Annotated in this window: 225 protein-coding genes, 5 tRNA genes, 2 other RNA genes, 26 pseudogenes and 1 other annotated feature (2 of these 259 cut by a window edge); of the genes and pseudogenes, 91 read left to right on the top strand and 167 right to left on the bottom strand. The window is 37.0% G+C overall.

Annotation, left to right across the window (positions count from 1 at the left end):
• The 4 genes and pseudogenes from NSQ85_RS02870 to galU form a co-directional block, all read left to right on the top strand.
• Positions 1-349: pseudogene (locus NSQ85_RS02870) on the top strand (formate/nitrite transporter family protein); it begins 443 nt to the left of the window's first position.
• An 8-nt stretch (positions 350-357) separates the two neighbouring features.
• Entirely contained in the window at positions 358-861 is a 504-nt protein-coding gene (locus NSQ85_RS02865) for an MptD family putative ECF transporter S component (RefSeq protein ID WP_340781117.1), read from the top strand.
• A 174-nt stretch (positions 862-1,035) separates the two neighbouring features.
• The gene (locus tag NSQ85_RS02860; RefSeq protein ID WP_084829235.1) at positions 1,036-2,058 is read left to right on the top strand and encodes an NAD(P)H-dependent glycerol-3-phosphate dehydrogenase; all 1,023 of its coding nucleotides are present in this window, start codon (positions 1,036-1,038) and stop codon (positions 2,056-2,058) included.
• Between the two features lie 18 nt (positions 2,059-2,076).
• Positions 2,077-2,991 (top strand): UTP--glucose-1-phosphate uridylyltransferase GalU, encoded by a 915-nt coding sequence (gene galU / locus NSQ85_RS02855; RefSeq protein ID WP_179972326.1) that lies wholly within the window; start codon positions 2,077-2,079, stop codon positions 2,989-2,991.
• A 67-nt stretch (positions 2,992-3,058) separates the two neighbouring features.
• Here the strand turns inward: galU and NSQ85_RS02850 are convergent, their stop codons facing one another.
• Positions 3,059-4,804 carry a GbpC/Spa domain-containing protein gene (locus NSQ85_RS02850; protein WP_340781116.1) on the bottom strand — a complete coding sequence of 582 codons (1,746 nt, stop codon included), beginning with the start codon at positions 4,802-4,804 and terminating at the stop codon, positions 3,059-3,061.
• Positions 4,743-5,798, bottom strand: a complete 1,056-nt coding sequence (locus NSQ85_RS02845; RefSeq protein WP_340781115.1) for a GbpC/Spa domain-containing protein — start codon at positions 5,796-5,798, stop codon at positions 4,743-4,745. The genes NSQ85_RS02850 and NSQ85_RS02845 overlap by 62 nt, the downstream gene beginning before the upstream one ends.
• Before the next feature lie 280 nt (positions 5,799-6,078).
• Here NSQ85_RS02845 and NSQ85_RS02840 point away from each other — a divergent pair, with 280 nt between their 5' ends.
• Together NSQ85_RS02840 and NSQ85_RS02835 are read left to right on the top strand one after the other, a co-directional pair.
• On the top strand, positions 6,079-7,494 hold the full coding sequence (locus NSQ85_RS02840; RefSeq protein WP_340781114.1) for a Y-family DNA polymerase: 1,416 nt from the start codon (positions 6,079-6,081) through the stop codon (positions 7,492-7,494).
• Positions 7,491-7,850 (top strand): hypothetical protein, encoded by a 360-nt coding sequence (locus NSQ85_RS02835; protein WP_048788364.1) that lies wholly within the window; start codon positions 7,491-7,493, stop codon positions 7,848-7,850. Before NSQ85_RS02840 ends, NSQ85_RS02835 begins: the two co-directional genes overlap by 4 nt.
• A 111-nt stretch (positions 7,851-7,961) precedes the next feature.
• Here NSQ85_RS02835 and xerS read toward each other — a convergent pair.
• From xerS to NSQ85_RS02785, 10 genes and pseudogenes are all read right to left on the bottom strand, one after another.
• Positions 7,962-9,035 (bottom strand): annotated as a pseudogene (gene xerS / locus NSQ85_RS02830) (tyrosine recombinase XerS).
• 446 nt (positions 9,036-9,481) lie between these two features.
• Positions 9,482-10,654 carry an MFS transporter gene (locus NSQ85_RS02825; RefSeq protein ID WP_340781113.1) on the bottom strand — a complete coding sequence of 391 codons (1,173 nt, stop codon included), beginning with the start codon at positions 10,652-10,654 and terminating at the stop codon, positions 9,482-9,484.
• Positions 10,655-10,660: 6 nt separating this feature from the next.
• Entirely contained in the window at positions 10,661-11,404 is a 744-nt protein-coding gene (locus tag NSQ85_RS02820; protein ID WP_232971806.1) for an arginase family protein, read from the bottom strand.
• The gene (locus tag NSQ85_RS02815; protein ID WP_011225904.1) at positions 11,401-12,498 is read right to left on the bottom strand and encodes a radical SAM/SPASM domain-containing protein; all 1,098 of its coding nucleotides are present in this window, start codon (positions 12,496-12,498) and stop codon (positions 11,401-11,403) included. The genes NSQ85_RS02820 and NSQ85_RS02815 overlap by 4 nt, the downstream gene beginning before the upstream one ends.
• A gap of 214 nt (positions 12,499-12,712) precedes the next feature.
• Entirely contained in the window at positions 12,713-12,862 is a 150-nt protein-coding gene (locus NSQ85_RS02810; RefSeq protein WP_002947897.1) for a KGR family RaS-RiPP peptide, read from the bottom strand.
• A 56-nt stretch (positions 12,863-12,918) separates the two neighbouring features.
• Positions 12,919-13,719 (bottom strand): Fe-S oxidoreductase, encoded by an 801-nt coding sequence (locus NSQ85_RS02805; RefSeq protein ID WP_340781107.1) that lies wholly within the window; start codon positions 13,717-13,719, stop codon positions 12,919-12,921.
• A 59-nt stretch (positions 13,720-13,778) separates the two neighbouring features.
• A complete protein-coding gene (locus tag NSQ85_RS02800; RefSeq protein ID WP_232977658.1) occupies positions 13,779-14,636 on the bottom strand; it encodes an Rgg family transcriptional regulator in 858 nt (285 codons plus the stop codon).
• A 311-nt stretch (positions 14,637-14,947) separates the two neighbouring features.
• Positions 14,948-15,508, bottom strand: a pseudogene (tnpA, locus tag NSQ85_RS02795) (IS200/IS605 family transposase).
• 322 nt (positions 15,509-15,830) lie between these two features.
• Positions 15,831-16,160 carry a helix-turn-helix domain-containing protein gene (locus NSQ85_RS02790; RefSeq protein WP_232972388.1) on the bottom strand — a complete coding sequence of 110 codons (330 nt, stop codon included), beginning with the start codon at positions 16,158-16,160 and terminating at the stop codon, positions 15,831-15,833.
• A gap of 111 nt (positions 16,161-16,271) precedes the next feature.
• A complete protein-coding gene (locus NSQ85_RS02785; protein WP_340781103.1) occupies positions 16,272-16,700 on the bottom strand; it encodes a type II toxin-antitoxin system RelE/ParE family toxin in 429 nt (142 codons plus the stop codon).
• A 136-nt stretch (positions 16,701-16,836) separates the two neighbouring features.
• On the opposite strand from NSQ85_RS02785, the gene NSQ85_RS02780 reads away from it, so the two are divergent.
• Positions 16,837-17,511 carry a hypothetical protein gene (locus NSQ85_RS02780; RefSeq protein WP_232973243.1) on the top strand — a complete coding sequence of 225 codons (675 nt, stop codon included), beginning with the start codon at positions 16,837-16,839 and terminating at the stop codon, positions 17,509-17,511.
• A 528-nt stretch (positions 17,512-18,039) separates the two neighbouring features.
• Here NSQ85_RS02780 and NSQ85_RS02775 read toward each other — a convergent pair.
• On the bottom strand, positions 18,040-18,243 hold the full coding sequence (locus NSQ85_RS02775; RefSeq protein ID WP_340781102.1) for a hypothetical protein: 204 nt from the start codon (positions 18,241-18,243) through the stop codon (positions 18,040-18,042).
• Positions 18,244-18,398: 155 nt separating this feature from the next.
• On the opposite strand from NSQ85_RS02775, the pseudogene NSQ85_RS02770 reads away from it, so the two are divergent.
• Both NSQ85_RS02770 and NSQ85_RS02765 read left to right on the top strand, forming a co-directional pair.
• Positions 18,399-19,573, top strand: a pseudogene (locus NSQ85_RS02770) (IS256-like element IS1191 family transposase).
• A 187-nt stretch (positions 19,574-19,760) separates the two neighbouring features.
• Positions 19,761-21,848, top strand: coding sequence for a heavy metal translocating P-type ATPase (locus tag NSQ85_RS02765; RefSeq protein ID WP_340781101.1), 2,088 nt, complete (start codon positions 19,761-19,763; stop codon positions 21,846-21,848).
• A gap of 120 nt (positions 21,849-21,968) precedes the next feature.
• Here the strand turns inward: NSQ85_RS02765 and NSQ85_RS02760 are convergent.
• Positions 21,969-23,143: pseudogene (locus tag NSQ85_RS02760) on the bottom strand (IS256-like element IS1191 family transposase).
• A gap of 190 nt (positions 23,144-23,333) precedes the next feature.
• Between NSQ85_RS02760 and NSQ85_RS02755 the strand changes: the two are divergent.
• A protein-coding gene (locus tag NSQ85_RS02755) for an IS3-like element ISSth1b family transposase (protein ID WP_233054443.1) occupies positions 23,334-24,904 on the top strand; the annotation gives its coding sequence in 2 pieces (ribosomal slippage) (positions 23,334-23,979 and positions 23,979-24,904; 1,572 coding nt in all).
• Between the two features lie 68 nt (positions 24,905-24,972).
• Here NSQ85_RS02755 and NSQ85_RS02750 read toward each other — a convergent pair.
• From NSQ85_RS02750 to ffs, 7 genes are all read right to left on the bottom strand, one after another.
• Positions 24,973-25,647, bottom strand: a complete 675-nt coding sequence (locus NSQ85_RS02750) for a rhomboid family intramembrane serine protease (RefSeq protein WP_340781099.1) — start codon at positions 25,645-25,647, stop codon at positions 24,973-24,975.
• Positions 25,638-26,165: a 5-formyltetrahydrofolate cyclo-ligase gene (locus NSQ85_RS02745; RefSeq protein WP_084829129.1), complete on the bottom strand. Its 528-nt coding sequence runs from the start codon at positions 26,163-26,165 to the stop codon at positions 25,638-25,640. Before NSQ85_RS02745 ends, NSQ85_RS02750 begins: the two co-directional genes overlap by 10 nt.
• Before the next feature lie 67 nt (positions 26,166-26,232).
• Positions 26,233-27,366: an N-acetyldiaminopimelate deacetylase gene (locus NSQ85_RS02740; RefSeq protein ID WP_002951995.1), complete on the bottom strand. Its 1,134-nt coding sequence runs from the start codon at positions 27,364-27,366 to the stop codon at positions 26,233-26,235.
• 78 nt (positions 27,367-27,444) lie between these two features.
• Complete coding sequence (dapD, locus tag NSQ85_RS02735; RefSeq protein WP_340781097.1) at positions 27,445-28,143, bottom strand: 2,3,4,5-tetrahydropyridine-2,6-dicarboxylate N-acetyltransferase; 699 nt, start codon at positions 28,141-28,143, stop codon at positions 27,445-27,447.
• A gap of 85 nt (positions 28,144-28,228) precedes the next feature.
• On the bottom strand, positions 28,229-28,984 hold the full coding sequence (locus NSQ85_RS02730) for an HAD family hydrolase (RefSeq protein ID WP_340781536.1): 756 nt from the start codon (positions 28,982-28,984) through the stop codon (positions 28,229-28,231).
• 114 nt (positions 28,985-29,098) lie between these two features.
• Positions 29,099-29,932 carry a putative RNA methyltransferase gene (locus NSQ85_RS02725; protein ID WP_084829132.1) on the bottom strand — a complete coding sequence of 278 codons (834 nt, stop codon included), beginning with the start codon at positions 29,930-29,932 and terminating at the stop codon, positions 29,099-29,101.
• Positions 29,933-29,947: 15 nt separating this feature from the next.
• Positions 29,948-30,033: signal recognition particle sRNA small type (ffs, locus tag NSQ85_RS02720), an RNA gene on the bottom strand.
• 325 nt (positions 30,034-30,358) lie between these two features.
• Between ffs and NSQ85_RS02715 the strand changes: the two genes are divergently transcribed.
• Genes NSQ85_RS02715 through NSQ85_RS02705 form a run of 3 tightly spaced genes read left to right on the top strand, consistent with a single transcriptional unit; the run spans position 30,359 to position 31,022 of the window.
• The gene (locus NSQ85_RS02715; protein WP_340781535.1) at positions 30,359-30,517 is read left to right on the top strand and encodes a class IIb bacteriocin, lactobin A/cerein 7B family; all 159 of its coding nucleotides are present in this window, start codon (positions 30,359-30,361) and stop codon (positions 30,515-30,517) included.
• Between the two features lie 21 nt (positions 30,518-30,538).
• On the top strand, positions 30,539-30,706 hold the full coding sequence (locus NSQ85_RS02710) for a class IIb bacteriocin, lactobin A/cerein 7B family (protein WP_002945733.1): 168 nt from the start codon (positions 30,539-30,541) through the stop codon (positions 30,704-30,706).
• 52 nt (positions 30,707-30,758) lie between these two features.
• A complete protein-coding gene (locus tag NSQ85_RS02705; protein ID WP_084830827.1) occupies positions 30,759-31,022 on the top strand; it encodes a hypothetical protein in 264 nt (87 codons plus the stop codon).
• Positions 31,023-31,102: 80 nt separating this feature from the next.
• Here NSQ85_RS02705 and tadA read toward each other — a convergent pair whose 3' ends face one another.
• The 7 genes from tadA to NSQ85_RS02670 all read right to left on the bottom strand — a co-directional run bounded on the left by tadA (position 31,103) and on the right by NSQ85_RS02670 (position 35,619).
• Positions 31,103-31,621 (bottom strand): tRNA adenosine(34) deaminase TadA, encoded by a 519-nt coding sequence (tadA, locus tag NSQ85_RS02700; RefSeq protein ID WP_340781095.1) that lies wholly within the window; start codon positions 31,619-31,621, stop codon positions 31,103-31,105.
• A gap of 762 nt (positions 31,622-32,383) precedes the next feature.
• Complete coding sequence (locus NSQ85_RS02695; RefSeq protein WP_011226610.1) at positions 32,384-32,776, bottom strand: single-stranded DNA-binding protein; 393 nt, start codon at positions 32,774-32,776, stop codon at positions 32,384-32,386.
• A 203-nt stretch (positions 32,777-32,979) separates the two neighbouring features.
• A complete protein-coding gene (locus NSQ85_RS02690) occupies positions 32,980-33,207 on the bottom strand; it encodes a sulfurtransferase TusA family protein (protein ID WP_002887422.1) in 228 nt (75 codons plus the stop codon).
• A 14-nt stretch (positions 33,208-33,221) separates the two neighbouring features.
• Positions 33,222-34,253: a YeeE/YedE family protein gene (locus NSQ85_RS02685; protein ID WP_340781094.1), complete on the bottom strand. Its 1,032-nt coding sequence runs from the start codon at positions 34,251-34,253 to the stop codon at positions 33,222-33,224.
• A gap of 137 nt (positions 34,254-34,390) precedes the next feature.
• Positions 34,391-35,014 (bottom strand): YtpR family tRNA-binding protein, encoded by a 624-nt coding sequence (ytpR, locus tag NSQ85_RS02680; RefSeq protein ID WP_340781093.1) that lies wholly within the window; start codon positions 35,012-35,014, stop codon positions 34,391-34,393.
• A gap of 9 nt (positions 35,015-35,023) precedes the next feature.
• Positions 35,024-35,338, bottom strand: coding sequence for a thioredoxin family protein (locus NSQ85_RS02675; protein WP_340781091.1), 315 nt, complete (start codon positions 35,336-35,338; stop codon positions 35,024-35,026).
• The gene (locus NSQ85_RS02670) at positions 35,335-35,619 is read right to left on the bottom strand and encodes a DUF4651 domain-containing protein (RefSeq protein WP_340781090.1); all 285 of its coding nucleotides are present in this window, start codon (positions 35,617-35,619) and stop codon (positions 35,335-35,337) included. Before NSQ85_RS02670 ends, NSQ85_RS02675 begins: the two co-directional genes overlap by 4 nt.
• Positions 35,620-35,718: 99 nt before the next feature.
• Between NSQ85_RS02670 and pepA the strand changes: the two genes are divergently transcribed.
• Positions 35,719-36,786, top strand: coding sequence for a glutamyl aminopeptidase (gene pepA, locus NSQ85_RS02665; protein WP_179972336.1), 1,068 nt, complete (start codon positions 35,719-35,721; stop codon positions 36,784-36,786).
• Between the two features lie 15 nt (positions 36,787-36,801).
• Positions 36,802-37,572: a pyrroline-5-carboxylate reductase gene (proC, locus tag NSQ85_RS02660; RefSeq protein WP_179972337.1), complete on the top strand. Its 771-nt coding sequence runs from the start codon at positions 36,802-36,804 to the stop codon at positions 37,570-37,572.
• Positions 37,573-37,601: 29 nt separating this feature from the next.
• Here proC and NSQ85_RS02655 read toward each other — a convergent pair whose 3' ends face one another.
• The 16 genes and pseudogenes from NSQ85_RS02655 to pbp1b form a co-directional block, all read right to left on the bottom strand.
• On the bottom strand, positions 37,602-38,264 hold the full coding sequence (locus tag NSQ85_RS02655; protein ID WP_340781089.1) for a CPBP family intramembrane glutamic endopeptidase: 663 nt from the start codon (positions 38,262-38,264) through the stop codon (positions 37,602-37,604).
• A gap of 96 nt (positions 38,265-38,360) precedes the next feature.
• Positions 38,361-38,803: pseudogene (locus tag NSQ85_RS02650) on the bottom strand (CAAX protease).
• A 20-nt stretch (positions 38,804-38,823) separates the two neighbouring features.
• A complete protein-coding gene (locus NSQ85_RS02645) occupies positions 38,824-39,012 on the bottom strand; it encodes a helix-turn-helix transcriptional regulator (protein ID WP_340781088.1) in 189 nt (62 codons plus the stop codon).
• A gap of 247 nt (positions 39,013-39,259) precedes the next feature.
• Positions 39,260-40,453, bottom strand: a complete 1,194-nt coding sequence (locus tag NSQ85_RS02640) for an acetate kinase (protein WP_179972340.1) — start codon at positions 40,451-40,453, stop codon at positions 39,260-39,262.
• A gap of 55 nt (positions 40,454-40,508) precedes the next feature.
• Positions 40,509-41,465 (bottom strand): class I SAM-dependent methyltransferase, encoded by a 957-nt coding sequence (locus NSQ85_RS02635; RefSeq protein ID WP_340781085.1) that lies wholly within the window; start codon positions 41,463-41,465, stop codon positions 40,509-40,511.
• A gap of 50 nt (positions 41,466-41,515) precedes the next feature.
• Positions 41,516-41,827 (bottom strand): competence type IV pilus minor pilin ComGG, encoded by a 312-nt coding sequence (gene comGG, locus NSQ85_RS02630; RefSeq protein WP_179972342.1) that lies wholly within the window; start codon positions 41,825-41,827, stop codon positions 41,516-41,518.
• Positions 41,805-42,242 carry a competence type IV pilus minor pilin ComGF gene (gene comGF, locus NSQ85_RS02625; protein WP_179972343.1) on the bottom strand — a complete coding sequence of 146 codons (438 nt, stop codon included), beginning with the start codon at positions 42,240-42,242 and terminating at the stop codon, positions 41,805-41,807. Before comGF ends, comGG begins: the two co-directional genes overlap by 23 nt.
• On the bottom strand, positions 42,226-42,519 hold the full coding sequence (gene comGE / locus NSQ85_RS02620; RefSeq protein ID WP_179972344.1) for a competence type IV pilus minor pilin ComGE: 294 nt from the start codon (positions 42,517-42,519) through the stop codon (positions 42,226-42,228). Before comGE ends, comGF begins: the two co-directional genes overlap by 17 nt.
• Positions 42,491-42,919, bottom strand: a complete 429-nt coding sequence (gene comGD / locus NSQ85_RS02615; protein ID WP_269473123.1) for a competence type IV pilus minor pilin ComGD — start codon at positions 42,917-42,919, stop codon at positions 42,491-42,493. The genes comGE and comGD overlap by 29 nt, the downstream gene beginning before the upstream one ends.
• A complete protein-coding gene (gene comGC, locus NSQ85_RS02610; RefSeq protein WP_179972346.1) occupies positions 42,879-43,205 on the bottom strand; it encodes a competence type IV pilus major pilin ComGC in 327 nt (108 codons plus the stop codon). Before comGC ends, comGD begins: the two co-directional genes overlap by 41 nt.
• Positions 43,202-44,302 (bottom strand): competence type IV pilus assembly protein ComGB, encoded by a 1,101-nt coding sequence (gene comGB / locus NSQ85_RS02605; protein ID WP_340781533.1) that lies wholly within the window; start codon positions 44,300-44,302, stop codon positions 43,202-43,204. The genes comGC and comGB overlap by 4 nt, the downstream gene beginning before the upstream one ends.
• Positions 44,184-45,125: a competence type IV pilus ATPase ComGA gene (gene comGA, locus NSQ85_RS02600; protein ID WP_179974044.1), complete on the bottom strand. Its 942-nt coding sequence runs from the start codon at positions 45,123-45,125 to the stop codon at positions 44,184-44,186. Before comGA ends, comGB begins: the two co-directional genes overlap by 119 nt.
• An 80-nt stretch (positions 45,126-45,205) precedes the next feature.
• Positions 45,206-45,568: a DUF1033 family protein gene (locus tag NSQ85_RS02595; RefSeq protein ID WP_179972348.1), complete on the bottom strand. Its 363-nt coding sequence runs from the start codon at positions 45,566-45,568 to the stop codon at positions 45,206-45,208.
• A 158-nt stretch (positions 45,569-45,726) separates the two neighbouring features.
• Positions 45,727-49,365: a DNA-directed RNA polymerase subunit beta' gene (gene rpoC, locus NSQ85_RS02590; protein WP_179974045.1), complete on the bottom strand. Its 3,639-nt coding sequence runs from the start codon at positions 49,363-49,365 to the stop codon at positions 45,727-45,729.
• 100 nt (positions 49,366-49,465) lie between these two features.
• Positions 49,466-53,047, bottom strand: coding sequence for a DNA-directed RNA polymerase subunit beta (gene rpoB, locus NSQ85_RS02585; RefSeq protein WP_179974046.1), 3,582 nt, complete (start codon positions 53,045-53,047; stop codon positions 49,466-49,468).
• Between the two features lie 360 nt (positions 53,048-53,407).
• Complete coding sequence (gene pbp1b / locus NSQ85_RS02580) at positions 53,408-55,831, bottom strand: penicillin-binding protein PBP1B (RefSeq protein WP_340781077.1); 2,424 nt, start codon at positions 55,829-55,831, stop codon at positions 53,408-53,410.
• A gap of 101 nt (positions 55,832-55,932) precedes the next feature.
• Between pbp1b and tyrS the strand changes: the two genes are divergently transcribed.
• Positions 55,933-57,189: a tyrosine--tRNA ligase gene (gene tyrS, locus NSQ85_RS02575; protein ID WP_179972352.1), complete on the top strand. Its 1,257-nt coding sequence runs from the start codon at positions 55,933-55,935 to the stop codon at positions 57,187-57,189.
• Positions 57,190-57,316: 127 nt separating this feature from the next.
• Here tyrS and ilvC read toward each other — a convergent pair whose 3' ends face one another.
• The 13 genes and pseudogenes from ilvC to NSQ85_RS02515 all read right to left on the bottom strand — a co-directional run.
• On the bottom strand, positions 57,317-58,339 hold the full coding sequence (ilvC, locus tag NSQ85_RS02570) for a ketol-acid reductoisomerase (RefSeq protein WP_002952054.1): 1,023 nt from the start codon (positions 58,337-58,339) through the stop codon (positions 57,317-57,319).
• Between the two features lie 76 nt (positions 58,340-58,415).
• On the bottom strand, positions 58,416-58,892 hold the full coding sequence (gene ilvN, locus NSQ85_RS02565) for an acetolactate synthase small subunit (protein ID WP_100284931.1): 477 nt from the start codon (positions 58,890-58,892) through the stop codon (positions 58,416-58,418).
• Positions 58,885-60,585: an acetolactate synthase large subunit gene (locus NSQ85_RS02560; RefSeq protein WP_179972353.1), complete on the bottom strand. Its 1,701-nt coding sequence runs from the start codon at positions 60,583-60,585 to the stop codon at positions 58,885-58,887. The genes ilvN and NSQ85_RS02560 overlap by 8 nt, the downstream gene beginning before the upstream one ends.
• Positions 60,586-60,718: 133 nt before the next feature.
• On the bottom strand, positions 60,719-61,315 hold the full coding sequence (locus NSQ85_RS10690) for a hypothetical protein (protein ID WP_445330295.1): 597 nt from the start codon (positions 61,313-61,315) through the stop codon (positions 60,719-60,721).
• Positions 61,316-61,447: 132 nt separating this feature from the next.
• Positions 61,448-62,353, bottom strand: a pseudogene (locus NSQ85_RS10685) (dihydroxy-acid dehydratase domain-containing protein); the annotation flags it as partial.
• A 259-nt stretch (positions 62,354-62,612) separates the two neighbouring features.
• Positions 62,613-64,280, bottom strand: coding sequence for a DAK2 domain-containing protein (locus NSQ85_RS02550; RefSeq protein WP_179972354.1), 1,668 nt, complete (start codon positions 64,278-64,280; stop codon positions 62,613-62,615).
• The gene (locus tag NSQ85_RS02545; protein ID WP_179974048.1) at positions 64,280-64,645 is read right to left on the bottom strand and encodes an Asp23/Gls24 family envelope stress response protein; all 366 of its coding nucleotides are present in this window, start codon (positions 64,643-64,645) and stop codon (positions 64,280-64,282) included. Before NSQ85_RS02545 ends, NSQ85_RS02550 begins: the two co-directional genes overlap by 1 nt.
• Positions 64,646-64,763: 118 nt before the next feature.
• Positions 64,764-66,044 carry an MATE family efflux transporter gene (locus NSQ85_RS02540; RefSeq protein WP_179974049.1) on the bottom strand — a complete coding sequence of 427 codons (1,281 nt, stop codon included), beginning with the start codon at positions 66,042-66,044 and terminating at the stop codon, positions 64,764-64,766.
• Between the two features lie 60 nt (positions 66,045-66,104).
• On the bottom strand, positions 66,105-67,592 hold the full coding sequence (gene thrC / locus NSQ85_RS02535) for a threonine synthase (protein ID WP_100284928.1): 1,488 nt from the start codon (positions 67,590-67,592) through the stop codon (positions 66,105-66,107).
• Between the two features lie 586 nt (positions 67,593-68,178).
• A pseudogene (gene adhE, locus NSQ85_RS02530) lies at positions 68,179-70,749 on the bottom strand (bifunctional acetaldehyde-CoA/alcohol dehydrogenase).
• A 140-nt stretch (positions 70,750-70,889) separates the two neighbouring features.
• Entirely contained in the window at positions 70,890-72,785 is a 1,896-nt protein-coding gene (locus tag NSQ85_RS02525) for a M13 family metallopeptidase (RefSeq protein ID WP_179974052.1), read from the bottom strand.
• A gap of 81 nt (positions 72,786-72,866) precedes the next feature.
• Positions 72,867-74,046: pseudogene (locus NSQ85_RS02520) on the bottom strand (alpha-amylase family glycosyl hydrolase).
• Between the two features lie 66 nt (positions 74,047-74,112).
• Positions 74,113-75,131, bottom strand: a pseudogene (locus tag NSQ85_RS02515) (glucose PTS transporter subunit IIA); the annotation flags it as partial.
• Positions 75,132-75,180: 49 nt separating this feature from the next.
• On the opposite strand from NSQ85_RS02515, the gene treR reads away from it, so the two are divergent.
• Complete coding sequence (gene treR / locus NSQ85_RS02510) at positions 75,181-75,891, top strand: trehalose operon repressor (protein WP_179974054.1); 711 nt, start codon at positions 75,181-75,183, stop codon at positions 75,889-75,891.
• A gap of 55 nt (positions 75,892-75,946) precedes the next feature.
• On the opposite strand, the gene NSQ85_RS02505 is transcribed toward treR, so the two are convergent.
• The 3 genes from NSQ85_RS02505 to NSQ85_RS02495 are packed head-to-tail and all read right to left on the bottom strand — an operon-like array spanning position 75,947 to position 77,241.
• Complete coding sequence (locus tag NSQ85_RS02505; RefSeq protein ID WP_179974055.1) at positions 75,947-76,507, bottom strand: TIGR01440 family protein; 561 nt, start codon at positions 76,505-76,507, stop codon at positions 75,947-75,949.
• Between the two features lie 12 nt (positions 76,508-76,519).
• Positions 76,520-76,858 (bottom strand): hypothetical protein, encoded by a 339-nt coding sequence (locus NSQ85_RS02500; RefSeq protein WP_023909997.1) that lies wholly within the window; start codon positions 76,856-76,858, stop codon positions 76,520-76,522.
• A gap of 32 nt (positions 76,859-76,890) precedes the next feature.
• Positions 76,891-77,241, bottom strand: a complete 351-nt coding sequence (locus tag NSQ85_RS02495; protein ID WP_179974056.1) for a hypothetical protein — start codon at positions 77,239-77,241, stop codon at positions 76,891-76,893.
• Between the two features lie 48 nt (positions 77,242-77,289).
• Between NSQ85_RS02495 and NSQ85_RS02490 the strand changes: the two genes are divergently transcribed.
• Together NSQ85_RS02490 and NSQ85_RS10680 are read left to right on the top strand one after the other, a co-directional pair.
• Positions 77,290-78,434 (top strand): IS3 family transposase gene (locus tag NSQ85_RS02490; RefSeq protein ID WP_179974057.1). Its coding sequence is split into 2 segments (ribosomal slippage): positions 77,290-77,551 and positions 77,551-78,434, totalling 1,146 coding nucleotides; the frame shifts between segments, so codons are not numbered across the junction.
• 226 nt (positions 78,435-78,660) lie between these two features.
• Positions 78,661-79,444: pseudogene (locus tag NSQ85_RS10680) on the top strand (IS30 family transposase); the annotation flags it as partial.
• Between the two features lie 425 nt (positions 79,445-79,869).
• Here NSQ85_RS10680 and NSQ85_RS02475 read toward each other — a convergent pair.
• Positions 79,870-80,325 (bottom strand): annotated as a pseudogene (locus tag NSQ85_RS02475) (hypothetical protein).
• A gap of 244 nt (positions 80,326-80,569) precedes the next feature.
• Positions 80,570-82,333 (bottom strand): oleate hydratase, encoded by a 1,764-nt coding sequence (locus tag NSQ85_RS02470; RefSeq protein WP_179974058.1) that lies wholly within the window; start codon positions 82,331-82,333, stop codon positions 80,570-80,572.
• A 517-nt stretch (positions 82,334-82,850) separates the two neighbouring features.
• Here NSQ85_RS02470 and NSQ85_RS02465 point away from each other — a divergent pair.
• The 6 genes and pseudogenes from NSQ85_RS02465 to NSQ85_RS02440 form a co-directional block, all read left to right on the top strand.
• Entirely contained in the window at positions 82,851-83,090 is a 240-nt protein-coding gene (locus NSQ85_RS02465; RefSeq protein ID WP_014293943.1) for a GlsB/YeaQ/YmgE family stress response membrane protein, read from the top strand.
• Between the two features lie 62 nt (positions 83,091-83,152).
• Entirely contained in the window at positions 83,153-83,719 is a 567-nt protein-coding gene (gene amaP / locus NSQ85_RS02460; protein WP_043878302.1) for an alkaline shock response membrane anchor protein AmaP, read from the top strand.
• Positions 83,720-83,731: 12 nt separating this feature from the next.
• Positions 83,732-83,902 carry a DUF2273 domain-containing protein gene (locus NSQ85_RS02455; RefSeq protein WP_006531447.1) on the top strand — a complete coding sequence of 57 codons (171 nt, stop codon included), beginning with the start codon at positions 83,732-83,734 and terminating at the stop codon, positions 83,900-83,902.
• A 14-nt stretch (positions 83,903-83,916) separates the two neighbouring features.
• Positions 83,917-84,510 (top strand): Asp23/Gls24 family envelope stress response protein, encoded by a 594-nt coding sequence (locus NSQ85_RS02450; RefSeq protein ID WP_340781076.1) that lies wholly within the window; start codon positions 83,917-83,919, stop codon positions 84,508-84,510.
• 72 nt (positions 84,511-84,582) lie between these two features.
• Positions 84,583-84,786 (top strand): CsbD family protein, encoded by a 204-nt coding sequence (locus tag NSQ85_RS02445; protein WP_154454818.1) that lies wholly within the window; start codon positions 84,583-84,585, stop codon positions 84,784-84,786.
• A gap of 698 nt (positions 84,787-85,484) precedes the next feature.
• Positions 85,485-85,883 (top strand): annotated as a pseudogene (locus NSQ85_RS02440) (serine/threonine protein kinase); the annotation flags it as partial.
• Positions 85,884-86,399: 516 nt separating this feature from the next.
• On the opposite strand, the gene NSQ85_RS02435 reads toward NSQ85_RS02440, so the two are convergent.
• The 11 genes and pseudogenes from NSQ85_RS02435 to NSQ85_RS02385 all read right to left on the bottom strand — a co-directional run bounded on the left by NSQ85_RS02435 (position 86,400) and on the right by NSQ85_RS02385 (position 94,146).
• Positions 86,400-86,789 (bottom strand): hypothetical protein, encoded by a 390-nt coding sequence (locus tag NSQ85_RS02435; RefSeq protein WP_179971877.1) that lies wholly within the window; start codon positions 86,787-86,789, stop codon positions 86,400-86,402.
• A gap of 2 nt (positions 86,790-86,791) precedes the next feature.
• On the bottom strand, positions 86,792-87,307 hold the full coding sequence (locus NSQ85_RS02430) for a LytTR family DNA-binding domain-containing protein (protein WP_179972367.1): 516 nt from the start codon (positions 87,305-87,307) through the stop codon (positions 86,792-86,794).
• Positions 87,308-87,316: 9 nt separating this feature from the next.
• A pseudogene (locus tag NSQ85_RS02425) lies at positions 87,317-88,058 on the bottom strand (ABC transporter permease).
• The gene (locus NSQ85_RS02420; RefSeq protein WP_179974060.1) at positions 88,042-88,911 is read right to left on the bottom strand and encodes an ABC transporter ATP-binding protein; all 870 of its coding nucleotides are present in this window, start codon (positions 88,909-88,911) and stop codon (positions 88,042-88,044) included. Before NSQ85_RS02420 ends, NSQ85_RS02425 begins: the two are co-directional and overlap by 17 nt.
• A 1-nt stretch (position 88,912) precedes the next feature.
• Positions 88,913-89,815, bottom strand: a complete 903-nt coding sequence (locus NSQ85_RS02415; protein WP_179974547.1) for a hypothetical protein — start codon at positions 89,813-89,815, stop codon at positions 88,913-88,915.
• A 103-nt stretch (positions 89,816-89,918) separates the two neighbouring features.
• Positions 89,919-90,728 carry a SagB/ThcOx family dehydrogenase gene (locus NSQ85_RS02410; RefSeq protein ID WP_179974061.1) on the bottom strand — a complete coding sequence of 270 codons (810 nt, stop codon included), beginning with the start codon at positions 90,726-90,728 and terminating at the stop codon, positions 89,919-89,921.
• A gap of 12 nt (positions 90,729-90,740) precedes the next feature.
• A complete protein-coding gene (locus tag NSQ85_RS02405) occupies positions 90,741-91,589 on the bottom strand; it encodes a YcaO-like family protein (RefSeq protein ID WP_332068345.1) in 849 nt (282 codons plus the stop codon).
• Between the two features lie 12 nt (positions 91,590-91,601).
• The gene (locus tag NSQ85_RS02400) at positions 91,602-91,955 is read right to left on the bottom strand and encodes a YcaO-like family protein (RefSeq protein WP_232087336.1); all 354 of its coding nucleotides are present in this window, start codon (positions 91,953-91,955) and stop codon (positions 91,602-91,604) included.
• Positions 91,945-92,817 (bottom strand): hypothetical protein, encoded by an 873-nt coding sequence (locus NSQ85_RS02395; RefSeq protein WP_179974062.1) that lies wholly within the window; start codon positions 92,815-92,817, stop codon positions 91,945-91,947. The genes NSQ85_RS02400 and NSQ85_RS02395 overlap by 11 nt, the downstream gene beginning before the upstream one ends.
• A gap of 748 nt (positions 92,818-93,565) precedes the next feature.
• The gene (locus NSQ85_RS02390) at positions 93,566-93,904 is read right to left on the bottom strand and encodes a transposase (RefSeq protein ID WP_179972371.1); all 339 of its coding nucleotides are present in this window, start codon (positions 93,902-93,904) and stop codon (positions 93,566-93,568) included.
• On the bottom strand, positions 93,904-94,146 hold the full coding sequence (locus NSQ85_RS02385; protein ID WP_179974548.1) for a hypothetical protein: 243 nt from the start codon (positions 94,144-94,146) through the stop codon (positions 93,904-93,906). Before NSQ85_RS02385 ends, NSQ85_RS02390 begins: the two co-directional genes overlap by 1 nt.
• Before the next feature lie 723 nt (positions 94,147-94,869).
• Here NSQ85_RS02385 and NSQ85_RS02380 point away from each other — a divergent pair.
• The 7 genes and pseudogenes from NSQ85_RS02380 (at position 94,870) to NSQ85_RS02350 (ending at position 101,200) form a co-directional block, all read left to right on the top strand.
• Entirely contained in the window at positions 94,870-96,045 is a 1,176-nt protein-coding gene (locus NSQ85_RS02380; RefSeq protein ID WP_179972979.1) for an IS256-like element IS1191 family transposase, read from the top strand.
• A 226-nt stretch (positions 96,046-96,271) separates the two neighbouring features.
• Positions 96,272-97,285, top strand: coding sequence for a lactonase family protein (locus NSQ85_RS02375; protein ID WP_099412453.1), 1,014 nt, complete (start codon positions 96,272-96,274; stop codon positions 97,283-97,285).
• 208 nt (positions 97,286-97,493) lie between these two features.
• Positions 97,494-98,681, top strand: a complete 1,188-nt coding sequence (locus NSQ85_RS02370; RefSeq protein WP_099412452.1) for a betaine/proline/choline family ABC transporter ATP-binding protein — start codon at positions 97,494-97,496, stop codon at positions 98,679-98,681.
• A 1-nt stretch (position 98,682) separates the two neighbouring features.
• Positions 98,683-98,922 (top strand): annotated as a pseudogene (locus NSQ85_RS02365) (choline ABC transporter permease); the annotation flags it as partial.
• 11 nt (positions 98,923-98,933) lie between these two features.
• Positions 98,934-99,605 carry an ABC transporter permease gene (locus NSQ85_RS02360; RefSeq protein WP_014293951.1) on the top strand — a complete coding sequence of 224 codons (672 nt, stop codon included), beginning with the start codon at positions 98,934-98,936 and terminating at the stop codon, positions 99,603-99,605.
• Positions 99,602-100,528 (top strand): osmoprotectant ABC transporter substrate-binding protein, encoded by a 927-nt coding sequence (locus NSQ85_RS02355; RefSeq protein ID WP_099412451.1) that lies wholly within the window; start codon positions 99,602-99,604, stop codon positions 100,526-100,528. The genes NSQ85_RS02360 and NSQ85_RS02355 overlap by 4 nt, the downstream gene beginning before the upstream one ends.
• A complete protein-coding gene (locus tag NSQ85_RS02350) occupies positions 100,529-101,200 on the top strand; it encodes an ABC transporter permease (RefSeq protein ID WP_014293950.1) in 672 nt (223 codons plus the stop codon).
• 77 nt (positions 101,201-101,277) lie between these two features.
• Here NSQ85_RS02350 and NSQ85_RS02345 read toward each other — a convergent pair whose 3' ends face one another.
• Entirely contained in the window at positions 101,278-101,823 is a 546-nt protein-coding gene (locus NSQ85_RS02345) for an LOG family protein (RefSeq protein WP_044562984.1), read from the bottom strand.
• A gap of 113 nt (positions 101,824-101,936) precedes the next feature.
• On the opposite strand from NSQ85_RS02345, the gene NSQ85_RS02340 reads away from it, so the two are divergent.
• The gene (locus NSQ85_RS02340) at positions 101,937-102,431 is read left to right on the top strand and encodes a GNAT family N-acetyltransferase (RefSeq protein WP_179974063.1); all 495 of its coding nucleotides are present in this window, start codon (positions 101,937-101,939) and stop codon (positions 102,429-102,431) included.
• A 271-nt stretch (positions 102,432-102,702) separates the two neighbouring features.
• Complete coding sequence (locus NSQ85_RS02335) at positions 102,703-103,878, top strand: IS256-like element IS1191 family transposase (protein ID WP_179972202.1); 1,176 nt, start codon at positions 102,703-102,705, stop codon at positions 103,876-103,878.
• A 54-nt stretch (positions 103,879-103,932) separates the two neighbouring features.
• On the opposite strand, the gene NSQ85_RS02330 is transcribed toward NSQ85_RS02335, so the two are convergent.
• The 9 genes and pseudogenes from NSQ85_RS02330 to lacA all read right to left on the bottom strand — a co-directional run bounded on the left by NSQ85_RS02330 (position 103,933) and on the right by lacA (position 111,630).
• On the bottom strand, positions 103,933-104,832 hold the full coding sequence (locus tag NSQ85_RS02330) for an aldose 1-epimerase family protein (protein WP_179974064.1): 900 nt from the start codon (positions 104,830-104,832) through the stop codon (positions 103,933-103,935).
• Between the two features lie 20 nt (positions 104,833-104,852).
• Positions 104,853-105,125, bottom strand: a pseudogene (locus tag NSQ85_RS02325) (DUF3884 family protein).
• Between the two features lie 22 nt (positions 105,126-105,147).
• Positions 105,148-106,554 (bottom strand): 6-phospho-beta-galactosidase, encoded by a 1,407-nt coding sequence (gene lacG, locus NSQ85_RS02320; protein ID WP_179974065.1) that lies wholly within the window; start codon positions 106,552-106,554, stop codon positions 105,148-105,150.
• 141 nt (positions 106,555-106,695) lie between these two features.
• Positions 106,696-108,402, bottom strand: a complete 1,707-nt coding sequence (locus NSQ85_RS02315; protein ID WP_179974066.1) for a lactose-specific PTS transporter subunit EIIC — start codon at positions 108,400-108,402, stop codon at positions 106,696-106,698.
• On the bottom strand, positions 108,402-108,719 hold the full coding sequence (locus NSQ85_RS02310; protein WP_179974067.1) for a PTS lactose/cellobiose transporter subunit IIA: 318 nt from the start codon (positions 108,717-108,719) through the stop codon (positions 108,402-108,404). Before NSQ85_RS02310 ends, NSQ85_RS02315 begins: the two co-directional genes overlap by 1 nt.
• Positions 108,720-108,746: 27 nt before the next feature.
• A complete protein-coding gene (lacD, locus tag NSQ85_RS02305; RefSeq protein ID WP_179974068.1) occupies positions 108,747-109,727 on the bottom strand; it encodes a tagatose-bisphosphate aldolase in 981 nt (326 codons plus the stop codon).
• Positions 109,728-109,729: 2 nt separating this feature from the next.
• Complete coding sequence (gene lacC, locus NSQ85_RS02300; RefSeq protein WP_179974069.1) at positions 109,730-110,662, bottom strand: tagatose-6-phosphate kinase; 933 nt, start codon at positions 110,660-110,662, stop codon at positions 109,730-109,732.
• A gap of 10 nt (positions 110,663-110,672) precedes the next feature.
• Entirely contained in the window at positions 110,673-111,188 is a 516-nt protein-coding gene (gene lacB / locus NSQ85_RS02295) for a galactose-6-phosphate isomerase subunit LacB (protein WP_179974070.1), read from the bottom strand.
• A gap of 16 nt (positions 111,189-111,204) precedes the next feature.
• Positions 111,205-111,630 carry a galactose-6-phosphate isomerase subunit LacA gene (gene lacA / locus NSQ85_RS02290; RefSeq protein WP_179974071.1) on the bottom strand — a complete coding sequence of 142 codons (426 nt, stop codon included), beginning with the start codon at positions 111,628-111,630 and terminating at the stop codon, positions 111,205-111,207.
• Between the two features lie 497 nt (positions 111,631-112,127).
• Between lacA and NSQ85_RS02285 the strand changes: the two genes are divergently transcribed.
• A complete protein-coding gene (locus NSQ85_RS02285) occupies positions 112,128-112,895 on the top strand; it encodes a DeoR/GlpR family DNA-binding transcription regulator (RefSeq protein ID WP_340781072.1) in 768 nt (255 codons plus the stop codon).
• Positions 112,896-112,899: 4 nt separating this feature from the next.
• The gene (locus NSQ85_RS02280; protein WP_179974073.1) at positions 112,900-113,634 is read left to right on the top strand and encodes an HAD family hydrolase; all 735 of its coding nucleotides are present in this window, start codon (positions 112,900-112,902) and stop codon (positions 113,632-113,634) included.
• 142 nt (positions 113,635-113,776) lie between these two features.
• Here the strand turns inward: NSQ85_RS02280 and NSQ85_RS02275 are convergent, their stop codons facing one another.
• The 3 genes from NSQ85_RS02275 to NSQ85_RS02265 are packed head-to-tail and all read right to left on the bottom strand — an operon-like array spanning position 113,777 to position 115,639.
• On the bottom strand, positions 113,777-114,076 hold the full coding sequence (locus NSQ85_RS02275; RefSeq protein WP_221339815.1) for a DUF5960 family protein: 300 nt from the start codon (positions 114,074-114,076) through the stop codon (positions 113,777-113,779).
• A 4-nt stretch (positions 114,077-114,080) separates the two neighbouring features.
• Positions 114,081-114,770 (bottom strand): helix-turn-helix domain-containing protein, encoded by a 690-nt coding sequence (locus NSQ85_RS02270; RefSeq protein ID WP_179974074.1) that lies wholly within the window; start codon positions 114,768-114,770, stop codon positions 114,081-114,083.
• A gap of 8 nt (positions 114,771-114,778) precedes the next feature.
• Entirely contained in the window at positions 114,779-115,639 is an 861-nt protein-coding gene (locus tag NSQ85_RS02265; RefSeq protein ID WP_179974075.1) for an ImmA/IrrE family metallo-endopeptidase, read from the bottom strand.
• 451 nt (positions 115,640-116,090) lie between these two features.
• Between NSQ85_RS02265 and NSQ85_RS02260 the strand changes: the two genes are divergently transcribed.
• On the top strand, positions 116,091-117,266 hold the full coding sequence (locus NSQ85_RS02260; protein ID WP_179972202.1) for an IS256-like element IS1191 family transposase: 1,176 nt from the start codon (positions 116,091-116,093) through the stop codon (positions 117,264-117,266).
• 227 nt (positions 117,267-117,493) lie between these two features.
• Positions 117,494-118,552 (top strand): tyrosine-type recombinase/integrase, encoded by a 1,059-nt coding sequence (locus tag NSQ85_RS02255; protein WP_232087338.1) that lies wholly within the window; start codon positions 117,494-117,496, stop codon positions 118,550-118,552.
• A gap of 131 nt (positions 118,553-118,683) precedes the next feature.
• Here NSQ85_RS02255 and NSQ85_RS02250 read toward each other — a convergent pair whose 3' ends face one another.
• The 3 genes and pseudogenes from NSQ85_RS02250 to NSQ85_RS02240 form a co-directional block, all read right to left on the bottom strand.
• Complete coding sequence (locus tag NSQ85_RS02250) at positions 118,684-119,565, bottom strand: class II fructose-bisphosphate aldolase (RefSeq protein WP_179972373.1); 882 nt, start codon at positions 119,563-119,565, stop codon at positions 118,684-118,686.
• A 147-nt stretch (positions 119,566-119,712) separates the two neighbouring features.
• Positions 119,713-119,798: transfer RNA gene (locus tag NSQ85_RS02245), tRNA-Leu, on the bottom strand.
• Between the two features lie 147 nt (positions 119,799-119,945).
• A pseudogene (locus NSQ85_RS02240) lies at positions 119,946-121,280 on the bottom strand (gamma-glutamylcysteine synthetase).
• Positions 121,281-121,433: 153 nt separating this feature from the next.
• Between NSQ85_RS02240 and NSQ85_RS02235 the strand changes: the two are divergent.
• Positions 121,434-122,421, top strand: a pseudogene (locus tag NSQ85_RS02235) (IS30 family transposase).
• 193 nt (positions 122,422-122,614) lie between these two features.
• Here the strand turns inward: NSQ85_RS02235 and rplQ are convergent.
• The 35 genes and pseudogenes from rplQ to NSQ85_RS02060 all read right to left on the bottom strand — a co-directional run.
• Complete coding sequence (gene rplQ / locus NSQ85_RS02230) at positions 122,615-123,001, bottom strand: 50S ribosomal protein L17 (protein WP_179972375.1); 387 nt, start codon at positions 122,999-123,001, stop codon at positions 122,615-122,617.
• A gap of 14 nt (positions 123,002-123,015) precedes the next feature.
• The gene (locus NSQ85_RS02225; protein ID WP_340781065.1) at positions 123,016-123,954 is read right to left on the bottom strand and encodes a DNA-directed RNA polymerase subunit alpha; all 939 of its coding nucleotides are present in this window, start codon (positions 123,952-123,954) and stop codon (positions 123,016-123,018) included.
• A 48-nt stretch (positions 123,955-124,002) separates the two neighbouring features.
• Positions 124,003-124,386 (bottom strand): 30S ribosomal protein S11, encoded by a 384-nt coding sequence (gene rpsK / locus NSQ85_RS02220; protein ID WP_002887520.1) that lies wholly within the window; start codon positions 124,384-124,386, stop codon positions 124,003-124,005.
• A gap of 27 nt (positions 124,387-124,413) precedes the next feature.
• Positions 124,414-124,779 (bottom strand): 30S ribosomal protein S13, encoded by a 366-nt coding sequence (gene rpsM / locus NSQ85_RS02215; protein ID WP_179972377.1) that lies wholly within the window; start codon positions 124,777-124,779, stop codon positions 124,414-124,416.
• A 17-nt stretch (positions 124,780-124,796) separates the two neighbouring features.
• Positions 124,797-124,913, bottom strand: a complete 117-nt coding sequence (rpmJ, locus tag NSQ85_RS02210; RefSeq protein ID WP_000868345.1) for a 50S ribosomal protein L36 — start codon at positions 124,911-124,913, stop codon at positions 124,797-124,799.
• Between the two features lie 25 nt (positions 124,914-124,938).
• Positions 124,939-125,157 (bottom strand): translation initiation factor IF-1, encoded by a 219-nt coding sequence (gene infA / locus NSQ85_RS02205; protein WP_001040189.1) that lies wholly within the window; start codon positions 125,155-125,157, stop codon positions 124,939-124,941.
• A 117-nt stretch (positions 125,158-125,274) separates the two neighbouring features.
• Positions 125,275-125,931, bottom strand: a complete 657-nt coding sequence (locus tag NSQ85_RS02200) for an adenylate kinase (protein WP_180482308.1) — start codon at positions 125,929-125,931, stop codon at positions 125,275-125,277.
• 131 nt (positions 125,932-126,062) lie between these two features.
• Positions 126,063-127,358 (bottom strand): preprotein translocase subunit SecY, encoded by a 1,296-nt coding sequence (gene secY / locus NSQ85_RS02195; RefSeq protein WP_116920374.1) that lies wholly within the window; start codon positions 127,356-127,358, stop codon positions 126,063-126,065.
• A 16-nt stretch (positions 127,359-127,374) separates the two neighbouring features.
• Positions 127,375-127,815, bottom strand: a complete 441-nt coding sequence (gene rplO / locus NSQ85_RS02190) for a 50S ribosomal protein L15 (protein WP_002946175.1) — start codon at positions 127,813-127,815, stop codon at positions 127,375-127,377.
• 127 nt (positions 127,816-127,942) lie between these two features.
• Positions 127,943-128,125, bottom strand: a complete 183-nt coding sequence (gene rpmD / locus NSQ85_RS02185; protein WP_002946172.1) for a 50S ribosomal protein L30 — start codon at positions 128,123-128,125, stop codon at positions 127,943-127,945.
• Between the two features lie 14 nt (positions 128,126-128,139).
• Positions 128,140-128,634 carry a 30S ribosomal protein S5 gene (gene rpsE, locus NSQ85_RS02180; RefSeq protein ID WP_002946171.1) on the bottom strand — a complete coding sequence of 165 codons (495 nt, stop codon included), beginning with the start codon at positions 128,632-128,634 and terminating at the stop codon, positions 128,140-128,142.
• Between the two features lie 18 nt (positions 128,635-128,652).
• A complete protein-coding gene (gene rplR, locus NSQ85_RS02175; RefSeq protein ID WP_002946169.1) occupies positions 128,653-129,009 on the bottom strand; it encodes a 50S ribosomal protein L18 in 357 nt (118 codons plus the stop codon).
• A gap of 89 nt (positions 129,010-129,098) precedes the next feature.
• Positions 129,099-129,635 carry a 50S ribosomal protein L6 gene (gene rplF / locus NSQ85_RS02170; RefSeq protein ID WP_340781064.1) on the bottom strand — a complete coding sequence of 179 codons (537 nt, stop codon included), beginning with the start codon at positions 129,633-129,635 and terminating at the stop codon, positions 129,099-129,101.
• Positions 129,636-129,761: 126 nt separating this feature from the next.
• A complete protein-coding gene (gene rpsH / locus NSQ85_RS02165; RefSeq protein WP_002952146.1) occupies positions 129,762-130,160 on the bottom strand; it encodes a 30S ribosomal protein S8 in 399 nt (132 codons plus the stop codon).
• A gap of 122 nt (positions 130,161-130,282) precedes the next feature.
• Positions 130,283-130,468 carry a type Z 30S ribosomal protein S14 gene (locus NSQ85_RS02160; RefSeq protein WP_179972380.1) on the bottom strand — a complete coding sequence of 62 codons (186 nt, stop codon included), beginning with the start codon at positions 130,466-130,468 and terminating at the stop codon, positions 130,283-130,285.
• 17 nt (positions 130,469-130,485) lie between these two features.
• Positions 130,486-131,028 (bottom strand): 50S ribosomal protein L5, encoded by a 543-nt coding sequence (rplE, locus tag NSQ85_RS02155; protein WP_002946163.1) that lies wholly within the window; start codon positions 131,026-131,028, stop codon positions 130,486-130,488.
• A gap of 26 nt (positions 131,029-131,054) precedes the next feature.
• Positions 131,055-131,360 carry a 50S ribosomal protein L24 gene (gene rplX / locus NSQ85_RS02150; RefSeq protein WP_002946158.1) on the bottom strand — a complete coding sequence of 102 codons (306 nt, stop codon included), beginning with the start codon at positions 131,358-131,360 and terminating at the stop codon, positions 131,055-131,057.
• An 80-nt stretch (positions 131,361-131,440) separates the two neighbouring features.
• Positions 131,441-131,809 carry a 50S ribosomal protein L14 gene (gene rplN / locus NSQ85_RS02145; RefSeq protein ID WP_002952155.1) on the bottom strand — a complete coding sequence of 123 codons (369 nt, stop codon included), beginning with the start codon at positions 131,807-131,809 and terminating at the stop codon, positions 131,441-131,443.
• 24 nt (positions 131,810-131,833) lie between these two features.
• Positions 131,834-132,094 (bottom strand): 30S ribosomal protein S17, encoded by a 261-nt coding sequence (gene rpsQ / locus NSQ85_RS02140; RefSeq protein ID WP_002885836.1) that lies wholly within the window; start codon positions 132,092-132,094, stop codon positions 131,834-131,836.
• 27 nt (positions 132,095-132,121) lie between these two features.
• Positions 132,122-132,328, bottom strand: a complete 207-nt coding sequence (gene rpmC / locus NSQ85_RS02135; RefSeq protein ID WP_002885754.1) for a 50S ribosomal protein L29 — start codon at positions 132,326-132,328, stop codon at positions 132,122-132,124.
• A gap of 9 nt (positions 132,329-132,337) precedes the next feature.
• Positions 132,338-132,751: a 50S ribosomal protein L16 gene (gene rplP, locus NSQ85_RS02130; RefSeq protein WP_179972381.1), complete on the bottom strand. Its 414-nt coding sequence runs from the start codon at positions 132,749-132,751 to the stop codon at positions 132,338-132,340.
• A gap of 3 nt (positions 132,752-132,754) precedes the next feature.
• Complete coding sequence (gene rpsC, locus NSQ85_RS02125) at positions 132,755-133,408, bottom strand: 30S ribosomal protein S3 (protein ID WP_179972382.1); 654 nt, start codon at positions 133,406-133,408, stop codon at positions 132,755-132,757.
• 12 nt (positions 133,409-133,420) lie between these two features.
• Positions 133,421-133,765, bottom strand: coding sequence for a 50S ribosomal protein L22 (rplV, locus tag NSQ85_RS02120; protein WP_179972383.1), 345 nt, complete (start codon positions 133,763-133,765; stop codon positions 133,421-133,423).
• Positions 133,766-133,780: 15 nt separating this feature from the next.
• Complete coding sequence (gene rpsS, locus NSQ85_RS02115) at positions 133,781-134,059, bottom strand: 30S ribosomal protein S19 (protein ID WP_000533765.1); 279 nt, start codon at positions 134,057-134,059, stop codon at positions 133,781-133,783.
• Positions 134,060-134,152: 93 nt separating this feature from the next.
• Complete coding sequence (gene rplB, locus NSQ85_RS02110; protein ID WP_179972384.1) at positions 134,153-134,986, bottom strand: 50S ribosomal protein L2; 834 nt, start codon at positions 134,984-134,986, stop codon at positions 134,153-134,155.
• A 17-nt stretch (positions 134,987-135,003) separates the two neighbouring features.
• The gene (locus NSQ85_RS02105; protein WP_002887066.1) at positions 135,004-135,300 is read right to left on the bottom strand and encodes a 50S ribosomal protein L23; all 297 of its coding nucleotides are present in this window, start codon (positions 135,298-135,300) and stop codon (positions 135,004-135,006) included.
• A complete protein-coding gene (gene rplD, locus NSQ85_RS02100) occupies positions 135,300-135,923 on the bottom strand; it encodes a 50S ribosomal protein L4 (RefSeq protein ID WP_002885795.1) in 624 nt (207 codons plus the stop codon). Before rplD ends, NSQ85_RS02105 begins: the two co-directional genes overlap by 1 nt.
• Positions 135,924-135,947: 24 nt before the next feature.
• Positions 135,948-136,574 (bottom strand): 50S ribosomal protein L3, encoded by a 627-nt coding sequence (gene rplC / locus NSQ85_RS02095; RefSeq protein ID WP_179972385.1) that lies wholly within the window; start codon positions 136,572-136,574, stop codon positions 135,948-135,950.
• Positions 136,575-136,687: 113 nt separating this feature from the next.
• Complete coding sequence (gene rpsJ, locus NSQ85_RS02090) at positions 136,688-136,996, bottom strand: 30S ribosomal protein S10 (RefSeq protein WP_179972386.1); 309 nt, start codon at positions 136,994-136,996, stop codon at positions 136,688-136,690.
• Between the two features lie 243 nt (positions 136,997-137,239).
• Positions 137,240-138,241, bottom strand: coding sequence for a Holliday junction branch migration DNA helicase RuvB (ruvB, locus tag NSQ85_RS02085; RefSeq protein ID WP_179972387.1), 1,002 nt, complete (start codon positions 138,239-138,241; stop codon positions 137,240-137,242).
• A gap of 80 nt (positions 138,242-138,321) precedes the next feature.
• Entirely contained in the window at positions 138,322-140,145 is a 1,824-nt protein-coding gene (locus NSQ85_RS02080; RefSeq protein ID WP_179972388.1) for an acyltransferase family protein, read from the bottom strand.
• Positions 140,142-140,552, bottom strand: a complete 411-nt coding sequence (locus NSQ85_RS02075) for a hypothetical protein (RefSeq protein ID WP_179972389.1) — start codon at positions 140,550-140,552, stop codon at positions 140,142-140,144. Before NSQ85_RS02075 ends, NSQ85_RS02080 begins: the two co-directional genes overlap by 4 nt.
• Positions 140,549-140,983, bottom strand: a complete 435-nt coding sequence (locus tag NSQ85_RS02070) for a low molecular weight protein-tyrosine-phosphatase (protein ID WP_002948621.1) — start codon at positions 140,981-140,983, stop codon at positions 140,549-140,551. The genes NSQ85_RS02075 and NSQ85_RS02070 overlap by 4 nt, the downstream gene beginning before the upstream one ends.
• A gap of 282 nt (positions 140,984-141,265) precedes the next feature.
• Positions 141,266-142,558 carry an adenylosuccinate synthase gene (locus NSQ85_RS02065; protein WP_179972390.1) on the bottom strand — a complete coding sequence of 431 codons (1,293 nt, stop codon included), beginning with the start codon at positions 142,556-142,558 and terminating at the stop codon, positions 141,266-141,268.
• Positions 142,559-142,811: 253 nt separating this feature from the next.
• Positions 142,812-143,219: pseudogene (locus NSQ85_RS02060) on the bottom strand (DNA topology modulation protein FlaR); the annotation flags it as partial.
• 83 nt (positions 143,220-143,302) lie between these two features.
• Between NSQ85_RS02060 and NSQ85_RS02055 the strand changes: the two are divergent.
• Complete coding sequence (locus tag NSQ85_RS02055) at positions 143,303-144,478, top strand: IS256-like element IS1191 family transposase (RefSeq protein WP_179972979.1); 1,176 nt, start codon at positions 143,303-143,305, stop codon at positions 144,476-144,478.
• 34 nt (positions 144,479-144,512) lie between these two features.
• Here the strand turns inward: NSQ85_RS02055 and NSQ85_RS02050 are convergent.
• From NSQ85_RS02050 to NSQ85_RS02035, 4 genes and pseudogenes are all read right to left on the bottom strand, one after another.
• A pseudogene (locus NSQ85_RS02050) lies at positions 144,513-145,020 on the bottom strand (DNA topology modulation protein).
• Positions 145,021-145,153: 133 nt separating this feature from the next.
• Positions 145,154-145,226 (bottom strand) — tRNA-Lys (locus NSQ85_RS02045).
• Positions 145,227-145,422: non-coding RNA, 6S RNA (gene ssrS, locus NSQ85_RS02040), on the bottom strand.
• Positions 145,423-145,508: 86 nt separating this feature from the next.
• Positions 145,509-146,777, bottom strand: coding sequence for a replication-associated recombination protein A (locus tag NSQ85_RS02035; RefSeq protein WP_084826190.1), 1,269 nt, complete (start codon positions 146,775-146,777; stop codon positions 145,509-145,511).
• Between the two features lie 169 nt (positions 146,778-146,946).
• Between NSQ85_RS02035 and rpmB the strand changes: the two genes are divergently transcribed.
• The 9 genes from rpmB to nrdG all read left to right on the top strand — a co-directional run bounded on the left by rpmB (position 146,947) and on the right by nrdG (position 153,866).
• Positions 146,947-147,135: a 50S ribosomal protein L28 gene (rpmB, locus tag NSQ85_RS02030; RefSeq protein WP_084826191.1), complete on the top strand. Its 189-nt coding sequence runs from the start codon at positions 146,947-146,949 to the stop codon at positions 147,133-147,135.
• Positions 147,136-147,261: 126 nt separating this feature from the next.
• Positions 147,262-147,528: an IreB family regulatory phosphoprotein gene (locus NSQ85_RS02025; protein ID WP_002952186.1), complete on the top strand. Its 267-nt coding sequence runs from the start codon at positions 147,262-147,264 to the stop codon at positions 147,526-147,528.
• The gene (gene ruvX, locus NSQ85_RS02020) at positions 147,528-147,947 is read left to right on the top strand and encodes a Holliday junction resolvase RuvX (RefSeq protein WP_111679751.1); all 420 of its coding nucleotides are present in this window, start codon (positions 147,528-147,530) and stop codon (positions 147,945-147,947) included. Before NSQ85_RS02025 ends, ruvX begins: the two co-directional genes overlap by 1 nt.
• A 108-nt stretch (positions 147,948-148,055) precedes the next feature.
• On the top strand, positions 148,056-148,361 hold the full coding sequence (locus NSQ85_RS02015; RefSeq protein WP_340781056.1) for a DUF1292 domain-containing protein: 306 nt from the start codon (positions 148,056-148,058) through the stop codon (positions 148,359-148,361).
• Between the two features lie 212 nt (positions 148,362-148,573).
• A complete protein-coding gene (locus NSQ85_RS02010; RefSeq protein ID WP_340781055.1) occupies positions 148,574-150,220 on the top strand; it encodes a hypothetical protein in 1,647 nt (548 codons plus the stop codon).
• Between the two features lie 108 nt (positions 150,221-150,328).
• Positions 150,329-152,533, top strand: a complete 2,205-nt coding sequence (gene nrdD / locus NSQ85_RS02005; protein ID WP_340781054.1) for an anaerobic ribonucleoside-triphosphate reductase — start codon at positions 150,329-150,331, stop codon at positions 152,531-152,533.
• A gap of 89 nt (positions 152,534-152,622) precedes the next feature.
• Positions 152,623-152,754: a hypothetical protein gene (locus NSQ85_RS02000; RefSeq protein WP_340781052.1), complete on the top strand. Its 132-nt coding sequence runs from the start codon at positions 152,623-152,625 to the stop codon at positions 152,752-152,754.
• Position 152,755: 1 nt separating this feature from the next.
• Positions 152,756-153,256, top strand: a complete 501-nt coding sequence (locus tag NSQ85_RS01995) for a GNAT family N-acetyltransferase (RefSeq protein WP_179972395.1) — start codon at positions 152,756-152,758, stop codon at positions 153,254-153,256.
• Between the two features lie 4 nt (positions 153,257-153,260).
• A complete protein-coding gene (gene nrdG, locus NSQ85_RS01990) occupies positions 153,261-153,866 on the top strand; it encodes an anaerobic ribonucleoside-triphosphate reductase activating protein (protein ID WP_340781050.1) in 606 nt (201 codons plus the stop codon).
• 21 nt (positions 153,867-153,887) lie between these two features.
• Here nrdG and yaaA (NSQ85_RS01985) read toward each other — a convergent pair whose 3' ends face one another.
• The 6 genes and pseudogenes from yaaA (NSQ85_RS01985) to NSQ85_RS01960 form a co-directional block, all read right to left on the bottom strand.
• Positions 153,888-154,628, bottom strand: a complete 741-nt coding sequence (gene yaaA, locus NSQ85_RS01985; RefSeq protein ID WP_340781528.1) for a peroxide stress protein YaaA — start codon at positions 154,626-154,628, stop codon at positions 153,888-153,890.
• Between the two features lie 86 nt (positions 154,629-154,714).
• Positions 154,715-155,656, bottom strand: coding sequence for a YitT family protein (locus tag NSQ85_RS01980; protein WP_179972398.1), 942 nt, complete (start codon positions 155,654-155,656; stop codon positions 154,715-154,717).
• Positions 155,649-157,400: an aspartate--tRNA ligase gene (gene aspS / locus NSQ85_RS01975; protein ID WP_340781047.1), complete on the bottom strand. Its 1,752-nt coding sequence runs from the start codon at positions 157,398-157,400 to the stop codon at positions 155,649-155,651. The genes NSQ85_RS01980 and aspS overlap by 8 nt, the downstream gene beginning before the upstream one ends.
• 109 nt (positions 157,401-157,509) lie before the next feature.
• Positions 157,510-157,932: a hypothetical protein gene (locus NSQ85_RS01970; RefSeq protein WP_002946366.1), complete on the bottom strand. Its 423-nt coding sequence runs from the start codon at positions 157,930-157,932 to the stop codon at positions 157,510-157,512.
• Between the two features lie 7 nt (positions 157,933-157,939).
• A complete protein-coding gene (gene hisS, locus NSQ85_RS01965; protein ID WP_340781045.1) occupies positions 157,940-159,220 on the bottom strand; it encodes a histidine--tRNA ligase in 1,281 nt (426 codons plus the stop codon).
• A gap of 308 nt (positions 159,221-159,528) precedes the next feature.
• Positions 159,529-160,641: pseudogene (locus tag NSQ85_RS01960) on the bottom strand (vitamin B12 independent methionine synthase).
• 229 nt (positions 160,642-160,870) lie between these two features.
• On the opposite strand from NSQ85_RS01960, the gene rpmF reads away from it, so the two are divergent.
• Both rpmF and rpmG read left to right on the top strand, forming a co-directional pair.
• Positions 160,871-161,053: a 50S ribosomal protein L32 gene (rpmF, locus tag NSQ85_RS01955; RefSeq protein ID WP_340781043.1), complete on the top strand. Its 183-nt coding sequence runs from the start codon at positions 160,871-160,873 to the stop codon at positions 161,051-161,053.
• Positions 161,054-161,068: 15 nt separating this feature from the next.
• Entirely contained in the window at positions 161,069-161,218 is a 150-nt protein-coding gene (gene rpmG / locus NSQ85_RS01950) for a 50S ribosomal protein L33 (RefSeq protein WP_002262412.1), read from the top strand.
• A 577-nt stretch (positions 161,219-161,795) separates the two neighbouring features.
• Here rpmG and NSQ85_RS01945 read toward each other — a convergent pair.
• The 6 genes from NSQ85_RS01945 to NSQ85_RS01920 all read right to left on the bottom strand — a co-directional run bounded on the left by NSQ85_RS01945 (position 161,796) and on the right by NSQ85_RS01920 (position 166,329).
• Positions 161,796-162,152 (bottom strand): hypothetical protein, encoded by a 357-nt coding sequence (locus NSQ85_RS01945; protein ID WP_024404754.1) that lies wholly within the window; start codon positions 162,150-162,152, stop codon positions 161,796-161,798.
• A 303-nt stretch (positions 162,153-162,455) separates the two neighbouring features.
• On the bottom strand, positions 162,456-163,166 hold the full coding sequence (locus NSQ85_RS01940; RefSeq protein ID WP_024404755.1) for a class I SAM-dependent methyltransferase: 711 nt from the start codon (positions 163,164-163,166) through the stop codon (positions 162,456-162,458).
• Positions 163,144-163,848, bottom strand: coding sequence for a methyltransferase domain-containing protein (locus NSQ85_RS01935; RefSeq protein WP_024404756.1), 705 nt, complete (start codon positions 163,846-163,848; stop codon positions 163,144-163,146). The genes NSQ85_RS01940 and NSQ85_RS01935 overlap by 23 nt, the downstream gene beginning before the upstream one ends.
• 42 nt (positions 163,849-163,890) lie before the next feature.
• Positions 163,891-164,904 carry a type I glyceraldehyde-3-phosphate dehydrogenase gene (gene gap / locus NSQ85_RS01930; protein ID WP_340781040.1) on the bottom strand — a complete coding sequence of 338 codons (1,014 nt, stop codon included), beginning with the start codon at positions 164,902-164,904 and terminating at the stop codon, positions 163,891-163,893.
• 24 nt (positions 164,905-164,928) lie between these two features.
• A complete protein-coding gene (locus NSQ85_RS01925; protein WP_340781038.1) occupies positions 164,929-165,405 on the bottom strand; it encodes an S-ribosylhomocysteine lyase in 477 nt (158 codons plus the stop codon).
• Entirely contained in the window at positions 165,406-166,329 is a 924-nt protein-coding gene (locus tag NSQ85_RS01920; protein WP_024404758.1) for a DMT family transporter, read from the bottom strand.
• Positions 166,330-166,455: 126 nt separating this feature from the next.
• On the opposite strand from NSQ85_RS01920, the gene NSQ85_RS01915 reads away from it, so the two are divergent.
• From NSQ85_RS01915 to NSQ85_RS01875, 9 genes and pseudogenes are all read left to right on the top strand, one after another.
• Complete coding sequence (locus NSQ85_RS01915) at positions 166,456-166,929, top strand: RrF2 family transcriptional regulator (RefSeq protein ID WP_024404759.1); 474 nt, start codon at positions 166,456-166,458, stop codon at positions 166,927-166,929.
• A pseudogene (locus tag NSQ85_RS01910) lies at positions 166,922-168,085 on the top strand (MFS transporter). The gene NSQ85_RS01915 and the pseudogene NSQ85_RS01910 overlap by 8 nt, the downstream one beginning before the upstream one ends.
• Positions 168,086-168,432: 347 nt before the next feature.
• A complete protein-coding gene (locus tag NSQ85_RS01905) occupies positions 168,433-169,821 on the top strand; it encodes a hypothetical protein (protein WP_024404760.1) in 1,389 nt (462 codons plus the stop codon).
• Between the two features lie 281 nt (positions 169,822-170,102).
• Positions 170,103-170,417 (top strand): hypothetical protein, encoded by a 315-nt coding sequence (locus NSQ85_RS01900; protein WP_024404761.1) that lies wholly within the window; start codon positions 170,103-170,105, stop codon positions 170,415-170,417.
• Positions 170,418-171,503, top strand: coding sequence for a cell division protein FtsK (locus NSQ85_RS01895; RefSeq protein WP_024404762.1), 1,086 nt, complete (start codon positions 170,418-170,420; stop codon positions 171,501-171,503).
• 54 nt (positions 171,504-171,557) lie between these two features.
• Positions 171,558-172,115: a hypothetical protein gene (locus NSQ85_RS01890; protein ID WP_340781036.1), complete on the top strand. Its 558-nt coding sequence runs from the start codon at positions 171,558-171,560 to the stop codon at positions 172,113-172,115.
• 190 nt (positions 172,116-172,305) lie between these two features.
• Positions 172,306-172,896: a replication protein gene (locus NSQ85_RS01885; protein WP_024404764.1), complete on the top strand. Its 591-nt coding sequence runs from the start codon at positions 172,306-172,308 to the stop codon at positions 172,894-172,896.
• The gene (locus NSQ85_RS01880; protein WP_024404765.1) at positions 172,883-173,140 is read left to right on the top strand and encodes a MerR family transcriptional regulator; all 258 of its coding nucleotides are present in this window, start codon (positions 172,883-172,885) and stop codon (positions 173,138-173,140) included. Before NSQ85_RS01885 ends, NSQ85_RS01880 begins: the two co-directional genes overlap by 14 nt.
• Positions 173,141-173,227: 87 nt before the next feature.
• Positions 173,228-174,493 (top strand): tyrosine-type recombinase/integrase, encoded by a 1,266-nt coding sequence (locus NSQ85_RS01875; protein WP_024404766.1) that lies wholly within the window; start codon positions 173,228-173,230, stop codon positions 174,491-174,493.
• Positions 174,494-174,793: 300 nt separating this feature from the next.
• Here NSQ85_RS01875 and NSQ85_RS01870 read toward each other — a convergent pair whose 3' ends face one another.
• The gene (locus NSQ85_RS01870; protein WP_065972693.1) at positions 174,794-175,063 is read right to left on the bottom strand and encodes a hypothetical protein; all 270 of its coding nucleotides are present in this window, start codon (positions 175,061-175,063) and stop codon (positions 174,794-174,796) included.
• Between the two features lie 350 nt (positions 175,064-175,413).
• Between NSQ85_RS01870 and NSQ85_RS01865 the strand changes: the two genes are divergently transcribed.
• From NSQ85_RS01865 to NSQ85_RS01845, 5 genes and pseudogenes are all read left to right on the top strand, one after another.
• Positions 175,414-176,558 (top strand): IS3 family transposase gene (locus NSQ85_RS01865; protein ID WP_179970608.1). Its coding sequence is split into 2 segments (ribosomal slippage): positions 175,414-175,675 and positions 175,675-176,558, totalling 1,146 coding nucleotides; the frame shifts between segments, so codons are not numbered across the junction.
• Between the two features lie 42 nt (positions 176,559-176,600).
• Positions 176,601-176,936 (top strand): annotated as a pseudogene (gene amaP, locus NSQ85_RS01860) (alkaline shock response membrane anchor protein AmaP); the annotation flags it as partial.
• Between the two features lie 12 nt (positions 176,937-176,948).
• Positions 176,949-177,119 (top strand): DUF2273 domain-containing protein, encoded by a 171-nt coding sequence (locus NSQ85_RS01855; RefSeq protein WP_006531447.1) that lies wholly within the window; start codon positions 176,949-176,951, stop codon positions 177,117-177,119.
• Between the two features lie 14 nt (positions 177,120-177,133).
• Positions 177,134-177,709, top strand: coding sequence for an Asp23/Gls24 family envelope stress response protein (locus NSQ85_RS01850; RefSeq protein WP_180482317.1), 576 nt, complete (start codon positions 177,134-177,136; stop codon positions 177,707-177,709).
• Positions 177,710-177,781: 72 nt separating this feature from the next.
• A complete protein-coding gene (locus tag NSQ85_RS01845) occupies positions 177,782-177,985 on the top strand; it encodes a CsbD family protein (protein WP_154454818.1) in 204 nt (67 codons plus the stop codon).
• A gap of 716 nt (positions 177,986-178,701) precedes the next feature.
• On the opposite strand, the gene NSQ85_RS01840 is transcribed toward NSQ85_RS01845, so the two are convergent.
• Positions 178,702-179,253, bottom strand: a complete 552-nt coding sequence (locus NSQ85_RS01840) for an NUDIX hydrolase (RefSeq protein ID WP_340781031.1) — start codon at positions 179,251-179,253, stop codon at positions 178,702-178,704.
• Between the two features lie 135 nt (positions 179,254-179,388).
• Here NSQ85_RS01840 and NSQ85_RS01835 point away from each other — a divergent pair.
• The 3 genes and pseudogenes from NSQ85_RS01835 to NSQ85_RS01825 all read left to right on the top strand — a co-directional run bounded on the left by NSQ85_RS01835 (position 179,389) and on the right by NSQ85_RS01825 (position 180,933).
• Positions 179,389-179,685: pseudogene (locus tag NSQ85_RS01835) on the top strand (PadR family transcriptional regulator).
• Between the two features lie 29 nt (positions 179,686-179,714).
• Complete coding sequence (locus tag NSQ85_RS01830; RefSeq protein WP_232086230.1) at positions 179,715-180,008, top strand: hypothetical protein; 294 nt, start codon at positions 179,715-179,717, stop codon at positions 180,006-180,008.
• A 69-nt stretch (positions 180,009-180,077) separates the two neighbouring features.
• Positions 180,078-180,933: pseudogene (locus NSQ85_RS01825) on the top strand (DUF4097 family beta strand repeat-containing protein).
• A gap of 36 nt (positions 180,934-180,969) precedes the next feature.
• Here the strand turns inward: NSQ85_RS01825 and NSQ85_RS01820 are convergent.
• Positions 180,970-183,339, bottom strand: coding sequence for a YhgE/Pip domain-containing protein (locus NSQ85_RS01820; protein ID WP_340781029.1), 2,370 nt, complete (start codon positions 183,337-183,339; stop codon positions 180,970-180,972).
• 129 nt (positions 183,340-183,468) lie between these two features.
• Between NSQ85_RS01820 and NSQ85_RS01815 the strand changes: the two genes are divergently transcribed.
• Positions 183,469-184,008 carry a TetR/AcrR family transcriptional regulator gene (locus tag NSQ85_RS01815; protein WP_179974089.1) on the top strand — a complete coding sequence of 180 codons (540 nt, stop codon included), beginning with the start codon at positions 183,469-183,471 and terminating at the stop codon, positions 184,006-184,008.
• Positions 184,009-184,084: 76 nt separating this feature from the next.
• Here NSQ85_RS01815 and NSQ85_RS01810 read toward each other — a convergent pair.
• Positions 184,085-184,446, bottom strand: a pseudogene (locus NSQ85_RS01810) (DUF1304 domain-containing protein).
• 115 nt (positions 184,447-184,561) lie between these two features.
• Here NSQ85_RS01810 and NSQ85_RS01805 point away from each other — a divergent pair.
• On the top strand, positions 184,562-184,684 hold the full coding sequence (locus tag NSQ85_RS01805; RefSeq protein WP_269473103.1) for a hypothetical protein: 123 nt from the start codon (positions 184,562-184,564) through the stop codon (positions 184,682-184,684).
• A gap of 292 nt (positions 184,685-184,976) precedes the next feature.
• Here NSQ85_RS01805 and rpsD read toward each other — a convergent pair whose 3' ends face one another.
• From rpsD to yfmF, 17 genes are all read right to left on the bottom strand, one after another.
• Positions 184,977-185,588, bottom strand: a complete 612-nt coding sequence (gene rpsD / locus NSQ85_RS01800; RefSeq protein ID WP_179972430.1) for a 30S ribosomal protein S4 — start codon at positions 185,586-185,588, stop codon at positions 184,977-184,979.
• A 197-nt stretch (positions 185,589-185,785) separates the two neighbouring features.
• Entirely contained in the window at positions 185,786-186,088 is a 303-nt protein-coding gene (locus NSQ85_RS01795; protein ID WP_179972431.1) for a Veg family protein, read from the bottom strand.
• A 23-nt stretch (positions 186,089-186,111) separates the two neighbouring features.
• Positions 186,112-187,473 (bottom strand): replicative DNA helicase, encoded by a 1,362-nt coding sequence (dnaB, locus tag NSQ85_RS01790; RefSeq protein ID WP_179972432.1) that lies wholly within the window; start codon positions 187,471-187,473, stop codon positions 186,112-186,114.
• Between the two features lie 47 nt (positions 187,474-187,520).
• Positions 187,521-187,979 carry a 50S ribosomal protein L9 gene (gene rplI, locus NSQ85_RS01785; protein WP_179972433.1) on the bottom strand — a complete coding sequence of 153 codons (459 nt, stop codon included), beginning with the start codon at positions 187,977-187,979 and terminating at the stop codon, positions 187,521-187,523.
• A 1-nt stretch (position 187,980) separates the two neighbouring features.
• Positions 187,981-189,945: a DHH family phosphoesterase gene (locus tag NSQ85_RS01780; RefSeq protein WP_340781023.1), complete on the bottom strand. Its 1,965-nt coding sequence runs from the start codon at positions 189,943-189,945 to the stop codon at positions 187,981-187,983.
• A gap of 73 nt (positions 189,946-190,018) precedes the next feature.
• Entirely contained in the window at positions 190,019-191,920 is a 1,902-nt protein-coding gene (gene mnmG, locus NSQ85_RS01775; protein WP_179974092.1) for a tRNA uridine-5-carboxymethylaminomethyl(34) synthesis enzyme MnmG, read from the bottom strand.
• A gap of 277 nt (positions 191,921-192,197) precedes the next feature.
• Positions 192,198-193,319 carry a tRNA 2-thiouridine(34) synthase MnmA gene (mnmA, locus tag NSQ85_RS01770; protein WP_179972436.1) on the bottom strand — a complete coding sequence of 374 codons (1,122 nt, stop codon included), beginning with the start codon at positions 193,317-193,319 and terminating at the stop codon, positions 192,198-192,200.
• 138 nt (positions 193,320-193,457) lie between these two features.
• Positions 193,458-195,173 carry a hypothetical protein gene (locus NSQ85_RS01765; protein WP_340781525.1) on the bottom strand — a complete coding sequence of 572 codons (1,716 nt, stop codon included), beginning with the start codon at positions 195,171-195,173 and terminating at the stop codon, positions 193,458-193,460.
• A gap of 101 nt (positions 195,174-195,274) precedes the next feature.
• Positions 195,275-195,904 carry a hypothetical protein gene (locus NSQ85_RS01760; protein ID WP_179972437.1) on the bottom strand — a complete coding sequence of 210 codons (630 nt, stop codon included), beginning with the start codon at positions 195,902-195,904 and terminating at the stop codon, positions 195,275-195,277.
• Positions 195,905-196,143: 239 nt separating this feature from the next.
• Positions 196,144-196,698 carry a LysM peptidoglycan-binding domain-containing protein gene (locus tag NSQ85_RS01755; protein ID WP_179972438.1) on the bottom strand — a complete coding sequence of 185 codons (555 nt, stop codon included), beginning with the start codon at positions 196,696-196,698 and terminating at the stop codon, positions 196,144-196,146.
• A 303-nt stretch (positions 196,699-197,001) separates the two neighbouring features.
• Positions 197,002-197,796, bottom strand: a complete 795-nt coding sequence (locus NSQ85_RS01750; RefSeq protein WP_179974093.1) for an energy-coupling factor transporter transmembrane component T family protein — start codon at positions 197,794-197,796, stop codon at positions 197,002-197,004.
• Positions 197,789-198,631 (bottom strand): energy-coupling factor transporter ATPase, encoded by an 843-nt coding sequence (locus tag NSQ85_RS01745; RefSeq protein WP_179974094.1) that lies wholly within the window; start codon positions 198,629-198,631, stop codon positions 197,789-197,791. Before NSQ85_RS01745 ends, NSQ85_RS01750 begins: the two co-directional genes overlap by 8 nt.
• Entirely contained in the window at positions 198,607-199,437 is an 831-nt protein-coding gene (locus NSQ85_RS01740) for an energy-coupling factor ABC transporter ATP-binding protein (protein WP_179974095.1), read from the bottom strand. Before NSQ85_RS01740 ends, NSQ85_RS01745 begins: the two co-directional genes overlap by 25 nt.
• A gap of 12 nt (positions 199,438-199,449) precedes the next feature.
• On the bottom strand, positions 199,450-199,992 hold the full coding sequence (gene pgsA / locus NSQ85_RS01735) for a CDP-diacylglycerol--glycerol-3-phosphate 3-phosphatidyltransferase (RefSeq protein WP_179974096.1): 543 nt from the start codon (positions 199,990-199,992) through the stop codon (positions 199,450-199,452).
• 12 nt (positions 199,993-200,004) lie between these two features.
• Entirely contained in the window at positions 200,005-200,862 is an 858-nt protein-coding gene (locus NSQ85_RS01730; protein WP_340781012.1) for a helix-turn-helix domain-containing protein, read from the bottom strand.
• A 58-nt stretch (positions 200,863-200,920) separates the two neighbouring features.
• A complete protein-coding gene (gene yfmH, locus NSQ85_RS01725; protein WP_179974097.1) occupies positions 200,921-202,198 on the bottom strand; it encodes an EF-P 5-aminopentanol modification-associated protein YfmH in 1,278 nt (425 codons plus the stop codon).
• A 1-nt stretch (position 202,199) separates the two neighbouring features.
• Positions 202,200-203,450, bottom strand: a complete 1,251-nt coding sequence (gene yfmF / locus NSQ85_RS01720; RefSeq protein WP_179974098.1) for an EF-P 5-aminopentanol modification-associated protein YfmF — start codon at positions 203,448-203,450, stop codon at positions 202,200-202,202.
• Positions 203,451-203,527: 77 nt separating this feature from the next.
• Here yfmF and yaaA (NSQ85_RS01715) point away from each other — a divergent pair, with 77 nt between their 5' ends.
• Entirely contained in the window at positions 203,528-203,905 is a 378-nt protein-coding gene (yaaA, locus tag NSQ85_RS01715) for a S4 domain-containing protein YaaA (RefSeq protein ID WP_179972445.1), read from the top strand.
• Between the two features lie 2 nt (positions 203,906-203,907).
• Positions 203,908-205,008 carry a DNA replication/repair protein RecF gene (gene recF / locus NSQ85_RS01710; RefSeq protein WP_179974099.1) on the top strand — a complete coding sequence of 367 codons (1,101 nt, stop codon included), beginning with the start codon at positions 203,908-203,910 and terminating at the stop codon, positions 205,006-205,008.
• Positions 205,009-205,177: 169 nt separating this feature from the next.
• Here the strand turns inward: recF and guaB are convergent, their stop codons facing one another.
• Positions 205,178-206,659, bottom strand: a complete 1,482-nt coding sequence (gene guaB / locus NSQ85_RS01705) for an IMP dehydrogenase (protein WP_179972447.1) — start codon at positions 206,657-206,659, stop codon at positions 205,178-205,180.
• Positions 206,660-206,835: 176 nt separating this feature from the next.
• Positions 206,836-207,858 (bottom strand): tryptophan--tRNA ligase, encoded by a 1,023-nt coding sequence (gene trpS, locus NSQ85_RS01700; protein WP_340781006.1) that lies wholly within the window; start codon positions 207,856-207,858, stop codon positions 206,836-206,838.
• Positions 207,859-207,900: 42 nt separating this feature from the next.
• Positions 207,901-208,142 (bottom strand) — a binding site (T-box leader).
• 143 nt (positions 208,143-208,285) lie between these two features.
• Here trpS and NSQ85_RS01695 point away from each other — a divergent pair.
• From NSQ85_RS01695 to NSQ85_RS01685, 3 genes are all read left to right on the top strand, one after another.
• The gene (locus tag NSQ85_RS01695; protein ID WP_340781004.1) at positions 208,286-209,164 is read left to right on the top strand and encodes a YitT family protein; all 879 of its coding nucleotides are present in this window, start codon (positions 208,286-208,288) and stop codon (positions 209,162-209,164) included.
• Between the two features lie 66 nt (positions 209,165-209,230).
• The gene (locus tag NSQ85_RS01690) at positions 209,231-210,853 is read left to right on the top strand and encodes an ATP-binding cassette domain-containing protein (RefSeq protein WP_179972450.1); all 1,623 of its coding nucleotides are present in this window, start codon (positions 209,231-209,233) and stop codon (positions 210,851-210,853) included.
• Positions 210,854-210,902: 49 nt separating this feature from the next.
• Positions 210,903-213,509 carry a YfhO family protein gene (locus NSQ85_RS01685; protein ID WP_179974100.1) on the top strand — a complete coding sequence of 869 codons (2,607 nt, stop codon included), beginning with the start codon at positions 210,903-210,905 and terminating at the stop codon, positions 213,507-213,509.
• An 89-nt stretch (positions 213,510-213,598) separates the two neighbouring features.
• On the opposite strand, the gene NSQ85_RS01680 is transcribed toward NSQ85_RS01685, so the two are convergent.
• Together NSQ85_RS01680 and NSQ85_RS01675 are read right to left on the bottom strand one after the other, a co-directional pair.
• Positions 213,599-213,672 (bottom strand) — tRNA-Asn (locus NSQ85_RS01680).
• Between the two features lie 22 nt (positions 213,673-213,694).
• Positions 213,695-213,766, bottom strand: a tRNA-Glu gene (locus tag NSQ85_RS01675).
• Positions 213,767-213,953: 187 nt separating this feature from the next.
• Here NSQ85_RS01675 and NSQ85_RS01670 point away from each other — a divergent pair.
• Positions 213,954-214,027: transfer RNA gene (locus NSQ85_RS01670), tRNA-Arg, on the top strand.
• A gap of 25 nt (positions 214,028-214,052) precedes the next feature.
• Here the strand turns inward: NSQ85_RS01670 and NSQ85_RS01665 are convergent.
• The gene (locus NSQ85_RS01665; RefSeq protein ID WP_340781003.1) at positions 214,053-214,736 is read right to left on the bottom strand and encodes a YoaK family protein; all 684 of its coding nucleotides are present in this window, start codon (positions 214,734-214,736) and stop codon (positions 214,053-214,055) included.
• A gap of 15 nt (positions 214,737-214,751) precedes the next feature.
• A complete protein-coding gene (gene rlmH, locus NSQ85_RS01660) occupies positions 214,752-215,231 on the bottom strand; it encodes a 23S rRNA (pseudouridine(1915)-N(3))-methyltransferase RlmH (protein WP_179974550.1) in 480 nt (159 codons plus the stop codon).
• Positions 215,232-215,435: 204 nt separating this feature from the next.
• On the opposite strand from rlmH, the gene NSQ85_RS01655 reads away from it, so the two are divergent.
• From NSQ85_RS01655 to ftsH, 15 genes are all read left to right on the top strand, one after another.
• A complete protein-coding gene (locus NSQ85_RS01655; protein WP_179974101.1) occupies positions 215,436-216,671 on the top strand; it encodes a S1C family serine protease in 1,236 nt (411 codons plus the stop codon).
• A 65-nt stretch (positions 216,672-216,736) separates the two neighbouring features.
• Positions 216,737-217,504, top strand: a complete 768-nt coding sequence (locus tag NSQ85_RS01650; RefSeq protein ID WP_084826210.1) for a ParB/RepB/Spo0J family partition protein — start codon at positions 216,737-216,739, stop codon at positions 217,502-217,504.
• Between the two features lie 238 nt (positions 217,505-217,742).
• Positions 217,743-219,107, top strand: coding sequence for a chromosomal replication initiator protein DnaA (gene dnaA, locus NSQ85_RS01645; RefSeq protein ID WP_179972454.1), 1,365 nt, complete (start codon positions 217,743-217,745; stop codon positions 219,105-219,107).
• 154 nt (positions 219,108-219,261) lie between these two features.
• Positions 219,262-220,398 (top strand): DNA polymerase III subunit beta, encoded by a 1,137-nt coding sequence (gene dnaN, locus NSQ85_RS01640; protein ID WP_179972455.1) that lies wholly within the window; start codon positions 219,262-219,264, stop codon positions 220,396-220,398.
• A 50-nt stretch (positions 220,399-220,448) separates the two neighbouring features.
• On the top strand, positions 220,449-220,640 hold the full coding sequence (locus NSQ85_RS01635; RefSeq protein ID WP_002886272.1) for a DUF951 domain-containing protein: 192 nt from the start codon (positions 220,449-220,451) through the stop codon (positions 220,638-220,640).
• Between the two features lie 211 nt (positions 220,641-220,851).
• On the top strand, positions 220,852-221,967 hold the full coding sequence (ychF, locus tag NSQ85_RS01630; protein WP_340780996.1) for a redox-regulated ATPase YchF: 1,116 nt from the start codon (positions 220,852-220,854) through the stop codon (positions 221,965-221,967).
• A 72-nt stretch (positions 221,968-222,039) separates the two neighbouring features.
• The gene (gene pth / locus NSQ85_RS01625; protein WP_179974103.1) at positions 222,040-222,609 is read left to right on the top strand and encodes an aminoacyl-tRNA hydrolase; all 570 of its coding nucleotides are present in this window, start codon (positions 222,040-222,042) and stop codon (positions 222,607-222,609) included.
• A complete protein-coding gene (gene mfd, locus NSQ85_RS01620) occupies positions 222,602-226,108 on the top strand; it encodes a transcription-repair coupling factor (RefSeq protein WP_340780995.1) in 3,507 nt (1,168 codons plus the stop codon). The genes pth and mfd overlap by 8 nt, the downstream gene beginning before the upstream one ends.
• 201 nt (positions 226,109-226,309) lie before the next feature.
• Positions 226,310-226,585 (top strand): RNA-binding S4 domain-containing protein, encoded by a 276-nt coding sequence (locus NSQ85_RS01615; protein ID WP_002948594.1) that lies wholly within the window; start codon positions 226,310-226,312, stop codon positions 226,583-226,585.
• Positions 226,569-226,940, top strand: coding sequence for an FtsB family cell division protein (locus tag NSQ85_RS01610; protein WP_179974105.1), 372 nt, complete (start codon positions 226,569-226,571; stop codon positions 226,938-226,940). Before NSQ85_RS01615 ends, NSQ85_RS01610 begins: the two co-directional genes overlap by 17 nt.
• Positions 226,940-227,071 carry an SP_0009 family protein gene (locus tag NSQ85_RS01605; RefSeq protein WP_022096586.1) on the top strand — a complete coding sequence of 44 codons (132 nt, stop codon included), beginning with the start codon at positions 226,940-226,942 and terminating at the stop codon, positions 227,069-227,071. The genes NSQ85_RS01610 and NSQ85_RS01605 overlap by 1 nt, the downstream gene beginning before the upstream one ends.
• Positions 227,068-228,360 (top strand): serine hydrolase, encoded by a 1,293-nt coding sequence (locus NSQ85_RS01600; RefSeq protein ID WP_179974106.1) that lies wholly within the window; start codon positions 227,068-227,070, stop codon positions 228,358-228,360. The genes NSQ85_RS01605 and NSQ85_RS01600 overlap by 4 nt, the downstream gene beginning before the upstream one ends.
• Positions 228,360-229,625, top strand: coding sequence for a tRNA lysidine(34) synthetase TilS (gene tilS, locus NSQ85_RS01595; protein WP_179974107.1), 1,266 nt, complete (start codon positions 228,360-228,362; stop codon positions 229,623-229,625). Before NSQ85_RS01600 ends, tilS begins: the two co-directional genes overlap by 1 nt.
• Positions 229,626-229,706: 81 nt before the next feature.
• Entirely contained in the window at positions 229,707-230,249 is a 543-nt protein-coding gene (gene hpt / locus NSQ85_RS01590) for a hypoxanthine phosphoribosyltransferase (RefSeq protein ID WP_340780991.1), read from the top strand.
• Positions 230,250-230,264: 15 nt separating this feature from the next.
• A protein-coding gene (gene ftsH / locus NSQ85_RS01585) for an ATP-dependent zinc metalloprotease FtsH (protein WP_179974109.1) crosses the window boundary here: on the top strand, positions 230,265-230,686 show its start. It continues 1,546 nt past the right edge of the window; 422 of the gene's 1,968 nt are visible here — the first part of the coding sequence; the start codon lies at positions 230,265-230,267; the stop codon falls past the right edge of the window.

The following is a 230,686-nucleotide window of genomic DNA, read 5'->3' as shown; positions in this document are numbered from 1 at the left end:
TGGACAAACAGATTGGATGAACTTTACAGAAGGTATTACTGCTAGTATGTTCGTCAACCTTGCTATCTTGAGCTATATGCTCCTCAAAGAAGAGTCTGCCAAGATTTTCATTGCCCTATCAGCTATCTTCATGTTTGTCTTTTTGGTGAATGAACACTTGATTGCAAACTTTACATCTTTCATGTTAATCGGTTTCAACGGTGTCCGTAATGCTGTGGACAATTTCACATTAGCAAATATTCTACATCAGTGGGTGATCGTTTTCTTCGGCAACTGGATTGGTGGCGGTATTTTCATTGGTTTGGCATACTCTTGGCTCAATAAAACCAAAACAACTCACATCGATTAGGAGGCTACATGCGTCAAAAGATATTTATCAAACAAACTTGCCGAGCTTTTCTACTGTATTTTATATGCCTAACCATTGCAGTTGCGATTGATTTAATCTTTTTTAAAGTCAAAAACATGTACCACACACCTGCCTTGGTGGCTATCTTTTCGGGCTGGGTTTATTTAGAGCTAATCCAAAAGACCAAACAATTTGGAGCTGTTACCTGCCTTGGTCTCTTCATGTCCATCTTCTTCTTTGCCTCTGGTCACTTTGTCCTAACCTTCCTTCCAAGTTTGCTGGCTGGCCTTGTCGCTGACTTACTCGTCAAGAAGGGCAACTATGAGAATGATAAAGTAAATCTACTCTCCTATATGGTCTTTTCTCTAGGAAACTTGGCACCTATAGTGACCATGTGGCTAGCTCCTAAAGCCTACAGTGCACAGCTCTTAGCTAAAGGCAAAACACAAGATTATGTAGACCAAGTTATGGTCCCATTCACAGCCAATCATGCTCTAATCCTGATTGGCTGAACTCTTATGACTGCTCTCACTGGAGGCTACATTGCTAAAAATTGTCTAAAAAATAAATAGCCAGCAATCTTCCTAACAGAGCGGACAAGACAAACTCGCTTTTCTTATGCTATAATGAGAAAGAATATAATCTTTTTCTACTTTGTTAGAAAGGACATAAAGGGAGACCGAATGATGAAAAAACAAAAAATCGCTGTCTTGGGTCCTGGTTCTTGGGGAACAGCTCTCGCACAGGTACTCAACGATAACGGACACGAGGTCCGTATTTGGGGAAACATCCCTGAACAAATTGATGAAATCAACGAAAAACACACCAACACCCGCTATTTTAAAGATGTGATTTTGGATGAAAACATTAAAGCCTACAAAGAGCTATCTGAAGCCCTAGATAGTGTTAATGCTATTCTTTTTGTTGTTCCAACTAAGGTCACTCGCTTAGTTGCTAAGCAAGTTGCCGAACTTTTAGACCACAAAGTTGTTGTCATGCATGCTTCAAAAGGTTTGGAACCAGGAACACACGAACGCCTCTCTACAATCCTTGAAGAGGAGATTCCTTCGGAAATGCGAAGTGAGATTGTCGTTGTATCTGGCCCAAGTCATGCTGAAGAAACTATTGTTCGTGATATCACCATGATTACAGCAGCATCTAAGGACCTTGAAATAGCAAGGTATGCCCAAGGTATTTTTAGTAATAGCTATTTCCGTCTCTACACTAACTATGATGTGATTGGTGTTGAAACAGCCGGTGCCCTCAAAAACATTATCGCAGTCGGTGCTGGTGCTCTCCATGGTATGGGCTATGGAGACAATGCTAAGGCAGCCATAATTACTCGAGGACTGGCAGAAATCACTCGTCTTGGTGTAAAACTCGGAGCTGACCCTTTGACTTATAGCGGTCTATCTGGCGTTGGCGACCTCATCGTTACTGGAACTTCTATCCATTCACGTAACTGGCGTGCCGGAGATGCGCTTGGTCGTGGCGAAAAACTAGAAGACATTGAACGTAACATGGGTATGGTTATCGAAGGAATTTCAACCACTAAGGTTGCCTACGAAATTGCTCAAGAACTTGGCGTCTACATGCCAATTACAACAGCAATCTACAAATCTATCTATGAGGGTGCTGATATCAAGGAATCTATTCTCAATATGATGTCCAATGATTTGCGCTCTGAAAATGAATGGGATAAAAAATAAAAAATCTAGGGAGTTCTCATGAAGAATCAAAAAGTTAGAAAAGCTATCATCCCCGCTGCAGGACTCGGAACACGTTTTTTACCAGCTACTAAAGCATTGGCCAAAGAAATGTTGCCAATCGTTGACAAACCAACCATCCAATTTGTCGTTGAAGAAGCTCTTAAGTCTGGTATTGAAGATATCTTGGTTGTTACCGGTAAATCAAAACGCTCTATCGAAGACCATTTTGACTCAAACTTCGAATTAGAATATAACTTGGAACAAAAAGGTAAGACTGACTTGTTGAATTTGGTTAATGACACCACTTCTATTAATCTCCACTTTATCCGTCAAAGTCACCCACGTGGTCTCGGAGATGCTGTTCTCCAAGCCAAAGCATTTGTCGGAAATGAACCTTTTGTTGTCATGCTTGGTGACGACCTCATGGATATTACTAACGACAAAGCGGTACCTTTGACTAAACAACTTATCAACGATTATGAGGAGACACATGCATCTACTATTGCGGTTATGTCTGTTCCTCATGAAGAAGTCTCTGCTTATGGTGTAATCGCTCCTCAGGGTAAAGGCGAAAATGGGCGTTACAGCGTTGAAACTTTCGTTGAAAAACCAAATCCAGAAGATGCACCAAGTGATCTTGCTATCATCGGACGTTACCTTTTAACACCTGAGATTTTCGGTATCTTAGAAAATCAAGAACCAGGTGCTGGGAATGAAGTCCAATTGACTGATGCTATCGATACTCTTAACAAAACACAATGCGTCTTTGCTCATGTATTTACAGGAGATCGTTATGATGTCGGTGACAAATTTGGCTTTATGAAGACGTCTATTGATTACGCACTTAAACACCCTCAAATTAAAGATGACCTTAAGCAATACCTTATTGAATTGGGCCACAAACTTGAAGGCAAACCCACTAAAAAAGACTAGTATAAAATCCATCGAATCTAATGATATACTCCCCTTATAGTGGACAGTGAAAAAATAAAAATTTTCACTAGAAACTATAAGGGGAGTATATCATGTTAACTACAGGTTTAATGATTTTTTTATTAATAGTTCTAGGTACTGTTTTAGTGACAAGAGTTTTAGTAGCATTCCAAACTTTTGTGGATGTCTTCTTGACAGACTGTATCACAGGTTTGATAAATTTATTATTTATTTTTTGAACTTTGTTAACTACAGGTTTAATGACTTTTTTGTTAACAGTTTTAGCCACTGCGGAAGCAGTTGTCTTTAGTGGATGTTTTAGAAATTTGTCAATGTTCCCATCATAAAGAACCGTATCAAGTTTATGAATGTTCTTTCCAATATCCTTATTTTTCCCTTTAAAGACAGAGTAAAATAAGGCGCCTACCCCGCCTACTGTTAGAAAAGCTGAGACAATCTCCATAAAGGAGGCTAGTTGCGCTTCTCCCTTGTCTTTTCCTTGATTTTTCCCATAAATTTCTAAAAAAAGCTGTTTGCGTTTACTATCTAAATCTTTCTGTCCATAATACTTTAAGATACGCTCATCGAGGGGTAAATCTTTGTAGTCAGGATGTCTAGCTAAAATAATGGCATCCATATCAGTAAAAATATCTGTTTCAGGCATTGAGGTTAACAAATCTCCGACCAATGAATTCTGTTGAAGAATGTTATTCCTCATATTGTCATTATTGTAAATCTCAAATAATGGATTTGAACCTAGAAAAGAAGGATATAGAAGTGAACGAGAGGACACATATTTCATGGCTTCATCAGAAAATTTTTGTTGTTCTAAAGAAGCTAGCGTTGTCATAACATGTGCAAAATCGATTTTACCGTCAGAATGGTTTTTCCGTATTGTTGTTTTCACATTATCTGGAATATCGAGTGTCGCTCCTTTATACGTGTTATAAAGGTTTTGTAGAAAGTCTTCACGATATGAAGGAGAAGCTAGCGTTAAGGCAATATCTCTATTTATAGCATTTGTATTATTGCCATTTTTCTTCTTGGCCTCCTCCCCAATTTTTTTAATAAAAGCAATCAAGTCGGTCTGTTGAGGTCCATCTTCGAGAGTGTTAATAATTCCTGTATTAATACCAAACCAATCTTTCTCCTTAGAAACTGAGTTTTTCTTTGGTATTTGTGTTTCTATAGAAGAGCTCTCTTTCACTGAAGGTTGTGTTGCAATTGTTGGATTTGGAAGAGTTACCGTATAGGTCGGGGTTACTGTTCTTGTGATGACTTGTCCTGACCCAAAGTTTGGCTTGGCATAGGTATAAAGTCTTGATACAACATTGTTTTGTCGCTGATAAGTTGGGGTTATAGTAACCTTCGGAGAAGACTTCTGAGTAGGCTTTTTAGGTGTATTATCTTTCTGAGGAGTTGGAGCTGATTTAGGAACCACTTTATTGTTGTGGTATAAGATAATAGGGGTAAGAATTGCATGGGGCTTCTCAACTTTTTTAGGAGCGATTGGTTTTGCCATAAAAGCAGGGGCTGTTGGTGGTGTTGGAGGATTTAAAATGCCGCCTTTAACCTTAACATCTGAGTTAAACGCAAACCAATCCGCAAAGCCATTGGAATTTCCAAAATGAAAACGGATCCTCTCAGTTGATTTTCCGACAATAGCTCCGATGTAAGCATCTGGACTGGTTTCACTATCCCAATCGCTAGCTAAGGATGCTTGAGGAACAGAACTATAATTTAATGCATAATTATCTTGAACAGTAATAGTTGAACCATTTAATGGGGATAAATCTTCCGTTGTAGTTCCCAACAAATTCTCCCTCACCATTCAGGGAATTGATGCTGGCAAAACTAGTTAAAGCGTAATTGTCTTTAGTAGGCAAAATTTCTTTACCAGCGGCATCATAGAACTGGACTGTCATCTCCATCTCAAAGGAACTTTGAGTAACGCCATCTTTGTTGTAGATATGCGTATAAGAAGTGACAGTAGGGTCATCAATAGCTTGAAAAATCACCTTACCAGAATAGTGGGTCGTATCAATGAGACGATAAGTAAAACGAACTCTTTTTAATTGATAACCCGAAAAACTTGAATGCTCAAGGTTAGAATAATCTACCACGACGGTATCGCCAATATCCATCAAGGCAGTATTCCATCTTCCTGTTGTGATAACGGTTTGACCTGGTGCATAGGCAGTAACCGTCCCAGGATCCATCCAACCGTGACTATCCTTAACGACCGTCTCTAAAATCTCATCAGGAATAATATTACCCGTAAAGGTCTGAGTGGCATTTGGCTCGGAACGAAAAATGAGGTTCTGAGCTAAAACTTCAGGAAGGTACCCCGTTTTGTTGGTGTTTCCTAAAGCAGTATTGTAGTCTTCATCATAACGGGCTTTAGCCAGATTATATGTTTTTTGATCAATGTTATATTGGTGGACCTTCTTTTGATAATCCTGATATTTAACGAACTCATCCTGATAGTCTTGTTCTTGCTTTTGATAGTTTTGATAATCTTGTTCGGCCTTTTGATAAGCGGACTTTGCTTCTCGGTACTCTTTGGTGACCTCGTTGACCATTTCTATCTGCTCAGTATAATCAGCCTTAGCTTCTTGAGTTGTATCGAAGGTTTCCTCTTTGGTTTCAAGAGCAGTGATACCTTCAGTAACTGCTTCAGAGATGGCTTGATTCAATTGGCTACTATCAGTATAATTGTGTGATGTTTCAGCCGTTGTTGCTTCATCTGTTGTCGCCACAGCATCTGTGGCAGGTGTTGTCGGTGGTGTCGTTATTTCTTCAGCCAACACTTACGGTGTAAGTAATAACAAACTACTGAATAAGCCAATCCCTAAGGATTGGTAATGCTTACGTTTCATAACTCTCCTTTCTAAATTCCTTGTATTATACCATTAATTTTAGAAAGCTTAAAAAATCCTTAACCATAAAGTTATATAACCATCATCATCTAGTTCAAGCTCTACGAAAGCAACTGTTAAATCTATTGGTAATATCGTATCACTTGAAAACCTCACCAAATTAGTCTATACTTTTTGTTAGCTTATAAACTAACAAAAGAGGTGGCACATGGGATATTTTGATTATTCAAGAGAGCCAAGAAGCGATATCGCTTTTATCGATATGAAGTCTTTTTATGCTAGCGTCGAATGTGTTGAGAGAGGACTACATCCTTTAAAGACTTTTTTATGTGTTATGAGTAGAGCTGATAACTCTGCAGGTCTTATCCTTGCTTCTTCACCGATATTTAAGAAAGTGTTTGGAAAATCAAATGTTGGAAGAGCATACGACCTCCCTTTTGATGTTCAAACAAGAAGGTTCTCGTATTACAATGCCAAGAGACAAGGACTGAGAACAGATCCAGAATACGTGCGATTCATTGAAGATTGGGCAAAAGTGACTTTCATCGTTCCTCCTAGAATGGACGAATATATCTCAGTTAATATGGAAATCCAAGGCATTTTTCAAAACTATGGTAGTCCTAACGACATTTACCCTTATTCTATAGACGAGGGCTTTATTGACCTGTCTAGTTCTCTTAATTACTTCGTGCCAGAAAAACAGTTGTCGCGAAAACAAAAGCTCGACCTTATTTCTGCGAGGATCCAGAGAGACATCTGGAGACAAACTGGCATCTATTCAACCGTTGGTATGTCAAACGCTAACCCCTTACTTGCTAAACTTGCCCTTGATAATGAAGCAAAGAAAACACCAACCATGAGAGCTAATTGGTCCTATGAGGACATGGAGCAGAAGGTATGGTCTATTCCAAACATGACAGATTTCTGGGGTATCGGTAAAAGAATGGAGAAACGCTTCAACACATTAGGTATCTACTCAATCAAAGACTTGGCAAATGCTAACCCAGATATCTTGAAGAAAGAGCTAGGAGTAACTGGTCTTCGATTATGGTTTCATGCTAATGGTATTGATGAAAGTAACGTTCATAAACCCTATAAACCAAAATCAAAAGGTCTAGGCAACTCCCAGGTTCTTCCTAGAGACTATTTTAGACAACGAGATATTGAAATTGTCCTTAGAGAGATGGCCGAGCAAGTTGCTATCCGACTGAGAAAGATAGGCAAAAAAGCGACTGTTGTTTCAATACACCTTGGCTACTCTAAGCATGAGAACAAGCGTTCTATCAATACCCAAATGAAAATTGAACCAACGAATAACACCGACATGCTGACAAACTATGTCCTGAAGTTATTCCATAATAAATACACTTCAGGAGCAATCCGAAGTGTAGCAGTTAATTATTCTGATTTTGTAGATGAATCTTTTGGTTTAATCTCACTGTTCGATGATGTCGAACAAATCGAAAAAGAAGAAAGGCTCCAGACAGCAATAGATTCTATCAGAGACCAATTTGGTTTTACCTCTCTGCTAAAAGCTAATGCACTTGATAGTGCATCGAGGAGTATTGCCAGAAGTAACCTCATCGGAGGACATTCAGCTGGAGGATTGGATGGTTTAAAATGATTGATCGTTCCTATTTACCATTTCAAGCAGCAAGAGAATATCAGGACCCTGGGATGCAGAAGTGGATGGGGTTCTTTCTGTCCGAGCATACCTCATCATTACATGCTGCTAAATATCGTGTTGATTTCTCAACAGACTTAAGTAAGCCTCAGAAACTCTTATTACTTTCTCAACTCTATGCCAACCAACTTAAAGGGCAGTTCACTATCAAACATCGTGATAAAAAAGTGACTTTATTTGGCGAAGTGAGAGAACTGTCTCGTAATGAAATATCAATAAAGACTAGTGAAGGGTATAGATTAGTCCAACTCGACAATATCCTTCAAATTCAGCTTTTGGAAAATCATATTCACTAAAAAAGCAACAACCTATATTATGTAGTTGTTGCTTTTTAACTAGAACTCTTAAGCCTATACATATATATTGTACTATGTATCGTGTATAGCTAAAATAGAAGTGACTATAAACTACAAGTCACTCAGTGCTTCCTTAGTTGTCTCTGCAGCTACGTGTGCATAAACCTCTACCATTGCAGTCCCCTTGTGTCCCAATTGTTGGGAGACCAGGAGACTATCTTTTGTTTGCTCATATAGACGTGTCGCAAGTGTGTGTCGCAGTTTGTGAGGAGTAGTAGGCTTACCATAGGCGGTAGATAACTTCTTCACCAAAAGCTCAACAGAACGTGTGCCAAGCCTTGCAGGCACTTTATTCTGAGTCGTTAAGAAGAATGCTTTATCTGAATCATTTGCTGAGTAGCGTCCCTTCCTAATTTATAAATAACGCTCGATATAAGGTATGCCAAATGGAGCGATATTTACAACGTCCTTTTTCCCACCTTTTCGAATAACTGTAATTGTTCTTGTGGCTAGATTGACATCTTGCATATCTAGGTTCACTAATTCAGATAACCGGACTCCAGTAGAAAGTAGAAGTGCTATGACAGCAAGATCACGCTCTTTATTTTTGACAAAGGATACCTGGGCACGTTTTGAGATTTTCTTTTCATGTTCATTATCGATATAGTCCAAGAAAGCCTGTGTATCATTTAAAAAGAGTTTTTCTTTCATGTTATCAGCACGACTAGCCAAGGTATCTTTAGGTTTCTTGATTTTGACCTTAACCATGACATTTCGGTAAAAATAAGGCTCACCCTCGTCATCCTCAGTTTCTTGAGTAAGATACTTAAACAAACTTGAGAGAGCATCCTTAGTCCGAACAATGCTGACTTCAGAGATTGAACGACGCTCAGTATTTTCACGAAGATAGACAAAATAAGCTTCGATAATAGACTTTGGTAAATGGGCCAGCTCATCAATATGAACATCGGCAATCGTATCATAATCTGCGTATCGTGCGGTTTTACCCAATTTCTCATGATCTCTAATCAACCATTCAAAAAATCGTCTATATTCCTTTAAGTACTCATACAGTGTCTTATAGCTATATGGAATTACGAGCTTTGCTTGATAATATTCCTTAACATACCAAGGCATAATCTCAAGCAACCCGTTTATATTTTTCATTAGTGTTTTTTGTTTCATATCAGCCTCAAATCTAACAATTTTCTTGTTAGTAGTAGTTTATCATAGCTAACATGTGTATTCAACAAATACTTGTTTTCCGAACATATGTATAGTTCCCTATGTTAATAGGAAATGTTATCTCTGGGACGTATGATATCATTGAATCAATCTTCCCATGGTCTCTAATTCACTTCTATCTCACAGAGACTTTTTCTTAGTTATTGGTGACATTAAAATTTTATATTAGTGCCTACCGCTAACTAGGATTACCCCTAGTTTTTTAACTATAATCCCTCACACACTCAATTTTAGGGAGTATAAAGTAAAACATTACTAAAAAATCATCTATTGACGTCAATGCAATAATGCAGACTAGGTGACTAAAAAAAGACAGACACTCAAAATAGCGTTTGTCTACTTTATAAATTAACTATCTCATTTGCTTGTTTTCTGATTTATAAATATTACTTATCAATGCTTAGTTTTTTGAGGTTTACAAACACACAATAACACAGAAGAATAAACAGAGCAAAAACAGCAAGACTTCTGAAAACTAAAACAAGATGACTACTTAAAAAGGCAAAACTTCCTATTACTAAAACAGCAATGCCTGAAAATACAGAATGTAAGGTCTCCGAGTAAATATATAGTTTCTGTAATTCTTTCATGTTAAGTGACAACTGAAAATAATTGGTTTCGATTATCCCCATCATTGTCTGACCTATCGCTAGAAAAACATAACTCATTAGTACTGTATAAATGTTCGAAGATGTACTAAATAAAAGTAGATATAGAACATAAAATGAAAGACCTAAGGCGAAAGCTTTCATATGAGAACTTATTTGTTTCACGAAGCTAAGAAGGAAGCTTATTACTAAGAATGAAACTGCTAAAAATGATAAGGAAAAGGAATACATAGAATCACTAATACCGAGATACTTTGTTAAATAAACAACTTCATAAGTATCATAAACAACTCCAATTGATCCCACAATAACTCCAGATAATAGAACTAATGCAATTTTTTTGGATCTCAGAATGTTAAATAATGTAATGTTTAAATTTTGTTTTTTTCTTTCTTCTTTCAAATTTAAAGTCGAAATATTTGGTAAAAATAAAAGACTAGTAGCTCCCACTATCAAAAGAAGAGCATAAACTGCAAACAATAAAAAGTGACTTTTATTAATAAATAAACCAACAAACAACGGTGCTAAAAAATAAGATACTGAACCAATGCTTGTATACCTAGCGTTAAACTTAATCAATGAATCCTTGTCTATAATAATTGGTACACAACTATATAATAAACTGGAAAACAATACATTGACAACCTCAATTATGAATACAACTAATAGGACAATTATATGGTTTAATCCAAAACCTAGTAAGAAAAGTAAGATTGCCTTTGTAATTTCTAACAGAATAAGCAGGTATTTTCTGCTCAGTTTACTATTTGAGATATTAATCCTATTTGTAACTATTGCAGCTAAACACTTTACCACCCAAAAATACATAACTAATTGCACAGAAATTCTAGACAATAGAATGTTGATCAAGATAGTATAACCATACTCTGAGATTAACGATGAGAAACGATTAAAATAAATACTCAATGCTGCATATTTTTTTATTTTCAATATTTCCTATATCCTCCTTAATTTTGATTTAACAAATTGAATTATTTGGTAAAAAATGTGAGCATTATCACTTCCAACCATCGGATTGTATTCAACTATATCACAAAAATATACCTTATCAGAACATAAAATTTTGGAAATTATTCCAAGAAAATCGTTCATTTGAAATCCTCCAATAATAGGATATGATACTGAATCAAAAACAGATGGATCCAAAACATCAATGTCTATTGATAAGTAAATATCTTTTGACTCATCAATATAACTATCTAACTTTTTCAAAACTCTACTCTTATTTAACCAATACTCCTCCATTGAGAGGATGATTATTTTATTATCAAATGAACTAGGAAACTCAAAATTCCTTTCCCCGATGATAATTATTTTTTCAAAAATATCGGTTAAAAAACTTAAAAAATTCCAATTTTTTACAACACTTTCAAAGTCTTTGAAGTAATCTAAATGAGCATCTAAAACAATTAAATATGCTCCCTCTCGAACAGTGGCCTTTGCTAATAGATAAGTAACTGAGTGATCTCCTCCTAAAGCAATCTGAACTTTAGATTCAGCAATAGTTCGACTTAGACTTTCTAAATCAATAGAAAATAAATCTTGGTTACCTAAATTAATTGTAATTATATCAGAATCTTTCCTATCATATAACATCGCTTCTTGATAATATTTTGTGGGAGCAAATCTCGCTCCTGGAATTCTACTTGCACCATCATAAATAATAGATAATATTTTCATAAACTCATTGACTTTGGCTTAATCCCAGTTAAATTATATGCTAACTTGCACTCCTGTATATCGGGACTCCCAATAGAACCTCCGAAAAACTGAGCTCGACTTCTACACCCACCTTGACAAACATAATTTGCAGGGCATTCATTATAATACTTACATCGTACATTTCGAATATGATTGAAGAACTTCGAATTAATCCAAATATCATTTAAAGTCTTTTCATTAATGTTACCTCCACAAAATTTAGTGGAAGATAATGTCGGACAAAATCCAACATCACCTGACGAATTTATAAACACATAAGAATTGCCAGCACCACAATAAAATGATTCAAATGTGGATTCGGATATATTATTACAATTTGCTTGAATATTGGGAATACACAAAATAGCATTATTGAATTCTTCATCACTAATTGATAGTCGATTATTCCTTTCAAAAGGTAAAAACCTATCAAAAGCATATTTCACATCTAATCGATCAAACAACTCCAAAAAATACTTCACTCCACTAATATTCTTGTTATTCAAAACAACATTAACAGTAACAGGTACTCCTAAACTCCTAAAATATTCAATATTCTTAATTGTTCTCTTAAATGTACCTCTTCCTCTAATTGAATCATGTATTGTTTCATTCCAACCATCTAAACTAACTTTTAGTCTTATACCATCATATCTTTGAATCAATATTTTAAAATCTTCAGGAATATATACAGCATTTGTAAAAATTGTTGTACACATTCCCTCTTTTAATACTTCCTCGATAATTTCACTTAATCCCTGTAATAATAATGGTTCGCCTCCAGTGAAATCAACATCCATTACTCCTAGCTGCTTAGCTTCATATACTATACTTGAAATTTTCTTTCTATCGAGCTCCTTTGAATAATCAGGTAAATAACAATGCATACATCTTAGGTTACATTTGTTCGTGACCTCAATCTGTATCACTTTTAATGGTATTTTCGTTGAAAATTCAACAATTTTAGTGTTGGTCTTAGAGAGTGATATTTCATTGTTATTTAGAAAATCTATAACATTTTTTATTACCTGACTCTTTGAATCAGAAAACTTTTTCAATGAAAATTGGTACATAAATTTTAAAGCTAAAAATGTAGCTTAAAAATGTAGCTAAATTTAATGAAAATAGTTTATTATTCCTATTATTCCTGAGTATTCCTTGCTTATTGTACCAATTAAAAAAATCGAGTAAACATTGCTCGTCATATTAATTCCCTGCAATCTTCCAAAAATATTAATATAAAAACCAAAGGATTAGAGATAGACTCTAATCCTACAATCAGTTCTATCAGACAGACGGTGGGCAACGACCTTTGAGTCCATCAATCAACTCTGTAGCAACAGAAGGTTTAATTTCCATAATGTCAATAGATAGACCGCTAGAAACAACTTCTTCTTCTGCTAATTCAATTTGTGCAATAGCATCACTAACTTGCATCGTAATATCCTCTATTTATTTAAGAATCAATAAGTACCCATAACAAATCATAGAAATCATTCTTTATCTATAAAATTTAGCTGAAAATGCTTTGAAATTGTCTTATTAAACTGATTTGCAATAATAAAGTATATGTTATCTGTTCGTATATATGATATTTTTTTATAAACATCTTCACAAACTCTCTTGTAAAGATTCCAAAATTGATTTGCTTGTGAACTTGTATAAGATAAGGGTATACTTCCCCATCTAAAATCTAAATAATATATATACCATTTTTCATATTCTTTAAACTCTGTAGTGCCATCGGCAGTCTTTGTTCGATAATACTCTGATAAAGTGTTTTTAAAATCGTTTTGATACTCAATCTCATATTTCAGCCTTTCCTCTGAAACATGCAAAGACGGACTAAAAACTGGCACCCCAGTTTTAATATATCGTAAAACTACATCCTCTATATCCTTGTACCTCTGCCCCTCACCAAGGTTCAGTTGAAATGTCGGACAAGGAGTAAAAGAAACAATATAGAAGTTCTGAATTTTCTTAATATGAAAAGGATATAATTCACAAGTTAATGGCTTGTTCATGCCTAAATCATTTATCGTACAACCCAATTCAGAATGAAACCAGCACTTTTTACCACAACTCAACAATGAAACACTATCATCACTAACAATAAAATCTTTAAGATACGTGCGTTTTAGAAAACTTGCTGTCTTTGCATCAAGTAATAAAGAATTATTCACATGACAACAAGATCCTCTACACTTTTCACAATTATAAGAGATAATATCATCTAGAAACATATAATGAATGATATCTTCTGAAATCTGTTCAGGAAATTTAATAATTCTCATATCAATAATATATCATTTAATTTTGACACTGATAATTTATACCATATACACAAATCCAACTACATTTTTAACACTCCAGATAAATGATTTTCAAATTTTATAGCTAAATTCTCACTATTAGCCAGCTTCATTGCAGCAATACACTTCTTCATTTCTAGAATAGCTTTATTGCTCCTATTCTTCTTTAATTCATATAAATTTTTTGAATAATGAAACACTAATTTCTCGTAAATCTCACTTTCCGTAAAACAACTATGATTTAACTGTTTTTCAAAATACAACGCATCAATATACTCATCTCTTTCAATACTTATGATATAACAATTTAATAGCATTGTTGAGTGTAACCTTCGGTAGTTTGGTAAATCCTTGTAAAATTCTGAACGTTTACACATTTCTCTTGATAAAAGCATCATTGTTTGATGATTCAATACATCTACAGTATTCGCAAATAACAGTAGTTCGTAACAACCCCAATATTCTACAGAGAATAGGTAGTCTGATAAATATTGGATATCAGATTCATCATAGTAACTTTTGTCTGATAAGTCCTGTAAACGAATTTTTATTAAAATAGTATTTAGAGTATAAAAAGTCTCACGCTTTTCGATTTTTTCTACTTGAGAGATTAATAACTTTTCCATACCTGACACGTTCCTTGCTGAAACAAATAAACTAATCTTTTCTAAGATTTCATTAAACTCATCTCTCTGAAAGTCGTTTGCTGCATACATAAACTCATCAATAGGCATATTTATTGCATTTAAAGCTGACATAAACTTACTAATTGTCAAATCTGTATTTTCACGTTCAAAGCGGGAAATATGAGATACTGATACGCCTAACTTTGCAATATCTTTTAAGACTAATCCCCTAGACTCTCTAAATTTCTTAAATAATTTTCCATAATTTTTCATAAAAAGCACCTCTTTTGCATATACGAGAATTTCCCAGATAAACTTAAAAGTATTATATCATATAGTGAGATAGGAGGTTAATTTCTATGAATAAAGAAAGTTTTTTAGCTATCTTACTTCTAATTTTTGAAAGCATTATTGTAATTGCTGTTGGCTAAACAAATAGAAAATCATAACCACCCGTCTAACGGGTGGTTTGATCAAGGGCTATAAGCCCATAATACCAGCCAGCGCCTAAAGACGCTGGCTTTCACTTTGTTCAAGCCTTATTGCTTTTGACTCGTCACAAGCCTCTCAAAGAGGCATTCGCATTACTTACTATTATCCCTGAAGGGATTTTCATATTCTTTTACGCTTAATTTGTCCAAAGCGATATCATGCTTCTCTTGTTCCTGAATATATTTCTTAATTGTGGCTTCATTAAGTCCTACCGTACTTACATAATAACCTTCTGCCCAAAAATGTCTGTTACCAAATTTATATTTTAAATTGGCGTGTTTATCAAACATCATCAATGCACTTTTACCTTTTAAATATCCCATAAAACTAGCTACACTCATTCATGGTGGAATACTCACTAGCATATGAACATGTTCTGGCATTAAGTGGCCTTCTATTATTTCAACGCCTTTATATTGGCTTAGTCTATGAAAAATCTCTCCCAGACTACTCCTAAGCATATGAACATGTTCTGGCATTAAGTGGCCTTCTATTATTTCAACGCCTTTATATTGGCATAGTCTATGAAAAATATCTCCCAGACTACTCCTATATTGATTATAGATTATTTTTCGTCTATACTTAGGTGTAAATACAATGTGGTACTTACACATCCATTTTGTATGTGATAAACTGTGAGCTTTTTGCGCCATAGTCTTAACTCCTTCCGCTTTACAATTGGCTTGAACACCTATATTGTAACTCGTTTGGAGTTTTTTTGTTATGACGGTATAACCTTCGATGCGCACCCGCATAGCGGGTGGTTTATTTGTTTCCCACCTTTGGAGCGAAACGGACTTAAAGTCACATAATAAAGACACCACAAAAGTTAGACTTTCGATGTCTAACTTTTGTGGTGTAGTTAAGGTATGATGTTGTTCTCTAACAAGGGTATAATATAAAAAAGACTCTATGATTTCTGTAGTAGGTAAAACCACTATAGAGATTATAGAGCTTTTTGAGTGTATACAAAAACTAGTTCTTTATTGGAACAAAGTCAACAACTAATCTAGTATTGGTTGCAGCGGCAATTTCTTCCAATGTTTTATATGTTGGATTAGCGGTGCCATTCTCTATACGTCCGATACTAGCCTGACTTTTTCCCATACGATCAGCGAGTTCTTGCTGAGTTAAATTGATGTTTTCTCTTAATTGTTTAATTTTATGCGATAGCTTTATACACTCGATTTCATCGTTATAGTGCTGTAGAATTTCAGGTTCCTGTTGACTCCTTTCTGCCAAGTATGAAGCAAGAAACCCGTTTCTATCCACTTTATCTAGCGGTGTAAGTGTGATTTCTTTCATGAACATTTCTCCTTAATATATAGTCCAATTTCTCACTAAACTTTTCAGTCCAGTTTTAAAGGTTGAATTTTTTTCAGCCCTTAAAACCGGATTGCAAGAATCCAGTTTATATCATCGCTTGTTCCTGTAGTTTAATTTTCGATTGATAGCTTTCTTCAATTCCTTAGTTGGTGTTTTATTTGTTTTTTTCTTAAAAGAGTTTGTGATGATATAAGTAGGTGGAGTCACATCATTTTCATCTTCGCTAGCTTTTTCTAAACGGAAGAATAATGAACGGGCGAAAAGGCCTTTCGTATCAATTCTAAGCTCATAGATATCCTTTTTTCGGTCTACTTTTTTGACTACCTGCTTAGCCACGGCTTCTACTATCCCGACAGTAGAAACGTATTGTATCTTTGCAATAACTTTGGCCACTACAGATGTGGGGAGAGAATTTAAAAATGATCTAAATTCGTCTTCGTCATAATAATCAAAGGTTAATTTAGGAGTAACGCTATTACTTGCTGTTTCTGGATTTGAGAGGTTCTTATTGTTATCCATCAAGCACCATTACCTTTCCAACGAGCGGAAGGCTTTTCCATAATTTATTTCCCTTTATTGGGTTTATTTGATATAATTATAACATATATGATATAAAAAGTCAATATAGGTCAGTTGTCCTGGAAAGGAAAAAGTTATGAAACATAAAAAAATGAAGCAAAAAAGGCATAAACTTGCCAAAGAACGTAAGAATGTATCAGGAGAGCCAGGGAACCTAATCGCTAAACGATATTTTATGTACTTAGAGCGGTTCCAAGCAGTCGGTTTTTTGAACCCTTTGCAAATACGGTTAATTGCTGAAGCATTTGCACATATTCCTACTAGTTACTTCTTCGATGAAAATCGTAACGATTGGTGGAATTATTATCAAATGGAGATTGACTTTGGTGGACTATTCCCGTGTCGAATCGGTCTTTCAATCAACAAAATTAAACAATCTATTCAAAATAGAAGTATTACAACGGAAACTATTGCAGTCCAAAATTTCAAAGAGGCTACCCCCTCGGGAACAGACTTCAATAGTTTAGATTCATCAACTATTTTCTATACTAAGCCAAAAGATATAATAGAAGTGTCAAGTGAACCAATTATTATTTTGTCTGAATTTGAACAATTAAATCGTGTGATTGACGGAAATCATCGTGTAGATGATGCAAAAAGGAATAATCTAACCGAAGTTAGTGCCTTTGTTATAACGAATCAATTCTTACTAGACAATGATTGTTTTGATACGCCATATGATAAAGATATTTTTAAAGCCCATGTCATGTTTTATGAAGCATATAAAAAATATCGTGACTCTATAAGGTAAGAGGATGGCGGATATTTTTCGATAAATGAATTTCCTTCAAGCTCAAGCTTAGTTTCTATATCTAAGGGAGTCTTATGATATGGGTTTGGAGAAATAGCTAGGCGTGTGTCAGTAATAATGGGCTACAGGACATTTTAACCACAGTAGTTCTTTACCTAAGTTTGAAATAGTGCTATCTAATTCTTACTATACTTGATAAAGTCACAAATAAAAAAGGACGGAAGCAAACATGGTTAACATCCCTTTGTCGAAAAGCGGTGTAAGGCTGATTTCTAACAACAGTGACGATACAATAAATTAAGAATTACTCACTGCAAAAGAATTGTAGTAAGAATTGCAAAAAATACTTTTCTGCGACTTAATGACGCTCTCGATAGTAAAAAAGAACTCTCATAAGTTCTTCCTAATGATGGTTTGGTCACTTTTCATTATAGTTCTTATGGGGCTTTTTATGTGCACTCAAAAATCTCTATAATCTCTACAGTGGTTTCACCCACTACAGAAATTATAGAGACTCAATTTAATCATTTAGTTGCTCTTAAATCGCATTGCTTCATCGCTCTGAACAAATTCTCGTTGAGTATCTGTTAATTCCTCAAGTTCATCACAACCGATAAGTCCAAAGACTTCCATTCCATCTTTAGTACTTACGATGTATGCCTCAAGTTCCCTAGCTTTGTCAACGTCTGACACTAAGTAAATGTTTTTTTTAGTCATTACTTCATCAGTCATTTTTCTCTCCTTCAACCCTTTATTAGTGTTTAATCTTCCCCCAATTTGTTGTGTTGGGCCCTGAAGGGTAGTGTAAAATAAGTTGTGTAAACACAAAAAGGAATAAATCCGTTATAGTAGAGTTGCAAAACATTACTAGAAAGAGATTTATTCCTATGACTCAGTTTACCACAGAACTACTTAACTTCCTAGCCCAAAAGCAAGATATTGATGAATTTTTCCGTACTTCTCTTGAAACAGCTATGAATGATCTGCTTCAAGCAGAGTTATCAGCCTTTTTAGGGTATGAACCTTACGATAAATTAGGCTATAATTCTGGGAATAGTCGTAACGGAAGCTATGCACGGAAATTCGAAACCAAATATGGGACTGTTCAGTTGAGCATTCCTAGAGATCGTAATGGGAACTTTAGTCCAGCTTTGCTTCCCACTTATGGACGTCGAGATGACCACTTGGAAGAGATGGTTATTAAACTCTATCAAACCGGTGTAACGACTCGAGAAATTAGTGATATCATCGAGCGAATGTATGGTCATCACTATAGTCCTGCCACAATTTCTAATATCTCAAAAGCAACTCAGGAGAATGTCGCTACTTTTCATGAGCGAAGCTTAGAAGCCAATTACTCTGTTTTATTTCTTGACGGAACCTATCTTCCATTAAGACGTGGAACCGTTAGTAAAGAATGTATTCATATCGCACTTGGCATTACACCAGAAGGACAGAAGGCTGTTCTTGGATATGAAATCGCCCCAAATGAAAACAATGCTTCTTGGTCCACCCTGTTAGACAAGCTTCAAAACCAAGGAATCCAACAGGTTTCTCTTGTAGTGACCGATGGCTTCAAGGGGCTTGAAGAGATTATCAATCAGGCTTACCCATTAGCTAAACAACAACGTTGCTTAATTCATATTAGTCGAAATCTAGCTAGTAAAGTGAAACGAGCAGATAGAGCGGTTATTCTGGAGCAATTTAAAACGATTTATCGTGCTGAAAATTTAGAAATGGCAGTGCAAGCTTTAGAGAACTTTATCTCCGAATGGAAACCAAAGTATAGGAAAGTCATGGAAAGTCTGGAGAATACGGATAATCTTTTAACTTTTTATCAGTTTCCCTACCAGATTTGGCATAGCATTTATTCGACAAACCTCATTGAGTCTCTTAACAAAGAAATCAAACGTCAAACGAAAAAGAAGGTTCTTTTTCCTAAGAGGAGGCTCTGGAACGTTATTTAGTTACCCTGTTTGAAGATTATAATTTCAAGTAAAATCAACGCATCCATAAAGGGTTTGGCCAATGTGCTGACACACTTGAAAGCTTATTTGATTAACATTCTTCAACTCTACTTGAGTGTTTACATATAATTATTGATAGTATCCATATATTTAAGTTACAAAAGAAACATATCGATTATTATTTCGTAACATTTATAGAATACAAAATTTTTGACTTTGATAGTTTACAAATGTAAACTATATACAGATAGAAATTTCAAAGCATTCATTTAGGAGGAAAATATGTCAAATAAAACTCATTCGTCTAATTACGAAGAAATGATGTCTGAGCATCATCACAATCATGAAATGGTGGATATGAAGCACAAAAATCATGAGATGCACAACATGCACAATATGGATAATATGCATGATATGGACAATATGGATATGATGAATCATGGAGGACACATGATGCATATGGGTGATATGAGTAAAAAGCTCAAAGTGGCTATCATTCTAATGATTCCGCTTCTACTCATTTCACCAATCGCTGGCTTTACTATCCTTAAATTCCCCGGAAGTGAAATTTTGCAACTTATCCTTGGTACAATTATCTTCTTTTACTCTGGGACTCCTTTTTTTAGAGGAGCAAAAGGTGAATTAAAAAGCCGTAAGCCAGCCATGATGATGCTGATTACAATGGGAATTTCCGTTGCCTATGCTTATTCTGTTTATGCCACAATTATGAGTCTTAACGGACATATGGGCATGAACTTCTGGTTTGAACTGGCAACTTTAATTGTCATTATGTTGATTGGTCACCTGATTGAGATGAAAGCAATCATGGGTGCTGGCGATGCATTGAAAGATTTAGCAAGCCTTGTTCCCAAAAAAGCTCACTTAAAAAGTGGGAAGGATGTGGAGCTTTCAGAACTAAAAGTTGGCGATTTGCTTTTAGTGAAAGAAAATGAAAAAATTCCTGCAGATGGCCTTATATTAAGTGAAGCGCTCGTTGATGAGTCGATGATTACTGGTGAAAGCCGAGCAGTCAATAAAAAACCAAATGACCTTGTTTATGGTGGTTCCCTCAATCTAAACCAACCATTTGAGATGAAAGTCACAGCCCTTGGAAAAGATTCATTTCTCAATCAAGTGGCCGAATTAGTCAAGAAAGCCCAAGCTCAAAAATCTAATTTGGAAAATATGGCTGACAGAGTGGCTGGTTACCTTTTCTATGTTGCACTTATTGTCGGTATCTTCTCATTAATTTTTTGGACAATTAGTTCTAACTTTAGTTTTGCTCTACTTCTTGCGGTTTCTGTTTTTGTAATTGCATGTCCACACGCTTTAGGTCTTGCGGTTCCACTTGTTGTTTCTCGCTTAACCAGTATTTCTGCTAAAAATGGTTTATTAATTCAAAACAGAACCTCTTTGGAAAAAATAAATACAATTAAATATGCCTTAATGGATAAAACAGGAACATTAACTGACGGTAAGTTTATTGTCCGTGATGTTATTGATTTTACTGATGAAACAGACATTCTCCAAATCATGGCAGCACTTGAAGGAAGTTCCACTCACCCGATTGCTCAATCAATCGTTTCAGCTGCTAAACCTCTTAAAAATCTAAAAGTTGAAGCGGTTGAAAATATTCCAGGAGTTGGAATTAAAGGGCAAGTTAATCAAAACTTTTATCAAATTGTTAACTATAAATATCTTCGTGAAAATCAACTTTCTTATGATGAACAAAAGATTGCTCAATATTTAGATTTAGGTTTAACTTTATCTTTCCTAATCAATGAACAACAAGATGTTTTAGGATTTATTGCCTTAGGAGATTCTCCTAAAGCAGACGCGAAAGCCTTTATTAATGGTTTATTAGCCCAAGGAATTACCCCTGTTATGCTCACGGGTGATAATAAAGAAACTGCTCAAAAAATTGCTAGTGCACTAAATATTACCGAATTTAGAGCGGAATTAAAACCTGAAGATAAAGCAGAAATTGTGAAAGAATACCAAAAGAAAGCCGGTGTTCTTTTCATTGGTGATGGTGTCAATGATGCCCCAGCCCTTGCAACTGCTACGATTGGTGTTGCGATTGGAGCAGGAACTTCGGTTGCTATCAGTACCGCTGATGTCGTCCTAGTTAACTCCAATCCAAGTGACGTCTTGGATATGATTAACATCTCCAAACGCATGCTTAGAAAAATGAAACAAAACCTCTGGTTTGGAGCAGGCTATAACATTATTGCTATTCCTGTTGCAGCGGGTATTCTTTATCCATTTACAGGATTTTATATTGACCCTCTCATTGCAGCAGTCCTGATGTCAATCTCAACCGTGATTGTCTCAATCAACGCGATGGGATTGAGGTATGATAAAAAATAGAAGAGCCTATGCTCTTCTATTTTTTTCATACTAATTATGAAACTCTTATCACTTAAATATACTTAAAGATTAGATACTGTCAATAATTATGTGTAAACACTCAAGTAGAGTTGAAGAATGTTAATCAAATAAGCTTTCAAGTGTGTCAGCACATTGGCCAAACCCTTTATGGATGCGTTGATTTTGCTTGAAATTATAATCTTCAAACAGGGTAACTAAATAACGTTCCAGAGCCTTCTCTTAGGAAAAAGAACCTTCTTTTTCGTTTGACGTTTGATTTCTTTGTTAAGAGACTCAATGAGGTTTGTCGAATAAATGCTATGCCAAATCTGGTAGGGAAACTGATAAAAAGTTAAAAGATTATCCGTATTCTCCAGACTTTCCATGACTTTCCTATACTTTGGTTTCCATTCGGAGATAAAGTTCTCTAAAGCTTGCACTGCCATTTCTAAATTTTCAGCACGATAAATCGTTTTAAATTGCTCCAGAATAACCGCTCTATCTGCTCGTTTCACTTTACTAGCTAGATTTCGACTAATATGAATTAAGCAACGTTGTTGTTTAGCTAATGGGTAAGCCTGATTGATAATCTCTTCAAGCCCCTTGAAGCCATCGGTCACTACAAGAGAAACCTGTTGGATTCCTTGGTTTTGAAGCTTGTCTAACAGGGTGGACCAAGAAGCATTGTTTTCATTTGGGGCGATTTCATATCCAAGAACAGCCTTCTGTCCTTCTGGTGTAATGCCAAGTGCGATATGAATACATTCTTTACTAACGGTTCCACGTCTTAAGGGAAGATAGGTTCCGTCAAGAAATAAAACAGAGTAATTGGCTTCTAAGCTTCGCTCATGAAAAGTAGCGACATTCTCCTGAGTTGCTTTTGAGATATTAGAAATTGTGGCAGGACTATAGTGATGACCATACATTCGCTCGATGATATCACTAATTTCTCGAGTCGTTACACCGGTTTGATAGAGTTTGATAACCATCTCTTCCAAGTGGTCATCTCGACGTCCATAAGCGGGAAGCAAAGCTGGACTAAAGTTCCCATTACGATCTCTAGGAATACTCAACTGAACAGTCCCATATTTGGTTTCGAATTTCCGTGCATAGCTTCCGTTACGACTATTCCCAGAATTATAGCCTAATTTATCGTAAGGTTCATACCCTAAAAAGGCTGATAACTCTGCTTGAAGCAGATCATTCATAGCTGTTTCAAGAGAAGTACGGAAAAATTCATCAATATCTTGCTTTTGGGCTAGGAAGTTAAGTAGTTCTGTGGTAAACTGAGTCATAGGAATAAATCTCTTTCTAGTAATGTTTTGCAACTCTACTATAACGGATTTATTCCTTTTTGTGTTTACACAACTTATTTTACACTACCTATGCAAAACTGCTTATCATTATGTGCTGTGATATACTCCCCTTATAGTGGACAGTGAAAAAATAAAAATTTTCACTAGAAACTATAAGGGGAGTTTTATTATGTCCAAAAGAAGTCCAAAATCTGTATCTGAGAAACTAGAAATTGTTCTGCTTCACTTGGAAGAAGGTAAATCACTTAGTTGGTTAACTAGAAACCAAGGTATCTCTAAAGACACCCTATCGAACTGGGTTCGGAAGTACAAAGAAGCTGGTGTTGATGGGCTAGAGGAAAGCCGTCAATGGAAGAAGTATAGTAAGGAACTAAAGGAACAAGCTGTTTCCGACTATCTTAATGGCTTGGGAAGTCTCAAAGATCTGACCAAAAAATATGGAATTTCTGACCCTTATGTTCTCAGATCATGGATAAAAAGTTATACTAGTGGTAAAGAACTGAAAGCTACTAGTAAAGGAATGAGACGCATGAAGCAAGGACGCAAGACAACATTTGAAGAACGAATTGAGATTGTCAATTTTACCCTTGCCTACGAGAAAGATTACCAAGGGGCTGTTGAGAAGTATGGTGTTTCCTACCAGCAGATCTATTCTTGGGTCAGAAAGTTCGAGAAGGACGGTTCTAACGGTCTCCTAGATCGTCGTGGAAAAGGTCTTACAAGTAAACCAAACCTTACTCCAGAAGAAGAGTTACGCCTCAAAATCAAGCAACAGGAAGAGCGGATTAAGTATCTTGAAATGGAGAACGGCCTGCTAAAAAAGTTAGAAGAAATCAAACGACGAAACCGACGGTAAGACTTGGTCGGCACTTGGAAACCTTCCAAGCGATTAAAGAATATGCGGATGAGTATGAAGAGGTTTCTATCAGCCACTTGTGCCATATTCTAAAGGTATCTCGCTCAGGCTATTACAAGTGGTTACAACATCAAGAAACAACTTCTGAACAGGAAAATTTAGGCTTGATGGATATCATCAAGAAACTTCATAGCCAGCATAATGGTATTCTTGGTTATCGTCGTATGACGCTATTTGTCAATCGCAAGCTTGAAACAAACTACAACAAGAAGCGGATTCGACGCTTGATGCACATTCTAGGTCTACGTTCCATTATCAGAAGAGCCAAGGGCTATTGTACTAAAACTAGCTTTGTCAATGTAGAGGACAACATTCTCAATCGTAATTTTACAGCCACTGCTCCAAATCAGAAATGGTGTACAGATGTGACTTTCTTGAAGTACGGTTTCAGCTGTATAGCCTATTTGAGTGCTATTAAGGATCTTTACGACGGCTCAATTGTCGCCTATGTAGTTGGTCAATTTAATGATAACGAATTGGTATTGGAAACACTTCGTAAAGCACAAAAAGCTAATCCTAATGCGACACCATTAATTCACAGCGACCGAGGTTCGCAGTATACTTCGAAAGATTATTACCGTTTAACTACCCAGTATCAGATGACCCGCTCCATGTCTCGTGTTGGTAAGTGTATTGACAATGCACCAATTGAGAGTTTCTTTGGGCACTTTAAGACGGAGTGCTATGATTTGAAGAAGTATAAGACTTTTGAGGAGCTAGTTTCAGATATTGATGCCTACATCTATTTTTACAATCATCAACGTTTTCAAGAGCGCAATAACGGCCTTGCCCCTCTTGAAATGAGGAACAAGGCCGTCGCCTAATATTTTATTATTTCATTGTCCACTTGACAGGGAGCTGTTCATAATATTCGATGGATTTTTCATTTAATTTAAAGATAAGTAAAGCCTAGAACAATTAGCAAGAGTGTAACGTAAGTTAAAAGGGAAGTGAAGCGCCACCCCTTACTAAATAGGCGACTTTCAACCTTATTGGCCAAAAAGATAGCTGCCAGAGCACCTCCAACTAAACCACCGATATGACCTGTAATCCCAACACTAGGTGTAAATAGGTTGAAGATTAAGTTAATAACAATCAAAGCCAAATAATTACGGCCCAACTGATTGAGTAAGGGACTGTGACTGTAATAACCAAGAATCACAATAGCCGCAAATAGGCCAAACAAGGAGGTCGAAGCACCAGCTGCAATAACATTAGGTGTAAAAAACAAGGTAAAGGCGTTTCCCATAACACCAGCTAGTAAATAAAGCCCTAGAAAACGCAGAGTACCAAAAATCTGTTCAGCCATCCTCCCCATAAAATAAAGGGTAAGCATATTGAAAATAAAATGCTCGACACCTATATGAACAAAAATAGGTGTTATAAGACGCCAAAGTTCTAAGGGTTTGTATTGAACGAAAGTCCCATACATAGCCCCCGTCTTAAAGAGACTAAGAGGTGACGTCGCTTGAAAGCTATTTAAAAGATATTGACAGATAAAAGTCAGCATCGTGAGTCCCAACAATAGATAGGTTGCAGGGTATTTCTTCCATTCACTTACTTGCATGTAATAACCTCCCTAACGGCGATGTCATGGCTATATGGAATAAAATCCATTTCCTGACAGGGATAAACCGTGCTAACTGTCTCCCCCTCAAAATCAGACAAATAGCGATCATAGTAACCTGCTCCGTAACCAATACGATAGCCTTCAGCATTGAAAACTACTCCCGGCACATGAATCAAATCAATCTCTGATTTTTCCACTGCCAAATCAGAGGCAGGTTCCATCAAGCCGAAAGAGGTTGCAACAAGATTATCTGGATCGTAATCCACAAAAATCATTCGACCTTGTTTATAGGTTTTGGGAATCAAAAGACGCTTACCATCCTTTAAGGCCTGCTTGATTAAGAGACTGGTATCATATTCATGCGGAAAAGCCAAATAGGTCGCAATCACCTGGGCATCTTTATAAGCAGGTAAGGCAATCAATTTCTCCAAAAAATTTTTATCTATCTCAGCCTTAGTCTCAGGTTCTTGTGAAGTCAACTGAGACAAGACCGTTTTTCTAAGTTTATTTTTCATAGGTTTATCATATCAAAAAAGCTACCAAAAATCAGATTTGGTAGTTTTTTAGCTTTGTCAACTATCATTAGTCCTCTGCCTTGTATTTAAGGAACTTACCAATTTCACTCACTGCAAAAGCAAGAGCTTCTTCGTTTGGACTCATCTTAGGATGGTGAAGTGCATATGGCGTATCAATCCCCAACCAGAACATGACACCAGGAACCTTACTAAGCAAATAACCAAAATCCTCGCCCGTCATGGCTGGCAAACAATCAATCAAGTTCACTGCTGGACTAGCATCAAAGAAGGCCATCAACTCTTTAGCCAAGGCTGGATTATTTTCCACAGGGAGATAACCACCTTGTTTCAACATGATATCCACTTCCATACCGAAGCTAGCTGCTACGCCTTCTGCAATCTGGCGCACGCGCTTCTGGATGAGGAGACTCATTTCCTGAGTAAGAGTACGAATAGTACCATAGACCTCTGCTGTTTCAGCGATAACATTGTTGGTCGTTCCTGCATGGAAAGAACCAAAGGTAACTACGCCGCCTTGGATAGGATCAACATTACGACTAACAATAGTTTGTACCTGTGTAATAAAGTAAGAAGCTGCTACAAGAGCGTCATTAGCCTCGTGTGGAAAGGCGGCATGACCTCCTTTACCTTTGAAAGTAACGAGTACTTCACAAGTTCCTGCAAAAAGGGTATTCGTATTTGTAGCAATATCTCCTACCTTAAAATCCGGACGGACATGGAGCCCATAGAACTCATCTGGCAACCAATCTCCAAAGGCACCATCCTCATACATAAGCATACCACCAGCTTCATTTTCTTCAGCTGGCTGGAAAAGGAAGAGCATGTTATTTTTAGGCTGTACTTGAAGCATCTGGTCCAAGAGACCAAGCGCTGTCGTCATATGAATATCGTGACCACAAGCATGCATACGACCTTCATGAATAGATTTAAAGTCAAGACCTGTTTCCTCTACAATTGGTAGACCATCGATATCTGTACGCCAACCAATAGTTTTCTCAGGCGCAGAACCATGAAGAAAAACAAGGATTCCTGTACGCCAAGTACGTTGCTCCACAAAGTCCTTACCTTCAGTCATTTCAGCAATACGCTCTAAGAGATAAGCTTGCGTTTTAAATTCTTCCAAACCAATTTCGGGAATTTGGTGAAGGTCTCGTCTGATTTTGATTAAATCAAGTGTCATGTTTTTGTCCTTTTTGTTTATATTTATTTTATAGAGAATCTAGAAATAGAGGCCTTACGGGCCTCTACTATCAATATATTACAAGTTACGCAAAGCGTCTTCGAGTGCTGTCTTTTGTTGTGTTTTTTCATCGATTTCCTTGATTATGCGAGCTGGAACACCTGCTACAACCACATTTTCAGGAACATCTTGAGTAACGACAGCGCCAGCGGCAACGACTGAACCGTTACCTACTTGAACACCTTCAATCACAACAGCATTAGCACCAACAAGCACGTTATCACCGATACGTACTGGCTCTGCTGAAGCTGGTTCAATCACGCCAGCAAGGACTGCACCCGCACCAATGTGGCTGTTTTTACCAACAGTAGCACGACCACCAAGGATAGCACCCATATCAATCATAGTACCTGCACCGATTTCCGCTCCGATATTGATTACAGCACCCATCATAACGACGGCATTGTCTTCAATCGTTACTTGGTCACGTATAATGGCACCTGGCTCGATACGGGCGTTAAGGTGACGCTTATCAAGCAATGGAACAGCTGAGTTGTGGCCATCTTGTTCCACAACATAATCCTTATTTTCCGTCAAATTTGCAAGAAGTGGCTCGATATCTTTCCAGTCACCGAAAAGAACATTACCAAGCTTAGTGACAGAACTTGGAACAGCAGTTGCCAATTCCCCTTCAAAAGTTACTTTAACATTTGTTTTCTTTTCTGCATTACCGATAAAAGCAATAATTTCTTGTGCAGACATTTTTTGTGCAGTCATGAGATTCTCCATTCACATAAAGTTAGGAATCATTATACCAAAAATTCTGATAATTGTCTTTACTTTTGCCAAATCGAATGTATTTTTATGTAAAAACTGTCTTTAGATCCTCTATATCTGTAATCACTCGGTCTGGCTTGATTGGGGATGTCTCCAGCTCTTGACGAGAATAAGGAAAAGTATTCAACAAGATTCCATCAATTCCAACCGCTTTAGCTACAGCAATATCCGTCGTCAAGTCATTTCCCACCATGACAGTCTCAGATGGGTTCAACCCATAGTCATCTAGAACTTGCTTCAAAAATTCTGGTTGAGGCTTACAGATACCCGAATCCGAAGACAAATAAATGGTATCAAAACAAGATCTTAACTCCATTAGGTCAATCTCGGCGTTCGTAAAGGCCGCTTGAGCATTAGACAAGAGATAAAGATGGCATCCCTGATCTTTTAGAAAGGTCAAAACCTCCTTGGTATGCGGATAAACTAACAAGTGCTTACGAGATAAGACGCGAAAGACTATAGCTATCAATTGGCCCCAATCCTCTAGCTGATAAAGAAGGCAACTAGACTGAGGTCGACCATCTACATAAAGCTGTTTGAAAATGTGAGTTAAGTCAACTTCTGGATACGCTACTCCTTTAAGCTCTATTAACTCCTTACGAGCCAGTGCCACACGCTTAGCATAAGATTTTCTAAGACCTTCACCCTTATAATCCGTCCCATAAGCTTGGTAAAGTTGGGCTAATTTATCCCATAACTCAGGATCTTTCTCATCGGTTAGGATATCAACCAAGGTTCCATAAAAATCAAAAATATAGTTCTTATAAACGTTATTCATCATCGCCTTTTTACTCATTACTCAAGATTTCTTATTCTTTATCATACACCTTTTAAGAGAATCAAACAAACTAACCAAGAAAATTTCCCATCAAAAAAATCCCAATAACCGTTAGGATTACTTATCATTTTTAATACGACCAATCAGTAACTCTCCTGCAACTGTCAATTGCGTCACCGAGGACAAATTTAAACTGTTCTTATCAACATGGAAGAAAAGAGGTGTCATCTCTGCAAATGTTTGAACATGTTCTGGTGGCATAGACCAAGTCCTGACAATAGTCACACGCTCCAAAAGTTCACAGGATTCCTGGAAATGTTCCAAAACATCCTGATTAGAGTAAGCATGCACCTCCGGTAATAGTTGGCGAAACTCTTTAAGATGATCTTCATGAGGAATAACCTTGAAAATCAACCCCTGATCAGTCAAAAGTCGTCCAAATTCTTTATAATTAGCTGGCGAAAAGATATCTAAAATCAGGTCTATGCTGTGTTCACGCAAGGGCAGTTTAGCCAAATCACCAACGAACCATGCCACATTTTTCTGAGGATTTTGACGAGCCGCAAGAAGGATGGAGTCCTTAGACAAATCAAAGGCCATGAAATCTTTGTCAAATGCTAAAGCCAACTGACGGCTGTAATAGCCCTCACCACAGGCAACATCTAGAACATGCGAATGTCTAGGAAGGTCACGCAAACGCTCGGAAATCACCTCCAGGATGGAATCATAGTAGCCTGCCGCAAGAATCTGACTCCTATTTTCAAAAGAAGCCATATCATAGTGTTTATCTCCCTTGTTCTGTCTCAAAAAATTGACAAAGCCCTGCTTGGCGATATTAAAGGTATGCCTATTCTGACAAACCAAGCTAGACTGGTCCAAATGCATTGAAGCCTGACAAATAGGACAAGCAAAAAGGCTTTCTTGATTTTTAAAAACGCTAAAATTGGCCATAAATCCTCCTCGACACAAAAAAAAGAGCACACACCTGAAATCGCTTAGGGCTGCTGGATTCCTCCCCTGACCCGCTTCACGCACAGATGTTGCTCCGAGAAATATTATACCATAAATCGAAGTGATTGCAAGTAGGAAACTTAAGACAAGACTAGATGGAATTATCCCTCATCGAAGCTCATTATTTTCTTTCATCAGTATAAACTTTGATAAACCCTAGCAATGCCATAGTAACAGAAATGTCACTACTTTTTTATTTCTCTTCACCTTATAATAAATCCACAGCTTGAGGAAAGCACCAAAAGCTAGTGACATAACTGACTTTATTGAAAGGAGAAGTCATACTTAGGGTATCTCTTAACTCGTGGTTAGGGGCTAAGGAATTATAAAACTAACCAAGAATAAAAAAGGAGAAGGAAAATGACAATGATTAACAAAGACAGGAACACGGCTGATTTGGCTACAGTAACAGGAGGCGGATGGAAAATAAATCTTTCCGTTGGAGGTCTCTGTCTTGCTTCAGAACCTATTGGAACGCTTGTATGTATTGGTGCCTACAACGGCTACATGGATACTGCTCGATAAGAAGAAAGAACAATAAGAACAATGACTAAAACAATCAACAACCGTAAGAAAATGACTACTCAAGAACTCGAAATCGTATCAGGTGGTACAGTTCCTTGGGCTGCTATTTCAGTAGGAATTGCTGGCGCAAAACTGACTTATGATCTAAGCTATGCTGCGGGTAAATCTTTCTGCAATCTCAAACACTAATAAAAGAACTTAACTTCAACTGACATCTCCAAGATTTTGAGAATGATAACTTATGAAGCTTACAAGAAATCAAACAAATAGTACTACTGCTAATCAATTCCCTAAAATGAACAACTATTTACTCGTAAAAATCGCTTTAGCTGGAATTATCAGTAGCCTATTTCTCATACTCCTAATCAACCTAATCTTTCATGAACGATTAGGAACACCAATTATTGACACTAATTTGAAGTCAGCTTTTTGGACACTTATACTCTTCATACCTATTTTTCTTTTGACAAGAGAACAAGAAAAACATAAGACTAAGGAAGAGTGACTTAAAGATCCTTCAAAAAAACAAGACTCCCTCTAATCTCCCATTGAAAAATGCAAGCTCTTTTGGCTTGCATTTTGTCTTTACATATCTTGCACGACTTCTAATTTAGCCAATCGTTTGGCTTCTTTTTTGCGTTCGCGGCTCTGGCGGAAAAAGTCTTGCATAATCTTAGCACAGTCCTCCTCCATGACACCAGTCTCAACTTCTACGCGATGATTGAGACGCTCATCTCTTAAGATATCATAAAGGCTACCTGCACCACCAAATTTTTGATTACATGCTCCATAGATAACTTTGGGAATACGCGCCAGACCAATGGCTCCACTACACATGACACAGGGTTCAATAGTCACAAAAAGGGTGCAGTCTAACAAACGCCAGTTGCCCACTGTCCTATTGGCCTCTTGAATGGCCATGACCTCCGCATGCATAATAGCTTGGTTGAGTTCCTCACGCGCATTATGCCCACGACCAACGATTTCTCTATCCTTAACAATAACACAACCAATTGGAATTTCTGCTTTATCTAGAGATTTTTGAGCCTCCTTAAGAGCCTCAGACATAAAAAACTCTTTCTCTTCTTGGCTATAGTCAAGCATTAGTCTTACTCCTGTTCCAAGATTTACGAGATGGCGTCTCGCTTAGTCTTTCTATTATTATAGCATAAGAAAAACATTCCCTTTCTAAAGGGTACAAAAAAAGCTAAGACGAATCATCCTAGCTTCAAACACATTAGTTTGGTGAGTCTTAGGAATCACACCAATGTGTTCTCCCCAAGGCTAGACGAAAAGTCAACGACCACTTAACATCCTAATTTATATGTCAGTCGGAGTGTTACAGTCAATTGTCTGTGAAATCATTGAATCGATCTATAGCCTCACAACAATAAACTAAAACGTAACCGTCTCAAACAATTGCAAGCATAGTATTATAGTTGTGATATTTAACACTTTCATTCCAAACAAGTAATGCTTACTATAAAAGTAATTTTTAGAGTAGGCATTACCCACCTATAGTTTATCACGAAACCTCTATCATTTAATTTAAAAATAGGTAATAAAAAAATGATTTTAATGAAAGAAAATTGTTAATTGTGTCCACTATTTTGGCTAATACACCAAACAGCAAAAAATATGTTATAACTACATTTAAAGGTTTTTCGAATAAACTTCTCTACTCTATCTATACTTTCAAACACCTATCGCCCTAAATCTTATCTAATTTTACTATTTATTAGTCTAATAAATGTTTAATATTCCGTCTCCAATAATTCTTTAAAACAAGGTATGGAACAAGATAATGATTTTTTGGAGTTATTGCTTTAAAGATTGAAGACTTAAACAGCAAGTACAAAGGATAAACTAAAAGGGAAGTTCTTCTTCTAAAATCAGGTCAGCCAAGTCATTATCAGGATTATTTTCCCTAACAGCACGCTGAGCACGACTCTCCAGAAGTTGAAAAGAGGAACAAAGCACTTCAGTAACGTAATGAGTTTGACCATCCTTATCATACTTACGAGTGCGAATCTCACCATCAAGAGAAATTAAACTTCCCTTGCTAGCATAAGATGCCAATGTCTCAGCTAAACGACCCCAAACTACTACTGTGATAAAATCAGCCTCACGCTCACCATTTTGCGTCTTATAGCGACGATTAACCGCAACTGTGACACGTGTAAAAGACCTATCACTAGCAGTCTTAACCATTTCAGGTGTTGCTGTCAAACGTCCAATTAAAATTACTTTGTTATACATTTTTTACCTCCACCTATCTATTCGTAAGAGGGAGTAAAAAAGTGGTTTATTTTTAATAGTTTTACAAATTTTTTCGGGAGGATCCTCTCTAATACTCAAATCCCTCTACTACTCGAAGAATATTATTTTTCTAGAGATAGTACTCCATAAGATATTTTCATTACAAAATTGATCTTTAAATTTTCTCGACTCGCTTAGCTAACTCAACGTTTTTGAACCACAATTTCCCAAGAAGCAGGACCGACTTGGTCAAAGCGAGTTACAGGATAATCATTATCTGCAGCCCAGTTTGGAATACTTTCCGTTGCTTGCGTACAATCGAAAGCAATCAACAACTCATCTCCAACAGCTAATTCAGCCATTTTCTTTTTCGCATCAATCAATGGAAATGGGCATACCAGTCCACCAGTTTCAAGTTTTACCAAAGTCATATTATATTCTCCTCTTAATTTTTGTTTGGTTTTACAAAGATAATATAGGAAGCCGTCCAAACACCTAAAATAGTCACTGGCAAAGCAATCCATCCCTTACTAGAAAAAATTGCTGTAGCTGTTAAACCATTACCAATTGTACAGCCACCAGCCCAAGAAGCACCGATTCCCATAAAAATACCTCCTAGTGTGCTCTTACCGATGGTTGGCAAGTCTGGCAAACGCCAGCGAAACTCTTGAGATCCCTTTGCAGCAAGAAAGGAACCGATAAAAATACCCAATACAAGAAAAACACCCCAACCAAGTTGCTTACTATCGCCTGTAATAATATAACTAATTAGATGTGCTGATGGTGTTGTAATTCCTAACCCTCCAACACGACCAGTCAGCTGACTAGCTGGCCAAGCAATTAAAGCAACAAAACCAATTAGAAGTCCTGCAAAATATTTATGGTAAGTTTTCTCAAATAGGTAGTGTCTCACTCCCTTATATCTTGGTGGAAGCGAAGCAATCTGACGTCTGGGCTTACGTAACTCTCGAATTATAAAGAAACTTGTTATAACTACTAAGAAAACAAGAAGATACCAAACCGGAATTCCTAATTGACTCGCTAAATCATCGTTAATCACCCATCGCTTAGCTATTGATTGATTCAAAGGTACAAGGAATCCTGATTTCATAGCTGCTGCACTTGTCATATAAAAAAATAGTGCAACCCAGCTACCTAAGAGTCCTTCACCTGCACGATACCACGTTCCTGTGGCGCATCCCCCCGCAAGAACAATTCCAATTCCAAATAGATAGGAACCCACAATAGCTCCTAACACGGAAAATTCTTCATAGGGATTTCCAACAATACCTAATTTAATCAGGAAAAGCACTCCTATACTTTCTACTGTGATTGCAATAAGGAAAGCGTAAAATAAGGTATTATTACGTGCAATATACATGTCTCGAAAACCACCCGTCATACAAAAACGAGTTCGTTGCAAAATGAATCCAAATATCAGACCAATGATCCCACCAGAAAGAGCAGTCGTAAGCATAAGTACCTCCTAAAGTAAATATTGAATACATTATAAAAAAAATATTATAACTTGTATAATCTTTCTTTTTTATGGTTAGCCATAAACTTTCTTTATGGCAAACAAAAAAAGCGGATTATTACCGCTTCTTCTCTTACTTACCTTTTCCAGTGTTTAGCTGGATCAAAAGCCTCGCCGACTACTGCTGAATCATCAAGTTCAATAATCCCACGTTTTTGCGGGGCATTCGGAAGGGCCAACTCACGTGGGGAACACATCATTCCATAGCTATCTTCACCACGAAGTTTTCCTGGGAAGAAAATAGCCCCGCTAGGCATCATAGCACCAGGGAGAGCTACGATAGTTTTAAGACCAGGGGATGCGTTTGGTGCTCCTGCAACGATTTGGACCTTCTTATCACCGATGTTCACTTGACAGATGTTAAGGTGGTCACTGTCTGGATGTGGAACCATTTCATCAATTTGTCCAACCACAAAGACTGGACCTTGCGTATTTTCCAAACGCTCTTCAAATCCCTCTTTAGCCAATTCCTCATTTAAGATAGCTACATCTTGGTCTGACAAGAAAACTTGACCATTTCCTTCAATATCAATGAGGCTTGATGCTTCAAAAATGTTCCAAGCAAGAGTCTTACCTATTTCATCAGCCGTGACACGAGCCACCTTACCTTTACGTTCTACGCTACGTTTAATGTCCTTAGTATCTTCCAAGATAACTAACAAAACGTCGCCAACTTGTTCTTTATTGTATGCAAAAATCATGGATTCTCCTTATAGTGTTGCCAAAAAGGCAGTGATTTCTTCTTTGGTTTTACGAGCTTTATTGACCAAACGACCCAATTCCTGACCATTCTGAGTCACGACATAACTTGGGATACCAAAAATATTCCAAGTTTGTGCTAAAGCCATATAATCATCACGGTTAACACGCACAAAGGTCATATCTGGATGGCTGGCTTCAATTTCAGGCATAACGGGGTAGATGAACTGACAGTCCGGACACCAATCGGCAGTAAAAAAGAAGACCACTTTTTGATCACTCTCAACATAGCCCGCCAGTTCTTCAAGATTCTTAGGAATAATCATGCTTGTTCCTCCTCATAGGTCAGCTTGTTCTCTGCATAAACAAAGCTATAGACACGTCCATCCTCTAAGACGATACCTCCTGTGAGCCCAGGATTTTCTTTATCCGTAGGATTCGTATAAAGAACTGCGATGGGGCCCAGATGTGATAATTCTTGTCTAATATCTTGGATTAATGCAGCTTTCTTCATTTCTACGCGTGACTGTCTATACTTCTCTGTCATTGCCAAGAGACCTAAAGCTCCCACGCCTCCAGCAAACAAGGCCAATGTTTTACGTTTCATAAGAAACATTTTACCATAATTTTAGAGGAATGGGGAGAGGCTACCTATCTCTTGAGAATCGTGCTAAAATAGTAGCAAGTACTACTCAAGGAGGATTTTATGACTACCCTATTTAACAAAATTAAAGAAGTAACCGAACTCAAGGCCACTGCGGGCTTTGAGACACCTGTACGTGACTACCTTCGTAAAACTATCACACCGCTCGTAGACGAGGTGCAAACAGATGGCCTTGGTGGTATTTTCGGTATCAAGCATAGTCAAACGGAAAATGCCCCTAAGGTGCTCGTGGCTGCCCACATGGATGAAGTTGGGTTTATGATTAAAGAAATCAAGGCAGACGGGACTTTCCGTGTAGTCGAGCTTGGGGGTTGGAACCCATTGGTTGTCAGTTCTCAACGCTTTACCCTACACACTCGTGACGGCCGTATCTATCCTGTCATCTCAGGTTCAGTCCCACCTCATTTCTTGCGTGGCAGCAGTGGGACTTCAAGTCTTCCTAGTGTCTCTGATATCGTCTTTGATGCTGGTTTTGCCAACCAAGAAGAAGCTAATACCTACGGTGTTTTCCCGGGTGATGTCATTATTCCTGAATCAGAAACGATTCTAACAGCTAATCAAAAAAATGTGATTTCTAAAGCTTGGGACAACCGTTATGGTGTTCTCATGATTCGTGAGCTCTTGGAAAATGTTAAAGATCAAGAACTCAATAATACTCTAATTGCTGGTGCCAATGTTCAAGAAGAAGTTGGTTTACGTGGTGCCCATGTTTCTACCACTAAATTTGATCCTGAAGTTTTCTTTGCAGTGGACTGCTCCCCTGCAGGTGACATCTATGGTAATCAAGGTAAGGTAGGTGATGGTACCCTTATTCGTTTCTTCGATCCAGGTCACATCATGTTGCCAAATATGAAGGATTTCCTTTTAACTACTGCTGAAGAAGCTGGTATCAAATACCAATACTACTGCGCTGCAGGGGGGACAGATGCTGGTGCCGCTCACTTGCAAAATTCTGGAGTGCCATCAACAACTATTGGTGTTTGTGCCCGTTACATTCACTCGCACCAAACCCTATATGCTATGGATGACTTCCTAGAAGCACAAGCCTTTTTACAAGCTATTGTTAAGAAGTTGGATCGCACAACAGTAGATTTGATTAAGAACTACTAAGATAAGGAGTAACCCATGATTATAGGTTTTATCGGTGTCGGAAAAATGGCAACAGCTATTATCAACGGCCTAAATAAAAGCTCACATCGTATCATTATTTCAGGGTCTTCTTTGGCTCGTTCGCGCCAAATTGCAGAGGAACTAGAGGTTGAAGCTGCTGCTTCCCATCAAGAATTAGTAGAAAATGCTGATCTGGTCATCCTTGGTATTAAACCTCAAATGTTTGATAAGGTGCTAACTGACCTCAACTTCCATCAACCTATCATGAGTATGGCTGCTGGAGTGACCTTGGAACGCCTCGCTTCACTCACAAGTGCAGACCTACCTCTTATTCGTATCATGCCTAATCTTAATGCTCAGATTCTTAAGAGCACTACCGGGCTTTGTACCAATGATAAGGTATCTGAGGACCTTTTGGCAGTTGCCAAGGAAATCACAGATAGTTTTGGAACTACTGTTGAATTGGCTGAGAAGGACTTCGATACCTTTACTGCTCTAGCTGGCTCTAGTCCGGCCTATATCGCCCTCTTTATCGAGGCTCTGGCTAAGGCTGGCGTCAAAAATGGCCTAAGTAAGCAAGTTGCTCTGACCATTGCCACACAGACAGTTCTAGCTACTGCTGAAAATCTCAGTCTAGGTAGCGATAGTCCACATGATCTTATTGACAAGGTATGTAGCCCTGGTGGGACCACTATCGCCGGTCTCATGGACCTTGAGCGTACAGGTTTCACCCATAGTGTGGCTTCAAGTATTGATACAACCATTGCCAAAGCCAAAAAATTATAGTAAAAATAAAGCTCGGAAAATTCCGAGCTTTATTTGATATAGGGCGCTAACAATTGCAAAAGTAACATCATTGAAACCGCAATACTATTGTTAATCATATGGGCCATGATACAGTACTCTAACTTTTGAAACTTACGATATACTGTCCCAAGGGTAAACCCCATACCTGCATATATAATCCAGACACCGATACTATTAGGCATATGAGCAAGGCCAAAGAGTAAGCTACTCAAAATCAAGCCAACAATAGAATCTGGATTAAAGACTCGTCCCATGAGGAGCCCTCTAAAAATCAACTCTTCCACAATCGGTGCCATAACCACTGTAACTGTTATGAGAACAAAGGGATTCATATGGGCATTTTCTATGATTTCCTGATTGGTGCTATTACTAACACCTTCCCACATCATGACCATTGCACCAATCCTAGTAACAATGTAAATACCTAGGTAGGTCAAGCCAATCATCCCCCATGCTTTTAAGGAAGAAAGTGTCTTGAATCCCTCAAGAAGACCCATGCGTTTTCCTAAGAAAAGAGCTCCTGCACTAATGAGTAGCATAACCAAAATTAGGAGACTCACTGCCCTCAAGTCTTTAACACGAACAAATATGGTTGGAGCTTGTTCAATACACAAAATTAGAAAAGCCAGTAAAAAATAAAGAAAACGTTTTAAAATGGACTCTTTGCTCATAGTAAGCTACCTCTTTTTATATTTTGTGCTTTTATTATAATACAAATCTACTGTTTTGACAAGACACCATGAAAATAGAGGTACAATTAGGTAATCTTATCCTATTTTAGATAGAATCAGACGAATAAGAGCAAATCCCAGAACCAAGCCATAGAGCAAGATAGATAGGACTGTAACATAGGGCTACTGAATATTAGCAAAGGCATATAGGGCAACCAAAGCAAAGATAAGCGAAAACTCCAGAACCAGTGTTGCAACTGTGCCACCTGCAAAATCTTTTTATTTCGCTCATCATAGGTAAGTAATATACATCTGGTGAAGACGTTTCGAATGCCTAAGCGCTGCAAAATAATAAATCGACAGGGCATAACTCCCAATGGTAACCCCCACTACTAATCCTAACGCATAATCATTAAGACTGTTAGAGCGAACAATAAATAATCCCAAAATACCCAAAGAAAAGAAAGAACATGCTACTCGGGATATGTATTTTTTATAATCTAATTATGTTTCTTCTTTCCTAACGTTTTTAATAACATATCTTTACTCCTTAATCTTCCTAAAAAATAAAAACTTCTTCAATAGTCTTTCCAAAATACCTAGCAATTTTAAAAGCTAGTTCCAACGACGCATTATAGCACCCTTTTTCGAGTGAAATGATGGTCTGTCTCGTGACTCCCATCTCATCTGCTAATTCTGCCTGACTAATCTTATTAGCCTTGCGAAGTTCCTGAATCCTTGTTTCCATATGATACCTCAACTCTATCGTTTCTTCTCAAATATTTCGGCTCTTTTCCTTTTTTGTAAATTTTGCTTTACATTTACAGTAAAGTTTACTTTACATATTTTGTAAACTCTTTTTTACATTTTTTGCGAAATTTTCTTTAGCTTTTCAATGACCACACACAGAAATAGTTGAATGATTCTTTCAAAGCATTCAAAAAAGCTGGCAATTGCTCAGCCAACTTTTCTGGTCTTATCAAATTTTTGATAACTTATTTAGTTTTAAGGCGCTCAACATCACGCGCAATCACCAATTCTTCATTCGTTGGAATAACAAATACTTTAACAGCTGAATCTGCTGTTGTAATATCGCCAACATGTCCGAAAACATTCTTTTCAGGATCCACTTCAATACCAAACCAAGTGAGACCATCCAAAACTGAAGCGCGAACATCCGCAGAATTTTCACCGATACCCGCTGTAAAGACGATAGCATCCGCTCCATTCATGACACCAAAGTATTGAGCGATGTATTTACGCAAACGATCCACATAAAGATCATAGGCCAACGTACATTTTTTATCACCAGCCTCTTTACCAGCAATGATATCACGCATATCGCTTGATTTTTCAGAAATACCAAGAAGACCTGATTCCTTATTAAAGACATGACATATACGTTCAGCATCGGCAATGTCAGGCTCACGGTCAATAATGAATGGAATAATCGCAGGGTCGAGATCTCCAGTACGTGTTCCCATCATAACTCCGCCAAGTGGTGTCAATCCCATTGAAGTATCCACAGATTTACCACCATCAACGGCAGTAATTGAAACACCATTTCCCACATGGGCTGTGATAATCTTCGTTTCTTCAATAGGTTTTCCTAGTAGCTTAGCTGCTTCTTGAGAAACATATTGGTGGCTAGTTCCGTGTGCTCCGTATTTACGAACTTGATAGTCTGTATAATAACGGTTAGGAACTGGGTAACGGTAAGCCACTTCTGGCATAGATGTATGAAAAGCTGTATCAAAAACAGCAACGCTTGTAATATCTGGTAGAAGCTCCTTGAAGGCACGAATCCCTGAGGCTGCACCTGGATTGTGTAACGGTGCCAAGGCTGACAATTCTTCAATCTTAGCCAAGGCATATTCATCCACCAAGCTTGATTCTTTGAAATATTCTCCACCAGCAACCACACGGTGACCAACACCTGTAATTTCATCATAGCTCTTGATAATATCGAAACGAATCAAGTCATCAAGCAAAATTTTTACCGCTTGAACATGGTCAGCAATATCTAAGGTTTGCGATTCAGAACGGTCAGCAAATTTTACTGTTGAAACAGAATCACTCAAGCCAATACGTTCAATCAAACCCTTAGCAAGAACAACTTCTTCTGGCATTTCATATAATTGCCATTTCAAGCTTGAACTTCCTGCATTGATTGCTATTGTTTTTGTCATAAGCACCTCTTTATAAAACGCTTTCAATAATACATACCTATTCTATCATGTTTTACTAGAAAATGGAATTATCTGATTTCCATTTTTGGAAATTCTCTGTAAAATCCTTGAGGACCCTTGGATTTTGCAAATCGCTAAGTGGGTAAACGAAGGTCTCAGGAGCATTTTTAGTTTGTTTTTTTAGCACAAAGATAGACTTCATGTTATGTTTATTGCTAAAAGCTGCTTCTGGAAGAGTAATAACAGCAATAATATCAGCATATCCTGATAACCACTTCTTAAACAGATCACTTTGAGGGCTTGTCAAAAGATTGGTTGGTGCCAAAAAAATAGCAATACCATCTTTCTTCAAATACTTAAGCGATTGCTCCATAAGAAGATGATGGGCATAAGTGTGTTCGCCGGTTGCTGCCACCTTGAAACGACTCGCAATCTCATCATTAGGGTAGTAACCTATAGGTAAATCGCTGATAATAACGTTACTCTCTTTGAGAATATGTGGTCGAACAGCATCCTCTTGGATATAGACCGCTACTGAATTCACCACCTCAGCAATACTAGCTGACAAATCGATAAGAAGATCATCAACTTCCATCCCCATATAATTAAGGGTTCTCTGAGTATTATTTAGAAGAGTTTCAGCCAAGTTCCCTGTTCCCGAACCAATCTCCAAGATATCCAATTGTTTTTCCTGGGTCAAACCTTCGAGCAAGTACAGAATGATAAATCCGATAGCATCTGGTGTAAATTGGTGATTGGCTTGTAAAGCTTCCAATTGCCCTAGTTTGATAAACAAAAACTGAAAAGCACGACGCCACTCCTCTTTACTTAGATTAAGCGCCCGTAATTTCTCGTTGTTTTTGATGATGAGCTCATTAGCAACCTCAGCCCCCAAATAATAGGAATTTTGCTCAATAAGTGCATCGTAAGCATGGGTTCCAAGATCATTTTCAATAGTTTGGACATTTTCTAACAACAGCTCAAAAGCTGTCTCAATTGCTTCAAAATTCATGATTTCCTCCGTTCCTCTATCATATCAAAAAGGAAAGAGAATTTCTATTTCTACTCTTGTTTCTTCACATAACGATAGGTCTTGATTTGGCCTTTACTGGCAACTCTGACAATCACTTGCTTACCCTTAACCTCGTAAGTCGTAGTCCCCTGAGAAAAACTAAAAGCACCTGCTTCCTTATCCACCAAGTCCATAGTCATCTCTGCCATGAGACGGCTTTGACTGGCCACTATTTGCGCTTGGTTTTGTCTAGAGCTAGCTACCACCCGTTCCAGATAAACCTGAAGAAGGAGTGTAAAAATGCCAGCCATAAAAAAAGCGTAGAGAAGAACGCCTCCCCTAACCTGTTTTTTCAAAAGCATAAATAAAATTCCTTTGTAGTCCATTTTTAAGAGTCACTTGGATGGTAACTATCTGGTTCTTTTGACTTACCTTACTAGATTTGACATCGAAAAGCATTGGTTGATAGCCTCGACCGTCAGCATTTGTTTTTCGAAAATCAGAGGCACTTGAAAGACCAAAAGCCAAGTCTTGATTATCCTGCTTGACATAGAGTTTATTCCCCTCTACCTTGACCAACTGACATCCTTCTAATTCTGCCTCCATTTGTTGAACAAATAGAAGCCAGTCTTGGTTTTCTTGTTGTCTTACCTGCTTAACATTACTCACAAGTACAGTGGTTAACCCTTGATAAACTTGAACTGAGCCAGCAATGACCAACAAGGCCACTAGACATTCCAAGAGGGTAAAGGCACGCAGATTACTGCTTAGATACATGAATAATCTCCTTTCCCGATTCATAAACCGTGATACCTTGCTGGCTACGTTTAACTGTCACCGCTATGCCATTTAGCGTTAACTGGTCTTGCTTGGTCTGAACTGCCATTGTTGCCACACTCAAGACATCTTGTTGATGGAGATTATCAGCCATTAGTCTGCGGTTGGTATTAATTTGTTCCAATATCAGACTGCTGACAAGTACTAAAACAGCCATAGCTACCAGGCTTTCAATAAGAATATATCCTCTAAGAGATCGTCTTTTTATATTTACCACTGCCCATGTTAAGCAGATAGGTCACCACCTCCTTATCACTTGAAAAACGAATTTTCGTGAGGCTAGAGTTGCCTCCTTTAGCATCAAACACTAGCGTCTGCCCCTTATCCAGATGAATACTTTTAGGAACAAGCAGACTAGACCTTCCATTACTAACCTTATCCTTAGTTAACTGCAATTCAACATTAGATCCTTCCGCTGATGCCAAGCGCTGACTATCTCGGTATAGGTACTCAAAACGCAGATAGAAAAGATTAATCTCGACCTGCTGAAAAATACCTGTGACTGAGCCTGACAAACTCAGAGTGAGAAAGACAACCACTGCTAGTGTCATCAGGCTCTCCAACAAGGTGAAAGCTCTAATTGGCCACTGAGCGGCTTTCACTACCATGTTTCGCATAGTAATCATTGTATGAATCTGCCTGTTTTTGCGTAATTTGACCTTCTGAAACAAGAGCTGCCAAGCTAGCTGTCTTGTTATTCTTCATTTCATAAAGTTCTGCCTGAGAATCCACGACCTTGACTACAGCCGCATTTCCAGTTTCCTTAACGGAATCCTTCTGCTTGCTTAAGTTAGGAACAAAGAGCAAAAGGAGAATACTGATAATGAGAAGTACGACTAGCATTTCAATCAGAGTAAAGGCTCGTAATTTAACGGCATTCAATTTTTTTAACATCAATTTCATGACATCATTCCTTCCATATTTTGATACATTGGTAATAGCATGGCTACATAGATCATCACAATCACAACTGCAATAATAACAAAAATGAGGGGTTGCACAAAGGTTGTTGCCTTATTAAGACGGTTAAAGAAGTTTTGCCAAACCTCCTCGGCATAAACTTCCAACTCATAGCCCAACCTCGCATTGGCCTCTCCATAAGCAATAATTAGCGAGAGCTCCTTAGTAAAAAACGGATGACTGGCAATACGTTCAGGAAAACTCTGTCCCAGCATCAGGGCTTCTTCCAAATCGGCTCCCAGCTCACGGAAGAGTTTAGACTTTTGCTCTTGCATAAGAGCCACCAAATCTAGCAAATCAACGCCTTGACCTAATAAATTTCCCCATTCCCTAGCATAATAGGCGGTCGTGTAAAGCCTTACTATCTGACCAATAAAAGGGATTTGGGCCATTCGCCTATAAAAAACAAGGGCTGACTGTCGTTTCACCCATAGATAGAGAATTAAGCCCAACACAAGGAATCCACACAAATTCACAAAAAAGAGCTGAGGAAAAATTTGAACCAACTGTACAGCCCAATTATTCCTACCATCACCCTCTAAGAGTTGGGGTAGAAGATAATTTTTAAGTCCTAGCATAATCAGAATCAGAAAACCTAGAAGTAGTATGGGATAAGTCGCCACCTCCATGAGTTTCTTGCGAACCTTTGTCATACGAAGCATATAGGTTTCAATCTTTGTTAGACTCCCTAGAAGATTACCGTGCTTGTCAGCAAGAGAAATCTGAGTAACAATATTGTCCGAAAACCCCACTAACGCGAACATCTGATCCAACCTATCACCGCGTATTAAACTCTCCTTCATAAGAGACAAGGACGTTTCTTTCAGCAAGTGACTTCGCTCCAAAAAGGCTACGATTTCAGTTAAGGTAAAACCGGCCTTTAGAAGTTGTTTGAAGAGCTGGATAACCTTAACTTGCTGACTAATCTTTAATTTTTTCCCCTTGGATATCCCTCTCAGTGAGACATCCTTGTTTAACCAAACCTTCCAACTGATGATTCCAGTTGGTCGACGAATGGTTTTGGAAATTTTCTCTGGCAAAATCAATCACACCTCCTCCCTTGATCAAACGCATGTAGGCAATGCCTTGTAGAGCATTATCCAACTCAGACTTATCTACGCCAAAGTCCAAGAGACGTTCGTAAACGCCAGTAATACTCTTAGCATGAATAGTTGAAAGAACAGTTACACCTGTTAGACTAGCTCTGATAACTGCCCGGGCAGTCTCCTTATCCCGAATCTCCCCAATAATCAAAATATCTGGACGGTGACGTAGAGATAGCTTAATCAAACTATCATAGGTCATATCAATTGCCTTATTAACCTGGAGTTGCAAGACATCATCCTGTTTGATTTCAACAGGATCCTCAATCGAAATTACCTGCTGCCCCTTAAAACACTCCTGAACCAACTCATGCATAAGTGTAGTCTTCCCAGAACCTACGGGACCCGCAAAGAGATACAGTCCTCGATAATCCAAGGCATCCATAATAGGCTGGATTCCTTGATTCCAATACACTAATTCTCGACGTTCGGAATGTAGGATACGGATAACCAAGCTCTCCAAACCTCGATAGTCTCCAACAGTTGATAAACGCAGAGAAACCAAGTGACCGTCATCACAATCATAGTCACATGAACCCAGTTGACTCCTACGCTTTTCACCCACCATCATTCCCGCCACAAATTTAAAGTGACTAATAAGACTAGCCATGAAATCAGGCCGATATACATCAATCAATCTCCTCTCTTGCCCGACTCGCATATAGAGCTCATATTTATCCTGACGTGGAATGAAATAGATGTCTTGAGCCCCACAACTATCAGCATTTTTGATCATTTCCTTAGCAAATTCTGTTATCATAAGGACCTCCTCACAAACCTATTCGTAAAAAGTTTAAGAAAATGAAAAGAAGCCCGAAAAAATTCGAGCTTCTGCATTGTTTAACATTTTATTCTACAACGGGCATGGTTTGGAAGGTCATTTTGTTTTTCATATCCCGGACGGTGTTTTTCCTCAGGAATTTCCTGCCAATCATATAAAAGTGCAATCGATCGATAGACCTGCAAGTATTCGTCACACTCCTCACACCAGTGTTTATCCTCTTGGTCCCAAAAAGCAGTCATGACACTACTACGGCTGATGTAACTTGGCAAGATTTCTTTCATGGCAAACCAAAGTTTTTTATAGTACTTGAGGGCATCGTAAAAATTTTCAAATTCCTTAGTACTTATGATATCCTCCTGCCAACCTTCCAAGAACCACCACGGTTCCATATCCCCTTTCATTTCAACTACTTGGTACATTTTTCTTTCTCACTTCATCTTTAGTGTCCTTATTATACAAAATTTTCTAGAAAAGATAAAAAATATGGTCTTATGTTTCACACATAGCAAGAATAGAAGCGTTTTTGATGATATAAATACAAAAAGAACCCATATTTGTGAGTTCTTTTATTTTAGTCTTAGTCTTCAGATGATTCCACAATTGCTTCATCAACAGCAATGTTTTCAATAAATTCAACTTCGTTAACTGCAAGTGGTTCAATGTTACGGTAGCGATCCATACCTGTACCAGCAGGGATAATCTTACCAATGATAACATTTTCTTTAAGACCAAGAAGATGATCTTTCTTACCACGGATAGCTGCATCTGTAAGCACACGTGTCGTTTCTTGGAAGGAAGCCGCTGATAAGAATGAATTTGTTTCAAGTGAGGCTTTAGTAATACCAAGAAGGACTGGACGAGATGTTGCAGGAACACCACCAGAGATAACAATATCCTTGTTAGCATCTGTGAAGTCAGAAATGTCCATAAGTGTACCTGGAAGGAGATCTGTGTCACCTGGATCCATAACACGTACTTTACGAAGCATTTGACGAACCATTACTTCGATGTGTTTGTCACCGATTTCTACCCCTTGGCTACGGTAAACTTTTTGCACTTCTGCAAGAAGATAAGTTTCAACTGACAAGGTATCACGTACTTCAAGGAGACGTTTCGGGTGGATTGACCCTTCTGTCAAGGCCTCACCACGGTGTACTTCGTCACCAACTTTTACTTTCATACGAGCTGTAAATGGAACGACATATTCACCCGTTCCAGTCTTACCTTGAACGAAGACTTTCTTAGTACGTGTCGTAGCATCTTCTTCAATTTTGATAACAGTACCCGTAACTTCAGTGATAACCGCTTCCCCTTTAGGCTTACGTGCTTCAAAGATTTCCTGGACACGCGGAAGACCCTGTGTGATATCGGTGTTGGAGGCTACCCCACCGGTGTGGAAAGTACGCATGGTAAGCTGTGTACCTGGTTCCCCGATAGATTGGGCAGCGATGGTACCAACTGCTTCACCAACTTCAACCGCATCACCTGTTGCCAAGTTGATACCGTAACAGTGACGACAGACACCGTGACGAGTGTTACATGTAAAGACTGAACGGATAGTTACTTCTTCAACACCAGCATTGACAATAGCTGCAGCCATATCTTCAGTAATCAAAGTATCTGGACCAACGATAACTTCGCCAGTTTCAGAATGTTTAACAGATTTCTTAGTGTAACGACCAACAAGACGTTCTTCAAGAGTTTCTATTACTTCTTTACCATCAGTAATGGCACGAATAACAAGACCACGGTCAGTTCCACAATCGTCTTCACGAATGATAACGTCTTGGGCAACGTCAACCAAACGACGAGTAAGGTAACCAGAGTCGGCAGTCTTAAGGGCTGTATCGGTCATACCTTTACGCGCACCGTGAGTAGAGAAGAACATTTCCAAAACGCTCAAACCTTCACGGAAGTTTGAAAGGATAGGCAATTCCATGATACGTCCGTTAGGAGCAGCCATCAAACCACGCATACCGGCAAGTTGAGAGAAGTTAGAGATGTTACCACGAGCTCCTGAGTCCATCATCATAACGATTGGATTCTTAGGATCTTGTGTCTCAATCAGACGTTTTTCAAGTGCTTCTTTCGCTTCACGCCATGTTGTTGTAACAGCAACATAACGGTCATCTTCTGTCATCAAACCACGACGGAAAGCTTTGTTGATTTCTTCAACACGGTGGTGAGCAGCATCGATAATTTCTTGTTTGTTATCGATAACTGGGATATCGGCGATACCCACTGTCAATCCAGAAAGTGTTGAGTGGTAGTAACCAAGGTCTTTCAAACGGTCAAGGAAAGCTGATGTTTCAGTTGTACGAAGACGTTTGAAGATTTCAGCAATGATGTTACCAAGATGTTTCTTCTTAAATGGTACATTGATTTCCAAGCTGTCAATAGCAGATTGAATATCTTGTCCTGGTGCCAAGAAGTACTTATCTGGAGTTTTTTCTGTTAGATTAGCATTGTTTGGCTCTTGAAGGTAAGGTAAATCCTCAGGCATGATATCGTTGAAGAGAATCTTACCTACAGTTGTAACCAGGATTTTATGTTTCTGTTCGTCAGTCCATGGCTTATTTGGCATGCTATCAACGGCAATACCCACACGAGTATGCAAGTGAACATAACCATTGTGGTAAGCCATAACTGCTTCATCACGGTCCTTGAAGATCATTCCTTCACCTTCACGACCTGAGTCTTCCATAGTAAGGTAGTAGTTACCAAGAACCATATCTTGAGATGGTGTTACGACTGGTTTACCATCTTTAGGGTTAAGGATGTGTTCTGCGGCAAGCATAAGAATACGTGCTTCAGCTTGTGCTTCTTCAGAAAGTGGCACGTGGATGGCCATTTGGTCACCATCGAAGTCGGCATTGTAGGCTTCACAAACAAGTGGGTGAAGACGAAGAGCCTTACCATCAATCAAGACGGGTTCAAAGGCCTGGATACCCAAACGGTGGAGGGTAGGTGCGCGGTTAAGAAGCACTGGGTGTTCCTTGATAACATCTTCAAGAATATCCCAAATACGTTCGTCACCACGCTCAACCATACGTTTAGCAGCTTTCACGTTACCTGCGTATTCACGAGCAACGATTTCACGCATAACAAATGGTTTGAAAAGTTCGATGGCCATCAAACGGGGCACACCACATTGATACATTTTAAGTGTTGGACCAACGGCAATAACGGAACGGCCAGAGAAGTCGACACGTTTACCCAGCAAGTTTTGACGGAAACGACCTTGTTTACCTTTAAGCATGTGGCTCAAAGATTTAAGTGGACGACTACCTGGTCCAGTAATTGGACGACCACGACGTCCATTATCAATAAGAGCGTCTACCGCTTCTTGCAACATACGTTTTTCGTTTTGCACGATGATACCTGGAGCACCCAACTCAAGCAAACGAGCCAAACGGTTATTACGGTTGATAACACGACGGTAGAGGTCGTTCAAGTCAGATGCTGCAAAACGTCCACCGTCCAATTGAACCATCGGACGAAGATCTGGTGGCAATACTGGCAAGATGTTAAGCACCATCCATTCTGGTTTATTACCAGACTTGTAAAAGGCATCAAGAACATCCAAACGACGAACTGCTTTAACACGTTTTTGACCAGTTGCTGTCTTCAACTCTTCTTTGAGTTCAGCAATTTCGGCTTCCAAATCTACTTGTTTCAAGAGATCTTGGATAGCTTCTGCACCCATTTTAGCGACAAATGAACCATGACCATACTCTTGCAATTTTTCACGATATTCACGTTCAGTCAAGAGAGATTTTGGCTCAAGCGGTGTTTCCTTTGGATCGATAACCACGTAAGCTGCGAAGTAAATGACTTCTTCAAGTGCACGAGGACTCATATCCAAAGTCAATCCCATACGAGAAGGGATTCCCTTGAAGTACCAGATATGTGATACTGGTGCTTTCAACTCGATGTGACCCATACGTTCACGACGAACCTTAGCACGTGTTACTTCAACACCACAGCGGTCACATACGATCCCTTTATAACGGATACGTTTGTATTTCCCACACGCACATTCCCAGTCTTTAGTAGGACCAAAGATCACTTCGTCGAAGAGACCTTCACGTTCTGGTTTGAGCGTACGGTAGTTGATTGTTTCAGGTTTCTTAACCTCACCATAAGACCATGAACGGACCTTAGTTGGTGAAGCTAGTGTGATTTGCATACTTTTAAATCGATTTACGTCAACCACTAGTATTCCCTTTCTTTTGTTCTATTGACAATAGCAGCGCTATTTTCACCTTTATCAGCTACCTTAGCAGAGAGATTTAACTCCCTCTCTAAAGCCTATTTTATTCTGTTTTATCTGAAGCTTCTTCTTTAGCTTTTTCTAATTCAGCAGCTTCTTTGGCTTGTTGTACACGTGCTTTTTCAAGATCATCAACGTGCATGACGTCATCGTCTTCACCTTCATCAAGATCACGCAATTCAACTTCATAGTCATCCTCATCAAGAACACGCATATCAAGACCAAGTGATTGTAATTCTTTAACGAGTACTCGGAATGATTCTGGTACACCTGGTTTTGGAATTGGTTTTCCTTTAGTGATAGCTTCATAGGCTTTCAAACGTCCGTTAACGTCATCTGACTTGTAAGTCAAGATTTCTTGAAGAATGTTTGAAGCACCATAAGCTTCAAGAGCCCAAACCTCCATCTCACCGAAACGTTGTCCACCAAATTGTGCTTTACCACCAAGAGGTTGTTGGGTAACGAGTGAGTAAGGACCTACCGAACGAGCGTGAAGTTTATCATCAACCATGTGGTGAAGTTTGATCATGTACATGACACCAACTGACACACGGTTATCAAATGGCTCTCCTGTACGTCCATCGTAAAGGATTGTCTTAGCATCACTATCCATACCAGCTTCACGAACAGTATCCCAGAGATCTTCTGAGCTTGCCCCATCAAAGACTGGTGTTGCGATGTGGATACCCAAGTTACGAGCAGCCATACCAAGGTGAAGTTCCATAACCTGACCAATGTTCATACGTGATGGCACCCCAAGAGGGTTCAACATGATATCAACTGGTGTACCGTCTGGAAGGTAAGGCATGTCTTCAACAGGGACAATACGAGAAACAACCCCTTTGTTACCGTGACGACCGGCCATCTTATCTCCGACCTTGATTTTACGTTTTTGAGCAACGTAAACACGAACAAGCATGTTAACACCTGATTGCAATTCATCACCGTTTGCACGTGTAAAGATTTTAACATCACGAACGACACCATCACCACCATGAGGTACACGGAGTGATGTATCACGTACTTCACGAGATTTATCACCAAAGATAGCATGGAGAAGACGTTCTTCAGCAGAAAGGTCTTTTTCACCCTTAGGTGTTACCTTACCAACAAGAATATCACCTTCTTTAACCTCAGCACCGATACGGATAATACCCATTTCGTCAAGGTCTTTAAGGGCTTCTTCACCAACGTTCGGCAATTCACGTGTGATTTCTTCAGGTCCAAGCTTTGTATCACGTGTTTCTGATTCGTATTCTTCCAAGTGAACAGATGTATAAACATCGTCTTTCACTAGGCGTTCACTCATGATAACAGCATCCTCGAAGTTGTAGCCTTCCCATGTCATGTATGCGACAATAGGGTTTTGACCGAGGGCCATTTCTCCACCTTCCATAGATGGACCATCAGCGATAAAATCTCCTTTTTCGACAATATCACCAACCTTAACCAAAGTACGTTGGTTATAGGCAGTACCTGAGTTTGAACGACGGAATTTTTGAATAGTATAGACGTCAAGAGAACCATCTTCACGACGAACTTCAACCTTATCGGCATCAGAATAGACAACTTTACCATCATGTTTAGCGATAACTGCAGCACCTGAATCGTGGGCAGCTTGATATTCCATACCAGTACCAACAAGTGGTGCTTTTGGATCAATCAATGGCACAGCTTGACGTTGCATGTTGGCACCCATGAGGGCACGGTTAGAGTCGTCGTTTTCCAAGAAAGGAATACATGCTGTCGCAACGGCAACTACCTGTTTAGGAGAAACATCCACGAAATCTACAAGGTGTGATGGGTACTCTTGGTTAACACCTTGGTGACGACCCATGACAATTTCTTCTGCAAATGTTCCATCTTCGTTCAATTTAGAGTTAGCCTGAGCAACTATGTACTCATCTTCTTCGTCGGCAGTCAACCAAACCACTTCGTTTGTTACTTTACCAGTTGCACGGTCAACCTTACGATATGGTGTTTGAATGAAACCGTACTTGTTAAGGCGTCCGTATGTAGACAAGTTATTGATCAAACCAATGTTAGGTCCTTCAGGTGTTTCAATTGGACATATACGACCGTAGTGCGTGTAATGCACGTCACGAACTTCATATCCGGCACGGTCACGTGTCAAACCACCCGGTCCCAAGGCTGACAAACGACGTTTGTGTGACAACTCTGACAATGGGTTGTGCTGGTCCATGAACTGTGACAACTGTGAAGAACCGAAGAATTCTTTAACAGCTGCAGTTACAGGACGAATATTGATGATTTGTTGTGGTGTCAAGACTTCATTATCTTGAACTGACATACGTTCACGCACGTTTCGTTCCATACGAGCCAAACCAATACGGAATTGGTTAGCAAGCAATTCACCAACGGCACGGACACGACGGTTACCAAGGTGGTCGATATCATCTACTTTACCGATACCTTCAGCAAGGTTGAGGAAGTAGCTCATTTCAGCCAAGATATCCGCTGTTGTCAAAGTACGAACTTTATCATCTGGGTTGGCATTACCAACAATTGTAACCACACGATCTGGATCATTTGGTGCAACGACCTTGAATTTTTGAAGAACAACAGGTTCTGTAACCACTGCATAATCGTTTGGTGTGTATACAAATTTGTTCAAATCACCGTCCAAGTGTTCTGCGATTGAATCAATCACATCACGTGTCATTTTAGTACCAGCTTCAACAAGGATTTCACCTGTTTCAGGATCTACCAAGTTTTCAGCAATTGTTTGTCCCAAAAGACGTGTCTTGATGTTAAGTTTTTTGTTAACTTTGTAACGACCAACAGCAGCCAAGTCGTAACGACGTGGGTCAAAGAAACGAGCTACAAGCAAGCTACGTGAGCTGTCAGCAGTTTTTGGTTCACCTGGACGAAGTCTTTCATAAATTTCTTTAAGCGCTTCATCAGTACGTGAATCTGCTGGATTTTTGTGGATATCTTTTTCAATAGTGTTACGAACCAACTCGCTATCACCAAAGATATCAACAATTTCGTCATCACCTGAGAATCCAAGTGCACGCACAAGCGTTGTGAATGGAATCTTACGCGTACGGTCGATACGAGTGTAGGCGATGTCTTTTGAATCAGTTTCAAGCTCAAGCCATGCCCCACGGTTAGGAATAACTGTTGATCCGTAACCCACTTTACCGTTTTTATCGACCTTATCGTTAAAGTAAACACCAGGTGAGCGCACCAACTGAGAAACGATAATACGTTCACCACCATTGATGATAAAAGTACCCATCTCAGTCATAATTGGGAAATCTCCGAAGAAGACTTCCTGAGTTTTGATTTCACCAGTTTCTTTGTTAATAAGACGGAAAGTCACAAAGATTGGTGCTGAGTATGATGCATCATGGATACGAGCTTCTTCAAGTGTATACTTAGGTTCCTTCAATTCGTAACCAACAAATTCCAATTCCATGGTGTCTGTGAAGTTTGAAATAGGAAGTACATCCTCAAAAACCTCTTTAAGACCAGTATCTAAGAATTCTTTGAATGAATCCGTTTGGATTTCAATCAAGTTTGGTAAATCAAGAACTTCTTTGATTCTTGAAAAACTACGACGGGTACGATGCTTCCCGTATTGAACGTCATGTCCTGCCAAGTCTTCTACTCCTTTTCTACATTCGAGACCTGCTTTGCAAGTCGTGCACTTTAAATATTTGTCTCCTGCCTTTTTTGGTTGCTTGTCCCGATAACAAGTGATTAGATATTAACATCGACTTATCGGATTAGCGATAAGCGATAACTTTAATATGTAAATTTTTAGAACTTTTAAATATTCATTACAAAATCCAAAAATCCTAAAAATAAGCACAAAAATAGCAGCTAAATCTGACCGAAAAAACGTTGATTTAACTGCTGTATCACTTGATTGGACAATATTTCAATCAAATAAGACGACAAATAGCTGTCTATATTGTACCTAAATTTTAACTATTTTGCAAGTATTATTGGAAATAGCCTAATGTTCTCCAAGAATACTAGACCAAGCTTTTTGGTAGTCACTATCCGTTCCACCAATGGCAAACTTGTAGATTGTATCGCCAGGTCCATTTTTAGCCCAATAACTATCAACCATTTCACCACTTACAGAGACATTACGGCCATTGACCGATACCGTTGCTGGCTTAAGGCCTGTCGACTTGAGCACACTTGCCTTAATGGCGCTTGAATCTATATTAAACTTATCTCCCGTTTTGAAAATACCTGGATTAGCATTATAGATGGCTGAAGTCAAATGAGCCATATATTGGGCATTGTAGGTGTAACCCGTTTTAGAATTGGTAGGTGCATTGTCATCATAACCAGCCCAACCTCCGAGGGTAATGCCAGGCGTCGATACAACCAACCAAGAATCAGCAAAGTTATCAGTTGTCCCTGTTTTACCCATCCAGTCAGCTGACGCCGCTGCACCATTGACATTTTTTAACTCCGAATAAAATTGGGTTGTCGCTCCCTTAACCACAACTTCTTTAAGTAAGTTATCCATAATGCTAGCCGTAGCCCTTGTAAAGACCTGAACCCCTTTAGGTTTATGTTGATAAATAACCTCACCAGCGCTATCAGTAATACTATCAATCATATAACCTTTTTCATAGACACCGCCATTTGAAAGCATTTGATAGGCGTTTACCTGCTGAGCAACAGTAGTTTCAATCCCACCACCAAGGGGCAGACTCTCAATATTGTAGTTAGCAATCTTATAACCCATCTTGGTCATATAGCCCTCAACGTCAACATCATGATGTTGAAGCATTTGATAGGTCCAAAAGGCAGGAATATTCCACGACGTATTAAGCGCCTCTTGCAAATTCATCATGGCCGTTCCCTTATCGCCATCATGAAGAATCGGTGTCCCACCTGTAAAATTAGTTGGATAATTTGAAAGGATACTTGAGCTACCCATTAAACCTTGGTCAATGGCAATTCCATAAGCAATAATAGGCTTAATAGAAGATCCAGGAGAACGAGCAGTATCAAAGGCATGGTTATTCTGGTTATTCTCATAATTACGACCACCAACAAATCCTAAGATCGCTCCAGTCGCATTGTCCATTAGTACATTTCCAACTTCGACCCCGTTATTTCCACCCTGATCAAGTAGATCTCCATATTGGTTCGCAGTATCTTGCATCGCATGGTAGACAGCATTGTCAATTGTTGTCTTAACATGATAACCACCTGTTTGTAGCTCTCGGAGAGCCATCTCACGGTAGGCTTCCTTTGTCGTATCATTTTTCAAATCTTGACTAGATACCTTGTCACGCTTCACCAAATAATCATACATGATATCTTGAGCTTCAGACATGACTGAATAGTACAAATAGTCATGACTGACAGCATCTGGATTCTCACAAGCCTTGAAATCTTGAGTAACGTCATAACTCTTATAACTTTCGTATTGTGACTTATCTAGGTAACCGCCTCGATAGAGATTGTAGAGTACATCTTTCTGACGTGCCAAGCCATAGGAAAGATCTTTTTCATTTTTTAGTTGACCATCCGCAGTATAGGGTGAATAGACAATTGGGCTCTGTGGTAAACCTGCCAGATAAGCTGCCTGAGGGACTGTCAAATCTGCTGCAGAGACCCCAAAAATCCCTTGTGCAGCCTCTTCGATACCAGCAATATTTTTCCCCTTGTTGTTACGGCCAAAAGGAGAAACATTCAGATAATCAGTTAAAATTTCATTTTTCGAAGCATGACGTTCCAGTTGTAGTGCATAGATAATCTCTGCCACTTTACGTTTAAATGTTGGAGTATCTCCTGTAACCTGTTGTTTTATCAATTGCTGTGTTAGGGTTGAACCACCACTAGAGGAACCTACTCCCAAGACTGAGGATACCAAGGCTCTAAAGACAGCTTTTGGTACAACCCCCTTATGCTTATTGAAATTTTCATCCTCAGTAGCAATAATGGCATTTTTAACATTATTAGAAATTGCATCACTATCAATAGGAGTTCTAAGCAGGTCCGTATCAATATCTGCAATCTTCTTAGAATCAGAATAACTCATCGAAGACACCAAACTAACCTCGCCAATCTGATTCAACAAGGTTTTATCCTTAATCAATGGAACAGACTCTATCTGACTGCTCAGATAGCCCAAGCCAAGCCCAGTACCAAACAAGGTTAAGACAATAATGACCACATAAAAGAAATCAGACAAGAGCTTTAATGTCTTTAAAAAAACATCAGCCATGTCTAAGACTGTCATTCTGTCTTCAGGCGACTTCTCCGCTTGCTTACGATTCCACTTAGATTTAATTCCAGCCTTCCTTACTTTCAAAAATTTATCTCTTTTTTTAGAATTGGAGCCGGCAAACTTTTCACGAAAAACCTTCCCTAACCGTCTAAAATAATTTATTATTTTTTCAAAATTCATAGAAATACCTCAAGCTCTATTATAGCAAACTTTGACAAAGCTTGCATAGGGTTGCTTTCTTTTGGTATAATGGTGCAGAATATACTTTACTGGAGAATATCATGACAATTTTTGAAGAACTAAAAGCACGTGGCTTGATTTTTCAAACCACAGATGAAGAAGCCCTTGTAAAAGCCCTTGAAGAAGGGCCAGTCTCATTCTACACCGGTTATGACCCAACAGCAGACAGTCTCCATCTTGGACACCTCGTCGCTATCCTTACTAGTCGTCGCCTTCAATTGGCTGGCCACAAACCTTACGCCCTCGTTGGAGGTGCGACAGGTTTGATTGGTGACCCATCATTTAAAGATGCTGAGCGTAGCCTCCAAACCAAAGAAACCGTTGAAGGTTGGGTAGAAAAAATCCAAGGCCAACTCTCTCGCTTCCTTGATTTTGAAAATGGTGATAACAAAGCCGTTATGGTCAACAACTATGACTGGTTTGGTTCAATTAGTTTCATCGATTTCTTGCGTGATGTCGGTAAATACTTCACAGTTAACTACATGATGAGTAAGGAATCTGTTAGGAAACGTATCGAAACAGGTATCTCTTACACTGAGTTCGCTTACCAAATTATGCAAGGTTACGACTTCTATGAACTCAATGCTAAATATGGCGTAACCCTACAAATTGGTGGTTCTGACCAATGGGGTAACATGACAGCAGGTACTGAGCTCTTGCGTCGTAAAGCGGACAAATCTGGACACGTAATCACAGTTCCACTTATCACAGATTCAACTGGTAAAAAATTCGGCAAATCTGAAGGTAACGCTGTCTGGCTTGACGCTACTAAGACAACACCTTACGAAATGTACCAATTCTGGCTTAACGTTATGGACGATGATGCCGTTCGTTTCTTGAAAATTTTCACTTTCTTGTCACTTGAAGAAATCGAAGAAATCGGTAAAGAATTTGACCAAGCTCGTCACCAACGTTTAGCACAAAAGGTTCTGGCTCGAGAAGTTGTTACTTTGGTTCACGGTAAAGAAGCCTATGAACAAGCTGTTCATATCACCGAACAACTCTTCGCTGGTAACCTTAAAGCCCTCTCAGCACGTGACCTTAAAGTTGCCCTCAATGGTGTCCCAACCTATGAGATTTCAGCAGATGAAAATCTTAACATTGTTGAACTTCTCGTCAATGCTAAAATTTCACCATCTAAACGTCAAGCACGTGAAGACGTGCAAAACGGTGCTATCTATATCAACGGTGAACGCGTGCAAGACTTGGATTACACTCTTTCAGATACCGATAAGATTGACAATGAAATCACTGTTATCCGTCGCGGTAAGAAGAAAAACTTTGTTTTAACTTACTAATTTATGACCATTCTCACTCCCTAGTGGAGTGAATTTTTTTTACACACAAAGCCATAAGCTTAACACCTAACCACTTTCTTAAGAACACAAAAAAACCAGCACTAGGCTGGTTTTTGAGACTATCGCATTAGTTATAGATTTTGAATGCATCATCGTCATTTTGACCAACGAATGGCATTGCTTTACGCAATTCAGCACCAACTTTTTCGATTTCAAGGTTAGCAGCTTCTTCACGGTAAGCAGTAAGTTTTGGACGTCCAGCTTTGTAGTCGTTAACGAAGTCATTAGCGAATTTACCATTTTGGATATCAGCAAGAACTGCTTTCATGTTTTCTTTCACTTGTTCAGTGATAACACGTGGACCTGATACATAGTCACCGAATTCAGCAGTGTTAGAAATTGATTGACGCATTTTCTTGAATCCACCTTCGTAAATCAAGTCAACGATTAATTTCATTTCGTGAAGTACTTCAAAGTAAGCCAATTCTGGTGCATATCCAGCTTCAGTCAAGACTTCAAAACCAGTTTCGATAAGGGCAGTCAAACCACCACAAAGAACTGCTTGTTCACCAAACAAATCTTCTTCAGTTTCTTCTTTGTATGTTGTTTCAAGAAGACCTACACGTGCTGCACCAATACCTTTACACCAGTCCATAGCGATGTCTTTAGCGTTACCTGTAGCATCTTGGTATACTGCGTAAAGGGCAGGTACACCAAAACCTTCTTCAAATGTACGACGTACCAAGTGACCTGGTCCTTTAGGTGCACACATAAATACATCAACATCTGCTGGTACTTTAATAAATTCAAAGTGGATGTTGAAACCGTGAGCAAAACCAACAGCGTTACCAGCTTCAAGATTTGGAGCGATTTCTGCTTCGTAAAGTTCTTGTTGGATTTCGTCTGGAGCCAAAATCATGATAACATCAGCCAATTTAGTTGCTTCTGCTACTGTGTAAGTATCAAAACCATCTTCTTTAGCTTTATCAAATGATTTACCTGGACGAACACCGATGATAACATCGTGACCTGTATCACGCAAGTTTTGTGAGTGAGCGTGACCTTGTGAACCGTAACCGATAACGGCGATTTTTTTACCATCAAGTGCTGGTACTTTTACATCTTTTTCATATTCCATTTGAACTGCCATAGTAGTATATCTCTTTTCTAAAATAATATTTAATTGCCTTTTTTAAGGCTAGGTTAACAAATTTATAATGGATTTTTTAATCACGGGTCAATCCAGTAGCACCCGTACGAGCAATATTCTTGATACCGTAAGGTCGAATAACTCGTAGAAGCGCCTCACTCTTTTCAACATCTCCAGTCATCTGGATAGTGATAGAGCTTGGTGCAACATCCACCACCGAAGCACGGAAAGGTTGAATGATTGCCAAGATTTCAGCACGTTTAGAAGTTGGTGCCGACACCTTAACCAAGATAACCTCGCGTTCCAAGTGGGGACCATCAGTGATGTCACGAATGCGAATCACATCAATCTGACGATTAAGTTGTTTAATAATCTGCTCAACCTCATTATGAGAATTCACATCAATGATAATGGTAATACGTGAAACATCAGGATTTTCCGTTGCTCCAACGGAAATACTCTCAATATTGACCTGACGGCGTGAAAGCACTCCAGTGAAACGATTAAGAACACCTGATCGGTTCTGAAGTTTAGCTGTTAACATTCTACGCATTGAACTTCACCCCCAACATTTCATGATTACTCTTACCAGCTGGAACGATTGGCAAAACATGCTCTTTACGAGAAATATCAACCTCGATGAACATCGGCACATCCTCTATGATAACTTCCAAATCCTGATCAATCGTTTCTGGATTATCAAACTTATAAGACTTAATCCCATAAGCTTGAGCCATCAGTTGAAAATCAGGAAGAGTATTAAAGACAGACTCTGATGTACGCCCTTCGTAGAAGGACTCTTGCCATTGACGTACCATACCAAGTGAGTGGTTATTCAACATAACAATCTTGATTGACACCTTGTAAATATTTAAAATAGCCAATTCTTGGTTCGTCATTTGGAAACCACCATCACCAACAAAGAGGATAACTTCTTTATCAGGATTAGCAATTTTAGCACCAATTGCTGCTGGAACACCAAATCCCATAGTTCCAAGACCACCTGATGTCACCAGTTGACGCTCATTTTGATATGGATAATACTGAGCTGTCCACATTTGATGTTGCCCAACGTCAGTGACAACAACTGCATTACCCTCGGTCAATTCACCAATACGCTCGATAACCGCCTGAGGCTGTACCATACGTTCTTTCTTATCGTAAGAACGTACACGCTCTTTATCTTTTTTGACTTTTTCGATCCATTTTTCAGTGTTATTCTTAACCACTGGTTCTGCTAAGAGCATTTCAAGAGCTTGCTTGGCATCACCAACAACTGGCAAATCTACCGCAATAATCTTGCCAATCTCAGCCGGATCTATATCAATATGAACAACCTTTGCATTCTTAGCAAATGTTTTTGGATTACCTGTCAAGCGGTCATCAAAACGACAACCTATGGCGATCATAAAGTCAGCATCAGTCATAGCAATATTAGCTGCATATGAACCGTGCATACCCCCCATACCCAAGAAGAGGGGATGACTAGTAGCAATTGTTCCCTGACCTAGAAGACTCGTAACAACTGGAATTTGGTAGCGTTCTGCAAAAGCAACTAGCTCCTTAGCAGATTCAGAATAAGCCACTCCACCCCCAGCTACAATAACCGGCTTCTTAGCTTTGCCCAACTGTTTCAAGATTTTCTTAATTTGCATCTCGTTTGGTCTTAGCGTCGGTTGGTAACTTGGAAGATTGATTTCAGGATCGTTGATGAAGGCAGTTTCCTTAGCTACAACATCTTTTGGAAGGTCGATAACAACCGGACCAGGACGTCCTGTCGTTGCGATATGAACCGCTTCTCGAATAATACGAGGAATATCAGCCGTATCACGAATCTGGTAGTTGTATTTGGTAATTGGCATGGTAATTCCGACAATGTCAGCCTCTTGGAAGGCATCCTTACCAATACCTGATGTTGCTACCTGACCCGTAAAGACCAGAAGAGGTACACTATCACTCATAGCATCTGCAATCCCGGTAATAGCATTCGTTGCACCGGGACCACTCGTTACAAGAGCAACACCAAGTTTCCCAGTTGATTTAGCATAACCTTCAGCTTCATGCAGGCTTCCTTGCTCATGACGAGACAAAATATGATTAATCTCTTCATTTTTGTAAATAGCATCATACAAAGGAAGAACCGCTCCGCCAGGATACCCAAAAATGGTTGAAATCCCAAGTTCGAGAAGTGTATCAAGAATCAAATCAGCACCAGAGCGTGCTTCTTCAAGTTCAATTTTCTCCACATGGACCTCCTTTAGCAATTGTTTTTTTCGAATTGTCTAAAAATTCAAAACCTTGTATACTATAATAACATTTTTAACTAAATTTGCAAGGGTTTCAGAGAAAAATATCACAAACTCTTCGGAAATAATATTCTTAGTTTTTTTCTTGTGCCTGACGTTCTGCTTTACGTTCTTCAAATTCTTCATCACTCATAAGAGTTCCTCCGACATTAGCTGATTTAGCAAAAACAGCGTAACGGCGCAACCAGCCACTTGAGATCTTAGATGTGAAAGGCTTCAAGTGCTTACGGCGTGCTTCAAATGTCACATCATCAACGAGCAAATCAAGGGTACGATTCGGAAGATCAATCACAATTTCATCCCCATCTTCAATCAGAGCTATATTGCCACCTTCCGCAGCTTCTGGAGATACGTGACCAATAGCAATACCACGAGTTGCTCCTGAGAAACGACCATCAGTAATCAGAGCAACATCCTTGCCAAGACCGCGGCCTACAATCTTAGAGGTTGGCGCTAACATCTCTGGCATACCAGGACCACCCTGAGGACCCTCGTAACGAATGACAACAACATGACCCTTCTTAACTGTTCCATTATCAATCAATTCAAGAGCTTGAGCTTGTGAATCGCAACAAATAGCCTTACCACGGAAAGTTTTAACGGATGGATCTACACCATCAACCTTGATAGCAGCCCCATCCTGAGCAATATTTCCATAAAGGATAGACAAACCGCCAACCGGTGAAATAGGTTGCTCGATTGGATGGATAATTTCTTCATTTTTGATTTCGGCACCAGCTACATTTTCTTTTAAGGTTTTACCAGTAACCGTAATACGATCACCCTTAATGGCACCTTTCTTGATTAACTGATTAATAATGGCTGGAACACCACTTGCTTCATGTACATCATGCATGGTATAGATGCTGGAAGGAGCAATTTTAGAGAGATAAGGTGTCTTCTTAGCAATATCATTAATATCCTTAAGGTCATAGTCAATACCAGCCTCACGCGCAATAGCAAGGGTATGAAGAACGGTATTGGTTGAACCACCCATAGCCATATCTAGAGCAAAAGCATCATCGATGGCTTCTTTGGTCACAATATCACGTGGGCGAACATTATTTTTGATGTTATCCATTAATTTTGTTGCTGCTTGACGAACCAATTCACGACGTTCGTCTGAAACGGCTAGGATAGTACCGTTACCTGGAAGGGCAAGACCAAAAACTTCCATTAAACAGTTCATTGAGTTAGCAGTAAACATTCCTGAACATGAACCACAAGTTGGACAGGCATTTTTCTCTAAATAATCAAGCTCTTTCTTGCTCATATCTCCAGCCTGGTAAGTACCTACAGCTTCAAACAAGCTTGATAAAGTAGCCTGATGACCAGTCATATCAACGCCACCCTTCATAGGTCCACCTGAACAGAATACCGCCGGCACATTAGTACGCATGGCTGCCAAAATCATTCCTGGTGTAATCTTATCACAGTTTGGGATATATAGAACACACCGTCAAACCAGTGGGCATTAATAACGGTTTCTGCAGCATCAGCAATTAATTCTCGTGAAGGGGAGGCTGTAACGCATCCCAATATGTCCCATGGCAATCCCGTCATCCACACCAATAGTATTAAACTCAAAAGGAATACCACCAGATTCACGGATAGCCTCCTTGGCAATATCCGCTAATTCACGTAGGTGGACATGTCCTGGAACAATATCAATATAAGAATTACAAATAGCAATAAAGGGCTTTTGCATATCCTTAGAAGATTTAACCTGTCCAGTCGCATACAAAAGGCCACGTGCTGGTGCTTTATCAACACCAACTTTGATCATATCACTTCTCATGATCTTACCTTCAATTTATAAAATTTCTTACAACATATGTTACCACTTTGGAAGGTAATGTCAAGGAATTTTCGGAATATTTCTGTAATTCCAAAAAAATGAGTTTTTAGTATCGAAACTATTTAAACAAAAAGGAAGCCCTAAGACTTCCAAAATGATTATTTTTAAATTATTCAACGCTAAAGAGATATGGGTACACAGGTTGGTCCCCTTGGAAGATTTCAACTTCGATATCTTCATGAATCTCTTCCAATTTTTCAGCGAGCGCTTGTGCTTGTTCTTGATTGCCTTCTTCTCCGACGTAAATCATAACAATTTCGCTGTCTTCGTCAATCATCTTTTCAAAGGTATCAAGAAGGGCTTGATCCATATCTGGTGTAGATACAAGAATCTTACCGTCTACCATACCAAGGATATCATTTTCATGAATTTCAAGGCCATCAATAGTTGTGTCACGTACTGCCAAAGTCACGCTACCACTTGTTACATCCGAAAGACTAACTGTCATAGCTTCAACATTAGCTTCGATACTTTTGTTTGGATCGAAAGAAAGCAAACTCCTAAAGCCTTGTGGAACTGTACGTGTTTCAACAACAGCCGCATTAACATCCACTACTTCAGTGGCTGATTGTGCTGCCATAAAGATGTTTTTATTATTTGGTAAGATGATAACATTCTTGGCATTAACCTGCTCAATAGCCTTAACGATATCCTCCGTTGATGGGTTCATTGTTTGACCACCTGAAATCACATAGTCAACTCCTTGTGATTTAAAGATATTAGCAAGTCCATCTCCGGCAACAACTGCAATAAGGGCAAAGTCTTTAGGAGCAGAAGGCGAAGCTTGAATGGCTGCTGCTTTTTGAACTTGTGCATCGTGTTGATTACGCATGTTTTCAACCTTAACTTTGATAAGAGCACCATATTTAATACCTTCTTGCATGACAAGACCCGGATCCTCTGTATGGATATGAACTTTTACAATTTCATCGTCGTTAACAACAAGGAGAGAATCCCCAAGATTACTCAAGTAATTTTGAAACTCTTCATAGTCAAAGTCTTTCACATAAGTTGGACCTTGTTTAAGACCAATCATGATTTCCGTACAGTACCCGAAGGTAATATCTTCTGTTGCAACATGACCTGCAACTGCCTTATGATGTTCTGCATTAATCATCTCTGTCATAGTAGCAGGTGTCGCTTGGAAGTCCTCTGAAGCGATATACTCACCTGTTAGGGCTGACAAGAAACCTTCATAAATAAAGACTAAACCTTGACCACCTGAATCTACTACACCAACTTCTTTCAATACTGGAAGCATCTCTGGTGTCTTAGCCAAAGCGGCCTTAGCTCCGTCAAGAGCTGCACGCATAACCTCAACAGCATCATTAGTAGACTCAGCTTTCTTAATAGCTGCTGAAGCTGCACCACGTGATACTGTAAGGATTGTTCCTTCGACAGGTTTCATAACAGCTTTATACGCAACTTCAACACCTGATTGGAAGGCGTGAGCTAGATCTTGGCCGTCAAGTTCCGTTTTATCCTTGATGCTTTGACCAAAACCACGAAACAATTGTGACGTAATAACACCTGAGTTACCACGGGCACCCATCAAGAGACCTTTAGACAAAACCTGACCAACTTCACCAACTGTTGAAGCTGTTTGATCTGCGACAGCTTTGGCTCCATTATCCATAGTCATTCCCATGTTAGTTCCAGTATCTCCATCTGGTACTGGGAAGACATTGAGTGAATTCACATATTCTGCTTGCTTACCTAGACGCGTTGCTGCTGCTTGGACCATCTCCTGAAGTAAGCTTGTTGTAATTTTAGACACTAGTTTTCTCCTACGACCTTGATATTTTGAACGTAAACATTTACTGCCCCTGTCTTGATACCGAGTTGATTCTCAAGATTAAATTTCACACGTTCTTGAATATTTTTTGAAACCTCACTAATCTTAACACCGTAACTCATAACAGTGTAGACATCCACAGCGATACCTGCATCAGTAGATTTCACGACAACTCCTTTTGCGTAGTTTTCTTTTCCAAGAAGTGCTTGAAAATTATCTCGGATAGCACTCTTACTTGCCATACCAACAACGCCAAAAATTTCTGTTGCTGAACCGCCAACTACTGTTGCGATGACATCGTCTGACAATTCGATTTGACCATCTTTTGTATTGATTTTTACAGTCATAATTACTACCTCAAAAAGTTTTTATCAGTTTATTCTATCATATTCGAGACTACTTGTAAAAAATAAGAAGAAGATACCTTTTAAATAAAAGCATCTCCCCATCATGTTACTATCTAAACTATCTCTTTGCGAGATAATGACGATACATCACGTAGAGAAAGATCGCACGCCATATATTATCAACAACCGTTGCAATCCAGACACCTGCAAGGCCCATTCTCAAACTCACTCCTAGGAAGTAGCCTAAGAAAATTCGGATTAGCCACATCCCAATAGTCGTTGCGTAAAAAGGCATCTTGGCCTTCCCAAGACCTTGCCAGGCTGCTGTGTAGACTAAAGTCGCCGAAGTCACGGGATTTCCTAGGAATGAATAAAGAATAACGACCTGACTAGCAGCAATAGCTACTTTATTATCTGTAAAGAAACTTGACAAGCCCTGGCCAAAAAGTAAGATGCTCCCAGAAACCAAAACCATCAAGAAAGTTGAAATCCAGTAAGACTCTCGTATAATACGCTTCATCTGCGCCGTATCCCCTCGCCCCAAACTATTGGCAACCAAGATAACCGTAGCTGTAGCCACCCCCATACCTGGCATATAGTTAAACTGGGTGAGATTTTCACCAATGGCATTACCACCAACAACTGCTGTACCAAAGGTAACGATGATGGCCACTATAACAACATCCCCTGCACGCATCATCAACCGCTCACCTGCTGCTGGTAGAACAATTCCCAACAACTCCTTGTTAAAAGGTTTGGTAACTTCAAACTGTTTCACATCCAATTTCATTGCAGTCCATAATATGACTGTCCCAACTAGGCGAGAAAAAACCGTAGCTGTAGCTACCCCAATAATCCCCCAATGTCCAACAAAAATAGCCAAAGAAGATAGAAGAGCGTTAAGAAGATTGGTCAAAAGACTGACGACCATGGAAATACGAGGACGTCCCTTGGCTCGTAGTATGTTACCAAAGGTAGTCATCAAAGCCAGAAAGACCACACCTCCACCGACTATAGCCAAATAGAGGCTGCCAGCCCGAGTCACAGATTGCTCAGTTCCCAGAAGATTAAGAATGGCTCCACCAAAAAAAATGGAGAGTAGACCCAAGACGATACTAAGAGCAAGGGTAATAATAATAGCATCCCAGATATCTCTGTTAGTCGATTTAACGTCTCCTTTTCCTAGGCTTCTAGCAATGACACTAGCACTCGAAGCCCCCAGCGCAATGAAGATAGCCTGATAAATCGTAATGATATTATTGGCCACGGAAACCCCCGATATAGCAACAATACCAACCTGAGCTACTAGGTAAGAATCGACAATCCCCATCAACATTTGTAAGAGGTTCTCAGCCATAGCCGGTAAGGCTATGTTTAAAATTTTCTTTGTTTCTGTCATAATATTTTCTTTTATATTGATAAAAATAGGGCTGATTTCTCAGCTCCTATTTTTTTATTCTTATACACCAAGATAGCTCTCAACTGCTTTCTGCATATCAGCTGCAGCAACAACTGTTTTATGGCGAACTCCTGCACGTTCAAGTCCATCTACAGCAGCTGGGATAGCTACTCCTGAAAGTTGGTGCAAGTCTTCTACCGCCTTGAAGTCATCACCACTATCTTTACCAGTAACAGCTGAAACCGCTACACGTGGGAACTTGTATGGACTAGCTGTTGAAGCGATAACTGTTGGTGTGTGATCATTTGTCTTTTGAACGTATGCTTCGTAAACAGCTGAGGCAACCGCTGTGTGAGGATCTTCAATATACTTGTCTTCTTCATAAACACGTTTGATTTCAGCAGCTGTCTCATCCTCAGTTGCAAATCCCGCTGCAAACAAATCAAGGATACCTTTATCTGCATCATCAGCCAAAGTGTACTCACCTTTAGTCACAAGCGCATCCATAAGCTCTTTAGTCTTAACCGCATCATTACCAAGGAGGTGGAAAATCAAGCGTTCTAGGTTAGAAGATACCAAAATGTCCATAGAAGGACTTGTTGTTACCTTAAAGTCACGTTTCTTGTCATAAGTACCTGTTGCAAAGAAGTCTGTAAGGACATTATTTTCGTTAGAAGCACAGATTATTTTACCAACTGGAACACCAATTTGACGTGCATAGTAAGCCGCCAAGATGTTACCAAAGTTTCCTGTTGGTACTGTGAAGTTAACCTTATCCCCATTTTGGATATGACCTGCCTTCACCAACTGCGCATAGGCATACACATAGTAAACCACTTGTGGTACCAAACGACCAATGTTCATTGAGTTAGCTGATGAGAATTGCATATGATGAGTCAACAATTTCTCACGCAAATCAACGTCGTTAAACATACGTTTCACTTCTGTTTGGGCATCATCAAAGTTACCATCAATTGCAATAACATGAGTGTTAGCACCTGCTTGAGTTGTCATTTGCAATTCTTGGATTTTTGAAACACCATCTTTTGGATAAAAGACAATAATTTCAGTTCCAGGGACATCTGCAAAACCAGCCATGGCAGCTTTACCAGTATCACCTGATGTCGCTGTCAAAATAACAATCTTGTTATCAACACCTTGTTTCTTAGCTGATGTTGTTAGCAAATAGGGCAAGATTGAAAGCGCCATATCTTTGAAAGCAATGGTAGGACCATGAAAAAGCTCAAGGTTGTAATGGTTTTGAAGTTTGACCACTGGAGCAATGGCAGCTGTATCAAACTTATCATCATAAGCATTTGTGATACAGTAAGCCAATTCTTCTTCAGTAAAATCATCCAAGAAAGCAGACAAAACTAATTTAGCAACTTCTTGGTAAGAAGCATCTTTCAAGTGATCAAAGTCTAAAGTAACTTCAGGTGTTGTCAGTGGAGTGAACAAGCCACCATCTGTTGCCAATCCTTGAAGAATAGCCTGACTAGCTGTTACTTTATTATTTTCGTCACGTGTTGATTGGTATACAAGTGTCATGGTAAATCCTCTTTTTTAGATAGTCTTTGGCTCTATTTTAGCATAATTGTCAGAAAATTTCTACACATATTGTAACTTGTGAGAAAATCATTCAGATTTCACTTGTTTAATTTCATTTAAATACCGGAAAAAATCCGTAATTTCTATCCCAGATTTTTTTAAATTTATCTTTGATATCATTCTTAGTTGAAAAAGTGATATCTTTTGATTTACCCTTACCACATTATTCTTTGAGGTTACTGTGTCCCATGATTCTTTTAATTTTTGACGAGGATTGAAGTAAACAGTTACCATCCTATCAACATTAAATCTCTTTAAACTTATTAGTCGCTCTATTCCCTTCATATGGAGACCCTTGATGGCCTCATTTCCTGAGGATTGAGAAGATGCACTGTGGCATTCAAACCAAGCCCTTCTTCTTTTGTCATAGAACACTCTTTATTTTACCGTAAGGTTATTATAACAATTTTTAAAGCGTTTTCTATCTTATTCAGGAAAGCCCTTTATTTTTAATTTGGATCAGCCCTCTAATATAGTAGCCTTTAGCAAAAAAAGTAGCCCTCATAGAGCTACTTTAGGCTATCACTTAACCTTTGTAGTCAAAGGCAACTTCGATAATTTCTTTCAATTCTGAAATAAGAGGTTCTTTGGGATTAGCAAGTTGTACATTGGTCTTCGTACGCATGCTCTGCCAAAGTATAGACAGTGTCTTGAAGATGTTTCTTCGTAACCCCTTGGCCTTTCCAGTTCATGTCAATACCAACGGCAACACCCAATTCGTAAACTTTTTGTGCCAAAACTTCAACCAATTCAGCATCTGATTGTTTATCAGTACCCCATCCCATGAAACGAGCGATATCTGCGTAATCCTTGTCTGCACGGAAGTAATCATATTTAGGGAACATAGCGTGTTTTTGAGGATCACGACCATTGTAACGGATTACGTGAGGCATCAAAATTGCATTGGTACGGTCCGTGTGGAATGTCAAACATAGGACCGACCTTGTGAGCTAGTGAGTGGTTGATACCAAGAAAGTCATTGGCAAAGGCCATACCAGCCATTGTAGACGCATATGCATCTTTTCACGTGATTCTTCATCACCAAAGTGGTAAGAATGTTCGAGATTTTCAAAAATAAGTTTAATCGCTTGAAGTGAGAGTCCACATGTATAGTCGCCAGCCATTACTGATACGTAAGACTCAATGGCGTTCGTCAAAACGTCCATACCTGTATCCGCTGTAACACTAGCAGGCACACTCATTACTAAAGCAGGGTCAACGATGGCAATATCTGGAGTCAAAGCGTAATCTGCCAATGGATACTTGATGTGAGTTTCACTATCAGTGATAACCTCAAATGACGTCACTTCTGAGCCTGTCCCTGAAGTTGTTGGGATACAGATGAATTGTGTCTTCTGAGCGTAAGGAATCTTGTAGGTACGTTTACGGATATCCAAGAATTTTTGTTTAGCTCCGAAGAAGCTTACATCTGGGTGTTCAAAGAACATCCACATATCCTTAACAGCATCCATTACAGAACAACCACCAAGAGCGATAATCACATCTGGTTGGAAGTCTACAAAACGTTCCAACTGTATTCGTAGATGGATTTAGCTCAACATCTGAGAAAACATCTACTGCTGGTCTATGGCGGTTATGTTCCAATTGGCGTTTAACCAAGTCAGCGTAACCAAACTGAACCATACCAGGATCACAAACCAACATCACCCGGTCAGCTTCAATGTGACGCAAGTAAGTTATTGAATCTTTTTCGAAGAAGATTTTTGGTGGGACACGAAACCATTGCATGTTATTGTGACGCTTTGACAATGTCTTGACAATTCAAGAGATCAAATGAGCTAGCATTGTGTGAAATTGAGTTATGACCGTGTGAACCACAACCAAGAGTCAATGATGGAATCATGTTGTTATAGATATTACCAATGCCACCTTTAGCCGATGGACTATTCACCAAGACACGACAAGCATTCATACGGATACCGTATTGGAATTGGAGTTCTTCATTTTCAGTGTGAATAACAGCTGTATGTCCAAGACCTCCCAAATTGAGCATGCCTTCTGCATTTTTTAATCCATCTTCAACGCCATCAGATTTGATAAGGTCAAGTACTGAAGACAATTTTTCCAAGGCAAGAGGGTGTTTCATTATTGCATCTAAAATTTCTGCCAAAAGCATTTTTGTTCCTGCAGGTACTTTAAGACCAGCTTTTTCAGCAATTCAGATAGATGAGTGACCTAAAATAGCGTCGTTTACAGCTGTACGTGCTTCATTATGAACTACTTTTTCCAATTTAGCAATATCAGCTTTTTTAGAAATAATGACACATTGATGTGCTTCAAATTCAGCTTTAACTTCATCATAAATAGCTGCGTCAACGATAGCTGCTTGTTCAGAAGAACAAATCATACCATTGTCAAAAAGTTTTTGAAACGATGATATCGTTGACAGCACGCTTAACTTTAGCATCAGCAGCAATATAAGATGGGACATTCCCAGCGCCTACACCAAGAGCAGAGTTTACCAGTTGAATAAGCTGCCTTAACCATACCAGGCCCACCAGTCGCTATTACTGATAGTTCATCAAAAGACCAGTTGCTTCGATAGATGGCTCTTCAATCCACTGAATACAGTTCTTAGGTGCACCCGCTTCAATAGCTGCATTACGGACGATACGAGCTGCCTCTGCAGATGATTTTTGAGCTGATGGGTGGAAGGCAAAGACAATAAGAGTTGCGAGTCTAAAGAGCGATAAGGGCTTTGAAAATCGTTGTTGAGGTTGGGTTAGTTGTTGGTGTCACCCCACAGATAACGCCTACTGGCTCAGCGATAGAAACCGAACCTTGTTCTTTATCTTCAGCGATAACGCCTACTGGCTTGTCATATTTAATACTATTCCAAATGTATTCAGAAGCATACATGTTTTTGATGGCTTTATCTTCATAAATACCACGGCCTGTTTCATCAACAGACAATTTTGCCAAATACATATGTTTATCTAGGGCAGCAATCGCAGCTTGATGAACAATGTGGGTCCACTTGCTCCTGTGTAAAGTTAGCCATGGCATCGAGGACTTCAACACCTTTTGTTGCCAATTCATCTATTACTGTTTGAACATCTTTAGTTTGTTTAGTCATATGAAACTCCTTTGAATGATTGTTAAAAACTTCACATTTTTTAACAAAAATCTATTATAGTGTTTATGTATATTATGTAAACCCTTACATGGATAAAAAAATAAAGAAATCCGTCCATTTTGGACAGATTTCATCACTTTTTACCAAATAATGACACGATCTTCTGGGGCACGCCACATGCCGTCTCCCTCTTTGACATCAAATTCTTTGTGAAATTCGTCGAAGTTGGTCACGATAACATTGGTACGCCATTTAGCTGGGGCATGAACATCCACGCTAGCCAACATTTGCATGTATTCTTCACGTGCCTTCGTACGCCAAATCGTCGCAAAGTTAACAAAGAATTCTCGAACCGAAAAATCTTCATCACGTTTTGCTGCTTCTAAGGCACACGCCACACCACCAAGATCTGCCACATTCTCAGAAACAGTCAGTTTGCCGTTGACCTTAGCACCATAAGAATCCAAGCCCTCAAACTGGTCCACAATTTTATCAGTACGTTCTTTAAAGGCTGCGTAATCGTCTTCAGTCCACCAGTTCTTAAGACTACCGTTTTCATCGAAAGAAGCACCATTAGTATCAAAGGCATGGGAAATCTCGTGAGCAATTACAGCCCCAATACCACCATAGTTGGCTGATGAGCTTTGCGCAATATCATAAAAAGGTGCTTGCAGGATAGCTGCCGGGAAAACAATTTGGTTCTGCTGTGGATCATAGTAAGCATTAACCATGTGGGCAGGCATGTGCCACTCACTACGATCAACAGGTTTATTCCACTTGCTCCAGCTATGAGCAATTGAAATTTCAAGTAACTTCTGTGCATTCTCAACCAGTGACAAGTTATCATCAATAATCTTCTTATCATAGGTCTCTGGCAATTTTTCTGGATAACCGATATGAGGTGTGATGACATTCAGCTTCGTTATAGCTTTTTCGCGCGTCTCAGGAGCCAACCAATCCGCTGTTTGAAGGCGTGTTTTATAAACGTCAATCATAGTTGCTACTTTGGCTTCGACGTCTGACTTGGCTTCTGGCGAGAATTTCTCACCTGCATACCAAAGTCCTAGAGCCTGATTGTAAGGTCCTTGTGCCAAGTAGAAAGCTGCTTTTTTCTTATCCATAGCTTGTGGTGTTCCTGAAAGCGCACGGCTATATTTTCCAGATAGAACACGAAGTTCGTCTGTCAAATAGGCATTCCATGATGTCGTAGCATCGATAAGTAGGACCGCCTTTAGTAACTCCCAATTTGCTTCTGAGTAATATTCCGCCGCGAATTCTGTCCAGAAGCGCTCTTCAGGAACGATAACCTTATCAGGGACTTGTCCCAAGATTTCTGTGAAGATACTATCAAGTGGGAGTTCAGGCACCAGCTTGGTAAAATCTGCCCAATCATATGGGTGGTAAAGTTCTACATACTTTGAAGATTCTTCTCGCGAAAGGACATACTTAGCCAACTTAGCATCAAGCTCAATAACCTTATCCAAGAGGTCTTTGATTTCCTCAGCTGTAAAGCCATATTTCTCCAAGAGTTCTTCTTGCATCTCACGCCAAATTTCTAAAAGCTCCTTTCCCTTCTCATTATCCTCCGTATAATAGGTAGTATCAGGCAAAATAATACCCGGTGCGTCAGCCCAGAGGACATTTAATTGAGCATTCATAAAGTCTGGAGACACACTGAATGGAAACTCATTGGGCTTACCAGACATCTCATACTCAGCAATTTTCGAAGCAAATTCTGAGAATGAAGAAAGCTTCTTGTATTCTTCAATCAAAGGTTTAACAGGCTCTATACCAACTGCCTCACGTTTATCATAGTCCGCAGTCATACGGTGAAACTTTATAAAGTTTTGTAGAATGGCATTGTCAGGAACATTCTCTCCTGCCAACCACTGATCAGTTGTTTCAAGCATGAGGTCTTCAATTTCATCTGCTAAATCTGAGAAACCACCTGTACATGGTTTGTCATCTGGAATCACTGCTGTCTTTTCCCACTCACCATTAATCGCATGGTAAAAATCATCTTGTAAGCGTGTCATTACACTTCCTCCATCAACATTAAAAGTGTTTTTATTATAACAAAATTTCCCAGCAAAAACATTTACTGAGGAAAGTTTGTCTTATTTAACTAAGATTGATAGGGTTTGATAAGGTTTTAGGCTTACCTTTTCAGCAAGCTCCGCATCGTCATAGTTGGACAAGAGCACGCGCCCTGCTTGGTATTCTTCTGGAATTCCCACTTCAGCTTCACTTCCATAAAAATTATTGATCACCAAGAGTTTTTGATCGCCTAAGTAGCGTCCAAAGACGTAGACCTGTTGACTATCTTCAAGTGCTGGCTGGTAGCTTCCTTCTGAAATGATCGGCATTTCTTTATGCAAGCGAATTAATTCTTTATAGAATTCAAGCGAATTAATTCTTTATAGAATTCAAGCGAATTAATTCTTTATAGAATTTAAAGATTGATCCATTAATCTCATTTTCAACGTTAATGTCTTTGTAAGATTTACCAGCTTTCAACCATGGAGTACCTGTTGAAAAACCTGCATTCTCAGAAGCATCCCATTGCATTGGCGTACGAGAATTATCACGTGACTTAGCTTGGGTAATCTTGAAGGCTTGCTCAGGAGATTTACCTTGGTCCAAGAGCATTTGATAAGCATTGATGGATTCCACATCTACGTAATCTGCCATCGAATCATATTCTGGATCAACCATCCCGATTTCTTCACCCATGTAGATGTATGGTGTTCTACTTGACAAGTGAATGCTAGCGGCTAGCACGGTCGCTCCTTCATCACGGAAGTTCTTGATATCCAAAAAGCGATTCAAGGCACGAGGTTGATCATAGTATTTCCCCGTATCCCCAAAATGGTGCCCAAGCAGAGCCGCCAAATTTAGACAACCAATCTGTTGTCTGGTCCTGAATAAAGTAGAAATCTTGATAATACTTGTCCCCAGCCAATGCTTTTTGAAACCACTCATGCTCCGTTGAGCAATGGTTAAGCACCATGTCTAGCATAAAGTCAATCTTGTGTTCTTTACCAACTCGGACCATCTCTTCAAAATCAGCCATATCCCCAAATACAGAATTTACCGCTGTATAATCTGAAATGTCGTAACCATTGTCACGTTGTGGGCTTGGATAAAAAGGATTAAGCCAAACCATATCCACGCCTAGTTCTGACAGATAAGGCATTTTTCAATGATGCCTCTGAAATCACCGATTCCATTTCCTGTAGTGTCCCTATGTGATTTCGGATAGATTTGATAAATAACCTTTGTTTTATCTAATGCCATATTTAATTCCTTTTCCGAACTTTTAAGTCAAAAGTTGGGACTATCGTCTCCACTCCTTATGCGTGATTATTTTGTGAGATGAACGATCATAAGAATATCACCACATTTGATATTACGTGGAAGATTCCCTTCAACATCCGCTTGAAAATCATCTTGATTTGTAATGATAACTGGTGTTTCAGTGATAAGACCTGCACCTTTAATCGCTTCCACATCAAAAGTGATAAGTTTTTGACCAACAACAACCTTATCCCCTTGTTCATATGTGCTTCAAATCCTTTTCCGTCAAGGCTAACAGTATCCATACCGATGTGTATCAACATTTCAACACCTTCCTCAGAAACAATGCCTACTGCATGCTTATTTGGGAAGAGTACTGTCACTGTACCATTTACTGGTGAAACCAATCACCTTGATTTGGTTCGATAACAAGACCCTATCCCATCACACCTGATGAGAATACTGGGTCTGTCGCTTGGCTAAGCGATTTAACTTGACCAGCAAGTGGACTAATAACCTCTGTTGTTTCAGTAAAAACAGTTGGTTCTACCAAACCTTCTGAAGCTTCTTTAAGTGTTTCTTGTGCATGTCCATCTTCTTCTGTTTTCGTTAAAAATCCAGTTTTGTGAAAGAGGAATATCAATACCATAGCAACCACAATATCAACAACCATAATAATCGCAAAGATTCCCCAATATTGGGGTTTAATAAAGAGAATAGCTGGAAGACCACCAATACCAATAGAGTTTGCTTGGACGCCAAAGACTGTTGAAAGTAATCCTGATAAGGCAGAATCAGACATCCCTGCTACTAATGGATAGACATACTTAACGTTAACACCAAATAGTGCTGGTTCAGTGACACCAAGATAAGCTGAAATAGTTGCTGGAAGTGAAATCTATGCTTCACGTTCATCATGATGTTTAATAAAATAGTAAGCAAACACTGCTGAACCCTGCGCAATGTTAGAGAGGGAAATCCATTGGTCATAAACTAGTACCACCTGCCGTACGCACCAATTCAAGGTCAATAGCATTAGTCATATGGTGAAAACCAGTGATAACGAAAGGCGCATAGAAGGCACCTTTGAAAAAAATAATAGTTGTATGTTTTTTTGCCAACAAGTAAGGAGAGATGAAAAAATATCAGATTGTTTATAAAGATTTAGAAAAAGCTATCCACTGTCAAAAGTATCAAGTTGGTGACTTCCTGCTAACCGAGCAAGAATTAGTAGAAACTTTCAAAGTCAGTCGAGATACCATACGAAAGGCATTGTCTTTACTCGTTGAAGAAGGTCTGGTTAAAAAGATTCATGGGGTAGGTTCTCAAGTTATTAGTCAAGAACAAGTGAACTTCCCTGTATCTGACTTAACCAGTTACCAAGAACTCATAGAACAACAAGGCCTTAAATCACAAACTAACATTATCTCTCTAGACAAAATCATCGTTGACATCATTCTCTCAGAGAAAACGGGATTTTCAAGAAGCCAACAGGTTTGGTATCTTATTCGGCAAAGGATAGTTGATGGCTGTGCCTCTGTTGTTGATATTGATTACCTTGATGTGAGACTTATGCCTCAACTCAACTGCAGCATCGCTGAGAACTCCATCTATGATTATCTTGAAAATCAGCTCCACCTTAGCATTTCTCATGCCTTTAAAGAAATCACCATTGACAACACTAGCGAGCAAGACAAAATCCTCATCGATATCGGTAAAGATCATCACGTCGTCTGCATACGCTCAAAAGTTTATCTGAATAATGGAAATCAGTTCCAGTTCACTGAAAGCCGACATAAATTTGAAACGTTCAAATTTGTCAATTATGCCAAGCGTCATCACTGAAGCTAAAGACCCGACCAACATAAAAAGTATCGGACACATAAACGTCCGATACTTTTTAGTTTTTACGAATAGGATCCGCTAAATACTCCGCACGAGCACCACCAATCAACTTAGGGCGACTCGCCAAAGCAGTCACATGGGCACCTCCTAATTCTGAAGTAATAGGGCGAAGAGGAACCTGAACCCTTTTCACATGCATACCAATAGACGTATCCCCAATATCAATACCAGCCTGAGCCACTATCTCTTCTACCTCAACAGGATCCTTCATGTAATCAAAAGCAGCCAACTGACCACTCCCACCAGCATGCAGAGTTGGAAGCACATTGACAATTTCCAAATCTTTAGCCAAAGCAAGCTCACGCTCAACAACTAAAGCCCGATTCAAATGTTCACAGCCTTGTACAGCCAAGTAAATACCTTTAGGTTCCAAAACCTCAAGAATAGTTTTTACAATTCGTTGACCAATTTCACGACTAGAAGCTTTTCCGATAATTCCACCAACAACCTCACTGGAAGATAAACCTAATACAAATATGGATCCAGATCCAATTGCCGAACGCTCAACAATGTCTTCAACAAGTACACGTGTTTTCTCTTCTAAATCTAGCAACATCACAGACCTCCTTTAAACAACAGCTGTATTCAAGATTCGAACAATAAGATAGTACAAAATCATAAAAAAGATAAGGAAAAACAGCCCTAACAGTAGCAGCTGCATACGACGCTTATTACTTAGATCCCATGTAAAACCAAATCCCATCAAAAAAGGACCAAAACTATAGCTAAGCATAAACCATAGGTCTGCACGCTCTATATGCCAAAAAGAAGAAATAAAAGCCACAAGACCTATTAAGGATAGAATCCAAGAAAAAGTCCAACGATCTGATTTAGACAATACTAAACCGATTAAGAAGCATCCCAAAGCAGGCATGATAATAAATGATAGGGTCATAAAATAAAACATGCCATTATTATAGCATGTTTTATAGATTCATGTTAGTGGCGGTTAATAACACCATAAGCAAAAATGAAGGCAATAGCAGCAATACCAGCAACAATGGCCATGATGCTCCAAAAAATGGTCATAGCACAGTGTCCTTTGTGATTGTTGAAAGGAAAGCCCCAACCAATCATGATAATACCAAGCAAGCCAATCCATATTTTATAAGTGATAACAATCGTCCCATCAAAATAAGCAAAAGCAACCAAACGTAGGCCTAGTAAGGAAATCAAATAAGACCACTTCCCCTTCAAAAATGAAGGCAAGGCCCAACCAAATAACAATAAACCAAGTAGAGCAAGAGCTCCACCACCAAAAAATGACCTGATATAATTAAGTTGTAACACCTGTGTATAGTTTGGTAAAATACATACATAATCCAAGGAGATGTTACAATGACAAACAATCGTTACGAGCCTGAGCTCAAACAAAAGGTTCTTCGCCTCTATCTGGAAGAGGGACGAACCAAGAAAAGCCTGACCGAAGAATATAATCTTGGACAAGGCACGCTGACATACTGGTTACAGCAATACCGCAAAGAATGCGATAACAGCCCAACAAAACGGGAAGAATCTGATTCATACGAAGTTGCAAAAAAGCTACGCAAAGAAATTGAAGAACTCAAAAAGGAAAATGATTTTTTAAAAAAAGCGGCAGCATTCTTTGCGAAGGAAATCGATTAGCTCAGTACCAGTTCATCCAGAAATATCAACAGACATTTGGGGTCAGATGGCTTCTTAGAAGAATGAACATCTGTCCAAATGCTTACTATAATTATCTTAAAAACAAAAAACATGCTTATCGTCAGGAAAAGGCAGAGATTCAACGTAAAATTGTTGAAATCTACCACCGCGAAAATGGAGTTCCTGGATACCGAATGATGAACGATTATCTTAAGGGTATCGGAAGCATTCGTTCAGATCTAACAATACATCATTTTATGAATGAATTGGGCTTACGTTCCATCACACGTCGAAAGAAACCAAACTATGTAAAAGGAACTGCCAATAAAATCTTTCCAAACCTTCTGAATAGGGAATTTGATGTAAAAGAACCCAATAAAATATGGTGTACTGATTTTACATATTTAACTCGTCCAGATGGAACAATGCGTTACAATTGCACGATTATAGACCTTTGCGGTCGTGAAGTGGTTGCATCATTAAACAGCAGTCATATCGATACTGAATTGGCAAAGGAAACCTTGAAAATCGCACTAGAACGTCGAAAACCAGCAAAAGGAATTATCCTGCATTCTGATCAAGGGCGTCAATTTACTGCAAAAGAATTCAATAAATTTTGTGATAAAAACTATGTCCAACAAAGTATGAGCAAAGCAGGCTGTCCATATGACAATGCCGTTATGGAAAGATTCTACAATACGCTCAAACACGAATTCTATTATCTCTACATGTTTGATTCAAATGACATTCTTGACCAAAAGCTCTATGAATTCGTTTATGGGAAATATAATCACGTAAGACCACATCGTGCAAACGGTGAACTTACACCTTATGCTGCACGATGTCGTGCAGCGTAAGAAATTTTATACACTAGTGTTACAAAAATGCTTGACTAGGTCAAAATACAGGTACAATATAATTATCAAACATATTCATATTATAGCATATCTTAAAAGTTAGGAAATAGGTCCTATTATCTTAAAAGGGATATCTCTCAAATAAAGTCCAGATAGAAGATTAGTCTTTGTTTATCTATCGACAAAGACTTGCTCATTATTCTGCTACAAAAAACAAGGTCCCCTTCGGAAACGGATACTTGAAATAGATTGCAATTTAAGCAATACCACCAAACATCTATTTCTCGAGTATCAATAGTCTCCTGAAGAAATAGAAGATCGGTTGAGATTAGAGTATGGAAAAGCTGTTATTAGTTATCAAACAAGTTATAGAGCCATTTACAAAGGACATTTTGATGACAACTCACTATCTCATGGTGCTCGTGGTGGTATTCGTAAGCACCGCCATCGTGGCAAAAAGCGTCATACAAAAGGTTATGTCGAAAATAGAGGGAAAATCTCTATATCTCATACAATTCAAGAAAGACCCAAAGATGCTAATAACCGAACTAGAATAGGAGATTGGGAGGCCGATAATGTTGCAGGTAAAACTGGAAAAGCTTGTTTAGTGACTATAACTGAACCGTTATTCTCGTTTCCTAAAAATCCAGAAGGTAGCTGTCAAGAAAAGTAAGTTGGTAATAGAAGCTATGGTAAAAATGCTAGAACCCTTGACCAAGCATACTGTGACCCCTGATAGAGGGAAAGAGTTTACCTATCATCAGAAGTTGAGTGATCAATTAAAAATTGAAATCTATTTTCCTGATCACCATGCTCCATGGCAACGAGGGACTAATGAGAATACGAATGGACTACTAAGAGAATATTTTCCCAAAGGGAGTGATTTAACATTGGTTAATGATCAGATTATTCAGCTGTGGAAGAACAAACTTAATAATAGCCCACAAAAATATCTTAACTGGAAAACACCTTATGAAGTATTTTATGGGGAAAGTATGCACTTAATTTGACAATTCAAGATATGAAAAAACAAGATCCTTTCTGGATCTTGTTTTTTCAGTCTAATTAAGCTTTGTTTGCTAAACATAGTTGATTTATTCGCCATACTTCCCATTACACCGTAAAACACTATATTTAAGATTTTAAACAACCATATTAATAGGAAGAGAACTTCATTATTCCTCTTAGTTCTATAAAAAGTGTGGATAATTTGAGGCAAAATATTAAATTGAATTTGCCACAAATCGTAAGACCTGGTTTGAACAACTTTTGTTTGACTAAATTTCAAAAGTCTTTAATATCAAGCATTTCTACGCTTTTCTGAAAGTGTTATTTCAATCAATTTCAACTAATTTTATCTGAATGGTCTGAATTTTACCCCAAAATTACAAAGAATTGAGCTGATAAATACTAAAAGTTCACACCATTAGTTAAATTATTTTTTGTTACGTACGTTTTTCTTAGATGATAGACCTCCTAATTTATTTCTTATAGCATTTGAACAAACCTCCGTTAGAGGTTCCTCTATTGCCTCCTTGTAATTAAATCCCAATAATTGCATAGTCTTTAAAGTATCCTTGTTAAGTAAAGCAACTAATTGTTTCATTGAATCTTCTTTCCCATCTTCAACACTAATAAATGAAGATAGTAGAGAAATAACCCGTTCTAAAGTATTGTGCAAATACTCAATATCTTTATCATCAATATGTACTTTTTCATATTCTTCTTTATATGCCTGAGCAATTCTGATTGCCTGTTCTCGTTCCGAAAGCAACTCATTTACAATTTCATCATAAGTGTTTCGTAATTTATCGGCATTACGTTATTCCTTTAATGATTGAATTTTACTACTCACTAGTGTTGTGGTTCCTTTAAATGTTAGAGTTCCCAATGATTATCTCGGATTATGATTTAGAAATAAAGCAGTCCGGACTTCCCGTATACATTTTCCCGTAATCAGGTTATTTCTTAAAAAATACGTAACTATAAAAAAGACTTGATGAAATATAATCATAAATATAATCATCAAGTCTTTTTCAAAAATGAAAAGCTTATTACATATCGAAATATGTCGCATTAATAATAATTTGCAACAGTTTTTTGATAATTCAGAGAGTTTTAACAGCTACCACGTTTTATAGTAATTTACTCTCGGTAAGTAGCTCTTCGATAAACGTTCCCTTTATCTTCTTTTTTAGAACTACTTTAGCTAATTTAGGGATTCCTAAATTAGCCTCATCAATGGTTTTTTTATCTCCCATATAGTAGATGGCTTTAAGTAGTTCTCGAATATCATAAATAGAGCCATAAACTTCAGGAACAGCGCGTTCAACTTCAAGTAAAGTATAGACAGATTCCATGGCTGTCCTAATTGAATATTCGGTAGTAAACACGGTGTCATTACTAGGTGACTCTGCAAAATTACCAATAAAGGCTAAATTAAGAGACCCTTTAGGAACAATATCTGGCCTATCACCCGCAACGCGGAGCATAAAGTATGATGTAATAAATGGCATAAATACCGGAACGGTATTTATATTGTTTTGGTTAGACAATTGTTTGATTTTGGACTCAGGGACCCCAAGGTGATAAAGGAGTTCTTGCGTAATTTCTTCCCCAGAACTTTCTACAATGGTCTTATCAACAAAATTTCCTTTGGTATCTGAATATAGTCCATATATCCATACAATTGTTTCATTTTCCTTTTGTTCTTTGAAATGTGGCTGCCTGTGAACAGCAAAACTCATCAACCAGTTCGAATCGGTTATGGTAATGATTCCACCACTATTGATTTTGTGATCATGCAAATCACTATTGGTTAGACGTTCAATGTAGGGTTCAATTTCTGGTGATTTTATAGTGGCTGTCGCTGACACGAACCAACTTTTTTCAGGTAGGTTATCATAGAATACTTCTGGATGACCGAAATCATTAGATTGTTCTGCCAGATTCTTCCACAGTGACCAACTACCACCCAACTCTTTTGATATAGGAGTGGGTTTATCATGGCTCCCATATGTTGAACTTTCTGTAATAGAACCATTTGTAACGAATACAAGATCATCACGTGATAGGCTAACATCATCACCATCCTGGATCACGAGTTTTTTGGCAATTTTTTCGTCATTTTCAAAATCTACCACAACATTATTAACTTGTGTATCATAGATGAATTCGACATCATATGACTCTAAATACTTTATAATTGGTAGAACCATAGACTCATACTGATTGTACCTATTGAACTTTAGGGCGCTAAAATCAGGTAGTCCATCAATATGATGAATAAATCGCATCGTGTATCTACGCATCTCAACTGCAGAATGCCACTTTTCAAAAGCAAACATAGTTGCCCAGTACATCCAAAAGTTACTTTCAAAGAACTCATTTGAGAAAAATTCCTCAATAGTCGTCTTACCCAGTTTTGACTCAGGGGTTAAAACTAAATCTATTAATTCTTTAGATTTTTCGTCCAAAGTATACAGGTCATCCGTTGGGACGCGTTGTCCCCGGTTATAAATTAGGCGAGTATTAGATGAATTTGGATCATCTTTATCTAGCCAATAAAATTCATCTAAGTAAGAGGCATCTTCAATTTCTAAAGAAGGAATTGATCGATACATGTCCCACATAGTTTCAAAATGATTTTCCATTTCTCGACCACCACGTGTCACAAAGCCGATATTGGCACGCTTTTCTCCATCTAACGACCCACCCGAAGTAGTCAATTCCTCATATATATGAATTTTTTCCCCGGACATTTGTCCATCGCGCACCAAGAAAACAGCGGTCGCCAATCCGGCCAGCCCTCCTCCAATAATATACGCTGATTTTTGATCCACATTTTTGGGCTTTCTTGGACGTGCAAAAGCTTCATAATTTCCGTTACTGTAATACATAAATGGGCCTCTTTTGTATAGACACTAAATAAACATCCTTCTTAACTTGATTATAGGTTTTTCATTACTTCTTGTAAAGAAAACCCTTTCGAAACTATTAGACAAATCAACACATTTGTCTGTTGTACTAAAGGCAAATAATTAGACACAAAATGAGTTATATTTTTGGTTCTGTTGCAAAGTTTTAAATCTACTATCAAATAAGGTAGAATAAATGAAGATTATTTACAAAACTGTTCAAAAAATAACAAGAATCATATCAGAAATATACTTGCAAATCTATACAATTGATTGTAAAACGATTAACAGATTTCATTCTATTTTTTTGTAAGCGAGATCATTTTATTTGACTTATCATTTTTATTAACCTATACTATTCGCAAAGGTATATACTATATATTAATCTTATGATTGTTAAGATTAATATAAAAAATACTTTAGCTAAAATATAACTCTTTAGATTATTTGATTTTCCAAAAAAATCTAACTTTCCACAATTTAGAAAGGGGAAGACATTATGCTTTGGGCTATTATCGTAGGAGGACTTATCGGTCTTATTGCAGGTGGAATCACTAAAAAGGGAGATTCCATGGGAATAATCGCTAATATTATTGCAGGTTTAGTCGGTTCATCTGTTGGACAATCACTTTTCGGTGCATGGGGACCTAGTCTAGCTGGAATGGCATTAATTCCATCAATCTTAGGAGCGGTTATTGTTGTTTCAGTAGTATCATTTTTCCTAGGGAAAAAAGATTGAACTTGAACCTTTCTTGACAGGAATAGATTAAAATTCAAATTCTATTGATGAAAGGATTCAATATGTCAAAAAACAAAAAAATATTTTACCTTATTTTATGTATTATAATCTTGACAATTTTGATTCCTATTTTACTAGATTATCTTAAATTCAGTGGCTTAGGACTTCATTTAGTTGGTTGGAATAAAAATTCCTTTTTAGAATTTTATCTTTCAAGATATATTTTCTGGGGAGCTCTAGTACTTTCAGCTGTAGTGTTGTTTCTAATGCTTGTTACACTCTTTTATCCTAAACAATATTTAGAGATTCAGTTACCTGATGTCGATGGGAACCTAAAATTAAAAAATTCAGCTATTGAAGGATTTGTACGTTGTGTGGTTGCTAATCACAATTTTATAAAGGATCCTACTATTAAGGTAGACTGTCGTAAGAATAAATGTTTAGTTCACGTAGAAGGACAGATGCTTCCATCAGACAACATTATTAAACGAACTCAAATAATTAAAGATGAGATAGCTGATGGATTGAAACAGTTTTTTGGAATGAATCATCGTGTAAAACTGTATATTTCTGTAAAAGAATACAAGCCTAAACCACCACGTAAAAAAACTGTTAGTCGTGTAAAGTAAGGAAGTAAAAAAATGGAATGGTTTAAAAAATACCAATATCTATTTCTTTCCGGATTGGCGGGTGCTATCTTAGCGTGCTTCATCCTATCCTATGGTTTTTTTAAGACTTTATTTGTCTTGATTTGCGCCACTCTAGGAGTTGGAATTGGGTATTATATTCAACAAAAACAATTATTTAAATAGTAAAGGTGATTTATATGTCAAATGTAGAACAAAAAGTAAAAGAAGTAAAAGAAGTAAAAGAAGTAAAAGAAGTAAAAGAAGTAAAAGGCGAATTGACCTATGAAGATAAAGTCATTCAAAAAATTATTGGTCTTTCTTTAGAAAATGTTCCAGGTTTACTGGATATTGATGGCGGCTTTTTCTCAAAACTAACTGGAAAACTTATCAATACTGATAACGTTGCAAGCGGAATCAATGTTGAAGTTGGTAAAAAGCAAGTTGCTGTGGATTTGAAAGCAGTTGTCGAATATCGAAAGAATATTCCTGAATTATACAAGAAAATCAAAGAGATTGTTGTTTCAGAAATTTCTAATATGACTGATTTGGAAGTGGTTGAAGTTAATGTAGATGTTGTTGATATCAAGACTAAAGAGCAACATGAAGCAGACTCAGTAAGCCTGCAAGATCGAGCAACTGGAGTTGTTGAATCAACAAGTAAATTTACTTCCGATAAGTTTGAAAGCGCAAAAGAGGGATTGAGTGATGACTTCTCAGCTGCAAAGGAAAAAGTTAAAGGAGTTGCCGAAGATACCAAAGAGACTGCTAAAGCAGAACCAAGAGTTCACTAAATTCTTTTATGCCTAAAAAAGTTTAAAAACGTTCATTTTCAATAATCTAATTTCCCAATGGAGGGTAACACTATGTCAGTAGAAGAAAAACTTAATCAAGCTAAAGGTGCTATTAAAGAAGGTGTCGGAAAAGTAACTGATGATAAAAAGACCGAAAAAGAAGGAGCTGCTGAAAAAGGAGTTTCAAAAGTTAAAGAAGTTGCCAAAGATGCCAAAGATGCTGTTGAAGGAGCAATTGAAGGCGTTAAAAATATGGTTAAAAAGGACGATAAATAATTCTAAAATCGGTTGATTTTTTACTTAAAACATGGGATTACTCTACAAGAAATTTAAGGTTGTTGTAGTCCTAACTACTCACTTTTAAAACAACACCAAAAACTATGACAAATCCTTAACATTACAATATTAATCAGGTGAAAAATCAGCTTTCTTTAGATTACTTTTAGATCCTTTCTAACCTCATATGTATATTCCTTCTGATAGCAATAGCGCTCTAAAATCTGTAGTTTTGTTTAAACTATAGAAGCTAGAGTGCTTTTTATATTATTTTTAAAAAAATAAAAGTACAGATTTTACTGTACCTCAGAATGAGGTTAAGTAAGCATTCAATACAAATCAATACATAAGAAAAGCGCTAATTTCAAGCGTTTTTTCTTTTTGCTAAATGCAGTATCTTGCTATATTTCAGTTCAAACTCTACCTTTTTATCGTAAAATCAGATTGGACACGGTTTGATTCCAAATAATTTATAAATAGCTTCATATCAACCTTTAGCAGGCTTGCACAACTTATTCATAAAAAATAAATAGGTCTGATTGAATGATATCTTTCATTTTTCTGTCAATTAAGCAAATTAAACTGACCAAATAAATTGTTGATATATAAAAAATTAAGTAAGTGTATTACAAAGATAGTCTTCTTTATTTATAATGCTATAATAAATCCATTAGCTTATTTATATAGAGGTATCGTTATTGATCAACCCAGAATTTTACAAAACACTTGCAAAAATACTCTGTGGAGATGGAACAGAATTATTTACCTATAAAACTGGACCACAGTTAGTAGACTTTTTTAATAGCTATTTTGGTTTAGTGATGTTTACCGTCAAGGGTTCCCAACAAGATGGATTTATGTAAATGATAAATTACTAAGTTTCTCTGAAACTGGTAAACTTGATTTTTTTCAGCATTATATTGAGCAAACAATATCTTTTAACAGAACGTCAAAAAGGTGAAGTTGATTCTTTAGAATACCAACAAAAGGTTTTAACGGAATTAAATAAAGTCTGCTCAATTTATTCATTATATTTGTCAAAAAAAGACAATGAATTTTTCTTAGTAGAAACCAATCAAGATTTAGTAGAAATCGGATGTTCTGATATAGTAAATTTGTAACACTCTTACCTAATAAGTTAAAATATTCATTAGAATAGGGGACATAACATGAAACACTATCCAGACGAAACACGACAAAAATTGTTCGACTGCACATTCAAGACGGATGAACATTAAAAAGCTTAGATTGCTGAACATAGTTGATTTATTCGCCATACTTCCCATTACACCGTAAAACGCTATATTTAAGATTTTAAACAACCATATTAATAGGAAGAGAACTTCATTATTCCTCTTAGTTCTATAAAAAGTGTGGCTATTTTGAGGCAAGATATTAAATTGAATTTGCCACAAATCATAAGACCTGGTTTTTTATCTCATTTATCATTCTTTGATAAATGTCAGTAATTCCAAGCACCTATTAAATACTTTATTCGTTTCTTATCACTTCTAACCTATTATTTCAAACAAAGGGTTATCAAGAGATTATCAAAAATGAGTTTTGGAGCTTAATTAATTTAGAAACTCGAATAGCAATGTTAATCATGAAAATCAATTCGATAGATTAGATTTTTTGTCTCTTAATAATTTTTCAATTTTATCAACATGATATTTCCAATACAGTAAACCAATGATTGTAATAGGTATTCCTAGCAAAACAAAATGAATCGCTATAGTAAAACTCAAACCAGTAACCAGCATATATGCTATTTCAACTATACTAGATATTAAAAATATAGTAAGTATTTGGGTATAGATACTTTTCTGAAATTTAATGGAGTATTTAAATAACAACTCTAAAGCAAGTACTTCAACATATCCAAATACTATGAATATAATAATATTGATCCAAGACGTTAAACCTGAATTTATAAGAGTAAAATATAGATTATAGATTGCACCAATGCAAAGCAAGAGTAGAAGTTTTTTTAAGTATTTCACCACTAATCCTCCAAGTACTCTAAAAATTGTTTTTTATATTTTCGAGAAACCGTTAAGTTTTGACCATCTGTTAATTCAATGATAAATTTTCCATTCAGAGAAGGATAAATTTTTTCTACAACTAATATATTAACAATAAAAGATTTACTAATTCTCACATATAATTTGCTGAACTCTTCTATCTCATACAACTTATTTTTTAGACGCAAAGTGAGATTGTCAGCATAAGCATATACCTTTTCACCAATACCTTCAAAATACAGCACATCCTGATAGTCGCATTTCCCTAATATATCACCATAAATGTCATCTTGTCTATAACCAACAACGGCATGTTCAGCCTGTTGAATATTATTTTTAAAAAAACTAACAATCTCTTCCTCACTAAAATTTTCAAAAAGAAATGTTATATTTTTCGCCTCTGCTGAGCGTACGTTTAAAGAGACTGGTAAATCAATCCACTTGGACAACATTTTCTCTAATTTAGATATATTTCCAAAGTACTCGTTTATTTTCAAAAAAGCCTCCTAATTAGCCTGCTCCTTTCTCTGTAATAAGATATAGATTCCCAAGAAGCATATAATATAAATAAAGAGAATAGTTACAGATTTAACATCAATACCTTTATTTTCTAACAATCGCCACCCCAGGCGAGCGTAGTTATATGATGGCAAGAAAGTTGCAATCTGAGAAAGAAATTTTGGCATAGCGGCCACTGGCATCCATAAACCACCCAGAAAAGAAAGCACTAAATATGTTATGGTTCCGATTGGTTGAGACAAACTATCTAATCTACCGATTAGCAAAGCCATAATTAAAAATACAACACTTCCAATATTTAGTGTAATTCCTATATTAATCGTTTCAAGTACTCCTAAATTGATTCCTTTATAAAGGTAGGCAACTACAAACATAAGGAATGTAAAAGCAACTGAGATCAACAAATATGAAAATACATGACTAATCACATAATAAATAGAATTAACTGGAGATACTTTCAAGTAAGTATACCATTTTTTTTCGTTCGTCTGCAATTTTAGTACCAAGGAGATTGATTGCATTCCCCATAATTCCAAAAGCAATCATAGAAATTAGACAATACTCTGACCACGGTACACCGTTAACATTAGCATTTTTAGGAAAAATCGCTGTATATATAATATAAAAAATGATAGGCAAAGCAATGATAAATAATACATATTTGGTATCTCTAAAAAACCTTTTTATATCCAACCATATTAAGAAGAAAAGTCTACTCGCTTGGAACATTTTCTAATACCTCCATAAAATATTGACGTAGATTACTTTGATTCTTTTTTATAATTGAAATAGGAATGTTTCCTATAGATACTACTTCATCTATCATTTGATACTTAAATTCTATTTCAGAATCAGTCTCTTCAAAACTAAATTTTTTAATTACTTCTAATTGTTTTTGAGTTATTTGACTCTTATCTACTGAATACGATGAACGTTTTTCGATTTTATCCTGAACATTAGTCATTTTACTATCTGAAACTAATAGCCCCTTTGACAAAATAAGTACTCTGTTACAGAACTTAGAAACTTCCTCCATATCATGACTAATCAAGATTATTGTCAAATCTTTACTGAACGAAAATGTGTTTAATGTCTCCCAAAATGCTTTTTTTGATACTACATCCATCCCTACTGTTGGTTCATCTAATATAAGTACTTTAGGATTATTAATTATCGCAGTAGCAAATTGAACTCGCCTTTGTTGTCCACCTGATAAAGAGTCACAATATTTATTCTTCACTGTTCTTAAGTTAACACTATCTAAAACACTTTCGACTGATTTGGAATTGGTTGAAAAGCGCTTCACCATATCTAACCATTCGTAGACCTTCATCTTCTCAGGCATAGAAATTTCCTGCAACATAACCCCAACATCAGATTTAATCTCGAAATTCCTCTTAACCTCCCCAGAATCTTGAGAAAGTATACCTAAAATTATTTTTATTAAAGTAGACTTTCCTTCACCATTCAAACCCAAAAGTCCAATGATATCACCCTTGTTCACAACCAAGTCAACACCTTTTAATATTTGTTTATTTTTGAATGATTTAGTAATATTTGATATTTCAAAAACATTATTCACTTTAATCACCACCCAACATCAAAATTATTTTATTAACAAAATAATTTTGAACAGAAGTAAATTCGGGAATATTACTCTCAATAAATGAATCTGTCAAATATATTGCGCACAAATCTTCTTTAAATTCCTGCATTCCAGTATCATGATTTTCACAATAATCATAAGCTCTGTAAATAGCAGTTAGTTCATCAATAATATAGTCATAACAATCTGGAACTGTTTTATTTATAGAAATAACGATAAAAAACTCTACATATTCTCTATGATATTTACAAAAGCAAAATGCATAATAAATACCCGAATTTCTCAACTTCTTCAATCTTTTATTAATATGATTCGAAAAATTTTGCAAGAAATAAAAACTAGAAAAGTTAGGAATATCTGAAAACGCTAACTTAATATATGAATAGAAAAAATCAACATCATTATAGCTAAGAACTCCCCTATTTGAACTACTTGTTAATTCAGAAAAATCAACATCATTATAGCTAAGAACTCCCCTATTTGAACTACTTGTTAATTCAGAGAAATCTGCACTTTTTCTAGAGAAATCTGCACTTTTTTCAATTTGATTAGAGATTGTCATACAATTCATTGAAGATAATACTTTATAAAACCACTCTTTATAACTTTTAAATGGAACATTCTCTCCTAGTTTATAGTTTGTACAAATAATTTTGTTCAACAAATTACTGATGTTAGAGCTAATTAAAGCATTTTCTTGTTTTATTTCTGACAAAGCAAAATAATATGACTCTTCTGAAAACCACAAGTCAGAATCAATAATTTTCATAAGTTCCTGTATATTTATGAGCGGGTTGAAAATTTTAAACTTTATGAAGTCTTCAGTTGTCACTGCATCTACGCCTTGAATGTCTTTTTTGAAGAGAAAACTCATAATCATATATTCCATGATATGAAATCTATCTTTTTCAAAATTAGAGCATACAATATATATAGTACTGCGAGAACTTCTTTCACCTCTTTTTATAGTATAGTATTTCATTTTATTGCCAACTTCCATCTTTGGTAAGGAGTAAACAATTAACTAAACTCTCCTTAATTCCATCAATCCCTAGTAATTCTTCAACTTTATTATCATCAGTTCCACCAATACATGTGCTAACTAATTTATATTTAGTAGCTACTAGAGAAATATTCTGCAACATTGCTCCTGCTTCTAATAACAAATACCTATACGCCCTTGCATCATATTTAAAAGTCATCCTACTAAAAATAGCAGTAGTAAACAGAACTAGCGAGGTATTCTCAAGATTTTGTAACATCATAATGTAGGAAGCAATATTAAAAACATCTTCTTCTTCTGAAATCAGTTCCAACGCATTAGAAGATGGACTATAGTGATATAGGCCTTTTTTTATCCTTCCTACATCTTGCATAATAACCCCATATAATTCAAGAGGAAACAATGCTCCTCCTGAAGGAACTACCCTCGTATGTTTATAATTTAATCCATAACCCGACCAAAAAATATCCGAAATAATTTCTTCTGTTAGAATATAATTTGTAACAGGTTCCTTTACTTGTGAGCGTCTATTATACATACAATCCATCAATAAATCTTTTGTTCGATTCTGTAGTTGAACTTTTTCACAGAGGGGGTATTGCTTCTCTCTAACAGAGCTAGCCTTTAAAAAATTTTTATTATTTAGCAAAGTTCTAGATTGGAACATATTCCTCATCAAGTACTGATTTCCGTGTTTTGTATTCTGATGAAATAATTGCAATAAATAGTCATCATCAGATAATTTACAAGCATGATAGTTACTAATCATCGTAAATTTAAAATCGTCCATCTTAGCCTCCAATCACGGAAATGGATGAGGAACAGTTGGTTGAGGGTTTCCCAGCTCTTTTTCTGTTCGTAATCCTAAATCAATCAGATTCTTATCAATCTCAGCTAAACGATTAGCTTCTAAATATTTAACAAAATTCGGTTCAATATCTAACATACTTGGTATAATCGTTTTACCAACTAACCAATTTAAAGAACTAAGCTCTTTAGAAGTCACATCTACAAAATAAGCTTCTTTTCCAATCCGTCTTACCGCATCGATAAAATATTCCGCAATTTCTTTATCATTCTCAACAATTAATTCGTCTGGTAAAGTGAATCGTTCCCCATTATCTAAAAATGTCAAATATGTAGACATCCCATCTGACAGATATAACAATGAATGATCCTGATATTCGATAATCAATGAATAATCCACAATATTTTCACGTTTGGGATCAAAAATTAATGCAGCATATCCGATAACACTCTGAGAAAGTTCTACTAATATTTTTTTACAAGCTTCAATCCACGTACGTCTTACACTAGCTCCAACTACACATCCACCATTAGGAAATTTAGCTACACCAAAAACTGCCGGTACATTCCAGTCTAACTCCATTTTATAAATAGAAAACTCAATGTTTGGAGATTTAATATATTTATCAAAAAATACTTTTAGTTCACTATTTTCATCAATATCTATTTTAGGACAAGAAAGTTGCCTACGCCATATGTATTGAAAAGCATCTCTTTCAAAAATCTCTGCAATCCCTTTCCACATACACTGGTCTAAACTTTCTCCACAAGCTGCACCAGTCGAAGTCGTAACCCACGAATTACCTTTGCTTCTATACGTCAAATACACACAATCAATTGGTATTTGAACTTGAGTCTAATCAATAACATTGATAGCATTTATCCAATTATAATTTTCTAATCCATCATCAGCTCCCACATTAAATACTGATGGTAATATTTTTCTGTCTGATTCACAAGTAATTATTTCTGACCTAGGATGTAGACAAGAATATCTCTCGATATATTCTCCAATTGCAGAATTTTCCGCTGACTGTTCAGTAATACCAGCTCCACTGGCATTAAAACCCGCTGTGAAATAATTTCCTCCAAAAGCCATTTTCACATGTACTCTAGGTAGACCTGCAAAAGTTGGTAAATTATAAATATTTTTTATTAGACCATATCTCTCATCTACAAATATCGATCTATGAGCTTTTCTAATTACCATTTACATTTACCTCAAAAATCTGTTTTTTTGCCATTTCTCTTGGAAAACAACAACTACAATTTGGATGTTTTAATAAATGATGTTCTTCCCAAATTCCTTCTAACAATTGATAGGATAAAACTTTCTGAGAATTTTCAACTTCTACAGCATCTTTTCTATCACTTAAGATTTGTTTCAATACTTGTATCTCATAAAAAGAAAGCCCTAGATTCAGCATTAGTTCAGGAATAAATTCTTGACTATCAATATCAATCTTATCAAATTCAGTTAAAATACTTCCATAAAAATTATTATCAACTTCATGAAGACGCATACACCCAATACAAGAAGTATATTTCGGAACAGTATGTGGACCAATAAGAAAACTAAATTGTGAAAATAATAAGCTATCAAATACCTTTCCTGTAGAATATAATTTTCTATTATATTGTAAATACTGTTTTACATTACTATCCCTAGATAAAATCAAACCAAAATCAAAGTTCTCTGTAAATGTTTTTATCTCAATGAGATTATAAGTCGTGTTATATTGTTTACAGTAATATTTAACAAGATCTTGGTCACCACATACACCGACAGTAAAATTACTAAATTTACCAGACCCATTTAATCCAACATTATTCAGTTGTTCTTCAATACTATGAACCACATTAAAGGCACCTATAGAATTCAAAAATTTTATTAAACTTTCCCTTAAAGGAATTAAATTATTATCAATATCTTCATGATTCCTGTTTTGTAAACTTTTCCAACACAATTCAAACTCTTTCTGTGGGAAATCTTTCAATTCATAAATATTTGTTCCATCCTTGATATAGATTTTTTTCTCTGATGACATATAATAAGTAATATTTGTTCTCATACTCAAAACTCCCTAATTTATGGATAAAAAAGCACTATAGAATCCAATTGAAAAGCAGTAGATCACTATAGTGCTTTATTGACAACTAAAAATTGGGTTAAAAATTAACCACAACAACAGCAACATGGACAGCAACATAATGTTACACTCCAGTTCATTTTGTCACTAGATAAGAAATCATCTGTATCTAGTTTCTTGACTTCAAAACCTTGTGTTTGAAATTCTAAAATTTCTAGTTGTTCCATAACTTTTTATCCTTTCCAAAACAAGAAAATAAGCCCACAAATTAAACCAGATAGCAACCCGTAAATTGCAAATGTTTGTTTGCTAGGTTTCATATAGGTTTCCTCCTTATTTAAAATTTGTCACCTTTGACATTATTAGTATAACTCCATCAATAAAATTTATGTTCTTTTGGTCTATAAGTTGCAAAAATCAACATATAAGATGCACAGGGGGTTGGGGATTCTCCCCAAAATAAAATTGAACTATCAGTTAAAAAGTGTCAGTCTGACCTTTACTGATGTTTATATTTTAATGGTAGTGTGTATACACTGTCTGAGCTCGCAAAGTCCTTTTGATATTTTAAGGACATTGCCGTACTTGATACGGTGCCGTACATTGTCCGTACAGGGAGTTTTCACGACGACATGATAAAAAACGCTGATCAGCATCAGCGTTTTTGCTATCATATTTTGAAATGAGGTTATCAAAATGACTGGAAGTCTATCACTTCTTAGCCTATTCGTTACTTGTTTTCCTTCAGTTGTTTCTCCACCAATTCTACAAGTTCCTCCATCAACTGACCTAATTCCATCAAATCTTGTTGGGAAATTTTTCCAAACTGGGTTGCGCTTTTAGCGAGGCTATTAATTGCTCTACCAACAAATAATAATCTATCTGTCAGCGACAAATATTCTGGAAAGCTCACTGTCCAGACTTCAAAATCAGGTTTTAATAACTGCTTTCTAGCAAATCGAGAAAAGTTTGAAAAACCATCATGCTTCATTCGCTCTAACAGTTTTTGATTTTCTTCTTCAGACAAAAAGACTTGTTTAATAACATTCCTAATTCTCTTTTTTACCATTAAGTTCCCTTAGATAATAATTTTTGTTTCTTTTTCTTGTGGTAACGTGTTAACTGCTCTTTATAATTTGAAACTAGCCTTCTGCTATAGTCCATAGCTCTGTAGGCTTGACTATCTTGAGACTGCTCTGCAATTTTAGATAACTGCCTTAAATTATTTTCAATGCGTCTCAGAGAATAAATCATTTCATCAAACTGAGTGTCATCAAATTGAATAAAGAGCGACGTTTCCTTAAAGAGCATCCGACGAGCATAATTAGAGAATGTCACTAATCCTGTATCATCCACGTAGGGCATTCTAGAGGTAGTCGTGTAACAGAAATTTATTTGCATATCACTAAAAGAACAAAGGATAAAATTATACCTATCCTTGATACTCTCACACAATAAGTGTGGCAAATCTGTGGCAAAACATAAGAAAAAGGCTTGTCCACATTGGACAAACCCTTTATTTTCAAGCCTATATAATCTAATTAAGCTTTGTTTGCTGAACATAGTTGATTTATTCACCATACTTCCCATTACACCGTAAAACGCTATATTTAAGATTTTAAACAACCATATTAATAGGAAGAGAACTTCATTATTCCTCTTAGTTCTATAAAAAGTGTGGCTAATTTGAGGCAAAATATTAAATTAAATTTGCCACAAATTAATAGCTTCACTATTATTCTAAATCAATAAGTAGTAAATAATCTTATTTTTTTCTACCAGACTATCTTTAGATATTAGCTTTTCGTCACCCACTACAGTTGACATAGACCCACAAAAAAACTTAAAAACCTTGCGATATAAGACTGGTATGGAGAAGACCAATCTATCATCACAAGGTAAGAGTATTCAAATCTTATTGAGGACTCAAATAATAACAAATTTTGGTAGTGTAAAATAAGTTGTGTAAACACAAAAAGGAATAAATCCGTTATAGTAGAGTTGCAAAACATTACTAGAAAGAGATTTATTCCTATAACTCAGTTTACCACAGAACTACTTAACTTCCTAGCCCAAAAGCAAGATATTGATGAATTTTTCCGTACTTCTCTTGAAACAGCTATGAATGATCTGCTTCAAGCAGAGTTATCAGCCTTTTTAGGGTATGAACCTTACGATAAATTAGGCTATAATTCTGGGAATAGTCGTAACGGAAGCTATGCACGGAAATTCGAAACCAAATATGGGACTGTTCAGTTGAGCATTCCTAGAGATCGTAATGGGAACTTTAGTCCAGCTTTGCTTCCCACTTATGGACGTCGAGATGACCACTTGGAAGAGATGGTTATTAAACTCTATCAAACCGGTGTAACTACTCGAGAAATTAGTGATATCATCGAGCGAATGTATGGTCATCACTATAGTCCTGCCACAATTTCTAATATCTCAAAAGCAACTCAGGAGAATGTCGCTACTTTTCATGAGCGAAGCTTAGAAGCCAATTACTCTGTTTTATTTCTTGACGGAACCTATCTTCCATTAAGACGTGGAACCGTTAGTAAAGAATGTATTCATATCGCACTTGGCATTACACCAGAAGGACAGAAGGCTGTTCTTGGATATGAAATCGCCCCAAATGAAAACAATGCTTCTTGGTCCACCCTGTTAGACAAGCTTCAAAACCAAGGAATCCAACAGGTTTCTCTTGTAGTGACCGATGGCTTCAAGGGGCTTGAAGAGATTATCAATCAGGCTTACCCATTAGCTAAACAACAACGTTGCTTAATTCATATTAGTCGAAATCTAGCTAGTAAAGTGAAACGAGCAGATAGAGCGGTTATTCTGGAGCAATTTAAAACGATTTATCGTGCTGAAAATTTAGAAATGGCAGTGCAAGCTTTAGAGAACTTTATCTCCGAATGGAAACCAAAGTATAGGAAAGTCATGGAAAGTCTGGAGAATACGGATAATCTTTTAACTTTTTATCAGTTTCCCTACCAGATTTGGCATAGCATTTATTCGACAAACCTCATTGAGTCTCTTAACAAAGAGATCAAACGTCAAACGAAAAAGAAGATTCTTTTTCCTAACGAGGAGGCTCTGGGACGTTATTTAGTTACCCTGTTTGAAGATTATAATTTCAAGCAAAATCAACGCATCCATAAAGGGTTTGGCCAATGTGCTGACACACTTGAAAGCTTATTTGATTAACATTCTTCAACTCTACTTGAGTGTTTACACATAATTATTGACAGTATCAACCAAGAAGTTCTCGTGTTTGGTCTATTTTGATTCATTCATACACCTACCTATTTTTCTTTAATATATTTTATTATAGCATAGCTTGTTATCTGACCAAAAACATTTCCCCAAAATATGGTAAAATATATACATAATTATTTAAAATATATACATAATTATTTGAGGTGATATTTTTATGAAAGAAACAATATATTTCGGTACCTATACTAGACGTATTTCAGAAGGAATTTATACGGCTCAGCTAGATACTGATACAGGAATTCTAAGTGATTTAGAACTAAAAATTAAAGAACACAGCCCTACTTATCTTTCTATTGATAAAAAAGGTAATATATATTCTGTAGGTTCAAATGACGGTCAAGGTGGAATTGCAGCCTATGATGCTAATAATGAACTTTTAAATTATGTAGTAAAAGATGGAGCTTCCTTATGTTTTCTAGCAATTGATGAAGACCGTGATTTTGTTTACGGAGCTAATTATCATACTGGGCAAGTAATGGTTTATAAGCGTGATCAAGACGGCAAACTTCACCTTAGTGACTGGATACAACATACTGGTTTTGGTCCCCATGAAAACCAAGAAGTTCCTCATGTCCACTATACAGATTTAACACCGGATAAATATCTCGTAACATGTGACTTAGGTACTGATAAAGTAACTACTTATGATTTAATTGATGGCAAGTTAAAAGAAATCAATAGCTATGATGCCAGCCCAGGTTCTGGACCAAGACACTTAGTATTTAAGAATACTGATAAAATTGCCTACCTGATTTGTGAGCTTAATTCTACCATCGAAGTACTCATATATGACGGCCTAGGAGAATTTCACAAGTTACAAACAATTTCAACTCTACCAGATGACGCTGACAAGGAGGAATTTAATGCTACAGCTGCTATCCGTATGACTTCAGATGACAAATTTGTCTATGCAAGTAATAGAGGTCACAACAGCATTGTAGTATATGAATCACTTGCAGATGGTACTCTAGAAAAGATTCAAACTATCTCTTCTTTTGGAGACATTCCACGCGATATCAACCTTTCAAAAGGCGAGAAAGTTCTTATAGTAGCCAATCAAGATACTGATAATGTAACAACATATTTAAAAGATGAACAAACAGGACTTTTAACTAAAGTTCAAGACGACTTCTTCGTTCCTGAAGCTGTTTGTGTCTATCCAGCATAATTTTCAAGCAATAACTTTAAAAGAAAAGTTATTGCTTTTTTTATGCCATCAAGCTTTATTTTGTAAGGGTTCTCAATAAATTATCTTAACCAAATTAATTACATATGAAACTAGAATATGAGTTCAAACACACATTTTTTTTAATTTTATGTCATAATAATACCATAGGAGAATTCATAAAAAAATTATTGAAAAAGGAGGTTAAAAAATGAGTAATTTCATTGAATTTCAAAATGTTTCAAAAGTTTACGAAGGTAAGAAGGTCGCAGTTGAGAATATCAATCTTGCCTTCAATAAGGGAGAATTTATCTGTTTTATCGGAACTAGTGGTAGCGGAAAAACAACGCTAATGCGAATGATAAATCGTATGACGAATCCTTCAACTGGAAGCATTCATATCGATGGGGAAGATATTTCAAAAATTGATCCTGTAAATCTTAGAAGAAAAATTGGTTATGTTATTCAAAGTATCGGGCTTATGCCTCACATGACTATTAGAGATAATATAACACTAGTTCCTAAATTACTAAAAACTGATTTAGCTACTAGAAATAAAACTGCTGAAGAAATGATAAATCTTGTTGAATTACCTACAGAAATGTTAGATCGTTATCCATTTGAACTATCTGGTGGTCAGCAACAACGTATCGGTGTAGTTCGTGCGCTTGCTGCTGATCAGGATATAATTTTAATGGATGAGCCCTTCGGTGCACTTGATCCAATAACTCGTGATTCCTTACAAGAACTTGTTAAAAACTTACAAGAAAAATTAGGAAAAACAATCATATTTGTTACCCATGATATGGATGAAGCTCTGGCTCTTGCTAGTCGCATCGTTATCATGGATAAGGGTGAAATTTTACAATTTGATACACCAAACAATATATTACAAAATCCAGCAAATTCTTTTGTTGAAGATTTGATTGGTAAAGAAAGACTTCTACAAGCAAAACCAGATACTACCACAGTTGCTGAAATTATGCTTATGAAGCCAATAACAGTTAGTACTGAAAAATCGCTAAATGACGCCATCAAGCTTATGAAGGACAAAAGAGTTGATATGCTCCTAGTCACTGATAATGCTGGTGTTTTTAAAGGATTTGTTGACGTTGAAGATTTAAATAGAATGCATGATAAGGCATCTAGCGTCGGCGATATTGTAAATACAGATATGTTTACTGTTAAAGAAACAGACTATCTGCGTAATACCCTTCAACGCATCTTAAAACGTGATCTCAAATACGTTCCAGTTGTTGATAAGGATAATAAAGTAATTGGAATTCTTACACGTTCTTCTATCGTTGACATTGTTTATGATGTTATTTGGGGAAATGAAGACACAATAGCAAGTGCTACTAGCCAAATCGTCTCTGACATCAATCCAGAGGAGGTATGATATGGCTGAATTTAGTGCTAAATTTCAAGCTTTCATGGGAGAATATGGAGATGAAATTTTAAGTAAAACAGGAGAACATCTGTACATCTCTTTCTTTGCCCTATTACTAGGAATTATTGTTGCTGTACCTTTAGGAATTATTCTTACACGCCACTCTAAAATTGCAGGACCAGTTATAAATATTGTAAGTGCCTTGCAAACAATTCCCTCACTTGCTCTTCTTACTCTTATGATACCAATCTGAGGTATGATATGGCTGAATTTAGTGCTAAATTTCAAGCTTTCATGGGAGAATATGGAGATGAAATTTTAAGTAAAACAGGAGAACATCTGTACATCTCTTTCTTTGCCCTATTACTAGGAATTATTGTTGCTGTACCTTTAGGAATTATTCTTACACGCCACTCTAAAATTGCAGGACCAGTTATAAATATTGTAAGTGCCTTGCAAACAATTCCCTCACTTGCTCTTCTTACTCTTATGATACCAATCTTTGGAGTAGGTCGAACTCCTGCTATTGTTGCCCTATTTATTTATTCACTCCTACCTATCTTGAGGAATACATATATAGGAATGAGTCAAGTTAGTGACGACTATACAGACGTAGCAAAAGGTATGGGAATGACCAACTGGCAGTCTATTCGTTCAGTAGAACTTCCCTTAGCCTTCCCAACTATCATGGCTGGTATTCACTTATCTGCTGTTTATGTAATTTCTTGGGCTACTCTTGCTTCATTTATCGGTGCAGGGGGACTTGGAGATCTAATCTTTAGTGGACTTTATAATTACCAACCTGCCCTGATATTTGCAGGAACAATCCCTGTAATCTTACTTGCACTTTTAGTAGACATGCTTCTAACTAAATTCCAAGAAAAGATTACGGCCTTTAGGTATCAAAAAAGAAAGGGAGAGCTAAGATTATGAAACATATAAAAACTATATTAATAGGAGCCATTTCTATTGGTGTTCTTTTATGGGGCTACTTCACAATTATACCTCCAAAAACTGAAAATAATCAAATAGTAGTTGCAGGTGGAATTACATCAGAGTATCAAACTCTTGGTAGTATGGTTGCTGACATGGTTACTCACTATACAGGACGTGATACCCGTGTACTCAACAATCTTGCCACAGTTACCATCAACCATCAGGCCATGCTTGACGGAGATGCACAAATTTCTGCAGCACGATACACTGGTACTGACCTTACAACAACTCTAGGACTACCAGCAGAAAGTGATCCCAAAAAGGCATGGAATATTGTTCATGATGAATTCGAAAAAAAATTCAATCAAACTTGGATGCCCACTTATGGATTCGCCAATTCTTATGTTTATCTTGTACGTAAAGATACAGCTAAAAAGTATAATTTGAAGAAAATTAGCGACATGGAAAAATATAAGGACAAGTTAACTGTTGGTGTAGACACTGCGTGGAGAACCCGTGAAGGGGATGGATATGAAGGATTCAAGAAGGCTTACGGTTTTGGCTTTGACAATCTTCATACCATGCAGATTGGTCTAGTTTATACGGCTGTTGCTGAAAAGAAAATGGACGTCGTTTTAGGTTATACCACTGATGGACGTATCAGTAGCTATGATTTGGTCATGCTTGAAGATGATAAACACTTCTTCCCCGCTTACGATGCCTGTGCTGTAGTTGACAACAAGCTTCTTGAACAGGAACCAGAAGTGAAGAAAGCTTTGGAAAAATTAACAAATACAATCGATACTAAAGAAATGCAAAAACTAAATTACGAGGCTGATAACAACTTGAAAGAGCCATCTGTTGTAGCCCGTGAATTCCTTGAAAAACATAATTACTTTGAAGATAAGGAGGTAAAATAAATGGAAAATATGAACCTATTTGAACAATTTATTGTCTACTTCCAGGAAAATGGAGCCTATGTCTTCCATCAATTCATAAGACATTTCCTTATCTCAATTTACGGGGTACTCTTTGCTGCTGCAGTTGCCATACCAATTGGTATCTACATCGCACGCAGAAAGAAAATGGCCCACTGGGTTATTAGACTTGCAAGTATCATTCAAACAGTTCCTTCTCTAGCCATGGTTTCCATGCTAATGTTGGCCTTTGGTCTTGGGGTTAAAATTGTATTGATTGCTACCTTCCTTTATTCACTACTACCTATCCTTACTAATACTTACACAGGGATTAGGCAGGTCGATAAAAATGTATTGGATGCAGGTCGTGGAATGGGAATGAATAAGTGGCAAAGCCTATTTATGATTGAACTTCCACTTTCAATCTCAGTAATCATGGCAGGTATCAGAAATGCACTTGTTATGGCTATTGGAGTTGTTGCAATTGGAGCCTTCGTCGGAGCTGGTGGACTTGGAGACATCATCATCCGTGGTACCAATGCCACAAATGGAGGAGCTATAATCCTTGCCGGTGCCTTACCAACAGCTCTTATGGCTATTCTAGCTGACTGGGGAATGGGGATTATTGAAAAGAAATTAGATCCCGTTGCTCGCATCAGAAAGAAAGCACATTAATATACAAAAAAATCTTAGGAAACTAAGATTTTTTTATTTATCATTATTTATATTTTTATAAGACTTAATTAACTGATCTAGATATTTTTATAAGACTTAATTAACTGATCTAGCTCATCAATTCCACTAACAAATTTCAAGGCTTTTCGATCAACCAAACTTAAAAATCCTTCTTCTACCATTTTATCAAAGAATTGTTCAAGTAGATCATAGTAACTATTGATATTCAAGAAGATACATGGACTTGAACTTTGCCCAACCCTAATCCATGAATATGCTTCAGCTATTTCTTCTAAAGTTCCTGGTCCACCAGGAATGGCAAGGCAAACATCATATAATTTAAGCATTCTTTGCTTTCTAAGGGACATATTTTCTACAATTTCAAGACTATCTAACTTATCATGAGCTAATTCTCTTTCTTGTAAAAAAGTAGGCATAATCCCAATTACCTTAGAACCACTATCTATCACAGTATCGGCAAGAATTCCCATAAGACCAACATTGCCATCACCGTAAATCAAGCTATTATTGTTTGCAGCAATCCATTTACCCAGCTCAACTGCTACATTCTCATAGGCTAGATTGTTCCCTAAACTTACTCCACAATAAACTGCTATATTTATCTCATGTTTCCTTTAACCTTTATAATAATAATTCTATCACAGAAATTTAGTAATTTAGAAAAGTTTTCAAGAAAAATGTATAATGAATGAAAGTATAATTGAAAGTAGAAAGTATGATTAAATTTAAAAGAGTAACCAAATATAATACAGATAAAAAAGAAAAAGATCAACTGAAAAATCTTTATTTAAAAGCATTTCCAGCAGAGAAAAGATTACCTTTTTTCTTTTTCATGACAAAAACTAAAGATGAAAATGTCGATTTTTTAAGTATTTATGATGATGATTCTTGGATTAGTATGATCTATCTGGTTAAGCATGATAAGTTGACTTTTATATCCTACTTTGCCATCGATGATTCCCTTAGGTCAAAAGGATATGGTGGTCAAGTTTTAGAAGAAATTAAGAAAAAATATTCTAATTATGCTATCTGTCTAACCTTTGAAAAAATAGATTCCTCTGCTACTAATAATGAGCAAAGAATTAAAAGAAAAGATTTTTATAAAAGAAATGGCTTCGATAAGTTTAATTTTTACATTAAGGAAGCAGGTATTATGTATGAATTCATATCCCATGAAAAAGTGTTAAATCCTCTCAATACCTTGCTTTGAAAGAATATTATTTTGGAAAAGTTATAAATTACTTCTTCAAAGATAAGTTTTATAAATAAAAAGAGATACAATTTAATGTGTTTCTTTTTTTATTTTCTGCATAATATTTTTACAATAAAATAATTTTAAATAGATATTATTTTACATTATCAATCTTTTGTTATATTACAACCTTGTAAAAAGGTAGTGTAAAATAAGTTGTGTAAACACAAAAAGGAATAAATCCGTTATAGTAGAGTTGCAAAACATTACTAGAAAGAGATTTATTACTATGACTCAGTTTACCACAGAACTACTTAACTTCCTAGCCCAAAAGCAAGATATTGATGAATTTTTCCGTACTTCTCTTGAAACAGCTATGAATGATCTGCTTCAAGCAGAGTTATCAGCCTTTTTAGGGTATGAACCTTACGATAAATTAGGCTATAATTCTGGGAATAGTCGTAACGGAAGCTATGCACGGAAATTCGAAACCAAATATGGGACTGTTCAGTTGAGTATTCCTAGAGATCGTAATGGGAACTTTAGTCCAGCTTTGCTTCCCGCTTATGGACGTCGAGATGACCACTTGGAAGAGATGGTTATCAAACTCTATCAAACCGGTGTAACGACTCGAGAAATTAGTGATATCATCGAGCGAATGTATGGTCATCACTATAGTCCTGCCACAATTTCTAATATCTCAAAAGCAACTCAGGAGAATGTCGCTACTTTTCATGAGCGAAGCTTAGAAGCCAATTACTCTGTTTTATTTCTTGACGGAACCTATCTTCCATTAAGACGTGGAACCGTTAGTAAAGAATGTATTCATATCGCACTTGGCATTACACCAGAAGGACAGAAGGCTGTTCTTGGATATGAAATCGCCCCAAATGAAAACAATGCTTCTTGGTCCACCCTGTTAGACAAGCTTCAAAACCAAGGAATCCAACAGGTTTCTCTTGTAGTGACCGATGGCTTCAAGGGGCTTGAAGAGATTATCAATCAGGCTTACCCATTAGCTAAACAACAACGTTGCTTAATTCATATTAGTCGAAATCTAGCTAGTAAAGTGAAACGAGCAGATAGAGCGGTTATTCTGGAGCAATTTAAAACGATTTATCGTGCTGAAAATTTAGAAATGGCAGTGCAAGCTTTAGAGAACTTTATCTCCGAATGGAAACCAAAGTATAGGAAAGTCATGGAAAGTCTGGAGAATACGGATAATCTTTTAACTTTTTATCAGTTTCCCTACCAGATTTGGCATAGCATTTATTCGACAAACCTCATTGAGTCTCTTAACAAAGAGATCAAACGTCAAACGAAAAAGAAGATTCTTTTTCCTAACGAGGAGGCTCTGGGACGTTATTTAGTTACCCTGTTTGAAGATTATAATTTCAAGCAAAATCAACGCATCCATAAAGGGTTTGGCCAATGTGCTGACACACTTGAAAGCTTATTTGATTAACATTCTTCAACTCTACTTGAGTGTTTACACATAATTATTGACAGTATCCTAATTTTAATTAAGGATCGTAATATCGTAGGTTTTTCTAGAAGTTTCTTGAGGTGAAACCTTCGTTACCTGTCTTTTATCTTCTAAGAAATTACCTTCTTCAAGTGATGTGGAGAGACCACTCCAAGGCTCCAAAGCAATGAATGGGCTCTTATTAGTTGTTGACCACAGAATCAAGTTAGGAAAATCATCAAAATCTACTCGAAGACCTTTGTCAGACTTCCTTGACCGAAGTGTCACGCTGCGAGATTTGAGCTGGTCAAGTGTAATGGCATCATGGGAAAAAAGTGAGTAATCCAAATCGAGAATCTTTTGATTTTCCAAAAAAGGTGTCCGATCTTGTAAATCTAATAACCCTGTCTCAGGAAAACTCTTTGGTATCGAGCACGACTCAACCTCCCTAAATTCAATATAATAATCCTCATAGTTTTCGCCTTCTACTAAAGGACAATTGAATGCTGGATGAGCTCCAATAAAGTAAGGCATTGTTTTTTCCGTTTCCAAGTTCGTCACCTGAAATTCGGTTCTAATTGATTTACCATTCAAGGTATAAACAACTCTAAGTTCAAACTGATATAGGTAATTATCAAGCATATCAGCATTTGGTTTAATACTGAAGGTCACGCTATTATCATTAACTTCTTCCAGAGTAAATTCTTCTTTTCGAACAAAACCATGTCTACGAATAAGACCTGTAAAAAAGGGTCTTTCTTGAGGTCTATAAATAGCCCAATCATTTCGTAAACTACCACAGATAGGAAATAGAATAGGCGCCTGTCCATTCCAATATTTTGGATCAGCTTGCCAGAGATACTCTATCCCATCCTTATCTTTAATCGAAGTCAGTTGACCACCAAGTGTTTTAAACTGAACAGTAAGATACTCGTTTTTTAATTCGATAGTCACAACTAATTCCTTTCTTTTTATTATTGGAAAGGCAAATAATTTACCTCGAAGTGAACAGTCTCACGTATTTCTACATCGAGTGATTGTAAAAATTCCCATTCAAATGCTGATAACTCTAAATCAGAATGGCAAATCAACTCTTTTCCAGTTGAAACATATCATTTACCACATTTTAGCAACGAGATAGCTTCAAGCTTAGGAATCATAGGACAATCTTCGAAACTAACAATATATACCTTTTCAAAGCCTGACCTAAATAAGTATTGTACTTTTTCTAAAGTATCAGATAACAATATTTTACATTTTCAAGTGATATTACTCTACCACTTGAGTTTCTGCTACTTTCTTATACCAATGAGCTGATTTCTTAGGATAACGTTCTTGCGTGTCAAAGTCTACATAGAATAGTCCATAACGTTTTTCGTATCCGTTTGACCATGAGAAGACATCCATAAGTGACCAGATGAAGTAACCTTTAACATTTGCACCATCTGCAATTGCGTCTGATAAAACTTCCAAGTGTTTCTTCACGTAATCAATACGATAATCATCATAAACAGTATTATCTACAAACTCATCTTTGTATCCAAGACCATTCTCAGTGATGTAAATCTTCTTGTAGTTTGGATAATCATTTTTTACTCGCATGATTTGGTCATACAAGCCTTCAGGATAAATAATCCAATCCCAATCTGTTCTAGGCACATAATCTGGTGTAATTCGACGACCAACACCTTTAATTTGGTACTTAGAACTTCCTTTTTCACCCTTACTATTGTGAATGATTTCAGTCTCACCATCAAAGGCTTGCATCCAATCACTCATGTAGTAGTTGATACCAAGGAAATCGTTCAAATCTTTAGCTGCTTCAAGTGCTTGGAAATCTTCATCACGAAGATCAAGTTCTCCACCATTTTCAGCTAGGATGTGGTTGACACCTTCCATCGTTTTATCTGAATAGTGTCCAAGGTAGGTTGCATCCAATATAAATTTGTTATGGATGATATCTTCTAATTCAGCGGCACGAACATCTGCCGGATTTTCTGGATCATAAGGGTATTTGGTTGGTAGAGCATGCACTACACCAATTTCACCTTCATAACCTTTATCTTTATACAATTTCACAGCACGTGCATGAGAAACCATCATGTTGTGGTGTGATTGGAAAACTTTAGCAAGATCATATTGAATGCCTGGAGGGAATTTACCAACCAAGTATTGACCTTCACCAATTGGGCCAATTTCATTGAAAGTTGTCCAATAGTTTACCTCTGGGAACTCTTCAAAACAGAAAGCAGCATAATCTACAAAGTGTTCTATATTTTCGCGGTTTAAGAAATCTCCATCTGAGTGAAGAGCTTCTGGTGTGTCAAAATGGTGCAAAGTCACAAATGGCTCAACATGACGTTTGTGGCACTCAGCAAAAAGATTGTGGTAGAATTCAACACCTTTTTCATTTACTTCGCCATAGCCAGTTGGAAAAATACGAGACCAAGCAATTGAAATACGAATACCATTATGGCCATATTCTTCAGCTAATTTTAAATCAACAGGATATTTATGGTAAAAATCACTTGCAGGCTCTGCCGTGTACCAATAATTATCTTCAAGATACTTATCCCATGCAACTGGGCCTTTACCATCTGTGTGAGTCGCACCTTCTGCTTGATAAGCAGATGTAGCACCACCAAAAATAAAATCTTTAGGGAGTGTTTTAGTCATAACTATAAATCCTTTCAAAAAGAGTATTTGAGACAAGATTCTGAGTTCCGAAAACCAAGGAAATGAAATAATATGATATGGTTAACAATATTATCAGGAATTGAAAGAATAATCTCGTCTCAAATAACTTTTACAAATTTATTAATCAAATTGTTGTTGAACAAATGCAAGAGCAGCTTGTCCATCACGTGTCAATTTGATATATTGAGCTCCATCAGTTTTTGCAAGTTTAATGCCCAATTTATCTGTTTCAGCCTTCATATCATCGAAGTTTGAAGCGACCTGTGGAGCCAAGATAACCAAGTCAAACTCTGGCAACATTTCACGGTGAGCACCGTAACTACCCGCTGCCGCTTTGACTGAAACATTGTATTCTGCTGCTGCTTTGTTCAAGGCATTGGCAAGCAAGCCACTTGTACCTCCACCTGCACAAAGAACAAGGACATTAATTTCTTCTGTGATGTTATTGTCTGCTACTACATCTTCTTTAGCAACGCCTGCTTTTTCAAGAACGGCATCTGCTTTAGCAGTATTGAAGTTTGTAGCTACTTTTTCTTTAAGAGCATCGTTTGTTTTACCAGAACGTTCTTCTTCAAGAATTTGTTCATCGTATACCTTAACAAATGGGTAATAAATGATAGTATCAACAACTATCAAGAGTCCGGCTAAGATAAATGATAGAACTTGGAAGTTAGTACCGAGTACAATTCCCAACGGACCAGGAGTAACCCATGGAAGGTTGGCAGAGAATGAGTTCATGTTCAATGTGTCAACAAAGAATTTAAAGATCCAAACGTTGACAATCGGAGCTAAAATGAACGGTACAAAGAAAATCGGATTCAATACGATTGGTGCACCAAATAAGATTGGCTCGTTAACCCCAAAGAATGTTGGAACAACTGAGGCACGTCCGATGGCACGGTTACGTTCTGATTTACAAATCCACATGAACAAGAATGGAACAACCAATGTCGCTCCTGTACCACCCATGGTAGCAATAAACATTTGAGTACCAGAAGTGATAACTTTATCTGCATGTTGTCCAGCTTGGATAAGATGCAAGTTGGCATCGATATTGGCATAAGAGATAGCAGCGATTGCTGGTTCGACAATTGAAGGACCGTGGATACCAACAAACCAGAAGAAGGCATAAGCACCAAAGATAAGAGTAATTCCAAGGTAACCATCTGCAGCTGAGAAAAGAGGAGCAAGAAGGGTACCAATTGATTCTGCAACAGTTACACCAAGAGTTCCCTTAACAAGGAGTTCAAGTCCATATAGGAGAACAACTGAGACAGTGAACGGAATCAAGTCCTTAAATACTTGAGAGATATTTGGTGGAACCTCTTCAGGCATACGAATGGTAACATTATTTTTTACACAGACTTTATAAACATTAACTGTCACAAAGGCTGCGATAAATGCTGTCAAGAGACCTTTTGTACCCATGAAGGCTGTCAAGAAGCCTCCTTCTTTAGCAGGTTCAGCTGCCATCAAAAGGAAACCAACCATAGATGCTAGCATTGTAGACAAGAAGTTAATTTGATTAGTCGCAGGTAGGTCACGGTTCATCGAGTCCGTCAAAGCTTTAGCGGTAGTACCACCAACAAAGAATGCTAGGATACCCATTGAATAGCTGTAAGGAGTCATCAAGAAAGTTTCAACACCTTTAGACCAGTGAAAGCCCCAAGCATTTGGCACATAGGCAATAAGGATAAAGATAGATGAGAAAAGGATGACTGGCATACCAGCGATAAATCCATCACGAATAGCACGGAGATAGATATTTCGAGAGATTTTCTCAAAGAATGGTTTCCCTTTCTCAATAAGTTCAATGAGTTTATGCATTATTTTGCTCCTCTTTTATAAAGTTCGATAAAGTGATGGATCACATCTTTTAACAAGACCGTAGTCATCAAGTGATCCTGACCATGCATCATAGTAATACTGTATGGAAGCTCTTCCCCAGAAGCTTCTCGAGCCAACATAGCTGTCTGAGAATTGTGAGCCTCTGCAATGCGACTTTCTGCTTCTACTACAAGACTATCTGCCTTAGCGAAATCACCATTTTCAGCTGCCTTAAGCGCTTCTAAAAGTTTAGAGCGAGCGTCGCCAGCATAAGCAACAATTTCAAACCCTAAGAGAGTCATCTCTTCTCTGTTCATAACAATATCCTCTGTTTTGTCTTTTTACTATACTTTATCAGTCCATGGACTAGCTGTTTTAACAAGAACTTTATTAAGTTCGTCAATATTTTCGAATCCAGTTGTACGCAACCATTCACGAGCTGCTGTTTCACCATCTTTGATGTAAGGCTCTACAGATCCTGCCCAAGTTGCACGTCCACAAAGGACACCATTAAACTTGGCACCTGAGTCGTGAGCAAATTGCAATGTTTCTTGGAACAATTTAGCAGATACACCTGCACTTAGGTAGATGTATGGAAGGTTAGTAGCTTCTTCTTGTGCTTTAAAGAAGTCAGCAGCTTCAGCTTTACTGTAAACCACTTCACCCTCAGCAAAACCTTCGACATATTTAACGTTAACTGGTACTTCTACTTTAAGAACATCAATGTTAAAGCGTGGATCAGAGAAAACTTTCATCGCTTCAATGACTTTGCGAGGTTTAACTTTTGCATATTCAACAGAACCTGCATCTGAGATTTCTTCATCATAAGCAAGGATTTCCAAGAAGAAAGGAATATCTTCACCGACACATTCAGAACCAACACGTTCAATATAAGCTTGTTTTTGTTGGTTAAGTTCTTCTGAGCTGTCTACATCATAGTAAAGTAAGAACTTAACGGCATCAGCGCCTTGCTCTTTGATACGTTTTGCAGACCAACCATCCAAGCAGTCAGGCAAACGTTTTGTACTTGATGTATCATAACCTGTCTTTTCATAGGCAAGAAGAAGACCCGCTTCTTTATCTAACGCTTTTGTTGCTGGAATTCCATATTCAGGGTCAAGCAACATTGAAGAAGCGTATTTTGAAAGTTCATCAGCAACCAAAACCTTTAGTTCTTCCATTTGAGCTACAGTTGGTTCTGTATCTTGATACTGTGCCATCAAACGTTTCAAAGCACCACGCTGGTCAAATGCCAAAGCTGAGATAACACCGTTTTTATCTGAAATTTTTTCCAAAGATTTGCGTTTCTGTTCTGTAAGTACCATTTTTATACCTTTTTTACTTCAATTTGTGAGTTTAGTGTTTCGTAATTAGTCATATTCACATGCCCTGTCATTGTTTCTTGAGCATTTAACATACCCAATGTCATCGCATGTTTTAATAAGTCAGCGTCACTTTTTTTACTATTTAAAGCTGATGCAATACCAGCTACCGTTGAGTCCCCTGATCCGACTGGATTAACAACTGGGATATCAGGAATATCTACCTTATAGAAAACATCACCATGTTTTGCAAAGGCACCGTTTCGACCTAATGAGACCACTATCCATTCGATACCACTAAAAAGTGACTCTTTAAGAACGCCTTTGAGTTCTTCAATATCTTTTGTTACTTCTTTTCCAAGCAACTGTGAAAGTTCCTCATTATTAGGTTTGATGGCAGTAGGTTTAGCTGACGATTTTAGAACTGTTTCAAGAGGTGCACCTGAACAATCCAAAACGACTGCTACTCCTTCATCCGAAGCAAGTTGGATAAGTTTTTCATAATAATCGTTGGGAAGTCCTGAAGGTAAACTTCCTGAAATTGTCACAACTTCTGATTGTTTAATAAGATTGCTATAGTGGTCAAGAAAGCCTTCTGCTTCTTCATGAGAAATTATTGGTCCTTGTTCCAAAATTTCTGTTTGGTTACCCTCGTGTAAGATAGCAATACAGTTTCTAGTGTTTCCTGAGAATTTATAAAAAGCTGGACTAACAGGAGATTGTTCTAATTCGCTTTCAATAAATTCACCAATTTTACCACCTAAGAAACCTATAGCAGTAACTTTATCACCAGATTCATACAAGACTCTAGTAACATTTAAGCCTTTTCCACCAGCTGTCTTACTAACATCTTTCACCCTATTCACTGTATCAATTTTCAATGTTTCTAGAGGATAAGTGATGTCTACTGAAGGATTTAGTGTGACTGTCAGAATCATTTGTTATACCTTAATCGTGGTAGTCACCACGGTCCCATTTCTCAAGAAATTCTGTAAAGAAATCTTCATCTGCTTGATGTGCATCATGTGTTTCAACGTGTTCGATTTTTGCAATCAATTTTTTATTTTCTTCTGTTGGTTTGTACTCAGCTTCAATGAAAGCTTCAATGATGTCATTCATAAGAAAACCACCAGTAATCTTTCCTCCGAAACCGATAACATTCGCATTTAACTCTTCTTTTGCATATATAGCTGATGTCATATCACGAACCAACGCTGAGCGAACACCTGGAACTTTATTGGCTGCATTGTTAATGCCGACACCTGTACCACAGATACATACTCCCAAGTCTGCTTGACCACTTACTACTGCTTCACCGACTTTTTTACCATAGATAGGGTAGTGAGTACGTGCGTGGTCATATGTCCCGAAATCAAGGACCTCATGTCCTTTTGATTTCAAGAATTCTGATACTGCCATTTTTTCATCTGTGACAATGTGGTCACATCCAATTGCGATTCTCATTCCTTAACTCCCTTTCTTAACACATCTTGTTAAGCATATCTACACGGATTTGATGACGTCCGCCTTCATATTTACCATTGACGAAATTTTTAGCGATGTTTTTAGCAAGCTCACCACCGACGATTTCAGCGCCAACCGTGATCATTCGTGCATTGTTATGTGCACGTGTCATATAAGCTGTGCGTTCATCTGAAACTTCTGCTGCAACCATACCTTTAATTTTAGTTGCTACCATGAATGGACCAGCTCCATAAGCATCAATTACAATACCTAAGTTTTGCTCATCTTTATTTACTTCAGAGGAAACTGCCAAGGTAACATCAACAAAATCTTGTCCGTCCTTAGTCACATCAATTACCTCAAAACCTTCTTCTACAAGAAAATTTTTCACAACATCTTTTAATCTCGTACCTTTGAGATCTGCACCAACAACAATAGCCATTTTGACCACCTCCTAAATTTTAGAAAGAAATGCTACGTAGAAGTAGAAAACATTTTACAAAATGTTCGAGAAAACGTTTTCATCATTTCTTTGTTTATATAATATCAAACATTCAAACAAAAAACAACGATTTTTGTTTATTTTTTTGTTTATTTTTTGTTTTTTATTTATTTTTTTTTTAAATAAATAACACCGTTGAATTATTGTTCATTTTTGTTCATTTAATCCATCACAAAATAGACGTGAAATATCTATTCAAGTATTACAAAAGTCTTTTACTTTCTATAACTTACTGATTAAGAGGTCCTACTTTATTTTCGTCTTATACAGAATCTGACCTAAGCTAATATACGTCAATCCTCTATTCTTATTTCATCATCTAACGTTTGTTTTTATTTGAAATTGTTTGTTTTACCTTAAAAATATTGTCTTTTATGATACAATTAAAAGAAAATTATCTTTGGAAAAAAATTACTTTATGAAAGAAGAGTCTTCATATGAACAAAAAACGACGATTAGAAAAAATTTTAGATATGTTAAAGATTGATGGGACCATAACCATAAAAGAAATAATAGATGAACTAGATATTTCCGATATGACAGCCCGTAGAGACCTTGATACTCTAGAAGCTGATGGACTTTTAACACGTACTCACGGTGGTGCACAATTGCTTTCCTCTAAAAAGCCACTTGAAAAGACACATATCGAGAAGAAAAGTCTATATACAAAAGAAAAAGTTGACATTGCTAAAAAAGCCTGCTCTTTAATCAAAGATGGCGATACTATTTTTATTGGACCCGTAACTACACTTGAACAACTGGCATTAGAATTGAAAGGTCGTAAATGTTATAAAATTCGTGTCATTACAAATAGTCTTCCTGTGTTCTTGATTCTAAATGATAGCGAAACCATTGATTTATTGCTTCTTGGCGGTGAATATAGAGAAATAACTGGAGCGTTTGTAGGTTCAATGGCTTCGACAAATTTAAAAGCAATGAGATTTGCCAAAGCTTTTGTTAGTGCAAATGCTGTTACCCATAATTCTATTGCTACATATAGTGACAAGGAAGGTGTGATTCAAAAACTTGCCCTAAACAATGCTGTAGAAAAATTCTTATTAGTAGACAGTACTAAATTCGATCGATACGATTTCTTTAACTTCTATAATCTAGATCAACTCGATACCATCATTACAGATAACCAGATTAGCCCTCAACACTTAGAGGAATTTAGCCAGTACACTACTATTTTAAAAGCGGACTAGAATTATGACTTATAAAAATATTATTTTTGACCTTGATGACACTCTTTATGACCATCAACTCCCCTTTAAACGTAGCGTTGAGAAATGTTTTCCGACGATTGATATCCAACAAATAGATAACATTTACAAACGTTTCAGATATTGGTCTGATGTTGCTTTTCCTAAATACACGAAAAAACTCATCAGTATTGAGCAGCTTAGAATTTTTCGCTGTCAGAAGACTATGGAAGAATTTAGCATCGATAGTATTTCTAGGACAGAAGCTCTAGACTTCCAAGCTGACTATGAATATGAACTCGATCAGATTACGATGATTCCTGAGATACATCAACTACTACTGGCTCTACATGAAAACCACATCCCAATAGGTATTCTAACTAATGGCCCTGTTGACTTACAGAGTCGAAAACTCCAACTTATTGGTGCCTATCAATATTTTGAAAAGAAAAAAATCATTATTAGTCAGACCACAGGGTATAGCAAACCACAACAAGAAATCTTTGACTATACTGCCAAAAAGTTAAATTTCTTACCTTCAGAAAGCCTATACATCGGAGATACGTTTATCAATGATATTGAAGGAAGTTATAACGCTGGATGGCATCCTATCTGGTTCAATCATAGAAACAGACAGATAGCAAAAGAGAAAGAAGAAATGCCTACTTATGAAGTCTTTAGTGCAAGTGAACTTCGAGATTTAGTTCTTGGCCTATTTAATATTAATCACAACTTCAAATAGCTCTAAGAATATGCTCCTTCACCTACTTAGGCAAAATAAGGGGCCATTTCGAATCAATACAAAAGAAAAAACGCTGATTTCAAGCGTTTTTTTGGTAATCTGATTAAAACTATGGGAGGAGAATACTGGCTTTCCCCTATTTTTATTTTCCTTCTAAGTTTAACGAATGGTGGCTATACTCAAATATCCTTATGTTTTTCATCTCTTGCCTTTGCTTTACTTTAAAAACAAAATAATGATTCCTTCCATCTTTAGCATTTTCTTGATTTAATCTGAAATAGTTAGTGTGACATAATGCCATCGTTCGAAGAATATCATCGGTCAAAAATGTTAGTGGAACACTCATGTTAGAGTACCTTTGAAAATCCTCCTCAAAATGTGAGTAGCTCTCAGAAAAGTAGTCTATTTGTAAATCACTTGCATATAAAGACCTTCTATCCATTTCTTCAACCTTCTTTCAATGGTATAAAATTCCCAACAATAATTCCTACTACTCGTGGATCTTCGTCATAAGTGATAAAGATATCCTTATATTTTGGATTAATAGAAACCAAGCGAAGACCATCTTCTTCACGGTAAACTCGTTTAATATAGGTTTGGTTATTACATACTACAGCATAGACTGCTCCATCATAATCAAAACCTGTCTCACGGATAAGTGCTACAGACCCATTTTGATATTTTGGCTCCATTGAATCCCCCGATATCCATGAAGCAAAATCATGTGCCAGCTCTTCGTTAAAGTAGACGGTATCGTAATTTCGATTGTCATAAACGGATGCACCAATACCAGCAGACATTTTTTCATATACATGGTACTCATAGAGATTTTCTGAAACTGATATTACTTGTTGTGTTTTCTCTTTTTGCACCAAGTCACGTGCATATTCTACTACTTGATTTTTACCTTTATTCGACAATGTATTATACAGACGAACAATCTCAATTTCTGTAAAATAACCTCTTGGTACTTTGAGTATTTGTTCTAGTCGCTTTACTTTCTCTTTAGATGGTTCTTTCACTCCACGTTCCCATGCAGAGTAGGCTTGATAGCTGATTCCTAATTGATCTGCAATATCTTTTTGGGTCATTTTTAGCTCTTTTCTACGAGCTTTAAGTTTTTCTGGCTGATACATAGTTCACCTCACATTAATAATAATTGTAATTCTGCTTTTTTCCTTGCCTCTTCATCTGAGAATTTTTCTTTATCCCAAACATACGCAATCGACTTTCCTTTATTATAAATAAGCCACGCTTTTAAATTAATATTTTCTTCCTTGATTGCTTTCCAGTTGTCTTGATTCAATAAATCTGGATATTCTTGACTAGTTGTAAAACCTAGTTTACTCACTCTCTGCTTAACCTGATTAATAAGGGAAGGTTGAAACTGATGGAACTCCTCTATAATTTGTTCTCTAATATCATGAAACAAATGATAAATAGAAGCGTTATTCCCTTCAATATATATATCAACTGCTTGTTTTATTTCACTATCATTATCTGGATAATATTCTCGTAATAAGTCCAAAAGACGAAAAAATAAAGCCTGTTTTGAAACTTGAAGACTATTTTGTACTTGATGAAAAGAATCACAACTATAGTAGATTTTTGATAAAAGGACAATATCTGGCATCAATACCACAGCAGAAAAGATATTCGCCTCTCGCTCGGGTAAGTTCTCATGATTATCAATTGATTCTGCAAAATAATTTCCATCATGTTTAAGAATGAAATGACCTAATTCATGATAAAGTGTGAAATTTTGTTTTACTTTTGGGTTATCTCTTTCATAAGAGAAACTAGTTCCTAATTCATCAACAAAAGTTAGTCCTTCGATTTTATGATTTGAGAAATGGTGAGGAATCACTTGAATATTATTTTTTTGAATACAAAACTGAAAATAGTGGTCGAAATGATAGTTTAGCAAAGAAATATCACAATCCTTAATGAACTGATATAACTTTTGTTTAGTTGTACTACTTACTCTTGCATACAATTCATCCAAAGAACGATACCTCCTTCAACTATTAATTAAATAACTAAACCATTTGGGTTGAGTTTATTTTATAAAAAAAGTGGACGATCGTCCAGTTTATTCTGTTATTATTGTAAAATGTTGCAATATAGCAAAAAAATAACTTTAATAAGTTTATATCTATCTTAATTATGTAAAAAGCAATATTTTAATCTCTTAAATAGTGATAGTCATAATTCATATCCAATTAATTTGTTTTTATTATATTCCATTCTATTAACAGGTAATACACTTATAGGATCTTTTTCAATTTTATTAATTTCGTCATAAGTGTAAGCATCTTTTGTAGTATTATTACTAAATAAATTATTGAACTCGTTATTAAACGGATCGGTAGTGTAAAATAAGTTGTGTAAACACAAAAAGGAATAAATCCGTTATAGTAGAGTTGCAAAACATTACTAGAAAGAGATTTATTCCTATGACTCAGTTTACCACAGAACTACTTAACTTCCTAGCCCAAAAGCAAGATATTGATGAATTTTTCCGTACTTCTCTTGAAACAGCTATGAATGATCTGCTTCAAGCAGAGTTATCAGCCTTTTTAGGGTATGAACCTTACGATAAATTAGGCTATAATTCTGGGAATAGTCGTAACGGAAGCTATGCACGGAAATTCGAAACCAAATATGGGACTGTTCAGTTGAGTATTCCTAGAGATCGTAATGGGAACTTTAGTCCAGCTTTGCTTCCCGCTTATGGACGTCGAGATGACCACTTGGAAGAGATGGTTATCAAACTCTATCAAACCGGTGTAACGACTCGAGAAATTAGTGATATCATCGAGCGAATGTATGGTCATCACTATAGTCCTGCCACAATTTCTAATATCTCAAAAGCAACTCAGGAGAATGTCGCTACTTTTCATGAGCGAAGCTTAGAAGCCAATTACTCTGTTTTATTTCTTGACGGAACCTATCTTCCATTAAGACGTGGAACCGTTAGTAAAGAATGTATTCATATCGCACTTGGCATTACACCAGAAGGACAGAAGGCTGTTCTTGGATATGAAATCGCCCCAAATGAAAACAATGCTTCTTGGTCCACCCTGTTAGACAAGCTTCAAAACCAAGGAATCCAACAGGTTTCTCTTGTAGTGACCGATGGCTTCAAGGGGCTTGAAGAGATTATCAATCAGGCTTACCCATTAGCTAAACAACAACGTTGCTTAATTCATATTAGTCGAAATCTAGCTAGTAAAGTGAAACGAGCAGATAGAGCGGTTATTCTGGAGCAATTTAAAACGATTTATCGTGCTGAAAATTTAGAAATGGCAGTGCAAGCTTTAGAGAACTTTATCTCCGAATGGAAACCAAAGTATAGGAAAGTCATGGAAAGTCTGGAGAATACGGATAATCTTTTAACTTTTTATCAGTTTCCCTACCAGATTTGGCATAGCATTTATTCGACAAACCTCATTGAGTCTCTTAACAAAGAGATCAAACGTCAAACGAAAAAGAAGATTCTTTTTCCTAACGAGGAGGCTCTGGGACGTTATTTAGTTACCCTGTTTGAAGATTATAATTTCAAGCAAAATCAACGCATCCATAAAGGGTTTGGCCAATGTGCTGACACACTTGAAAGCTTATTTGATTAACATTCTTCAACTCTACTTGAGTGTTTACACATAATTATTGACAGTATCCTGAAAGGCGAGAAATAGTTTCTGATTGGTATTCATTACCTAATAAAAAAGATGATGATGGTCGAATCAAACTTTCAGCACAAGTAAAATCGCTTATATTTAGTGAGCTTCAAGATAAAGCAAATATACTTTATGAAGAACTAACAAAAGAATCTTTACGAAAACGAAGCAATATCACTTTGTATGAAGTTTGGCATGAATGGCACCAAACGAGAATTGAACAGAAGTTAGTAGCTCCTAAAACTTTAGCTGGGGAAGATGGTAGATACAGAAACCACATTTTACCTCATATTCCAAAAGAAACGATACTAAAAAATATTCCCACTAGTTTAATAAAAGAGATTATAGATCAACTTTACCCAATCGGAAACCACAAACGAATAGCTCAATCAATTAAATCAGACTTATCTGCCATATTCAAGTATGCTATTGCACATGATTATATTACGCCTGATCAGAATCCCATGCCTTATATAACAATTGGTAGAAAAGGGATTTCTGACGAATTAGAACGTTTAAAGAAATCAGATATAGAAGATCAATATCTTGAATCTTGGGAACTCAAAGAAGTATTATCCATTGTTCGTAAGTACAATGAACAGTATGCACGTATTTTTGAATTTCAAGCACTAACCGGAATGCGTATTGGTGAAGTACTCGGTTTAAAGGAGGAAGCTATTGATTTTAATAAAAATATAGCCTCAGTTATTAGAACTCGTGCTACTCATGGAGGAGCCACTGAAGATAACTATGAAGGTAACGTTAAAAATGTACAAAGTTATCGAAACGTTCAATTATCATTAAGGGCTGTTGAAATTCTAAAAGAAGAAATTGAATTAAATCATCATCATATAGAATTCAATCCAGACTATAAAGATAATGGATGGATTTTCACCTCTAAGAGCATCCATAAACCTGATTACAATGGAACTCCTCTTCATTACAGCGTCTTAAACAACTTCCTCAACTCTTCAGAAAATGGTAAACTAAACCGCAAGGGAAACCCGAGACGGGCAGGAATCGATATTGATAATAAGCTTAGTTTCAAGAAACATATTACAACTCATATCTTCCGACACACGCATATCAGCTTCTTAGCTGAACAAGGAGTACCCTTGGAGGCTATTCAAGATCGTGTTGGACACACAAGGGGGAGTCGAGTAACACAAATTTATTTACACGTTACACAGAAGACTAAGAACACAATCACACCAATGATTGATCAATTGACAAAATAAGCATAATTGTATTACATCTATAATAAAAATGGACTGAAATTTAGAAATCGGGGGCAAAATGGGGGCAAAACATAAGAAAAAGGCTTGTCCACATTGGACAAACCCTTTATTTTCAAGCTTATATAGTCTAATTAAGCTTTGTTTGCTGAACCAAATACGTCGATACGTTCTTCAACAGCTTCTGTAATAGCCTCGAAACCTGGTTTCAAGAATTTACGTGGGTCGAAGAGTTTCTTCTTGTCGTATTCTGCTTCATTTGCTTCGTATTCAGCAACAAATTTACGTATTGCGTTAGCAAATGCGATTTGACATTCTGTGTTAACGTTAACTTTAGCAACACCAAGTTTGATAGCTTCTTGGATTTGATCATCAGGAATACCTGATCCACCGTGCAATACGATTGGGAAACCTGGTACAGCTTCTGTCAATTTTTGCAAGTGGTCAAGGTCAAGACCTTCCCAGTTTTCTGGGTAAGGACCGTGGATGTTACCGATACCTGCAGCCAAGAAGTCAACACCAGTTGCAACCATAGCTTTAGCATCTTCGATTGGTGCCAATTCACCTTTACCGACGATACCGTCTTCTTCACCACCGATAGTACCAACTTCAGCTTCAACTGAGATACCTTTAGCGTGTGCTTTTTCTACAACTTCTTTCGCCAACTTAAGGTTTTCTTCAATTGGAAGGTGTGAACCATCAAACATGATTGAAGTGTAACCAACTTCGATACACTCAAGAGCATCATCGTAGTGACCGTGGTCAAGGTGAATAGCAACTGGTACAGTGATACCCATTGATTCAACCAATTCTTCGATAAGAACTTTACACAATTTGTAACCACCCATGTACTTAGCTGCACCCATAGAAGTTTGGATAAGTACTGGAGCTTTTTTAGCTTCTGCTGCACGCAAAATAGCTTGAGTCCACTCAAGGTTATTTGTGTTAAATCCACCAACTGCATAACCATTGTCACGAGCTGCTTGAACAAATTTTTCTGCTGAAACGATTGCCATTATAAAGGCCTCCTATTTTTTTTTGGGTTTGAACCCGTTTACATGTTTATTTTATCACAATTAGACTCAAAAAACTAGTTTTTCTATGTTTTGTAAGCGTTTTGATTTTTTAATATAAAAAAAAACCAGTCTCTTGACTGGTTACTCTGCGGAAAGAGGGACTTGAACCCTCACGACCTAAAGCGGTCACAGGATCCTTAGTCCTGCGCGTCTGCCAATTCCGCCATTTCCGCTAACAACATTAGTTATTATATTAAATTTGACCATCAATGTCAATACTTTTTTGAAAGTTTTTTTGAAACTCTCTTTTGTCTCTTTCGAAACAACTATTATATAATACCATTTATTGTATGCTATTGTCAATAAGCTTTTTGACTTTTTTAGCTTTTCCTAAACATTACGTTTATACTATCTGGAGTTAGTCTAAACGATTTTTTCAAAGCAGCTAATTTTTCTTGAAGAGGAGATAAGTAAACTTCTTCTCCAAAGCCACGATTTTTGAGCCCATCCTCTGCACAAGTTAGTAGAACCTCTGCCAAAGGCAAGATCAATTTAAAATCAGTCTTTGAGATTTTCTTTTTCGAAAACAAGCAACGAATTCTAGGATAATCATAGTCAAAACTTCAAATAAAGATGTGCCTTTTAAAATACTTTCTAGTGTCTCTAAGTTAACTAAAAGTCCAAGATGAAGGGCTGCTGGTGCAAAAGTCGCTGAGAAAGGCTGAGTACAAACACTTCGAAACTCAACGGTTCCCCTAGTCGTTAAATCTTGAAATTGATAAGAACGATGCGTTTTAAAGTCGTCCTCACTCGGCTGAATTGAAACTTCTTTACCATGAATAGACCAGGCTTGAATAGCTGGTTTATTCAAGTAGTCTTTAGCACGAATAAGTTCAAAATAGTAAGTCACTTCACCCCTCGTAGCTGTAAAAATTGCAGTCTCGGATAGATAAGAAAAATAGTCATCTTCGTTTTCAAACACCTTCGGAAATACTCCCGTATTTTCCTCAAACACACCACGCATGGAATTCTCCCAGAAAACATCACGTGAAAGCGCAAGATCCCAATCAGAACCCCAAAATTCAGAGTTTGCCAATAATACCGCCTTGGGTCCCTCTATTTGATTAAAAGCATTTAGAACTCTCAAATAGGATGTTTTTGAGACATCTAACTGTACCTGACTTCCACAGATAAAAAAGCCATAATCAGGATAATCGTGAAAGAAAGAATCATTCTTTGCTTTAGAGAGCTCGAGAAAATCCATAAGCATCTCATAGCGAGGAGATTTAACAGGCCTATTATCATTCTTTGCCCAGTTTGGATTTACGCCCCATCCTTGCAACTCATGATTGTTGTCACGAAGATACGGTTGAATCATACTGAGGTAAGTTGCCTAGACGTTCCTCAACTTCAGCAATGCGGCTAGCCTTTGCAAAAGCAAATTCAATCGTATTGTATAAGACCTCAAAAAGAATCATATCACCAGAAACCTGATCAATAAACTGAATAAGATTATTATCAGAATCAAACTTATCCGCATGAAAATCAAAATTATTTAGAAGATAGATGAATAGCTGTTTCGATAGAGAAACAGCAGTAGCATTCACACTCAAATTAACTACAGGGTATTCCAACTCGATTCCAACAAATAGTTCAGTATGATCTTTGATTGGCTTGTAGTATCTTTGTTTAAGCAGCTCCTTAGCTCTTGTCACAATAAAATGCCCCATGTAAAAATAAGTTTTTCCCATTATATCAAAATATTCAGACCATTGATAGCTTTAATATACAATATAAGTGCACAATAAAAACTCATAAGATTTTCTAGTAAAATAGAATTGAACGAACTAGTTACGAAAGGAAGTCTTATGAGCTACCATTATTTTACCATGGAAGAGCGTGAAAGTATTCTCGTTTACCGTACGCAGGGCCTAAATTTGTCTCAAATTGCTAAGTTACTTCATCGTTATCCCTCTAGTATTAGTCGTGAGTGGAAGAGACATCTAAGAGAAGGAAACTATTCTCCATGTCATGCACAGAAATCCTACTATATTGCTAAATCACACTGTGGGCGGAAACGGATACTTGAAATAGATTGCAATTTAAGCAATACCACCAAACATCTATTTCTCGAGTATCAATAGTCTCCTGAAGAAATAGAAGATCGGTTGAGATTAGAGTATGGAAAAACTGTTATTAGTTATCAAACAAGTTATAGAGCCATTTACAAAGGACATTTTGATGACAACTCACTATCTCATGGTGCTCGTGGTGGTATTCGTAAGCACCGCCATCGTGGCAAAAAGCGTCATACAAAAGGTTATGTCGAAAATAGAGGGAAAATCTCTATATCTCATACAATTCAAGAAAGACCCAAAGATGCTAATAACCGAACTAGAATAGGAGATTGGGAGGCCGATAATGTTGCAGGTAAAACTGGAAAAGCTTGTTTAGTGACTATAACTGAACCGTTATTCTCGTTTCCTAAAAATCCAGAAGGTAGCTGTCAAGAAAAGTAAGTTGGTAATAGAAGCTATGGTAAAAATGCTAGAACCCTTGACCAAGCATACTGTGACCCCTGATAGAGGGAAAGAGTTTACCTATCATCAGAAGTTGAGTGATCAATTAAAAATTGAAATCTATTTTCCTGATCACCATGCTCCATGGCAACGAGGGACTAATGAGAATACGAATGGACTACTAAGAGAATATTTTCCCAAAGGGAGTGATTTAACATTGGTTAATGATCAGATTATTCAGCTGTGGAAGAACAAACTTAATAATAGCCCACAAAAATATCTTAACTGGAAAACACCTTATGAAGTATTTTATGGGGAAAGTATGCACTTAATTTGACAATTCAAGATATAAAAAACGCCTGCTTACGAAAAATAACAGTATTATCTTTCGTAAACAAGCGTTACATGCTTATTTATTCCCTTTTTATGATGAGTGTTCCCGCTGGGCGTCTGCCCAGCGGTAGACCAGAGCTAGACTAAGAAAAGCTAAGCTATTCCATCATCATAACACTCAACAAAATTGATAAAAATTAAACAAGTTCGATAATTGCCATTGGGGCAGCATCGCCACGACGTGGTTCTGTTTTAAGGATACGAGTGTATCCACCGTTACGTTCAGTATAACGAGGTGCGATTTCTGAGAAAAGTTTTTGAAGAGCAGTTGTTGATATATATTTATCAGTTGCTTCATCATAGCTTTCAGATGCAATTTCGTTACGTACAAATGCAGCTGCTTGACGACGTGCGTGCAAATCACCACGTTTACCAAGAGTAATCATTTTTTCAACTGTTTTACGGATTTCTTTAGCACGTGCTTCAGTTGTAACGATTGCTTCGTTAATGATAAGATCTGTAGTCAAATCACGAAGAACCGCTTTACGTTGTGAGCTTGTGCGTCCAAGTTTACGGTATGCCATGTTATCCTCCTATATTATTTATCATTTTTAAGTCCAAGTCCAAGATCAGCCAATTTAACTTTAACTTCTTCAAGTGATTTACGACCTAGGTTACGGACTTTCATCATTTCAGGCTCAGTCTTCTCTGTCAAATTATGAACGGTATTGATACCGGCACGTTTTAAACAGTTATATGAGCGTACAGACAAATCAAGTTCTTCGATGGTACGATCAAGCAATTTTTCATCGTTCACTTTTTCAGTTTCCTTCATCACATCTGTAGCTTTAGCCACATCAGTAAGATCCGTAAACAAATTCAAGTGTTCAATCAAAACTCGAGCCGAGAGACCGAGGGCATCTTCTGGGATGATTGTTCCGTTTGTCACGATTTCGATTGTCAATTTATCAAAACCATCATTGCTACCTACACGAGCAGGTTCAACTTGATAATTGACTTTTTTCACTGGTGTGTAGATTGAATCTACAGCCAAAGTTCCCACTGGTGCATCATCTTTTTTATTTTCTTCTGCTGGAACATAACCACGGTTTGTAGCTACTGTCATTGTTGCTTGTAATGAAGCACCTTCAGCGATAGTAAAAAGATAATGATCAGGGTTAACAATTTCAACGTCACTATCAGTCAAGATATCTCCAGCAGTAACCTCAGCTGGACCTTGAACATCAAGTTCAATTGTTTTTTCGTCTTCGACGTAAGATTTTACAGCAAGTCCCTTAATATTAAGGATAATTTGCATCACATCTTCACGGACGCCTGGTACGGTATCAAACTCGTGGAGTACTCCATCAATTTTAATTGATGTTACGGCAGCACCTGGAAGTGATGACAAGAGTACACGACGAAGAGAGTTACCTAAAGTTGTACCATAACCACGTTCTAGTGGTTCGATGACAAATTTGCAGTAATCTTTATTTTCATCAATTTTTGTTATTATTGGTTTTTCAAACTCAATCATTTATTATACTCCCTCGAAACGAATCTTGTGTACTATTGTTATTAAAAATTACACACGACGACGTTTTGGAGGACGAGCACCATTATGTGGTACAGGAGTTACATCACGGATTGCAGTTACTTCTAGACCAGCAGCAGCAAGAGCACGGATAGCAGACTCACGACCTGAACCAGGACCCTTAACAGTTACTTCAACTGTCTTAAGACCGTGTTCTTGTGCAGATTTAGCAGCAGCTTCAGAAGCCATTTGGGCAGCAAATGGTGTAGATTTACGAGAACCTTTGAAACCAAGAGCACCAGCTGATGACCAAGCTACAGCATTACCATGCACATCTGTAATCATAACAATAGTGTTATTGAAAGTAGCGTGAATGTGAGCAATACCAGATTCGATATTCTTTTTCACACGACGTTTACGTGTTGGTTTAGCCAATGTTTTTACCTCCTATTTTATTTTAGGTTATTTTTTCTTACCTGCAATCGCAACAGCTTTACCTTTACGAGTACGGGCATTGTTTTTAGTGTTTTGCCCACGGACAGGAAGTCCACGACGGTGACGGATACCACGGTATGAACCGATTTCCATCAAACGTTTGATGTTAAGGTTAACCTCACGACGAAGATCACCTTCAACTTTGATTGCATCCACTTCACGACGAATAGCGTCTTCTTGATCATTTGTCAAATCTTTAACGCGGATGTCTTCAGAAACGCCTGCAGCAGCCAAGATTTTCTTAGATGTTGCAAGTCCGATACCATATATGTAAGTAAGTGAAATTACTACACGTTTATCGTTTGGAATGTCAACTCCAGCAATACGAGCCATGATTTCTCCTTTCTATATTATCCTTGACGTTGTTTGTGTTTTGGATTTGTTGGACAAATTACCATAACACGACCGTTACGACGAATAACTTTACAGTATTCGCAAATTGGTTTAACCGATGGTCTTACCTTCATGTTTTAATCCCTCCAATTATTTCGATTATTTAAAGCGGTATGTGATGCGTCCACGTGTCAAATCATAAGGACTCATTTCAACAGTCACACGGTCACCGACCAAAATACGAATGTAGTTTTTACGGATTTTACCAGAAACTGTCGCCAAAATTTGGTGTCCATTTTCCAACTCAACAGTAAACATAGCATTAGGCATAGTTTCAACAACTTTACCTTCAATTTCAATCACGTCTTCTTTTGCCACGCAAAAGTCCCCCCTAAAATTTCGATTTGATTTCCTCTGAGCACAGAGGTAACAATTAAAAGTCAGACTAAAGTATTATAACATGCCTAAGTCTGATACGCAAGTAAGATTCTATAATTATTTAATTGCTGCAATCGCTTTTTTAACATCAGCGAATACATCATCAATGTCCTGGTTTCCTTGAATATCTGATACAAGACCAAGCTCACGGTAGTGTGCAATAATTGGCTCACCTTGAGCAATGTTTACATCTAGACGACGTTTAACAATTTCAGGTTTGTCATCTTCACGTTGGAAGAATTCATGTCCACCACAAACATCACATATTCCTTCAACCTTAGTTGGGTTGAATACTTTATGGTAAGTGGAACCACATGAGCGACAAATGAAACGACCTGAAAGACGTTCAACTAAGATCTCTGGATTAACTTCAATATTAATCACCCCGTCAAGTTTAGTATCTAGTGCTTTCAATGTTTCATCCAAAGCGTGAGCTTGTTCAATAGTACGTGGGTAACCATCTAGCAAGAAACCTTTTTCAGCAATATCAGATTCAGCCAAACGTTCTTTAACAATTCCATTTGTAACTTCGTCTGGTACCAATTCACCTTTATCGATGAATGATTTTGCCAAACTTCCCATTTTTGTTTGATTAGCCATAGCAGCACGGAACATATCACCAGTTGAGATGTGAGCTACACCAAATTCTTCAACAATTTTTGCAGCTTGAGTCCCTTTACCAGCACCTGGTAGACCCATAATTAAAAGATTCATCTTACGAACTCCTTATTTTTGTTTTTAAATAACTCTATGAAGGTTGTTGAACCTTGATAGAGTTATCAAAAAACAAAAGAGAAGGGACAGAAACTTACCCTTCTTTCCCTCTCGATTGTTCATGAGAAAACTTAGTCTTCAAGATTCATAAATCCAACATACTGACGTTTCAATAGGTAACCCTCAAGTTGTTTCATACCTTCGATACCAGTTGAAATCAAGATCAAGAGTGATGTACCACCAAGTGCAATTGAACTTGTGAGGTGCATAAACTGTTGAGCCGCAATTGGAGCTAATGAAATAAACGCGAGAAATACAGCCCCGATTGTTGCCAATCTCTTAAGCAATGAAGACATGTACTTTTCTGTCTCACGACCTGGACGAACACTAGGAATGTAAGACCCATTCTTTTGAAGATATTCTGCAGTTTTTTCAGGATTTACTTGGACAAATGTGTAGAAGAATGAGAATAAGATAATCAATATCGCGTAAGTAATCATTCCACTAGGTGTATTATACGAGAGTAATCCTTGTAAATGTGATAACCACGTAACCTTAGAGAAGAATGGAAGAATAGTACTAGGAATTGTCGTAATCGAGCTAGCAAAGATAACGGGAATAACACCAGCTGGATTGACTTTCAAAGGTAAATATGAACTCGTTGGAGCACCTTGAACCAATTTAGTATATTGAATTGGAATTTGATATTCTGCTTGTTGTACAAATGTCGTAAAGAAGACAATTGCCAAACCTACCACAATCAACAAAGCGACGATGATATAGGAATGAGTTAAATCTCCTGTACGAACATTGACAAAGAAATCCTCGTAAATTGTTGAGAACATCTTTGGAATGGAAGCAATGATACCAGAAAAGATAATCATTGACACACCATTACCGAAGCCCTTATCAGTAATTTGTTCACCAAGCCACGTCACAATTATGCTACCAGCAGTTAAAATTGACCCAATCAATAGATAGGTTGAAATATTAGGTGTCTTAACCAATGAAATTGATGAGAGTGTATTGAAACTAGCTGTAATACCAATCGATTGAACAAAGGCTAAAACAAGAGTAATATAGCGAGTCGCCTGATTTAATTTACGCCGACCAACTTCCCCTTGTTTGCCCCACTCTACAAATTTTGGATAGATATCCATCTGCAAAAGTTGGACAATGATTGATGCTGTAATATACGGACTAACCCCCATTGAAAAGATAGAGAAGTTATTCATAGCATTACCAGACACCAAGTTAAGCATGTTCAAGAAAGGTAAGTCACTTAATTGTTTCAAACTTTCAGCGTTGATACCAGGAACTGTTACATGAGTCCCGACACGAAAAACGAAAATAATGAAGATTGTAAATAAAATCTTATTACGAACGTTTTTGACTTTCAACGCATCTTTTAATAGTTTAAAAAACATAATGAGTTACCCCTCATTAGATGACTTCGATTGAACCACCTTTAGCAGTGATAGCTGCTTCAGCAGATTTTGAGAATTTAGCTGCTTTAACAGTCAATTTCTTAGTCAATTCGCCGTTACCAAGAACTTTAACGCCTGATTTTTCAGCACGAATGATTCCAGCTTCCTTAAGAACTACTGGAGTTACTTCTGTACCATCTTCAAAAACGTTCAATTGATCAAGGTTTACAAGGGTGTATTCTTTAGCGTTGATGTTAGTGAATCCGCGTTTTGGAAGACGACGGAACAATGGAGTTTGTCCACCTTCAAATCCTGGACGTAAGCCAACACCGCTACGAGCTTTTTGACCTTTTTGACCACGACCTGAAGTTTTACCGTTACCAGATGAAGTACCACGACCTACACGGTTACGGACTTTACGAGAACCTTCAGCAGGTTTCAATTCATGAAGTTTCATTATTATTTTCTCCTCTTTTTGTAAAATGCTAGCGCCTCTAATCAAGTAAGGTAGCTTGATTAGAAACTCGCCTATACATGAAATTCAGTTTAAGTCGTAAGGTAACCCTCACGACTTAAATTAATTTTTATTTAACGTCTTCTACAGTTACCAAGTGAGATACTGCGTTGACCATACCACGGATAGCAGCGTTGTCTTCTTTAACAACTGAGCTATTCAATTTACCAAGTCCAAGAGCAGCAACTGTTTTACGTTGTTCTGGTTTGCGTCCGATTGGAGACTTAGACAAAGTAATTTTAATTTGAGCCATTGTTATCTCCTTTCTTATGCCAAGTCAGATACTGAGATGCCACGAAGAGCCGCAACTTCTTCAGCACGTTTAAGTTGTTTCAATCCTTCAACTGTCGCACGAACGATGTTGATTGGAGTGTTTGAACCAAGTGATTTAGATGTTACATCAGCAACACCAGCCAATTCGACGACGGCACGAACTGCACCACCAGCGGCAACCCCAGCACCTTCAACAGCTGGTTTCAACAATACTTTCGCTCCACCAAATTCTGAACGAACTTCGTGAGGAATAGTTGTACCAACCATAGGAACTTCGATAAGGTTTTTCTTAGCTGCTTCAACTGCTTTACGGATAGCTTCTGGAACCTCTTGAGATTTACCAGTACCAAATCCTACGCGACCATTACGGTCACCAACAACAACAAGAGCAGCAAAACGCATGTTGCGTCCACCTTTTACAACTTTAGTAACACGGTTGATAGCAACTACGCGTTCTTCAAGTTCTACTGCATTATCTTTAAATGCCATTATTAAGTGTCCTCCCTATTAGAATTTCAATCCGTTTTCACGAGCTGAGTCAGCCAAAGCTTTAACACGTCCGTGATAGAGATATCCACCGCGGTCAAACACCACTTCAGAAATACCTTTAGCTACTGCGCGTTCAGCAACAAGTTTACCGACAACAATGGCTTGTTCTGTTTTAGTTCCTTTAGAAACCTCTTTATCAAGAGTTGATGCACTTGCGAGCGTTACACCCGCTACGTCATCAATTACTTGAGCGTAGATGCCTGTATTAGAACGGAAAATGTTCAAACGTGGGCGATCAGCAGTTCCAGAGAGTTTTCCGCGAATGCGACGGTGGCGTTTTTGGCGGAGTTTGTTTTTATCTGGTTTCGAAATCACAATTTTCACCTCTTAATTATAATGATTGCTCATGAGAGCTTTTGGTAAGTGGGAAATCCAAAAAGAATAGCCACAAGGATAAAATCCTATTATTTACCAGTTTTACCTTCTTTACGACGTACGTATTCACCAACGTAACGGATACCTTTACCTTTGTAAGGTTCTGGAGAACGAAGGCTACGGATGTAAGCTGCTGTTTGACCAACAACTTCTTTGTTGATACCACTAACAACAATTGAAGTTGCAGATGGTACTTCAAAAGTAATGCCTTCTGGAGCTTCAATTTCGTCTTGGTGAGATTTACCAACTGAAAGAACAAGTTTTGTTCCTTGGAGTTGAGCACGGTATCCTACACCGTGCATTTCAAGTTCTTTTTTGAAACCTTCAGAAACACCAACAACCATGTTGTTCAAGTTTGCACGTGAAGTGCCGTGGATTGTTTTGTTTTCTTTGGAGTCGTTTGGACGGTGAAGTGTAACTTCGTTGCCTTCAACTTTGATTTCAATGTTTTTGTTAAACTCACGAGTGAGTTCGCCTTTAGGTCCTTTAACAGTAACAACGTTATCGTTGTTTGTTATTTCAACACCAGCAGGCAAAGTAATTACTTTATTACCAATACGTGACATAGTCTTTAATTCTCCTGTTAGATTATCAAGCCACTAAGTGACTAGTTTTCACGGGGATGAGTTTCAAAGAATTAAATCAATGAAACTCGCACGACTAGTTAAACAATCGCGCTTACTGTTAACCTCTTACCAAACGTAAGCGATAACTTCTCCACCAACGTTCTTTTGACGAGCTTCTTTGTCAGTCAAAAGACCTTCTGAAGTAGAAATGATCGCGATTCCAAGTCCGTTAAGAACTTTAGGAATATCTTCACGCTTAGAGTAAACACGAAGACCTGGTTTAGAGATACGTTTCAAGTTAGTAATAACACGTTCACCGTTTTGTCCGTATTTCAAGAATACGCGAATGATACCTTGTTTGTCATCTTCAATAACTTCAACGTTTTTTACAAAACCTTCACGTTTAAGGATTTCAGCAATACCTTTTTTAATGTTTGATGCAGGTACTTCAAGAACTTCGTGCTTAGCTTGGTTAGCGTTACGAATACGTGTCAAGAAATCTGCAATTGGGTCAGTCATAACCATTTTATATTTTCTCCTCTTACTAGTAGTTTGAATAATTCACTTGCTAGTTAATGATTGAGCTGGGCTCAGTTTGTGTTTAATACATTCAACTTAGAAAAATCTAACTTGAATGAATCATAATTTTACCAAGAAGCTTTGGTAACACCTGGAATTTGACCTTCGTGAGCCAATTCACGGAAGCAAATACGGCAAAGTTTATATTTGCGATAAACTGAGCGTGGACGTCCACAACGTTCGCAACGAGTGTAAGCTTGCGTAGAGAACTTCGCAGGGCGTTTGTTCTTAACAATCAATGATTTTTTAGCCAATTTATTTACCTCCTAGATTATTTTGCAAAAGGCATTCCAAGGCCTTTTAGCAATTCACGACCTTCTTCGTCAGTGTTAGCAGTAGTTACGATAACGATATCCATACCACGTACTTTATCAACATTATCGAAGTTGATTTCTGGGAAGATAAGTTGTTCTTTAACCCCAAGTGTGTAGTTACCACGTCCATCAAATGATTTAGTTGGAACACCATGGAAGTCACGAACACGTGGAAGTGAAACTGACACCAATTTATCTAAGAATTCGTACATGCGTTCACCACGAAGGGTAACTTTAGCACCGATCGCTACACCTTCACGAAGACGGAAGCCAGCGATTGATTTCTTAGCTTTAGTGATCAATGGTTTTTGACCTGAAATAAGTGCCAATTCAGCAGCAGCTTTTTCAAGAGTTTTAGCGTTGTTTACAGCTTCACCAACACCCATGTTAATAACAATTTTATCAACCTTTGGCACAGCCATAACTGAAGAATAGTTAAATTGTTCAGTCAAAGCAGGAATTACTTCGTTAGTGTATTTTTCTTTAAGACGGTTAGCCATTTAATACTTTCTCCTTTCCTTCGTGATTAGTCAAGCACTTCGCCTGATTTTTTGTTGTAACGAACTTTCTTGCCGTCAACAACTTTGTAACCTACACGTCCAGCTACACCGTTCTTGTCAAGAACTTGAACGTTTGAAGCGTGGATTGGTGCTTCTTTTTCCACGATAGCACCTTGAGGGTTTTCAGTTGATGGTTTTTGATGTTTTTTAATGATTGCAACACCTTCAACAACAACTTTGTTTACTTTTGGAAGAGCCTTAAGAACTACTGCTTCAGTTCCTTTGTCTTTACCAGCAATAACGCGAACTTTATCGCCTTTTTTTACAAACATTTGAGTATTTCTCCTATTATTTCTTACGCCCTAATGGGCACCCTGAATAAATCAGGGGACTAAGTTTGTGTTAATTCAGATTAAAGTACTTCTGGGGCCAAAGATACAATACGCATGTATCCACCTTCACGCAATTCACGTGCAACAGGGCCAAAGATACGAGTTCCACGAGGAGTTTTGTCATCACGGATGATTACTGCAGCGTTGTCATCAAACTTGATGTATGAACCGTCTGAACGGCGAGCACCAGTTTTTGTACGTACGATAACAGCTTTAACAACATCACCTTTTTTAACAGCTCCACCTGGTGTAGCTTGTTTAACAGTTGCAACGATAACGTCGCCGATGTTAGCGAATTTACGTCCTGAACCACCAAGAACTTTGATAGTCAAGATCTCACGAGCACCGCTATTATCAGCAACTTTTAAGCGACTTTCTTGTTGAATCATTTCAATTGTCTCCTTTTAGTTTTATTAGATAATAACAGCTTCTTCCACAACTTCTACAAGACGGAAGCGTTTTGTAGCTGAAAGTGGACGAGTTTCCATGATACGAACGATATCGCCTTCTTTAGCAACGTTGTTTTCATCATGTGCTTTGTATTTTTTAGAGTAGTTGATACGTTTACCATAGACTGGGTGGTTACGTTTAGTTTCAACTACAACTGTGATTGTTTTATCCATCTTGTCAGATACTACACGTCCAACAAGGGTTTTACGTTGATTACGTTCCATTATTAGAATTGCTCCTTTCCCAATCTATTATTTGATTTCAGATTGCACAGTTTTAACACGTGCAATTTGTTTTTTAACTTCGTTCAAACGGGCAGTTTGATCAAGTTGACCTGCTGCAGCTTGGAAACGAAGGTCGAAAAGTTCTTTCTTAAGTTCGTTTTCTTTTTTAGCAAGCTCTTCTTGAGACAAGCCACGAAGCTCAGCAACAAACTTTTTGATTTCTTCAAGTTTCATGTCTTCTCCTTATTCTGCTTCACGTTTCACGAATTTAGTCTTAACTGGCAATTTGTGGCTAGCAAGACGAAGCGCTTCACGTGCAACTTCTTCAGAAACACCTGCGATTTCGAACATTACTTTACCACGTTTAACTGGTGCTACCCAACCTACAGGTGCCCCTTTACCAGAACCCATACGTACACCGATAGGTTTAGCAGTGTATGGTTTATGTGGGAAGATTTTAATCCAAACTTTACCACCACGTTTCATGTAACGAGTCATTGCGATACGGGCAGCTTCGATTTGACGGTTTGTGATCCAGTGACTAGTAGTAGCTTGAAGACCGTATTCACCGAATGCGACTTCTTTACCACCTTTAGCCTCACCGCGCATTTTTCCACGGAATTCGCGACGGTATTTAACACGTTTAGGTACTAACATTTGTTATTTGCCTCCTTTAGTGTTTTTACGGGCTGGAAGAACTTCTCCACGGTAGATCCAAACTTTAACACCAAGTTTACCGTAAGTTGTGTAAGCTTCTTCCAAAGTGTAGTCGATATCTGCACGAAGTGTGTGAAGTGGAACTGTACCTTCTGAGTATCCTTCTGCGCGGGCGATATCTGCACCGTTCAAACGACCTGATACTTGAGTTTTGATCCCTTTAGCTCCAGCACGCATTGCACGTTGAATAGCTTGTTTTTGTGCACGACGGAAAGCAACACGTTGCTCAAGTTGACGAGCAATAGTTTCACCAACAAGGTGAGCGTCCAAATCAGGTTTTTTGATTTCAACGATGTTGATGTGAACTTGTTTTCCAGTCAATTTGTTAAGTTGAGCGCGAAGAGCGTCAACGTTTGATCCACCTTTACCGATAACCATACCTGGTTTCGCAGTGTGAATTGAAACAATAACTTTGTTTACAGCACGTACGATTTCAATAGTTGAAACTGAAGCGTCTGCAAGCTCTTTTTGAATGAATTTGCGGATTGCCAAATCTTCGTGAAGGTAATCTGCGTATTCTTTTTCAGCATACCATTTCGCATCCCAGTCACGGATGATCCCGACACGAAAACCAATTGGATGTACTTTTTGACCCACGAGTTTACCTCCTTATTTTTCTGACACAACTACTGTTACGTGAGTTGTGCGTTTGTTGATTGGTGAAGCTGAACCTTTCGCACGTGGACGGAAACGTTTCATTGTTGGTCCTTCGTTTGCGAATGTTTCAGATACTACTAAGTTAGCTTTTTCCAAACCAAAGTTGTTTTCTGCGTTAGCGATAGCAGAGTTAAGTGTTTTCTCAACAATGCGAGCTGCTTTGTTTGGAGTGAATTTCAAGATTGCGATTGCATCAGCAACGTTCTTACCACGGATAAGATCAAGAACAAGACGTGTTTTACGAGGTGAAACACGCACTGTACGAGCCAATGCTTTAGCTGAAGTAATTTCTGCCATTGTGTCCTCCTCCTATTAACGACGTGTTTTCTTATCGTCAGCTGCATGACCTTTGTAAGTACGAGTTGGTGCAAATTCACCAAGTTTGTGACCTACCATGTCTTCTTGGATGTAAACAGGAACATGTTTACGTCCATCATAAACTGCGATAGTGTATCCGATGAAACTTGGGAAAATCGTTGAACGACGTGACCAAGTTTTAATTACTTTTTTCTTTTCGTCATTTGCTTGAGCTTCAACTTTTTTCATCAAATGCTCATCGACGAAAGGTCCTTTTTTAAGACTACGTCCCATTTTGTAGTTTTCTCCTTTAAATTAAATGTACCACAGCGGCTTGCGCTAAGAAGCGCTACCGAGTTGGCGGATGTCATATACTAAGCGACTAAATTATTTTTCGTTACGACGACGAACGATAAGTTTGTCAGATTTAGCTTTCTTGTTACGAGTTTTAAGACCAAGCGCAGGTTTACCCCATGGAGTAGATGGCGCTTTACGTCCAACTGGTGCTTTACCTTCACCACCACCGTGTGGGTGATCGTTAGGGTTCATTGCAGAACCACGAACTGTTGGGCGAACACCTTTCCAGCGGTTACGACCAGCTTTACCAAGGCTGATAAGTGATTGTTGTTCGTTACCTACAGTACCTATAGTTGCACGACAAGTTCCAAGAATCATACGAACTTCGCCTGATTGAAGACGAACAAGTACGTATTTACCTTCTTGACCCAAAACTTGAGCAGAAGCACCAGCGGCACGGACAAGTTCAGCACCTTTACCTGGTTTAAGCTCAATGTTGTGGATAACTGTACCAACTGGGATGTTTGCAAGTGGAAGAGCGTTACCAACTTTGATATCCGCATCTGGACCTGAAACGATACGTTGACCTACTTCGAGACCTTTAGGTGCGATGATGTAAGCTTTAACCCCGTCAGTGTAGTGTACAAGAGCGATGTTTGCAGTACGGTTTGGATCGTACTCAATTGTTTTAACAACTGCTTCAACGCCATCTTTGTTACGTTTGAAGTCAATCAAACGGTAGTGGCGTTTGTGTCCGCCACCTTGGTGGCGTACAGTGATACGACCATTGTTGTTACGACCAGCTTTGTTCTTAAGAGAAACAAGCAATGATTTTTCAGGAGTGCTTGTAGTGATTTCTGCGAAATCCAAAGAAGTCATGTGACGACGGCCATTTGTCGTTGGTTTATAAACTTTAATACCCACGTTAATTTCTCCTTTGATTATTCAGCTTCAGCTGCAAACAACTCGATTGCTTTAGAATCAGCTGTAAGAGTGATGATAGCTTTTTTAGTTTTTGAAGTGAAACCAGTGTAACGTCCTACACGTTTTTGTTTTGGTTTAACAGTTACAGTATTCACGCTAGCAACTTTAACACCTTCAAATGCAGCTTCAACTGCTTGTTTGATCAAGAGTTTGTGTGCACGTGTATCAACTTCGAAAGTGTATTTTCCTGCTTCAAGAGCAATCATAGATTTCTCAGTGATAACAGGTTTTTTGATTACGTCATACAAATTCATTATGCAAGAACCTCCTCGATTGATGAGATAGCTTCTTTAGTAACAAGAAGTTTATCTGCGTTTACGATGTCAAGTACGCTTGCAGTTGCAGGAGTTGCAACAGTTACGTTTGCAAGGTTACGTGCTGAAAGTTCAGCGAATTTGTTTCCTTCTTCAACGATAACAAGTACTTTAGAATCGATGCTAAGAGCTGAAAGAACGTTTGCGAATTCAGCAGTTTTTGGAGCCGCAAATGAAAGAGCTTCAACCGCTACAAATTTATCTTCTGCAACCTTAGCTGAGTATACAGATTTCAATGCAAGGCGACGAACTTTTTGTGGAAGTTTGTATCCGTAAGAACGTGGAGTTGGTCCGAAGACAACACCACCACCACGCCATTGAGGTGAGCGGATAGAACCTTGACGAGCACGTCCAGTTCCTTTTTGACGCCATGGTTTACGTCCACCACCTGATACTGCTGAACGGTTTTTAACCGCATGAGTACCTTGGCGAAGGCTAGCACGTTGGCTGATCACGACATCAAATACTACTGATTCGTTTGGTTCGATACCGAAGATAGCGTCATTAAGTTCAACTGTGCTAACTTCTTTACCAGTTTGGTCAAATAGTTTTACGTTTGCCATTTTTAACTGATTTCTCCTTTCTTATTATTTAGCAGCTTTAACTGCTGATTTGATAGTGATAAGAGATTTCTTAGCACCTGGTACGTTACCTTTGATAAGGATAACATTTTTCTCTGGGATAACTTGTACAATTTCAAGGTTTTGAATTGTCACACGGTTGCCACCCATACGTCCTGCCAAGTGTTTGTTTTTGAAAACACGGTTAGGCGCTATAGGTCCCATTGAACCTGGACGACGGTGGTAACGAGAACCGTGAGCCATAGGTCCGCGTGATTGACCGTGGCGTTTGATAACACCTTGGAAACCTTTACCTTTTGAAGTACCAGTTACATCAACAACATCTCCAGCTTCGAATATGTCAACAGTGATTTCTGATCCAACTTCTAAGCCTTCAATGTTTTTGAATTCACGAATGAAGCGCTTAGGAGCTGTGTTAGCTTTCGCTACGTGGCCTTTGGCAGGTTTGTTGCTCAATACTTCTCGTTTGTCATAAAAACCAACTTGAACTGCTTCGTAACCGTCTGTTTCAACAGTTTTAACTTGAAGCACAACGTTTGGAGTAGCTTCGATGACAGTAACAGGGATAAATTCACCTGCTTCAGTGAAGATTTGAGTCATTCCCACTTTTTTCCCTAAGATTCCTTTTGTCATGAGAAAATACTTCCTTTACTTTAATGTATTTTAAAAAGTTTTTTATGAGCGTTTTTTATGCTCAAAAAAGTTTTTAACGAGCGTTTTTTATGCTCAATGAATCAATCTTTAAATTAAAGTTTGATTTCTACGTTCACACCACTTGGAAGATCAAGTTTCATCAAAGCGTCAACTGTTTTTTGAGTTGGGTTGATAATGTCGATGAGACGTTTGTGTGTACGCATTTCAAATTGTTCGCGAGAATCTTTATATTTGTGAGGCGCACGAATAATTGTGTAGAGACTACGTTCAGTTGGAAGTGGAACTGGCCCAGCAACTGTCGCACCAGTGCGAGTTGCAGTTTCTACGATCTTTTCAGCCGCTGTATCAAGCGTACGGTGTTCGTAATCTTTCAAACGGATACGAATTTTTTTGTTTGCCATTTTTTCTCCTCTTTCGTCTATTTAAGATAATAGGCTAGCTCCTCAAGAAAACCAACACGGATTGCGTGGCAGTGCAACCAGGCGTGTCGCAACCTCTTGTATCATAGCTAAGCGCTGTTTTAACAGCACCACAATATAATAACAGAAGAACCCATTCATTGCAAGGCATTTTTGAAATTTTTCCCTTATTTTATTTTATTTTTAAACTAAATAAAGAATCCACCTTTCTAGATGGATTCTTTATTAATTATCTCGGGTATAGTCATATCCCATATGCTCATAGGCTTTAGCAGTTGCAACACGTCCTGTTCGTGTACGCATAATGAAACCTTTTTGGATTAGGTAGGGTTCATACATATCTTCCACTGTTTCTCGCTCTTCAGCAATATTAACTGATAAAGTACCTAAGCCAACTGGGCCTCCCCCATACATCTCAATCATAGTTCGGAGAATTTTTTGGTCAACGTAGTCTAATCCTTCATGATCTACATCCAGCATAGTCAATGCCTGATCTGCAATCTTATCGTCAATGACACCATCACCCATGATTTGAGCATAGTCTCGAACGCGCTTAAGCAGTCGGTTAGCAATACGTGGTGTTCCACGACTACGTCGTGCTAATTCCAAGGCAGCCTCTGGTGTTATTGTCATTTCAAAGATTTCCGAAGTACGTTCTACAATCTCTGTCAAATCAGGTAACTCATAATATTCCATATGACCATTGATTCCAAAGCGAGCTCTCAAGGGATTTGACAGCATACCTGCTCGTGTGGTCGCACCAACCAAAGTAAAGGGAGGAAGGTCTAGATGAACGCTACGACTTGTCTCACCTGATCCAATCATGATATCGATGTAGTAATCTTCCATAGCGCTATAAAGAACTTCTTCCACTACCATAGGCATACGATGAATCTCATCAATAAATAAGATGTCTCCCGGATCCAAGTCATTGAGTATGGCAACTAAATCACCAGCCTTTTCAATTGCCGGCCCAGATGTTTGCTTCAAATTAACTCCCATCTCATTGGCGATTACAAACGCCATAGTCGTTTTACCCAAACCAGGTGGGCCAAACAAAAGGGTATGGTCTAGAGCCTCATCACGGAGTTTAGCTGCTTCTATAAAAATTTTTAATTGGTCCTTAACCTTATCTTGACCAATATATTCCTTAAAGTACTGAGGGCGAAGGGTACGCTCCACATACTCCTCATCTCCTAGTAAATCATCATCTAATATTCTTGCCATAGGCTTATTTTAGCACAAAACAAAAAACTGAGTCAAAATTTGTCCACAAAAAAGAGGACAACTCTTGTCTTCTTTTTTTATTATTTTTTACTACCCTTAACAGGTTTCTTATTTGCTTTCGCGATAGCCTCTTTAATCGTATTGGTATATAATTTAGCCCCACGGTTAATAGAGTCACTATCGGAGCCAAAGTGAACCCCATCTGTACCATTCCAGATAGAAATATTTTCTTTAGCAACTTGATACCAATCAGCAACCGTCACAAAGTCATATTTCTTAGCCATCTCTAACTCATACTTACGTAACTGAACCAAAGATGCGGCTTCAATTCCAGACTTACTACCATTATATGGTGTCACAAAGATAATATGGTGACCTTTAGGTAGATTTTTAATCATTTTATTAATGACCCCTTTATAGTCATCAATCTCATTAACACCACCAGCAATAACAACATCTTTGGCAAGAGCTTTACTATCCGCATAATCTTTAAGTAAATCATTAATAGTTGATAGATTACGGCTGACTACTGCATCTATAGCGACATTATCAATACTTGATTCAATCTGATCTTTCGACCTAAGAGCAACGGAATCCCCTAGAATTACCACTCCTTTATTCACACCAAAAGAGGTAGCTTGACTGTTTTCAGCATTGGTACGTGTTAATTTCATCTTCGTCTGAGCTTGTGACAATCCATTAGCTACCAAATCTTTCTCAAAGTTCCCAACAGCTGGCGCAAAGAGAGAAATGAGCACTGTAATTAAGGTGAGCCCACTGAAGATATAGAGCACAATATGTCGGTAAGGTGTCAAGTCCAAATCTATTCCAAAGAGACTTCCCTTTCTTCCCGCAATAAACGGCTCTATTATATAGTAGGAAAGTGTCGCAAAAACGATTGACAAAATTGTTGTCAGTATGACTGCAATGATATTATTGGTTAATTGGCTGAAGATAATATATAGCGGCCAGTGGAACAAATAAACGCTGTAACTAATTTCCGCCAAATAACTAATAAAAGCAGACTCTGATTTGCCAGGTAGCTTCTCATGGAGAATACGTGCAGAGTAAATCATGACAGCTGTAAACAAACTAGCCAAAACAAACCCAAATAGATAGGTAATACGTTCTTCAAAATGAAGGACTAAGCCCAACAATAAGAGCAGAGCAAAGCTACCAACCATATAAAGAACTGTCTTTTTAAGTTCCCATAGGCGAACATTTTTCTTAAACCTAGCAGTCGTCTCATGTACACCTGAAAGTGTCGCAAAAAGCGAACCTAAAAAGAAAGGATAAGCATGCGTGATTGAAGAAAAATACAAGCGAGAAAAACTATCAACAAAGAAAGCACTAATAAACATTGATAGGAAACTCACCGTAAAGCAGGTAAGAGATACCATGAAAACTAGGCCTCTAAATTGATTTTGATGCTTAACACGCTTTGCTAGGAACCAAAGTAAGGCACCCCAGAGAATATAATAATGAACCTCAATAGCCAGACTCCATGTATGGAGGTAGATATGCTGGTTAAACTGATTCTCATAATTCCCTCCAGTTAAAATTTCATAATAGTTAGTTACAAAACCAATAACAGAGGTGATCTGATGCCCTATGCCTGCAATGAAATCATTTCGAACCAAGAGTGCTAAAGGGGTACAGATAAGAACCATCAGTACAAGTGGGGGTACTATACGGTAAAGGCGTCGTCGCATAAAACCAAGATAATCAATGCGATGTGTTCTAGACATCTCATCAATCAAAAGTGCCGTAATCAGATAGCCTGAAAAGGTAAAGAAGACATCAACACCAATGAATCCCCCAGGAAGAACGCTTGGAAAAAAATGATAGACAAGAACTAAAAGAAGACCTGTCACACGAATATAAGAAAACCAGTTAATTCTCATCCTTTAAAAATCCCTTGTGTAAATTTTCCTTTGTAGACAACCTTATTTTCAGTAGTCAATTTTCCTTGGCCATCTGCTTGACCAGACTTGAACTCTCCTTCATAAGTCCAACCTTCGTGAGATTTAAAAGTTCCTTGACCATTAAAAGAACCATTTTTAAATCCACCCGTATAGGTATCACCATTATCATAGGTCAGAGTTCCTTGACCGTTTAAACGATGGTTCTGCATCTGACCTTTATAGGTGATTTTAGTCCCATCAATTTTAATAGAATGTTGCGTTTTTATAGTCACCAACAACAAGGACAGAGCGCATAAAATAATAAGCCCTACCGTGATATGCTCAAATTGATTACGATTAATATCAATATTTTTGAAATCAAAATTCTTTAGCTGTTTAAAATTCATTGTCTATCCCTAATCCACTGTAGCCAATCTTGGCAAGCTGCAGTTACCAAATTGTATGTTTCTTCAAAATCACCTGTGTACCATGGGTCCGGAACCCCACCAGGTCTAAAGAGCTTAATTTTATCGTCATAACGACCCGCAGATACTTGTAGGAGATCCTCAACATTTGACTCATCCATCCCCACAATCAGATCAAAGAATTCAAAATCTGACTGACTTATCTGTTGTGAGCCTTTGGAAGAATCAAAAGAAACCGCATATTTCCTTAAAATCTTTTGAGTTCCTTGGTGAACTGGATTTCCATGTTCCCAAGACGAAGTTGCACGACTTTCAATATGCAAAGACCCATCTTGGTCAAGCGCTTTCATTATAAACTCCGCCATAGGGCTTCGACAAATATTTCCCAGACAAACAAATACAACCTTATTCATTACTCACCTCTTACCCCAAAGCTATTAAGAAATTTGCTCACTTATTCTCTTGGTTACAATTGTTGCTATACTCCTAAATCATGAAAGTAGGTTCTCGTTAATTTTCATTTAATCAAACCATATTATACCGAAAAACTAATCAAATAGAAAGATTTCTCTTCTAATACTATCGAAAAATTGACACGCGTTTTTTTTTAACAGTTACCAAGTCATTTAGGACCTTATTATGTTTACTGACTAAAGAAAAAAGAACCTAGTTTCCTAGATTCTTTATCTTCATTATTAGATATTTGACCAAACACTCTCAAGAATGTTTGTTTGTTCACGTCCAGGTCCTACAGAGAAGGTAGAGATACGTATACCGACCAACTCACCAACACGACGAATATAATTACGAGCATTTTCAGGAAGCTCATCTAAACTACGACAACCTGTAATGTCCTCTTCCCAACCTGGCAATTCTTCATAGATTGGTTTACAACGTTTCAATTGCTCAAGGCTAGCTGGATAGTAATCAATGCGCTCACCATCAAGATCGTAGGCTACACAAATTTTCACAGTATCAAGACCAGAAAGAACGTCGATACAGTTCAAGCTAAGGTTTGTAATACCTGATACACGACGGCTATGACGCATTACCACTGAGTCAAACCATCCTACACGACGTGGACGTCCAGTTGTTGTTCCATATTCATGGCCAACTTCACGGATACGTTTACCCACTTCATCAAACAACTCAGTTGGGAAAGGACCATCGCCGACACGACTCGTATAGGCCTTACATACACCCACAACCTTATTAATTTTAGATGGCCCAACACCAGAACCAATTGTAACACCACCAGCAACAGGGTTTGATGACGTTACAAATGGGTATGTTCCTTGGTCAATATCAAGCATAACTCCTTGAGCCCCTTCAAAGAGGACACGTTTACCTGCATCAAGAGCATCATTCAAAATAACAGATGTATCTGTGACATATTGTTTAATTTGTTGTCCGTAGGCGTAGTATTCTTCGAAAATCTCATCGAATGATAACTCTTCAGACTCATACATCTTACTGAAAAGACGGTTTTTCTCAGACAGGTTTGTCTTTAATCGACTAGCAAAGATTTCTTTGTCCAAAAGATCGGCAATACGGATACCAACACGCGCAGCCTTATCCATATAGGCCGGACCAATACCTTTGTTAGTTGTACCAATTTTATTGTCACCTTTAGCAGCTTCTTGCAGTTGATCAAGTTTAATATGGTATGGCAAGATAACATGTGCGCGGTCAGAAATGCGAAGACTCTCTGTTGACACACCTTTTGTATGAAGATATTCCAACTCTTTGACAAGTGATTTAGGGTTCACTACGACACCATTACCAATGACAGAGATTTTCTCTGGGAAGAAAACACCTGATGGAATCAAGTGCAATTTGAATTTCTTACCATCGATAACAATCGTGTGACCTGCATTGTCCCCACCTTGATAACGTGCAATTACTTCGGAATCTTGACTTAGGAAGTCTGTGATTTTCCCTTTACCTTCATCACCCCACTGGGTTCCTACAACAACTACTGATGTCATATTATTTTGATAACGGACAGTTCCATCTTTACGAGACTGTCCCCACCTTTCTTGAAAAACTTCACGGTGGGAATTTCACCCACAAGTTTTGCGTTACATTTTATTATATCAGAAAAGAGACTAATTGTTCAACGATAAAAGCATTTATATCAAAATATTCTGACAGTTACAACCCAGATTGCAACTAATTACTTACTATATTTTTTAATCTCATATCTTATATAGAGCTATCAATTATTTTATGAGTAAATAGTTATAGCAGTTTTTTAACCTTCTTCATATAATTGTTTAACTGCTTTTGATTCTTTAAAACTATTGTTTTGTCAGGATACTTTTTTACAACAACTTTAAATTTCGTTACATTCTTTTGTGAACGTCCATCTAATAGAATCCATTTCACAAATGCAAAATCGAATTTTTCATTACAATTTTCCGCCATACTAGGATGCGTCTGCCCCTTGTATCTTAAATATCGCCTAAAAGCCCGATAGAGACAATTAAATCTGTTAAAGTTGAAATATATAATACAGTCTGCTTCTCTCATACGTTCTTCATAAAGACAAGTCGAGTAGTTACCTTCGATAATCCAACCCTTTTGTAACATAAATTTTGATATATCATCAGTCATTTCATTAACTGTCCGCCCTTGCCAGTTGGTAGTGTAAAATAAGTTGTGTAAACACAAAAAGGAATAAATCCGTTATAGTAGAGTTGCAAAACATTACTAGAAAGAGATTTATTCCTATAACTCAGTTTACCACAGAACTACTTAACTTCCTAGCCCAAAAGCAAGATATTGATGAATTTTTCCGTACTTCTCTTGAAACAGCTATGAATGATCTGCTTCAAGCAGAGTTATCAGCCTTTTTAGGGTATGAACCTTACGATAAATTAGGCTATAATTCTGGGAATAGTCGTAACGGAAGCTATGCACGGAAATTCGAAACCAAATATGGGACTGTTCAGTTGAGCATTCCTAGAGATCGTAATGGGAACTTTAGTCCAGCTTTGCTTCCCACTTATGGACGTCGAGATGACCACTTGGAAGAGATGGTTATTAAACTCTATCAAACCGGTGTAACTACTCGAGAAATTAGTGATATCATCGAGCGAATGTATGGTCATCACTATAGTCCTGCCACAATTTCTAATATCTCAAAAGCAACTCAGGAGAATGTCGCTACTTTTCATGAGCGAAGCTTAGAAGCCAATTACTCTGTTTTATTTCTTGACGGAACCTATCTTCCATTAAGACGTGGAACCGTTAGTAAAGAATGTATTCATATCGCACTTGGCATTACACCAGAAGGACAGAAGGCTGTTCTTGGATATGAAATCGCCCCAAATGAAAACAATGCTTCTTGGTCCACCCTGTTAGACAAGCTTCAAAACCAAGGAATCCAACAGGTTTCTCTTGTAGTGACCGATGGCTTCAAGGGGCTTGAAGAGATTATCAATCAGGCTTACCCATTAGCTAAACAACAACGTTGCTTAATTCATATTAGTCGAAATCTAGCTAGTAAAGTGAAACGAGCAGATAGAGCGGTTATTCTGGAGCAATTTAAAACGATTTATCGTGCTGAAAATTTAGAAATGGCAGTGCAAGCTTTAGAGAACTTTATCTCCGAATGGAAACCAAAGTATAGGAAAGTCATGGAAAGTCTGGAGAATACGGATAATCTTTTAACTTTTTATCAGTTTCCCTACCAGATTTGGCATAGCATTTATTCGACAAACCTCATTGAGTCTCTTAACAAAGAGATCAAACGTCAAACGAAAAAGAAGATTCTTTTTCCTAACGAGGAGGCTCTGGGACGTTATTTAGTTACCCTGTTTGAAGATTATAATTTCAAGCAAAATCAACGCATCCATAAAGGGTTTGGCCAATGTGCTGACACACTTGAAAGCTTATTTGATTAACATTCTTCAACTCTACTTGAGTGTTTACACATAATTATTGACAGTATCTCATATAATTGTTTAACTGCTTTTGATTCTTTAAAACTATTGTTTTGTCAGGATACTTTTTTTACAACAACTTTAAATTTCGTTACATTCTTTTGTGAACGTCCGTCTAATAAAATCCATTTCACAAATTCGAAATCGAATTTTTCATTACAATTTTCCGCCATGCTAGGACACGTCTACCCCTTGTATCTTAAATATCGCCTAAAAGCCCGATAGAGACAATTAAATCTGTTAAAGTTGAAATATATAATACAGTCTGCTTCTCTCATACGTTTTTCATAAAGACAAGTCGAGTAGTTACCTTCGATAATCCAACCTTTTTGTAACATAAATTTTGATATATTATCAGTCATTTCATTAACTGTCCGCTCTTGCCAGTTTAATGTGAAATGAATTTTATCTAAATGAAGTACTTCAGAACTGTAGTGTTGACCTAAAAAACTTGCCAAAGTCGACTTTCCAGAACCACTATAGCCAATGATTGCAATTTTCAACACATGCCTCCTTCTTCAATTCTATTGCTTGACTGATATCATAACATAAAGCAGATATCTTACGAGGCAATAATTCATGTTTAAACAAGCAAAAAAAGCCTTGTAAATCAAGGCTTTTCCTGTTGTATTTAGATGCCCCCTACAGGGCTCGAACCTGTGACCCATGGATTAAGAGTCCACTGCTCTACCAACTGAGCTAAGGAGGCTGGATGCTGTATTGGTACCGATGATCCACAGTTTGTATTGAACCCGCGACGTAAAAAAGCAGGTGGGCGACTCGCTACTAACTTCAGTTGCTTCTGGGTGAGCCAGCCTGCACACTGTTAATAGACCTCTGTCTCCCGATAATACAAAAATTAGTCGGTCAACACTTATATGTGGATTCGTATACCACAGCAATTTCTATGTTTTTATAATACCACTTTTGAAAATTATTGCAAGAGGAAAAATCATTTTTTTTGCAATCGTTTTCGTTGATTCTTCTCGTATTATCTAGATAACTTATCGATTCGTTCTTTATTAGCTCCAAGAGCTCTTTCGTATTTCCCAGTTTCATTAGGTTGGAAATAATTGACTCCTCTTAATTTATCTGGAAGGTATTGTTGCTTAACCCACTTTTCAGGATAGGCATGTGGATACTTATAATCTTGTGCATTACCCAGTGCCTTACTTCCAGCATAGTGTCCATCTCTCAGATGACGCGGAATAGGTAAATTCCCAGACTTTCTAAGATCCGCCAGGACAGCATCCATTGCCTTATAAGCCGAATTCGACTTAGGTGATAATGCTAAGTCAATAACTACGTTGGCAATCAAAATACGTGCCTCCGGAAAACCTATTTTCTGTGCAGCTTCCAAGGCTGTGACCGTGTGAACTTGTGCATCTGGATTAGCTAAACCAATATCCTCATAGGCAATCACAGTCAAGCGACGTGCTAGACTAGGCAAATCCCCTGCCTCAACCAAACGTGCCGCATAGTGAAGACTGGCATTAACATCAGATCCTCGAATAGATTTTTGCAAGGCAGAAAGGACATCATAGTGCCCATCACCGTCTTTATCCATAGTAATATAACTGCGTTGTAAGCTATTTTCCACTATGTCTAAAGTAATATGATGCTGCCCATTTCCTGAAGCTGGTGTCGACATGACAGCCAGATCCAAAGAATTATATGCCGATCGTAAATCACCATTAGTAGCTGTCGCAATAAAATCTAGAGCATCATCATCTAAGTGAACCTCAAAGGCGAAGCCACGCTCCTTGTCCCCTAGAACATTCAAAATAGCTTCCTTGATATCTTCATTAGAGAGTGGTTCCAACTCAAATATTTGTACACGGCTACGGATGGCTGGTGTTACAGAAAAAAACGGATTCTCGGTTGTGGCACCAATCATGATAATATTTCCGTTCTCTAATAATGGTAACAAAAAATCTTGTTTTGCTTTATCCAAACGATGGATCTCATCTAGAAGTAGAACTAAACCACCTGAAAATTTAGCCTCTTCTGCAATTTCCTGTAGACGTTTTTTGCTATCGACAGTGGCATTAAAAGTTCTAAAAGCAAATTTTGTTGTTCCTGCAATAGCACTGGCTATCGAGGTTTTCCCGATTCCTGGAGGTCCGTAGAGAATCATTGACGACAGCATATTCGCCTCTACCATACGGCGAATAATTTTACCTTCACCAACTAAATGTTTCTGACCAATCACCTCTGAAATTGAACGTGGACGCATGCGTAAGGCAAGATTATCTGGCATCTTCTCTCCTTTTTTTAACTATTTATTCTTCTTATAATAAGAATATACTATTTTTCTGTAAAAAGAAATTATAAATAGTTCTTGTCAAACCTAAATTCTTATGATAGAATATTTTGGTATGTGGTGCTAGCACATCCGTAATAAATTCTACCTAGGAGGAAAACACGAAATGACTAAAGTATGTTACTTTACAGGACGTAAAACTGTTTCTGGAAACAACCGTTCACACGCTATGAACAAAACTAAACGTGTCTTTAAGCCTAACCTTCAAAAAGTTACTGTTCTTATCGACGGTAAACCTAAAAAAGTTTGGGCTTCAGCTCGTGCACTTAAATCTGGTAAAGTTGAACGCGTTTAATCTTATTAGACATTAAGAGAGATGACATCAGTCATCTCTTTTAGTGTTCATCGTCTTTCACTTTTGGGTATACTTATGTTATAATAAGGAACTAATAGATAATCCTTATAGAAAGAAGGTGTCAGTATGGGATTTACAGATGAAACTGTTCGTTTCAACCTAAACGACGGTGATAAAGATGAAATCAGTAATACTTTGACAAATGTCTACCGTTCGTTGGCTGAGAAAGGTTATAATCCTATCAACCAAATCGTTGGTTATGTTCTGAGCGGTGACCCTGCTTATGTTCCGCGTTACAATGATGCCCGTAACCAAATTCGCAAATACGAACGTGATGAAATCGTTGAAGAACTCGTTCGCTATTATCTTAAAGGAAATGGAACTGACCTCTAATGCGAGTAATGGGACTTGATGTTGGCTCAAAAACAGTGGGTGTTGCTATTAGTGACCCACTTGGTTTTACGGCCCAAGGCGTTGAAATTATCAAAATTAACGAGGAAGATAAAGAGTTTGGCTTCGACCGTCTAGGTGAACTCGTTAAAGAATATCAGGTAGATAAATTTGTCATTGGTCTCCCTAAAAATATGAATAACACTGAAGGACCACGTGTTGAGGCTAGCAAAGCTTATGGTGATAAAATCAAGGAAATCTTTAACCTTCCTGTAGATTACCAAGACGAGCGATTGACAACTGTTCAAGCAGAACGTATGTTAGTTGAACAAGCAGATGTCAGCCGTGGTAAGCGTAAAAAAGTTATTGATAAATTGGCTGCTCAACTTATTTTGCAAAACTACCTCGATCGAATGTTTTAATAAACTGTAAATAGAGACCGATTAGTCGAGCGACAATCTAGTGAACTACCAGTCAGAACTTCTAGATTCACCTCACTATTGAGTACTCTCTTCAAAAAGGAGAACAATATGTCACACAATCACGATCACAACCATGACCATGAAGTCATCACTTTAGTAGACGAACAAGGGAATGAAACACTTTTTGAAATCTTATTAACGATTGATGGACGTGAAGAATTCGGTAAGAACTATGTTCTTTTGGTTCCAGCTGGTGCTGAAGAAGATGCAGATGGAGAAATCGAAATCCAGGCATACTCATTCACTGAAAATGAGGACGGCACTGAAGGCGACCTTCAACCAATTCCTGAAGATTCAGATGCTGAATGGAATATGATTGAAGAAGTTTTCAATAGCTTTATCGATGAAAACTAAAAAATAATATTGGGCGTAACTAAGCCTAATCATTTACTTCTAAAAAAGAGACTGAAATAGTTTATTTCAGTCTCTTTTTTAGACGGTCTTTTCTTAAATGTAAGAAATAAGAGAGAAATTGACTAAATGGTATTATCTGATATACTTTAAATAAGAGATTTTGGTTTTTTCCCTTATTTGTAACTTTCAAAATGACAGCAAAGGAGTTTAATTTGAGTCCATATAACAAAGACAATATCCTAGGATCAGGTAGCTATCAAGGTTATCATCGAAGCCCCCATCAATCTCATACACATGATAAGCAATCTGAAAAGGGTGAAGTAACAATTCAAGGGCATACAAAAGAATCAACTTCTTATCAGATAGAGAAAAAAACTAAGATTTCACTTCCTTGTAAGCATAAAGCACATATCCTTATCCTCAGTCTGATTTTGAGTGCATGTAGTATATCAGTCCCTTGCTTTACAGACTTTTCCAATAATATACAATCCCAAAACCTTTACATTGCAAAAATGTTTGCCAATGGTAGTTTACCCTATTCTGACTTTTTTGCGACAGGTGGGTTCTTCTATTATTTCCTAATTTCTCTGGCTTTTCGTCTGGGGTCTACTCTTTGGTTAATTCCAATACAGTTTCTAACCTACTATCTTTCTGGCAGCTACCTTTACAAGGTTGTCATGCATATGACAAATAAGAAGGAAATTGCAACTCTAATTAGTATTATTTTCTTTTTAATTAATGGGACACTTGGTTTTGGTGGACTCTATCCAATCCAATTTGCCATGCCTTTTGTCCTCGGTGCTATTTTCTTCTTAACCCGGTACTTTGCTGGTCACAGTCGTGATGAAGCCTTTATTCTTTACGGTTTTGCTGGTGCTGCTGGAGCACTCTTTGAAGCTCGAACTCTTATTTTCTGGGTATTATCACTTGTGACAATATTCGTTTACAATCTTGTCAACAAGCACTTTGCTCGTGGTTTTTATCAAGTCCTTTGTATTATTTTTGGTAATATTTTAGTACTGTACCTATGCCTTTATTTCATCCTAAACTTGCAAATCACTTCGGACTATATTAATCAAGTTCTAGTTTACAACTTTACACAACTCGCTGTAGAAAAAAATAACTTCCTACTGACATTGGCTTACCAAAGTTTTGCTGTTATAGGTTCTGGACTCCTTATTGGTGTAGTTACTACAGGTAACCACCTCCTTGGTGATGCTAAAGATAAAAGCATTAAATGGATATTAATCCTTAGCTTTATCTTTACACTAGTTTACAGTCTATTCTCTCAAAGTTTTGGACTTTACAGCATTCTTACCATCGTCCCATATGGTTTAGTCTTGACTGCACTTTCTCTGGATGATGCTATTAAAAAGAGAGCGGAGCGAACCTCTCACCGAGGTCGTAATGATAACCAAATCTGCACGCTAAAAGTTTTTGGTATCTTCCTTAGCCGTAATTATTTCTTACCTATAGTCGTTTTTGCATTTGCCTTTGCTATACCAATCATCATGTTCCTATTTGATTTAGGAAATAATGCTGAACGTAGCAGTGTCGCAAATTACCTCGCTAAAAATACCAAGAAAGATGAAACTATTTACGTTTATGATTCATCAGCAAAAATTTATTTGAAAAGTAATCGTAAATCAGCTTCACCATTTGTTCTTCCTGATCTTAACACAGCTAAATCAAGTCATCAAAAGGCTCTTTTAGACACTCTTGTTCAAGATTCAGCACAATATCTTGTTGTCCAACAAGATACGCAATTGCCTTCTGAGTTTAAATCGACACTTTCAAAAAACTATAAAAAAGCACCTGTAAAAGGCGTTGAACGATATACTATCTATGTCCTAAAATAGATCGAAAATCAATATATAGTGGTTGAGATAAAAATATACCACAATATATTGATTTTTTTTTGCCTAGTGCTATAATTAGTGCTATAATTAGCAGCGAGGTGTTTTTAGATGATTACATTAGAAAAAGAAAAGGTTACAGTCAACCCCGATATCAAAGTTATCAAACGTGATGGGCGTATGGTTACTTTTGATTCAAGCAAAATATATGAAGCTATTCTCAAAGCAAGCGAAACTATTACACCTATCACACCATTAATTGAGACTAAATTGGAGGGAATTGCCAACCGTGTTGTGGCCGAAATCAATGATCGCTTCTCTCACAATATCAAAATATACGAAATTCAAAGTATCGTAGAGCATGAGTTATTCGAAGCTAACGAATACGCTATCGCTCAAGAATACATTAACTACCGTACCAAACGTGATTTTGAGCGTTCTCAGGCTACTGATATCAATTTCACCATTAACAAACTGGTTAATAAGGATCAGGCTGTTGTTCATGAGAATGCCAATAAGGATAGTGATTTATACAATACACAACGTGATTTAACCGCAGGTATTGTTGGAAAATCTGTTGGACTTAAGATGCTTCCTCCACATGTAGCAAATGCTCATCAAAAGGGAGATATCCATTTCCACGATTTAGACTACAGCCCTTACACGTCTATGACAAACTGTTGTTTGATTGACTTCAAAGGCATGTTGGCAAATGGTTTTAAAATCGGTAACGCTGAAGTAGAAAGTCCCAAATCCATTCAAACTGCAACAGCACAAATTTCACAAATCATCGCAAATGTTGCCTCTAGTCAGTATGGTGGCTGTACAGCAGATCGCATCGATGAATTCTTGGCGCCTTATGCAGAACTCAACTACAAGAAACATTTAGCAGATGCTAAAGAATGGGTGACTGAGGAAAAACAGGAAGACTATGCTCATGCTAAAACGCGTAAAGATATCTATGATGCTATGCAATCTCTTGAATATGAGATAAATACGCTTTTCACCTCAAATGGTCAAACACCATTTACCTCTCTCGGTTTTGGTTTGGGAACAAACTGGTTTGAACGTGAAATCCAAAAAGCTATCCTCCAAGTTCGTATTTTAGGTCTTGGATCAGAGCACCGCACAGCCATTTTCCCAAAACTCATTTTCACCCTAAAACGCGGACTTAACTTGGAACCTAACTCACCTAACTACGACATTAAACAGCTAGCACTTGAATGTGCAACTAAGCGTATGTATCCAGATGTCCTATCATATGACAAAATCATTGAATTGACAGGCTCCTTCAAAGCCCCTATGGGATGTCGTTCCTTCCTTCAGGGTTGGAAAGATGAAAATGGCGTTGAAGTTAATTCTGGACGAATGAATCTTGGCGTAGTCACCCTTAATCTCCCTAGAATTGCGCTAGAGTCTAAAGGAGACGAAGATAAATTTTGGGAAATTTTTGAAGAAAGAATGGGAATTGCCAAAGATGCTCTCGTTTATCGAGTTGAGCGGGTAAAAGAAGCTACACCTGCCAATGCACCTATTCTTTATCAGTATGGCGCTTTTGGTCAGCGTATGCGTAAATTCGACAGCGTCGACCAACTCTTCAAACATCGTCGTGCAACCGTATCACTTGGTTACATTGGACTTTATGAAGTAGCATCTGTTTTTTATGGTAACGATTGGGAAACTAATCTAGAAGCCAAGACATTTACTTTAAATATCGTTAAAGCAATGAAAAATGCTTGTGAAAGTTGGTCTGACGAATATGACTATCATTTCTCTGTTTATTCAACACCATCAGAAAGTTTAACAGATCGCTTCTGTCGCTTGGATACTGAAAAATTCGGTGTCATAACTGATATCACAGATAAAGAATATTACACCAACTCCTTCCACTACGATGTCCGTAAAAATCCAACACCATTTGAAAAGTTGGAATTTGAGAAAGCTTACCCAGAGGCTGGTGCAACTGGTGGGTTCATCCATTATTGTGAATATCCAGTCCTCCAACAAAATCCTAAGGCACTTGAAGCTGTTTGGGACTTTGCCTATGACCGTGTCGGCTATCTTGGCACTAATACTCCAATTGATAAATGCTACAAGTGTGACTTTGAAGGGGATTTCACTCCAACAGAACGTGGGTTCATGTGCCCTAATTGTGGTAACACAGATCCTAAAACAGTTGATGTCGTCAAACGTACTTGCGGTTATTTAGGGAATCCACAGGCCCGCCCTATGGTTAAAGGACGCCACAAAGAAATCTCAGCCCGAGTCAAACATATGAATGGTTCAACCATCAAATATGGTGGCAAACATCTCTAATAAGACCTATAATGCATTATAATAAACTAGAAGCAGCTGGATAATATCCTCCAACTGCTTTGCTTATTTAGTTTTTAGAAAGGAATACAATGGGTAAATATCAATTAGATTATAAAGGTATGCGACAGGTGGAACGTTACCACGAAAAAAATGCAACTGTCAAAAATGACAAAAAAGCACGTGTCCAAGCCCTTTTAAAAAAAGCTGGAAAGAAGAAATAAGATGATTTTACGCCGACCAAGTCAAGCAGATAAAGAAGCTATCTTAGACATGATGGGTGAATTTGAAAGGGAGAAATCTGTCCATGATGGTGGATTTTGGAAAACGGACAATTTTATTTATGAAGAATGGCTAGAAGAAAATCTTCAGTCAGAAGCAGGACTTAATATCCCTGAAAACTGGGTTCCTGCTATACAGCTGGTCAGTTTCAACGAATCAGGTTATCCTCTTGGTTTTCTACATCTTCGTCTTCGTTTAAATGGGCGCTTACTAGAAAAAGGTGGCCACATTGGCTACTCCATTCGTCCATCTGAAAGAGGTAAGGGCTATGCTAAAGAGGCCCTCCGCCAAGGTTTACAAGTTGCTAAGGAAAAGAACATCCGGCGTGCTCTGGTCACTTGTAGTACAGAAAATCCAGCCAGCCGAGCTGTTATATTAGCCAACGGTGGTCAACTAGAGGACATTTGTAACGAAACTGAGCGCTATTGGATAGATTTGGAGTAAAATCATGACATGGAATACACCAAAACCACAAGAATGGAAGTCCGAAGAGCTTAGCCAAGGACGCATTATTGACTATAAGGCCTTTAATTTTGTTGATGGTGAAGGGGTCCGTAACTCACTTTATGTCTCTGGTTGCATGTTTCACTGTGAGGGATGCTATAATGCTGCTACCTGGTCCTTCAAGGCAGGGATTCCCTATACCAAAGAACTAGAGGAACAAATCATACAAGATTTAGCACAACCCTATGTGCAAGGTCTCACACTACTGGGTGGAGAACCTTTTCTAAATACTGGTATTCTAACTCCCTTAGTCAAGCGTATCCGTAAGGAACTACCCGAAAAAGACATTTGGTCTTGGACTGGTTATACTTGGGAAGAGCTAATGCTTGAAACTCCTGATAAGATAGAACTTCTTCATCTCGTTGACATTCTCGTAGATGGACGTTTTGATATTACTAAAAAGAACCTTATGCTCCAGTTTCGAGGATCATCTAATCAACGTATTATTGATGTCAAAAAATCTCTTGATCAAGGAAAGGTTGTTATCTGGGACAAGTTGAATGACGGTCAAAACAACTATGAGCAAGTCGATCGTAAAGACATGATATAAGAAAAAGTCTGAGTTTGTAACTCAGGCTTTTTTAACTTTTCTTACAAAAAACAATTCACTATCAGAAGATAAATCCTTACGATAGTAAAAGTCATCAAAGGATAAGTCTCGTAAGGCATCTATGGTTTGACAACTTTCCTCCATTACAGCTGTCAAAAAAGCTCCTCTAGCCTTTTTAGAAATCGTTGAATGTGTCTTAAGAATACCATTACGGTCTTCCATAAAACTAACTGTGAATAACTGCTTACGAAGACTTGGACTAAAGACATCTTCAAATTCACTTGAAAGCAAGGAAACAACTGGAACTTGACTATCTTCTAGGAATTGGTCATATTCAGCACGCCAATAATTTTTTAAGGACTGACCATTAACCTTAACCTTTGTATGAAAGTCATGACGATGTTCTTGAATCGGATAGAAAGCGGGAATAATCCCATAAAAAGAAGATGTGATAAATACTTGGTGACTGAGGAAATCTTTTTCACATGTGGATAAGTCCTTGCGTTTAATGTGACGATACATCAGTCCGTTAAAAAGCTCGACAGCTGGGTAATTCTTCGCTTCACCTGCTAAAATTGCATCCCAACGCTGCTTTTCTTTCTCAGCCTGCTCAGGCTTTATTTTATAAGCTATGGACAAATCGTCTGTGGATAACTTAGCTATTTCTGTTAGAATAGCTTCACTCTTTTCAGATAGTTTTTGGGAGGGGACTTCCTTACTGGGCTTCATTTCTTTTGCAGTTGGAATTAAAAATCTAATCATATTGTTATTGTAAAGCCATGCTGGCATTTCGTCAAGAATTCTCTCTAGTAAAAAAGGAAGCAAACAGTCGTCAACTCCCTTCTTTATTAATCATCTAAATCAACAAAATGACCTAGAATATGTACATTTTCTGCGATTGAAACAAAAGCTTTAGGGTCTGCTTTTCTCATATAATACTTGAAGTCCGTATACTCTTCACGGGTAATAATAGCTAGCAATACTGCTTTCTTTTCGTGATTATAAGTTCCTTCCGCATCGTTAATCATCGTTACACCACGGTGAAGTTTCTTATGGATCATCCTTATAACTGGATCAGGATTACTTGTGACAATCATGGCTTGCATTTTCTTCTGTTTAGTGAAAATTGCATCCGTTACTCGACTAGAAATAAAAATTGTAACCATAGAATAGAGAGCGTATTTCCAGCCAAAAAGAATACCTGCAAAAATCATGATAATCCCGTTGACAATCAAGGAGATATTCCCAACATCACGACCCGTTTTCTTACGAATAGTGAGACTGACGATATCTGTTCCTCCGCTAGAAATACGTGATTTTAAACCGAAACCAATCCCTGCTCCCATGACCAGACCACCAAAAATAGCATTTATCAATGGGTCCTCCGTTAAGGTCACATGAGGCATCACCTGAATAAAAAGGGAACTCATTGTTACCGTAATGAAGGTGAAGATGGTAAATTTGTGGCCAATCTTATACCAAGCTAAAATCAAGAGTGGAATATTAATCGCATAGAAAGTCAATGATACTGGAATCTCAAAGCCTAGAGTCCTGAGACTCAATGCTGATAATATCTGCGCCAACCCTGTAGATCCACTGGAGTAGACATGCCCAGGTTGAAAGAAGAAATTCACAGCAATTGATGACAAGAGCCCATAGAGTACTGACGCTGAAAATTTTTCAGTATATTTTTCACGAGAGATACTACGTGCCGCTTGTAAAACGCCCATTTTCTTTGCAGATTTTTTCTCTATATACTTAACATATTTATGAAGAGGTGCTTTATTCATTTTCTAATTCTACATGAAGGGCAAGTTCTTCCAACTGTTTATCAGCCACAAGACTTGGAGCCTGAGTCATAGGATCGGATGCCTTATTATTTTTAGGGAAGGCAATCACTTCACGAATATTATCTTTACCTGCAAGAAGCATAACAAAACGGTCAAGCCCGAGAGCCAAGCCACCATGTGGTGGGAATCCATAGTCCATAGCTTCGAGAAGGAAACCAAATTGCTCATAGGCAGATTCTTCAGAGAAACCAAGGGCTTTCAACATACGTTCTTGTAAGTCTTTCTGATTGATACGTAGACTACCACCACCAAGCTCATAACCATTCAAGACAATATCATAGGCTACAGCACGTACCTTAGAAAGATCTCCTTCGAGTTCTGCTGCAGAATCTTCTGTTGGCAAAGTGAATGGGTGGTGGGCGGACATATAACGGCCCTCTTCTTCAGACCACTCAAACATTGGCCAATCGACAACCCAAAGAAAGTTAAATTTAGTGTTGTCAATCATGTCAAGTTCTTTAGCAATTTGATTACGCAAAGCACCAAGTGTGTTATTAGCGATTTCAAGTGTGTCTGCTACAAAAAGAACCAAATCATTTTCTTCAATCTGTAAAGCATCTGTCAACTTTTCTTCAATACTTGTCAAGAATTTAGCAACTGGACCTGCTAGAACTCCATCAGTCATCTTAACCCAAGCAAGACCTTTAGCACCAAATTGTTTGGCAAAGTCTGTCAACTTGTCAATGCTTTTACGTGAATACTTATCTGCATTTCCTTTAACAACAATCGCCTTAACAGCTGGTGCCTCAGCAAATACTTTGAAGTCTACATCCTTGACAAGTCCTGTCAAGTCTTGTAAAAGCATGTCAAAGCGTGTATCTGGCTTATCAGATCCATAGTTATTCATAGCATCATCATAAGACATGCGTGGGAATGGTAGTGTCACCTCAACCCCTTTAGTTTCTTTCATAACCTTAGCAATCAATCCTTCTGTAATATCTTGGATTTCTTGCTCATTAAGGAAAGAAGTCTCCAAGTCAACTTGTGTAAACTCAGGTTGACGATCACCACGCAAATCTTCGTCACGGAAACACTTTACAATTTGATAATAACGGTCAAAACCAGCATTCATCAATAATTGTTTAGTAATCTGAGGACTTTGTGGAAGAGCGTAAAAGTGGCCTTGGCTAACACGGCTTGGAACCAAGTAATCACGTGCACCTTCTGGTGTAGATTTTGTCAACATTGGTGTTTCAACATCGATAAATTCCAAGTCATCAAGATAATTACGAATGGTATGGGTTACCTTGGCACGAAGCTTAAAGTTTTCCAACATCTCTGGACGACGAAGATCCAAGTAACGGTAACGCATACGTGTATCATCACTAGCCTCAACACCATCTTTGATTTCAAACGGTGTTGTTTTGGCAGTATTAAGGACTTTAAGATCTTCAACTTTAAGCTCGACAGCACCTGTAGGCAAGTTATCATTAGCTTGTTCACGCGCTTCAACTGCTCCTGTTACTTCAATAACAAATTCGCTACGCAAGCTCTCAGCTGTTTCAACAACAGCTGCATCAGTATTTTCAGGGTTAACAACCAACTGCATCAAACCTTCACGGTCACGAAGATCGATAAAAATTAAACCTCCGAGGTTACGACGACGAGATACCCAACCTTTCAAAGTAATAGTAGTTCCGATATGTTCACTACGAACACGACCGGCATACATAGAACGTTCCATAAATACACTTCTTTCGTTAATTTTTTAGTCTTAACTATTATAGCAAAAAGCCCATCAAAACCCCACCCATTTCAGGCTCGAATTTTAATAGACTTTCTTTTTTATAAAACTATTTACCAAATTGTTTAAACAATTCACTAGTATCCACATAATCTTCAGCAAATTCTTCAAAATCTTCAAAACGGTAGTCAGCTGTTTCTAAATCAAGCAAACTATTCCAACGGAAACCATAAACATCTTCAATGATAACACTAAGTTCATCAGTTTCCTCATCTACTTGCCAGCCCAAATAGCGTTCCTGGGTTTCAAAATTCAAAACTACATCTTGACAATCTTGGCGCCAAACTTGACCAAGCAATTGTTGACACATAGCATGATCACTCGCAGGTTCATCATTAAACCACGTAATCTCATGTTTATCGAGAAATGCAATCAACTGCCAAAACTGTTGTTGGAAACGAATGGGCATACTACGATCAAAAGCCAAACTGAATTTTTCACTCCGTTTGAGCATATCAACTATACTAACCATATACCCCCTACTTTTCTAACTGTTTGAGGACTGTTGCGAAGTTTGTAGTTAGCTCTTCAAAACTTACGGTAACTTCCTCACGAGTAGCATTATTTTTGACCTTAACCACACCTGACTCCACTTCACTCTCACCTAATGTGATAACAGTCTTGGCTTTGAAGGTATCTGCTGACTTAAACTGTGCCTTAATCTTACGTCCAAGGTAATCACGTTCAGCTTTAAATCCTTGGTAGCGGATGGATTGAACTAACTCAAGAGCTTTGCCATTAGCGCCCGAACCAAGTACTGCAATGTAGACATCAAGACTTTCTTCTACCGGAAGTTTAATGCCTTGCTTATCAAGAACCAAAAGCAAGCGTTCTAAACCAAGTCCAAAACCAAATCCAGCTGTTTCTGGACCACCGAAATATTCAACCAAACTATCATAACGACCGCCCGCACAGATTGTTAACTCAGACTTGTCAATAGTGGTAATAAATTCAAAAATCGTGTGGTTATAGTAATCCAGACCACGTACCATATTGGTATCAATCACATATGGAATGTTAAGACTATCGAGCATGGCACGCACTTCATCAAAGTAAGTTTGACTTTCTTCATCTAAATAATCAAGGATAGATGGAGCATTTTCAACTGCAACCTTATCTTCTTTTTCTTTTGAATCAAGTACTCGCAAAGGATTTTCTTCCAAACGGCGTTGGCTATCTTTTGACAAACTCTCGCGCATTGGTGTCAAATAGTCAATCAAGGCCTGACGATAAGCCAGACGACTGTCAGTATTTCCAAGACTATTCAAATGAAGAGTAACATCCTTAATGCCAAGCGTATTAAAGAGTTGGTAGGCCATGGCAATTGTTTCAACATCTGTTGCTGGATTTTTTGAGCCAAAGCACTCTACACCTAGTTGGTGGAACTCGCGCAAGCGTCCTGCTTGAGGACGTTCATAACGGAACATTGAGCCAATATAATAAACTTTAACAGGTTTTTGGACCTCTGGCGCAAAGAGTTTGTTTTCTACATAAGAGCGTACAACCGGTGCTGTTCCTTCTGGGCGGAGTGTAATATGACGGTCTCCCTTATCATGAAAATCATACATTTCCTTAGTAACGATATCAGTTGTATCACCTACCGAACGTGAAATGACCTCGTAATGTTCAAACATAGGCGTACGAATTTCACCATAATTGTATTTTTTAAATGTTTCACGTGCAACATTCTCCACGTACTGCCATTTGGCACTATCCCCAGGTAAAATATCCTGCGTTCCCTTAGGTTTTTGAAGTTTCATAATGATGATACAGGTCTCAAATAGACCTGCCCTCCTTTTCCGTTATTACAGATATAATCACTCTATTCTATCATAATTTACATAGCTTTTGGGAAATGGTGCAGGTTTTTTCAACGTAAGAAAGAAATAGACCTCTGGGTATATATAATGGTCAAGCTTACTCATCAACAAACAAGTAGTGAAATTATTAGGAGCTCTCCTTTTCCCAAAAAACTGTAGAATTCTTTGTTTTGTCTCTTTATCTTCCACGAAACTTTTTTTGCTATTAAAAATAGGACAGGCTTACCCCATCCTATACACTCTTTCTATTATAACCAAACCTTATCAGTAATAGTTTTAATCAATTGCAATTTATTCCACTCGTCTTGCTCAGTCAAGATATTACCTTCTTCAATTGAGGCAAAACCACATTGAGTTGAGATTCCAAGATTCTTAAGTGGTACAAGTTCAGCCGCTTCATGGATACGAGCAATGACAGCATCTACATCTTCCAAAACTGGATCCTTAGAAGTAATCACACCAAGTACCAATTCAACATGATCACGGTTATTCCAAATCGTTGGAAGTGGTGCGAAGCTAGCCGAACGCGCATCATCATATTCCAAGAAGAAGATATCATAGTTCAATTGACCAAGATATTTAGCTACTGAATCATAGCCACCTTCAAAAAGATAAGTTTATTTAAAGTTCCCACGACAAATATGAGTAGCCAAAGTCAAATCTTCTGGAAGACCTTCCAAAGCTTTATTAATAGTGTATACATCATCCTCAGCAATTTTTGCCAACTCAGCTGTTTTCTCAGGATTATTTTTTTCATTCTCAAACTGTTGAATCAAATACCCCCAAGTTGTATCATCCAATTGCACATAACGTGCACCCAAATCGTAGAAATGTTGGATGGTATCATGGTAAGCTTTAGCCAAAGCATCAAGGAAATCAGCCCATGAATCATAGTAATCTGCATAAAGATCACTACGGTGGTCACGTTTAATGATGAGTGATGGACTTGGAATAGTTACTTTTGGAGTGATTCCTTCAGGAGTCACTGATTTAAGATATTCAAAGTCGTGATAGAAAGGATGGTTGGGATTTTCGGCAATTTTACCGTTGATACGGACGTTGGTTGTACGTGTCTTGGCACCATGGAATTTGTATGAATCTTCTTGTTGGTAAGCTTCAAAACCAGTTAGGTTCTATAGGAAATCAAGGTGCCACCAAGAACGACCAAATTCACCATCAGAAACGACTTGAAGACCATTTTCTACCTCATGGTGAACCAATTCCTTAACCAATTCATCTTGTACTTTCAGTAATTCTTCTTGCGAAATCTCACCATTGGCAAATTTTTCACGTGCTTCTTTTAGAGCTTGTGGACGAAGGTAAGAACCAACATGATCAAAATGATAATGTACTTTACTCATAGTTATTTACTCCTTTTTATTCTTTCACTTAATGTTATAATAAGCCTATTCTAGCACTTTCCGTTATAGCTGTGAAATATGTATTTACTATCATTCTATATAACTTTTAACTATATATATTGATAAAAAGTTTTTGTCAAGTAACTTTACTTTACAATAAAGATATGTTATTCTGTTATAGTTGATTTAAAATCAAGAACATAACTATTAATTCGGAGGAAATAAAGAAATGGCAGTACCTGCACGTCACACTTCAAAAGCGAAGAAAAACAAACGTCGTACACACTACAAATTGACTGCTCCATCAGTACAATTTGACAAAACAACTGGAGATTACTCACGTTCACACCGTGTATCACTTAAAGGATACTACAAAGGACGTAAAATCGCTAAAGCTGCATCAGCTGAATAATAGAAGGGAGATACCATGCGCGTAAATATTACACTTGAACACAAAGAATCTGGTGAACGCTTGTACCTTACTTCAAAAAACAAACGTAACACTCCAGACCGTCTTCAATTAAAAAAATACTCACCAAAATTGCGTAAACATGTAATCTTTACTGAAGTTAAATAATAGGTCATTACACGTCAGTTGACGTTTAAAACCTTGATTTTATGCGGTTATTGAATTTTCGAATTTCAGTATATTGCATTAAAAATCAACCAAATGACTACATTTTTGACTACATTTTTTTGTGAAATAAAATTAGAAATTTGGATATTCAAAAACACTCTAGCATTATTGTTAGAGTGCTTTTTTAGTATGAAGTTTTTTCAATATGAGAGCTTTAAAAACACAATAAACATATATAGTAGCATTACTAAACTTTTTATAACACCTACTCTGTTTTAATAAGATTGCCACTATCAAATTTATAACTCTGTGATACCAAATTTGATTCATAATGATGTTCTACTAAATAATAATGATATTGGGAAACTCATTTATAATATTAAGCCAATATCCTATCTGAGTCCTTTTTAGTTATATGCGAAAACATTTTGTCTAGTAATAATAAAGGTTAGATATAAAACTTATATATGACCTTATTCTTTTAATACGCTAAGTATTCGATTCTAAATTCTTTTTTGTATGAATTGTTATTAAGAAAGCTAGCTTCTTCCTTTTGAAATGGCTCTAAGCATAACCTTTACCAACTAAAATTTCTAAGATTATCTTGGACTACTTGTATAGAATCATCACTAATTTTATTTCTTTTCTGTGTTTCACTATCTAATGATTTTAGATATACAATATAAATATCAACTAAGCGATTATATTCATATGTACTAAGCCTTTTCATTTGCCCATGGATAAATTCGGTAGCTAAATCAAATTTTTCATCAATAATAAGTTGGTTGAGATAATCATTTCCATTTATTGTTCGCCCCTCTTCATCCTCTACAACACCTAAATCAATTAAAATGGTCTCTAGTTTAAAAACCTTTCCAATCATATTAGCTGTGCCTCTTATTTGACTCAATAACCAATCATTATTAAATACCATATGTAAGTCCTCCCAAATTTTAATGCTATTTCACTATATTATTGATATGTTTTATTCAAAATACAGCCAATTTCAAATCAGTTATAAAACTATGGCTTTCAGGGTCATGGTAACAAATTATTCCTCTTTTTGCAAACGTTTTCTTTTTGTGCACACTGACGTGACACAAGTTTTACTCCATAAATTGGTTATTATAGAAGCAGATTTAGATAATAAAAAGGACTGAATCCTACTCAATGCAAATTCAGTCCCTTTTATGCTAATGGTTTTATCATCTATTTGATTAAGGATAGTAATAGAAAATTATTTTTTAAATTGTCCAAACCAGAAACCATTTTCACGAATAAATTTTTCAGAGCCAAATGCTCTAGTGTGTTCTGAAGCTACTTCTAAATTTTCTTTATATAAAGGATATAATAAGGTTGTCAATTCAGCAGAAGTATACACCTTCTCTATCATATCATCAATCTTTCTCTTTATATATCCTTTTTCAAGTAGATTAGGATCATCGTATGCATCGATAAACTTTCCCTCTTTACGTGCTGCTAAGAAGAAAAATACCCCTCCACTCTTCAATATTCGATAAACTTCCGAAAAATATTTCCCTCTCTCTTCATCATCTACAATAAATGTAATAGGAGACATGATATCAAAAACACAATTGAAGTAATTATCAGGGAAAGGAATTCCCTCCCCAACATTACATTTCTTTAATTCAAGTAAGCCATCATTAACTGGTCCTATCAGTGTCTCTGAACATTTATCAATAGCTGTTTGAGTTAAATCAATTCCAAAGTATTGCTCGGAAAAATCATTTTCAATAAGATATTTAAGATTACGGCCAAAACCGCACCCAATTTCTAGTGTTCGTGTTGGTAAGTTACTCTGAAAAATATCACTTTGAAAAGAGAATATTCTCTTTATTGCATAATTTGGTTCTATCCTTGTTTTTTTATTTTGTGAATTTTTATGTAGTAATTCCCATTTGCTATTATTTGAAGCATAAGTATCCATTAAATTCTCCATATTTCATTACTGTCGTAATATGTGAAAAGCCTACACTAGATAAAAGACATCGATTTTCAGAATGTGTATTTGTAACCATCGTTCCTTCCAAACTAAATTGCTTTGACAGAACTTCTTCAGGAGAAAAGCCATGGTCTATCTTAAACTTCATATATGATGAAGCCATGAGTTTATAAATTTTAGGATCCAATGGAAGCTCTTTTTCAAATAGAATAAATCCACCTCCAGGCACTAGTGAATCATAAATTTTTTGAATAACTTCTTTACGTTTGGAAATTGGAATAAATTGTAAAAAATAGTACCCAACAATTAGATTAGCTGACAGCATATTCACATTTTCAATTGAATCATTGATGTATTCAATTTCCGTATCATCCTTACTTTGCGCTACTTCTATCATTTCTTTTACAGGTTCTATTCCATAAAAGGTTATATTATTTTTGTCATGGTGACGCCAATATAACTTCTTTATTAACGTTCCTGTTGAACTTCCAATTTCATAACAAATAGAATTATCTTTTAGAAAGAAATCACTTAAGTAACAAATAAGTTCGTGACCTTCTTCATACAATGGAACGGATAATTTTACATGATCATCAAAATGTTTAGCTACACCATTATAAAATGACCATTGTCCATTAACCAATTTTATATCATTACCTACTTCCATTGGATACCTCCTATTTAATCAACTGCCTTAATCTCTTTGTTACTACTTGGCGATACTAGCAAAGTAATTCAGCGTACGAACCAACTGAGCTGTAAAGCTCATTTCATTATCATACCAAGCTACTGTCTTGACAAGATAGTTTTTACCATCTGTCGTAACCTCTGTCTGAGTAGCATCAAAAATTGAACCATGAGTATCTCCTATAATGTCACTAGAAACAATCAAATCATCATTATAGGCAAAACTTTCATTTTGTGCAGCTTTCATTGCGGCGTTCACCTCATCAACAGTCACTGGTGTCTTTACAAGACTAACAAGTTCTGTGAGAGAACCTGTAGGAGTTGCAACACGTTGTGCATGACCCTTAAGTAAACCATCTAATTCTGGAATAACAAGTCCGATAGCTTTTGCAGCACCAGATGAGGTTGGAACTGTATTTACTGCGGCTGCTCTTGCACGTCGTAAATCTCCTTTGCGATGAGGAGCATCAAGAGTCATTTGATCTCCAGTATAGCTATGAATTGTTGTCATAGTACCAACAAATATTCCAAACTTTTTATTTAAAGTATCAGCCATAGGAGCTAGGCAATTTGTTGTACATGAACCTGGTGAAATTACTGTTTCCTCACCAGTTAAAGTTTTATGATTTACATTAAATACAACAGTTTTTACATCATTTCCACCTGGTGCTGTAATGATTACTTTCTTTGCCCCACCATTTTTATGGAGATGTTTTTCTGCTTTTTCTTTCGTTGCAAAGAAACCTGTTGCTTCTAGCACAATATCTACACCAGATGAAGCCCAATCAATTTTTTCAGGGTTAGGCTCACTTGTTACTTTAATAAACTTGTTGTTGATAATAAAGCCATCTTCTTTTACATCAATTGTTCCATCAAATTTTCCTTGTGTACTATCATATTTTAAAAGATGAGCCAACATTTTTGAATCAGTTAAATCATTAACATGTGTTACTTCAATATTTTCAAGCGTTTGAATACGACGTAAGGTTAAACGACCAATACGACCAAAACCATTAATTCCAACTTTAACTACCATTTTATTTTCCTCCTTGATAAATAACTATACAATTTTACGTAAAAATGGATCACTTGATATTCCCTGTCTCAAAATCTGTTTTCCCCATTCCTTTGCTGTAAAAAGTGAATGATCTCTATAATTACCACATTGTCTTTCTGAAATACCAGGAACATTTTCCCAACGGAATCCATCACTTACCATTTCTTTTAGAGATTCTTTTATCACTAAAGCAATTTCTTCTGATGTGTGATTTCCCCAAATAATAAGATGAAATCCTGTTCGACATCCGAATGGAGAAAAATCTATTACTCCATTGATAGGATCTCTAATAAGACTGGCAAGAGAGTGTTCAATAGTATGAATTCCCCCACTCGGAATAGCATTTTGATTAGGTTGAACAAGTCTTACATCAAAATTACTAATAGAATCTCCTTTCTCTCCAACTTGTGTATCAATTTTGCGAACATACGGAGCACGAACTTTAGTATGATCTAATTCGAAACTTTCTACTTTTGCCATTTAATCACCTCCTGTATCAGGTATACTTTTATTGACCAAAATTAATGAAAATGTTATCAATATTCCACCTATTACTAAGCCTAGCGTAAAATGATCGTGCAGACCAATCATTGAAAAAATTGTAGAGAATAGTGGAACTAAGAATAAAAAACTACTTGCACTAGTAGCACCTCCTTGTTTTAGGCTATGAAACCACAGCCCAAAGGAGCCGATAGATGCTGGCAAAATTAACCAAATAAAGCAAAACCAACCAGTTGTATCAATCTGTGTCAAATTATAATGCTCATGTAGAAATGTCGAAATTACAAACATTCCTATACCACCTATAAGAAGTTGCCATCCTGTAAACACCCATGAACCTTGATCAAAAGGAACTCGCTTAGTAATGACCGTATTAATAGACCAGCAAAATGAACCAAGAAGTGCAAAAAAAGCACCTACGCTAAACGCTGTTTTATCTAGCCCTAAACATAGAATTACTCCCATAATTCCTAAAAATAATGATAAAATTTTCCATTTATTAAGCTTGTCGTTTAAAAGAAAATGTGCCAAAATTGCTAACCACAGAGGATTAGTAAATAAAATAATTGAGGACATTGAGGAAGATAAACCCTTAGACATTGCAAGATTTAAAAAACCCATAGTACCAGTTGTCTGTAAAATTCCTATAACGGTTACTAGAAGAAAACCGCTGGTTACCTTGCCATTACTTTTAGGTATAACTTTAGATACCCCTTTAGTAAGAAGAGTAAGTAATAACATTAAAATACCCGCGCTAATAAATCTCCAACTTCCAATCAGAAAAGGCGGGGCATGGTTTAGTGAAATTAAATACTTGCCCGTTGGAAATGATGACCCCATAAAAATAGTTGTTAGAGTAATACTAAGCAAAAACGAAACTCTTGACGACTTTTTAAAATTCAATTTTATCCTCCTTTCTCTCTTTACAAGGTATCTATAAAGAGTTATAATATAAAAAGATATAATCTCTAATAGAGATATCGAATATCTCTATTAGAGATTATAGAACTTTTGTAGGAGGATGTCAACATGAAATTATCATCTGGTTGGGAACAATCAGTATATGTTCTTTTAATATTATCTCAGTTACCAGATAACAAAACAATAAACTCTCAAGCATTAAGTTTGCGATTAGGGACCTCACATTCATATTTAAAAAAAATAATAAAACTTCTAGTAAATGAGGGGCTAATCACTTCTATTCCTGGAAAATATGGTGGTTTTTCATTAGCAAAGTCTCTGGAGGAGATAACTTTTTATGATGTTTTTATTGCTATTGAAGGACGAGGAAAAATCTTTGCTAGTCAACAGCTATTAAAAAAATTTTTAGGTGAAAACGAAGGGAAAAAAGCACAAAAATGTGCAATTACTGATTCACTTGATATTATCGAAAATACCTTAGTCACAACACTCTCTTCAATTTCCTTAGCTCAGGTTTTCAATCAAATAAGTTCAAATTATAATTTAGATGAACTAAGAGAATGGGTAAAAAATAATGTGTAACGCAAACAGACAAAATCGTGCTCTCATCTTAGGAACTTTAGCCATGATAATAACTTTTATGAGTTGGTCAAGTTTTGGTGTACTAATTAATAATATTAATTTGGTTGTCAGCATGAGTCAAAGTCAACAAAAAGTTTTAGTTGCCTTTCCAGTTTTACTAGGATCATTGTTCCGGATACCAATTGGGTACCTAAGCGATAGGTATGGAGGTAAAAGAATTTATATCATCCTATTTCTATTAACTTTACTTCCTCTATTCACTTTATTTTTTATCTTTCTTTATTTTCATCCCACCTATCCAATACTATTAATTTTATCAACGTTTATCGGTATATCTGGAGCCTCCTTCTCAGTCTCCACCTGATACGTGAGTAGCTATTTTTCTGAGAAAGAACAAGGGAAAATTTTAGGAATTGTTGGGGTTGGTACTGTTGGAAATGCCATAGGAGCTGTCTTCTTGCCAGCTATTGCCCAATTTTTTCATTCAGTAGCAGCTGCATTTCTTTTCTTAATAGTAATAACACTAGTTTTCTTAATTTTATTTATAGCCTTAGCAGATGAAACAGATTCACATCAAATTAAAAGCACAAGAAAACCTGGGATAAATCAGAAACTTATTTTATTCATTTTGTCTCTCTCCTGCGTACTATCATCAGGAGCATTTGTTACTTTTAGTAATCTTATCCCTGTTCTAGTTGGCTCTTCATCAATATTTCATCTGAGTGCCATATTATCTGGGGTTCTAAGCGCAGTCTTTTCAATTTTTACTGTCATTTCAAGGCCTCTTGGAGGAGAACTCTCTGATAAATATAATCCCAAATTTTTACTAATGGCTGGATTAATTTCCCTTTGTCTTTGCGATATACTTTTAGCAATTACTTCTACTAATTTAATTGTATTCATACTCTTTTTATTAATATATGGTTTATTAATTGGACTAGGAAATGGATTTGTTTTTAGATTAGTGGCTCTTTATTTTCCAAATGAAATTGGTATAACATCAGGTATCGTTGCAGCAATGGGAAGCTTAGGAGGATTTGTTTTTCCAATAATCTTTTCAATGTTAAAAACATCTGCACAAGGATTCATATCTATGGCAATTTTTTCAATCCTAACTATTGTATTCACTTATGTATTTTTTATCCAAGAGAAGTAGACTAACTGATTTGCTTGACCCTCTGAAAATATTAATTCATTGGTAGTCTCTATATTCTACCTTATAAAATATAAAATTTTAGATAACTTATGACACTATTAATAATTTGAACCGGCTTATTCCTAAAGGATTATTATAAACTTAAAAATTTCAATCAATAATCCTAAGTACTATCTATACCTTAATTTTTGATAAGAAAAAACTTGTAAAGTATACCGTGAAACAGCTAGTATGCGCTTAGTCTCTATTAACCCCAATATTCCAGATTAATTAGTTCCTTATGAGGACTATTGGTTACTGTTATGCCTTTAACATGATACTATTTTTTTAAATGGAGGATAAATTTTATGGCATTTAATTTTGAAACTGAACTGGTCGAGTCTATTTCTAACCGCTGCTGTAATTTGAGGAGTAATAGTTCCTTTAATCAAGATGATATAGCTGATAAAGGAGCAATTAGTCGGATTGAAAACGCAAAATATAGCCCAGGTGATAATTTTATATCTCATACGGTTTTAGAAAGTTATGAATTAGCTTTTAATGTAACTAAAGAAGAAATTATATTTGGGTCAGCTCAAGAATTAGAAGAGCTATTGTTTGACTTTTTTGACGATATGTTTCGGCTTGTAGCTAGAAGGGACCTTACAGTTGATTTGGATAGATATAAAAAAGGTGCATTTAGTCCACTCGATATCAAACTTCAAAAAGCAGTAATTTCCTTGGCAAACTACTTTGCAGAATATAATTTACAAAGGTATAACTTTTTAAAAACAGACGAATTGTTTATGGACTGTGTTAATAAACAATGGGATAAAACTGTTTTTATTGGTGGTAAACCATATAATATAGGTAGGATTTGCTATACAGGGCCTATCAACGAAGACACGGTTATTGATATAGATGATATGGAAGAAAAACTATGGCTAATTTGCTGTGAGAAATTTACACTTTCATTCCGTAATTACTTGAAAAACAACTTGTTCAATAATTTTAAGTACTCTTCCTTGAATAAAACTATTTATCAATGGGTTGACGAAGAATTTATAAACGTTATTGTGCCTGAAATTGCTAAAAAACTCAAAAGCAATAGCATTTTCAAGATAGGTATCTTAGTCCATAATTTGATTGATGATTTTCTAAATGAAGACTTACCTGAATCTTATCAAACAACAATTCCCCTTCAAATTGAACGTCCAGCTGGCTTTGAAATAGGTATTGATAATGATTTAGAAAGATATCATATTGATACTGTTGAACAACAACAGGAACGTGCAAAAATTATTGATACCTTAATGAGAACAGGTAAAGTATTGGATGCTACTGAAGAAGAAATAGAAAGTTATAACAAACTAGGAATTCAAATTGAAAGAAGACCCGAACATATTGAAACAAAAGAGGTAGACATTGATGCAATCATAGACCAAGCGATAATATCAAGAAACTGGGGAAAAACAACATCACTACCACTTCCTTCTATTGAAATGGGACCAATTGTAAAAACTTCTGATTTTGACTCATTTGAAGATATGAGAAAATTTTATGATGATTGGTTTGACTTTATTCACTTCACCCACATCAATATTCCAGGCTATTTTACAGTAAATAGCCAAATCATTAATAGATGGCAAAGTCGATTAAACGTAGAAGTTAGAGAAGCCATGGAAACATTTATCATCATTCAAAATAACTTATTGAGACTTGTCACGAAAGATGAGTTAAGACGATTTTCAAAATAGGGAGCTGACTGATTTTAATCAGTCAGTCTTTTTGTCTTCAGTCTGAACCACCCGTTCTCACGGGTGGTTTTGATTTTATTATCAAAGTTGTCAAAACGGTTGTTAAAAATAAAAAAATAAACAACTCCATATCCAAACGCTATAATCGAGGATAAGATACTATATAGTTATCAAAGTTACAGCAAAACTTTGATGGTTAACGGTTAGCTAGCTGCGCAATTAGTCTAACCCACTTCATCAGGAAGTTGCTGATTCCTGATACACTCTGAAAGGAAAATGTTATGAAAACGAATAATCGTAAAGGTGGCTACTCAGCCAATACCGCTAATGACTATATTGACCACAAACAAGCCATCTACTGCTTAAGCACCGAACTGGAAGCCCAAATTAAATTTGAGGACGGGCAACCAACGGGGGAGATTATCGCCTATAAAGCTTGGTTTACACAAAAGGGACTACCGCCTTTTCAAGTGAAGTTTCCATCTGAGGTAGCTCTTCCTGATTATATGGCTGTGGTTACTTTTGACACCCTTGAAGCCTGTGAAGTAGGCTATAATGTCTACTTCCGTGCCCAAAACCTTAAGGAGGTCAACTAGATGATGCCACTATCTCAAAAAGCCTTGGGACAGTATCTCCTGCAGAGCCTAAACATGGCGTTAGGCTCGCTCATGCAGGGGGAAACGTCCTATACCAATTCATTTACCATCACGATTTTTGAAGATGGCTTTGTGTTTATCCCACGGTTACCAGCAGGCTACCTGATTGATGATGACCTCTATCAAAAGATTTTCTTAATCGCTAACGCTGCTCTCTATCCTCGCTACACGCTACTTAAGCAAAATTCAGCCTACTTTATCGCTCTTGATACCGATGACATTCATGTGCAACGTGGTCTCTTCTTCCCGTGGAAAAAAGGGATTTCAGAGCGCCTTGTCATTCCTGATTTAGAAGCCTTTGCTAGTCATCAAAAAGGAAAGACCATCCCCATTATGAAAAACCTCACCATTGACTACGATAAGGTAACACACCTAGCGATTGCTGGAAACTCTGGCTCTGGTAAGTCCTATGCACTGACCTATTTTCTCAGCTTACTCAAAAGTATGTCGGAATTAATCCTTGTTGACCCTAAATTTGATACCCCAAGTCGCTGGGCACGTGAAAATGCGATTCCCGTCATTCATCCCCAACAAAATCGCTCCAAATCAGATTTTGTGTCGGAAATCAATGAAAGCTTAAGTGATTGCCTTAATCTCATTCAAAAGCGTCAAGCCATTCTCTACGATGACCCAGACCATGCTTTTGACCACTTGACGATTGTCATTGATGAAGTCTTAGCGCTTTCCGAAGGGGTGAATAAAGCTATTAAAGAGTCCTTCTTTTCTCTTCTATCTCAGATTGCGCTCTTAGGACGAGCGACAAAAGTCCATTTATTACTCGTTAGCCAACGCTTTGACCATACCTCTATTCCGATTTCCGTGCGAGAACAATTGAATGTCCTGATTCAAATTGGAAATGTGTCTAAAAAGACGGTTCAATTTCTCTTCCCAGACTTAGACCCTGAAGGAATTGTCATTCCCATCGGTAAAGGGACAGGACTTATTCAAATCATTGACAACGAGCACCCCTATCAGGTGTTGCCCCTCCTTTGCCCAACTTATTACACAAAGAAAGGGATTTTATAAATGAGAAGAACTTTCTTTCAGCTCACATTTAATCTTGTCCTAGGTCTTATTTCTATGAGTCTCTTTGGTTTTCTTCTGAAATCTAGTTTAACCATGATAAACCATTCTATTGATGTCAATGACTTAGCAAATTTTGCTCTCTTTTCTTGGCTTCAAGCCAAGCTAACCCTCATTAGTCCCTATGTTGATAGGTTCACCAAATTAACAGGGGCAATAGCGCTTAGCTGTCTGGCTTTTGAGGGACTTCATCGAATTGTCAACGACTCTCTGTGGAATTACCTCACCTCCATTTATCAAACCTTAAGGCTGCGACAGTTTTTAAAACAAGACAACCAGTTTGAACCGCTGTTAACAGCTGACACCCAAACTGTGACACATACTAACCCGATCTTAAAAGTTTTTAACCAGTCTGTTTCCAAATGTGTTGTGGATATCCGAAAAGAAACTGTAACGGTGTTATTACGCCTTCCAAGAACGCAACAAGCTCAGAAAGTGTTAAAAGAAATGGAAGAAGATATCAAAGAAGAGATTGCCAATCGTTATCCTCATTACTATTTCTCAGCGCCTAATCGGGTAGGCAATCAGCTCTGGTTTATCGGAACAAGGCGGTAAGGAAAAGGTAGGGCTTGGTTCACGAAGTGAAGACCAACTGCCCTACCTTTTTAAAAGTCACTAACGGTATCATGGGGCTACTACGACCCCCATGATACCAATAATCAATAATCACGATTTTTTGAAAAACTACCAAAATCACCTAAAAATTCTCCTGATAGATAAACCAATAGAAACGAGGTAACTGCCTATGGCAAAAGAAAAACGTTCTAACAAATGGGCTTTCTTACTCTACCAAGAAAGTACCCCTGACAATTATTTAGACATTCTGGAAGACATGCACATCCCCTTTGTCCTCAGTCCTTGGCATGATAAAGATGTTAATAAAGAGACTGGCGAATTCAAAAAGGCTCACAAACACGGTGCTCTCTACTTCGATTCCCTGAAAAGCTACTCCCAAGTTTCGGAGTTAGTAACGAAGCACCTAAACACTCCAGCACATGTGGAAGTGATTATGTCTCCTAAAGGCATGTATGACTATTTCACCCATGCCGAAAACCCTGAAAAAACTCTTTATGATATCAATGATATTGAATCAGGTTGTGGCTTTGATTTAGACAAATTTCTAATCACTAATAACTCAGATGACTTTCTGACACTAGTGATTGATATTATTGAAGAGCACAACTTCTTGGAATTTAACAGCTTAGTTCATTATGCACGGACAGAAAACCCAAAATTACTAAGCTTAATCATGGATAAGACTTACTTTTTCGCCAAGTATCTAGACTCAAGAAGGTATGATAAAAACGAAAGGAAGTGTAGACATGGCAAATCTTGAACTCAGTAAATTATCACAAATAGAACAATTACTAAATTGCTTATTGGCATTAGCAAAACAAAATCAAAACAGACAAAACTTAACCATTGTTACTCAAAAGGAACTACTAAATATCCTTCAAATCTCTCCAAATACCTTGAAATCATGGGAGAGAACAGGACTTAATAGACTTGAACCTCCCATAGAAGGGACAAGAACAGTCTATTATAAAATGGAAGATGTTATAAAATATTTAACTCCTTAACAATATTTATGCTAAAATAAGGCTATCACACTAAATATGTGAAGGTGTTATTTTAGCCTTTTGAATATCCAAATCAAAGAAGGCTATATGCAAAAAGAAATTATTATTCATAATAACAGGAAAGTCACTAAAACTACTAAGAATAATGGTACTATTAGTTACACTCAAAGAGGTGTTTATTTAGGTATAGACATCAAAACTGGCAAAAAGGTAACCTCATCAATTACCGCAAAAACCTTACGAAGTCTTGACCGAAAAATCACTCAGGCAAAATTAGATTTTGAAGCAAACGGCTCAACCTTAAAAGAGACTGCCGCTATTAACACTTTTGAAGAGTTAGCTGAAGCATGGTTCTCTAGTTTTATCACGTGGGTATCATCACAAAATACGATTAATCGTGTTAGAAATTATCTTGATACCTATATTATCCCCAAATTTGGTGATTATAAACCAGAAGAAATAAAATCAGCTGATATTCAAATTTGGGTAAATCAACTAGCAAGAAATTCAAAATTATCTGTTGAATCTGGCGTAAAAAAATCAAAAAAAGGCTGTGCTAAAGATTTTGGAGCTGTTTTACACAAATTAAGTGATATTTTTGATTTTGGTATCACTAATTTTGAATTAGGTCATAATCCTGCAAATACCGTTAAAGTTCCCCCGAAACCCAAGTCTACTAAAAAAAGAATTATGGTTCTCCATGATAAAGAGTTAACAATATGGCTATCCTTTCTGGAGACTCTTCCAAATACAAGAGCTAATCGAAGATTTAAAGTCATTTGCGATACCTTGCTAGCTTCTGCACTTCGGATTAATGAGCTTCTTGCTTTAGATATCCAAGACTTGGATTTTGAAAGCTGTGAGATTGTTGTTAATAAAACTTTAGTCTGGAAAGCTGGCAATCGTAAACTTGGCGTACGTGGGGAAATTCTTTGCAAAAATACTCCCAAAACAGACGCTGGCAATCGAAGAGTGCCTGTTCCTCATGAAACACTCCAAAATTTAAAGGATTTCCATAATGAAATGAACCTTTATTTCGATAAGCACGAATTACCTAGAACAAATTTAATATTCCCAACCATTTATGGAAACTATATGTGTGATAGGAATGAACGAGCAACACTTAAAAAGCGACTTACCGAACTAGGGCTACCTGACTATGGTTTTCACCTTTTTAGACACACCCATGCTTCTTTAATGTTGAATGCTGGAGCTAATTGGAAAGAACTTCAAACAAGAATGGGGCACAAATCTATTAAGACAACAATGGATACTTATGCCGAATTAGCACCTAAAAAGAAAGCTGAAGCTGTTGATATTTATCTCAAACAAATAGCTAAGCTTACTAGTTAATTATATGACTACATTTTTGACTACATTTAATATTGTAAAATCTATAAACCTTGATATAACAGTGTTTATGACGCGCTAAAATAACATTTCCGAACCTTTACTGAGGTGAAATAAAGATTCAATACGAATCAATAGAAAAGAAAAACGCTGATTTCAAGCGTTTTTTTCTTTTTGTCAAACTCTATATATTGAACTGTATTTCAATTCAATCTCTACCTTTTTCTCTACCTTTTTCTTAATTGATTTCTGTTCATAATAAGCCAAGTCAACTTAACCTTGTTTAAATGATAGCAATACATCTTATCTAATACTTTTCCTGTAATTACTATACTCGGTTAATGTCATAATTGACAAATTTCCAGTTTTATCTTCAACGATATACAAATCATTTAGACCTTCATTGCTATTGTTATCGAGAATACATTTTGCTTCGATAATTTTTTCTATGGACTCCTGTAGTCCATAGTCAGGAATATCGCATGGCACTTCTAGATATATTGTTCCTTTATCGGTATTAGATTTAATGGTCAGTTTAGCAGGTTTTTCATTTTGTTTAGCATCAAGTATCACTACGTTCTTTTTTTTATTTTAGAAATAATCTTAATAATAATATCTTTCAAAATATCTACACATAGAGCTATTTCAAGTTCATTTAAAAAGTCATTATTAACCAATATCTCAATAAAAGAATAGAACGAAGCTTGAATCTAATCATCCCTAAGGAAAGCAACTTCAATATCATTACTTTTTAATCGTTCTTGAATTTCTAACTGTTCGTCAACTGTAAAAAGATCTGGAGCTTTAATTAGTATTCCCTTTGTCATAAATACCCTTCCTTGGATTAATGACCTGATATAATTAAGTTGTAACACCTGTGTATAGTTTGGTAAAATACATACATAATCCAAGGAGATGTTACAATGACAAACAATCGTTACGAGCCTGAGCTCAAACAAAAGGTTCTTCGCCTCTATCTGGAAGAGGGACGAACCAAGAAAAGCCTGACCGAAGAATATAATCTTGGACAAGGCACGCTGACATACTGGTTACAGCAATACCGCAAAGAATGCGATAACAGCCCAACAAAACGGGAAGAATCTGATTCATACGAAGTTGCAAAAAAGCTACGCAAAGAAATTGAAGAACTCAAAAAGGAAAATGATTTTTTAAAAAAAGCGGCAGCATTCTTTGCGAAGGAAATCGATTAGCTCAGTACCAGTTCATCCAGAAATATCAACAGACATTTGGGGTCAGATGGCTTCTTAGAAGAATGAACATCTGTCCAAATGCTTACTATAATTATCTTAAAAACAAAAAACATGCTTATCGTCAGGAAAAGGCAGAGATTCAACGTAAAATTGTTGAAATCTACCACCGCGAAAATGGAGTTCCTGGATACCGAATGATGAACGATTATCTTAAGGGTATCGGAAGCATTCGTTCAGATCTAACAATACATCATTTTATGAATGAATTGGGCTTACGTTCCATCACACGTCGAAAGAAACCAAACTATGTAAAAGGAACTGCCAATAAAATCTTTCCAAACCTTCTGAATAGGGAATTTGATGTAAAAGAACCCAATAAAATATGGTGTACTGATTTTACATATTTAACTCGTCCAGATGGAACAATGCGTTACAATTGCACGATTATAGACCTTTGCGGTCGTGAAGTGGTTGCATCATTAAACAGCAGTCATATCGATACTGAATTGGCAAAGGAAACCTTGAAAATCGCACTAGAACGTCGAAAACCAGCAAAAGGAATTATCCTGCATTCTGATCAAGGGCGTCAATTTACTGCAAAAGAATTCAATAAATTTTGTGATAAAAACTATGTCCAACAAAGTATGAGCAAAGCAGGCTGTCCATATGACAATGCCGTTATGGAAAGATTCTACAATACGCTCAAACACGAATTCTATTATCTCTACATGTTTGATTCAAATGACATTCTTGACCAAAAGCTCTATGAATTCGTTTATGGGAAATATAATCACGTAAGACCACATCGTGCAAACGGTGGACTTACACCTTATGCTGCACGATGTCGTGCAGCGTAAGAAATTTTATACACTAGTGTTACAAAAATGCTTGACTAGGTCAAATATTTAGAGATTCAGTTACCTGATGTCGATGGGAACCTAAAATTAAAAAATTCAGCTATTGAAGGATTTGTACGTTGTGTGGTTGCTAATCACAATTTTATAAAGGATCCTACTATTAAGGTAGACTGTCGTAAGAATAAATGTTTAGTTCACGTAGAAGGACAGATGCTTCCATCAGACAACATTATTAAACGAACTCAAATAATTAAAGATGAGATAGCTGATGGATTGAAACAGTTTTTTGGAATGAATCATCGTGTAAAACTGTATATTTCTGTAAAAGAATACAAGCCTAAACCACCACGTAAAAAAACTGTTAGTCGTGTAAAGTAAGGAAGTAAAAAAATGGAATGGTTTAAAAAATACCAATATCTATTTCTTTCCGGATTGGCGGGTGCTATCTTAGCGTGCTTCATCCTATCCTATGGTTTTTTTAAGACTTTATTTGTCTTGATTTGCGCCACTCTAGGAGTTGGAATTGGGTATTATATTCAACAAAAACAATTATTTAAATAGTAAAGGTGATTTATATGTCAAATGTAGAACAAAAAGTAAAAGAAGTAAAAGAAGTAAAAGAAGTAAAAGGCGAATTGACCTATGAAGATAAAGTCATTCAAAAAATTATTGGTCTTTCTTTAGAGAATGTTCCAGGTTTACTGGATATTGATGGCGGCTTTTTCTCAAAACTAACTGGAAAACTTATCAATACTGATAACGTTGCAAGCGGAATCGATGTTGAAGTTGGTAAAAAGCAAGTTGCTGTGGATTTGAAAGCAGTTGTCGAATATCAAAAGAATATTCCTGAATTATACAAGAAAATCAAAGAGATTGTTGTTTCAGAAATTTCTAATATGACTAATTTGGAAGTGGTTGAAGTTAATGTAGATGTTGTTGATATCAAGACTAAAGAGCAACATGAAGCAGACTCAGTAAGCCTGCAAGATCGAGCAACTGGAGTTGTTGAATCAACAAGTAAATTTACTTCCGATAAGTTTGAAAGCGCAAAAGAGGGATTGAGTGATGGCTTCTCAGCTGCAAAGGAAAAAGTTAAAGGAGTTGCCGAAGATACCAAAGAGACTGCTAAAGCAGAACCAAGAGTTCACTAAATTCTTTTATGTCTAAAAAGGTTTAAAAACGTTCATTTTCAATAATCTAATTTCCCAATGGAGGGTAACACTATGTCAGTAGAAGAAAAACTTAATCAAGCTAAAGGTGCTATTAAAGAAGGTGTCGGAAAAGTAACTGATGATAAAAAGACCGAAAAAGAAGGAGCTGCTGAAAAAGGAGTTTCAAAAGTTAAAGAAGTTGCCAAAGATGCCAAAGATGCTGTTGAAGGAGCAATTGAAGGCGTTAAAAATATGGTTAAAAAGGACGATAAATAATTCTAAAATCGGTTGATTTTTTACTTAAAACATGGGATTACTCTACAAGAAATTTAAGGTTGTTGTAGTCCTAACTACTCACTTTTAAAACAACACCAAAAACTATGACAAATCCTTAACATTACAATATTAATCAGGTGAAAAATCAGCTTTCTTTAGATTACTTTTAGATCCTTTCTAACCTCATATGTATATTCCTTCTGATAGCAATAGCGCTCTAAAATCTGTAGTTTTGTTTAAACTATAGAAGCTAGAGTGCTTTTTATATTATTTTTAAAAAAATAAAAGTACAGATTTTACTTAACCTCAGAATGAGGTTAAGTAATTGAATTAAAAATCCGTGAAAATATTATTTTCAAGGTTTTTTTACCAAAGATAACAGTTATTCGTTCTAGTAAAAAGAATCACAAACACATGATAGCCTCTATTAATATCTTACTCCTACCTTCCTGTCGCAAAGAGGATACAATAAATCGAAAATGTCATTATTCAATATCGAGTTTTCCACCTAGATAAAAAACTCGATATTAATTTTGAAAATCGTTTTAGTAATAACCTAAACTCCTACATCAGAAACGGCGGATTTTACTCCATTAATACCAAATTAACAACTTAACTAATATCAAAAAGATCACCATACTATCGTTGATCTTTACTTTTCACTCTAAATCTTTCATTATATTTGTAAACCTATGTGTAAATATAGTCGTCATCCCCTATATATTTTCTGTCAAGTTTCTGTAAAAAGGAATATGACGTTCACTGTACCCAAAATTATATTTTTCCCTGTTTTTTACTAGGAAAAATGGGAAATCTTTCGCTTCGATTAAGGTAGAAGTCACCGTATAATAAATCGGTTTTTTTGTCAACAATGTGTCAACTTCAACTGTAAACAGCCGGTCTACCTCTTCATTCGGATGGATATACTCCCAATTTTCTATCTTTATCTTTCCAACAAAGCAATGGATGGTTCTACTCTGATGGATCAGATAATCAATCTCTCCCCAAATGTCAATTTGATCAGGAACTAGGTTTAACTCCTCACAAGTTTCTCGTATAGCAGCCTCTTGGAAAGTCTCGCCGTCTTCCACGCGTCCACCAGGAAAAGAAATCTCACCCGGTTGAGAAATATGTTCGCTTCGCACTTGGTAAAGGACTTGATACTTACCAGTTTTTACATCATATATTAAGGGCAAGAGAACTGCATAGTGTCCTTTCTCCCCCAGTGGCTTCGGCTCATAATGAGCTAATTTATCTTTAATAGTCATAACTACTCCTTGACTTCATATTGTCATAAAAAAATAAGATAACCTTATTATATATCTTTCTAAAGGACATACACTCAATATATAACATAATTATATATAATTTTTATACCTATCCTAAAATAAAAGGAGCAAACCATGTATTTTCCAACATCGTCAACCCTGATTGAGTTCTTAATATTAGCTATTATTGATAGAGAAGACTATTATGTTTATGATATTAGCCAAACCATAAAGATTGCGGCTAATATCAAGGAATCAACACTTTAACCTATTCTACAAAAGCTTGAAAAAACAGGCTATATGACCACCACCTTAGGCCAAGATTATCAAGGGCGCAAACGTAAATATTATGGTATTACCCCAGATGGAAAAAAGAGCAACTTCAATTTTTTAGTAAGGAAGACGCTCATGAAGTCATTAGCCGTCTACTAGATGAAAAGGTTATTGAGGATACGACTAGTTTGCGCAATAAAACAACTATTATTTGGATTGCTATTCTCGCAGTATTAGCTAGTCCAGTAGCTTTTCCAATTCTCCTTTTCTTCTTAGCTATGCTAATGACACTTCTTATGATCATTTTTGCGGTCATGGTGACTGCCTTAGCTCTTACTCTTGTCTTACTCATTAGTGGTGTTCACACTTTCTTTACAAGTTTCTCTCTCCTAAGTTGTTTCACTAGCTTCAACACTGTTTGGACTAGGTTTAGGACTATTGATGTTTTGGGGAGCACTTTTACTATTTTTGATTTCATTTGAAGTCTGTAAACTTACTGTAAAGCTAATTACTTTATCAATTAGATGGCTCATCAATAAAGGAAGAAAATCATGAAAATTTGGGAAAAAGATTGTCCTTTGTCCTTGGAGTATCTCTCATATCTCTATTTTTAGGCGGGGGATTAGCAACTTGGGTTTATAGTCAAGGTGGATTGACAGATTTACAAAATCAAAATAAAAGTTAGCTAGATTATGTCAAGAAGGAAACTGATAACTTCAATAAGATTAATATTAAAAGTAGCAACTACAATGTACTTATTCAAAGTTCTGATGTTAACAAAGCTACACTTTCTTACTACCAAAAAATAAAAAATCAAATTGATACAACTGTAAAGGATGGTCAATTAACTATTAATGATAACAACTCTAAATTAGATTCGACTTCTAAAAAACACATTAACTTTTTCGAATTAAAAGATTTAATAAGCCTCTCTTCTGCTATCGACCAGGAAGTCAGAAAGCAAACCATTATTATTACACTTCCTAAAAAAAACGATTGATTTCTTAAAAGGTGATTTAGCAACTGGAAATCTAGATTTAAGCCATAGCACGGTTAGATAAGCAGACATTAATCTAAATATAGGAGACCTGACTTTTACTAAAATGATAGTCAGCAACCTAAAAACTAACCTTGATGTTGGTAATGTTGATAGTGATAATTACCCTTTTTACTAACGCAGATTTATCTATTGCAATGGGAGAATACTCTGGTAATAACTTAATTTTTAACGGTCACAATAAACTTGACGTCACAACCGGTGAAGTTGAAATAGCTCTTAAAGATTACACTATCAATGTTCAAGCAGATAGTCACTCAGGAGATGTGGATGTTACGAATAACCCTAAGAACTCAAAAGATAATACACTTACCATCACCTCCGATCTCGGTAATATAACTGTAGAATAACATAAAAAAGCCAGCTCACATTAGCCGGCTTTTAGTTTATACATTCTCAGTTTTTGGTCTATAAATAACAATACCTACAACTACAAAAGTAAGTAAGAAAATGACTAGCATACGGACTTGATCTGAGATTTGTCCTGTCATAGAAATAGTTTGACGAAGGCCTGACACAGAGTAGGACATTGGTAAGAATGGTTGTACGACCTTAAAGAACCTAGGACTAAGTTCAATTGGATAAGTCCCTGCACTAGAACCTAACTGTAAAAGCAACAGAATCATGGAAGCAAATGCACCATATCTATCATCCCAACCTACAAGGGCTGTAACGAGTGCCATTAAAGTCCATGCTGCAAGTAGAATCATACCAAATGTAGCTAGTGGATGATTTGGTTCAACTCCCATAAATCGAATAGTAATATAAAGGGCAGTTGCAGCCATAGTTGCAATAATACCATTGATAAATAACTTATTTTTAGCCCAGTCAAAACGACTCGTAAAGCTTCTTCCTGTCAAGCTTTTAGCAAAGATAACATTTGTTGAAAGAGCTACAACCATCAGAGAAACCGAAATCATATATGGAGCCATTCCCACACCATTAGTGTCAACCTTATCCTTATCAGTTTTCTTCACTTTTAGAGGAGCACTGACTATCTTAGCATTTTCTGGGTTTACAGAAACAAGTGATAACTGTTGATTAGCCTTGTTTAATGAGTCAGACAAGGTAAAAAGGTTGATTGACAGATTTGTCAATCCATTTGTTAAATTATTTCCTCCAATTGCCAATTGTTGGGCACCTGTATTAAGAGCACTTACACCACTTTTAAGGGTAGAAAATCCATTCATTAAGGTACTACTGTTAGCATCTAGAGTTTGTGCACCACTAGCAATCGTTGACACAGCACCAGTGTAGGTTGACAAACCTGTTGAGAGATTGCTTGCACCTTTGGCTAAAGTAGTTTGAGCTGTTGACACACCTGAAGCAACTTGAATTGCCCCAGGCAATAATTGATTAACAAGTACTGAGTTAACATTAGCAATATTAGCTTGCATTGATGATATAGTTGAGGAAGCTAAAGGAAGAAGAGCATTTGCCGAACTTGCAATGCCTGAAATAGACGTTTGTAGAGAAGCTAAGTTGCTTGATTCTCCACTACTAGTTGTTGTCGTGCCTGCCAAGCTAGACAAAGCTGTTGACATGCCTGACACATCTGATGCAATAGTTGAAGCATAGCTACTAGCTGTAGAGCCAGCATTACTAATTGCTGAAGCAATCTCTGCTTGTTGATCTGCTGTCAAACTTTGATATGCAGCTGTTCCTTGTACCGCAGCCAAATCGTTCGCTTTGTCAGTGGCACTAGCTGTAGCTATAGAACTAGCTGCAGAAGAAATATTTGAAAGATAAGTCGCTATTGAACTTGTATCTACTGATGTTGTTGATGTTCCACTAGGGAATGATGTATTACTTACTGCCGTATTAAGATTTTGAATTGCTGTATTTAAATCAGTTAAATTAGCTGACAAGCTTGACAACTGCGTTTGCTGTTCTTCAGATAAACTTGTTGCTGTAGCCATTTGACTAAGCGCCGTTGACAAAGAATTCGCACCTGTAACTAAGGTATTCATAGCTTCTGCCCCTGATGCAAATTGACCTGCAGCAGAATTAACAGACTCTGAGTTACGATTCAACTGTGACAAAGCACCTGACAAAGTTGACACACCTGAAGTATAAGCAGATGCCCCCGAACTCAAGGTATCAACACCTGTCGCCAATGTTTGAGTAGAACCAGCAAGAGTCCCTAGACCATTTGATAAGATCTGACCTCCAGATTGAAGTGCTCCTGCACCTGCATATAATTGACCGGCCCCATTCGCTGCAGTTCTCATCCCACCCTGCAGTTGAGACATACTCTTAAAGACAGCTCCAACATAAGTTGACGTAATATTTTTAGAAACAGTCTCCTTTAACTTAGACATGGCAGAATCGCTCATTTTCGAAGCAACGAAGCTACGACCTGCTGTTGTCTGATAAGAAATTTTTAGTTTTTTAGGATCATTTGTCAGAAGACTTGCTGCATTACTTGAGAGGTTTTCTGGGAAAGTGATAACCATATAGTAATCACCGTCTTCTATTCCTTTTTGTGCTTCAGTTTCAGTTACAAAATGATAGTCCAAATTTTTATTTTTAGACATATTGTCCACCATATCATGACCAATATTAAGCGCCTTATCTTGAAATCTAGCACTCTTATCTTTGTTCACCACTGCCACTGGCAGATGTTTCACATTACCATAAGGATCCCATATAGAAGATAAAAATATTAAATTATACAAAGCGGGTATCAATGAAACACCAATAATGGTTATCCATAGCTTTGGACTTTTTAGAAGAGCCTTTAATTCTGCTAACATATTTCTCCTTTTTAGACATCGTGTTTATTTTTATGATATAATCAATTATAAGCTCATTAATTTTATAAATCAATATTTAAAAACTATTTTTTGGACACATTATCTAAAACTGTGTGAAAGGAGAAATACATGACAAAAGATCAAAGGCGTTCACTGACTAAAAAAGCTCTTTTAGATGCTTTGGTAATATGCCTTAAAGACCAAGATTTCAATGAGATTACAACTATTCGTCTAGTTCAAACAGCTGGGATTAGCCGTTCAAGTTTTTATACTCACTACAAGGATAAATTTGAAATGATAGATATCTATCAGAAAGAATTGTTTCATAAACTAGAAGATATCTTTGATAAATACGACGGAAAGAAAGAAGGGGCCTTTCTCGAAATCTTTGAAATTCTTACTCGTGAAAAACTTCTTTCAGCTCTATTATCTACAAATGGAGCAAAAGAAATTCAAGATTTTCTGATAAACAAACTTCAGCGTATGATAGCTGAAGATTTTATTGACCCTACTGCTGAAAAAAGAGCTCTCAAAGGATTCGAGAAAGACTATGCCAGCATTTATCTTGCTCATGCTATTTTTGGAGCTTGTCAAGCATGGATAAAAAATGGCAAAAAGGAATCACCTCAAGAAATGACTGACTTCCTTCTACGATTTATTCCACAATAAAATAACACCAGAAGCACAAAAAAGCTACAAAGTATCTCGGTAGATAAAGTAGCTTTTTTCTCTTATAATTAAATTCCTAGAACAATGAGATAATAAGTGAAAACAAGGTCAATATTGCGGGTCCCCCTTGCGTAAAAATAATCTTCTTATTAGCAGTTACAGCACCATAAACAGCAGCAAAGAAAACATTAAGAACAAAAACAGTTACAAGTAGCTGACTATTTGTAAAAATACCATACAAGAGGAATACAGCGATTAAACCATTGTAAATACCTTGATTTTTAAATAAGTTTATAACAGAATCGCGTTGAAGCTCTTCTTTGCTCATATTAAAAACTCTACTAGTTGTGTCTGAATGTGTTGCAAAAGTTTCCAAATACATGATATAAAGATGCTCAAATGCAACAATCCCAGCTAAATTAGTGTAATAATAGACATAGTTCCTCCCTTCTTAAACAACTTCGACAGTATATCAAAAGTAAAGCATTAAAACAACACACATGTTTTATACAATTTAAAATATGGTAAAATAAAGACTGAAAGAGATATCCTTATGGCAAAAACAGAAGTAACACAACGTCTACAAAAAGACTTGAAAATCTCTAGATTTCAAGCTTATATAGAGGATAAAGAATACTCTGAAGAAAGAGTACAAACGACTAAAAAAAGATTTTGAAGCCTACTTCACCAACTACGTTTCAAAAGTTTCAGCAGACTTTGAAGGTGGACTGGAAAATAAATGAACTATACCTCAAAATCACATATCATAAGATAATGGAACAAGCTCCTAGTCTAATATAAATGACTAGGAGCTTATTATGTTAGAAAACAAAAAGCCGTATCATTCTGTGAAATAGCTCTAAAATCTATATAAAAGTAAGCAAGAAGGTAAGTAAATTGCTGAAACAGTCTTTTAAAACAAGCAAAAAGCCCATAATAACGGACTTTTCGATACAATAATATTAAAATTAAAGTATTTTGTTGTAGAATTCAACGACAAGTGCTTCGTTGATTTCTGGGTTAATTTCATCACGTTCTGGAAGACGTGTCAATGAACCTTCAAGTTTTTCAGCATCAAATGATACGAATGCTGGACGTCCGATAGTAGCTTCTACTGCTTCAAGGATAGCAGGAACTTTAGCTGACTTTTCACGAACTGAGATTACTTGACCAACTTCAACGCGGTATGAAGGGATATCAACACGTTTACCGTCAACAAGGATGTGACCGTGGTTTACAAATTGACGTGCTTGACGACGAGTTGTTGCAAGACCAAGACGGTACACAACGTTATCAAGACGACGTTCCAAAAGAACCATAAAGTTGAAACCAAGTGTTCCACCTTTAACTTTAGTAGCTTGTACGAACAAGTTACGGAATTGTTTTTCACTCAAACCGTATGAGAAACGAAGCTTTTGTTTTTCAGCCAATTGCAAACCGTACTCTGAAAGTTTTGAACGGTTATTTGGGCCATGTTGACCTGGTACGTAGTTACGACGTGCCAATTCTTTACCTGTGCCTGTAAGTGAGAAACCAAGGCGACGTGATTGTTTCCATGACGGACCTGTATAACGTGACATTAATAATGTCCTCCTATAAAAAATATTTTTAGGAAATAACATTTTAGATAAACCTGATTCGTTCAGAAAGACTTCGCCCAAACAGCAAAGGTTACTTTTCTAGCTGACTTCCTGTTGACGAGCTTCATTTTATCCTGCTATTATTTCACATACTCCGCTATTTTACCACGAAAAAAAGCCCAAGTAAAGGCTTTTTCTTATTTATTTTCGATTTCAGCTTGTTCCTCGGGACTCAAATAACGAATGAGAGTCTTTTCAGTCAAAATATCTGAATAAGTATAAGATTCAACATAACTATTATTAATAGCGTCAGCTTGAGAACCAAAGTCCTGATACTCAACAATAAACAATGATGGATAGACTTCTGTCAAACGACCAATCTTATTCTTTTCACGTTTACGTCCATTCTCTAGAGTCAATTCTACCCACTGACCTTCATGAGCTTTAATAGCTTCCTTAATATTTTTCATTTTAGCAACATCTGCAAATGCGTCACTCATATATATCTCCTTAAATCTGAAAGTTACGATTCCTCAAACTGAGCAATCGATGAAAATTTATTATATTCTTTTTGGAATAATAACTTAACTGTTCCACGCGCACCAGCACGGTTTTTTTCTAAAATAACTTCGATTGTATTATCTTCAATCGCATTCTCTGGTTCTTCACTATCTTTTCGATAGTAATCATCACGATATAAGAAAGCTACAATGTCGGCATCCTGCTCGATAGATCCTGATTCACGGATGTCAGACAAGACTGGTCGTTTATCCTGACGTTGTTCAACCCCACGTGATAACTGACTTAAGGCAATTACAGGAACTTTGAGCTCCTTGGCTAAGATTTTTAACTGTCTTGAAATATCTGAGACCTCTTGTTGGCGATTTTCCGGTCGCGTCCCTGTAATCAACTGCAAATAGTCAATCACAATGAGACCGAGACCACCCTCTACTTCTTGAGATAATTTACGGGACCGTGCACGAATCTCAGTAATCTTTATACCAGGGGTATCATCTATGTAAATAGGTGCCTCAGCCAGTGCCCCTTGAGCAATCATGACATTATTCCAATCTTGCTCTGTCAATTGACCTGTACGTAAAGCATGAGAATCAATCATACCTTCAGCTGCCAACATACGATCAACCAAGCTTTCTGCACCCATCTCTAGGGAAAAGACTGCAACAGCTTTATTTTGCTTGGTGCCAACATTCTGAACAATATTCAACACAAAGGCTGTTTTACCAACAGCGGGACGAGCTGCTAAAATAATTAATTGGTCTGGGTGTAATCCTGTTGTAATCTTGTCAAGGTCACGGAAACCTGTCGGTAATCCAGTTACATCTGATGTTTGCTGTGAACGCATCTCCAAAGTATTAAAATTGACATCAAGAACTTCAGATATTTTGCGGAAACCACTACGATTGCTATGCTCTGAAACATCAACTAAGGCTTTCTCAGCATTTGCAATAATTTCATCAGATTCAGTTGTGCCCTCATATGCTTGATTGACAATTTCTGTCAACCTATTTATAATACGCCGAAGCATGGCTTTCTCAGCCACAATCTTAGCATAGTACTCAGCATTTGCGGATGTTGGGACACTATTGACCAAATCTACAAGATAAGAAATACCCCCTATGTTTTGGAGGTCATCTTGGTCATCTAAAATAGTACGTACTGTCGTGGCATCAATGGCATCATTTCGATCCGACAGCGTTACCATTGCTTTAAAAATGACACGATGGGAATACTTGTAAAAGTCATCTGCTTCGATAAACTCTCGAACCGTAATTAACTTTTCCGGGTTAATGAAAATAGCCCCCAAAACAGACTGTTCCGCTACTAAATCATGAGGTTGCACTCGTAATTCTTGAGCTTCAGCCACAATTATTCCCTCCTTTACAAGATTTACCTATAGTGAGTGTCAACGAATTACTCAGCACTATTTTTGATGTTAAGTTTAATTTGTGCATTCACTTCTTTATGAAGCTTTACAGGAACCTCAATCAAGCCAATCGCTCGAATAGGATGTTCAAGTTCAATATGACGTTTATCAATCTTGATTCCAAACTGTTTCTGAAGTCCTTCCGCAATCTTTTTAGCTGTAATTGAACCAAATGTACGACCATCTGGCCCAACCTTCTCAGTAAATTGAAGACGATTTTCTTCTTTCTCAAGTTGTTCTTTAATGCGTTTTGCTTCAGCTAACAACTCTGCAGCATGCTTTTCTTCTGATTTTTGTTTTCCTTTCAACTCCCCGATAGCTTGGTTTGTTGCTTCTTTAGCAAGATTCTTTTTAATCAAGAAGTTTTGAGCATAACCTAATGGTACTTCTTTAATTTCACCTTTTTTTCCTTTACCCTTAACGTCTTGTAAGAAAATAACTTTCATTTTAATCCTCCTTGGGAGCCAACTCTCCCATAATAGTTTCAATTAATTTATTTTGCGCTTGAGAAACACTACAGTCTCGTAATTGGCAGGCGGCTAGGTTGAAATGTCCTCCACCACCTAATTTTTCCATAATACGTTGTACATTAATCGCATTATGGCTTCGAGAAGATATGTTTACAGTCGAGTGACTTGTTCGAGCAACAACAAAGGTCGCTTCGATTCCAGCCATTGCAAGCATAGTATCTGCTGCCTTAGAAATCTCAACATTATTATAGCACTTATGGTTATCTCCTGTAGCAACGATTATATCATCAGTAATTCGTTCGCCTGCAATAATTAACTCATTAATACGTCGATATTCGTCAAAATCAGTAGCAGAAATCATTTGAATTTCTCCACTGTCACTTCCTAAACTACGAAGGTAAGAGGCAACATCAAAAGTTCGACTAGTAACACGAGTAGAGAAATTCTTGGTATCCAGCATTATACCTGCCATAAGGATAGAAGCTTGGATTTTACTCAAACGTTCTGGAGCCCCTTGAAATTGTAACAACTCCGTAACCAATTCACAAGCAGAGCTTGCTCCACTTTCAATAAAACTCAAAACTGCATTTTCAGGGAAGTCGTCATCTCGACGGTGATGATCTACGACAATAACTTCATTAAATCGATCATAAAAATCCTGAGATAGGGTTAGATTGATTTTTGAATGGTCAACCATAATTAGCAATGAGTGTTGGTTGACTAGTTCTTCAGCTTCTGAGAGTGTAATAAGGGGTGACTGCCCATCTTCTTTCAAACGTTCTACCGCACGCTCAATATCCGCATTCATAGCCATATCATCATAAACAGCATAGCTCTTTCTAACAATCTGACTAGCAAAATGGGCCATACCAACAGTAGCCCCTAAGGCATCCATATCAAGATTTTTGTGACCTACAACAAATACTTTTTCGACTGTTTTTAACTTATCTGAAATTGCAGTCATCATAGCCCTTGTTCTTGTACGAGAACGCTTAACTGTTGAGACAGAGCCTCCTCCAAAATAAAGAAGTTCCTTGTGATCATCATTTTCCTTAACAACAGCTTGATCTCCGCCTCGAGCAAGTGCAATATTAAGGTTCTGCAAAGCAACTTGCCCGATTTGATCATGCTTAAGCGTACCAAAGGATATTCCCATACTCAAAGTCAGTGGTAAACCACGTTCTTGTGCTTGTTGACGAAAGTCATCCAAGACAGAAAACTTTTGATCCATGAATTCTGTCAAAACACTGTAATTGGTATAGAAGTAAAAACGATCCCCTTCAATACGTCGATAATGAATATGCTTAGCCTTAGAAAACTCAGAAATAAATCCTACTACAAATGTATTGATTTTTGAAACATCCGCATCTGGCAAACTTCCTGTCACATCGTCATAGTTATCAACTGAAATAATCCCAATAACAGGTCGAGTCATATTTGGATCAACATTTTCATCTTGATCATAAACATTGTCAATAAAATATGTCAACTTATTGTCAAAATCCACAAAGGCAGCGTATTTATTGTCACCAACAGTTATCACATTCGAAGGTGACCCCTTTCGTTTCTGGGAGATAAAATCTGTAATCAAATGCTTATTGAAGTTCCCATATTCATCTGAAAGCACTAACTTAGCATAGGGGTTAAACCATTCAATATGGTCATTTTCGTCAAAAGTAACGACTCCGACAGGCATCTTTCCAAGAAGAGTCTTCAAAGAAGCTTCCACATCCTGATTCAGTTCATCTAATTGCTCTATTTCCAAAGACTCATATGTTGTCTTCTGGTAATGCAATAGTGCAACAACTACTACCATAATGATAAAAAGCGCAAAAATGAGCGCAGACTCCGTTTGTAATACGCGGACAAAAATGGTAGCAATTCCAAAAAGAATTAGTCCTATCATTATCAGGTGAATAGTAGCAAAGTGAAATCTTTTCATATAAAACCTCTTAATCTAACAATTATAACATAAAAAAGCCTTAATTAAAAGGCTTTTACAAGTGTTACGACTGTTAATCCACTTTACGTCGAGCTTTATTATTGCCTTCAAGGTAAACCATCAAAATAGAGATATCTGTTGGATTAACCCCTGAGATACGGCTTGCTTGACCAATGGTTTCAGGATTTATTTTCTTAAATTTTTGACGAGCCTCAGTTGCAATAGAATCAATAGCATCCCAATCAATATTTTCCGGAATCTTTTTTTCTTCCATTCGCTTCATTTTAGCTACTTGATCCAAAGCTTTATTGATATACCCTTCGTACTTGATTTCAGTTTCAAGTAACTCTATAACCTTAGCATCCAAATCTTCTGCAGCTGGACCGACAAACTGAGTAGCTGTAGCGTAATCAATCTCAGGTCGACGCATAAACTCTTTGGCTGTCATGGCATCTGTCAAAGGCTTAAATCCTAGAGCTTGAATTTTTTCATTTGTTCCTTTTATAGGTTTTAATTTTTCTTTTGACAGACGTGTCAACTCTCTGTCAAACTGATTTTTCTTAATTTTAAAGATATTCCAACGTTCATCATCAACCAAGCCAACTTCTCGACCAATAGGTGTCAAGCGCATGTCAGCATTATCATGACGTAATATAAGTCGATACTCTGCGCGTGAAGTCAATAAACGATATGGTTCCAAGGTTCCTTTCGTGACAAGATCGTCAATCATTACACCAATATAGGCATCACTACGTTTGAGAATAAGCTCTGGTTTACCTTGAACTTTAAGAGCTGCATTAATACCAGCAACTAGACCTTGACCTGCTGCCTCCTCGTATCCAGAAGTTCCATTGGTTTGTCCTGCCGTAAATAGACCTGAAATCAACTTCGTTTCAAGTGTTGCACGTAATTGATGTGGAAGGACAATGTCATACTCAATCGCATAGCCAGTTCTTATCATCTCTGCCTTTTCCAGACCTTTGATTGAGTGAATCAACTCTTTTTGAACATCTTCGGGTAAGCTTGTTGACATACCTTGTACATAGACTTCTTCAGTCTCTCTTCCTTCGGGTTCAAGGAAAAGCTGATGACGATTTTTATCAGCAAAGCGGACAATTTTATCTTCTATTGATGGACAGTAACGAGGTCCTACTCCCTTGACAATACCCGAGAACATCGGTGCACGGTGTAAATTGTTATTGATAATATCATGGCTCTCTTGATTCGTATAAGTTAGCCAACAAGGAATTTGATCCTGAAGATAGTCTTCATCCTTCGACAAAAATGAAAAATGATTCGGCTTTTCGTCGCCTGGTTGAATCTCGGTCTCTTCGTAATTAATTGATGATGCCTTGACACGAGGAGGAGTACCTGTTTTAAATCGACCAATTTCAAGCCCAAGTTCCTTCAAATTATCAGCCAAAGTAACCGATGCAAGACTATTATTTGGTCCAGAAGAATATTTGAGATCACCTATGATAATTTCACCGCGTAAAGCCGTTCCTGTTGTTACAACAACTGCTTTAGCTCCGTATTTTTGATTTGTGGCTGTTCTTACACCGACTACCTTGCTATTTTCAACAAGTATTTCATCAACCATTGATTGACGTAGAGTCAAGTTTTCCTGACGCTCAACTGTATGTTTCATTGTCATAGCATACAAGGCTTTGTCTGCTTGAGCACGCAAAGCTCTAACTGCGGGTCCTTTACCAGTATTCAACATTTTCATTTGAATGTAGGTTTTGTCGATGTTTTTACCCATCTCTCCACCAAGAGCATCAATTTCACGAACAACAATCCCCTTGGCCGATCCACCGATAGAAGGGTTACACGGCATAAAAGCCAGCATCTCTAGGTTAATGGTCGCTAATAAAACCTTACATCCCATACGGGCTGCAGCCAAGCTAGCTTCCACACCGGCGTGACCAGCACCGACGACAATTACATCAAAATTTTCATCAAACTCGTAAGACATTTTTAGATTTCTGCAGTGATTTACAGTCAACTACCTCATCCTTTCTTTGTTTTTTTTTTCTACAAAAATAGTCAAAACTCTAGAAAACTGTACGCAAAAACGCACAATTCCCATGAGCTTTGACCATCATGACTATTGTTAAAATTATTTTATCAAATCAAATCGTTTTGTCAATTAAAATCACTATTTGATTAGAATAAAGAGTTGAATTTGGATTCATTATAGCGAAAAAGGCCATAAATGCATTAAAAATTGGGAACTCAGACCTTTACTTCAGTTAAATATACTGACAAACTTTTCCGTCTTTATAGGCTTGGTCTATAATACCACCACCTAGACATTCCTGTCCATCATAAAAAACAACAGCTTGCCCAGGTGTAATAGCACGTTGAGGTTCAGCAAAAATCACCTCAGATTTATCACCTTTAACCTTTACAGTAACTTTGCTATCAGGTTGACGATAACGGAATTTTGCTGTACATTCCATTTCAAATTCTTCTGGCATATCACGCGTAAAGTGTATCATTGAAGCGTCAAGAGAAGTTGACATCAGTGACTCATGGTGGAAACCTTGACCCACGTAAAGAATATTTTTAGAAAGATTTTTTCCTACTACAAACCAAGGAGCATTGTCCCCACCTTTTTGGCCACCAATCCCCATACCTCCACGTTGACCAATAGTGTAATACATAAGTCCGTTATGTTCACCCATGTCACGACCATCAACCGTCATCATACGACCTTTTTGAGCTGGCAGGTACTGACTAAGAAACTCTTTAAAGTTCTTTTCACCAATAAAACAAATTCCTGTTGAATCCTTTTTCTTGGCTGTTGCAAGACCAGCACGTTCAGCAATTTCACGAACTTCTGACTTTTGCAGATGCCCTAAAGGAAACATCGTTTTCTGCAACTGCTCTTGCGAAAGTTGACTAAGGAAGTAGGTTTGATCTTTATTGTTATCTGCACCACGCAACATATGGATAATACCATTTTCATCGCGAACAACTTGGGCGTAATGCCCTGTAGCCACATAATCCGCTCCCAATGTCATCGCATAATCTAAGAAAGCCTTAAACTTGATTTCCTTATTACACATAACATCTGGATTAGGGGTACGTCCTGCACGGTACTCTGCTAAGAAATACTCAAATACACGGTCCCAGTACTCTTTTTCAAAGTTGACAGAGTAATAGGGGATATCAATCTGATCAGCCACTGCTGCTACATCTTTATAATCTTCGGTTGCTGTACACACACCAAATTCATCCGTGTCATCCCAGTTTTTCATGAAAACACCGATTACATCATAACCTTGTTCTTTTAAAAGTAAGGCTGTTACTGATGAATCAACGCCACCACTCATACCAACAACAACACGTGTTTTTGAATTATCAGTCATAGATAACTCCTCCCATCAAATAAAAATTAACATAGACTTGAAGGGTCTAGTTATTCAAATATCGATTTGAAGGTCGATTTTGAAGCGTAAAAGCACGCAAGCTTAATTATATCATGATTAAAGAATAATGCAAAAAGGTTACCTAGTTGTAACCTTTTTGATACTTATTTTCGTGTAAAGACACTGTAAACATATTACTGCCAAGACTATTATTGGAGTCAATAACGCTACAAATAGCCATCCTGGCTCGTTATAACTTAACGCAAGTTTATTATGTCCTTCTTGTGATGAAACAGTGGGTGTACCAATCGTTGACAAGTTATAGTCATCCTTGTCTAGTTCTTTACCATTTAGTGTCAAGATGGAATCTTTATAGACAACTATCGGTAGATTCAGTTTCTCCCCTTCAGCAGCCTGCCAAGTTAATACAAGATAACCATCTTCTAGTAGCTTTTCTGCCTTCTGATTAGTAACGATATTTTCGTAATAAAGATCATAAGTGTTCTGCTTACCTATTGTCCCATAAATAGGTACGTAATCTGGTGTGGGTTTGATAACTAAATTTAAAAACTGTGACAAGTCACTGTCATTCATGGTAAGACTTATCGTCTGGTAATCTCCTTCAACGTAAGTATGTTTAACAATGGTAATAAGTTCACCATCTTGTGCCGCAGTTTTTACACGATCGGTAGTATCCATCATATTCTGAATAAGACCAATACCCGCAAAAGCGAAAAGTAACACAGCAATACTTTTTCGCCAGTTAACAAATCGTGTGACAGTTAATCCTGTAATGGCTAAAAGCAAAATGGTTGCAGGAACAAAGAATCGAAATGGAAATTGAATCAATTCAGCAAAGGTATTTCCATTTTCTACTAGATACTGCCACGGAAAAAGACCTGTTGATAAGAAAAAGAAGACAAAATAGATAAAATGCAATATTTTTTTCCATTTGGCCAATTTCTTCCAATTCAAAATAGCATAAACAAACTGTAAAACGAGTAATACCATTAAGGAAATTGGAGTATATAGCCAGTATCTTGCTGTTCCATCAATTCCATTCTTACCTATTTCCCTATTTATAAATGGATCTAAAAGATGATTCGTGCCTCTCAAATATAGGAGTATTAACCAGACATTGACAGTCAGCAAGAGGAAAAGAATGACTGCTATAAAGACTTGCAAGAAGGTTTCCTTCTTCTTAGCGACGGATAACGTTACAAAGGTGTAAAGATAGAAAGGAATATACATCATCACTAACATTAAAGCGCTAAGCACATGAACTTGAAAAATCAAGGCCATGGATAAGGCAAGTCTAATTGGTTCTACTTTTTGATAAAAAATGTAGCGAATTGCTGGGATAAAACAAAAAGGTAATAAAGCTGCTCCCCAACTAGAAAACCCCTGACGCATCGTCCAGTACTGAATAGAGAATGTTGTAGCATAGAGTAAACCTAATGACAAGGCAATGGTAGTCTTAACTTTACACTGCTTGAGCAAAGCATACATTGAGGACTCAGCTAATATATGTAGTAGTATCCTCGACACAATCTGATAACGAAACCAAGTGCCACTTATTAAAACAAGTCCTCCTTGTAAATAAGCAAAAAAAGGACCGTAAAGAGCATTGACAATGCGGCCTGACTGTTGGAAGCCATACAAAGATAAAAAGTAAGAAAAGTTACCATTCTTTAATTGCATAGCGGCTTCATAAAACCTATTATAGTGAAAAACGGAATCTGAACCTAAAATGACTTTTCTTGTAAATAATTGTGGCGTAACCAATAACACAGCAAAAACTACAATAATAAGGGGAACCCATAACTTTTCTTTTGATTTAAAAAATTGTTTCATTGCTAAACCTTTCATTACCCATTATAACAAAAAGCTCCGTGAAAACGATTACTAATATCCGAAATAAAAAGCTGAGAGATACCTCCCAACTTCTATAAATCTTAGTAATTCCAAGCTGACAATCCTTGTGCGTTATAGGCATTCAAGGCTGATTGAATTTGATCTTCAACTGTTGCAGTTGAACCCCATCCTGGCATTGTTTGGAAGAAACCTGATGCCCCTGAACTGCTTGCTACAGTATAATCACCATTTGATTCACGCGCAATAATCGACTCCCAGGTTGACTGTGGGACTCCAGTTACTGCTTCCATCTGTGCTGCTGCATAAGAACCGATTTCTCCTGCAGTGTTGCCATTTGAGATAATAACTGAACCATTTCCAGTAGTCGAAGCAGCAACCGAAGAAGCTGCTCCATTATTTTGAGTAAACGTAGCGTCAATGCTTGCTGTTGTAGCAGACTCTGATTGAGGTTTTTCTGATGCTCCTACTGTTTCGGTCATTGTCTCTGATTGAGCTTTACTTTCTTCAACCTTTTCTTTATTCTCTTTGATTGAGCTAACCTCTGTTGATTTCACCAAATCTGCTGTTGATTCTGACGTTGTTGATGTTGTTGAAGGAGTTGGTATAACTGAATCCGAGAATGCGTTAACCAATCCTTTATTAACTAAAGGAGAGAGTGAAACTACCAAAATGACAATAAAACTCGTTACAATTGCTGCTGGTACCGCCAATGATTTTTTTACTGCTAATTTGATACGATGTCCCTTATAACTTTTTTTTAAACATTAATCTCTCCTAGTTTCTTCTAGTTATATTCATCATAACCTAGTAATATTACTGCCGATTATTCATATTATGCCTAATGTTACAATGATTTATAATTTCAATAAAAAAATACCAAAAATCTGGCATTTTTTCTCTTATTTGTATGAGTTTCTACTTTATTTTCTCACAATTCAATGACAAAATTTTAGTACCAGCCATTGGCGTTCCAGAAAGCAAGGGCTGCTGTCCATGAACCATAACGACTTGCTACATAATTATCTGCTACTTTTTCTTGGTTCGCAGGAGAAAAATCACCATTCAAATATGATGAAGATAATTGATAACGTCCATAATATTGTCCGTTTTGGGCTGTGTAGCTACCACTTGACTCACGTTGAGCGATTTCTTCCTTAGCAGCTGCCTCTGAAGAAGAAAGATTTGTGTCGGTCGTTTGATTACTTTCACTTTGGGTAGAATCTGTTGATGTTTCTACTAAAGCAGATGTCTCTGCTGGCTCCTCAGTAGTTTCATTAATCGTTAATTTTTGACCAATATAAATCTTATTAGCATCTTGGATGCCATTTTTTGAGACGATTTCGTCCACTGTCGTACCATTCTTCTTAGCAATCGCTGAAAGGGTATCTCCTTTTTGAACTGTGTAAGTTTCTGCATTAGCTAAAGCTGTTGCTCCAAGTGTTGCCACTGTAACAAGTCCAAAAAGACCTAGTTTTTTAGTGTTAAATGTATTCTTTGTTTGCATGATAATACTCCTTTATCTATTTATAGTCCAATCCATATTAGTAAAAGTTATTAAATTATTCTATTTATGACCAATAGGTTAATCGTTAATCAACTTGCTTATTCACTATAGGGATTCTTTAATCCAGATTAAGCTGAAGAACTATAACCATGTATCTATAATACCGTGCAAATGTAACATCTTCTTGTTAGTGATATTAAAAATATTACAGATAGATTGAGATTAGACGAAAAAGAACGCCTACGTAGACGTTCTTTAAATACTTCTAGGTCTTAAGACCTAGTTTTTATTCATTTTTACGAATTAACTCTTAAGATAAAAAAGTATTAACCCTAAAGCTAAAATAGCAATAATTGACAAGGTATCTCGACAGTTCCATAAAAGTCGACGATATTTTGTTCGCCCTTCACTACCCCGATAACCTCTGGCTTCCATAGCTATAGCCAGAGCATCTGCTCGTTTAAAGCTAGATGCAAACAAAGGAATTAAGATTGGTATAATTGACCGAACCTTTTGAATAATATTTCCTTCACCAAAATCAACACCACGCGCCTTCTGAGCATTCATAATACGCGTTGTATCGTCCATCAAGGTTGGTACAAAACGTAAACTCAAAGATAACATTAGACCAATTTCATGTGCCGGTACTTTAAAAATAGTCAGTGGTTTTAAAAGTGACTCTACTGCATCAGATAAACTTAACGGCGTAGTTGTTAGAGTAAGTAAGGTGGAAAAACTAATAATGAGTATAAACCTGAGAAATATCATCCAACCTTGATTTAAACCAACTTCCGTAATCTTAAAAAATCCGATGGACCAAAGCACATTCCCTCTTGTATTGAAGAAAACTTGAAACAGGGTAGAGAATAATATAATCCAAATCATTGGTTTAATACCACCCAAAAAGAAACCAAGCTTGATTTTAGACAAGAAAACCAAGAAAAGTGTAAATAGAGTTATCACAGCATAAGTTACAGGATTATTAGCCCAAAAAATGATGATAATATAAATAAGCATTGCTAATAATTTACTTCTAGGATCTAATCGGTGTATAAAAGAATCACCAACAATATAACGCCCAATAATTAACTTATCCATGAACCAACACCTCTACGAATTCCTCTATTGTAATAGGAAGACTTTCAAAGCTATAACCTTTTTCTTGCAGTTGTAGCGCAAACTCTGTGATTTTAGGAACACCTAACTTCTTTTCTTTGAGAAAAGCGACTTTTTGGAAAACATCTTTAGGAGTTCCTGACAATACTAGTCGCCCTTTTTCCATAACATTTACAGCTGTTGCATAATCTGCAACGTCATCCATCAAATGTGTAACCAAAACAATCGTCATCCCAGAAAGGTGTAACTGCTTAAAGAGTGACATTAACTCCTTTCGTCCTTGAGGATCTAGACCAGCAGTCGGTTCATCTAACACTAGAATATCTGGTTGCATAGCTAGGATACCTGCAATAGCAACACGTCGCATCTCCCCTCCCGATAAATCAAAAGGATTCTGATCACGTAACTCATCTGAGAGACCAACTAATCTTAGACTTTCCAGAGCACGCTGTTCGGCCTCCTCCTTAGAAACTCCGAAATTTTGAGGTCCAAAAGCAATATCTTCTAAAACAGTTTCTGCAAATAACTGACTCTCTGGAAATTGAAAAACTAAACCGACCTTTTTACGGATTGGCTTTATTTCCTTATTCTTGGATTGACTAGTTATAATAGTGTCATCAACTTTAACCTGACCACTAGTTGGTAAATAAAGTCCATTCAGCAACTGCATGATCGTTGATTTACCACTCCCTGTATGTCCAATAAAGGCTGTATATGAACCATCTTTTATCGTAACTGTCATATCAAAAAGGGCACGCCTCTCAAAAGGAGTACCCGATTGATAGGTATAACTTACATTTTCGAGAGATATTCCCATAATTGTTCTACCAATTCCTTTTCTGTCAGATAGCCTTCACAATCTATCAAACCTTGATTTTTAAGTTTCTGAGTTAGTAACGCACTAAAGGGGATATCAAGACCTAAGTCAACCAACTCTGATCCTCTGCTAAAAAGTTCACGAGGGCTTGAAATAGACTCCACTTTACCTTGTTTTAAAACTAAAACACGATTGCTCATCGCAACCTCATCGAGATCATGAGTAATTGATAAAACAGTCATTCCATATTGCTGACGAATAGCCTTAATAGATTGAATTAATTCCTGGCGACCTTCTGGATCAAGCATACTTGTTGCTTCATCCAAAATCAAAATAGATGGTCTCATGGCAATAATTCCAGCAATAGCCACACGTTGTTTTTGACCTCCAGATAGTCTGGCTGGTTCTCTGTCCTTAAAATCCATCATGCCTACAAAAGACAATGCCTCTTGAACTCTAGAAACCATCTCTTTATAGGGGAGTCCCTTATTTTCAAGACCGAAAGCAACATCATCTTCAACAGTAGCTCCAACAAATTGATTATCTGGATTTTGAAAAACCATACCAATTTTATCACGAATATCCCAGACAGTCTCTTCTGTTAATTCCTGACCATCAACAATGATCTGCCCAGAATCTGCCACTAAAAGTCCGCCAATTAGACGTGCTGTCGTGGATTTTCCAGATCCGTTATGGCCTACAATGGATAACCATTCCCCATGTTTCACGTGAAACGATACATCATTCAGGATATAGGAAGTTTGATCTTGATTATATTTAAATTTTAAATTTTTTATTTCAATCATTGGTTTATCGTACTACTTAAAGGTGTCCTTAAACAAGAAACCTGCACTCTTGAAATAATCATATCCTGAGTAAATCGTAAAGAATAAAGCTACATACAGAATGATTGTCCCTACAAGATCCACATGACACAATAATAAAATAATAGATAACATCTGAGTCACTGTTTTAATCTTACCAGGCATAGCTGCAGCGAGAACTGTGCCACCGTTTTCAACTAACAAAAGACGAAGTCCTGTAACTGCCAACTCCCGACAGATGATAACTGAAACAACCCAAGCAGGTGCTTGATTAATACCTACTAACATAATAAAAGCTGACATTACCAACATTTTATCCGCTAAAGGATCTGCAAATTTCCCAAAATTAGTAACAACATGCCATTTTCGTGCCAAATAGCCATCTAAATAATCTGTAATACTAGCGATGGCAAAAACAATTGCTGCCGCAATATGCATCACATTGCTCGACGCAAGTGAGGTCATCAATAAAAAGATGGGAATTAAGACAATTCTAGCAAGTGTCAATAGGTTAGGTAAATTTTCTTTTTTAAACATTGCTTCTCGATTCTATTGGATTCTTAATGTTAGGTGGCTAGGTTTATTTTGATCTAGTTGAGATAAATCAAGTGACTCTCCATTTACCTTGAGAGTAACTTTTGAAGGTTGAGCGATAATAATTTGAGTTGTTTTGATTTTATCAGAAAGATCCAAAGAGTATTTTGATTTATTCGTTTTTGAAAGATAATAACTCTCTGAAGTATCTGAGTTATCTACAGAAAACCATGTATCGTTACTATTTTCTGATAACTCCACTTCTAAAACTACTGAAGATTTTTCATTGGAGAAATCAACCATTAATTGATTTCCTTGAGTTGTTGTTGTAACATTGGCCCCCGATACTGTAACCTCAGAAATGCTTCGAGACAACTTAGCTCCACTTGCAATTGATAAGTGATTAGCTGTAGAGATAGTATTGGGCTTAATCACCTGAGGTTGGTTAGAGAGGTGTCTAATAATAATATATCCAACTGAACAGATGATAAGTAATGAAACCGCACTCAGAATCAGTAAGGGGATATAGTTAGACTTTCTTTTTTCTTCACGTTTAAGTTTTGAAAAACGTGACATGGGGACTTTGGTATCTAAAATATCTTCCTTACGTTCAACTTGTTTCTTTTCTTCTTTAACTTTTCGATCATTCTTTTTCTGCTCTTCGTACAGATGTTTTCCATCTAAATCAAGCGAAGTAGCATACTTTTCAAGTGCTTCTTGCTGAATGTCCTTGGGTAAAGCTTTAAGTTGATCCATTTCTATAGCTAGAAGATACTGCGCTTCAACCCCAGAAACTTTTTCTGCATCATATAAACTTAATTTTTTTTTTATTCGCGCTGCACGTAATTGCTCACCAAGAGAGTATCGCTTCATTTTTCCCCTTTCTAATATTCTTCTATGTTTTAGTGTTTATATTATAGCAAATATTTACTTATTTAGGGAAGACAACAAAATCGGTAATCACCATATTTGAGAGATAGTGATTAAAAAAATCCTTCAAATCCTTAGAAGTAATACTCATCAATTCCTGACCAAAATCAAAGTAAGTTTTGCCATCATCTGAGTAAGCTAAATACTGGCTACCTAAATTCTGAATATTATCTAAACTACGTAAAAATTCACCATACAAAGCTTTCTTTTGTAGATCCAATGCTTCTTCTGTCAACAATCTTTGTTTATCTGCCGATGTCATCACTTGACGAATTAAACTTGACATACGGATGGGTTCTGCAGTGTCCATAGTCATAATAACAAATGAATATCTACTAGATACCTCATATTCAATTGACATAGACTCATCTATTTTTCCTTCAGCATACCAATTTTTATAATAAGGCGATGTCCATCCAAACAATAAATTAAATAACAATTGTACCAATATGCTCTCTCTCATATAATTATCGGAAAAATGGACGTTCTTAAAACCAATGGCTAGTTTTGAAATTGAGATGTCCATTTGAAGACTATCTAACTTTTGGATATTCTCCTCAATGGGTTGTTTTTCTTTTTCGACTGTTTTATGAGATATTGTAAATTCACTTCGCGTTTCCTTTACAAATCTGTAAATTTGTTCAATATCAAAATCGCCTATTAAGACAAGATGACAGTTCTCCGGTCTATAAAAATAATCAAAATTATTTTTTAAATCCTCTGCAGTAATTTTTTTAATGCTATCAATATTTCCAGCAATATCTTGACCTAATATAGTATTGGGATACAAACTTTGTAAACACCCTAAATAAACTCTATAATCAGGATCATCCTGATACATGTTTATTTCTTGTTCAATAATTCTTTTTTCATGGTTGACAGCATCTTCGGAACTTGTAAACTCATTTGTAAACTTCAACAAAAGCTCCAGTGACTCCTCAAAGTGATCAATTGTTGAAAAATAGTATGTTGTCCTATCCAAGGTGGTAAAAGCATTGACATCAGCTCCTAGCTTTACAAAGTCCAATGTAACATCCCTTCCCTGATCATCCTCAAATAACTTATGTTCAAGAAAATGAGCAATACCAGCAGGGTATGTCTGCAACTTACCATCAATACAAAAGTGATTATCTAGTGCCCCAAAATTTGTAGACAGAAAGGCGGCTTTTTCAATGAATCCTTTTTTCTTGATAATAGATAACGACATACCATTATCTAAAGTTGCTAAATAAACTTCTTCAGCAATCTTTGGATAATAACGCTTTTTCAAAGCAGCCATTCTAAGACACTCCTTCTAAAAAGAACAAACTTTGTAGCTTGACTTGACGTGCTATACGGCAAACATCTTTTTTAGTAACTTTCTCGATTTTATCTAACCAATCCTCTAATGAGATATTTTTATCGCCAAAAATAACCTTATTAAAGTGTTGTTCTATTAGTGTTAATGCATGATCCTCAGAGAGAAGGGCATTCATCCGTATAATTTTTTTGGTTTGATTCAAAAGGGAATTTGAAAAACGTCCTAATTTAATGTGATTCAACTCTCTGATAATCCCTCGCATAGCTTGATTTCTATTAGATTTTTCAATTCCAGCGTAAATTTCTAGTAAACCTGTAAAGGCATCAAATTGACTACCAATTGAATAAGCTAATCCTTCTTTTTCTCGAATCTTTGTAAATAAAGTTGAGTGAGCAAATTCACCAAACATGCCATTAAATACAATTAAAGCAAAATAACTTTTATCTCCATATTGACAAGGAAATTGATAACCCAACTGTAAAATAGATTGACTAGTCTGTCTAGTCTCTATCTTTTCTTTCACAACTTTAGAATAAGGTTGATTATAACTAAACTGTAAATCAACTTGGCGTCCCTCTAAAGGAAATTTGTGTAAACCTCGGAGTACTTGATAGTCATCAAATTCCCCAACCATAAAGATATCAATTCGATCTTTAGTTAACATGCTTTGAAATTCTTGATAGGCTGTAAACGATGTCTCGGCTTCAACAAGCTCTACTCGCCCATACTTGGGAACTTTCAAAGCCTCGTTTACAAAGTAAAGCTCTCGTCCCTGAACTTCACTATAGTAGTAATTATTCTCTATATCAACATCCAGGTAGGTCATTAAATTTTGTTTTTCTATGTCAAATACTTTGTTTTGGTATTGAGCTACTATTGATAATGGCTTGTAAAGACAATCCTTCAAAAAACCTAAGACTTCCCAAAATAAACCTGTATTCATTGGAATAAAGAAGTCTTTCAGGTATGTCAACTCTATGTCAACACTATGTGTCAACCCTTTTGTTGACACTTTAGTTGATAACTGTGTCCCATAAAGTGAAGCTAATCTCTCTTTGAAAGACTGTACTGTTGGATATGTCTGATTAGCTGTAGCTAACATTTGTGAAACTAGAGCCCGTTTAGCAATTGTTTGTTTATTCAAAGAACCTGTCATTCGAAAAACAATACGGTTAGTTTTATATTTTTGTGTTGGAATGAAGTGTACATATACACCATCAGCAATTTTCATTGATAACCTCTAGAAAGTTTATGCTTTAAATTATACCATTTTTATGCTATCTTATCTCAAGAGAAAGTTGAGATTCTATGGAATATAAATTATTTGATGAATACATAACACTACAGGCACTTTTAAAAGAATTAAGCATCATTCACAGTGGTGGAGCTATTAAAAGCTTTTTAGCTAACAATGTTGTTTTATTCAACGGTGAGGAGGAAAAACGGCGTGGAAAAAAACTTCGTTATGGGGATGTTATTACCATACCGTCTGAAGAGCTTGAAATTACTATCGTAGTTCCTACACAAAGTGAAATTGAAAAATATAAAAAAGAAGTCGCTGAGAGATTACGTGTTTCTGCTATTGTTAAAAAAATGAATAAAGATAACAAAAAGAAACAAAAAAAACTCCAAACAAAAGAAAGTAATAAAACAAAAAGGAAACCTGTCCGTTTCCCAGGAATCTAACCATGTGGCTTGAAAAAATTGATATTCAACACTTTAGAAATTATTCTGAAGCCTCTGTGAGCTTTTCACCACATCTCAATATTTTTCTTGGACGCAATGCACAAGGAAAAACAAATATTCTTGAAGCTATCTATTTTCTAGCCTTAACACGTAGTCATCGGACCCGTTCAGACAAGGAACTAATTCAGTTCCAGCAAAATAGTCTTAAACTAAACGGCATCGTGCATCGTCAGAGTGGAAATCTACCTCTGGAAATCAACTTATCTAATAAGGGACGAGTTACAAAGGTCAACTACCTCAAGCAGGCAAAATTATCTGATTATATAGGTCACATGACGGTGGTACTCTTTGCTCCTGAGGATTTACAACTTATAAAAGGATCTCCAAGTCTAAGACGTAAATTTATAGATATTGATTTAGGACAGATTAAGCCTGTTTACCTCTCAGACCTATCAAATTACAATCATGTTCTTAAGCAGCGTAATGCCTATCTCAAATCTACTGACAAGGTAGACATTAATTTCATCTCAGTTTTAGATGAACAGCTTGCCGATTTTGGAGCACGAGTTATTAGACATAGACTAGAATTTATCAAGCAATTAGAAGAGGAAGCTGATAGACATCATAGTATTCTCTCAAATCAGATTGAGCGTCTTAAAATTTCCTATGAATCTAATATCCTAATACAAAGTAGCAAAGATATTCGAGAAGCATTTTTAACTACGTTAAAACAGAATCACAAAAGAGATATCTTCAAAAAGAACACCGGTGTTGGTCCACATAGGGATGATTTAAGATTTTACATTAATGACATGAACGCATCTTTCGGTAGTCAAGGGCAGCAACGTAGCTTTATTCTTTCATTAAAAATGGCTGAGATTACTCTGATTAAAAAAGTGACAGAGGAATTTCCTACTCTTCTCCTTGATGATGTCATGAGTGAACTTGACAATCACCGTCAACTTAAATTGCTAGAAAGTATTGATGAAGAGGTCCAAACTTTCATGACGACAACCTCACTCGATCATCTTAGCAACCTACCTCCCAATTTAAAGACCTTCTTAGTTAAGAATGGTACTATTCATGAAAAGCAAGTCGATTAATGAGCTGCTTTTTTTGGTTGACAATTTTGATAATAAACATTGGTTAGCTTGTAAATAATTTTCTCCTAAATCCTATATTAACAGCTCTATTGTCGTAAATGTATTGTAAACTTAATGTAAATATTGATGCACAAAAGTACTTGCCTCTTGGCAAGTACTTTTGTGTCTTTTAATGAGCTGAATAGTTAGGCGCCTCGTTTGTAATTTGAACATCATGAGGGTGACTTTCAATAAGCCCTGCACCTGACATTTCTACAAACTGAGCTTTGTCATGTAAAGCTTGGATATCTTCTGCTCCTGTATAACCCATACCTGCGCGGATGCCTCCAATCAATTGGAATACGATATCAGCAGCAGAACCTTTATAAGCTACACGGCCTTCAATTCCTTCTGGAACTAGTTTATTAGCTTCGTTCACAGCGCCTTGGAAGTAACGATCACTTGAGCCTTTCTTCATAGCTGCAATTGATCCCATACCACGGTAAGACTTGTATTTACGACCTTGGAAAATCTCAGTTTCACCTGGCGCTTCATCAGTACCGGCAAACATAGAACCAAGCATTACAGCGTTACCACCTGCTGCAAGTGCTTTTACAATATCACCTGAGTATTTGATACCACCATCAGCAATGATTGTTTTTCCGTATTCACGCGCAACACTAGCAGCATCGTAAATAGCAGTCACTTGAGGTACCCCCACACCCGCAACCACACGTGTTGTACAAATAGAACCTGGTCCGATACCTACTTTAACGACATCAACACCTGCTTCATAAAGCGAACGCGCACCTTCAGCCGTTGCAATATTTCCTGCAATCAAAGTACGGTCTGGGAAGTGAGCACGAATTTCAGAAATTTTGCGAAGAACACCTGCTGAGTGACCATGTGCTGTATCAATAACAATAGCGTCTGCACCTGCCTCAAAGAGAGCTTCTGCACGTTCAAAAGTATCAGAAGTAACCCCAACAGCACCTGCTACCAAAAGACGACCAAATTCATCCTTAGCTGCATTAGGAAACTCAATAACTTTTTCGATATCCTTAATAGTAATGAGTCCTGACAAACGACCTTCTTCATCAACTAAAGGCAACTTTTCAATGCGGTGCTCATGAAGAATGCTTTCAGCAGTTTCAAGATCTGTTCCAACTGGAGCAGTGACCAATTGCTCAGAACTCATATGTTCTGAAATTGGTGTCTCGTAATTAGAGATAAAGCGCATATCACGGTTTGTGATAATACCAACCAATTTACGATTTTCAAGTGTCTCAACGATTGGAACACCTGAGATATGATAGCGTTCCATCAATTCTTCAGCTTCAGAAACTTTATGTTCTGGTGTTAAGAAGAATGGATCAATGATTACACCATTTTCAGAGCGTTTTACTTTGCGAACTTCTTCAGCTTGTTCCGCAATAGACATGTTTTTGTGAATAACACCCAAGCCACCTGCACGAGCAATTGAGATAGCCATCTTACTATCTGTTACTGTATCCATGGCTGCAGTGATGATTGGAATATTTAATGTCAAATTTTTAGCCAATTTTGTCTTCAAGTTGACGTTGTTTGGTAGAACATGACTTTCCGCAGGAATAAGCAGTACGTCATCAAAAGTGTAACCTTTTTTCAAGAATTTAGTGTCCCAATTTGACATTATAATCGTCCTCTTTTCTCAAAGTTTTGAGGTACAAAAACCCCTGTCTATTTTTTAATTGATAATATCATATCATGCTAAACAGATTTGTCAACAGGTTTCGCATAGGATTATAAGAAAACCTTTTTCCAAATAAAAATAGGGATCCAGATAAACTGTACCCCTATTTTTATTTCTTAGAAATATTTAATTCCCATCGCTTCTTTTACTTCTACTAATGTTTGTCCAGCAACCTCGCGCGCAGCTTGACTACCATTTTCAAGCATACGGAACACTTCTCCCATATCATTGGCATACTCTAAACGACGTTCACGAATTGGAGTCAGCTCACGTTCTAAAATTTCTAGAAGATAACGTTTTGTTTTCACATCTCCCAAACCACCGCGCTGATAATGTTCCTTCATTTCAGCAATTGTAACAGCATCTTCTTCGCGACCAAAGATATCAAGATAATGGAAAACCATGTTACCTTCGATTTGGCCTGGATCTTCCACACGAATATGATTTGGATCAGTATACATGCTCATGACTTTTTTACGAACAGTATCCTCATCATCTGAAAGGAAGATTCCATTACCCAAGGATTTAGACATCTTAGCATTACCATCTAGACCTGGGAGGCGTCCTGCAGCTTCATTTTCTGGGTAGATTCCCTCTGGTTCAACCAAAATATCGCAGTCGTAAGTATGATTAAAACTACGTACAATTTCACGTGTCTGCTCAATCATTGGCTTTTGGTCATTTCCGACAGGAACATAATTTGCTTTAAATGCCGTGATATCAGCTGCTTGAGAAATTGGATAAACTAGAAAGCCTGTGGGAATAGATTCTCCGAAGCCTTTTTGAGTAATTTCCGTCTTAACTGTTGGGTTACGCTCTAAACGAGCCAATGAAACTAGGTTCATATAATACATAGTCAATTCAGCCAACTCAGGAATCTGACTTTGAATGAAAATAGTCGACTTCGCTGGATCCAAACCTACAGAAAGATAATCTAAAGCAACATTCCCAATCGATTCTTTTATAATTTCTGATTCTTTAGCGTGATCAGTAAGGGCTTGCTGGTCAGCTAAAAATACAAACATCTTGTATTTATCTTCGTTTTGTAACAGTACACGATTCTTTAGACTACCTACATAGTGTCCAAGATGTAGTTTTCCTGTTGGACGGTCTCCCGTCAAAATAATAGGTTTCGCCATATAATTACCTCTCTAATATAAAAATCCTCACGCAAAAATATGCGTGAGGGCGTTAATCACTTTTGATACGCGGTACCACCTCAGTTGATAACTCTTTGTAAAGTTATCATCTTAAAACTTCTCAACAAAGAAGTTGCACGGTAAGGGGTGCCAAACCTAACGTTTATGTGTTCACGTTACTCGTCAATTTTCCTCAGCCCATTCATTCCACCTTCATTCTGGTTTACACCTACTACCAGCTCTCTAAAAAAGAAAGGAAGAATTACTCTTCTGATGACTATTATTCTACATTGTTTTATCCATTTTTGTCAAGGTTATATTTCTAGTTTCACGTGAAACATAACCTTCTAAACAATCAAAATAGTCATTACTTGACGGATACTAAAAAAGACTTGATAATAGGAATATCATATTTAGGAGATAATATATGAAACGTCGAATAATAGACATACTTTTAGTTACAATAGGTTCTTTCATATCTGCAGTTGGTTATAACTCACTTTTAGTTAAAAATAGTATTGCTTCAGGTGGTGTCGGAGGGCTAGCCATTAGTTTAAATGCTCTTTTCGGTTGGAATAATGCTAACTTTGTCTTAGCGACAACTATCCCTTTGTTAATTTTATGTTGGTGCTTCCTTGGCCGCGAAGTTCTCCTAAAAACTTTATATGGATCTCTAGTTTTCCCGACTTTTATTAAATTAACCGAAGGTTTACCTACGCTTACCAAACAACCTTTGTTAGCATCAATTTTTGGCGGAATTATACTAGGATTAGGTCTAGGAATAGTCTTTTACGGGAATTCCTCAACTGGGGGAACAGGGATTACCACACAAATTCTTAATAAATACACACCTCTACCTCTAGGAGTGGTCCTACTCATAGTTGATGGAATCATTGTCGCCATTAGTGCCATAGCCTTTTCTCCTGATACTGTTATGTACTCCATTTTATCTCTTTATGTCGTATCCCTTACAATTGACAAAATGATGGTAGGACTCAATTCATCACGGAATCTCCTAATCATTTCACAAAAGAGTGATCAAATCCTAAACTACATCACTAATGATGCTGATCGCGGTGCAACAAAAATTCCAGTTCTTGGTGGACATACTGGACATTCTCAAAATATGATTATGACCACCTTGTCAACTCATGAGGTCCCAAAAGTCCAAGAAGAAATCCAAAAAATAGACGAAACTGCCTTCATTGTCATTATCCCTGCTTCTACAGTTATGGGACGTGGATTTAGCCTTCAAAAAGATTACAAGAGTGTTCCAAATGACTTTATTTCAATTAATCCCTTATAAAATCAATTGAAATAAAGTCTAATTTCTCGTAAAATAGTATTTAAGAATAAAAATAAAGGATATTATATGCTTACTGTATCAGATGTATCGCTTCGTTTTAGCGATCGTAAACTTTTTGATGATGTTAACATTGCCTTCAAACCTGGTAATACTTATGGGCTTATCGGTGCTAATGGTGCTGGTAAATCTACTTTTTTGAAAATTTTAGCAGGTGATATTGAACCCACAACAGGACATATCTCACTTGGTCCTGATGAGCGTCTTTCTGTTCTTCGTCAGAACCACTTTGACTATGAAGATGAACGCGTCATTGATGTGGTTATCATGGGAAATGAACGTCTCTACGATATTATGAAAGAAAAAGATGCCATCTACATGAAGGAAGATTTTTCAGATGAGGATGGTGTTCGTGCTGCTGAACTAGAAGGTCTGTTTGCTGAATTAGGTGGTTGGGAAGCTGAAAGCGAGGCCTCACAATTACTCCAGAATCTAAATATTTCAGAAGACCTTCACTATCAAAATATGAGCGAATTAGCTAATGGTGATAAGGTGAAAGTCCTTCTTGCAAAAGCGCTCTTTGGTAAACCTGATGTGCTTCTTCTTGACGAACCTACCAACGGTCTTGATATCCAGTCAATCTCTTGGCTTGAAGATTTCTTGATTGATTTTGAAAATACTGTAATTGTCGTATCCCATGACCGTCACTTCTTGAACAAGGTTTGTACGCATATGGCCGACCTTGACTTTGGTAAAATCAAACTCTATGTTGGTAACTACGACTTTTGGAAACAATCTTCAGAATTGGCTGCACGCTTGCAGGCCGACCGTAATGCCAAAGCAGAAGAAAAAATTAAAGAACTTCAAGAGTTCGTTGCACGTTTCTCTGCCAACGCTTCAAAATCTAAACAAGCGACTTCTCGTAAGAAAATGCTTGATAAAATTGAGCTAGAGGAAATCGTTCCATCAAGCCGTAAATATCCGTTTATCAAATTCAAAGCAGAACGTGAAATCGGTAACGATCTTCTAACAGTTGAAAATCTCACTGTTAAGATGGATGGTGAAACCATTCTTGATAACATTAGTTTCATCCTACGTCCAGGAGATAAGACAGCTATTATCGGTCAAAACGATATTCAAACTACTGCTTTAATTCGCGCCCTAGCTGATGATATCGACTATGAAGGTACAATCAAATGGGGGGTTACAACTAGCCGTTCTTACCTTCCAAAAGACAATTCTAAAGACTTTGCATCTGACGAATCAATCCTTGAATGGCTTCGTCAGTTCGCTAAAAAAGGAGAAGACGATGATACCTTCTTGCGTGGATTCCTTGGTCGTATGCTCTTCTCAGGAGATGAAGTCAATAAGTCTGTTAGTGTCCTCTCAGGGGGAGAAAAAGTCCGTGTCATGCTTTCTAAACTCATGCTTCTTAAAGCTAACGTTCTCCTTCTAGATGATCCAACTAATCACTTGGATTTGGAGTCAATCTCAAGTCTGAATGATGGCGTCCGTGACTTCAAAGGGTCTGTTATCTTTGCCAGCCATGACCACGAATTTATCCAAACGATAGCAAACCACATCGTAGTTATTTCTAAAAATGGTGTTATTGACCGTATCAATGAAACTTATGATGAATTCCTTGAAAATGAAGAAGTTCAAGCTAAAGTCAAAGCACTGTGGGCTAATTAAACTATAAAAAGATGCAGGTTGGGATATCCCAACCTGTCTTATTATCATTATGACAAATAAAAAATACTATACGACCTTATTATTCTATCTGGCTGCTTTTTTCTTGCCAGTACTAATCATGATAGGTGTATTATACAGCCAAAAAATCTATCCTGGTAGTGAGAGAACTATTTTAACAAGTGATGGTTTTCATCAGTATGTGATATTTGCAACCGAACTGAGAAATATACTTCATGGAGATGGGAGCCTCTTTTACACCTTTACAAGTGGATTGGGGCTTAATTTCTATGCCCTAACAAGTTATTACTTAGGTTCCTTCTTGTCTCCACTCTACTATTTCTTTACCGTCAACCAAATGGCCGATGCTTTTTATTACATAACACTGCTTAAGTTCGGACTTATTGGTCTGTCAGGAGCCTTCAGTTTTAAGCATCTCTTTACAAAAGTCTCAAGAAGTTTCATCTTATGTCTTTCTACAGGATTTTCTTTGATGAGCTTTGCTACCAGTCAGTTAGAAATTAATACTTGGCTAGATGCCTTTATTTTAGCACCTTTAATCATATTAGGGTTACACCTTTTACTAAGATTCAATAAACGTGGGCTATATTTTTTGAGTCTGACCTGTCTTTTTATCCAAAACTACTATTTTGGATATATGATGTCTATCTTTTTAACCCTTTACACTATTATACAACTAATAACTATAACGGGATGGAAGAGTAAAATCCTTCATTTTATAGACTTTGGAATCGTCTCTATACTAGCTGGTCTAAGCAGCGCTATCATGCTACTCCCAACACTACTTGATTTAACTACACATGGTGAGAAGTTTACAGCTCCATCAAGTTTATTGACAGAATCCACATACTATTTTGATTTCTTTGCCAAGAATATGGTCGGAGTTTACGATACTACTAAATTTGGATCAATCCCTATGATTTATGTGGGACTCTTGCCTTTGATTCTTTTTCTACTTTTCTTCATTAGTAAGGAAATCAAGCTATCACTACGTTTAGGCTACTTCTTGTTATTAGCTTTCTTTATTGCTAGTTTCAACTTACAACCTCTTGATTTGTTTTGGCAAGGCATGCATGCACCTAACATGTTTCTCCATCGCTATTCTTGGCTTCTTTCTCTCTTAATTGTTCTTTTGGCAGGAGAAACTCTCAACCGAATTGAAAAGTTTTCTCTACAAAGGCTGCTCCTACCTTTCGTAGGATTGAGTGTCGCTTACTTACTAACTTGGATTTTTCAGTCTCACTGTAGTTTCATTGAACCAGTTTCCTGGATATTAAGCCTAGCATTTCTATTAGCCTATGCCATTCTATTTATTAGCTATTTTAGACAGCAGATTCCTAGGAGTGTTTTTCGCTGTTTCACCTTCTTATTCTGTATTTTTGAGCTTGGACTAAATACTTACTATGTTGTTGGAGCTCTTGGAAATGAGTGGTTTTTTCCAACTCGTGAAGGATACCTACGGAATATGTCGCCAATTTCAAAATTGGTTTCAGATACGAAGCAGACTAATAAGCATTTTTACCGTACGGAGAGTCTTGAGGCTCAAACTGGTAACGACAGTATGAAATTCAATTATAATGGTATTTCTCAATTTTCATCCATTCGAAACACTGCTTCAAGCTCAACACTAGACAGGTTGGGGTTCAAATCTGAAGGGACTAATTTAAACCTACGTTACCAAAATAATACACTTATTGCTGATAGCCTCTTCGGAATAAAATATAATTTATCGAACTTTGACCTTAATAAGTATGGTTTTAATTACATAGCTTCTGAAAAGACAGTAAGACTTTATCAAAATGATTATGCTAGCCAGCTCGCTATCTTAACTAATGGGATTTACACTAATGTTAACTTTACTGTCAATACACTTGACAATCAAACTAGCTTAATAAATGCTCTATCTGGACTTAACTTAACATACTTTAGAAGAGTTCCATCCCAACTTTCTGATAATGATGCTAAATCTTTGAATCAGCGCGTGGCTAAAAATGTTAGCAACTCGAATAACGATTTTGCTACAATCACTTATCAAGTCATTGCTCCGCCACATAGTCAACTCTACGTTAGTATTCCTAACATTTCTTGGTCCGATGACAATAATCACTCTTTGTCAACTACTGTAAATGGGGTGACAAGGAATCAAGTTACTGACAATACTTTTGATTTCTTCGATCTTGGCTACTTTGAAACAGAAGAAGCAATCACCATCAATCTTAATTTTCCCGGAAATAAAGCAATATCCTTTGATAATCCTAGTTTTTATGCCCTTGATACTCAAAACTACAAGATTGCTATGGATACTATTAATGAACGTGATACCAAGGTTACTACATCAAAAAATAAAGTATTTACTGATTATAGTAGCCATACAAATGCTTCATTATTTTTCACTATTCCATACGACAAGGGGTGGACAGCAACAGTAAATAATAAAAAAGTTAAAATTCATCGAGCTCAAAAGGGGTTCATGAAGGTTGATGTCCCTAGTGGTAAAGGAAAAGTTGTGCTTACCTTTATCCCCTATGGCCTTAAGATTGGCTTGATTATTAGTTGCTTGGCATTTGGAATATTTTGTTGCTATGCTTACTTCATCGGTAAAATAACAATTACTCAAAAAGCTACTCACCCTAAATAAAAACCTAAAAGATCTAGAACATTCGTTCTAGACCTTTTAGGTTTAGGGTACAAAAAAACTCAAGATATACAACTTGAGGTGTCTTATCACTCCGCCAGTAGGACTCGAACCTACGACATCATGATTAACAGTCATGCGCTACTACCAACTGAGCTATGGCGGAAAAAACTGCTAAGTAGCAAAAATAGTCCGTACGGGATTCGAACCCGTGTTACCGCCGTGAAAAGGCGGTGTCTTAACCCCTTGACCAACGGACCAAGTTTTTAGATTTTTATCTTGCTAACACTCTTATTATTATATCAGACTATTCGATTTTGTCTATACTTTTTTTCAAAAAATAAAATTAAATTTTACTGAATTTGTTCGAATTTTACTTTAGTTTTTATCTAGCTTTTACAAAGTATTGACATGTTGCTATATATTTTGTAAACTAATAGAGTTATTGGTCCCATAGCTCAGCTGGATAGAGCATTCGCCTTCTAAGCGAACGGTCGCAGGTTCGAATCCTGCTGGGATCAGATGAAAAAACGCAATCTAGAATCTCTAGTTGCGTTTTTCTTTTGCTTCGATAAATAGAAAATAATTTAAAATCAACAAAGGGAGCAAAGTTGTATATAGACTGTATTCATGTAAATATTGGGCAAACCAAGTTGATGCTGCGACTCCCACCATAAAGGTAAAGATAATAATAATAGTGTAAGAAGCTTGTTTTAGTGCTTTAGGATCACTCTCATCAATAGCTCTTGCAACTGTTAGGGAAGTATTAGTGATATTACCAGTCATCATGAAGGAGGCATAATTTACTCCTCTGACCCGCTTAAAAATACCTACTTGGAGAGAGGTAAAGAATGCCAAGCCTGCAATAGTAATAGTGGAATCAACATAAGGTGTGATAATTGCAAGAATAGTCATCAAGAGTAAGGCAAGCCTAATTGCTTGTAAATGCCATCCCCATTTATGGTTGATAAGCCACTTCTTAACAAAAAAAACAAAAAAATGACCTAAAATAAAGAAAAAAATAGGTATTGCATAGCTAAAAGCTCTTGCAATATGCCCTTCAACAAGGTGAATGACTAAATAGAGAAGATTCCCTGTCTGAATACTTGCGAATCGTCCGTCTTGAGTATTGTAAGTATAGGCATTAATAAAGCCCCCTATATAACTAACTAGAGTTGCTACTCGTAAACCTTCAAAAACACGATAGGAGCGTTTTTTCATTTTGAACATATCGATTTCCTTTTTCTACTTATGATATGGATTTCCTTGCTGAATCATGAATGCACGATAAATTTGTTCTACTAATACAAGGCGCATAAGCTGATGAGGAAAAGTCAAAAGACCAAAACTCATCAATTGATTAGCCCTTTTTTTCACTTTAGGGGATAGACCCAAACTCCCCCCTATAATAAAAGTAATATCTGAATAGCCTCTAAGGGTCGCTTGCTCTAACTCTTTGGCAAACTGTTCTGAGGGAAATTGCTTTCCCTCAATTGCTAAGGCAATGACGTAATCACGGTCACCAACCTTAGCCAAAATACGCTGTCCTTCTTTGTCTAGGATAGCTTTATTTTCAGCTTCGCTTGCATTATCAGGCGTCTTCTCATCCGTCAACTCTATAGACTCAAATTTTGTGAAGCGTCCTAGTCGTTTGATATACTCTGCAATGCCATCTTTCAAATATTTTTCTTTCAATTTTCCAACAGTAATCAATTTAACTTTCATAAATTCATTATAGCACATATCCACAGTCTTTTAACACCTTATCCACAGCTTTTCATATTTATTAACCCCTATTTATTCCATCTATAATAGCCTATCATCTACAATTTTTTCACTTATCCACAGACTGTTGATAACTGTTTTTTAAATCACTTTATGATATAATTAAGCTTACCTTGATATGTTTATCAAGAAGGAGGACTAAACATGAAAAAATTTAACTGGAAAAAAATAATAGAGCCAATTGCAATGCTAGTTATTGGCTTACTAGGTGGTTTACTTGGTGCCTTTATCCTACTAACAGCAGCCGGGGTATCTTTTACCAATACAACAGATACAGGAGTAAAGACGGCTAAGACCGTCTACACCAATATAACAGATACAACTAAGGCTGTTAAGAAAGTACAAAATGCCGTTGTTTCTGTCATCAATTATCAAGAAGGTTCATCTTCAGATTCTCTGAATGACCTATATGACCATATCTTTGGCGGAGAGGACAGTTCTGATTCTAGCCAAGAAAATTCAAAAGATTCAGATGGTCTGCAGGTCGCTAGTGAAGGTTCTGGAGTCATCTATAAAAAAGATGGCAAAGAAGCCTACATCGTAACCAATAACCACGTTGTCGATGGGGCTAAAAAACTTGAAATTATGCTTTCGGATGGTTCAAAAATTACTGGTGAACTTGTTGGTAAAGACACTTACTCTGACCTAGCAGTTGTCAAAGTATCTTCAGATAAAATAACAACTGTTGCAGAATTTGCAGACTCAAACTCCCTTACTGTGGGTGAAACAGCAATTGCTATCGGTAGCCCACTTGGTACCGAATACGCCAACTCAGTAACAGAAGGAATCGTTTCTAGCCTTAGCCGTACTATAACAATGCAAAACGATAATGGTGAAACTGTATCAACAAACGCTGTCCAAACAGATGCAGCCATTAACCCTGGTAACTCTGGTGGTCCCCTAGTCAATATTGAAGGACAAGTTATCGGTATTAACTCAAGTAAAATTTCATCAACGTCTGCAGTCGCTGGTAGTCCCGTTGAGGGTATAGGGTTTGCCATTCCATCAAACGATGTTGTTGAAATCATCAATCAATTAGAAAAAGATGGTAAAGTTACACGACCAGCACTAGGAATCTCAATAGCAGATCTTAATAGCCTTTCTAGTAGCGCAATTTCTAAATTAAATTTACCAGATGAAGTCAAATCCGGTGTTGTTGTCGGTAGTGTTCAGAAAGGTATGCCAGCTGACGGTAAACTTCAAGAATATGATGTTATCACTGAGATTGATGGTAAGAAAATCAGCTCAAAAACCGATATTCAAACCAATCTTTACAGACATAGTATCGGAGATACTATCAAGGTAACCTTCTATCGTGGTAAAGATAAGAAAACAGTAGATATTAAATTAACAAAATCTACAAAAGACATATCTGATTAATTATTGACAAATCTGTCAAAAGACCTTTACAATAATGTAAAGGTCTTTTTTGGGAAAGGAACACCATGTCAGAACAACTCAGAACTTTATCTATTAATGAAATTTACCCCAATCCTTTTCAACCTCGTCTAAAATTCTCCGATGAAGAGTTAGTAGAACTAAGTCAGTCAATATCAGAAAATGGTTTAATACAACCAATTATTGTACGAAAATCTGACATTATTGGTTATGAACTAATTGCTGGAGAAAGACGTTTACGAGCCTGTAAACGTTTAGGGATGACAGAAATTCCTGCAGTTGTAAAGGAAGTTACAGATCAAGAGAGTCGTAAACAAGCTATTATTGAAAATCTACAACGATCAAATCTCAATCCTATTGAAGAAGCAAAGGCCTATCGTAATTTAATTGATGAGTTAAATTATAGTCACGAGGAGCTCGCTAAAGCTATGGGGAAATCTAGACCATATATTAGTAACACTCTTAGACTACTACAACTTCCGCGAGAGATACAAACGAGTATTGAAAACGGAAGTCTGAGTCAGGGACATGCTAGAGCACTCTTAGCTATTGAGGATTCTCGAAAGCAGTTAACCATCTTTCAGCAGGTTGTGGCTGAAAGATGGTCTGTTCGTACTCTAGAAAAAAAACTTCAGGAACTTCCTAGAAAACAAAAATCTAAAAAAGATACCCATGTAAAAGATAAAGAAAAAGAACTTGAAAGATCACTAGGTCTCCCTATAACTCTACGTTATCACAAAAATCACTCAGGAACGATTCAAATACACTTTTCGACAGAAGAAGATTTTAACAGAATTATCAACAAGCTTATCTAAGCTGTTAATTGTAGAAAAAGATAAATCAGACTTATCCACATCTTAAAAATAGTGTCTACCCTTTATTTTAAAGGGTTTCTTTCTTATTAACAGACTGTGGATAACTTTTATTCACAGTGTGAATAACCTTTTTTATTGTTGTGGATAACCTCAAAACTTTTCTCTTTCTGACCTGTGGAAAACTTTTTTGTTTTATGATAGAATCAGAGGACAATAATAAAGATGGAGAATTGATAGAATGACCGAAAAAGAGCATTTTTTTTGGAATAAGCTCTTAGAGCTAGCCAAAGAGGAACTAACACAAGCCACTTTTGATTATTATGTCCTAGATACCAAGCTCATTAAAATTCAAGATAACGTTGCTACAATTCTGCTTGAAGAAGTCAAGAAACTATTCTGGGAAAAGAACATGCAATCTTTCATTTTGATGACTGGATTTGAAGTCTACAATAGTGAAATAAAAGTTAAATATGTCTTTGACGAGGCTCTCGTTAGCGAAACAAAATCAACTTTAGCAAACAATGACTTCAGCAATAAAAGGGAACAACAAACACCTGATCTTCCCACTTTGAACTCGGACTTAAATAGTAAGTATACCTTTGATAATTTTATTCAAGGAGATGAAAACCGCTGGTCTGTAGCAGCATCTCTAGCTGTAGCTGATTCACCAGGAGCGACTTATAACCCTTTATTCATTTATGGGGGACCTGGTCTAGGAAAAACTCACTTGCTCAATGCCATTGGTAATAAGGTCTTACATGATAATCCCCAAGCACGAATCAAATACATAACTGCCGAAAATTTTATTAATGAGTTTGTTTTACATATCCGTTTAGATAAAATGGATGAACTAAAGCTAAAATACCGCCATCTAGATGTGCTTTTAATTGATGATATACAATCGTTGGCTAAAAAGTCTACGCAAGCCACTCAAGAGGAATTTTTCAATACTTTCAATGTCCTTCACGATAATAATAAACAAATTGTCTTGACTAGCGACCGAAATCCAGATCAATTGAATGAGATGGAAGAGCGTCTTGTCACACGCTTCAAATGGGGCTTGACTGTAAATATTACACCGCCTGACTTTGAAACCCGAGTTGCTATTCTTACCAATAAGATTATGGACTATGATTACCATTTTCCACCTGAAACAATTGAGTATTTAGCTGGTCAATTTGACTCAAATGTCCGCGACTTAGAGGGAGCTTTGAAAGATATTAGCTTAGTTGCAAATATCCGCCAGTTAGATACGATCACAGTTGAAGTAGCTGCCGAAGCTATTCGTGCACGTAAAATAGATGGCCCTAAGTTAACTCTCATTCCGATTGAAGACATCCAAAGTGAGGTTGGGAAATTTTATAATGTCACGGTTAAAGAGATTAAGGCGACTAAACGAACACAAAATATTGTCTTAGCGCGTCAGGTTGCCATGTATCTTGCGCGTGAAATGACTGATAATTCCCTTCCAAAAATTGGAAAAGAATTTGGAGGAAGAGATCACTCAACTGTTCTACATGCTTACAATAAAATCAAAAATATGCTTGCTCAAGATGACAGTTTACGCATTGAAATTGATACCATTAAAAACAAGATAAAATAACACTTGTGGATAACTACTAAAAATTATACACAGTTTTCCACAAGATGTGCACAAGTTTAAGATCTTGATAAAACTGTGATTTAGATATTTATGCACAATATCCACAAGACCTACTACTACTACTAACATAATACTAATAAAATAAAGGAGCAACATGATTCAATTTGCTATTAATAAAGCTTATTTCTTACAAGCCCTTCATACAACTCGACGTGCTATTTCTTCAAAAAATGCTATTCCCATTCTATCAACTATAAAAATCGAAGTTACTAGTGATGGTATCTATTTAACTGGCTCAAATGGACAAATCTCGATAGAGAATAGGATCTCTGCTTCAGAAGAAAATGCAGGTTTATTAATTACACAACCAGGTAGTATCCTTTTAGAAGCGAACTTTTTCATCAATGTTGTTTCAAGCTTACCTGATGTTACTCTTACATTTGAAGAAATAGAACAATACCAAGTATTACTAAAGAGTGCTAAATCAGAGATTACTCTAAAAGGAAAGGATGCTGAGCAATATCCTCGTATTCAAGAAGTTGATAGCCTGACACCACTAATTATGGACACTAAAGTGTTAAAATCTATCATTGCTGAAACGTCATTTGCAGCAAGCACGCAAGAAAGTCGTCCAATTTTAACTGGAGTTCACTTTGTTCTTTCAAATCACAAAGATCTTAAAGCTGTTGCCACTGATTCTCACCGTATGAGTCAACGTCAACTTGTTTTGGAACATTCTGCAGATAACTTTGATGTAGTAATCCCAAGCCGATCACTTAAAGAGTTATCAGCAGTCTTTAGTGATGGTATTGAAAATTTGGAAATTTTCTTCTCTGCAAATCAAATTCTATTCCGTAGTGAGACAATCTCTTTTTACACACGTTTACTAGAAGGAATTTATCCAGATACTAATCGGCTCTTGTCAGATTCATTTGAAACAGAGGTTGTGTTTGAAACATCTACCCTTCGTTCTGCTATGGAACGTTCCTATTTGATTTCAAATGCAAGTCAAAGTGGCACGGTGAAACTCGAAATCATCAATGGTAATGTTAGTGCTCATGTTAATTCACCTGAAGTCGGAAAGGTGAATGAAGATATTGATGTGCTAGACGTTTCAGGAAGTGATTTGGTTATTAGTTTTAATCCCACTTACTTGATAGACGCTTTGAAAGCACTAAAAAGTGAGTCAGTTCGTGTTCGTTTCATTTCTCCAGTACGCCCATTCACTTTGACGCCAGCAGATGACAGTGAAAACTTTATTCAATTAATTACACCTGTAAGAACAAACTAAAATCGAAAAGTTATCCACTGTGGATAACTTTTTTACTAAGGAGGAAGTGTATGTACCAAATTGGAAGTTTAGTTGAAATGAAGAAACCCCATGCTTGTACTATCAAAGCAACAGGAAAAAAAGCTAACGAGTGGGAAGTGACTCGTCTTGGAGCTGACATAAAAATTCGTTGTACAAATTGTGATCATGTGGTCATGATGAGTCGTCATGATTTTGAAAAGAAGCTTAAAAAGGTTTTATAACAGCTATTACGGACGTCACTTACCTACTAGATTCTTATATTAAAAGCTATAGCACTCTGGCAAAATAAAAAGTATCCAAGGTCCCCTAATCGTCTTCCTTATAGCATTTTTCCTTACTTCTCTTTTTCTGATTCTCAAAGGGAAGTTGCCTATTTTTAACAATTTTTATGTTATAATTAACTAAATTACTTTTTAATGGAGAAATAAATAAATGGCTTTAACAGCAGGTATCGTTGGTTTGCCGAACGTTGGTAAATCAACTCTTTTCAATGCAATTACAAAAGCAGGTGCGGAAGCTGCTAACTATCCTTTCGCAACAATAGATCCAAATGTTGGTATGGTCGAAGTACCAGATGAGCGTTTGACAAAATTGACTGAACTTATCACCCCTAAAAAGACAGTGCCAACTACATTTGAGTTCACAGATATTGCGGGTATCGTAAAAGGGGCATCAAAGGGTGAAGGACTTGGAAATAAGTTCTTGGCAAATATTCGTGAAGTGGATGCGATTATCCATGTCGTTCGTGCCTTTGATGATGAAAATGTTATGCGTGAACAAGGGCGCGAGGATGACTTTGTGGATCCTATGGCTGATATTGATACAATCAACCTAGAATTGATTTTGGCTGACCTTGAGTCAATTAACAAACGTTATTCGCGTGTCGAAAAGATCGCTCGTACTCAAAAAGATAAAGATTCTGTGGCAGAGTTTAATATTCTTCAAAAGATTAAACCCGTTCTAGAAGATGGTAAGTCTGCCCGTACAATTGATTTTACTGAGGAAGAACAAAAAATTGTTAAGGGACTCTTCCTCTTGACAACAAAACCAGTGCTTTATGTGGCTAACGTTGATGAAGACCAGGTCGCAAATCCTGATGATATTGATTATGTGAAGCAAATTCGTGAGTTTGCAGCGACTGAAAATGCAGAAGTAGTTGTTATTTCGGCTCGTGTTGAGGAAGAAATTTCTGAGTTGGATGATGAAGATAAGGAGATGTTCTTGGAAGACCTTGGTTTGACAGAGTCAGGAGTCGATAAACTAACACGCGCAGCATATCATTTGCTTGGTCTTGGAACTTATTTCACTGCCGGTGAAAAAGAGGTCCGCGCTTGGACCTTTAAACGAGGGATCAAGGCTCCACAAGCAGCTGGAATTATCCACTCTGACTTCGAGAAAGGTTTTATCCGCGCTGTAACAATGTCGTATGACGATTTGATTAAATATGGATCTGAGAAAGCTGTTAAAGAAGCTGGACGCCTTCGTGAAGAAGGAAAAGAGTATGTTGTCCAAGATGGTGACATCATGGAATTTCGTTTCAACGTTTAGAAAATAAAAAATAGTGCACGAGGCTGAAAAGTATTTTTCAGTCCTTTTGCTGTTTATCAATGAGGAGAAATAATGACAAAATTAGTAGTTGGATTGGGAAACCCTGGTTCAAAATACCATGAAACACGACACAATGTTGGTTTTATGGCTATAGACCTAATGGCTAAAGAATTAGGATTAACCTTTTCTGAGGAAAAGACTTTTAAGGCTGAAGTAGCTTCAACCTTTTTAAATGGTGAGAAAGTTTATTTTGTTAAACCAACAACTTTTATGAATCTATCTGGTCTAGCTGTGAGAGCACTGCTCGCTTATTACAATATTCCCATGGAGGATTTTATCGTCATTTACGATGATTTAGATATGGAAGTTGGTAAATTGCGCTTTCGTCAAAAGGGATCAGCAGGTGGTCATAATGGTATTAAATCTATCATTGCTGAAACTGGAACTCAAGAATTTGATCGTATAAAAATTGGCATTGGTCGGCCACAGAAAGGAATGACGGTTGTTAACCATGTTCTTGGAAAATTTAGTGAAGACGATTATGCCATGATTTTACCTACTTTAGACAAGGTAGAGACAGCCCTCCATCACTACTTAAAAACAAATGATTTTGAAGACACCATGAGGCGGTATAATGGCTAATACGATCTTAGAGCTTTTTGAGAAGAATCATCAATTGCTTGAGTGGCGTGATAAGGTAAGCTTATTGAGTAGGCAATTGGTCATGGGATTTTCTGGTTCGAGCAAGTCAGTTGCCATGGCATCTGCCCTTTCTAATCAGGTTCCTAAGATTTTTATAGTTACCTCAACACAAAATGAAGCTGAGCAATTAGTAGGAGATTTGTCAGCTATCTTAGGAGAGGATAAGGTTTATTCTTTTTTTGCGGATGATGTATCAGCTGCTGAATTTATCTTTGCTTCACCAGAAAAAACTCATTCTCGTCTTGAAAGTCTTAACTTTTTAATGGATGAAGAGGCAAGTGGGGTCTTGGTTACAAGTTTAGTTGGTACGAAGTTACATTTGCCTAATCCTAAGGTTTATAAGGACTCTCGCATCGACTTAGTACTAGGAAAGGAACATGATTTAGATGCTCTCAGTAGGCATCTAACGCATATTGGGTATCAAAGAGTAGAGCAAGTTCTTTCACCTGGTGAGTTTAGTCGTAGGGGGGATATTTTAGATATTTACGAATTGACTGCAGAGCTTCCCTACCGATTAGAGTTTTTTGGAGATGAGATTGATGGCATTCGTCAGTTTGATAGCGATAGTCAGAAATCTTTAAACAATTTAGATCATGTTGTCATATCACCGGCGGATGATATTATCTTAACAAGAGAAGATTACCAACGTGCTGAGAAGGCCCTAGAAAGTGCGATCTCGAAGGCAGAAGGTCTTCATAAGGCTTACCTTGAGGAAGTTCTATCAGTGACGATTGATGGTCATCGCCATAAAGATTTACGTAAGTTTTTGTCTCTCTTTTATGACAAAGCTTATACCTTATTTGACTATCTTCCAAAAGGGACTCCTGTATTCATTGATGATTTTCAAAAGATAGTGGACCGCCATGGACGTCTTGAATTGGAAGTGGCTAATCTTTTAACTGAGGATCTTCATCAAGGTAAGTCTCTGAGTCATCTAAACTACTTCGTGGATTCTTTTAAGACTTTACGTAACTATCAGCCAGCTAGCTTCTTTTCTAATTTCCATAACGGATTAGGAAATCTTAAATTTGATAAGTTGTATCAATTCACACAATACCCTATGCAGGAGTTTTTCAACCAATTTCCATTACTGATTGACGAAATTCGTCGTTATACTAAGAATAAGGCAACGGTTATTTTACAAGTAGGGTCTGATAAGCAACTTAAATCTTTGAAGGAAACCTTGGAAGAGTACAATCTAGATTTACCTCTTAGTAGCTTTGGAAATTTGATACCTCATAAGGCTCAACTAGTCCTAGGAAACTTATCGAATGGCTTTTACTTTGCAGATGAAAAGGTTGTTCTGGTTACTGAACGTGAGATTTTTCATAAAAAAGTAAAACGTCGTACGCGTGCTAACCATATTTCTAATGCTGAGCGTCTTAAAGACTATAATGAACTTGAAAAAGGTGATTATGTTGTACACCAGACTCATGGTATAGGACAATTTAAAGGTATTGAGACTATTGAAATTAAAGGGGTACACCGTGACTACTTGACCATTCAATATCAGGATGCTGCAACAATTTCTCTACCTATTGAGCAGATTGAGAGTCTCTCTAAGTATGTGTCAGTGGACGGGAAAGAGCCTAAAATTAATAAACTCAATGATGGGCGTTTCCAAAAGACTAAACAAAAAGTAAGCAAGCAGGTAGAGGATATTGCTGATAATCTCTTAAAACTCTATGCCGAGCGAAGTCAATTGAAAGGATTTGCTTTTTCACCGGATGATGATAATCAAAGGGATTTTGAAGATGAGTTCTCCTATGCTGAGACAGTGGATCAACTGCGTTCCATTAAGGAAATTAAGGCGGACATGGAGTCAGACAAACCTATGGATCGCCTCTTGGTTGGTGATGTTGGTTTTGGTAAGACAGAGGTAGCCATGCGTGCTGCCTTCAAGGCGGTCAATGATGGGAAGCAAGTTGCTATCCTAGTTCCTACCACAGTTCTTGCCCATCAGCATTATATGAATTTTAAAGAGCGTTTTGAAAATCATGCTGTTGAGGTAGATGAACTCAGTCGTTTTAGAAGTAAAAAAGAGCAAGATGAGACTATTAAAAATCTAGCTAAAGGATGTATTGATATTATTATTGGTACCCACCGCTTGTTGTCTAAAGATGTTAAGTTTTCTGATTTAGGCTTGCTAGTAATTGATGAAGAACAACGTTTTGGCGTGAAGCATAAAGAGAAACTTAAGGAGTTGAAAGCTAAAGTTGATGTCCTTACTCTAACTGCGACCCCTATTCCTCGTACACTTCATATGTCTATGTTGGGTATTCGTGATTTGTCGATTATTGAGACAGCACCTACCAACCGTTATCCAGTTCAAACTTATGTTATGGAAACCAATCCTGGTCTTATTCGAGAAGCGATATTAAGGGAGATGGACAGAGGTGGCCAGATTTTTTATATTTATAATCGTGTTGAAACCATTGATCAAAAAGTTTCTGAACTGCATGAGCTAGTCCCTGAAGCACGTATCGGATTTGTTCATGGTCAGATGAGTGAAGTTACGTTGGAGAATACTCTGTTGGATTTTTTGAATGGTGATTACGATATTTTGGTAGCAACGACCATTATCGAGACAGGCATTGATATCCCCAATGTTAATACACTTTTCATTGAGAATGCAGACCATATGGGCTTGTCTACCCTTTATCAGCTAAGAGGTCGTGTGGGACGTAGTAATCGAATTGCCTATGCCTACCTTATGTATCGTCCTGACAAAGTGTTGACGGAAGTCTCAGAGAAGCGTTTGGATGCTATTAAGGGATTTACAGAACTGGGATCAGGTTTCAAAATTGCTATGCGTGATTTATCGATTCGCGGTGCAGGGAATATTCTTGGTGCTTCTCAAAGTGGTTTCATCGACTCAGTCGGATTTGAAATGTACTCGCAACTTTTGGAAGAGGCTATCAATAAGCGTCAAGGTAAGACTCAGGTTCGTCGAAAAGGAAATGCAGAGTTCAATCTTCAGATTGATGCTTACCTTCCTTCTGACTATATTTCTGACGAGCGCCAAAAAATTGAAATTTATAAGCGTATTCGTGAAATTGATAATCAGAAAGACTATCAGGACCTTCAAGATGAGTTGATTGACCGCTTTGGAGAATATCCAGATCAAGTTGCCTATCTCATTGAGATTGGTCTGGTTAAGGCCTATTTAGATGCTGCCTTTGCAGAATTAGTCGATCGTAAGAACGATACTATCGTCGTTCGTTTCGAAAAAGTCTCTCTAAAATTCTTCTTGACACAAGACTATTTTGAAGCCATCTCTAAGACGAATTTAAAGGCAAGAATTAGTGATAACCAAGGAAAAGTAGAAATTATTTTTGATGTTCGTAATAAGAAAGACTATGAAATCCTTGAAGAATTAAAGATTTTTGGTCAGACATTTATGGAAATTAAAAAACGTAAAGAAAAAAAAGAAACTTAAGGAAAGTTTAAGCAAATCTCTATATACTATAAAACATCCTAAAACAAAACATCCTAAAACTTTTCTTTTTCATAAATCTCCTGAGAGGGTCGACTAGTATCGATCCTCTTATTTTTGTGTTTGAAAAGGCTTTAGTCACCTATTTTCTAAAAAAAAATGATATCATAGAATTGGTATCCTAACGGAAAGGAAACAGTAACATTGAGATTAGACAAATATTTAAAAGTATCACGAATTATCAAACGCCGTCCAGTGGCTAAAGAAGTAGCTGATAAAGGGCGTATTAAAGTAAATGGTGTACTCGCTAAGTCATCTACAGATTTGAAAATCGGTGATCAAGTGGAAGTTCGTTTTGGAAATAAACTTTTGACTGTTCGTGTTCTAGAAATGAAAGACAGTACGAAAAAAGAAGATGCAGCAAAAATGTATGAAATTATAAGTGAAACAAGGATTGAAGTGGATGAGCAAGAAGCCTAATATTGTACAACTTACTAACGATTACATTGATAATGCCAATCAAGAGCAACGTTTAGAGCGTGCCGAACACGAACAAAGGAATCGCTTTATGGGGTGGATTCTCTTTGTGATTGTTTTACTATTTATCTTGCCAACTTATAATCTAGTTGAAACGTATATGAATATTAAACAGCAAGAGAAGGAAGTCTTGTCATTACAGAAGGACTATGATAAATTGTCAGATCAGACAAAGGAACGAAAGGATTTGGCTAAGAAACTTAAGGATGATGCTTTCGCTGAGAAATATGCGCGTGCTAAATATTACTATTCACGTGAAGGAGAGTCTATCTATCCTATACCAAGCTTATTACCCTAATGAAAGATTTACTTAAAACTGTAGAAATTTTTTTAACCTATTCAGAAGCCAAGTTAGAGGAACTATCAGAAAAAAATCAGCAACTTAAAACGGATGTACCGAGGAAAGAGGGGGTGAAGAAACAAGCATGAAAAAGCTATTAATAGCTGCAACTGCTGTGCTTGTATCTTCTAGCCCCATATTCCTACTTCCTATGGAGAAAGAGCTAACTCTGACTCCAAACCAGGTCCAAAAGTTGTCTCAAAATACTATAGCTAGCTTGAGTCAATTTAAACAGATTCCCAAAAATCCAAGAACGATAACAAATATCCTAACTTATAAGAACAAGGAATTAACAGAATTTAAAACCAGTATCAAAGCAGATACCAAACTATCGATTTCTGCTATTTTTTGGAATGCTAAAGGTGAACCTGTTTTCCAACTTCAAGATGGTGATTTTGTAGCCGCTAGTCAGAGATTGATTATTGATGATAGTGTCTATAATCAAAAACCAGTAGACATGACCTTCTGGACTAAAGATGGTTTAACAGTTTACAAAGCCCCCTACGTTTTAGGAACTGAAAAAGCCGACTCTAAACTTGCTAGTTTCAAACCGATAAAGGTTAGCCGAGCTGCCCAGACGCATGCTGGAACTTATTATTTAGCAGATGGAGAGGGTTGGATTAATGCTTCCGACTTGTCAACTACAGATAATCGCATCGAGGATGTCCAGAGGGTCCTTAATGAGAAGTATAATAATCAAGAGCACATCTCAGTTTATGTCAAGCAGCTTGATACAGACCGCGTAGCAGCTATCAATGATGAAAAAAGCATGTATGCTGCTAGCGTATCCAAGTTAGGTGTACTCTATTATGCACAGGAACGTCTGTCTCAAAAGAAATTGTCATTATCCAATGAGTATCAATATACCTCTGCTGTGAATGGTTTTCCAGGTGCTTATGATCCAGATGGCTCAGGAAAGATTAGTAAGATGACTGATGATAAGAATTATAGCTTGGAAAACTTGTTAAAGGCTGTAGCCCAAAATTCAGATAATGTAGCGACAAATATCTTAGGTTATTATGTAGCTCATCAGTATGATAATTCTTTCCAAAAATCAGTAGATAAGGCGTCAGCAACCTCATGGAATATGGATAAAAAAGAGTTGACTGCTAGAGCAGCAGGTACTTTGATGGAGGCTGTTTATAGGCAAAATGGGGATATTATTAATTATCTTTCAAGTACAGACTATGATGGCGAACGTATTTCAAAAAATATTGATGTCCCTGTTGCACATAAAATAGGGGATGCCTACGATTTTAAACATGATGTCGCTATTGTCTATACAGATTCTCCCTTTATTCTATCGATTTTTACAGATAAAGAAGACTATGACAAAATCACCTCAATTGCAGATGATGTTTATGGAATTTTAAAATAATGACAGAAAAATTGTTGCAAATGATGCAAGCAAAAGGTTATTTTAACCAGCACAAGAAAATTTTAGTAGCAGTATCAGGTGGAGCAGACTCGATGAGTTTGCTGCACTTTTTGTATAACCATCAAAAAGATTTAGATATTCAGCTGGGCATTGCTCACGTTAACCATAAGCAACGGCAAGAGTCGGAGTACGAAGAAAATTATTTACGTCATTGGGCAAAGGAACATAAGGTACCTTTTCACTACAGCGCATTCTCAGGAAAGTTTTCAGAAAATGCCGCCCGTACTTTTCGCTATGATTTTTTTAAGCGAATTATGAAAGAAGCTGACTACTCTGCTCTTGTTACAGCCCATCATGCTGATGATCAGGCTGAGACAATTTTTATGAGATTGTTGAGAGGAAGTCGTTTAAGACATCTGAGTGGGATTTGTGATGTAAGATCATTTGGCACTGGTCAGATTATTCGTCCCTTTTTGCATATTCCGAAAGATCAACTTCCCGTAACCTTTCATTTTGAAGATAGGAGTAATTCTTCTTTAGCCTATCTCCGAAATCGCATTAGACTGACCTACCTCCCTACTCTATCTCAGGAAAATCCTAAATTTAAGGAGCATCTTTGTCTTCTAGCAGATGAGATTGCCCTTATGGAAAAAGCATTAGAGGAGTTAACGAAGGATATTACTATAACCGATTTGTCTGTTTTTCAACAACAGACAGATGCTGTCCAACACCTTCTTATTCAGAATTATTTAGGATCCTTTCCTGATTTACAGCTTTCAAAAGGTCAGTTCAATCAATTGATGAGTTTCCTAAGAAAAAAAACTTCAGGAAAGATGCCACTAAAAAATGGTTACGTGTTAGTCAAAACACAGACGGATTTCTTAATAACCAAAGAAGATCCCATCAGCCTATCTTCTCCAATCCTCCTAGAATTTGGAAAATCTATTGTGTTTGAGGAATACCTATTGACTTTTTCTGAACCACATGTCGTTTCTAATGTGGATACTATTAATATTTGGTCTGATGCGCCGATAGTGATTCGTCATAGACATGAAGGTGATAGGATTGACTTGGGTACTCACCACAAAAAAATAAGACGATTGTTCATAGACAATAAAATTTCAGAGAAAGATCGTCAAAAAGCCATTATAGGGGAACAAGATGGTCAGATTATTTTTCTCTATGTTGCGGGGCGTCTCTATTTGAAAAAAAGACCCAAAAATGCTATACTTTATGGCACTGTTGTCATTTATAAGAAATTCTAATCAAATACCATGTTAAAATAACGATGATTGAAGTAAAAGTGGTATAATAAGACAATATCGACTTCGAGAAAGGGAAACCAAATGTTAGAAAAAGACATTAAAAAAATCCTCTTTTCCCAAGAGGATATCGTAACTAAAACTAAAGAACTAGGTCAACAACTGACAAAGGATTATGCAGGAAAAAATCCCCTTTTAGTATGTGTGTTGAAAGGTGCTATTCCATTTATGTCAGAACTCATCAAACATATTGATACACATATTGAGATGGACTTTATGGTTGTTTCAAGCTATGGTGGCGGGACTGTCAGCAGTGGTGAAGTAAAGATTCTTAAGGATGTAGATACTAATGTCGAAGGGAGAGACGTTATCTTTATTGAAGATATCATCGATACGGGTCGTACGCTCCTTTATCTTCGAGACATGTTCAAATACCGCAAAGCAAGCTCAGTAAAAATTGCAACTCTTTTTGATAAGCCGGAGGGTCGCGTCGTTGATATTGAGGCTGATTATGTATGTTATGATGTCCCTAACGAATTTATTGTTGGTTTCGGACTAGATTATGATGAAAAATACCGTAACCTTCCTTCCGTTGGTGTCCTAAAAGAAGAAATTTATAATAAGTAAAGGGCTAATTAACTTATGAATAATAAAAATAATAATGGCTTCTTACGGAATGCTTTCCTTTACATCGTAATGATTATTGCGGTTGTAACGGCAGTACAGTATTTTGTTGGAGGAAGTCAAAGTCCAAGTCAACAATTATCTTATACCCAGTTGATTAAGAAAATTGAAGATGGTAAGGTAAAATCAATTACCTATCAACCTAATGGTAGTATCATTGAAGTTAAAGGAGACTACAAAAAGGCTGAAAAGGTTGATAATGACCTAAGTTTGCCATTTTTAGGTGGAGCATCGTCAGAGACACAAAGTTTTACATCAACTGTGCTTAATAATGAAACGATAATACAGGCATTACAGTCAGCTTCAGAAAAAGCTAATGTTAATATCAAAATGATACATGAAAGTTCAAGTGGTACTTGGATTTCGTATCTCTTTAGTTA

This window comes from Streptococcus sp. FSL L8-0526 (genome assembly GCF_038007145.1).
Taxonomy (GTDB): domain Bacteria; phylum Bacillota; class Bacilli; order Lactobacillales; family Streptococcaceae; genus Streptococcus; species Streptococcus thermophilus.
This window is presented reverse-complemented; position numbering and strand designations above follow the sequence as displayed.

Excerpts from the sequence above, each read along its gene's own strand:
- NSQ85_RS02865 (WP_340781117.1), top strand. The coding sequence starts at position 358 with ATGCGTCAAAAGATATTTATCAAACAAACTTGCCGAGCTTTTCTACTG.
- NSQ85_RS02860 (WP_084829235.1), top strand. The coding sequence starts at position 1,036 with ATGAAAAAACAAAAAATCGCTGTCTTGGGTCCTGGTTCTTGGGGAACA.
- galU (WP_179972326.1), top strand. The coding sequence starts at position 2,077 with ATGAAGAATCAAAAAGTTAGAAAAGCTATCATCCCCGCTGCAGGACTC.
- NSQ85_RS02840 (WP_340781114.1), top strand. The coding sequence starts at position 6,079 with ATGGGATATTTTGATTATTCAAGAGAGCCAAGAAGCGATATCGCTTTT.
- NSQ85_RS02835 (WP_048788364.1), top strand. The coding sequence starts at position 7,491 with ATGATTGATCGTTCCTATTTACCATTTCAAGCAGCAAGAGAATATCAG.
- NSQ85_RS02820 (WP_232971806.1), bottom strand. The coding sequence starts at position 11,404 with ATGAAAATATTATCTATTATTTATGATGGTGCAAGTAGAATTCCAGGA.
- NSQ85_RS02815 (WP_011225904.1), bottom strand. The coding sequence starts at position 12,498 with ATGTACCAATTTTCATTGAAAAAGTTTTCTGATTCAAAGAGTCAGGTA.
- NSQ85_RS02810 (WP_002947897.1), bottom strand. The coding sequence starts at position 12,862 with ATGCAAGTTAGTGATGCTATTGCACAAATTGAATTAGCAGAAGAAGAA.
- NSQ85_RS02805 (WP_340781107.1), bottom strand. The coding sequence starts at position 13,719 with ATGAGAATTATTAAATTTCCTGAACAGATTTCAGAAGATATCATTCAT.
- NSQ85_RS02800 (WP_232977658.1), bottom strand. The coding sequence starts at position 14,636 with ATGAAAAATTATGGAAAATTATTTAAGAAATTTAGAGAGTCTAGGGGA.
- NSQ85_RS02790 (WP_232972388.1), bottom strand. The coding sequence starts at position 16,160 with ATGAAAGAAATCACACTTACACCGCTAGATAAAGTGGATAGAAACGGG.
- NSQ85_RS02785 (WP_340781103.1), bottom strand. The coding sequence starts at position 16,700 with ATGGATAACAATAAGAACCTCTCAAATCCAGAAACAGCAAGTAATAGC.
- NSQ85_RS02780 (WP_232973243.1), top strand. The coding sequence starts at position 16,837 with ATGAAACATAAAAAAATGAAGCAAAAAAGGCATAAACTTGCCAAAGAA.
- NSQ85_RS02775 (WP_340781102.1), bottom strand. The coding sequence starts at position 18,243 with ATGACTGATGAAGTAATGACTAAAAAAAACATTTACTTAGTGTCAGAC.
- NSQ85_RS02765 (WP_340781101.1), top strand. The coding sequence starts at position 19,761 with ATGTCAAATAAAACTCATTCGTCTAATTACGAAGAAATGATGTCTGAG.
- NSQ85_RS02750 (WP_340781099.1), bottom strand. The coding sequence starts at position 25,647 with ATGCAAGTAAGTGAATGGAAGAAATACCCTGCAACCTATCTATTGTTG.
- NSQ85_RS02745 (WP_084829129.1), bottom strand. The coding sequence starts at position 26,165 with ATGAAAAATAAACTTAGAAAAACGGTCTTGTCTCAGTTGACTTCACAA.
- NSQ85_RS02740 (WP_002951995.1), bottom strand. The coding sequence starts at position 27,366 with ATGACACTTGATTTAATCAAAATCAGACGAGACCTTCACCAAATTCCC.
- dapD (WP_340781097.1), bottom strand. The coding sequence starts at position 28,143 with ATGACTGCACAAAAAATGTCTGCACAAGAAATTATTGCTTTTATCGGT.
- NSQ85_RS02730 (WP_340781536.1), bottom strand. The coding sequence starts at position 28,984 with ATGATGAATAACGTTTATAAGAACTATATTTTTGATTTTTATGGAACC.
- NSQ85_RS02725 (WP_084829132.1), bottom strand. The coding sequence starts at position 29,932 with ATGGCCAATTTTAGCGTTTTTAAAAATCAAGAAAGCCTTTTTGCTTGT.
- NSQ85_RS02715 (WP_340781535.1), top strand. The coding sequence starts at position 30,359 with ATGATTAACAAAGACAGGAACACGGCTGATTTGGCTACAGTAACAGGA.
- NSQ85_RS02710 (WP_002945733.1), top strand. The coding sequence starts at position 30,539 with ATGACTAAAACAATCAACAACCGTAAGAAAATGACTACTCAAGAACTC.
- NSQ85_RS02705 (WP_084830827.1), top strand. The coding sequence starts at position 30,759 with ATGAAGCTTACAAGAAATCAAACAAATAGTACTACTGCTAATCAATTC.
- tadA (WP_340781095.1), bottom strand. The coding sequence starts at position 31,621 with ATGCTTGACTATAGCCAAGAAGAGAAAGAGTTTTTTATGTCTGAGGCT.
- NSQ85_RS02695 (WP_011226610.1), bottom strand. The coding sequence starts at position 32,776 with ATGTATAACAAAGTAATTTTAATTGGACGTTTGACAGCAACACCTGAA.
- NSQ85_RS02690 (WP_002887422.1), bottom strand. The coding sequence starts at position 33,207 with ATGACTTTGGTAAAACTTGAAACTGGTGGACTGGTATGCCCATTTCCA.
- NSQ85_RS02685 (WP_340781094.1), bottom strand. The coding sequence starts at position 34,253 with ATGCTTACGACTGCTCTTTCTGGTGGGATCATTGGTCTGATATTTGGA.
- ytpR (WP_340781093.1), bottom strand. The coding sequence starts at position 35,014 with ATGATTTTTGCATACAATAAAGAACAAGTTGGCGACGTTTTGTTAGTT.
- NSQ85_RS02675 (WP_340781091.1), bottom strand. The coding sequence starts at position 35,338 with ATGATTATTCCTAAGAATCTTGAAGAACTGGCGGGCTATGTTGAGAGT.
- NSQ85_RS02670 (WP_340781090.1), bottom strand. The coding sequence starts at position 35,619 with ATGAAACGTAAAACATTGGCCTTGTTTGCTGGAGGCGTGGGAGCTTTA.
- pepA (WP_179972336.1), top strand. The coding sequence starts at position 35,719 with ATGACTACCCTATTTAACAAAATTAAAGAAGTAACCGAACTCAAGGCC.
- proC (WP_179972337.1), top strand. The coding sequence starts at position 36,802 with ATGATTATAGGTTTTATCGGTGTCGGAAAAATGGCAACAGCTATTATC.
- NSQ85_RS02655 (WP_340781089.1), bottom strand. The coding sequence starts at position 38,264 with ATGAGCAAAGAGTCCATTTTAAAACGTTTTCTTTATTTTTTACTGGCT.
- NSQ85_RS02645 (WP_340781088.1), bottom strand. The coding sequence starts at position 39,012 with ATGGAAACAAGGATTCAGGAACTTCGCAAGGCTAATAAGATTAGTCAG.
- NSQ85_RS02640 (WP_179972340.1), bottom strand. The coding sequence starts at position 40,453 with ATGACAAAAACAATAGCAATCAATGCAGGAAGTTCAAGCTTGAAATGG.
- NSQ85_RS02635 (WP_340781085.1), bottom strand. The coding sequence starts at position 41,465 with ATGAATTTTGAAGCAATTGAGACAGCTTTTGAGCTGTTGTTAGAAAAT.
- comGG (WP_179972342.1), bottom strand. The coding sequence starts at position 41,827 with ATGCTTTTGAAAAAACAGGTTAGGGGAGGCGTTCTTCTCTACGCTTTT.
- comGF (WP_179972343.1), bottom strand. The coding sequence starts at position 42,242 with ATGTATCTAAGCAGTAATCTGCGTGCCTTTACCCTCTTGGAATGTCTA.
- comGD (WP_269473123.1), bottom strand. The coding sequence starts at position 42,919 with ATGCGAAACATGGTAGTGAAAGCCGCTCAGTGGCCAATTAGAGCTTTC.
- comGC (WP_179972346.1), bottom strand. The coding sequence starts at position 43,205 with ATGAAATTGATGTTAAAAAAATTGAATGCCGTTAAATTACGAGCCTTT.
- comGA (WP_179974044.1), bottom strand. The coding sequence starts at position 45,125 with ATGATAACAGAATTTGCTAAGGAAATGATCAAAAATGCTGATAGTTGT.
- NSQ85_RS02595 (WP_179972348.1), bottom strand. The coding sequence starts at position 45,568 with ATGTACCAAGTAGTTGAAATGAAAGGGGATATGGAACCGTGGTGGTTC.
- pbp1b (WP_340781077.1), bottom strand. The coding sequence starts at position 55,831 with ATGAATTTTGAAAAAATAATAAATTATTTTAGACGGTTAGGGAAGGTT.
- tyrS (WP_179972352.1), top strand. The coding sequence starts at position 55,933 with ATGACAATTTTTGAAGAACTAAAAGCACGTGGCTTGATTTTTCAAACC.
- ilvC (WP_002952054.1), bottom strand. The coding sequence starts at position 58,339 with ATGGCAGTTCAAATGGAATATGAAAAAGATGTAAAAGTACCAGCACTT.
- ilvN (WP_100284931.1), bottom strand. The coding sequence starts at position 58,892 with ATGCGTAGAATGTTAACAGCTAAACTTCAGAACCGATCAGGTGTTCTT.
- NSQ85_RS02545 (WP_179974048.1), bottom strand. The coding sequence starts at position 64,645 with ATGACTGTAAAAATCAATACAAAAGATGGTCAAATCGAATTGTCAGAC.
- NSQ85_RS02540 (WP_179974049.1), bottom strand. The coding sequence starts at position 66,044 with ATGACAGAAACAAAGAAAATTTTAAACATAGCCTTACCGGCTATGGCT.
- thrC (WP_100284928.1), bottom strand. The coding sequence starts at position 67,592 with ATGACACTTGTATACCAATCAACACGTGACGAAAATAATAAAGTAACA.
- NSQ85_RS02525 (WP_179974052.1), bottom strand. The coding sequence starts at position 72,785 with ATGACACGCTTACAAGATGATTTTTACCATGCGATTAATGGTGAGTGG.
- treR (WP_179974054.1), top strand. The coding sequence starts at position 75,181 with ATGAAAAAATATCAGATTGTTTATAAAGATTTAGAAAAAGCTATCCAC.
- NSQ85_RS02505 (WP_179974055.1), bottom strand. The coding sequence starts at position 76,507 with ATGTTGCTAGATTTAGAAGAGAAAACACGTGTACTTGTTGAAGACATT.
- NSQ85_RS02500 (WP_023909997.1), bottom strand. The coding sequence starts at position 76,858 with ATGTTTTATTTTATGACCCTATCATTTATTATCATGCCTGCTTTGGGA.
- NSQ85_RS02470 (WP_179974058.1), bottom strand. The coding sequence starts at position 82,333 with ATGTATTACAGTAACGGAAATTATGAAGCTTTTGCACGTCCAAGAAAG.
- NSQ85_RS02465 (WP_014293943.1), top strand. The coding sequence starts at position 82,851 with ATGCTTTGGGCTATTATCGTAGGAGGACTTATCGGTCTTATTGCAGGT.
- amaP (WP_043878302.1), top strand. The coding sequence starts at position 83,153 with ATGTCAAAAAACAAAAAAATATTTTACCTTATTTTATGTATTATAATC.
- NSQ85_RS02455 (WP_006531447.1), top strand. The coding sequence starts at position 83,732 with ATGGAATGGTTTAAAAAATACCAATATCTATTTCTTTCCGGATTGGCG.
- NSQ85_RS02450 (WP_340781076.1), top strand. The coding sequence starts at position 83,917 with ATGTCAAATGTAGAACAAAAAGTAAAAGAAGTAAAAGAAGTAAAAGAA.
- NSQ85_RS02445 (WP_154454818.1), top strand. The coding sequence starts at position 84,583 with ATGTCAGTAGAAGAAAAACTTAATCAAGCTAAAGGTGCTATTAAAGAA.
- NSQ85_RS02415 (WP_179974547.1), bottom strand. The coding sequence starts at position 89,815 with ATGATTATGAGTTTTCTCTTCAAAAAAGACATTCAAGGCGTAGATGCA.
- NSQ85_RS02410 (WP_179974061.1), bottom strand. The coding sequence starts at position 90,728 with ATGGACGATTTTAAATTTACGATGATTAGTAACTATCATGCTTGTAAA.
- NSQ85_RS02400 (WP_232087336.1), bottom strand. The coding sequence starts at position 91,955 with ATGGTAATTAGAAAAGCTCATAGATCGATATTTGTAGATGAGAGATAT.
- NSQ85_RS02395 (WP_179974062.1), bottom strand. The coding sequence starts at position 92,817 with ATGAGAACAAATATTACTTATTATATGTCATCAGAGAAAAAAATCTAT.
- NSQ85_RS02390 (WP_179972371.1), bottom strand. The coding sequence starts at position 93,904 with ATGGTAAAAAAGAGAATTAGGAATGTTATTAAACAAGTCTTTTTGTCT.
- NSQ85_RS02385 (WP_179974548.1), bottom strand. The coding sequence starts at position 94,146 with ATGCTCTTTAAGGAAACGTCGCTCTTTATTCAATTTGATGACACTCAG.
- NSQ85_RS02375 (WP_099412453.1), top strand. The coding sequence starts at position 96,272 with ATGAAAGAAACAATATATTTCGGTACCTATACTAGACGTATTTCAGAA.
- NSQ85_RS02370 (WP_099412452.1), top strand. The coding sequence starts at position 97,494 with ATGAGTAATTTCATTGAATTTCAAAATGTTTCAAAAGTTTACGAAGGT.
- NSQ85_RS02360 (WP_014293951.1), top strand. The coding sequence starts at position 98,934 with ATGGCTGAATTTAGTGCTAAATTTCAAGCTTTCATGGGAGAATATGGA.
- NSQ85_RS02355 (WP_099412451.1), top strand. The coding sequence starts at position 99,602 with ATGAAACATATAAAAACTATATTAATAGGAGCCATTTCTATTGGTGTT.
- NSQ85_RS02350 (WP_014293950.1), top strand. The coding sequence starts at position 100,529 with ATGGAAAATATGAACCTATTTGAACAATTTATTGTCTACTTCCAGGAA.
- NSQ85_RS02340 (WP_179974063.1), top strand. The coding sequence starts at position 101,937 with ATGATTAAATTTAAAAGAGTAACCAAATATAATACAGATAAAAAAGAA.
- NSQ85_RS02335 (WP_179972202.1), top strand. The coding sequence starts at position 102,703 with ATGACTCAGTTTACCACAGAACTACTTAACTTCCTAGCCCAAAAGCAA.
- lacG (WP_179974065.1), bottom strand. The coding sequence starts at position 106,554 with ATGACTAAAACACTCCCTAAAGATTTTATTTTTGGTGGTGCTACATCT.
- NSQ85_RS02315 (WP_179974066.1), bottom strand. The coding sequence starts at position 108,402 with ATGCATAAACTCATTGAACTTATTGAGAAAGGGAAACCATTCTTTGAG.
- NSQ85_RS02310 (WP_179974067.1), bottom strand. The coding sequence starts at position 108,719 with ATGAACAGAGAAGAGATGACTCTCTTAGGGTTTGAAATTGTTGCTTAT.
- lacD (WP_179974068.1), bottom strand. The coding sequence starts at position 109,727 with ATGGTACTTACAGAACAGAAACGCAAATCTTTGGAAAAAATTTCAGAT.
- lacC (WP_179974069.1), bottom strand. The coding sequence starts at position 110,662 with ATGATTCTGACAGTCACACTAAATCCTTCAGTAGACATCACTTATCCT.
- lacB (WP_179974070.1), bottom strand. The coding sequence starts at position 111,188 with ATGAGAATCGCAATTGGATGTGACCACATTGTCACAGATGAAAAAATG.
- lacA (WP_179974071.1), bottom strand. The coding sequence starts at position 111,630 with ATGGCTATTGTTGTTGGTGCAGATCTCAAAGGTACGAGATTAAAAGAT.
- NSQ85_RS02285 (WP_340781072.1), top strand. The coding sequence starts at position 112,128 with ATGAACAAAAAACGACGATTAGAAAAAATTTTAGATATGTTAAAGATT.
- NSQ85_RS02280 (WP_179974073.1), top strand. The coding sequence starts at position 112,900 with ATGACTTATAAAAATATTATTTTTGACCTTGATGACACTCTTTATGAC.
- NSQ85_RS02275 (WP_221339815.1), bottom strand. The coding sequence starts at position 114,076 with ATGGATAGAAGGTCTTTATATGCAAGTGATTTACAAATAGACTACTTT.
- NSQ85_RS02270 (WP_179974074.1), bottom strand. The coding sequence starts at position 114,770 with ATGTATCAGCCAGAAAAACTTAAAGCTCGTAGAAAAGAGCTAAAAATG.
- NSQ85_RS02260 (WP_179972202.1), top strand. The coding sequence starts at position 116,091 with ATGACTCAGTTTACCACAGAACTACTTAACTTCCTAGCCCAAAAGCAA.
- NSQ85_RS02250 (WP_179972373.1), bottom strand. The coding sequence starts at position 119,565 with ATGGCAATCGTTTCAGCAGAAAAATTTGTTCAAGCAGCTCGTGACAAT.
- rplQ (WP_179972375.1), bottom strand. The coding sequence starts at position 123,001 with ATGGCATACCGTAAACTTGGACGCACAAGCTCACAACGTAAAGCGGTT.
- NSQ85_RS02225 (WP_340781065.1), bottom strand. The coding sequence starts at position 123,954 with ATGATTGAGTTTGAAAAACCAATAATAACAAAAATTGATGAAAATAAA.
- rpsM (WP_179972377.1), bottom strand. The coding sequence starts at position 124,779 with ATGGCTCGTATTGCTGGAGTTGACATTCCAAACGATAAACGTGTAGTA.
- rpmJ (WP_000868345.1), bottom strand. The coding sequence starts at position 124,913 with ATGAAGGTAAGACCATCGGTTAAACCAATTTGCGAATACTGTAAAGTT.
- NSQ85_RS02200 (WP_180482308.1), bottom strand. The coding sequence starts at position 125,931 with ATGAATCTTTTAATTATGGGTCTACCAGGTGCTGGTAAAGGGACTCAA.
- secY (WP_116920374.1), bottom strand. The coding sequence starts at position 127,358 with ATGTTTTTTAAACTATTAAAAGATGCGTTGAAAGTCAAAAACGTTCGT.
- rplO (WP_002946175.1), bottom strand. The coding sequence starts at position 127,815 with ATGAAACTTCATGAATTGAAACCTGCTGAAGGTTCTCGTAAAGTCCGT.
- rpmD (WP_002946172.1), bottom strand. The coding sequence starts at position 128,125 with ATGGCTCAAATTAAAATTACTTTGTCTAAGTCTCCAATCGGACGCAAA.
- rpsE (WP_002946171.1), bottom strand. The coding sequence starts at position 128,634 with ATGGCATTTAAAGATAATGCAGTAGAACTTGAAGAACGCGTAGTTGCT.
- rplF (WP_340781064.1), bottom strand. The coding sequence starts at position 129,635 with ATGTCACGTATTGGTAATAAAGTAATTACTTTGCCTGCTGGTGTTGAA.
- rpsH (WP_002952146.1), bottom strand. The coding sequence starts at position 130,160 with ATGGTTATGACTGACCCAATTGCAGATTTCTTGACACGTATTCGTAAC.
- rplE (WP_002946163.1), bottom strand. The coding sequence starts at position 131,028 with ATGGCTAACCGTCTTAAAGAAAAATACACTAACGAAGTAATTCCTGCT.
- rplX (WP_002946158.1), bottom strand. The coding sequence starts at position 131,360 with ATGTTTGTAAAAAAAGGCGATAAAGTTCGCGTTATTGCTGGTAAAGAC.
- rplN (WP_002952155.1), bottom strand. The coding sequence starts at position 131,809 with ATGATTCAACAAGAAAGTCGCTTAAAAGTTGCTGATAATAGCGGTGCT.
- rpsQ (WP_002885836.1), bottom strand. The coding sequence starts at position 132,094 with ATGGAACGTAATCAACGTAAAACCCTTGTTGGACGTGTAGTATCTGAC.
- rpmC (WP_002885754.1), bottom strand. The coding sequence starts at position 132,328 with ATGAAACTTGAAGAAATCAAAAAGTTTGTTGCTGAGCTTCGTGGCTTG.
- rplP (WP_179972381.1), bottom strand. The coding sequence starts at position 132,751 with ATGTTAGTACCTAAACGTGTTAAATACCGTCGCGAATTCCGTGGAAAA.
- rplV (WP_179972383.1), bottom strand. The coding sequence starts at position 133,765 with ATGGCAGAAATTACTTCAGCTAAAGCATTGGCTCGTACAGTGCGTGTT.
- rpsS (WP_000533765.1), bottom strand. The coding sequence starts at position 134,059 with ATGGGACGTAGTCTTAAAAAAGGACCTTTCGTCGATGAGCATTTGATG.
- NSQ85_RS02105 (WP_002887066.1), bottom strand. The coding sequence starts at position 135,300 with ATGAATTTGTATGACGTAATCAAAAAACCTGTTATCACTGAGAAATCT.
- rplD (WP_002885795.1), bottom strand. The coding sequence starts at position 135,923 with ATGGCAAACGTAAAACTATTTGACCAAACTGGTAAAGAAGTTAGCACA.
- rplC (WP_179972385.1), bottom strand. The coding sequence starts at position 136,574 with ATGACAAAAGGAATCTTAGGGAAAAAAGTGGGAATGACTCAAATCTTC.
- rpsJ (WP_179972386.1), bottom strand. The coding sequence starts at position 136,996 with ATGGCAAACAAAAAAATTCGTATCCGTTTGAAAGATTACGAACACCGT.
- ruvB (WP_179972387.1), bottom strand. The coding sequence starts at position 138,241 with ATGGCAAGAATATTAGATGATGATTTACTAGGAGATGAGGAGTATGTG.
- NSQ85_RS02080 (WP_179972388.1), bottom strand. The coding sequence starts at position 140,145 with ATGAGAATTAACTGGTTTTCTTATATTCGTGTGACAGGTCTTCTTTTA.
- NSQ85_RS02075 (WP_179972389.1), bottom strand. The coding sequence starts at position 140,552 with ATGAATTTTAAACAGCTAAAGAATTTTGATTTCAAAAATATTGATATT.
- NSQ85_RS02070 (WP_002948621.1), bottom strand. The coding sequence starts at position 140,983 with ATGAATAAGGTTGTATTTGTTTGTCTGGGAAATATTTGTCGAAGCCCT.
- NSQ85_RS02065 (WP_179972390.1), bottom strand. The coding sequence starts at position 142,558 with ATGACATCAGTAGTTGTTGTAGGAACCCAGTGGGGTGATGAAGGTAAA.
- NSQ85_RS02035 (WP_084826190.1), bottom strand. The coding sequence starts at position 146,777 with ATGCCAGATAATCTTGCCTTACGCATGCGTCCACGTTCAATTTCAGAG.
- rpmB (WP_084826191.1), top strand. The coding sequence starts at position 146,947 with ATGACTAAAGTATGTTACTTTACAGGACGTAAAACTGTTTCTGGAAAC.
- NSQ85_RS02025 (WP_002952186.1), top strand. The coding sequence starts at position 147,262 with ATGGGATTTACAGATGAAACTGTTCGTTTCAACCTAAACGACGGTGAT.
- ruvX (WP_111679751.1), top strand. The coding sequence starts at position 147,528 with ATGCGAGTAATGGGACTTGATGTTGGCTCAAAAACAGTGGGTGTTGCT.
- NSQ85_RS02015 (WP_340781056.1), top strand. The coding sequence starts at position 148,056 with ATGTCACACAATCACGATCACAACCATGACCATGAAGTCATCACTTTA.
- nrdD (WP_340781054.1), top strand. The coding sequence starts at position 150,329 with ATGATTACATTAGAAAAAGAAAAGGTTACAGTCAACCCCGATATCAAA.
- NSQ85_RS02000 (WP_340781052.1), top strand. The coding sequence starts at position 152,623 with ATGGGTAAATATCAATTAGATTATAAAGGTATGCGACAGGTGGAACGT.
- NSQ85_RS01995 (WP_179972395.1), top strand. The coding sequence starts at position 152,756 with ATGATTTTACGCCGACCAAGTCAAGCAGATAAAGAAGCTATCTTAGAC.
- nrdG (WP_340781050.1), top strand. The coding sequence starts at position 153,261 with ATGACATGGAATACACCAAAACCACAAGAATGGAAGTCCGAAGAGCTT.
- yaaA (WP_340781528.1), bottom strand. The coding sequence starts at position 154,628 with ATGATTAGATTTTTAATTCCAACTGCAAAAGAAATGAAGCCCAGTAAG.
- NSQ85_RS01980 (WP_179972398.1), bottom strand. The coding sequence starts at position 155,656 with ATGAATAAAGCACCTCTTCATAAATATGTTAAGTATATAGAGAAAAAA.
- aspS (WP_340781047.1), bottom strand. The coding sequence starts at position 157,400 with ATGGAACGTTCTATGTATGCCGGTCGTGTTCGTAGTGAACATATCGGA.
- NSQ85_RS01970 (WP_002946366.1), bottom strand. The coding sequence starts at position 157,932 with ATGGTTAGTATAGTTGATATGCTCAAACGGAGTGAAAAATTCAGTTTG.
- hisS (WP_340781045.1), bottom strand. The coding sequence starts at position 159,220 with ATGAAACTTCAAAAACCTAAGGGAACGCAGGATATTTTACCTGGGGAT.
- rpmF (WP_340781043.1), top strand. The coding sequence starts at position 160,871 with ATGGCAGTACCTGCACGTCACACTTCAAAAGCGAAGAAAAACAAACGT.
- rpmG (WP_002262412.1), top strand. The coding sequence starts at position 161,069 with ATGCGCGTAAATATTACACTTGAACACAAAGAATCTGGTGAACGCTTG.
- NSQ85_RS01945 (WP_024404754.1), bottom strand. The coding sequence starts at position 162,152 with ATGGTATTTAATAATGATTGGTTATTGAGTCAAATAAGAGGCACAGCT.
- NSQ85_RS01940 (WP_024404755.1), bottom strand. The coding sequence starts at position 163,166 with ATGGATACTTATGCTTCAAATAATAGCAAATGGGAATTACTACATAAA.
- NSQ85_RS01935 (WP_024404756.1), bottom strand. The coding sequence starts at position 163,848 with ATGGAAGTAGGTAATGATATAAAATTGGTTAATGGACAATGGTCATTT.
- gap (WP_340781040.1), bottom strand. The coding sequence starts at position 164,904 with ATGGTAGTTAAAGTTGGAATTAATGGTTTTGGTCGTATTGGTCGTTTA.
- NSQ85_RS01925 (WP_340781038.1), bottom strand. The coding sequence starts at position 165,405 with ATGGCAAAAGTAGAAAGTTTCGAATTAGATCATACTAAAGTTCGTGCT.
- NSQ85_RS01915 (WP_024404759.1), top strand. The coding sequence starts at position 166,456 with ATGAAATTATCATCTGGTTGGGAACAATCAGTATATGTTCTTTTAATA.
- NSQ85_RS01905 (WP_024404760.1), top strand. The coding sequence starts at position 168,433 with ATGGCATTTAATTTTGAAACTGAACTGGTCGAGTCTATTTCTAACCGC.
- NSQ85_RS01900 (WP_024404761.1), top strand. The coding sequence starts at position 170,103 with ATGAAAACGAATAATCGTAAAGGTGGCTACTCAGCCAATACCGCTAAT.
- NSQ85_RS01895 (WP_024404762.1), top strand. The coding sequence starts at position 170,418 with ATGATGCCACTATCTCAAAAAGCCTTGGGACAGTATCTCCTGCAGAGC.
- NSQ85_RS01890 (WP_340781036.1), top strand. The coding sequence starts at position 171,558 with ATGAGTCTCTTTGGTTTTCTTCTGAAATCTAGTTTAACCATGATAAAC.
- NSQ85_RS01885 (WP_024404764.1), top strand. The coding sequence starts at position 172,306 with ATGGCAAAAGAAAAACGTTCTAACAAATGGGCTTTCTTACTCTACCAA.
- NSQ85_RS01880 (WP_024404765.1), top strand. The coding sequence starts at position 172,883 with ATGGCAAATCTTGAACTCAGTAAATTATCACAAATAGAACAATTACTA.
- NSQ85_RS01875 (WP_024404766.1), top strand. The coding sequence starts at position 173,228 with ATGCAAAAAGAAATTATTATTCATAATAACAGGAAAGTCACTAAAACT.
- NSQ85_RS01855 (WP_006531447.1), top strand. The coding sequence starts at position 176,949 with ATGGAATGGTTTAAAAAATACCAATATCTATTTCTTTCCGGATTGGCG.
- NSQ85_RS01850 (WP_180482317.1), top strand. The coding sequence starts at position 177,134 with ATGTCAAATGTAGAACAAAAAGTAAAAGAAGTAAAAGAAGTAAAAGAA.
- NSQ85_RS01845 (WP_154454818.1), top strand. The coding sequence starts at position 177,782 with ATGTCAGTAGAAGAAAAACTTAATCAAGCTAAAGGTGCTATTAAAGAA.
- NSQ85_RS01840 (WP_340781031.1), bottom strand. The coding sequence starts at position 179,253 with ATGACTATTAAAGATAAATTAGCTCATTATGAGCCGAAGCCACTGGGG.
- NSQ85_RS01820 (WP_340781029.1), bottom strand. The coding sequence starts at position 183,339 with ATGTTAGCAGAATTAAAGGCTCTTCTAAAAAGTCCAAAGCTATGGATA.
- NSQ85_RS01815 (WP_179974089.1), top strand. The coding sequence starts at position 183,469 with ATGACAAAAGATCAAAGGCGTTCACTGACTAAAAAAGCTCTTTTAGAT.
- NSQ85_RS01805 (WP_269473103.1), top strand. The coding sequence starts at position 184,562 with ATGGCAAAAACAGAAGTAACACAACGTCTACAAAAAGACTTGAAAATC.
- rpsD (WP_179972430.1), bottom strand. The coding sequence starts at position 185,588 with ATGTCACGTTATACAGGTCCGTCATGGAAACAATCACGTCGCCTTGGT.
- NSQ85_RS01795 (WP_179972431.1), bottom strand. The coding sequence starts at position 186,088 with ATGAGTGACGCATTTGCAGATGTTGCTAAAATGAAAAATATTAAGGAA.
- rplI (WP_179972433.1), bottom strand. The coding sequence starts at position 187,979 with ATGAAAGTTATTTTCTTACAAGACGTTAAGGGTAAAGGAAAAAAAGGT.
- NSQ85_RS01780 (WP_340781023.1), bottom strand. The coding sequence starts at position 189,945 with ATGAAAAGATTTCACTTTGCTACTATTCACCTGATAATGATAGGACTA.
- mnmG (WP_179974092.1), bottom strand. The coding sequence starts at position 191,920 with ATGTCTTACGAGTTTGATGAAAATTTTGATGTAATTGTCGTCGGTGCT.
- mnmA (WP_179972436.1), bottom strand. The coding sequence starts at position 193,319 with ATGACTGATAATTCAAAAACACGTGTTGTTGTTGGTATGAGTGGTGGC.
- NSQ85_RS01765 (WP_340781525.1), bottom strand. The coding sequence starts at position 195,173 with ATGAAACAATTTTTTAAATCAAAAGAAAAGTTATGGGTTCCCCTTATT.
- NSQ85_RS01755 (WP_179972438.1), bottom strand. The coding sequence starts at position 196,698 with ATGCAAACAAAGAATACATTTAACACTAAAAAACTAGGTCTTTTTGGA.
- NSQ85_RS01750 (WP_179974093.1), bottom strand. The coding sequence starts at position 197,796 with ATGGATAAGTTAATTATTGGGCGTTATATTGTTGGTGATTCTTTTATA.
- NSQ85_RS01745 (WP_179974094.1), bottom strand. The coding sequence starts at position 198,631 with ATGGGAATATCTCTCGAAAATGTAAGTTATACCTATCAATCGGGTACT.
- NSQ85_RS01740 (WP_179974095.1), bottom strand. The coding sequence starts at position 199,437 with ATGATTGAAATAAAAAATTTAAAATTTAAATATAATCAAGATCAAACT.
- pgsA (WP_179974096.1), bottom strand. The coding sequence starts at position 199,992 with ATGTTTAAAAAAGAAAATTTACCTAACCTATTGACACTTGCTAGAATT.
- NSQ85_RS01730 (WP_340781012.1), bottom strand. The coding sequence starts at position 200,862 with ATGAAGCGATACTCTCTTGGTGAGCAATTACGTGCAGCGCGAATAAAA.
- yfmH (WP_179974097.1), bottom strand. The coding sequence starts at position 202,198 with ATGGCTGCTTTGAAAAAGCGTTATTATCCAAAGATTGCTGAAGAAGTT.
- yfmF (WP_179974098.1), bottom strand. The coding sequence starts at position 203,450 with ATGAAAATTGCTGATGGTGTATATGTACACTTCATTCCAACACAAAAA.
- yaaA (WP_179972445.1), top strand. The coding sequence starts at position 203,528 with ATGGAATATAAATTATTTGATGAATACATAACACTACAGGCACTTTTA.
- recF (WP_179974099.1), top strand. The coding sequence starts at position 203,908 with ATGTGGCTTGAAAAAATTGATATTCAACACTTTAGAAATTATTCTGAA.
- guaB (WP_179972447.1), bottom strand. The coding sequence starts at position 206,659 with ATGTCAAATTGGGACACTAAATTCTTGAAAAAAGGTTACACTTTTGAT.
- trpS (WP_340781006.1), bottom strand. The coding sequence starts at position 207,858 with ATGGCGAAACCTATTATTTTGACGGGAGACCGTCCAACAGGAAAACTA.
- NSQ85_RS01695 (WP_340781004.1), top strand. The coding sequence starts at position 208,286 with ATGAAACGTCGAATAATAGACATACTTTTAGTTACAATAGGTTCTTTC.
- NSQ85_RS01690 (WP_179972450.1), top strand. The coding sequence starts at position 209,231 with ATGCTTACTGTATCAGATGTATCGCTTCGTTTTAGCGATCGTAAACTT.
- NSQ85_RS01685 (WP_179974100.1), top strand. The coding sequence starts at position 210,903 with ATGACAAATAAAAAATACTATACGACCTTATTATTCTATCTGGCTGCT.
- NSQ85_RS01665 (WP_340781003.1), bottom strand. The coding sequence starts at position 214,736 with ATGTTCAAAATGAAAAAACGCTCCTATCGTGTTTTTGAAGGTTTACGA.
- rlmH (WP_179974550.1), bottom strand. The coding sequence starts at position 215,231 with ATGAAAGTTAAATTGATTACTGTTGGAAAATTGAAAGAAAAATATTTG.
- NSQ85_RS01655 (WP_179974101.1), top strand. The coding sequence starts at position 215,436 with ATGAAAAAATTTAACTGGAAAAAAATAATAGAGCCAATTGCAATGCTA.
- NSQ85_RS01650 (WP_084826210.1), top strand. The coding sequence starts at position 216,737 with ATGTCAGAACAACTCAGAACTTTATCTATTAATGAAATTTACCCCAAT.
- dnaA (WP_179972454.1), top strand. The coding sequence starts at position 217,743 with ATGACCGAAAAAGAGCATTTTTTTTGGAATAAGCTCTTAGAGCTAGCC.
- dnaN (WP_179972455.1), top strand. The coding sequence starts at position 219,262 with ATGATTCAATTTGCTATTAATAAAGCTTATTTCTTACAAGCCCTTCAT.
- NSQ85_RS01635 (WP_002886272.1), top strand. The coding sequence starts at position 220,449 with ATGTACCAAATTGGAAGTTTAGTTGAAATGAAGAAACCCCATGCTTGT.
- ychF (WP_340780996.1), top strand. The coding sequence starts at position 220,852 with ATGGCTTTAACAGCAGGTATCGTTGGTTTGCCGAACGTTGGTAAATCA.
- pth (WP_179974103.1), top strand. The coding sequence starts at position 222,040 with ATGACAAAATTAGTAGTTGGATTGGGAAACCCTGGTTCAAAATACCAT.
- mfd (WP_340780995.1), top strand. The coding sequence starts at position 222,602 with ATGGCTAATACGATCTTAGAGCTTTTTGAGAAGAATCATCAATTGCTT.
- NSQ85_RS01610 (WP_179974105.1), top strand. The coding sequence starts at position 226,569 with ATGAGCAAGAAGCCTAATATTGTACAACTTACTAACGATTACATTGAT.
- NSQ85_RS01605 (WP_022096586.1), top strand. The coding sequence starts at position 226,940 with ATGAAAGATTTACTTAAAACTGTAGAAATTTTTTTAACCTATTCAGAA.
- NSQ85_RS01600 (WP_179974106.1), top strand. The coding sequence starts at position 227,068 with ATGAAAAAGCTATTAATAGCTGCAACTGCTGTGCTTGTATCTTCTAGC.
- tilS (WP_179974107.1), top strand. The coding sequence starts at position 228,360 with ATGACAGAAAAATTGTTGCAAATGATGCAAGCAAAAGGTTATTTTAAC.
- hpt (WP_340780991.1), top strand. The coding sequence starts at position 229,707 with ATGTTAGAAAAAGACATTAAAAAAATCCTCTTTTCCCAAGAGGATATC.